The organism is Nonomuraea sp. GTA35 (assembly GCF_041950525.1).
Classification (GTDB): Bacteria; Actinomycetota; Actinomycetes; order Streptosporangiales; family Streptosporangiaceae; genus Nonomuraea.
On sequence record NZ_JBGNUV010000005.1, the window covers coordinates 56013 to 282402 of the forward strand.

The following is a 226390-nucleotide window of genomic DNA, read 5'->3' on the forward strand; positions in this document are numbered from 1 at the left end:
GCTCCACGTCGACCAGTACAGCGGCCGGGTGCTGGTCTCCTACGGCTGGGCCGAGTACGGCGTGCTGGCCAAGGCCGTCGAGCAGGGCGTCGCCCTCCACGAGGGCCGCCGGTACGGCACCGCGAACCTGATCGTGATGCTGGGAGCCTGCCTGACCATCATCACGCTGGTGGTCACCGGCGCGTGGATGTGGTGGAAGCGCCGCCCCCGAGGCCGCGCCGGCGCGCCGGCCCGTACCACGGACCGGCGCACGACGTGCGGGGTGATCGCGGTGATGGCGGTGCTGGGGTTGCTGTTCCCGCTGGCGGGGCTGACCATGGTGGCGGTGCTGCTGGTGGACTGGCTCGTGGTGCGGCGGATTCCCCGGCTGGCACGCGTGTTCGGCTGACGGCGGCCACCCGCAGGCCTTCCGAGGACCGGCCCGCCCCGCCGGCGCTCGCTCGACACCGCCCGGCAGGGCAGCCCGCTCCATCAGCGCTCGCTCGACGCCGCCCGGTAGTGCAGGTCCTGCACGTACGGCGTCGCGGTGACCGGGTACGGCGAGACGACCTTCGCGACCGCGGCCGAGCTCCTGGACACGGTCGCGGACACGGCGCCGGCCTTCAGCGGGAACGTCCTGGCGGACACCCCGGCGGGCGCGTCGTAGGTCTGCGTCGTGCCCCCGATCGTGACCGACACCTTGGCCGCCGCGGTGAGCATGCTGAGCACCTCGACCGTGTCGCGGGCCGCCGTGCTGCCGCTGCGCAGCTTCATCAGCTTGGTCTGCGCGTACGACGGCACCGCCGCCACCGGCTGGATGCGGTGCGTGAGGTAGGCCGAATCGTTGGTGATCTTCGGGCAGCCGAGCTTGTAGCAGGTCAGGTAGTAGGCGTTGATGTCCAGGTACGTCCACCCGGCGTTGCGTGACGGCGCGAACTGCGTGTTCTCCGAGTAGTCGTTCCAGGTGGTGAGCTGGACCCAGTCCGCCTTGCCGTCGATGGCGCCCTTCCAGGAGGCGCGGAGGTTCTCGGTGTTGCCTGCCTCGTCGAAGATGCCCTGGTTGGGGCGCTCGTCCTGGATCGACACCGGCTGCATCCAGATCTTGCCCATGCCGTGCGCGGTGGTGATGTTGGCGGTCAGGTTGGCGTTGGCCGCCGGGTTCCGGCCGCCCCAGTTCGCGAAGCCGTAGCTGATCGAGGCGAACGCCTCCCGGTTCTTGTTGAAGTCGAGGAAGCAGGGCACCAGGGCGACCTTGATGCCGTGCGTGCTCTCCATGGTCTTCATCCACGACGACCACCAGGCGGCGGTGCGGCCCTCGGCCTTGAAGGGCGCCACGACGAGGCGGTCGTCGGCGAGCCGGTAGACCGACTTCGACGCGGCGAGCTTGGCCATCGCGGCGGCCAGGGTGGCGCTGTCGACCGAGGCCAGCCCGTTCGTGTCCGGCATGAGCACGATCTTGAAGCCGGGGTCGACCGCTTCGGCGGCCTTGACGAGGTTCTGCACGCGCGTCCAGTGGGCGCTGGTCACGGAGAGGATGTCGACGGTGAAGCCGTCCAGCCCCGCGGCGATGGCCTGCTTCACCTCGGTCTTGAGGTCGGCCAGCGCGTAGTCACCGGTGATGGGCGAGCGTCCCGGCGGCCGATCGCGCAGCAGGCCGCCGTACGCGGCGTGCTTGCCGCTCTCCCCCTCGGGCTTGAGGTAGTTCCGGGCGTAGTAATCGTTTTCGGGAGCGGCGTTGTCCAGCGAGATCGGATACGGCGTGAAGTAGTGCGCGAACACCTTCTTGCCGGAGGCCCGCAGCGCCGCCGTTCCCGGCAGGGTGAAGGGCAGCGGCCCGTCGGTCTGCTCCTCGCCCGTGCCCTCGGTGTAGGTGATCGTGAGCTTCGGCCCCCGGTCGCCGGTCTCCCGCGAGGACATCAGGACCGTCGCGGTGTCGGACGTCCCCGTGAGGGCGAAGGCGTAGGTGCCGTCGCCCTCGACCGCCGCCGAGACGTCCAGCTTGGCCGTCGCGCCCGTGGTGAAGCCGGTGTGCGAGTCGAGGGCGGCCTCGCCGAGCCCGGGCCGGGTGTTCCAGGTGGTGGCGGCCTCCGTCCAGTCGCCCGTGACGGGGCGGACGGAGACGGTGGTGTCGGTCGTCCTGGCCGAGATCACGTCGAGCGTGACCTGGACGTCCTCGGCGTCCTCCGGGATGCCGGCGACCTTGAAGCGGACCAGTGCCGCCCGCTGCCCCGCCGTCGTGCTGCCGCAGCCGGAGCCGCAGACGCTCAGCCACGTCGCGGTGGCGAAGCTCTTGGCCGGCTCGGCCTGGCTGACGAACACGTCCTCGGCGGCGGCGAACGTCGTGGTGACCGGCGCGACCGCGGACGCCTGCGAGGGGGCGACGGCGGCGGTCCCCAGCGTGGCGAGGGCCGTCACCGCCGTCAGCAGCGTCCGATATCGGTTGACCATGAAACTCCCTTGGTTCCCGTGCGGCTCCGAGATGGCGGAGCCACCTTGCACGGCAAGGATGAGCCAAGATCAACCGGTTGTTCAGCACTTTGTCCGAAACCGCCGTTTTGGAACGTCATCAAACTCGGTTCGTGTACGGGCGATGACTCTGCGGGTGGGCTGCGAGACCCTGGCCGGGCAGCCTGATCCACCGGCCGGGCCACGGGAGAGGTGACCCGGCCGGTGGTGACCCGTCAGAGCAGGAGGCCCGCCACCGCGAGCACCGGCTCGGGGTGCTCCGCCAGCAGCGCGCTCACCTCCTGGTGCTCGTCCGCCACGGCGCCGGCCACGCGCCACCCGCCCTCGCACCCGAGCAGCCCCGCCACCGCGTCGCACGCGTCCGGATGGGCGGCGAGCAGCGACGCCACCGGCCCCGATGCCACCGGCGCCGACGCGGCGGCGGGCTTGGGGCGGGCCGCCCACGGCGGCACCCACGAGTCGACGGCCGTCAGCGAGCCGGGGAACGTGCGCCCCGCCTCCCGGATCAGCACCGGCATCAGCTCCGCCGCCCCGTCCCGCAGCGTGGTGATCAGCTTGGGCAGCCACGGCAGCAGCACGTTGTCGGGCAGCCGCCCGAACGCCTTCGAGATCACCTCCACCACGAACCCCGACAGCCCGGGAGCGGGCTCCATGGCCTGCACGAACCCCATGATGTAGTGCGGGAACGACGGGACGACCAGCGGGTTGGCCAGCAGCTCGTCGCAGCGGGCCCGCAGGTCGGCGATCGGCAGGAGCCCGAGCTGGTGGTGGGCCGCCCACAGCAGCGCCACCTTGCCGGGCGCCTCCGGATGCGACTGCTGCACCGCCAGCTCGAGCTGGGCCCGGTCGCAGCCGAGCGCCAGCGCCAGGCTCTCCATCGTGAACAGGAAGCCCAGCATGGCCGCCACCTGCCGCACGCCCGTGTCGTCGTCCACGAAGGCCGTCGGCAGCAGCGTGCAGTAGTGCGCGTACCCGGCCGTCACGAACGACTCGCACCAGGCGGGCAGCTCGGGCTCGTTCGCCCGGTAGTAGGCGAGCAGCCGCCGGATGCGGCGCAGCACCTCGGGCGCGTCGTCCACGGTGCGCTCGGCGGCGAGCAGCTCCACCGCCCGCGCCCCCAGCTCGTCGGCGAAGCGCCGGCTGCCGAGGAACAGGATCGAGTCCTCCACCGCCGCCAGCGCGACCGCCGCCGTGGCCTTGGGGTCGTGCACCGAGCGCCGCAGCCGCTGCTCCAGCACCTGCTCGATGGTGACGCCCTCGTAGCCGAGCTCGATGATCGAGCGCTGGTACTTGCCGAACGCCAGGTCCCAGCTCTCCTGGATGGAGCGCTCGCCCAGCCTGCGCTCGCCCATGATGGGCCGCACCGCGTCGGACGGCAGCAGGTACCGCAGCATCCACAGCAGGTCGGAGCAGGGCACCAGGTCCGGCTCGGCGTTCAGGTCGAGCAGCGCCCGCTGGATGGTCCGCTTCTCCAGGTCCAGGCCGAGCGGCTTGAGCCGGTCGTAGACGTTCCTGGCCAGCGGCGGCAGCGCGTCGTAGCCGACCTCGCCGACGCGGTCGCCGCCGAGCAGGATCTCGCACAGCCGCCGGATGTCGCGCCGGCCCGGCACGGCGTCCTTCTCGATGCACGTGACGGCGGCGTCCTGGAAGTCGTACGGGGTGGGCCTGGCGCGGTTGCGCATGCCCGCCAGCAGGATCGAGGTCTCGTAGACCGCGATCGCGTCGGCCGTGCTGGCCAGGTAGCCGTTGCGGCGGGCCAGCCGGACGATGTCCACCGACCAGCCGACCAGCTCGGCGTCGTCGAGCGGGTCGAGCGCGGGCGGCCTGGACAGGAACCCGGTCAGCTTGTCGGCCACGTCCGCCCGGGGAGCGGGCGCGGGCAGCTTGGCCGCGCGCTTGCGCGCGCCCTTCTGCCCTTCGAGCTGGAACGGCGTCAGCCTGTTTCGCGTGAGCGCCTTGGTCCAGGTCGCCGCCGCGATCGACACCGAGCCCGAGGCCAGCCCGAACTGCGCCTCGATGGCCGAGTGGCTGGACGGGATGAGGCCGTACAGCCATTTCGTGCCCGTGCGCGGGCTGATCTCGAAGGGGGCCGTGGATCTCAGGCCGAACTGCTCGACGCGGCTGGCGGCGTGGAAGGCGCCGCACACGTACAGGCAGTCGGCGGGGTCGGCGCCGGACGCGGCCAGGTGCTCGCGCATCCTGGTCCACATGTAGCGCTCGCGGTCCTCGTCCACGGCCACCCGGCGGTCGTCGTCGGGGCGCAGGCGGCGGAACAGGCTGCCGATCAGCACCATGACCTGGCGGTAGGTGTCGTAGTCTGCGCCGGACAGGGGCTGCTCGACGTACTGGTCCCACCACTCCGACCAGTGGCGCACCTTGCCGTGGTGCAGCAGGTGCTCCTCCAGCTCGGCGAAGCGGGGGCGCAGGTCGCCGATCTCGACGCCGACCGCGTCGCCGTGCAGCCCGGCCCCCTCCTCCTTGGCGGCCGGAGGGCCGGCCGGCTCCTCCTTGGGCTCCCACTGGAAGACGTGGTCGGTCGAGCGGTCCACCAGCACCAGCTCGACGCCGGGGGTCTCCAGCGCGTACGAGATGGCCTGGTACTCGGCCGACGCCTCCGTGATCGGCGCCACCACGCTGAGCGGCGCCGACTCCTTGGGGAAGCCGTCGAGGTCGGTCGCGAACGCCTGCAGCGCCACCGGCAGCCGGCAGTTGCGCAGCTCGGTCAGCAGCGGCTGGAGGTCCTCGCACAGCTCCAGGTAGATGACCTTCGGCTGCTTCTCGCGCAGCCTGCGCACCATCGCCAGCGCGGAGGCCGGCGAGTGGTGGCAGACCGGGAAGATCTCCAGCTCCTCGCGCAGCGCCCGGTCCACGTCGTCCACGAGGCCCGACAGGATGCCGGACACGGCGACGGGGCTGCCGGCGAACTGCTCGGCGGCGTCGAGGAGCTGCTCGCGCAGCGCGCCAAAGGGACCGTTCATGACAGGGTCGAGATGGCCTCGCGGCCGCCCTCGAGGAACTCCGGCCACTGCCCGCCGTCCTTCTTGCTGCGGGGCTCGACCACGCCGTGCCAGTACTTGTTGAGGATGGCCAGGTCCTCGGGGCTGCGCCGGGCCAGCGAGCCGACCAGCGACGAGGCCAGCGTCTGGGCGCGCAGCACCTGGTCGCCGAAGAAGTGGCTGTGCAGGATGGCGTCCTCCAGCACGCCGATCTGCTCGGCCGTGGACAGCGCCGACTCCAGCTTCTCGTCGTCGCTGGTGGCCGAGGCCGCCGCCGAGCGCAGGTCGGCGAAGCTCTGCAGCAGGATGTCGAGCAGCGTGGGCGGCAGGTCCAGCTCGATCCGGTGCCTGCGCAGCAGCTCCTCGGTACGGAAGCGGACGATCTCCGCCTCGCTCTTCTTGTTCGTCACGACCGGGATGCGGACGAAGTTGAAGCGCCGCTTGAGCGCCGAGGACAGGTCGTTGACGCCCCGGTCACGGCTGTTGGCGGTGGCGATGATGGAGAAGCCGGGCTGGGCGAAGACGATGTTGTCGTCGTCGAGCTCGGGGATGGAGACGTACTTCTCCGACAGGATCGAGATGAGCGCGTCCTGCACGTCGCTGGTGGAGCGGGTCAGCTCCTCGAAGCGGCCGATCACGCCGCGCTCCATCGCCGTCATGATCGGCGAGGGGATCATCGACTGGCGGGACTGCCCCTTGGCGATGACCATGGAGACGTTCCACGAGTACTTGATGTGGTCTTCGGTGGTGCCCGCCGTACCCTGCACCACGAGGGTCGAGTTGCGGCAGATCGCGGCGGCCAGCAGCTCGGCCAGCCAGCTCTTGCCGGTGCCCGGGTCGCCGATCAGCAGCAGGCCCCGGTCGGAGGCCAGGGTCACGATGCTGCGCTCGACGAAACTGCGGTCGCCGAACCACTTCTGCGGGATCTCCCGCTCGATGCCGTCGGAGCGCTCGGAGCCGAGGATGAACACCCGGATCATGCGCGGGCTGAGCCGCCACGAGAACGGCTTGGGGGAGTCGTCGATCGACTCCAGGTAGTCGAGCTCCTCCGCGTACTTCACCTCTGCGGGGGCGCGCAGCATGTCGTCACTCATTTCGCGGGTCTCCTAAGTGAGGAAGTTCTTGAGCTCGAAGACGAGCTTGTGGATGTGGCCCGAGATCACCGGGGTGCCCAGGTCCTTGAATTTCTTGCGGAACCACGGATCGACGCTCTGCACGCCCGAGCTGTTGACCGAGCCGACGGGGATGAACTTCACGCCCGAGCGGTAAACGGCCTCGATGCCCTCGTAGAGCGGCTGGGAGGCGCCGAACTCGTAGAAGTCGGAGATCCACACCATCACGGTGTTGCGCGGATCGCTGATCTTGGGGCGGGCCATGGCCATCGCCACCGGCCCGTTGTTGCCGCCGCCGAGGTTCGTCCGCATCAGCACCTCGAACGGGTCGTGCACCCAGGGCGTCAGGTCGATGGCCCGGGTGTCGTACGCGATCAGGTGCACGTCCACCTTCGGCAGGCCCGCGAAGATGGAGGCCAGGATGGTGCAGTTGACCATCGAGTCCGTCATCGAGCCCGACTGGTCGACGACCACGATGAGCCTGGCCGGCGTCGTGCGGTGGGCGGTCTGCTTGTAGAAGAGCCGGTCCACGTACAGCCGCTGGTCCTCGGCGTTCCAGTTGGTGAGGTTCTTCCAGATGGTGCGCTGGATGTCGAGGTTGCGGAAGACCCGCTTGGGCGGCACCGAACGGTCGATGACGCCGGCGCTGGTCTTCTCCACCTGCGTGCGCAGCACCTCGGCGACCTCGTCCACGTACTTGCGGATCAGCGCCTTGGCGTTGGCCAGCGCGACGCCCGACAGGTTGGACTTGTCGCGCAGGAGCTGCTCGATGAGCGACATGCTGGGCGTGAGCCGCGCGGCCAGAGCCGGGTCGGCGAGCACCTCGCGCAGGTGCATGCGCTTGATCAGGTCGCCCTCCAGGCCGGCGAGGACCTTGGCCAGCTCCTCGTTGCCCTGGCTGTGGCGTAGCCCGCCCGGCTCGCAGCCCATGCCGCGCTCGAACCAGGCGGCGTCCTGCTTCCAGCTCTCGAGCTGGGCGGCGGAGACGTTGCCCGAGCCCGTGGCGAACACGTTGAGCAGCAGCTTGGAGACCAGGGCCGCGCGGCGCACCTCGTCGCCCGCCTCGTGCTCCTTCTCGGCCATCAGGCCGTCGAACTCGGCGGCCAGCTCGGGGAAGCGCTGCACCAGGTTGTCGACCGACACCGCGGGGTCGAGCAGGGTGAGCGGCAGGTCGAGGTCGCCGACGATGCCGAGGCTGGCGTTCTCCAGCGAGGGCTGCTCGTCGGTGCCGAACAGCCGGGACATCAGGCGCCAGTAGAGCACCTGGCGCCGGGTCTCGTCGGCGCTCTGCCCGGCAGTCCCGGCGCTCTGCCCGGTCGTCTCTGTGGTCATGTCGGTCATTTCCGCAGCAGCCGTCCCGCCCGCTCGCGCAGCACGGCGACCACGTCGCCGTTCTTGCTCTCGGCCTTGGCCACCTTGGGATCGGTGGGGCCGAGTGCCCAGTCGCCGTTGTGCGCGGCGACCGGCTGCTTCTTCACCGCCGCCTGCACGGCGAGCGGTTGCAGCGACCACTGCCCGCCGTCCCAGCGCACCAGCCCGATGCACGCCGTGGACGCCTTGACCAGCGCCGGGGTGAGCGGGCCCGCGGACGGCAGCCGGTCGAGGTCGAGCGCCAGCTCGGCGCCGCCGAGTTTGATCGTCCGGCCGTCGGTCTTGTAACCCTCGACGAAGACGGGCTCGGCGATGCGCACGGGGTGCCGGTCGAGCGGCGTCACCGCCGGCTGCGTCGCCGCGGCGAGCTGCACGCGCGCGATCGCGAACGGGTCGGCCTCCTCCCCGGCGCGCGCCCGGTCGTCGTGCCACACCAGGTCGCCGCCGGGCAGCAGCGGCATGTCCGCGATCTCCAGGCTGCGGTGCCCGGCCAGCGCGGCCAGCAGCACGGGGTGGCCGGCGAACAGCCGCCACACGGTGGGGCCGACGATGGTGTCGACCTTGGCGGCGGCCACGCCGGTGCGGACGAGCCTGCTGGGCGCGCCGCTCCGCTCCAGGATCGCGTGGATCTGGACGCGTACGACGGTGGCGTGCTCGTGCACGTCGGCGCCCAGGATCAGCAGCCGGCCCGACACCTGCTCGGCACCGCCGCCGTGCCACGGCCCGTGCTGGGACAGCAGCATGGCCCGCGTCCACAGGTCGGCCCACCTGCGAGCGGGCAGCCGGTCCATGGTGGCCACCGGGCTGGACGCCCGAAGCTCCGTCGCCAGCCCGTCGAGCAGCACCGCCAGCCCGCGCAGCTCGGGCACGGCCAGCAGCGCCTCGATGGTCTGGTCGGCCGCGGAGACCAGGTCGTGGTCGACGCCGCGCCAGCCGACGATGGCCAGCTCGCGCAGCCAGACCCGGCAGCCGGCCAGCAGGTTGCCGGGCGCCTCCGGCCTGCCCTCGGCGGGCTCCCAGGCGGCGCGCGTGCGGCCCAGGGCCGCGTCGAGCCGGGCGAGCAGCGCATCGTGCACCGCGCCGAACAGCGCGGCCCGGCCGCCGGCCAGCGCCGCGAGGTGCTCGTCGGCGACGGACCCGGCAGCCACCTTCTCCACGGCCTCGCCGACCCGCTCGCCGATGGGGCTGCCGGCCAGCGCGCCCGCCATGGCGGCCAGCGCCGCGGCCGGCTCCTCGCCGAGCCTGGCCAGCCCCTGGGTGAGCGCGTCGTCGAACCCCGCCACCAGGTCGAGCGCCTCGCCGGCCCCCGCGGGTTCGTCGCCGAGCAGCTCGCTCAGCTGTGCGTCGAGCATCAGCACACCGCCTTGTCTGACACGTACGTGATCGGCATCAGCGCACCGCCCCCGTCGCCGGGAACCAGTGCAGCTCGGCCAGCGGCTCGGTGCTGTCGGGCACCTCCAGGTAGGCCAGGTGGCGCAGGAACCGGCTGAACACGACGGCCGCCGGGGTGCGCTCGACGTGCCCCTTGATCTCGTGCATCAGGTGGCCGCCCTCGGGCACCTCGACCCGCAGGTAGCGGGCCACCCGGTCCAGCCCGTACTGGACGACGGCCTCGTCGGCCAGCAGGCGGATGTGTTTGCACGCGTAGCCGTGCAGCGCGCCGCACGGCCGGTTGTTGTTGGTGCTGCAGCTCAGCGCGTGGGTGCCCGCGGTGATCGACGAGACGTAGACCCGCTCGATGTCGGATCCGCTCGACACGACCCCCTGCAGCCGGCCGTCGGCCAGCTCGACGAAGGGCACCTTGGCGAGCTTGCGCGGCTCTACGGGTGATACCACCCGGACCACGCTGCGCTGCTCCCACGCGGTTTTGTCCGCGTCCACGACCTCAGAACCTCCCGCCCCGCCGGCTCGTCGGCGCAGGCGGAAGTGCCCGCGCCCGTGCGGCCGGCTGATCAATTGCTTCGGGAACTTACCGGAGGCCACCGACAGACTCGGGGCAAATGATCAAAGCGCCTGGCGGGTGAGGGTGCGTACCATCCGGGGGGGATTGTCCATAATATTGTCTACCAAGACACGGAGGAGGTTCGCGTGAGCTCAGGGCCCCCGCGCGCGCAGACGCTGACCGACCGGGTCAGGGCGGCCATACTCGGCGGGGACTTCGTGCCCAACCAGCGGCTGGTCGAGGCGGACGTGTGCGAGCAGTTCGGCGTGCCGCGCGCCGCCGTGCGCGAGACGTTCAGGGAGCTCGCCGGGGAGGGGCTCGTCGAGATCCTACGCAACAAGGGCGCCCGCGTCCGGGCGATCTCGAAGGCGGAGGCCGTCGAGATCATCGAGGTGCGGATGGTGCTGGAGGGCCTGTCGGCCGCCAAGGCCGCCGAGCGGGTCACGCCCGAGCAGGCCGCGCGGCTCCGCGAGATCGTCGCCGGCATGCGGGTGGCGGTGGAGCGCAACGACCTGGACCGGTATTCCGAGCTGAACGCCGCGCTGCACGCCGAGGTGCGCCGGATCGCCGGGCACCGTACGTCCGCGGCCATCATCGAGCGGCTGGGGGCGCAGGTGGTGCGGCACAGGTTCCGGCTGGCGCGGCAGCCGGGGCGGGCGGCGGTGTCGCTGCCGCAGCACGAGCTGATCGTGGCGGCCATCGTGGCCCGCGACCCGGAGGCGGCCCAGACGGCCATGCAGCAGCATCTGCGCAGCGTCGCCAAGGCGCTGGAGGCTACCCCCGACTGACCTTTCACGACGGGCCGGGGACGGGCGGGACGCCGGTACGGGTGACCTCGTCGAGGGTGGCGGCCGTGGCGCGCGTCATGGTGTCCGGCACGCCGAGCGACTCCAGCATGCGCGCGAGAAGCGGCCGGCCTCGGGCCCGCTGGCCAGGATGGGGGTCGCCAGGCCGCGCAGCGGGATCGGGACCATGATCGCGCCGTCCACGAACGCCGCCCCGGCCGGCTCCAGCAGCTCGGCGAGCCGCCGCTTGTCGCCGGGCGCGCCGGTGGACAGGTCGGCGTAGAGCGTTCCTGGCGCGAGGTGCGGACGGGACTGCTCGCACGCGTCAGGCAGGCGCGTCTCCCCGCCCAGCGGCGAGAACATGACCGACCTCGCCGAAGCCGAGCAGCGCCACCCGGGGTGTCTCCATGCCGCGATCTTCCCGTCGAAGTCCATATCGTTGACAATATTGTGCAATATCTCATGACACCGCTGCCGAACTCACCTCAGAAGCGACATTGGCCATGAAAGCGTTGACAATCTGATGGCCACGCTCCTAGCGTCAGCGGAGTGACCTCTTCTCGTACCCTGTTGGTGATCAGCGCCCACGCCGGTGACTTCGTCTGGCGCGCGGGCGGCGCGATAGCCCTGGCCACGAGCCGCGGCGAGCGCGCCAAGGTGGTGTGCCTCAGCTACGGCGAGCGCGGCGAGTCCGCGAAGGCGTGGCGCGCGGGCAGGACGCTGGAGGAGATCAAGGCGATCAGGCGCGAGAAGGCGGAGAACGCCGCGGTGGAGCTGGGCGCCGAGATCGAGTTCCTCGACGCGGGCGACTACCCCCTGGTGGAGAACCAGGAGCTGGTGGACCGGCTGGTCCGGGTCTACCGCGACGTGGTGCCCGACGTGGTGCTGACGCACCCGCTGGCCGACCCGTACAACGGGGATCACCCGGCCGCGGCCCGCATGGCGCTGCAGGCGCGGGTGCTGGCGCAGGCCATCGGCTACGAGGCGCCCGGCGAGCCGCTCGGCGCGCCCCCGGTGTTCTTCTTCGAGCCGCACCAGCCCGAGCAGTGCGACTTCAAGCCGGAGGTGCTGCTCGACATCACCCCCGTGTTCGGCAGGAAGCGCAAGGCGATGGAGTGCCTGCCGGCCCAGCAGCACATGTGGGACTACTACACCGACCTGGCCAAGCGCCGCGGCGTGCAGCTCAGGCGCAACGCGGGCCCGAACCTCGGCCTCGCGCACGACACGATGGGCGAGGCGTACATGCGGCTGTACCCGCAGGTCACGGACGTGCTGTCGTGAGGAACGTGGTCGTCACCGGCATCCCGCGCGCCGACCTCGGCCGTATCGACGCCCTGGCCGCGTACGGCGTCGCGACCGTGCACGAGGCCCTCGGCCGCACCGGCTACCTCGGCCCCGGCCTGCGCCCCGCCTGGCCGGGCGCCAGGATCGGCGGGAACGCGGTCACCGTGCTGTCCTGGCCGGGCGACAACCTGATGATCCACGTCGCGGTCGAGCAGTGCCGCGAGGGCGACATCCTGGTCGTCACCACGACGTCGCCGTCCACGGACGGCATGTTCGGCGAGCTGTTCGCGACCGCGCTGCGCCATCGCGGGGTGCGCGGCGCGGTGATCGACGCGGGCGTGCGCGACGTGGCCGAGCTGCGCGCCATGGGCTTCCCCGCCTGGAGCGCGGCCGTCAGCGCGCAGGGCACCGTGAAGGCGACCCCCGGCGCGGTGAACGTGCCGATCACGATCGGCGGGCAGCTCGTCAGGCCGGGTGACACGATCCTCGCCGACGACGACGGCGTGCTCGTCTGCCCGCGCGAGGACCTCGACCGGGCCGTCGCCGCGTCCGCCGCCCGCGCGGAGAAGGAGGCCGCCACGCGCGCGGCGTTCCTGAAGGGGGAGCTCGGCCTCGACCGGTACGGCCTGCGCGAGCGCCTGCCCGGGCTGGGCATCACCTACGAGGAGTACGACGGTGACCGATGACGGTGTGCGCTGCATGCTGATGCGCGGCGGCACCTCGAAGGGCGCGTACTTCCTGGCCGACGACCTCCCCGGCGACCCGGCCGAGCGCGACGACCTGCTCCTGCGCGTCCTCGGCAGCCCCCACCCGCGCCAGATCGACGGCATCGGCGGCGCGCACCCGCTGACCAGGCTCATCCTGGCCCCGGCTGGCGGACCATCACGTGGACGGAGGCCGAGCGCGCCAAGGGCCAGGCGTGGGGCCTGAGGACGATCGCCTCCTTCCACACCCACGGGACGCCCCCGGTCACCCCGGCTTGACGGCCTCCCAGGTGGGATGCTCGCCGGGCGCCAGCTCCAGGAAGCCGGGCAGGTCGCGCAGCGCCTCCTCGGCGCCGCCCGGCGTGTACGTGGCGATGATCCGCATGGGGCGCCACCCGGTGTTGAACGTCGAGTGCAGCGTCCCCATGGGGATGTAGACGGCGTCCCCGGCGGTGACCGCGAACTCGGGCCCGTCGCCGACCGTCTGCCGTCCCTCCCCTTCGATGATGTAGAGCACCTCGTCGGAGAAGGGATGCTGGTGGCGGTCGTGCCCCTGGCCCGGGTTGATCACGACCTCGCCGAACGTGGACGAGGCGCCCGGCACGGTGCCGGGCGTCACGTGCCACTTGATCGAGCCCCAGCCGAACAGCATGGTCGGCACGTCGTCAGGACGGCGATGCATGGGTGCTCCGTTCTCTAGAGGGCCTTGAAGGCGCGCAACTGGTCGGCGATGGCCCGCTCGGCGGGCAGGCGCTCCATGGAGGAGGCGCCGAAGAAGCCCGCGACGCCGACGGTGCGCGCCTGGATGTAGGCGACGTCGTCGGGCTCGGCGATGGGGCCGCCGTGGCACAGGACGATGACGTCGGGGTTCACGGCCACGGCGGCGTCGCGCATCTCCTGGACGCGCACGGCGGACTCGTCCAGCGTGAGGGCGGTCCTGGCGCCGATGCTGCCCTTGGTCGTCAGGCCCATGTGCGGCACGATGATGTCGGCGCCCGCCCGCGCCATGGCCGTGGCCTGCTCGGGGGTGAACACGTACGGGGCGGTGAGCAGGCCGCGCTCGGCGGCCAGCCGGATCATCTCGATCTCCAGGTCGAAGCTCATGCCGGTCTCCTCCAGGTTCGCCCGGAAGACGCCGTCGATGAGGCCGACGGTGGGGAAGTTCTGGACGCCGGTGAAGCCCATGGCCTTGAGCTGGTCGAGGAAGTGCGGCATGAGCCGGAACGGGTCGGTGCCGCAGACGCCGGCCAGCACGGGGGTGTCCTTGACGACCGGCAGCACCTCGCCGGCCATCTCGACCACGATCGCGTTGGCGTCCCCGTACGGCAGCAGCCCCGCCAGCGAGCCGCGCCCGGCCATCCTGAACCGGCCCGAGTTGTAGATGATGATCAGGTCCACGCCGCCGATCTCGGCCGCCTTGGCGGACAGCCCGGTGCCCGCGCCCGCCCCGATGACGAGCCGGCCGGCCTTCCGCTCGGCCCTGAGCCTGCCGAGTGCCTCGTCGCGGTTCATGCCGCCCCTTTCTGGATCAGCTCGTGCAACCGGTCGGCGGCGGCGACCGCGAACCGGGGCTGGTTGATGTCGTCCTCGCTCTCCACCACCTGGACGTCGCCGCCCGCCACCGACTCCAGCACGGCCGCGAAGCAGGCGGCGTCGGCCTCGGGGTCGTGGAACGGGCCGCCTGCGACGTCCACGGCCGAGACGCCGCCGCGCGGCACGAACAGCGCCACCGGCCCGGTCGCCGCGGCGAGCTTCGCGCCGATCTCCCTGCCGATCGCGGCGCACTCCCGCGCCGTCGTCCGCATCAGGGTCACGGTCGGGTTGTGCACCAGCAGCCGCCGCTGCCCGAACCGCTCGGGCACGCTCTCCACCGGCCCGAAGTTCACCATGTCCACCGCGCCCAGGCTGACGACCTGCGGCACGCCGGCCGCCCCCGCGGCGGTCAGGCGCCCGGGCCCCGCCGACAGCACGCCGCCCACGAGCTCGTCGGCCAGCTCGGTGGTGGTCAGGTCGAGCACCCCGGCGAAGTACCCGTCCCTGACCAGCGCCTCCATGGCGCGGCCGCCCGAGCCGGTGGCGTGGAAGACGACCACCTCGTAGCCCAGCTCCTCGAGCCGGGCCCTGGCGGCGTTCACGGCGGGCGTGGTCACGCCGAACATGGTGGCCGCGACCAGGGGCCTGTCCCCACGGGGGGCCTCGCGGCGGCGCGCGTCGCAGGCGGCGGCCATCGCGGCGATCGCCGCCGCCGCGTTGCCCAGGATCGGGCGGGAGATCGCGTTGATCCCCGCGACATCGACGACGCTGTACATGAGCGTCACGTCGCTCTGCCCCACGTAGGGCGTCACGTCGCCGCTTGCCATGGTGGAGACCAGCAGTTTGGGCACGCCGACGGGCAGCGCCGCCATGGCGGCCGCCGCGATCGAGGAGCCGCCGCTGCCGCCGAGCGCCAGCACGCCGCTCACCCGGCCGCGCTCCCACAGGTCCCGGACGATCTTCGCGGCCCCGGCGGCCATCACCCCCAGGGCGGCGCCGCGATCGCCGTCGCTCCTGAGCCGATCGAGGCTGGTGCCGCCCGCCTCCGCGACGGCCTCCGCGCCGATGTCGGGAACCGGGCCCGCGCCCGGGGCCGGATCGCCCATGACGCCCGCGTCGAGCAGCACGACCTCCTGCCCCGCCGCCGTGACGAGGTCACGGACGAAGGCGTACTCCGCGCCCTTCGTGTCGAGGGTCCCGAGCAGTAACACCGCCATGACCGACCTCCTCCGGGGTTCGCCGCCACCCAGCAACCTCCCCCACCCGGCGGGCCGTCACGCCTCTCAGGGCACGTGCGCCTTGATCGCCACACTGGTCAGCGCGAGCAGCAGCTCCAGGTCCGGCTCGGCGTCCACGTACACGGCCACCCAGGCCTGGTCCTCGCACGCCTGCACCTGCTCGCACGTGCTCAGGTAGGGCCGCAGCCGGTCGATGGCCGGGGCCGTCAGGCGCACCCGCACCTCGTCGCGGCCGGCGAGCCGGACGATCTCGGTGCCGTGCACGGCGAACGTCGTGCCGCGCCGGCCGTCGCTCACCGCCAGCGCCGGCCACGACCTCAGCTCCGCCACCGCTCGGGCGACGTACGGTCCCCGGCGTTCAGCTTCCCGCCGCCAGGCGGTCATCCCTGCCACACCCCCATGCTGAGGGATGCGCGTACGGAACGTCAGTGTCCGTTCCGCAACCGTTATCGGCGCGCACGAAGCGCTACTCCGCTTTACTGGGCGATTTCACGATCTGGGTGACATGTATTGACTCGTTCCGCAGGGTGGGGATACCGTCGGCCCATAACTAAAAGGAAACTTTACTAATAGTTTCCTAGGCATCCCACCCCCCATACACCCCCCAACGGATGTCGGAGCATCATGAGACACACCATCCTGAGCAAGGTCCTCGCCGGGCTGGCGGCGCTGGCGCTGCCGCTCACCGCGGCGGTCGTCGCCCCGCCGACGGCCTCCGCCTCCTCGGCCGTGCGGGTCGCCGCCGCCGACTGGGCGGCCTGGACGGCGTACGCGGCGGGAGCGCGCGTCACGTACAACGGCGTCGAGTACGAATGCCTGCAGGCCCACACCTCCCAGCCCGGCTGGGAGCCCCCGAACGTGCCGGCCCTGTGGAAGGTCGCGACCGGCGGCGGCACCGACACCACCGCGCCGACCGTGCCGGGCAACCTCCGCTCCACCGGCGTCTCCAACAGCAGCGTCACCCTCGCCTGGGACGCCTCCACCGACAACGTCGCCGTCACCGGCTACGAGATCTACCGCGGCGGCACCCTCGTCACCACCGTCACCGGCACCACCCACACCGACACCGGCCTGACCGCCAACACCGCCTACAGCTACACCGTCCGCGCCCGCGACGCCGCCGGCAACCGCTCCGCCGCCGGCAACACCGTCAACGCCACGACCACGGGCGGCAACGGCGGCGGGAACAAGGTGCTCGGCTACTTCGTGCAGTGGGGCGTCTACCAGCGCGCCTACCACGTCAAGAACATCGACACCAGCGGCTCGGCGGCCAAGCTCACCCACATCAACTACGCCTTCGGCAACGTGCAGAACGGCCAGTGCACGATCGGCGACAGCTACGCCGACTACGACCGCTTCTACCAGGCGGGCGAGAGCGTGGACGGCGTCGCCGACACGTGGGACGCCGGCGCGCTGCGCGGCAACTTCAACCAGCTCCGCAAGCTCAAGAAGAAGTACCCGAACCTGAAGGTGCTCTTCTCCTTCGGCGGCTGGACCTGGTCCGGCGGCTTCGGCCAGGCCGCGCAGAACCCGGCCGCGTTCGCCGAGTCCTGCTACCGGCTGGTCGAGGACCCGCGCTGGGCCGACGTGTTCGACGGCATCGACATCGACTGGGAGTACCCGAACGCCTGCGGCCTGACCTGCGACACCAGCGGCCCGGCCGCGTTCAGGAACCTGATGTCGGCGCTGCGCGCCCGCTTCGGCTCCGGCAACCTGGTCACCGCCGCGATCACCGCCGACGGCACCGACGGCGGCAAGATCGACGCGGCCGACTACGGCGGCGCGGCGCAGTACGTCGACTGGTACAACGTCATGACCTACGACTTCTTCGGCGCCTGGGCGGCCCAGGGCCCGACGGCCCCGCACTCGCCGCTCACCTCCTACAACGGCATCCCGATCGCCGGCTTCCACTCCGACAGCGCGATCCAGAAGCTCAGGAGCAAGGGCGTGCCGGCGAGCAAGCTGCTGCTCGGCATCGGCTTCTACGGCCGCGGCTGGACCGGCGTCACGCAGGCCGCGCCCGGCGGCACGGCCACGGGTCCCGCGCCGGGCACGTACGAGCAGGGCATCGAGGACTACAAGGTGCTCAAGACCCGCTGCCCCGCCACGGGCACGGTCGCCGGCACGGCGTACGCGCACTGCGGCAACCAGTGGTGGAGCTACGACACCCCGGCCACGATCGGCGGCAAGATGAGCTACTCGAAGAACCAGGGCCTCGGCGGCGCGTTCTTCTGGGAGCTCAGCGGCGACACGACGAACGGCGAGCTGATCACGGCCATGCGGAACGGCCTGGGCTGACCCGCTGAAAGACCGGGGCCGGCCCTCCGCGCCTGGGGGCCGGCCCTTCCCTTCAGCCCAGCTCGCTCAGCTGCTCGGCCGTCAGCCCCACGGTCGAGGCGCCCAGGTTCTCCTCCAGGTGCACGATCGAGGACGTGCCGGGGATGGGCAGCACCATCGGCGACCTGGCCAGCAGCCAGGCCAGGCTGACCTGCGACGGCGTGGCGCCGAGCGCCTTGGCCACGTGCTCCACCGGGCTGCCCGGCCCCGTCAGGGCGCCCTTGGCGACGGGGCTGTAGGGGATGAAGACGATGCCCTGCTCCGTGCAGTGGTCGAGGACCGGCTCGGAGAAGCGGTTGGTGAGGTTGTAGCGGTTCTGCACGGAGACGATGCCGGTGACGCGCCGCGCCCGCTCCAGCTCCTCCACGCTCACCTCCGACAGGCCGATCTCGGCGATCTTGCCCTCGTCGCGGAGCGCGCCGAGCTCGCCGACCTGGTCCTCCAGCGGGACCCGCGGGTCGATGCGGTGGAGCTGCAGCAGGTCGAGCCGCTCCACGCCGAGCCTGCGCAGGCTCATCTCGACCTCCTGCCGCAGGTACTCGGGCCGTCCCACCGGGTGCCACTGGCTCGGCCCGGTGCGGACGAAGCCGGCCTTGGTGGCGATCAGCAGCCCCTCCGGGTACGGGTGCAGGGCCTCGCGGATGAGCTCCTCGTTGACGTACGGGCCGTACGAGTCGGCCGTGTCGATGAAGTTCACGCCCAGCTCGACGACCCGGCGCAGCACCCGGACGGCCGCGTCGCGGTCGGCGGGCGGCCCCCAGACGCCCGGCCCCGTCAGGCTCATGGCCCCGTAGCCGAGGCGGTGCACGGTCTTGCCGCCGATGGCCAGCGTGCCGGTGGACGGGAGCGAAATGGACATGCGGTTCCTCACCTCGACGTGCGACGTTCCAGGGTCCGTGATGCAACGGATACGTGGTCACTCTTCCCTACCACGTGAACCATTCATGCGTTTCGGGGCATCTGTGCCTTTGGCCTGGTTCTTGGCGGAAGGGCCGTGTCCTGGCCGGTCAGGAGGCGGGGCGGGGCTGGTGGCCGTACCGGACGGGCTCGGGGCCGCGGAGGCGGACCTCCGGGTCGGGCATCGCCTGCTCGCGCCCCGCCCGCGCCACCGCGGGCTCGATGGCCGGCGAAGACCCCTCGGCCTCGGCGATCCGCCGCACCAGCCGCTCCCGCAGTTGCGCGGCCACCCCCGCGTGCGAGGCGTACCCCGCCAGGTTCACCAGCTCGTGCGGGTCGTTCTCCAGGTCGTACAGGGCCTGCTCGCGGTAGGCGGGCGCGCCCGGGTCGTCCCAGGGGTGGGCGTCCTCGGCGACGGCGTAGTACTTCCACCGCGACGTACGGATCCCGCGCCCCACCTCCGACTCGCTCACCTGGAAGAACACCTCCTCGGGCCAGGACGCGCCCCGCGGGTCGCGCACCAGCGGCAGGAACGAGCGCCCCTGCATGTCGGAGGGCACCGGCAACCCGGCCGCCTCCAGCAGCGTGGGCGGCAGGTCGAGGGTGCTGACCGGGCGGGAGATGGCGCCGCCGCCGTCGAAGCCCGGGCCGCGCAGCGCGAGCGGCACGCGCAGGGAAGCGTCGTGGCAGGAACGCTTGTACTCGCCGTTGCGCGTCTTGAAGTGGTTGCCGTGGTCGGAGGTGTACGCCACGATCGTGTCGTCCAGCAGGTCCATGCTGCGCAGCGCGTCCAGCAGCCGCCCGAGCCCTTCGTCCAGGCGCTTGACCTGCCCGAGGTAGCCGCCCATGTGCTGGTGGGCGGTGCCGCCGAGCGCGGCCAGGTCCGGCGGCATCCAGCGGCCCTGGTAGCGCTCCTCGTAGCCGTCGGGGGCCGGGTAGTTGTCCACCTCGTTCTGGTGGTGCGGCTCCAGGAACGACAGGAACAGGTAGAACGGCTCGCCGGCGTGGTCGGCCACGAAGCGGACCGCCGCGTCCACGAGCGCGTCGGAGCGGTAGCCGGGCAGCAGGACGGGCTCGTTCGCCTCGTCGTAGACGATGGTCCGGTACGCGTCGGAGGTGTGCTCCAGGGCGTTGGCGGCCAGCCACGACCGGTAGCCGCCGCGCCGGTCCTCGGGCACCGGCTCGGTGCCGGCCAGGTGCCACTTGCCGATGTAGCCGGTGGCGTAGCCGGCCGCGCCGAAGTGGTGGGCCAGCGTGCGCTCCTCGGGGGGCAGCACGCGGCCGTTGCGGTAGACGCCGGTCGTGGTCGGGTAGCGGCCCGTCTGGATCGCCGCACGGGCGGGGGCGCACACCGGCTGCGGGGTGAGCGCGACCGTGGCCTGCGTGCCGCGCCTTGCCATGGCGTCGAGGTTCGGGGTGAAGGGGCCGACGGTGTCCCACCGCTGCTGGTCGGTGAAGACGACGATCACGTTCGGGCGCAAGACGGAAGACTCCTTATTTCAGGCCGGTCAGGGCGATGCCCCGGACGAAGTATCTCTGGGTGAGGACGAACAGGACGGCGGTGGGCACGAAGAGGATCACCGAGCCGGCCGCCGTGAGGTGCCACAGCGTGAAGTACTCCTGGTTGAACAGGGTGAGCCCGACCGGGATGGTGCGCATCTCGGGCGTGGATGTGGCGACCAGCGGCCAGAGGAACTCGTTCCACTGGAAGACGAACGTGAACAGCCCGAGCACGGCCAGCGCGGGCCGCGTCTGCGGGAGGATGACGCTCCAGTAGACGCGCAGCTCGGAGGCCCCGTCGATGCGCGCCGCGTTGATCAGGTCGTCGGGGATGGGCTGGATGAACTGCCGCATGAGGAAGATGCCGAACGCGTCCATCAGGAACGGCGTGATGAGCCCCTGGTAGGTGTTCAGCCAGCCCAGGTTGGCCATGAGCACGTACAGCGGGATCATCCGCACGAAGAACGGCACCATCAGCGTGGCCAGCAGCGCCACGAACAGCGTGTTGCGCAGCGGGAAGCGGAACTTGGCGAACACGTACCCGACCAGCGGGTCGAACACCAGATGCGCCAGCGTGATGGCCCCGGCCACGACCAGGCTGTTGACGATGAAGTCGCCGAACGGCGCCCGGGTGAACAGCTCGGCGTAGTTGCCCCACTGCGGCGACTCCGGCACGAGCACGGCCTCGGCCGACAGCGTCTCGGCCTCCGTCTGCAGGGAGAGCGAGAGCATGTAGAGCAGCGGCACGACCGTGATCAGCGAGGCCAGCCCGAGCAGCGTGTAGAGCAGCGGCTTGCGCAGCATCAGTACGTCACCTCCCCGCGCCGCCCGGCCCTGAGCTGGATCACGGTGAACGCCACGATCACGATCAGCAGCAGCACCGACTGCGCCGAGGAGTAGCCGAAGTCCCTGGTGCGGAAGGCGACGTTGAAGATGTGGAAGACCGACAGGTCGGTGGCGTCGCCGGGGCCGCCGCCGGTGATGATGTACGCCTGCCCGAACGCCTGCAGCCCCGAGATGACCGCCATCACCGACACGAACAGCGTGGTCGGCGCGAGCAGCGGCAGCGTGATCCGCCAGAAACGGTGCCAGGCGTCCGCCCCGTCGATCTTCGCGGCCTCGTGGTACGTCTCCGGGATGCCCTGCAGCCCGGCCAGGAACAGCACCATCGTGTAGCCGACGCTCTGCCAGAGCGTGACGGCGGCGATCGTGAGCAGCGGCGCGGTGTTCAGCCACTGCTGCGCGGGCAGGCCGGCCGCCATCAGCACCCGGTTCAGCACGCCGAGCTCGGGGTCGAGGATGTTGCGCCACAGCAGCCCGACGATCGCGACGGAGGTCAGGTACGGCACGAGCAGCACCACCCGGAACACCACCCGCCCCTTGAGCGGCTGGTCGATGGCCAGCGCCAGGGCCAGCCCGAGCACGATCGAGCCGATCACCACCATCACCGAGAAGCCCGCCGTGACCAGGAACGAGTGCCGCACGGCCGGGTCGGCCAGGGCCTGGGTGTAGTTGCCCAGGCCCGTCCACTGGTCGGCCATCGGCCCGGTACGGAAGCCGGTGGCCACCACGTTGCCGATCGGCAGGTAGAAGAAGGCCGCGAAGAACAGGATCGCCGGGAGGAGGAACAGGTAGGCCGTCCTGGCATGGCGGCCCTGAAGCGTGCGGGCCCTCACTTGAGGAAGCCCTCCGCCGCCTTGACGAAGGCGTCGAGCGCCTCGGCGGCCGGCTTGTTCTGGATGAGCACCTGCTGGTACATGACCTTGAGCTGCTCCTCCCACTTGCCGAGCTGCCCGGTCAGGCGCACCTCCTGGGAGGAGTCCCTGGCGGTGGGCAGCGCGTCGGCGAAGACCTTGGTGACGGGGTCGGACTGCACCTCGGGCAGGTCCACCCACGACCTGCGCGGCATGAGCATGCCGGTCTCCTTGGTGGCGGCCTGCTCGACCTGCAGGGCCGTGATGCGCTTGATGAAGTCCCACGACAGCTCGGGCCTGGTGGCCTTGGCGGGCACGAACATGCTGACGCCGGCCGCCTGGGTGGCCGCCGTCTTGTTCCTCAGCGGCGGCGCGACGCCGAGCTCGATGTCGGCGCTGGTCTTCCTGATGGGGTCGAGGTCCCACGGTCCCGTGAAGATCATCCCGGCGCGCTTGGCGGAGAACAGCTTCTGCGGGCCGGAGTAGTCGGTGCCCGCCGTCGGCACGGGGGCCACCTTGTGCTTGTGGACGAGATCGGCCTGGAACTGCAGGGCGGCGACCGCGTCCGCGCGCGGTTCCATGATCGCCTTGGTCTCCAGGTCGTACGGGGTGACGCCGGCCTGCACCATCCACGGCCACATGTAGGTGTAGTCCTGGTTGAGCGCGACGCCGTACACGCCGTCCTTGGTCAGCTTCCTGGCCGCGTCGAGGAACTCCTCCCAGGTGGTCGGCACCTCCACGCCGGCCTCGCGCAGCATGCCCTGGTTGTGGACGAGGGTGTTGCAGGTCAGGTGGAGCTGGACCCCGTAGACCTTGCCCTGGTACGAGTTGCGCTCCACGGTCACCGGCTGCCAGTCGGCGGGGAAGCCCATCGCCTGGCCGTCGCGGTCGACGAAGTCCTGCAGCGAGCGCGCGTTGCCGGACACGGCGAACTCCTGCACCCACCCGCCGGGCTCCTCCACCAGGTCGGGCACGGTGCCGGAGGCGAAGTCGGCCAGCAGCCTGGTCCGCAGGTCGGGCCACTGGTACTTCTGCAGGTTGACCTTGACCTTGTTGGCCTGCTCGAACTCGGCGATCACCTTGCGGTAGGCCTGGTAGTCGTGGCCGGCGTTCCAGTAGACCGTGAAGGTGCCCGGCGCGGCGCCCTGCGTGGCCGGCGCGCCCGCGCACGACGACAGGACCGGGACGGCGGCGGCGGCCCCGGCGAGGCGGAACAGGTCACGGCGTGAGGGGTGGGAGGACATCTGGCGGATTCCCTTCTAGGACGAGCCCCGCCGCACGAAGGTCCACGAGCGGACGATCTCGCGGGCGGGTGGCGGCTCCTCGGCCTGGAGGCGGTCGAAGAGCAGGCGTACGACGTCGGTGTAGTCGTGGCGGAGCGGACCGACGGTGCTGAGCTGCGGATTGCTGATGAGACCCTCGTCGATGTTGCCGACACCGACGATCGCGACGTCGCCCGGCACGCTGAGCCCGAGGTCCCTGGCGGCCCAGATCGCGCTGATCGCCGCCCGGTCGGAGGCGGCGAAGATGGCGTCGGGCCGGTCGGGCGAGCTGAGCAGCTCGGTCGCCGTCTGGTACGCGGCCACGCGGTCGTCCGCGCCGCCGGTGACGACGCGCTCGGTCACGCCGTGCCGTTCCAGGGCGGTGAGGTAGCCGAGCAGCCGTCCCTCGGGCTTGTCGCTGTAGACCTCGTACCGCTGCCCCATGAACGCCACGCGCCGCCTGCCGGTGGTGAGCAGGTGCTCGACGGCCTCGGCGCACGCCTCCATCTCGGGGGTGCGGACGACGTCACAGCCCTCCAGCCCGCTGCCGTTGCTCATCACCACCATCGGCAGCCCGGTGTCGGCCAGCCCGCCGAGCAGGCCGTGCTCCAGGTTGCCGCCGGTGAGGCGGATCAGCGCGCCGTCGGCGATGCCGCCGCGCAGCACCTCGACGGCCGCCTGGGCGCGGGCCTCGTCGTAGACGGAGAGCGTGACCACCGAGTAGCCGCGCGCGTCGGCCATCTCGTGCAGGTCCGTGGCCAGCCGCGCGTCGGTGGGCACGCCACCGAACGAGCTCAGCACCAGGCAGACGCGCTGGGTGCGGCGTTTGCGCAGGCTCCTGGCCGCCTGGTTGGGGGTGTAGCCGAGCTGCCTGGCGGCGTCGAGCACCCGCTTCCTGGTCTCGGCGGCGACGGGACGGTCCTTGCCGCTGAGGACGTAGGAGACGGTCGCCACTGACACGTTCGCCAGCTCGGCCACTTGTCGCGCTGTTGGTCTCATATTAGTCGAATAACCTAGCATTCCCTACAGAGTTATGGGGGATTCTGTTCGCTGGATCTCGGGATACAGGCAGGAAGAGGGAAGTCTTCATCTGTTGGCCGCCGGCCGATGTTAAACGATTAACACCATATTTCGCACCGGCCGCCCGATCAATAGGTGAGTTCCCGGCTCACCGTCCCGGTGGGCCCGGCCGCCGCTTCCACCTCCCTGCGCCCCTGGGAGTGCGCGGCTCCACGACGCCGCCAGGACCTGGTCGATCTGCAGCGTGGCGCGCGGCATTCGTGATCACTCTCCGTTACCTTGCCAGGTGAATGGGGGGATCCGCAATGAATGGTTCGTATCGGGGCTTGTCCCGCAGGTTGTTCGTGACCGGCATGTTCGCCGCGCTGGCAGGCGCGGTCCCAGTGGCGGCAGGCCGCCCGGCGGCAGGTGCCACGGCCAGGAGGCCGCACCGGGGCGCGGTGCTGCGGGCCAAGCCCGCCAAGGTCTCGATCGGCCCGCGCACCGTCACCACCTGGACCTACGACGGCCTGCTCCCCGGCCCGCGCATCGAGGCCACGGCCGGCGGGCTCGTACGCGCCAAGCTGGTCAACGGCCTGCCCGCGGAGACCACCGTGCACTGGCACGGCATCAGGCTCGACGCCCGCATGGACGGCGCCCCCGGCTACACGCAGAAGGCGGTCCAGCCGGGCGGGACCTTCGACTACGTGTTCACCGTCCCCGACCCGGGCACGTACTTCTACCACTCGCACGTCGGCATGCAGAACGACCGCGGCCTGTACGGCCCGCTGATCGTGGCCGACCCGCACGAGCCGCTCGGCTACGACCAGGAGTTCACGGTCGTGCTCGACGACTGGGTGGACGGCGTGGGCGGCACCCCGGACGACGCGCTGCGGCGGCTGAACGCCAGCACCGCGCACGACGACACGCTGCGCAGCACCCTGCTCGGCGGCGTCGTGGGCGAGCTGCGCCATCCGTACCATCTGGTCAACGGCCGGGCGGCGGAGACGCCGGAGGTGTTCGTCAGCAAGCCGGGGCGGATCGTCAGGTTCCGGGTGATCAACGCGGCGGCCGACACCGCGTTCCGGGTGGCGCTGGGCGGCCACCGCATGGCCGTGACGCACACCGACGGGTTCCCGTGCGCGCCGGTCTCCGTGGACACGTTCCTCATCGGCATGGGCGAGCGCTACGACTTCCTCGTCCGGCTCGACGACGGGGCGTTCCCGCTGGTGGCGGAGGCGGAGGGGAAGCGGGCGCGGGCGTTCGCGATCGTGCGCACCTCGCCCCGGGCGGCGGCGCCCCGCAGCGACGTGCGGCTGCGCGAGCTGTCCCAGCGAATGCTGCGGTACGCCGACCTCACGTCCCGGCAGGCGGACACGCTCCCGCGCCCGTCGAGGAGCGTCACCGTGACGCTCGGCATGCGCCCGTCGGGCAACGAGTGGACGCTCAACGACCGCCTGGCCGCCGACCCGATGCGCCTGCAGGTGGAGCGCGGCGAGACGATCAGGATCGTGCTCGACAACCAGTCGCCCATGTGGCACCCGATGCACCTGCACGGCCACACCTTCCAGGTGCGGACGTCGCCGGGCCCGCGGGGGCCGCGCAAGGACACCGTGAACATCCTGCCGCGCGAGCGCCTGAACATCGACGTGCGCGCCGACAACCCCGGCGAGTGGATGTTCCACTGCCACAACCTCTACCACCAGGAGCAGGGGATGATGGGCACGCTCGGCTACGGCCCCGAGACGCGGAAGATGAAGCACTGAGCCGGGTGCTCACCGCAGCACGCGCAGCGGCAGGCGTAGGTGGTGTCCGGTGTACGCATGTCGCGCACGCTGTACCCTAAGGTAGGGGGGAGAAAGGAGCCCCTCATGCCCGAAGACGACAAGCAGATCCCCTCGGTGTGGGCCCGCCCCCGCAAGGAGCGCCAGCAGCCGCTGCTCACCCGCGAGAGCATCGTGGCAGAGGCGGTGCGCCTGCTCGACGAGGAGGGCGCCGACAACCTCAGCATGCGCCGCCTGGGCAGCCGGCTCGGCGCCGGTGCCACCTCGCTCTACCGCCACGTGGCGAACAAGGACGAGTTGCTGGAGCTGGCGCTCGACGCCGTCCACGGCGAGCTGCCGCTGCCCGGCACCGGCGAGTGGCGGGCGACGATGAGCGAGGTGGCCCGCGCCCTGCGCGCGACGATCCTGCGCCACCCGTGGCTGGCCGCCAAGCTCGGCGAGGCGGGGCTGGCCTATCTCGGGCCCAACATGCTGCGGCAGAGCGAGTTCATGCTGGGCGTCATGGAGGACGCCGGGTTCCCGCCGGCCGAGGCCGACATGGCGGTGACCACGGTCACGGCGTACGTGGTGGGGGTCTCGACCGGCGAGGCCGCCTGGCTGTCCATGGTCGCGCGCAGCGGGCAGAGCGAGCAGGAGTTGACCGAGAGGCTGTGGCCCGCGGCCGAGCGGGCGGTCCAGGACTTCCCGCGCCTGCGTGCCCGCTACGCCGCGCAGCGCGGCGGCGACACCTCCGGCAGCAACGAGGAGACCTTCGAGTACGGGCTCCAGCGCGTCCTCGACGGCCTGCAGACCAGGCTGGGCCGATCGGGGCCGTGAGCCGCGCCCGCCTGATCGGGCCCGCCTGATCGGGCCCGGCGGGCCGGGCCGGCCGCACGCGCCCGGCCGCGGTCAGCCGGCCAGGCCACCGCCCCTGACCAGCTTGCCCACGCTCTCGCCGGCGGCCTGCTTGAACGCCACCGCGACCAGGCCGCCCAGCCGGTCACGGGCGGCCAGCTCGGCCGCCCGCCTGCGGTCCGCCTTCGGCAGCGCCTTGGCGATGAGCCGCGCGGCGTGCGCCAGCGAGACGAGCGCCACCGTGCGCCGGTCGGGCTCGTCCGCCCCCGGCTCCAGCGCGGCGAGCACGCGCCGCCGTACCGACTCGCGGGCCGCCGGGTCGGCCTCGGGGAACAGCTCCTCCTTGATCAGCTTCAGGTACGTCCGGGTCTCGGCGGTGATCGCGCCGCGCTGGGCGAGCCGCTCCAGCAGGCGCGCCCGCCGCTCGGGCGTGTACATGGCGGGCCACCAGTCCTCGAACGGCGGCGGCTGCTCGCGCATGGAGAGCCGGTCGAGGGTCTGGTCCAGCTCGGCGTCACCGGCGGGAGCGGAGTCCGTCACGACGATCCGCCCGTCGCGTAATTCGATCCGGGACAGGATCATGAGCTCGGCGAGCACGCCCGCGCTGAGCGTGTAGTCAAGCAGCTCCAGGTTGACCAGCGGCTTGCCCTTCGGCGTGTAGCCGAGCAGCAGAAGTTCTTCGGCGATGAGCAGGTCCATGCCCTTCAGACTGCCGCATCGGCACGTCCGCGGCGCTCTTGCGAGGCGGCCCCGGGCTGCGAAAGGATCTCGGAATCGAACCCCCCGCCCCTTGCATGACGACTGGAGAGGCCTGTCGTGCGCACACAACAGAACATTGAGCAGTTCGGTTACCGGCAGGAGTTACGTCGCGGGGTCGGGCTGACCGACCTCGTGTTCTACGGCCTGGCGTTCATGGTGCCCATCGCACCCTTCGCGATCTTCGGCACCGTCTATGCGGAGTCCGGCGGCATGCCGGTCCTGGCGTACCTCGTCGGGATGATCGCACTGCTGTTCACCGCCGCGTCCTACGCGCAGATGGTCAAGGCGTTCCCCCTGTCGGGCTCGGTCTACAACTACGCCGGGCGCGGCATCGCCCCGCCGGTCGGGTTCATGACCGGATGGATGATCCTGCTGGACTACATCCTCGTCCCCTGCCTGCTCTACCTCGTGGCGTCCGTGGCCATGAACGCGAGCGTGCCGGACGTGCCCGTCTGGGTCTGGCTGCTCATCTTCGTGGCCGTCAACACGGTGATCAACCTGCGCGGCATCCGGATGACGGTCAAGCTCACCCGGATCATGATCGTGTTCGAGCTGGTGGTGCTGGCGCTGTTCCTCCTGATCGGTCTCTGGGCGCTGCTCCAGGGCAGGGGCAACGGCTTCAGCCTCTCCCCGCTGTTCAACGCGGACTCCTTCTCCTGGCCGGTGGTGTTCGCGGCGGTTTCGGTGGCCGTCCTGTCCTTCCTCGGCTTCGACGGGATCAGCATGCTGGTGGAGGAGTCCACCGGCGGCTCGGCCCAGGTGGGCAGGGCCATGCGGGTGGCGCTGCTGCTGGCGGGCGTGCTGTTCATCGTGCAGGTCTGGGTCGCCGCGCTGCTCGTGCCCGACCCGGGAGGGCTGCTGAACCAGCCCAGCGACACGGCCTTCTACGACGCGGCCGCCGTGGCCGGCGGTGAATGGCTCAGGCACGTCACCTCGTTCGCCACCGCGCTGTCGTGGGGGCTGGCCAACACGATGGTCGCGCAGGTGGCGGTCTCGCGGCTGCTGTACGCGATGGCGCGCGACAGGCAACTGCCGTCGTTCCTGGCCAAGGTGTCGGTCAGGCACTCCGTGCCGGCCAACGCCATCATGCTCGTCAGCCTGCTCTCGATCGGCGTCGGCATCTGGATGTCCACCCGCGAGGACGGCGTCGCCCTGCTGTCCAGCCTGATCAACATCGGCGCCATGGTGGCGTTCATCGTGCTGCACGTGTCGGTGATCGTGCACTACTCGCTCCGCAACGGCTCGGACAAGGTGTGGTCGCATCTGGTCGCGCCGCTGGCCGGGGCCGGGATCCTGGTCTTCGTCGTGATCAACGCGAACGTGCTCGCCCAGGTGCTCGGCCTGGTCTGGCTCGGCCTCGGCGTCCTGGTGCTGATCACCCTGTACGCTCTCGGCCGCCCCCCGGCGCTGCAAGGCATGTCCGACGGGCCCGAACGCCTGAAGCGGAGCGTCCCCGACTGATGGACCGGCTGCCGCTCCACCACGACCTGTACCTGATCGCCCACGATCAGGCCGGCAGGCTGCTCATCCACCAGTCGTCGCTGGCACTCGGGCTGGCCGGCGCCGCCCTGCTCGATCTGCTGCTCTCGGGCCGGCAAGCACCGGCCGACCCCAGGTCGGAACTCAAGCGGGCGGCGGCGGACGGCGTCTACGACCGCACCCGCGTGGGCCTGCTCGACTCGGGGGTGCTCGTCCGGGTGAGCAAGCGGCGCATGGGCGTGCTGCCGTACACGCGTTACGAGCTCGCCGACATCGCCTCGGTCGTGCGGGCCTCCTCGGGGGTGCGCTCGGCGGTCGAGGGCTGGAAGCCGCCCGACGCGCGCTGCGCCGGGCTGTGCGGGCTGGTGGCGGTGCTGCGGCTGGAGTCGGAGCTCTACCTCGACCAGCCGGGGAACCGGCTGGTCGCCCGGCTGCGCGAGATCGCGGCGGCGGCGGGACCGCCCGTCGCCGAGCTGGTGGAGATCGTGGACACGCTGGTCGCCGAGGCGGCCGTCGCCGTGTACCGCTGACCGCTTTGCCGCACTACATGGACGCTGCCCCTTATGCGAGTTACGCTCCGCTGGCTACCCGTCGGGGGACCATCACCAGCTCGCATGGGGGGACTCCATGAGCTACACACTGTTACGCGGCAGCTTCGTGATCCGGTATCCGGATCTGCCGCGCCAGGGCCCCGAACCGGACGGCGACACCGTCAAGTTCCTGCCCGACTCGCCCGCCCTGGTCGAGGCGCTGCCGCGGCGCTCCGGCCGGCCGCCGAACATCAACGCCCGCGGCATCTCCGTACGGCTGGAGGCCGTCGACGCGCTGGAAACGCACTTCGCCGAGACCCACCAGGAGCTCGAAGGGGCGAACGCGGCCCGTGACGAGCTGCTGCGCCTGCTCGGCTTCACGAACGTGCGCTTCTGGGAGGACCTGCCGAACAGGGTGCGCTCGGCCGACCAGGACTCCATCCGCGGCCACGTGCTCACCAACGGCATCGACGGCAACGGCCGGCTGATCGCGTTCGGCTACGCGGGGGACCACCAGGGGGCGGACGGGACCACCGTGTTCGTCGACGGGCCGCTGGTGGACCGTTCCGTCAACGCGCAACTGCTGGCCGCCGGGCTGGTCTACCCGGCCTTCTACGCCACGCTGCCCGCCGAGCTGCGCACGCATCTGGCGGAGGTGTCGCAGGCGGCCCGGCGCAAGGCCATCGGCATCTGGCCCCGCTCGACCGCCGACCCCAACGGCGCGGCCACCGTACGGGATCTGAGCGGGCTGGAGCGGCTGGTGGTCTGGCCGAAGCTGTTCCGGCGCATCGTGCCGTACCTCGCGGCGGGGTTCACCGACTTCGACGGCTTCGACGCCTGGCTGCGCGCGGACCCGGTGAACCGGGACGACGAGCTGTTCCTGATCCCCCGGCTCGAACGCGGCAACCTGCACGACGTGGTCAGGGGGTCGGGGCAGCAGATCCAACTCACGATGTGGCCCGAGGACTTCATCATCAGCCCGGACCCCGCGCCGCCGGGCGCCCCGGTGAAGCCGCCGCTCGTCGCCGCCGGGGACGTGGTCATCGTGGCCGCCCTGCCCGACCCGGCGGGCGCCGACCGCGGCAACGAGACCGTCACGCTCATGAACCTCACGCCCGGCACGTGCGATCTGAGCGGCTGGGCCCTGACGGACGCCGGCGGCGGCCGCAAGGCCCTGACCGGCACCATCGAGGGTGGCGCCGCCCTGCGGGTGAAGCTCGACTCGGCGGTGCGGCTCGGCAACCAGGGGGACACGATCGTCCTGGTGGACGGCGAGGGGGCGACGATCGACCAGGTGATGTACAAGGCGGACCGGGTGAAGGCGGGCCGCACGATCTGCTTCGGCCGCTGAGGCGTCCGTGGCGGGCCGCCCGGGGCCGGGCAGGCCGGCCGGCGCCGGGCGGCCCGCCATTTCCGTGCCCTGCGAGAGCATTTGAGTGACGAGCGCGCCGGGCGCGCGTTATTTCAAATACGCTCGTCCTGACCGGAAAAGCGAGGAACTATCCACGAGTCGGGCAAACAGCATTTTGCCCCATTTTCTTGGGATATTCCGGGAGGTGCTTTGGCATACGAACCGGGTTCGAACCGCTTCTGCCGGCGCTGCGGATCACACGTCGGCACCCTGGCCCAGTGTCCGCGATGCCGCGCCCAGCAAGACCCCCAGGAACAGCCCGCCGCCTCCTGGACCCCCGGCCCGGAGCCCGCGCGGCTGCGGCGGGGTCCACCGGCCTGGCGGCGTGCCCCGGTGCTGATCAGCCTGGCCGTGGCCATCCTCGCCTTCGTCCTGACCTGGTGGATCGTGACCGCCAACCCCTCGCAGCCGATCCAGAACACCGGCGCGGGCCAGGGCGTCGCCCCCAGCAGCCCGGAGACCGGCCCGAAGACAGGCCCGAAGACAGGCTCGGAGACCGATCCGGAGACCGGCCCGAAGACAGGCTCGGAGACCGGCCCGGAGACCGGCCCGGAGACCGGCCCGGACGAGCCCGAGGCCGGGGAGACCGGCGACGGCGCGGCCTCGCCCACGCCGGCGACCGGCAGCGCCTCGGGGCGGGCGGCCAGGCAGCAGGCCGAGGCGATCGAGGAGTTGCTGGCGGGCAGCAGCGACGCCCGCTCCAGCCTGCCCGACGCCATCGCCGGCGCCACCCGGTGCGACCGCGACGCCGTGGAGGCCATCCGCGAGATCACCGTCAGCCGCCGCGACCAGCTCGCCACCGCCCAGGCGCTCTCCGTGGGCGCGCTGAAGGGCGGGGCCGGTCTCAAGGACGCCCTGGTCGAGGCGCTCGACGCCTCCCACGACGCGGACGTCGCGTTCCTGGCCTGGGCCGGTCGGCAGGTGGAGTCGGGCTGCGCGGAGCCGGTCGAGGGCGACCGTGACTACCGGCGCGGCCTGGACAGGTCGGAGGCGGCGCAGAAGGCGAAAACGCGTTTCGCGGCGGCGTGGCGCCCCATCGCGGAAACGTACGGTCTCACGCTCTGGAAGCCCGGTCAGATCTGATCTCCGCCATTTCACGTGACCGGAAAATATGGTTGAGTCGGCGAAATAGCGCAATGCCGCACGATCGGCCCATGGTCACGGGTCGCTGATCGAACGTCCCCACCGGCGAAACGAAGGAGTACGCATGTTCATGCCGCGCTCTCTGTTCAGGCTGGCGGCCGGCACGGCGGCGGGTTACCTGCTCGCCGTCCGCCCGTGGCACCTGCGCTGGGGTGCCGACGACCGCGAGGTCCACGCGGACATGCCGGGCGACGACCTCGTCAGGCAGCCGCAGTACCAGGCCACCAGGGCGATCACCGTCGAGGCGTCCCCGGCCACCGTCTGGGCCTGGCTGGTCCGGCTCGGCGGCTACCAGCCCGACTCCCCTCCCCGCCCCGCGACGAGCGGGCACGAGGAGCCACCCGCCCAGGAGGAGCGACAGGGGCTGAAGGTCGGTGACGTGCTGCAGGGCGGGTCCGCCGGCTCCGGGTTCGTGGTGGAGCAGATCGACCCGCCGCAGACCCTGGTGCTGGCCATGCGGAGCGCCGACGCCACCACCACGTGCTCCGTCTCGCTGCGCGACCTGGAGGACGGCAGGACACGGATGATCTTCCGGGTCCGCATCCGCGCGCAGCCGGGCCTGCGCGGCACGACGTACCTCGCGATGCAGGACGTCGGCGACTTCCTCACCGTGCGCCGGCAGATGCTGACCATCAAGGAACGCGCCGAGTCCGTCCCGTAGTGACGCCCCGGCCACGACCGCCCCGGGCTCCGGGGGCGATCGTGCCCGATGGGCCATGGCCTGACGAATCATGGTTGACGGGAACGCCTCCGGACGCTTACGGTTCCGGCGATCGACGAAATATATCGTCACGTATCCGAAATTTTCGGAGGCGCCATGTTGCGAGGACTCGTCGCGATCAGCCTGCTGGGCCTGCCCGCGGTGCAGCCGGCACATCCCGCCGATCCCCCGGCCATCACCGTGAACGAGCGCGTCCGCCACCAGGAGATCGACGGTTTCGGCATCTCCCAGGCGTTCCGGCGCAACGAGCTGCTCGAGGCCCTGCCGGCGGACAAGCAGCGGGAGGTCCTCGACCTGTGGTTCGACCGGAACAAGGGGGCCGGGCTCAGCATCCTGCGGCTCGGCATCGGCTCCTCCCCCGCCGGCAGCCCGTACGACCACATGGTGTCGATCCAGCCCGAGAACCCCGGCGGCCCTGACGCCCCGCCGAAGTACGTCTGGGACGGCGACGACAACAGCCAGGTCTGGGTGGCCAAGGAGGCCCAGCGGTACGGGGTCAAGCGCTTCTTCGCCGACGCCTGGAGCGCCCCCGGCTACATGAAGGACAACGGCGACGACAAGAACGGCGGCACGCTCCTGCCCGAGTGGCAGCGCGCGTACGCGAACTACCTGGTCGCCTACACCAAGTTCTACGCCAGGGAAGGCATCAGGATCACCGATCTCGGGTTCACCAACGAGCCCGACTGGACGGCCACGTACGCCTCGATGCGCTTCACCCCCGAGCAGGCCGCCGAGTTCGTCAAGGTGCTCGGGCCGATCGCCAGGAACACCAGGCTGGTCTGCTGCGACTCGTTCGGCTGGAACGAGGCCAAGGCGTACACGGCGGCGATCGAGGCCGACCCCGAGGCCCGGCGCTGGGTCAAGACGCACACCGGCCACACCTACGCCAGCCCCGTGGACGGCCCGCTCCCGACGGACAGGAAGACCTGGATGTCGGAGTGGAACCCCAACGGCAACACCTGGAACGAGGCCTGGGACGACGGCAGCGGCTACGACGGCTTCACGATCGCGCAGGCCGTGCACGACGCGCTCACGCTGGGCGACGTCAGCGCCTACGTCTACTGGCTGGGCGGCTCGCGCGGCGCGACCAGGGCGCTGCTCCAGCTCGACGAGGTGGCCAGGGAGTACCACGTGTCGAAGCGGCTGTGGGCGCTGGCGGCGTACAGCAGGTTCATCCGGCCCGGCGCGGTCCGGGTGGAGGCGAGCGCGGCCGATCCGGCGCTGAAGGTCTCGGCGTTCCGCAACGCCGACGGCTCGCGCGTGATCGTGGCGCTGAACACCGGCACCGCGCCGGTCACGTGGAAGGGCGTGCACGGGCGGGCGACCGCGTACGTCACCGACAACACCAACGACCTCACCCCGTCCGCCGTGACGGGCCGCACGGTGACGCTCCAGCCGCGGGCGCTCACCACCATCGTCATCAAGTAGCGAACGTGGGCCCGGCGAGAGGCGCAGCTCTCGCCGGACTCAACCCTTCGTCCCGGTGTGGGCGATGCCCTGGATGAACTGCCGCTGCAGGAAGACGAACACCGCGATCACCGGCAGCGAGGCGATCAGCGAGCCGGCCATCAGGACGGGGTAGTCGGTCTGGTACTGGCCCTGGAGCGAGGCCAGCCCGGCCGACAGCGTCATCTTCTCGGGGTCGGTGTTGACCACCAGAGGCCAGAAGAGGTCGTTCCACGCCCACAGCAGCGTGAGGACGGCCAGCGCGACCAGCCCCGGCCGGGCCAGCGGCAGCATGATCGACCAGTAGATCCGCCACGGCCCCGCGCCGTCGAGCCGCGCCGCCTCCTCGATCTCGCGCGGCAGGCCCAGGAAGAACTGCCGCAGCAGGAACACCCCGAACGCGCTGAACAGCCCCGGCACGATGATCGCCTGAAGGCTGTTCAGCCAGCCCAGCGCGGACATGATCTGGTACTGCGGGATCACGAAGAGCTGCGGCGGCACCATGAGCACCGACAGGAACAGGCCGAACAGCAGGTTCCTGCCGGGGAAGCGGAGCCGGGCGAAGGCGTAGGCGGCCATCGAGCAGAACAGCACCTGCCCGGCCACCCGCCCCGCGGCTATCACCACGGTGTTGAGGAACTGCTCGCCGAACGGCAGCAGGTCGAAGACCTTCGCGTAGTTGTCCCAGAGCCCCTCGGGCAGGAACGTCGGCGGCACGGCGGTGGCGCTGCTGAGCGTCTTGAGCGAGGTGATGATCTGCCAGGCGAACGGCGCCACCATCAGCAGCGACGAGATGATCAGCACCGCGTGCACGCCCAGCGGGCGTCGCTCAGACATAGTGCACCCACCTCCGCTGGAGCCTGAACTGCAGGATCGTCAGCACCGCGATGAGCACGAGCAGCGCCATCACGATGGCGGCGGCGTAGCCGCGGTCGTTGGTGACGAAGGCCCGCTCGTAGAAGAGCTGCACGACGGTCTGCAGCCGCGAGTACGCCGGGTTGGCCCGCGCCGCCTGCCCGGACCCGGTCATCACGAAGACCAGGTCGAACAGTTGCAGCGAGCCGATCACCGAGACGATCGAGATGAAGAACGCGGTCGGCGACAGCATCGGCAGCGTGATCCTGAAGAACTGGCGGACGCGGCCGGCGCCGTCCATGGCCGCCGCCTCGTACAGCTCCTTGGGGATGGCCTGCATGCCGGCCAGGAAGATGATCAGGTTGTAGCCGACGCTGCTCCAGACGCCCACCACGATCAGCGCGTACAGGGCGGTGGCCGGGTCGGCGATCCAGTTGGGGCCGTCGATGCCGGCGAGCGAGAGCACCTGGTTGATCAGGCCGTAGTCGCCGTTGTAGAGCCAGCGCCAGAGCATCGCCACCGCGACCGGCATGGTCACCACGGGCAGGAAGAACGCGGTGCGGTACAGGGTCACGCCGCCCAGCCCCGGCCGGTTGAGCAGCGCGGCGAACACGATGGCCAGCGGGATGCCGAGCAGGCCCAGCACGGTGTAGGTGAGCGTGTTGAGCACCGCCTGGCCCACCTCGGGGTCGCCGAACAGGCGGGTGTAGTTCTCCAGGCCCGTCCAGGTGTGCCCGCCGAACGCGCCCCACTCGGTGAAGGAGAAGTAGGCGGTCTGCAGGACGGGCCACAGGTAGAAGATCGCCAGGCCGAGCCCGGTGGGGGCGATGAACGCGTACCCCCACAGGGCCTCGGTCCAGGGTTTGCGGCTCGCCACGTGTTTCCTGCGTGTCATTCCTTGGCCAGCAGGTCGTTCATCGCCGTCGCGAGGTCCGCGGCGGCCTTCTCGACCGGCACCTCACCCGTCCACGCCTTGGTGAGGTGGGTGAGCTCGGCCTCCTGCCAGGCGGCGGTGTTCTTGGAGACGGGGTACGGCACCGCGTACGCGACCGCGTCCAGGAACGTCTGCAGCTTCCACTCGGGGTGGGCCTTCACCCAGTCCTGCTGGGTGCCGTTGTAGGCCGGGATCGGGCCCTTCTTGCCGAGGAGGTCGGCGGCCTGCTTCGAGCCGAGGAACTTGACGAACGCCCACGCCTGCGCCGGGTGCTCGGTCTTGGCCGAGACCACGTTGGCGACGCCGTGGATGATCGTGGCCTGCTTCTCGCCCTTGGGCAGCGGAGCCACGTCCACCTTGTCCTTGGTGTAGTCGTTCTTGCCGAACTCGGCCACGTTCCAGGACCCGCCCCAGTACATCGCCAGCTTGCCGGCCTCGAAGAGCTGGAGCGGGGTGGTGTCGGTCATGGTCTTGAGGTCGGGCGACTGCTTGGCGGCGATGAGGTCGGTCCAGAACTTCAGGCCCGCGATCGTCTTGGGGTCGGCGTAGCCGGACTGCTTGCCGTCCGGGGAGATCACGTGGCCGCCGGCCTGGTAGATCGTGTTGTACTGGTACTCCTGGAAGCTCGTGAGCTGGGCGCCGACGGCGTAGACGCCCTTCTTGGCGTCGGTGAGCCCGGCGGCGGCCTGCTTGAAGTCCGCCCAGGTCCAGTCGTCGGCCGGGTACTTCACCTTGGCGGCGTCGAAGAGCGTCTTGTTGTACCAGACGCCGACCGTGTCCATGTCCTTCGGCAGGCCGTACAGCTTGCCCTCGTAGGTGTAGAGGTCCACCAGGGCCTTGGGGTAGACCGAGGTGTCGACCTGCTCCTCGATCGGCTTGATCACGCCGTTGGAGGCGTAGAGCTGGAAGTTGGGGCCGTTCATCCAGAAGACGTCGGGCGCCGCGCCGCCGCTGACCGCGGCCTTCATCTTCGTCCAGTAGTCGACCCAGGGGGTGAGCTGGACGTCCACGGTGATGCTCGGGTAGATCTTGGTGAACTCCGCGGCCAGTTCCTGCATGACCGCCTGCTGGGTGGCGTCCCAGACGCCGTAGGACAGCTTCACCCACTTCTCAGGCTGCGTGTCCGTGCCGGCCTGCTCACCGCCGCCGCACGCGGAGGCGAGCAGTGCCACGCAGAGGAGCGCCGCACCGCTCCGTGCCGACTTCCACATCTCCCGGTCCTCTCCTAGAACGTGGGAGTAATGATGGAGTCCAGGAAAATTGTTGGCAAGAGTGGCCGTGTTACAGATGTCTCACGGGCGGCTCGCGAGCGGGGTCCGGCCGTCGAGGAGGCGCTCCTCGACGTCGTCGAGCGCGAGGCGGACGGCGCCGAGCACCACGGCCTCGTCGCCGAGCGCCGACATGCGCACCTCGGGGGTGCGGATGCACCAGCGGTCCAGCTCCCGCCTGAGCGGCTCGATGAGCACGTCGGCCGAGCGCGAGAAGCCGCCGCCGACCACCACCATCTGCGGGTCCAGCGTCAGGACCAGCGCGGACGCGCCGAGCGCCAGATCCTTGACGTAGCGGCGCACGGCCGCCAGCGCGGCCTTGTCGCCCTCCCGCGCGGCGGCGAACACGTCGCCGGCCTCGCCGCCGAGGTGCTCCTGGGCGCGGATCCAGCCGAGCACCGGCAGCGCGCCGATCTCGCCGGAGGCGTTGCCGAAGCCCTTGTGCAGCTTGCCGTCGATGACCAGGCCCGCCCCGGTCCGCAGCCCGGCCAGCAGGAAGACCATGTCCTTGGCGTAGCGGGCCACGCCGCGCCAGCACTCGGCCAGCGCGGCGAGCTTGCTGTCGTTCTCGACCAGCACGGGGGCCGGGGCCAGGCGGCGCACGTGCGCGGCCAGGTCCACGCCGGTCCACTCGGGCAGCGCCTCCGACAGCATCACCTTGCCGGCTCCGTCGACCAGCCCGGTCGTGCCGACGCCCGAGGCCCACACGTCGCCGCCGGCCAGCCCGGCCCCCTCCAGGCACTCCGCGACCGCCCGGTCCACCGCCTCCAGCCGTTCGAGCCTGCCCATCGCGGGCGTGACGGTCACGCGGGCGGCGTACAGCACGACGCCGTCGAGGTCGGCGACCACCGCGCGGATCTTGTGCCCGCCGATGTCGACGCCGAGCACCCGGCCCGCGTCGGCCCTGAACCGGTAGCGCCTGGCCGGGCGGCCCACGCCGCCCGCGGTGGCGCCCGCCTCCGCCACCCAGCCCTTCTGCAGCAGCTCGCGCACCACGTCCTCGGTGGAGGCCCTGGACAGGCCGGTGCGCTTGGCGACCTCGGTGAGCGTGAGCGACGGCCGGCCCTGGAGCACCTTGATCACGGCCAGCGCGTTGAGCTGCCGAAGCCGCGACAGGTCGCCGCCGCTCATCTCCGCGGCCATCGGCACCCCTTGCTGTCCGCTTTCTCAGACCGAATAATGATGGTCTCCATGATATTTCTTCGGGGAAGGTTCCATGACTGAGGTGACTCTAGCCGTCGTCGGCGGTGGCCTGCGAGGGCTGACCTACGCGCGCCACGCGCACGCCACGGGCGCGGGGCGGGTGGTGGCGGTGGCCGAGCCCGACCCGGGGCGGCGGGCGGCGTTCGCGGCGGAGTTCGGGATCCGGCCGGAGCAGGCGTACGACGACTGGAAGGAGCTGGCGGCGGCCGGGCGGCTCGCGGACGCGGCGATCATCGCCACCCACGACCGGCTGCACACCGATCCCGCGGTGACGCTGGCGGACCTCGGTTACCACATTCTCCTGGAGAAGCCGATGGCGACGGACGAGGAGGAGTCCGTCATGATCGCCGATGCGGCCGAGCGCAACGGCATCATGCTCGCGGTCTGCCACGTGCTGCGGTACACGCCGTACACGCGGGTGGTGAAGGAGCTGCTGGACTCGGGGCGGATCGGGCGGCTCGTCAGCGTGCAGCACCTGGAGCCGGTGGGATGGTGGCACCAGGCGCACTCGTTCGTGCGCGGGCACTGGCGCCGCCAGGACACCTCGGCGCCGATGTTGCTGGCCAAGGCGTGCCACGACATCGACTGGCTGGTGCACCTGTTCGGCCGGCCGCCCGTCCGGGTGTCGTCGTTCGGCGCCCTGTCGCACTTCCGCGCTTCCGAACGGCCGGCCGAGGCCGCCGACCGGTGCCTCGACTGCCCGCTGGAGCCGTCATGCCCGTACTCGGCGCCGCGGCTCTACCTGGGGTGCCTCGGGGATCCCGGCAGCGAGTTCTGGCCACTGTCGGCGGTCACGCCGGGGCGCACCGAGGAGGCGGTGCTCGACGCGCTGCGCACCGGGCCGTACGGGCGGTGCGTGTACGCGTGCGACAACGACGTGGTCGACCATCAGGAGGTGATGATGGAGTTCGACGACGGGGCGACGTGCTCGTTCACGATGAGCGCGTTCACCCCGATGGAGCACCGCCGCACCCGCCTGTTCGGCACCCACGGCCACATCGACGGCGACGGGCTGAGCCTGCGCGTGGTGGACTTCCGTACGGGCGCCGAGGAGATCGTGCACACGCAGGACCTGGCGGGGCCGTCGGCGGCGGACGGGCACGGGGGCGGCGACGAGGGGCTGACGGACGCCTTCCTCGCCGCCGTAGCCTCGGGCGACGCCTCGCTGCTGCGGTCGGACGCGGCGCAGAGCCTGATGACGCACCGCGTGGTCTGGGCCGCCGAACGCGCCCGCCACACGGCCTCCGTCGTCACGCTCTGAGTACCGCCACGTGCCGGCCCGCGCCCCGGTCAAGCCCCGGGCAAGCACCGGTCAAGCGCGGGACCGGGCCGCCGCCAGCAGGGTGAGCGCGGCCTCGCGGGCCAGCCGCGCGGCGCCGGGCGTGCCCGGGTGCTGGTCGGCGACGACGGTGCAGCCGGTGACCAGGACGAGCCACTGGCGGGCCAGCGCCCCCGGATCGGCCGCCCCCGCCCTGGTGGCGATCCCGGCGAGCAGGCCCAGCCGGCGTTCGAGGTGACGGCCCGCCATGTCCAGCTCGGGCGCCCCGTGATGCTGGGCGGCGGCGTTGAGCAGCGCGCACCCGCGGAACCCGGGCTCGCCGTGCCACTGCGCCAGCGCGTCGAACACGGCGCCGAGCTGGTCGGCAGGCTCCTCGCCCGCCGACTCCACGGCCGCGCGCAGCCACCGCGTCACGCGTTCGCTGCGGGCCTCCAGCACCGCCTCGATCAGGCCCTCCTTGGAGCCGAAGTGCCGGTAGAGCGTCTCCTTCGACACGCCCATGGCGGCGCACAGCTCGGCCACGCCGACACCGTCGAGCCCCCGCTCGTACAGGAGCGGCATGGCCGTCTCGATGATCGCGGCCCGGGTCCGCCCGGGGTCCAGGGTGCTTCCCTTCGGTACAGGCACCCCTAGATGGTACTCATCGGTTCGATTCCTGCTATCGTACCGATCGGTTCGATCTAGGGAGGAACATCATGCGAGCCGCCACCCCCGCCGTGACGTTCGAGAGCGGCGGCGTGACCCTCGCCGGGCTGCTGCACCTGCCGGCCGGGCCGGGGCCGCACCCCGTCGTGCTGCTCCTGCAGGGCTTCCCCGGCAACGAGCGCAGCCTGGACCTGGCCCAGGCGCTGCGATCGGCCGGCTACGCCGCCATCGTCTTCCACTACCGCGGCTCCTGGGGCATGGAGGGCACCTGGTCCTGGGCGAACGTGCTGGAGGACGCCGCCACCGTGGCCCGCGCCGTGCGCGCCGAGCCGTTCGCCTCGGCGCACCGGCTCGATCCGGGGCGGCTGGCGCTGTTCGGGCACAGCGCCGGCGGGTTCGCCGCGCTGATGACCGCCGCCGCCGACCCGTCCGTCGCCGCCGTCGTCTCGGTCTCGGCCTTCGACTTCGGTACGGTGGCCCGCTCCCTCGATCCGGAGTCACGTGCCCGCTACGTCGAGGCGTTCGGGGAGGACCTGCTGCCCCTGCGCGGGACGAGCGGCGAGGCGCTGGTCGCGGAGATGGAACGGGCGGGCGAGCGATGGAGCCTGGCCGGCCTGGCGCCCCGGCTGGCCGAACGGCCGGTCCTGCTGATCGGCACCTCCGACGACCCGGTGACCCCGGCGGCCGTGCACCATCGGCCGCTGGTGACGGCGTACCCGGGGGCCGAGCATCACGAGTGGCACACCGACCACGCCCTGTCGGACCACCGGCAGCGCCTCATCGAGACCGTCCGGGGGTTCCTCGACCGCCACCTGTGAATCAGCCCCACACCTCCCGCGCCGTCTCCACGATCAGCCGGATCTTGGCGAACTGCTGCTCCTCCGTCAGCTCGTTCCCCTCCACCGTCGAGGAGAAGCCGCACTGCGGCGACAGGCAGAGCTGGTCCAGGTCGACGAACTTGGCCGCCTCGTCGATGCGCCGCTTGAGCGCGTCCTTCGACTCCAGCTCCCCCCGCTTGGTCGTCACCAGCCCGAGCACCACCATCTTCCCCGGCGGCACGAACCGCAGCGGCTCGAAGCCGCCCGACCGCTCGTCGTCGAACTCCAGGAAGAACCCGTCCACGTTCAGCTCGTTGAACAGGGCCTCGGCGACGAAGTCGTAGCCGCCCGAGGCGACCCAGGAAGAGCGGAAGTTGCCCCGGCACATGTGCGTGGTGATCGTCATGCCGGCGGGCTTGGCCGCGAGCGCGGCGTTGATCTGCTTGATGTAGCGCAGGTGCAGGTGGTCGGCGTCGTCGCCGCGTTCGGACAGCTCGGCCCGCTGCGACGGGTCGTTCAGGTAGGCCAGGCTGGTGTCGTCGAACTGCAGGTACGTGCACCCCAGCGCGCCGATCCTGCGCACCTGCTCGGCGTAGGCCGCGCTCAGGTCCCGCCAGAACTCCTCCACGTCCGGATACACCTGAGGATCGATCGCGGCGGGCCCGCCCCGGTAGTGCACCATGCTGGGCGAGGGGATGGTCAGCTTGGGCGTGACCCCTTCCGGGGCGCTCTCGCGCAGGAACGAGAAGTCGTCGGCGAAGATCGGCTCGCTCAGCCGGATCCGGTCGTGCACGCGCAGCGCCGCGGGGGTGTACTCGAGGTCCCCCTTCTGGTTGTGGAAGCGCACCGTGATGTGCTCGTCGGCGGCCTGGCCGATGCCTTCGAGCCGGTAGATGAAGTCCATGTGCCAGGACGCCCGGCGGAACTCGCCGTCCGTGGCGCTCTGCAAGCCCGCGTCGCGCTGTTTGCGTACCACGTCCCTGATCGCCGCGTCCTCGGCCTCGCGCAGGGCGTCACCGGTGAGGGTCTGGCGGGCGCGCAGCAGCTCGGCGGGGCGGAGCAGGCTGCCGACGTGGTCGGCGCGGAAGGGCGGTGAGGTACGCATCATGGATCATCCTTCTCCGTAGAGCCTTCTCAGCGGGGCCTTGAGGAGCTTGCCCGCCGCGTTCTTAGGCAGTTCGGCCACGAATTCCAGATATTTCGGGACTTTGAAGCGGGCCAGGCGGCCGTCGAGGTGCTTCAGCAGCTCGTCGGCCAGCCCATCGGACGCCGCCGTCGCACCGGGCCTGAGCACCACCAGGGCCTTGCCCACCTCGCCCCACTTCTCGTCCGGCACGCCGATCACCGCGCACTCGGCGACCGCGGCGTGCTCGTACAGGGCGCTCTCCACCTCGGCGGGATAGATGTTCTCGCCACCAGAGATGATCATGTCCTTGACGCGGTCGGAGATGCGCACGTACCCGTCCTCGTCCGCGACGCCCATGTCCCCCGAGCGGAACCAGCCGTCCGCCGACAGGACCTCGGCGCTCTCCTCCGGGCGCCGCCAGTAGCCGGGCATCACGTTGGGGCCCTGCACGTACAGCTCGCCGGGCTCGCCGGGGGCGGCGGGCGAGCCGCCGGGCGCGACCAGCCGCACGTCGGAGAAGAAGCACGGCACCCCGGCCGTGCCCGCCTTGGCGGCGGAGCGGTCGGCCCCGAGGAACAGCGCTCCCGGCGCGGTCTCCGTCATGCCGTACCCCTGCATGAACGCCAGCCCGCGCTCCTGGTAGGCCTGGATCAGCGGCTCGGGCACCGGCGCTCCCCCGCACAGCAGGTGCCGCAGGCTCGACAGGTCGGCCTCCGCCCAGCGCGGCGACTGCGCGAGGAACTGGAACATCGTCGGCACGCCGGCGATCAGCGTCACCCGCTCGCGCTCGATCAGGTCGAACGCCCGCGCCACGTCGAACGACGGCTCCAGGATGGCCCGCCCGCCCTTGAGCACGGTCGGGATCAGCGCCTGGCCCATCGCCGCGATGTGGAACAGGGGCGCGCCGATCAGCGCCACCTCGTCGTGCGCCAGCGGCACGTCCACGAGCAGGTTGACCGTGTTCCAGGTGAGGTTGGCGTGGGTGAGCATGGCGCCCTTGGGCCTGCCCGTGGTGCCGGAGGTGTACATGATCAGGCACACGTCGTCCTGGCTCACGGGCTCGTCGACCGGCTCGGGCGAGCCGGACGCGAGCAGGGCCTCGTAGTCGGCGGCCCGCAGGTGGCGGCCCGGCAGCCCCTCGCCGTCCCGCTCCTCGCCCAGCACGAGCAGCGCCGGCTCGGCGTCCTCCAGGATGAAGCGCAGCTCCGGCCCGGCCAGCCGCGTGTTGAGCGGCACGAACACGGCGCCCAGCAGCCCCGCCGCGAAGAGCGTCTCCACCAGGGCGGGCTGGTTGGCCCCGAGGAAGGCGACCCGGTCGCCGCGCCGCACGCCGAGCGCGCGGGCCAGCCTGTTCACACGTTCTCGCAGGTCACGGTAGGTGTAGTGACGGTCCTTGTACGACAGCGCGACCCTGTCGGGCGTCATGCGTGCCCTGCGTGCCGGCCACGAGCCAATCCCCTGATTACGCATCGGCGACTCCCGGACCCAAATTAGGCCACTATGCGATGGCTGTCACCGTTCTGCCGAACTTTCCTCGGGAACGGTGTCGAGCAACCCCGCCACGATCCGCCCCGCCTCCGGCGCGAACCGCTCGTGCAGCGTGTGGCAGACCCGCTGCGCCTTCTCCGCGGGCCAGTCGCCCGGCAGGTACCGCAGCGGCAGCCGCGGGTCGGTCCTGATGATCTGCAGCCAGCCGGTGAGCAGCATCAGCGAGCGCGCCAGGTCGTCGGGGGCCTCCGGGGCCGGGTCGGCCCGGTCCCAGCGGCGCAGGAACGCCCGGTACCGCTCGCCCAGGCCGGACAGGTCGTAGGCCTCGCCGACCAGGGCCTGCATGTCGGTGGGCCGGCGCGGCTCGGCGGCGAAGACCTTGACGTTCGCGCCCAGGTCCTCGATCACGCCCGTGGCGTCCACGTCGCCCGGAGCGATCCACAACCCGTTCTGCAACGGCCCGAACCCGGCCCAGACCAGCCGCGAGCGCAGCTCGTGCCGCTGGCGCTGCCACGACTCGGGCAGCGAGAAGCCGATCAGCGTCCACCTGTCGTCGTCGGCGTCGTTGACCACGCCGCTGTGCCAGATGCGCCGCTCGCCGTCCTTGAGCACCTCGGTGCTGGCCGGGGTGAGGCCGAAGTACATGCGCCGGCCCGAGCGCTGCCGGCGCAGCAGCCCGCGGCGCACCATCCGGGTCAGCGTCGAGCGGGTGGCCTCCTCCGAGATCCCCACCTTGCCGAAGGCCTCGATGAAACTCCGCGAGGAAACGCAGATTCCGCGGCCGTATACGTGGTCTCCAAGGAAGGTGAGAATCACCGATTGAGGCCGCATAACAGCTTGTCTCCGGATATTAGGCATTCTATTGACAGCCGTAATGTACCTGCCTACCTTGGGGCCATCCGGCCCAGGAGGTCCTGATGCGCAGGTTTCTTCCGTCCCTGGTCTGCCTGTTGTTATTCACGACGGCATGTAGCGGCGGCGGAGGCGGGTCGAGCGGCGGGCAGGCGGACCGCATCAAGGTGGGCCTCATCGTCTCCTTGACCGGCAACTACACGCCGCTCGGCAGCGAGGACAAGAAGGCCGTGGAGCTGGCCGTCGAGCAGGTCAACGCGCAGGGCGGACTGCTGGGCCGCAAGGTGGAGCTGGTCACCAGGGACGACAAGACCGCCCCCGACCAGGGCATCGTGGCCTACAACCAGATCAAGGGCGAGATCGACGCGCTGATCGGGCCGGTGTTCTCCAACTCGGCGCTGGCGGTCGAGCCGCTCGCGCAGCGCGACAGGATGCCGTACCTGTCGCTGGCCCCGGCGCAGGAGCAGGTCGAGCCGATCAAGTCGTACATCTTCGTCACCCCCGCGCTGTCCAGCATGTACGCCGAGCGCTACCTGCAGTACATCCAGGCCGAGGGCATCAAGACGGTCGCCGTGGCATGGGACTCCAAGAGCGCGTACTCGGTCTCCGGCCACGAGTCCATGGTCGAGCTGGCCCCGAAGTACGGCGTGACGATCGCCGTGGACGAGCCGTACGAGACCACCACCTCCGACTTCAGCGCCCTGTTCACGCACGTGCGCGACTCCAAGGCCGAGGCGCTGGTGTTCTGGGGCTCGGGCGCGCCCGGCGTGACGGCCGCCAAGCAGTACGTGGCCTCGGGGCTCGAGACGCCGCTGTTCCTGACCGCCTCGCAGGCCAGCAAGCTGTGGCTGGAGCCGATGGGCGCCCAGGCCGAGGGCATGACCGTGCAGAGCGCCATCGGCGTGGTCGGCGACCACCTGCCCGAGGGCAAGCAGAAGCAGGTCATCGACCAGATGGCCAAGCCGTTCCAGCAGAAGCACGGCTACCCGCCGCCGCAGTTCGCGCAGGACGGCTACAGCGCCTCGCTGCTGCTGTTCGAGGCCATCAGGAAGGCGAACAGCACCGACAAGACCAAGATCCAGCAGGCCCTGGAGACCATGGACCTGATCACCCCGAACGGCCGCTTCCGCTACTCCCCCACCGACCACTCCGGGCTGTCCCCCGAGTTCATCTCGGTCAACACGGTCAAGAACGGCCAGTTCGTCCCGACCGAATGGGCCAAGGAGCAGCTCACCAAGACCGTCAACGCGCAGGGGTAGGGGCGCGTGCTGACCGTCACCGGGGTCTCGCGCTCCTTCGGGGGCGTCTACGCCGTCCGCGACGTCTCGCTGAGCGTCGCGGACGGCGAGGTCTGCGGCGTCATCGGCCCGAACGGCGCCGGCAAGTCCACCCTGTTCAACCTGATCACCGGGCATCTGGCCGCCGACCACGGCCACATCTCCTTCCTCGGGCAGCGCGTGGACCGGCTCCCCCCGCACCGCCGCGCCCGCCTCGGCATGTCGATCGTCTTCCAGGCCGCCCGGGTCTTCCGCGGCATGACGGTCGAGGAGAACGTCAGGGTGGGCGCGCACGGGCACACGCGGGCCGGGTTCGTCTCGGCGGCGCTGCGGCTGCCCCGGCACCGGGCCGACGAGCGCGAGATCGCCGCCGAGGCCGCCGCCGCCCTGGAGCGCGTGGGCCTGGCGGAGTGGGCGGACCGGCCCGCCGACCGGCTGCCGATCGGCCAGCAGCGGGCGCTGCAACTGGCCCGCGCCCTGTGCGCGCGGCCCCGGCTGCTGCTGCTCGACGAGCCCGCCTCCGGGCTGCGCGGCGAGGAGCGCGAGCGGCTGGCGGCGCTGGTGGAGGAGCTGCGCGCGGACGGGCTGACGATCCTGCTCATCGAGCACGACGTGGCGTTCGTGACCCGGCTGGCCGACCGCGTCGTGGTGCTCGACCTGGGCCAGGTCATCGCCGACGGCCCGCCGGCCGAGGTGCGCGCCGACCCGCTGGTGCTGGCCGCCTATCTCGGACAAGCCTCATGATCGACGTCCAGGACCTGGTGGTCTCGTACGGCACCGCGACCGCGCTCGACCACGTCACGCTCACCGTCGCCAGGGGCGAGATGGTGGCCCTGCTCGGCCCGAACGGCGCCGGCAAGTCGACGCTGGCCAACACCCTGGCCGGGCTGCTCAAGCCCACCTCGGGCACGGTCGGCGTCGGCGGGCGGCTCGCGCTCATCCCCGAGGGCCGCCAGCTCTTCCCCGACCTGACCGTCGCCGACAACCTCGCCCTCGGCGGCTGGCGCTCCGGGCAGCGCGACCCCTCGACCGTGTACGAGCTGCTGCCCCGCCTGGCCGAGCTCTCCTCGCGCAGGGCCGCGGTGCTGTCCGGCGGCGAGCAGCAGATGGTGGCCTTCGGCCGGGCCATGATGTCGCGCCCCGACGCGCTGGTAGTGGACGAGCTGTCGCTCGGCCTGGCCCCCAACGTCACCGCCGACCTGGCCGCGCACCTGGCCGAGCTGAACCGGACCCAGGGGCTGACCGTGCTGCTCATCGAGCAGAACGCGCGGCTGGCCTTCGAGCTGTGCCGGCGGGCGTACGTGCTGGAGTCGGGGCGGGTGGTGACCGAGGGCGAGAGCGCCGAGCTGGCCGGCGACCCGCGGGTGGCCAGCGCGTACCTGGGCGGGGCGATCACATGAGCGGCGGCGGCGAGAGGGCGGCCCGGCCGTGAGCGCATTCCTCACCTACCTCCTCAACGGGCTCGCGGTCGGCTCGGCCATCGCGCTCATCGCCAGCGGCCTGGTCGTCATCCACCGGGTCACCGGCGTGGTGAACTTCGCGCAGGGCACGTTCGCCGTGGTCGCGGGGCTGTGCACGTCCTCCCTGCTCGGGCTGGGTTTTCCGCACGGGGTCAGCGAGGTGGCCGCCGTCCTGGCCGCGGCGCTGGCGGGCCTGCTGACCGGGCTGGCCGCCGTCGGCAGGCCGGGCACCACCCCGCTGTCGTCGCTGATCGTCACGCTCGGCGTGGGCGTGCTGGCGTACGCGGTCGAGATCGTGCTCTGGGGCGACCAGCCGCGCTCGGCGCCCGGCCTGGCGGGCTCCGTGACGCTGGCGGGGGCCCGCGTCCAGACCCAGCACCTGCTGGTCATCGGCGTGGCCGCGGCGACGTTCGTCCTGCTCGCGCTCTTCTTCGGCCGCACCTACCTGGGCAAGGCGCTGACCGCGTGCGCCTCCAACCCGTACGCCGCCCGCGTCGTCGGCATCGACACCCGGCGGATGGGGCTGCTGGCGTTCGCGCTGGGCGGGCTGCTCGGCGGCATCGCCGGGGTGCTGGTCACGCCGCTGCGGCCGATCTCGTTCGACACCGACGTCACGCTCATCGTGAACGGCTTCGCCGCGGCCGTCTTCGGCGCGCTCACCCGTCCCGTGGTCACGCTCATCGGCGCGCTGCTGCTGGGCGTGGCCGAGACCATGGCCGCCGGGTACGGCTACGGCTCGCACCAGCTGGAGGTCGCGCTGGGTCTCATGCTCGTCGTCATGATCGTGCAGGCCGGCCGCCGCCCGGTCATCTCCCAGGAGTCCGCATGACCAGGCGGCTGAAGCTCGCGGCCGGGCTGCTGGTCGCCGTCGTGACGCTCGTCCTGCCCGCCGTGCTCGACGACAGCGCGCTGGCGGTCTACATCCTGCTCGGCCTGGCCGCCATGGTCACGGTCGGGGTGTCGCTGCTCATGGGGTACGCCGGGCAGGTGTCGCTGGGGCAGGGCGCCTTCTACGCCATCGGCGCCTACACCGCGGCCCTGCTGGTCCTGAACGGCGCTCCCCCGCTGGCGGGCCTGGTGGCCGCCCCCGTGGCGGCCGCGCTCTCGGCCCTGGTCATCGGCGTCCCGCTGCTGCGGCTGCGCGGCCACCACCTGGCCTTCGCCACGCTCGCCATGCAGCTCATCCTGCTGTCGCTGGCGGGGCAGCTCGAGTTCACCGGCGGGGACATCGGGCTGCAGGGCATCCCGCAGTTCGGCGTGGGCTCGTTCGAGGCCACGAGCGCCTCGGTGTACGCGTACCTGACGTGGGCGGGGCTGGCCCTGGTCATGCTGGTCACGCACAACGTCATCACCTCCCGGCCCGGTCGCGCGCTGCGCGCCCTGGCCACCAGCGAGACGGCGGCGGCGTCCTCGGGGATCCCGGTGGGGCGGTACAAGCTGGTGGTCTTCGCGCTGTCGGCCACGTTCGCGGGGCTGGCCGGGGGGATCTACTGCTTCTACACCGGGTACCTGGCGCCGGGGTCGTTCCCCGTGCTCATCTCGATCCAGTACATCGTGATGGCGGTGGTCGGAGGGCTGGGGACGATCTGGGGCGCGGTGGTGGGGGCCACCGCGATCACGCTGCTGGTGCAGGGGCTGGACATGCTGGCGTCGCTGCCGGGGATGCCGACCTATGCGCCGAGTGTGTTGTCGTATGCGGTTTATGCGCTCGTGCTGATCGTGGTGGTGCTGTTCATGCCGCACGGGCTGGTTCCGGCCATCTCCCGGCGTCTGCCGGAAAAGACTTCGGGACGTCGGTAAATCCAGGGTCTTCTGCCGTTCACATGAAGCCCCCGGATGGTGCGCCCGTGGGAGAGACTCCCGATGCCCAGTGGCAGTTCTACCGCACCGAGACTGGGGTGAACCCGATACGAGGAGGTCGAGCGTGATGGACCCGCACCTCGCCGAGCTGCTGGGCATCGACCTGGCCGATCCGGACGTACAGCGCGAGAACGCGGCGATCGACCGCGACATGCGGTTGATCGCAACACTGGTGGGCATTCGGAAGCAGCGTGGCCTCACGCAAGCCGAGGTCGCCGAGCGCATGGATCGCAGTCAACCAGCGGTGTCGGACTTCGAACGGTTGGGCGGCGACCCACATCTGTCGACGATCCGGCGCTACGCCCTGGCCGTCGGTGCGGAGGTCGTACACGTCGTGACCGCCACGACGAACGTTTCCACCACGACTTCCACCGCCGCTCAGCTCTCTGTGCGCGCGATCGGCTTCGCCGATGATCAGGGAGTCACAGAGCCCGGCGCGACATCCGGGACCTGCAGCGTCAGCCTGGAGCAGGCGCCGTCGTGATTGAAGGATTCCTTGTCCTGGCCGACTCCGCCACCACCGACAAGGGGTCGGGCAAGGTACACATGCTGGGCGCCGGATGGTCGCTGACCGGGCCCGCCATCCCCCCTCGGCCATCACTGGATTTCTCCGTATCCCCTGGGACGAGGCCGGGGAGGAGATGCGATTCCGTCTCCGGCTGGTTGACCAGGATCGCGAAGGAGTCAAACTTGCCCACGCAGATGGGGAAACGCGTGCCGGGGGCTTCGAAGGCACTCTGGGACTGCGGAATCCACCAGAGCCGGACGAGGTCACGAAGCAGGTTCCCATGAACCTCAGCTTCGCCGTCTCCGTTCCTCCCTTGCCCCTGCCTTCCGGGCGTGTCTACGAGTGGCTCTTCGAGGTCGGCGACGTAGAGGTCGCCTCGGTGCGCTTCGCCGTACGAGCGGACGGATAGCAATTCGTCTCCTCTCCCTGCGTGTATCGGTGAAATCACCGGTCTCTCCGGAACGTGCTCTTTCAGTCCTGACATCCGCGCGTAACACTGGCGTCGTGTCTTCTGACAAGCCTTTGTTACGCGGCCGGGGCGAGGAGGAACGCGCCCTGCTGCGGCTGCTCGACCGCGCCCGCGCCGGCTCCGGCGGAGCGCTGCTCCTGGTGGGCGCGCCCGGCATGGGGAAGACGGCGCTGCTCGACCTGGCCATCGCGCACGCCGTTCCCGGCTTCCGCGTCCTGCGGGTCTCGGGGGTGGAGTCGGAGTCGCGGCTGCCGTACGCCGGGCTGCACGGCCTGCTGCGTCCCGTCGCCGCGGGGGCCGCCTCCCTGCCCGGCGCCCAGGCGCACGCCCTGATGTCGGCGCTGGAGTCCGGTACGGGCGCCGGCGGGCTGACGCTGCCCGCGGCCGTGCTCGGCCTGCTGTCGGCGGTGGCCGCCGAGCGGCCGTTGCTCGCCTGCGTGGACGACATGGACCTGCTGGACGCGGACAGCAGGGAGGTGTTGTCGTTCGCGGCCAGGCGGGTGTCGGGAGAGCCGGTGGCGCTGCTGTTCACCGCGCGGGAGGGCGTGCGGGCGCCGGGCGGGCTGGAAGGCGTGCCCGTACAGGTGCTGGGCGGCTTGGACGCGGCGGCCGTGCAGGAGCTGGCCGGTGACCTGGCGGCGGGGAAGGTGGCCGAGGACCTGCTGGTGGCGCTCGACCACATCGCCCGCGGCAACCCCCTCGCGCTGGCCGAGCTGATCGGCTCGCTCACCCCCGACCAGTTCGCGGGCCTGGCCGCTCCCCCCGTGACGCTGCCCAAGGACGGACGCCTGTGGCGCGAGCACGCGAGCCGGCTCGCGGCCCTCCCTCAGGAGGTCCAGCGGCTGCTCCTGCTGATCGCCGCCGATCCCGGGCTCGACCTGGCCACCCTGATCCGCGCGGCCCGCCCCTCGTGCGCGCTCACGGTGCTGGAGCCGGCCGAGCGGGCGGGCGTCCTGCACACCGCCGGGGACCGGTACGACTTCCGCGACCCGGCCATGCGCGGGGTCGTCTACTACGGCGCGTCCCTGTTACGCCGGCGCAGCGCCCACCGCCTGCTGGCCGGCCTGCTCGGCGACGACGAGCAGGCGGACGAGCACGGGGCCGAGGACGGGGCCGAGCAGGCGGACGAGCACGGGGCCAAGCCCGGGGCCGAGCAGAGGGACGAGTCGCAGCGCCTGCGCCGCGCCTGGCACCGGGCCTGCGCGCTCGACGGCCCGCCCGCCTCGCTGGCCGACGACCTGGCCGCCGCCGCGCTCGACGCCCACCCCGCGCACACCCATCCCGAGCCGTACCTGGCCCTGGAACGCGCCGCCGAGCTCACCGACCCGCACGACCCGGCCAAGGCCGAGCGCCTGGCCGCCGCCGCCCGGTACGCGTGGGTGGCCGGACGCCCGCAGGTGACCCGTTCCCTGCTGGCCAGGTTGCGCAACCTCACGGCCCCGGACGAGCTGCGCGGCCACGTACAGCTCCTGCACGGCAGCCTGGAGCTGCTCGGCGGCGAGACGGGCAGCGCCCGCGAGGAGCTGCTGGCGGCGGCCACCTGGCTCCTGGAGAGCCACCGCATGCTGGGGGTGCGCGCGCTGGTGCGGGCCGCCGACGCCAGCTACCGCGCGGGCGACAACCGGGCGTTCATCGCGATCGCCCGCCAGGCGGCCGCCCTGCGCCGCCCCGACGAGACGGTGCCGACGCAGCTCATGTTCGAGTACCTCGCCGGCATGGCCTCCACGTTCAGCGGCTCCCACCAGGAGGCGGCGGCGCCGCTGCGCCGGGTGGTCGAGCTGGCCGGGTCCGTCCGCGACCCCGCCGTGCTCGTCTGGGCGTGCGTGGCCAGCATGCTGCTCGGCGAGGACGCCACCGCCCACCGGCTGTCGGCCCGCGCGGTCGAGACGGCCCGCGTACGCGGCGCGGTCTCGGCCATGCCGCAGCTCCTGGATTACATGATCTACCCGGAGATCTGGATGGGCCGGTACGCCGCCGTCGCCACCACCGCCGCCCAGGGCCTGCGCCTGGCGCAGGAGACCGGCCAGCTCAACACGGCCGCCCAGCACCTGGCCTGGCTGGCGATCACGGCGGCCGTCGAGGGCGACCAGGAGACGTGCCGGGTGCGCGCCGACGCCGCCATCGGCCTGGCCGACGCCCACGACCTGGGCATCGCGGGCGCGGTCGGCAACTGGGCGCTGGCCTACCTGGACCTGGCAGCGGGCCGCCCCGCCGACGCGGCCAACCGGCTGCGGGCCGAGCGCCGCAACAGCAACCACGTGGTCATCCGGGTCATGGCCACGCCGCACTTCATCGAGGCGTGCGCGCGTACCGGCGACCACGAGGCGGCCGGGGCCGCGCTGCGGGTGCTGGAGCGCTGGGTCGGCAGCACGCGCAGCCCGGACCTGCGCGCGCTGGTGTCCCGCTGCCGCGCGCTGCTGGCCGGGCCCGGCGAGTCGGAGGAGCTGTTCCGGGAGGCGCTCGACCTGCACGGGCAGGGCGTGTACGAGTTCGAGGCGGCCCGTACCAGGCTCCTGTACGGCAGCGCGCTGCGGCGCGACCGGCGGCCCGGAGCGGCCAGGACGCACCTGCACTCGGCGCTGGAGACGTTCGAGCGCTACGGCGCCCGCCTGTGGACCGAGCAGGCCAGGACCGAGCTGCGGGCCTCCGGCGACCCCGTGCGCCCGGCCCTCGACGCGACCACGGGCCAGCTCACGGCCCAGCAGCTGCAGATCGCCCGCATGGTGGCCGAGGGCGCGACGAACAAGGAGGTGGCCGAGCAGCTGTTCCTGAGCCGCCGCACCGTCGAGCACCACCTCAGGAACATCTTCAGCCGCCTCGGCATCCGCTCCCGCGTCGAACTGGTAAGGCTCATGTCCTGATCGCAGGACCGGTGATTTCACCGATGCACGGCTGACTGCGCATCCGAACAATGGCGACAGACAGCAGTCACCCTCGATGAGCAGGGAGTATGACGACGTGCAGCTATCCACCCCCCGGTTCGGCGCGCGAACGTTGACCAAGCTCGCCCTCACCGTCTCACTGGTCGGCGGCGCCCTGATGGCCGCCTCCCCCGCCCAGGCACAGGGCCCGTACGACCGCGGCCCCGACCCCACGGACGCCATCCTCGAAGCCAGCCGCGGCCCGTTCTCGACCGCGCAGACCAGCGTCTCCTCGCTGAGCGTGACCGGCTTCGGCGGCGGCACCATCTATTACCCGACCGACACCAGCCAGGGCACGTTCGGCGCGATCGCCATCTCGCCCGGGTACACGGCCAGATGGTCCAGCCTGTCGTGGCTCGGCCCGCGGATCGCCTCGCACGGCTTCGTCGTGATCGGCATCGAGACCAACTCGCTCTACGACCAGCCCGCCAGCCGGGGCCGCCAGCTCCTGGCGGCGCTCGACTACCTGGTCGAGGACAGCTCGGCCACGGTACGCAGCCGCATCGACCCGTCGCGGCTCGCGGTCGCCGGCCACTCGATGGGCGGCGGCGGCACCCTGGAGGCGGCCAACGACCGGCCGTCGCTGCAGGCGGCCGTGCCGCTCGCGCCCTGGAACCTGACGAAGTCGTGGTCGGGGTTACGCGTCCCGACGATGATCATCGGTGGTGAGAGCGACTCCATCGCCTCGGTCACCACCCATTCGGAGCCGTTCTACAACAGCATCCCGTCCTCGTCGGAGAAGGCGTACCTGGAGCTGAACAACGCCAGCCACTTCTTCCCGCAGACCACCAACACCACGATGGCCAAGTCGATGGTGGCCTGGCTGAAGCGGTTCGTCGATGACGACACCCGCTACGAGCAGTTCCTGTGCCCGCCGCCCAGCGGGCTGGCGATCGAGGAGTACCGCCACACCTGCCCCAGTTCCTGATCCGAACCCTCCCGATGGCAGCCGTGAACAGGCGGCTGCCATCGGCCTTTCCACGCTGCGGAGTTCCGGGCCATGCCCGCGAGCGCGGCGTCGAGGGGCATGCCTGTCACGTCCGCGACCCGGCGGCCCGCGTGATCACCTCCAGCGCCTGGACGTGACGCCGACCAGGAAACCGGGCGGCACCGCTGGATGCGAACCGCATACCGTGGCCCTGTGACGTTCACGACATCCCTCGCCTCCACCGCCGACGCGGACGCGGTGGGCGAGATCCACGCGGAGTCCTGGAAGGCCGCCAACGCGAGCTTCTTCGCCCCGCGGTTCTTCGCCGAGGCCCTGCGGCACCGCCGTACCAAATGGCACGGCGTGCTCGCCGCGGAGGACGGGAACACCGTCCTGCTCGCCGCCCGTGACGGCCGCCCGCTGGCCTTCTCCTACTTCGGCCCCTCATCGAGCCACCCCGGCTCGGCGGAGATCTTCGGCTTCTACGGCCACCCGGACGGCTGGGGCAGCGGCATCGCGCAGGCCCTGATGACCGCCACCTTGGACCGCATCCGTTCGGCGGGCTTCAGCCACGTCCACCTGTGGACGCTGCGCGACACCCCGCAGTCGCACCGCTTCTACGCCAAGAGCGGCTTCACCCGGTCGGGCACCGTCCGTACCTACGACTACGGCGACGGCAACCCGCTCGACCAGGTCGAGTACGAGCTGACCGGCTCCCGTTAGGCGTGCTGCCTGCGCACCATCTCGTTGATCCAGATGGGCGCGAACGGAGACGTGCAGCCCGGCGACGTCGGGTAGTCCTTGAGCACCTGCAGGCGCTCGCCGATGCCGATGGCCCGGTCGCGGTGCTCGGCGTGGTCGATCCCGATCTGTGCCAGGCAGTGGTTCATCGCCCACTGCAGGCGATCGGGGGCGTCCTTCATCTCGGCCTCGATCACGTCGAGCAGCCCGGGAAGGTCGAGGCCCTCCGGCTTCTTCGTCACGCGCTCGGTCGTCAGCGCCCAGCCGGCGCTCGCGACCACCGGATCCGGGTCGGCGGACCAGGCCAGGCGCAGCTCCTCCGCGTGCGGGCTCTTCTTCACCACGTAGTTGACGAGCCAGTCGTGCACCTTGGGCACGCGCGCCTCGCGCACCATGGTGTCCAGCTCGTCACGCTCGAACGCCTTCGGCCGGCAGATCAGGAGCGCCAGCAGTCTCGCCGCGGTGTCGCCCGTCTCCCAGAGCTGCCGCGCCAGCTCCTGCTGCGTCTTCAGCCGCTTGGCGACCGCGCGCAGCTTGCCCAGGTTCACACCGTGATCGTCACCGTGCTTCTCGTTCACCTCGCGGATCTTCGGGTCCTCGAGGGCGGCCAGCTCGGCCATCACCTCGGCCACTGTCGTCTCGGCCACCTCAGCCTCCTGTTCGTCACGCGCGAATCAGACTACGACGGAGACCGGCCTCCTGTCGTATGCGCCGGGTTCGGCGGCGGGGAACGGCCCGGCACCGGTCTGACCCTCACCGCCGAGGATCTGGCCCGCATCGCCCCGAAGGCGGTCTCGGCGGACGGCTGGGCCGGGCCCTCCTGAACGACGTTCAACGGTCGTGAACGCCGTACAGGACAGGTGAATGCTGATCGTCAAGGAGGGAGTACGGTGTGTGGGTGCCTGTCTCAGACCCCTCCGACGGCTCGGTGTGGCTGCGCCACGAGCGGCCGCTGCGCGACCGCCAGCTCAGCCGCGACCAGATCGTCGGCGCGGCCGTGCCCGTGCTGGACACCGAGGGGCACCGCGGCCTGTCGATGCGCCGGATCGCCACCGACCTCGGCGTGACGGCCGGATCGTTGTACTGGTACGTACGCACCAAGGACGACGTGCTGGAGCTGGCGCTGGACCGGGTGCTCGGCGAGGTCAGGGCCGACCCGGACGAGCCCGACTGGCGGCGCGGGCTGGCCGGGCTGGCCCGCGACACCCGCGCGATGCTGCTGCGCCACCAGTGGGCGCTGCGGGAGCTGACCCTCAGGCCGAACCTGGGCCCCAACGCCTTCACCCTGGCCGAGACCGGCCTGCGGCTGCTGTCGCGGGCGGGGTTCACCGACGCCGACCTGGACGCCGCGATGGCGACCGTCAACGATCAGGTCGTCGGCGCGGTCATCGCCGAGGTGGCGTGGCGCGACACGCTGACCCGCATGCGCGAGAGCGGGGTCGAGTGGAGCCATCACGCCACCACCGCGTACCTGCGTGACGTCGCCGAGCGGCACCCGCTGCTGGCCCGGCGGATGGCCGCCGGCCGGAAGGTCGATGTGGAGCGGGACAGCGAGCGGCGGTTCGAGTTCGCGCTGACGTGCCTGCTGGAGGGGCTGGCGGCGACGTGTCACGCGGTGGCCGGCGCCGGCGGCGAGCCCTGACCGTCAGCCGATGGCGGGCGCCGGCGGCCAGCGTCGCCCTTGACGCAGCTCAGCACGAGGAACACGGGAAACCTGGCGGCATCCGGCCGCTTCGCCGCCCACTCGGGGGCGGGCTCGGGCTCCGCCAGCTCGTCCACCCACAGGTCGTGGTGGCGCAGCGTGTTGAGGTACGTCGAGAGCGTGCGGTGATTGGCGCCCACCCGGCGGCGCAGCGACGACAGCTCGCCGTCCGCCCGCCACCAGCCCTCGGCGTGGTAGCGCGCCTCGCCCGGCCACGAGCCCGAAACGCCCTGCCCGCCGGGGAAGCAGGGGTGCAGGATCGAGCAGGCGAAGACCCCGCCAGGGCGCAGGACGGCGGCGGCGGTGGCCACGGCGCCGTCCAGATCGTCGATGTCGGACAGGCCGAAGCTGCAGACCACGACATCGAACGGCCCGAGGCCCCGCAGGTCGGATGCCGCTGGACCGGCCGCGACGTCGGCGTGGAGGTAGCGGATGCCCAGCGGGGACTCGCGCTCGGCGGCCTCCGCCTTCCCGATGAGGGCGGCCGAGAGGTCGGCGCCCACCACCTCGGCGCCCCGGCGGGCCAGCGCGCGGCTGATCCGGCCGTGACCGCAGGCGATCTCCAGCACGCGGCGGCCGCCGATCGGCTCCAGCAGGTCGAGCAGGCGGCGCGAGGCCGGGTCGTCGATGTCGTCCGTCCAGCCGGCCGCGTAGAAGTCGGCGACCTCGTCGTAACGCGCAACTCCTGACATGCCTCGACCCTAAGCGCGCGACGTCCGCCGCCCGCGCGCTGTTCGTCGAGCGCGGAATCGGCTTTCGCCTCCGAGCGGAGGACCGCAGCCGGGCGGAGGACCGCGACCGGGCAGAGGACCGCGACCGGGCAGAGGACCGCGACCGGTCAGTGGTGGTGACCGCGCCGGCCGAGGGTCTCCACGGGGGTCGCACCGGGGCGGGTCCACTGCGGCACGGGACGGCTGGTGGAGCCCCAGGAGGCGTTCCCGTCCGCGTCCGAGCGCCAGTACCAGCACGGGCCGCGCCCCTCGGGCCAGCCCTCGGGCTTGTCCTCCCACGCCTCGCCCCGGCCGTAGGGCGTCATGTCGAGCAGCCCCATGGACCCGTTGACGGGCTCGTTGCCGCGGCCCGTCGTGGAGTAGGTGAGGAACACGCGGTCGCCGTCGCGCAGGTAGCAGGTGAGGTAACCCATGGCGCCGCCGGCCGGCCCGTCCACGCCGCGTACCGAGTACCAGGGCTGGGTGTAGCCCATGAACTCGACGTAGGAGGCCACCTCGTCCCACCGGCCCGTGGTCACGACGGCGAACGAGACCCCGCGGGCGTTGAGGTAGACGGCGTCCTTCAGGTGCCAGGCCGTGGTGGTGCAGCCCTCGCACTGCCCCTGGTGCGGCGCGCCGTCGTACCACATGTGCTTGTAGATCACGAGCTCGTCGCGGCCCTGGAACAGGTCGAGGAACGGGACAGGGCCCTCGGGCCCGACGACCTCGACCGTCCCGTCGAACTCCACCATCGGCAGCCGGCGGCGGGCCGCGGCGATGGCGTCACCCTCGCGGGTGTGGGCCTTCTCGCGGGCCAGGAGCTCGTCCCGGGCGGCCTGCCAGGTGGCCAGGTCGACGATGGGCGGGCGGCCGGGCCGCGTGCCGGCCGGATCGTCCTGCTTGGTCGTCATGGTGTCCTCCGCGCTGTCTGGTGCCGGGCAACGTCGTACGACGCTCGCCAGGACAGACTCGCGGCCGGGCCGGAACTCATCGCGGCGGGGCACACCTTCGGCGCCGGGCAGGCAGGCTCCCCATGAGACACTTCGCCCCATGTCTCTGGCTGATCTGACCTTCGACCAGTGGCGGACGGTCGAGCCGGCCGCCGTACGCCGGATCGCCCGGGAGGCGGCGGGCCTGGCAGCGGGCCGGGTGGCCGGTGTCGGGACGATCGAGCATCTCGGCGGCCGGTTCCACCAGGTCGTGATCGAGCGGGACGGGCGGGAGTTCGCGCTGGTGCCCGGCGGCAGGGTGACCCTCGGATTCGATCCGAGGGCCTGGCAGCCGGCTCCCGGCCAGGAAGCCGACTACGCCGCGAGCCTGGCCGGCGGATTCGGCTACGGAGACGATCTCCGGGCGCACCTCTCGCACCTGCTCAGCCCGCGCAGGACGGTGACCGTGCCGACCGTGCTCATGGCCGTGACGGACGAGAACCTGACCGAACTCCCCGGCGACATGCCCGCCGTCCTGGCCGGGCGCGGCCTGCGGATGCCGAGCCCGGACGAGTGGGAGCACGCGTGCGGCGCCGGAGCGGACACGCTGTTCCGCTGGGGTGACCACTGCCCCCTGGACCGGATCCCCTACGGACACGACGGCCCGCACGAGCAACTCAACGCCTTCGGGCTGCGCATCGCCTACGACACCTATCGTGCCGAGCTGAGCACCGACACCACAGCGGTCCACGGCGGTGACGGCGGCGAGTCCGTCTGCGGCGGCTACGGTCACCTGCTGGCCTGGCTTCCCCTCGCGACCGCCAACCGCAACCCGAACATGGCCGATCTCGTGTACGGCCCGGAAGGCGAGGACCTCTGCGAGGACTTCTCCACCCGCCCGGTGCTCCCGCTCTAGGCCTTCACCCGGCGCGTCCGGCCAGCCAGAAGAGCGCGAGGGCGACCAGTTCGACGCCGGCCGCCACGGCGGGCAGCCAGCCGCCGCCGTGCCCGGCGAGCACGAGCCCGCCGACCGCACCCCCGCCCGACACGCCGACGTACACCGCGCTGCTGTTGAGCGCGAGCGCCTGCGGCCCCGCGGGGCCGGCCAGGGCGAGCAGGCGGGTCTGCGCGGGCGGCGGGATCCACCAGGACACGCCCGCCCAGACGACCAGCAGGGGCAGCAGCGCCATCAGCGGCACGGGCCGCAGGAACCAGCAGGCGCTGAAGGCGGCCATCACCGCCGCGAACGCCACGACCCCGGTGATCAGCGCCCGGTCGGAGCCCCACCGGTCGGCGGCCCGCCCGCCGAGCTGCCCGCCGGCGAACCCGGCGAGCCCGGCCAGCACGAACACCCACCCGAGCTCGGCCGGCCCGGCCCCCGCGAGGTCGTGCAGGAACGGCGCCAGGTAGGTCAGCACCATCATGCTGCCCAGCACGATGGCCACGATCCCGAGCAGCCCCAGCAGCACCTGGGGCCGGGCCAGCGGCGCGAGCCGGTCCCGGATCGGCATGGCGGGGACGGGCGGCGTCTCGGGCAAGGTCATCCTGATCGCCACCAGCGCGACCAGCCCCAGCGCCCCGCCGACCCCGAAGGTGGCCTGCCAGCCGAACGCGCCGCCCACCCAGGTGCCGATGGGCACGCCGAGCGCGAGTGACCCGGTCAGCCCGCCCATCACCAGCGCCAGGTAGCGGCCCTGACGCCCTTCGGGGGCCAGGGTGGTGGCGATGGCGTACGCGGCGGGCACGACGGCCGCCGCCGCGACCGCGGCCAGCACCCGCAGCCCCATGAGCAGCGCGTACGAGGTGGTGAACGCCGCGGCCCAGTTGGCCACGACGAACAGCGCCAGCGCGCCGGTGATCAGCCCGCGCCGGGGCCAGGTGGCGGTCACCACGGAGGCGACGGGCGCCGCCAGCGCGAACGCCAGTGAGAAGGCGGTGACGAGCTGCCCGCCCGCGGCCTCGCTGACCCCGAGGTCCGCCGAGATGGCGGGCAGCACCCCGGCGATCACGTAGTCGTCCGTGGCGAAGGCGAACGTGGTGAACACCAGGGCGAGCAGCCACGCGGGCAGCCGGACGCGCTGCCGTACGGCGACAGGCATGGATATCCCCTCGATAAAGGTAACAAGTGTTTCCCCGTTAGGGTAACAGTCGTCACCCGAATGACGTCAAAGGGATTGCGCCATGGCCAGGACCGCCGACCCGCACCGCCGTGCGGAGCTGCTCGACCAGATCGTCGACTACCTGGCCGACCACGGCCTCTCCACGTTGTCGATGCGCCCGCTGGCCCAGCACCTGGGCAAGTCCACGCGCGTGCTGACCCATCACTTCGCCGACAAGGAGGCCCTGCTGTCGGCGACCATGGAACGCCTGGACGAGCGGCACCGGGCCTGGCTGCGCTCGCTGCCGGGCTGGTCCGGCGCCGACAGCGTGGGCACGATCGTCCGGCGCACCTGGGACTGGCAGGCGCGGGAGGAGAACCTGCCGGTCGCCCGCCTGATCCACGAGATCGAGGGCCTGGCCGCGGCGGGCAAGCTGGCGGGGCACGTGCCCAGGCTGCTGGCGGACCGGTCGGAGTTCGTGGCGGGGCTGCTGCGCGAGCGGGGCGTCCCGGAAGCGGACGCCCTGCGCATCTCCACGCTGGCCAACTCGGCCTACACGGGGTTGCAGATCGACTTCCTCACCACCGGCGACCGCGAGCGCGTGGAGGCCGCGCTGGATCAGCTCTGCGCCCTGGTGGACGAATGGGTCGCCGCCGCCCGAACCGCAGGGTGACGCCGGGAGGCGCCACGGGCGAGGACTCCGCCGCGGTCCGGTGAACGCCACGGCCCGGGAAGGGCCACGGGCAAAGACTCCGCCATGGCGGCGCATGGTTGCGGTCTGACCCCACGCGCGGCCCCCGCGGCCGGTAGGAGGCTAGCCCCCGGGTCGAGCAGGCACGACGGCGCGGGGGTAGGACATGGGCGGCAGGCCCCGGATCGCGGCTCTCATCGCGCTCGCCGCGCTGGCCGGCGGCGGGGCCGCAGCCGCCACCGCCGCCGATCGTGCCCCCATGCCCCCGGACTCCCAGCCGGGGCCGGACCCGGCCGGCCCGCCGCAGGGCCCCGACCCCGCGCCCCTGCCGGAGGATCCCGTCGTGTCCCCGAGCCCCATCGGCCCCAGCCTGCGCCTCACCGCCGGCATGACCCCTGCCCCCGTGATCGCCGGCACGGAGTCCGTCTACACCCTGACGGTCGCGAACACCGGCGACCAGGACGCGGACGACGTCATCGTCACCGCCGTCCTCGACCACAACGTCACCCCCGGCGCGCTCCCCGCCGCCTGCTCGCCCACCGGCCGCACCATCACCTGCGGCGGCCCCGGCCTCACGGTCCCCGCCGGCCGCAGCACCACGTACGAGCTGCCCGTCACCATCGACCCCGCCCTCAGGAACGGCACGACCCTCACCAGCCGCGCCCGCGTCACCGCCCCCGGCGTCCCCGGCGACGCGGCCCAGCTCACCACGGAGGCCGTGACCAGGGCGGACGTCGAGCTGTCCAAGACGGCTCCACCGTCCACGGACGGCACGATCACCTACACCCTGACCGTCACCAACCACGGCCCGTCACAGGCCACGGACGTCACCGTCCAGGACCCCACCCGGGCGACGATCGCCGACCGCCCCGCCGAGTGCCCCGGAGCAGGCCCGACCCTCTCCTGCCCCCTCGGCCCGCTCCCCCCGAACGAGAGCAGGACGCTCACGTTCACGGTCACCCCCCGCACCACCGGCGTGGTCGAGAACTGCGCCACCGTCAGCACCGGCGACCGCGAGCAGCGCACCGCCGACAACCGCTCCTGTGCCGACACCCTGGTGGAGCCCACCCCGGCACCGTCCAGGAGTCCCAGGAAGCGCGAGCGCGCCGAGGAGCCCGAGGCCATCGCCGACGAGGGCCCGGAACCCACCCCGGCCACCGGCAAGGCCGCCGCCGACAGGAACGACGTGCCGCCGCCCGCCCACCACACGACCCCCGAGCTGCCCCTGACCGGCACCTCCGTCTGGATGCTCGGCCTCGGCGTCGCGGTGCTGCTGGCGATCGGCCTGCTCGTACGCTACTTCTCCCGCCGCGACGAGCCCGGGCAGGAGGGCTGACGGGCCTGTCACGGCACCGGCGCGTCCCGGGCCTGTCACGGCACCGGCGCGTCCCGGGTCCACGAGCCCAGCACGAGCAGCGTCTTCGTCCCCGTGACGTCCCCGGCCCGGCGCAGCCGGTCGATGACCTGCTGGAGGTGCCCGAGGTCGCGCACGCGTACGTGGATCAGCGCGTCAGGGTCCCCCGCGATCGTGAACACCTCCTGCACCTCGGGCACGTCCGTGGCGGTGCGGATGATCTCGGTGACCGGCGTGGTGCCGGGGTAGCGCAGCTCGGTGAAGGCCTCGATGCCCCACCCCAGCTTGGCGTAGTCGATCTGCACGGTGAAGCCGGTGATCACGCCGAGTTCCCTGAGCCGGTCCACCCGCCGCTTGACCGCCGCCACCGACAGCCCGATACATTCGGCCATCTCGGAGAACGTCCGGCGCCCGTCCTCCCGCAGGAGCCGCAGCACTCGATGATCGATGTCGTCCAGGTCAGGCACGGAGAACACCTCCTTCAGGCGCAAATAACATCATCCACGAAGCCCATGAACTCATATTGTTTGCGTCTTCAGCCCACTTTCTCATCTAATACTTGCGCATGTCATGCCCGCGTTGCTGTGCTGGGAATCACCAAGCGAGCACGTACGACACCCAGGAGGTCCGCGTGAGCGTGAGCGAGACTCCCGCCCCCGTGTCGCTCGACGACAAGTACACCGCGCTCGACGGCCGGGTGCTCATCTCCGGCATCCAGGCCCTGGTCCGCCTGACGCTGGAGCAGCGCCGCCTGGACCGGGCGCGCGGCCTGGACACGCGGGCGTACGTCACCGGCTACCAGGGCTCGCCGCTGGCGGGCGTGGACCTGGAGATGGGCCGGGCGAAGCGGTTCCTGGACGAGGCCGGCGTGGTGTTCCAGGCCAGCCTGAACGAGGAGCTGGCGGCCACGGCGGTGGCCGGCACGCAGCTCCTGGAGCAGGTGCCGGGCAGGCGGCACGACGGCGTGGTCGGCTACTGGTACGGCAAGAACCCCGGCCTCGACCGGGCCGCCGACGCCATCAGGCACGCGAACGTGGCGGGAACGGCCCCGCTGGGCGGCGCGGTGGCCTGGATCGGCGACGACCCCGGCTGCAAGTCCTCCACGCTGCCCAGCTCGTGCGAGCCGATGTGCCAGAGCCTGTCCATGCCGCTGCTGGCGCCCGGCTCGGTGGCCGAGATCATCGAGTTCGGGCTGCACGCGGTGGCCATGTCGCGGGCGAGCGGCCTGTGGGTGGGGCTGAAGATCGTCGCGGACATCGCGGACGCCTCCGCCACCGTGGACCTGGACCCGCTGCGCGCGGACGTCCCCGTCCCCGCCGGCGGCTCCCGGGGGCCCGCGCCGATCCTGCTCGGCCCCGCCGCCCTGGACGCCGAGCACGACATGCTCACCCGCCGCCTCGACCTGGCCCGCGAGTACGCCCGCGCGCACGGCCTGAACCGCGTCATGGCGGGCGAGGGCAACACGACCCTGGGCGTCCTCGCGTCCGGCGCCACGTACGCGGTGGTCGAACGGGCGCTGGAGGACCTGGGCCTGGACGCCGAGGAGGCCGGGCTGCGGCTGATCAGGCTCGGCATGCCGTTCCCCGTCGCGCCCGGCGAGCTGGCCGCGATGACCGCCGGCCTGGACAAGGTGCTGGTCGTCGAGGACAAGATGCCGTTCCTGGAGGGGCACCTGAAGCAGGCCCTGTACGGCGGCGAGCGCACCCCGGCCGTCGTGGGCCGCGAGCTGCTCACCGCCCGCAGCACGCTGAGCGCCGAGGACGTGGCCACGGCCATCACCACCTGCCTCGGCCTCGAACCGCCCAGGAAGGCGGCGCGGCGGCGCGGGCTGCTGCCGGTGGTGGCGGCGCGCACCCCGTACTTCTGCTCGGGCTGCCCGCACAACACCTCCACCCGCACCTCCGACGACACGCTGGTCGGCGTGGGCATCGGCTGCCACGCGATGATCGCGCTGGACGGGCACGGGCGCGGCACCCAGGTCGGCATCACCCAGATGGGCGGCGAGGGAGCCCAGTGGATCGGGCTGTCCCCGTTCACCGAGGACCGGCACTTCGTGCAGAACCTGGGCGACGGCACCTTCCACCACTCCGGCTCCCTGGCGATCAGGGCCGCCGTCGCGGCCGGGGTGTCGATGACGTACAAGCTGCTCTACAACGACGCCGTCGCCATGACCGGCGGCCAGCGCGCGGAGGGCCGCCTCGACGTGCCCGCGCTCACCCACGAGCTGGCCGTGGAGGGCGTGCGCCGGATCGTGATCACCACGCCCGAGCCCGGCGCGTACCGCGGCGTGCGGCTGGCGCCGATCGCCTCCGTGCGCCACCGCGACGACCTGGCCGAGGTCGAGCGGGAGCTGGCGGCGCTCGGCGGCGTGACCGTGCTCATCCACGACGACCGCTGCGCCGCCGAGGAGCGCAGGCTGCGCAAGCGCGGCAAGCTGCCCACGCCCACGCGGAAGGTCGTGATCAACGAGCGGGTCTGCGAGGGCTGCGGCGACTGCGGAGACGTCTCGACGTGCCTGTCCGTGCAGCCGGTCGAGACCGAGTACGGCCGCAAGACCCGCATCCACCAGGCCTCCTGCAACTCGGACGAGAGCTGCCTGAAGGGCGACTGCCCGTCGTTCCTGCTGGTCGAGCCGGGCACCGTGGACAAGCGGCGCCCGGCGCCGCCGCTGCCCGCGCAGCCGCCCGAGCCGGTCCCCGCCCACGGCGACGAGGTGCTGATCAGGATGCCCGGCATCGGCGGCACCGGCGTGGTCACCGTCTCGCAGATCCTGCAGATGGCGGCCCACCTCGACGGCCTGCACGCGGCGGGCCTGGAGCAGACCGGCCTGGCGCAGAAGGGCGGGCCGGTGGTCAGCGACGTGCGGATCGGCAAGTGGGCGCCGAGCGGGTCCGTACGCGCCTCGCGGGGCAGCGCCGACGTGCTCATCGGCTTCGACGTGCTGGGGGCGGCGGCCGACACCACCCTGGACGTGGCCTCCCCCGAGCGCACGGTCGCCGTGCTGAACACCTCCGTGGTGCCCACCGCCGCCATGGTCACCGGCCGGGTGCCCGTGCCGGGCCACGCCGCCGCGGTGTCGCGGGTGGAGACGGCCACCCGCGAGCAGGTCTGCGTGGACGCGCACGCGCTGGCCGAGGCGCTGTTCGGCGACCACATGCCGGCGAACCTGCTGCTGCTCGGCGCCGCGTACCAGCACGGCTGCCTGCCCGTCAGCGCCGCCTCGATCGAGCAGGCCATCACGCTCAACAGGGCCGCCGTCGAGCAGAACCTGGCCGCCTTCCGCTGGGGCCGGGCCGCCGTGTCCCATCCCGAGGCCGTACGCCGGGCCCTCCTGGGGGACGCCGAGGAGGAGACCCGGAGCAGCCTGGACGACGTCATCGCCACGCGGGTGGCCGACCTGACCGGCTACCAGAACGCGTCCTACGCCCGCACCTACGCCGACGACGTACAGCACGTACGGGCGCTGGCCGTCGAGCGGGCGGGCGAGGAAGCGGGCACCGCGATCGCCCTCGCCTACGCCCGCGGGCTGCACAAGCTGATGGCCTACAAGGACGAGTACGAGGTCGCCCGCCTGCACCTCGACCCCGCGGAGCAGGCCAGGCGCGAGCGCGAGTTCGGCGCGGACGCGGTCGTGTCGGTGCTGCTGCACCCGCCGGCGCTGCGCGCGATGGGCATGAAGCGCAAGATCAAGGTGCGCCGTTCGGCCGGGGTGCTGTTCCGCGGGCTGCGGGCGGCGCGGGTGCTGCGCGGGACCGCGTTCGACGTGTTCGGGCGCGCCGGGGTGCGGCGGGTCGAGCGCGAGCTGATCCCCGAGTACCGCGACCTCGTCCGTACGGCGCTCGACCGGCTCACCCCCGGCACCGCCGCCGCCGTCGAGGAGCTCGCGGGCCTGCCGGAGCTGATCCGCGGGTACGAGGACATCAAGCTCGCCCGGGTCGCCGAGTTCCGCGAACGCGCCAGGAAGGCTCTGGAAAACCTCTGAGGGAGTGAACGTGACAGTCGACCGCCTGCTGCCCGACCAGGACGCCAAGGATCTCATCGAGCTGACCAGGGAGATCGCCGACAAGGAGCTGGCGCGCCGGGTGGACGAGCACGAGCGCGCGGAGACCTACCCCGAGGGGCTGTTCGCCACGCTGGGGTCGGCCGGGCTGCTCGGGCTGGCCTACCCGGAGGAGTACGGCGGCGGCGGGCAGCCGTACGAGGTGTACCTCCAGGTGCTGGAGGAGCTGGCGATGCGCTGGGCCGCCGTCGCGGTGGCCACCAGCGTGCACACGCTCGCCTGCTTCCCCGTCTTCGCGTACGGCACGCAGGAGCAGCGCGACAGGTGGCTGCCCGACATGCTGGCCGGGCACCTGATCGGCGGCTACAGCCTGTCGGAGCCGCAGGCCGGCTCCGACGCCGGGGCGCTGGCCTGCAAGGCCGAGCGGGTCGAGACCGGCTACCGGATCACCGGCAACAAGGCGTGGATCACGCACGGCGGCATCGCCGACTTCTACGCCCTGTTCGCCCGCACGGGCACCGGCTCGCGCGGGGTGTCCTGCTTCCTGGCGCCGGGGGCGGCCGACGGGCTGACGTTCGGGCGGCCCGAGGAGAAGATGGGGCTGCACGCGGTGCCGACGACGAGCGCGCACTGGGACGGCGCGCTCCTGGAGGCCGACCGGCTGATCGGCGAGGAGGGGCAGGGGCTGCAGATCGCCTTCGCCGCGCTCGACTCCGGCCGCCTCGGCATCGCCGCCTGCGCCACCGGCCTCGCCCAGGCGGCCCTGGACGAGGCCGTCGCCTACGCGAAGGAGCGGCAGACCTTCGGCAAGAAGATCATCGACCATCAGGGGCTCGGGTTCCTGCTCGCCGACATGGCGGCGGCGGTGGACAGCGCGCGGGCCACGTACCTGGACGCGGCCCGGAGGCGGGACGCCGGGCTGGGGTACAGCCGGCAGGCGAGCGTGGCCAAGCTGGTGGCGACGGATGCGGCGATGAAGGTGACTACGGATGCGGTGCAGGTTTTGGGGGGGTATGGGTATACGCGGGAGTTCCGGGTGGAGCGGTACATGCGCGAGGCCAAGATCATGCAGATCTTCGAGGGGACGAACCAGATTCAGCGGCTCGTCATCAGCAGGCACTTGGCCAAGTAGCCCCTGACATGCGGAAACCCCGCTTCCCTGCGCCCGGGGCGCCAGCGACTTTCCGCTCGGGCAGGAGCTCCAGAAAAAGCACGTCGGAGGCGTTTCGCGTTTGCCACCACCCATGCGCTCGATCAGCTCGCGGAGAATGGCCCAGCGCTGGGCAGCCCACTCGTAGGTAAGGTGAACGGCTCGTGCATCGCCAACCTGAAGGAAAGTGGAATCGCGCCAAGCACGTTGAGCAGGCCGGAGGGGAAGAGGCTTGGGTGCGGCGAAGGCGCGCACTGCTGGCGCCCGATAGCTTGTACTCCAGCCGCCCTTATCGATCTTTGAGCTGTTGTCGCCGGTAGTGGCTTCGTCGGGCGCCGGCTTGATGGCGTCGTCGCCGGCGTGACCAGTGCAGGATGTGGGGACCGGCTGGTAGGTGGCCGGGTTAGGGCCTGTACGGATTTGGGACACCGGCGATCGAAGCGCGGCCGGCCGGCGTCCTCACTTCCACTTGAACTTCACTCACGCTTTCCCTTCGCCGAGCTTCTGGAGTTTCTCCATATGGGAGACGGCCCGGCGAAGGAGCGGAATGGTGACCGACCCGCCTCCTACGAGGGCGATCTGCAGCGCCTCGAGCACCTGATAACGAGCGACCCGCTCTTCGTCACATCGTTCGAGGTGGTAGTAGACGCATTCCTCGCAGTCCTTCATCACGGACACCACGAGGCCGAGCAGTTCCTTGACCGAGACGGGCAGGGCGCCGGGCGCGTACGCTGCTCCGTCCAGCGAGAAGAAGGATTCGAACAACGAGCCGCTGGCGCGCAGTCGCTCGTTTCCGTCGCCTCTGGCCCTGCGGAAAGCTTCCGGAGAAGGCGTCACCGTCAGATGTTCGCGGGGATGACGTGCGGCGTCGGCCTGAGGGCCCGTGGAACCAGACATGTGGGCATTCTGTTCTGTTGTTGAGTTAAGCACCAATGATGATTTCTGCATGGAATATCAGGGAGGCTTATGCTGCCCGTAGCGGCAGTGCCATGTGCGGCCTCGACCGTGGGTTCGCCGTCGAGCACGACGGCGTCCTCCAGCGGATTGTCCGGCGCCTTGGCCGCGGTCGAGGCACATCGCGTGTGCGGCCTCGCCGAGCGGCGCGACCAGCCCTGTACGAGGGCCGCCGGGTCGCGTCGCCCCCGACCGCGGCGTCCGGGGCGACCCGGCCCGTGGCACCCCACGGCGGTTCGTCTACCGCCCACGCAGCCTCTATGCCGTGAAGAAGTCAACGAGTGCGCGTGCGATCTGGCCGGGCGCGTTCTCCGTGGGGATGTGTCCTGCATCCGGGATGCGTACGAGTGTGGTGTGCGGGATCTCCGAGGCGAACCGCTCGGCGTACGCCACCTGCTGAAAGCCGTCGTCCCTCGCCCCAGATCAGCAGCTTGGGTGTGGTGTTCCGTCGCAGGGCGGGGACGATGTCCCGGGTGTAGCGGTTGTCGGCAGCGCCCACCATGGCCATCCAGGAGCGGCGGACCCGCGCATCGGCCCACGGGGCCAGATAGTCCGTGATCCAGCGCTCTCGACAGCATGGTCCCCGAGTGTCACTTTCCCGCGCTGGTCGCCATCGGTGTTGTGACCCTGGTCGCGGTGATCGGCTGGCTGTTCAGCGCGGGCCGGGACACCTCGACCTCCTGAGATCCGAGCCTTCCCGGCATCGGAATTTCGACGCGGGCGGGGCGCTGATCGAGCCGGCCGGTGCGCCGGAGGGCTGGTGCTCTCCGGCGCTCTGACCATGCCGCCGCTCCCGGTCGCGGCTCGCGCCGTACACGGAGCTGAGGGGTGGGCTCAACGCCTCGCGATGTTGTACTGGATGGTGTACTGCCGCGCTCCGCAGCAGCCGGGGTGACTCGGGTTGGGAGTCCGGATCCAGAGCTGCCCGAGGGTTCCGCTGCGAACTCTGACCGTCCTCATGACCGAATATGCCTTCGAGCCGCCGTCGCAGATCTTGCCGTATCTGCCCCGCTGGGCCTCCCAGTCGTTCGCGTTCGCGAAGTAGAGGTCCGGGAAGATGCATCCACCCCTGGGGAAGCCGTTCTCGCGGATCACGATGGATCGCAGCTGTGCGGATCTGGGGGACTTGTAGGCCCAGGTACTGGTCACCTTGATCGGGTACTTCCGGCCGCGGTGGTCCTTGATCGTGACATAGGTGATCACGGACTGGACCGGCCTGACTCGCTTGACGTAGCTGATCTTCTGGTCGGGCGCGGCGTGCGCGGCAGGCGCCATGAGCAGCCCGGCTCCGAGGGTGGCGGTTAGAGCCACTCCGATCGCGGGAATCCGGAGTCGCGTGAGGGGTCGCACTGGTTCTCCTTCACCATGCAAGGCATCCATGGGCAGACGGTCATCTGACCGGTCAGGAATCCTGTTGAGGAGCGCGGTCAGGCCGAAGAGTGGGCGTCGGACCGGGTGAAGGTGGAGCCGGCCGGCCGCGGCTGCGCGGGCGCCGTACACGCGGTCCTCGCATTTCCGCAGCCCGATGCCGTCCCGACAACGACGCCAGCCGAAACGCCGAGGACGGACACAACGCCTGCGATTCTCTTCCGCTTGCCGGTTATTACGATCTATTTCCTTCCAGGCGTTTTTCGATTTTTGCGCCGACCGAACTCTATACAGCCTCGGTATATTCAGAGAATATGGCCGGCATACGGGCGCTGAATCACGCCGCGTCCTGCGCACCAGGTGATGGCGGCGCGAACATGGTCGGGCCGGCACCTGTATCAACGAGTGGGACCTGATCTCGGACTTCAGTCACCAGCAAATGATCGTCCGTCAGCGGGAGATACAACATCCGGATCGCGCTGCTCTTTCTTTGTCCTACCAGAGGGTGGACGGTCCCGCGACGACCCAGCCGGCGTCGATAGGCTTGACCCAAAAGCCCAAGGACACCTCGATTATCTCCGCGCGGTAGATGACCTCGACGTAGACATGGCCGCCAGTGTGGCCCCAGTGGAAGCCGCCGAGGTCGAGTTCGCGGAGCCAAGACAGGTCCCGCTCCCCCTCATCGGCGGCAAGGCTGCAACCCGCCTCGTCCGCCTCGGCGCCCGCTCCGACCGAGCCGGCCCAGAGCGACTTGAGCACATGCCGGACCGATGGATGGTCGACGAGCTGTTCGGCCTGAGGGATCTTTCCAGCTCGGAGCAGGCTGAAGTAGCGGCCGACGACCGCTTCGACGTCGGTCCTGGAAGGGCGCTCCGTCCAGATCTTCACCGCGAGATCATAAAGGTCGGACGGATGACGCCGCTCCCTCGCGCATGTCCACGGCCGGCGGCTTCAGGTTGAAGAAACCCTCACCGGTCAGGTGTCGTACATGCCGTCCCATGGTTCGTAGAAGCCGATGTTGTTCGGGTAGAACTCGGCGTGTTCTTCGCCTTCGAAGGTCTCCATGACGAGGTGACGTCGCGGGAAGAGCGGCCCTCGGTTCCCACGACTCGCAGATCGTGATCTTGACGGGCATGCGTTCCAGCAGGCGGGGCGCCGGGATCGGAAGCGAGCCCAGCCGGGTCAGCCGTCGCTCGGCCCGATGATCGAGGGCTTGTCGGTGTGCCAGCTGAGATGGACGTTCGCGGGCTCGCCGCCGGCGAACAGGATGCTGAGGTTGGCCTCGTAGACGCCGTCCTCGAGGCGGAGCGCGGGTGTCCAGATGTCGCGGTTGTCCACCTCGCCGGCGGGGGCGGTGTCGTAGTTCCACGTGGCGGTCTGGCGGCCTTCCGGAGCTCTGCGGACGATCTCGAGGGAGATCGAGGCTATCCTCATGTCACGGAAAGGCGGCCGTTTCATGCTCTCATCCTTCGGCGTCAGGAATTGCGCCCATACCACCCCGCACTTGGGGTGCGGATTGTGGACCAAGGTGAAATTTCCAATGATGCCCCAGCTTCTGGCTATATCGGAGCTGGCGGAAATCTGATGGGTGCCGTTCAGATACCGGCAGCCCTGGGCGATGGGGTCGACGCCGTCGCCCGGCCTGCCCAGCACCACGACCCAGACGGACAGGGCGGCCAGCGCCGCGAAGGCGCCGCAGGCCAGGCCGACGCGGGGTCCGGTGCGCTCGATGCCCTTCAGGAGCGGCCACAGGCCGACGATCACCATCCCGGTCAGGGTCCACCCGATGACCACCCAGGTCAGGACGGGCCCGTAGGCGTCGAGGCCGAGGCCGGAGAGGCCGAAACTGCCCACAAGGCCCAGCACGGCGGCCAGTACAGTGCCGATCGTCGCCCGAATGGCGCCGCCGCTGCGCTTCTTCGCGCCGCTTCCGGGTGTTCTCTGCTCTTGGGTCGCGCTGCCGCCCGCCATTTTCTGCCCCTTCTCCGCGGCTCGGACTACCCAAGGATTCCACAGGGAGCACGGCCCGAGAAATGCATTTCACCCACGCCGACATGAGTAAAGAATTTAATTATGCAACATTTGCCGGTCAAATCATCCGAATATCCCCGCCGAATCTGGGGGACGCCGGAGGTATGGGTCCAACGATGATCTCCCTGCGGCGGGCGGCGTGCGTCGCCGTGCTCGCCCTCGTGTTCCTCCCGATCACCGCCACCCTCACCGCGCCGCAGGCCGCGGCCGAGCCGCGCAAGCGCGCCCAGGCCGACTCCGCGGTGCTCGCCCGGCGCATGCTGGGCCAGCTCAAGGTCGCCAGGGCATTATCGATCCGCGGCTACAGCCGCAAGCGCTTCCAGCCCGCGCAGGGGCAGCGCAGGAGCAAGTGCAGCACGCGCGAGAAGGTGCTGGCCCGCGACGGCCGCAAGGTACGCAGGAACGCCTCCTGCCATCCGGTCAAGGGCACCTGGTACAGCCCTTACGACGGCAAGGTGCTGAAGAGCGAGAAGTACGTGGACGTCGATCACGTGGTGCCGCTGTCGTACGCCTGGCGTTCGGGCGCCAAGCGGTGGAGCGCGGCCAAGCGGCGCGCCTTCGCCCACGACCTCAGGCGCCCCGAGCTGATCACGGTCAGCCATTCGGCCAACATCGCCAAGGGCGGGCAGGGGCCGCAGAGCTGGCGTCCCCCGCGCCGGGCCCACTGGTGCCGGTACGCGACCTCGTGGATCACGGTGAAGCACCACTACCGGCTCTTCGTGACCCGCAGCGAGCGTACGGCCCTGCTGAACATGCTGCGCACCTGCTGAGGCCCCGCCGGACATGTCCCGCACCCGCTGAGACCCGCCGACAGGCCGCCGAGACCCCTAGCCGGACAGGCGGGCGTCCGACGGCAGGTACGGCGGAAGGTTGAAGCGGGTGCGGATGGCGCGCTGGACGGTGGTCTTGTCGGCCCGCGCGTCGATCGTCATCACGTACTCCTTCCGCCTGAACAGCTCGATCACCGGGTCGATCTTGCTGTGGTAGTCGGCCAGCCGCCGGGCCAGCGCGTCCGGGGTGTCGTCCGCCCTGGTGACCAGGTCGCCGCCGCACACGTCGCAACGGCCCTCCACCTCCGGCCGGTGGGCGATGAGGTTGTAGTCCATGCCGCATCGCGAGCACAGCCGGCGGGCCAGGACGCGGCGGCGAACCTCGTCGTCCGGCAGGTCGAGGTGGATCACGCCGTCGAGGTCGTAGCTCTCCAGGAAGAACTCCGCCTGGCGGCGGTTGCGGGGGAAGCCGTCGATGACGAAGCCGTAGTTCCAGTCGTGGAGCTGGAGGCGGTCGCTGACGACGTCCTCCACGAGGTCGTCCCCGACCAGCTCGCCCGCCGCCACCAGGCGGCGGACCTGGGCGCCGAGCTTGGTGTGGTGCTTGACGTGCCAGCGGAAGATGTCGCCGACGCTGATGTGCACCAGGTCGAGGTCGTCGGCGAGCAGGGCGCTCTGGGTGCCCTTGCCGCTGCCTTGTACACCCATGATCACGTATTTCCGCATAACCATCTCATTTCACAGCGCAAGCGGCGTAAGCCTCGTCACCTCCCATCGAATCAGTGATGACGATCGATTACGTAGATCTCCCGATGCTTTGCCGGGCCACCGAGCTTAGGGTCAGCCGCATCGAGCGCCTTCCTGGAAGGTGGGTTCATGCCTGCGCTGTCCATGGTCCTGTCCGCCCTGCTCCTGTTCACGTCCATGACCGACACCACCGTGGGGACGAAACCGGCGGCCCCGGCCGTCCCCGACGTCGTCTACCAGCGGACCGACTTCTCCTCCGGCACCCCCGAGGGCACGACGGCCGGCGACGGGCTGGCGTTCGGCCAGGCCGCGGGGACGACGAGCTACACCGACGCGCTGGGCACCAAGACGTGGGAGTACGCCCGCTGGACCGGCCCCGAGCAGGACATCGGGTTCGGCGCCACCGAGCTGATCGCGTCCTGGACGGCGGACGTGCCGCAGGGGAGCTGGATCCAGGTCGAGGCCCGCGGCAGGAACGCGGAGGGCCTGACCAAGTGGTACTCGCTGGGCCGCTGGTCCTACGCCGAGGGCGACATCCTGCGCACCTCCGTGCCTGGCCAGGGTGACGCGGACGGGTCGGTAGCCGTGGACACGCTGGTCGCGGCGGCGGGCAAGCCTCTCAGCGGGTACCAGCTCCGCCTGACCCTCTACCGCACGCCCGGCTCCGCGGTGACGCCGCGCGTGCGCACGTCCGGCGTGATGAGCTCCAACGTGCCCGAGCGCAAGACCGTGCCGGTCAGCCCCGGCGGCGGCGCGTGGGGCACGGAGCTGGCCGTGCCGCGCCGCTCCCAGAACGTGCACCTGGGCCACTACCCCGAGTGGAACGGCGGCGGCGAGGCGTGGTGCAGCCCCACCTCGACCACCATGGTGCTGGGTTACTGGGACAGGTGGCCGAGCGAGCAGGACACCTCCTGGGTCGATCCCGCCGACCCGGACCCCGAGGTCGACTACGCCGCCCGCTACACCTTCGACCACGCCTACGACGGCACGGGCAACTGGCCGTTCAACACGGCCTACGCGGGGCGGTACGGCGTGGACGGGTTCGTCACCCGGCTGCGCTCGCTGACCGAGCTGGAGCTGCTGATCAAGGCGGGCGTGCCGGTCATCACCTCGCAGTCGTTCAAGAAGGGCGAGCTGCCCGGCGCCGGGTACGGCACCGACGGCCACCTGATGGCCGTCGTCGGCTTCACCGCGACCGGCGACGTGATCGCCAACGACCCGGCGTCGTCCAGCAACGCGGCCGTGCGGCGCGTCTACCCGCGCGCCGACTTCGAGGACGTGTGGCTGCGCAGCTCCAGCAGCGGCGGCGTGGCCTACGTCATCCACCCGCCGGACCACCCGCTGCCGCCGACGACTCCGGGACTGCCGGCGAACTGGTGACCAGCCCCCTGGCGGCCTCGCGGAAGGCCGCCAGGAGGCGGTCGCGGCCGCCCGCGCGGATCGCCGGCACCACGTGGCTCGGCTCCCACGCCGTGCAGCGGGATCGCGGTGATGTCGGGGCGGAAGCGGGCCAGGTGCGGCGGGACGGCCGCGATGGCCACGGGCTCGTCGGTGGCGATCAGTTCGAGCTTGTCCTCGACGGACTGGATGACCGGGCCGTCGGGGGCGGGGCTGCCGTCGGGCCTGGGGCCGCCTGGCCCTGGAGCAGGCGCCCGCCGGCCGCGCGCCTGCACGCCGTCGCCGAGGAGGGCGTGCGTGACGAACGCCACTGTCATGATCTGCCCCTAAATGTGGCGATCTCTACCGAGATAGTGTCCGGCGATCTAGCAGAATGCGCCGAATCCGGCCTCGACGGTGCCACGCGGACCTGCGTAACCTGAACAACGCTGATTCGCCAAAACCCCCACGCCCGTGGAGCGCCGGATGACCGAGGACGATTCGACGACGCTCGAGAGAACCCGGGTCGTCCTGCCTGCCCGGCGGAACGATCCACCCCTGCTGCTGGCGTCCGAGGGCGCCAGGGTGGTGGTGGCGGGCACCGGCGCGCACCGGCCCTCGTCGCGGCTGCCCCAGGTGCCGGCCGTGCCGGCCACGGTCACCGAGCTCGGGCAGTGCCTGGTCGAGCGGGCGGGCCTGGCCCAGCAGCACCTCACCGTGCTGCTCGACCCGGCGACCCCCGCCAACCTGGGCGAGGTGCTGGAGCGGGCGGCCCGCGAGGCCACGAGCGTGCTGATGTTCCACTTCGTCGGGCACGCCCTGTTCGGCCCGGACAACGAGCTGCACCTGGCGACGCGGGCGACGGTGGACCTGGGGCAGGGGGTGCCCGGTTACCAGGCGCTGCCGTACTCGATGGTGCGCCAGATCCTCCAGTCGTCCCGGGCCGAGCACGTCGTCGTGGTGCTCGACTGCTGCTTCACCGGCGGCAACCGGCCGGTGCCCGCCAAGGCCATGGAGCAGACGTTCGACTCCTCCTGGCGCGGCGCGTACGTGCTGACCTCGGCCAGCAAGGACGAGAACTCCTGGGCGCTGCCCGGCGTCCGGCACACGGCGCTCAGCGGGGCGCTGCTCAGGCTGCTGAACGAGGGCGACCCGGCGGGGCCGGCGGCGTTCACGCTGGACCACGTGCACCACCACCTGGCGCATGCGCTGCCCGCCGCCGGGTTCCCGCGGCCCAGGCGGCAGGCGGGCGGCATGAAGGAGCTGCCGCCGCTCGCGGTAAACCCGGCCCACCAGGGCGCCCAGCGCTCCGGCCCGCCGATGAGCGCGCCGGGCGACCTGAACAGCCCCTACCGGGGGCTGGCCGCGTACGGGCGGGACCAGGCCAGGCTGTTCTTCGGCCGCGAGGAGGCGACCAGGTCGCTGGCCGCGCGGGCCCGGCAGGCGCTCAGGTCGGCGGGGCCGCCGGTGGTCATCGGGTCGCAGGCGTTCGAGGCGGGCGGCCCGCTCATCGTCACCGGGCCTTCGGGCTGCGGCAAGACGTCGCTGCTGCACGCCGGCCTGATCCCCGCCATGCAGGAGGACCTCGGCAGGAGCGTCGTGCTGACCCCCGGCGCGCTGCCGGTGGCCACGCTGGCGGGCGAGCTGGCGGCGCTGGCCGGCGGCGCCCCCGAACGGCTGCGCGCGGTCATCGAGTCGGACCCCGCCGCCGCGCGGCGCGGGCTGCCCGCGCGCACGCTCGTGGTGGTGGACCAGTTCGAGGAGCTGTTCACCCTGTGCGCCGACGAGGTGGCCAGGCGGCGCTTCGTGGAGGCGCTCGTCGAGCTGTCCCGCTCGGCCGCCGTGGTGATCGCCGTGCGCGGCGACTTCTTCGCCCGCTGCGCGGCCTACCCCGGCCTGCTGGAGACGATGCGGCGGCCCGAGATCGTCGCCCCCATGACCCCGGCCGAGCTGCGCCGCGCGATCGAGGAGCCGGCCACCCGCTCCGGGCTCTCGCTCGAAGCCGGGCTCGCCGAGCTGATCCTGGAGGACCTCCAGGCCCTGTCCGGCGCCGACGACCTGCTCCCCCTGCTCTCGCACGCGCTGCTGGCCACCTGGCAGCGGCGTACGGGCGGGGTGCTCACCATGGCGGGTTACCGCTCGGCGGGCGGCGTCGCGCGGGCGGTGGCCCTGAGCGGCGAGGAGACGCTGCGGCGGCTCGGCGCGGAGTCCGAGCCGGTCGCGCGCGGGCTGCTGGTGCCGCTGGTGCACGTGGACCCGCAGGCAGGCGCCCTGCGGCGGCGCGTCCCCGTCGCCGAGCTGAGCTCCGGCTCCGCCTCCGTCGAGGGGCAGGTGCTGGCCGAGTTCGTACGGGCGCGGCTGGTCACGGTGACGGTCACCGACGGCGGCGAGCAGGCGGAGCTGGCGCACGAGGCGCTGGTGCGCGCCTGGCCCCGGCTCGGCAACTGGGCCGAGACCGCGCGGGCCGGGCTGCTCGTGCGGCGGCGGCTGGCCGAGGACGCCGAGATGTGGCAGCGCGACGGGCAGGACACCTCCTACCTCTACACCGACGACCGCCTCACCACCGCCCAGGCCGCCGTGGCCGCGCTTCCCGCCGTGAGCGTCCCCGCCGCTCCGGCTCCCAGAGCCGGGGCGCCCAGGGACGCGGGTGGCGCGATCACCCCCGTCGAGAAGGAGTTCCTCGACGCGTCCCGCCGCCGGCAGGCCCGGCGCACTCGGATCACCCGCGGCGCCATCGCCGTGCTCAGCCTGCTCCTCCTCGTGGCCGTCGCCGGCGCCGTCGTGGCGCTCGTCCAGACCAGCGGGTCCACCCGCCTGGCGGGCGAGGCGGCCACCCAGCGCGACGAGGCCCTGTCCCGCCAGGTAGCCGCGGCCGCCGCCACCACCAGGGACAGCTCGCTCGGCTCGCAGCTCGCGCTGGCCGCCTACCGCCTCTCGGCCACCCCGCAGGCCCGGGGCGCCCTGCTCGGCTCGCTTGCCCGCCCGGTGGGCGCCCGGATGACCGGCCACACCGCCCCGGTCGAGCGGGTGGCCTACCGCCCCGACGGCCGCGTGGCCGTGACCGCCTCGGGCGACACCACCGCCCGACTGTGGAACGTCACCGACGCCCTGCGCCCCAAGAGCCTGGGCGTCGTCAAGGGGCACACGGGGGGCGTGCTCGCGGTCGCGTTCAGCAAGAGCGGCAAGGTGCTCGCGACCGGGTCGGCCGACGGCACCGCCCGGCTGTGGGAGGTCTCCGACACCGCGAAGCCGCGCGCCCTGGCCACGCTCAAGGGCCACGAGGAGCAGGTCGGCTCGGTGTCGTTCAGCCCGGAGGGCAACCTGCTGGCCACCTCGTCCACCGACGGCACCATGCGGCTGTGGAACGTCCAGGACCCGGCCAAGCCCGCCCAGGTCTCGGTGGTGACGCAGGACTCCGACCCCACCAGGGCCGCCTTCAGCCCGGACGGCCGCCTGGTGGCGCTCGCCTCCACGGGCGGCACGATCAGGCTCCTCGACGTGCGCACCCCCGCCAAGCCGGCCGTCCTGGCCACGCTCACCTCGGCGGAGGGCGCGGTCAGGAGCGTGACGTTCGCGCCGAACGGCCGCTACCTGGCCTCCTCCTCCGCCACCGGCAAGGTGCAGGTCTGGGACATCACCGCGACCGAGCTGGTCGGCACGGCGAGCGGGCACTCCGGCGCGGTGGACGACGTCGCGTTCAGCCCGGACGGCGCCGTCCTGGCCAGCGCCTCCGCCGACGCCACGGTCCGCCTGTGGAGCGTGGAGAACCCGCGCGAGCCCGAGGGCACCGCCACCCTGGCCGGGTTCCCCGACGCCGTGACGGGCGTGGCCTTCAGCCCGAACGGCCAGAACCTGCTCACCTCCGCCGTCGACGGCGTGGCCCGGCTGTGGAACGCCTCCAACACCTCCCGCACGTCCCCCTTCGCCCGGCTCGGCCTGCACACCGGCCAGGTCAACGGGGTCGCGATCGCCAAGGGCGGCGGCACGCTGGCCACCGCCTCCGACGACAAGACCGTCAGGCTCTGGAACATCTCTGACCCGGCGGTGGCCACGCCCGAGTCCACGCTGAGCGGGCACACCGGGCAGGTCCAGTCGGTCGCGTTCAACCCCGACGGCACCCGCCTGCTCACCGCCTCCGACGACAAGACGGCCAGGATCTGGGACGTCTCGGAGACCGCGACCCCGAAGCTGCTCGGCACGCTGACGGGCCACACGGACGGCGTGCGCTCGGCCGCGTACAGCCCTGACGGCAAGATGGCGGTGACGACCGGGCGCGACGGCCGGACGCTGCTGTGGAACGTCGCCACCCCGTCCAGCCCCAAGCAGGTCGCCACGATCGGCGCCGCCGACAGGCGGGTGAGCACGGCCGCGTTCCGGCCCGACGGCCGCGCGCTGGCGACCGGCTCCGGCACGGGGTCCGTACGGCTGTGGGACGTCTCCGAGCCGGCCGGGCCGCGCGCCCTGGCGTCGTTCGCCGCGGGCACCGGCAGCGTGCTCGACCTGCGGTTCAGCCGCGACGGCAGGACGCTGGCCACGGCGTCGAGCGACGGCACCGCCCGGCTGTGGGACGTCGCCGCGCCCGCCTCCGCCAGGAAGCTGGCGGACCTGCCCGGCCACTCGGCCGCCGTGTCGGCCGTCGCGTTCAGCGCCGACGACCGCACGCTCGTCACGGCCTCCCAGGACATGACCGTCCAGGTGTGGAACGTCGTCACGCCCGCCCGTCCCACGCTCTGGGCCGTGTTCGCCGGCCGGGGCGCGGCGGGCGACGTGGAGCTGGGCCCCGACGGCACCGTGCTGGCCGCCGCGTCCGGCAGCGCCGCCCAGCTCTGGGGCCTGAACGTGGAGCAGGCGACGGCGAACGTCTGCGAGGCGTCGGGAACCTCGATCAGCAGGACGGAGTGGGCCCGGTACCTGCCCGGCCGCCCCTACTCGCCGCCCTGCGCCGCCGCCTCCGCGACACCGTCCGCCGGCTGATAGGCCGGGTCCTCGAACACGGCCTGGCAGCCCTCGCCCGCCAGGTCCTGCACCCACAGGCCGACGAACGCGCCGGTGAAGCCGAACGAGCGGATCTGCCCGTCGACGATCTCGTCGGCGTGCTCGTCGGACAGGATCGTGGCGTCCAGCTCCACGGGGATGGCGTGGCCGTCGTACGAGAAGCGCAGGATCGGCCCGTCGAGCTCCAGCTCCAGGCGGCTCGCGGTGCCGGCGGCGGTGAAGTGCACGGTGCGGGCGCCCCGGTCGCTGCCGGTCAGGACGACGCCGTCGGTGGTCAGCGCGAGGTGGTACCAGTTGCGGGAGTTGTAGTAGGCGGTGATCCCGGCGGACTGGTGCACGCTGCCCGGCTCGAACGTCACGCCCGTCCCGAAGCCGCACCTCGTGGCCGTCACCCGGCGCGCGACCAGGCTGGGGGCGCGCCGCCCGTACGGCGACTGGCCGCCGCTGACCGTCACCCGGCCGTCCTCGAACCGCACCCAGTCGGGCGAGGCCGGCCGGCGCAGCGTGCTCCATCCGCTGCCGTCGGCGGGCGACGCGTCCGGCCACGGGTGCGGCGGCAGGGCGGGAGCGGGCACCTCGACGGCGGGCACTCCCCCGGCCACCCGGGGCCAGCCGTCCTCCCACTCGACCCGCTGGATTGCGCTCTCCCTGCCCAGCACGCACCGGCCGCGCGGCGCGTACGGCCGGGCGGCGAGGTGCGCCAGGTACCACTCGCCGCCCTGCGTCCGCACCAGGCACCCGTGCCCGGCCTTCTGCAGCTCCAGGCCGGGGTCGTGGCGCGAGGTGAGCATCGGCCCGGCCGGGTCGGCCTCGTACGGGCCCTCCAGCGAGCGGGAGCGCAGCACGCTCACGCAGTGCTCGTAACCGGTGCCGCCCTCGGCGACCATGAGGTAGTACCAGCCGTCCACCCGGTAGATGTGCGGCCCCTCGGTGATGCTCCGGTTCTCCAGGATGAGCCTCGGCGTGCCACCGCTCAGGGGTTGCAGCTCGATGCCGGAGAACCCCCGCCCCGGGCGGGAGTCGAAGACCATGTTGAGCAGGTACGTGGTGCCGTCGTCGTCGTGGAAGAGCGCCGCGTCGAACCCGCGCCCCGGCAGCCGCACCGGGTCCGACCAGGGGCCCTCGATGGCGGGCGCGGTGACGAGGTAGTTGGCGACGTCCTTGTAGCCGTGCGCGTAGGTGTCCATCACGCTGTAGACCAGGTGGAACAGGCCGTTCGCGTACGTCAGGTCGGGCGCCCACACGCCGCCCGAGTCGGGCACGCCGGACAGGTCGAGCAGCCTGCGCCCGGTGAGGACGCCGCCCAGGGAACGCCAGTTGACCAGGTCGCGCGAGTGGTGCACGAGCACGCCCGGGTACCACTCGAACGTCGAGGTGGCGAGGTAGTAGTCGTCCCCGACGCGCAGGATGGACGGGTCCGGGTGGAAGCCGGGCAGGACGGGGTTGCGGATCATCGATGCTCCATCCCAGATCTTCATGCCTGAACCCTGCCAGAGCCGCGACCGGGCGGCGCATCCCGGGTGCCCGCTCGGGCCGGCCCGGCGGGGCCGGCGCGATGAGCAGGGGTGACGCCGGGTTGCAACCGATCTGAAGCCGCGCCCTGATGGTGTGGCACGGTCAACGCGATCGACCGTCGAACGGGGAGCAGAACACGATGGGGACCAGGAGAGCACTCACGATCTTCGCAGCGGGAACGGCGCTGATCGCCGGCGCCTTCGCGGGCGCCGCCTGGGCGGGCGGCGGCCTGTCCACGCCGGCGGGCCATCACGACAGCGTGACGCCGGCCGGTTACCACGACAGCGTGACCCCCGCGGGCTACCACGACAGCGTGGCCCCGGCCGGACACATCGACGGCGCCGTCGCCCCTGCCGGGCACGACTGGATCGGGTGAGCACCGATCGGCCGGGGTTCCCGCGCACCCGGCCGATCAGCACCGCGGCACTCGCGCCAACGCCTCCTGAACGCGCGCCCGGCCTGCCACGGCCACGAAAAGGACGTGGCAGGCCGGTGCGGCGCCTACCCGGCCAGCCGGAGCACGCCCCAGTGGCTGGTGTCGAGGTAGCCGCGGCCGGTCGCGTCGTTCCAGGTCACCGCGCTCGTCCTGGTCCCGCCCGTCGCGTCGTTGACCTGGACGTCGAAGCCGAGCAGCGTCCCCTCCTCGAGGGTGATGGTGGGCAGCTCGACGGCCGCCTCCACCACGTAACCACCCGGCACCGTCACGGCCGCCGCCCGCACGTTGTCCTTGACACCGGAGGCGTCGAACGTGCCGCCCACCGTGATCCGGCCGGAGAAGCTCACCCGGTACTGGCCGTCGTCGTCCTCGTATCCCTTGGTCTTGCCGTTGCCCGGGTCCACGAAGAGCTCGACGGAGTCCTGCTCCCACGGGTTGGCGGACTCCTCGCTCAGCGCGGGGTCGGTGACCTGCGCCAGGACGTACAGGGTCGAGCCGGACCAGAGGGAGCGGACCTTGGCGGTGGCGCCCGAGTCGCCCTGCATCCAGGTGGCGGTGCGGATCTCCGGGACGCCCGACCACAGCCGGTCCGCGGCGCCGTCCAGGACGGGGGCGGGACGGCGCGGGGCGGTGGCGCGCTTGACGGCGGGGACGGGGGTGAGCTCGCCCGTCCAGGTGGTGCGCGTGCCGCGGTCGTGCACCACCACCTCGACGTCCGTGCCGCTGCCGAGCAGGGCCTCCACCCGGTAGCCGGTGGCGGTGCGGCGCACGCCGGGCGAGGTCCGGCCGAGGGCGCGCGAGCGGCCGTCCACGGTGAACGTGACCCGGTCGCCGGCGGAGACGGTCGGGTCCGTCACCTCGGCCAGCACGTACAGGCCCGCGGCGGAGGTGCGGGCCTGGAAGCCGGCCGAGACGTCGCCGACGCGGGCGAGCGGCGCGTCCGGCAGCAGGTCCCACTCCAGGTCGCGCCTGCCGTCCACCTTGACGACCGCGGCGGGCGCCTCCAGCTTGCGCACGAGCGGTTCCAACCTGGACGGATCCACGACGCCCCAGTACGCGGGCTTGGCCTGCAGGTCGTCGTCGAAGAGCAGCGGCGCGTTGAGCCGCGGGATCGGCCAGGAGCGCAGCCAGCTCACGTCGTCCGACTTGCCCCACACGGTGACCGAGCTCAACCGTCCGGCCTGCCGCCGGAAGACGTCGAACAGCTCCTTGTACCGGTGCCCCTGCTGGACGAGCAGCTCGGGCGGGATCGTGTCGTAGGAGGAGACGAAGTCGGTGTAGATGCTCACGTCCAGCTCGGTGACCTGCTGGTCCAGGCCGAGCGTGGCGAAGCGCTCGATGGTGGCCTCGACCGCGGAGGCGGGCGGGTGCTCGATGTTGAGGTGGAGCTGGTGGCCGACGCCGTCGATCGGCACGCCCTCGTCCTTGAGCTGCTTGACCAGCTTGTACAGGGCCTCGCGCTTGCGCGGGAACTCGGTGTTGTAGTCGTTGATGAACAGCTTGGCGTCCGGGTCGGCCTCGCGGGCGACGCGGAAGGCGGTGCGGATGAAGTCGAGCCCGGCGATCTCGTACCACGGGGAGCGGCGCAGCCCGTCGGGCTGGTTCTCGTCCACGACCTCGTTGACCACGTCCCAGGCCGCGATCCGGCCCTTGTAGCGGGTGACGAGCGTGCGCACGTGCCGCTCCAGGCGCTGCAGCAGCACCTCCTTGGTGGCGTTCTCGAACACCCAGTCCGGGGTCTGGCTGTGCCAGGCGAGGGTGTGGCCGCGGACGGTCATGCCGTGCTCGGTGCCGAAGTTCACCAGGTGGTCGCCGTCGGTGAAGGTGAACTCCCCTTCGCGGGGCTCGGTGGCGTCCCACTTGAGCTCGTTGCCGGGGGTGACGCCGTTGAAGTGCTTGGCGAGCAGCTCGCCGTGCACGCCGAGCGTCTCGGGCCGGGTGAAGGCCGAGCCCATGGTGAACGGCACCTCGTCCTTCAGGGAGGGGATGCCGGTCTGGATGGGCTTGGGCTCGACGTAGGTCATCGTGAAGTCGTCGAGGTGGAAGGGGAAGGTGCCGGTGTCGGACTCGAGGTAGAGGCTGAGGAGGTCGACGTCGTGGGCGAGCGTGTACGTGCCGGAGAGCCGCACCCACTCCCCCGCGGGCACGTCCTTGGGCGCGACGACGCGCTCGTAGCTGGAGGTGCCGCCGGTGCGGCGCTCGATCGAGAGGCCGAGCTTGCCGGACGCGGTGTCGGGGCCGAGCCTGACCCAGGCCGACAGGGCGTACTTGTCGCCCTTGCCCATCCGGCCGAGCACGTTCAGCGCGGGGCCGTCCCAGGAGGCGGAGCGGCCGGTGACGGTGAGGCCCTGGGTGCCCCCGTGGGCGGTCGTGCCGACCTGGAGGGCGGCGGCGGCGCGCGGTGACCAGTCCTGCGCGGTGCCGTCCTCGAAGTCGCTGGTGATCGGCTCGCGGGTGGGGTCGCCGAGCGGGCTCAGGACGATGTCGTCCAGGTGGTACTGGGAGGTGGCGTCGGAGCTCTCGACGTAGAGCTGCACGTCGGTGGATTCGGCGGTGAACAGGTAGCTGCCCGACAGCCGCACCCAGGCGCCGTCGGTGACGGTGGCCGCCGCGACCCGCTCGTAGGTGGTCTCGCCGCCGGTCGGCGTGCGCTGCACGGTCATCGCGATCGTGCTCGCGGGTTGCCCCGCGACCAGCCTGGCGTACGCGGTGACGGTGTAGCCGACGCCCCTGACGAAGGGGCCGGGGATGGACGCGCCGTGCCAGGTGGCGGTCCTGCCGCTCACCGCGAGGCCGCCCGACCCCGCGCGGGCCGCGTCCGGCGTCACCGTGACGGAGACGCCGTCGCCGCGCGGCCCCCATCCCTGGGCGGTGCCGTCCTCGAAGTCGTACGTGAGGCCGGCCGCGTGCGCCGGGAGCACCGGCACGAGGCACAACAGGGCGGCGACCACCAGGGCTCGTAAGGTCCGCACGGTGCTCCTATGGCATCCGGAATGAAAGTTTCAGGGAAATGCCGATAAATATCAGGCGGACTGTAGAGCGGGGGCGATCACGGGTCAACAGCCGGGTTCCGCACTGCAAGCGATTGCTGGCCGATGGAGTGCAGTTTCACTGCAGATCATTGACGAAGTGAGGGCAGTTGGGCGAACGTTTCATGCAACCGATTGCCGCACTCTGCCGAGGCTGCGCATGCGACTTCTGTTACTCCCCCCGATGATCGCCCTGACAGTGATCGCCACGGTGACGCCCGCGGCCCCGGCCGCGGCCACCGCCCGCGCCACCATCGTCGTGGCCACCGACGGCTCGGGCGACCACCCGACCGTCCAGGACGCCGTGAACGCCGTGCCCCCGGGCAACACCCGGCCCGTCACCATCCTGGTCCGCAAGGGCACCTACAAGCAGCAGGTGGTCATCCCCGCCGACAAGCCGCACATCACGCTGGCCGGTGACACCCGCGACCCGCGCGAGGTGGTGCTCACCTTCGACGCCTCCGCGGCCACGCAGAAGCCGGACGGCTCCGGCCCCTACGGCACCTCGGGCAGCGCCTCGTACGTGATCAGCGCCCCCGACTTCACCGCCCGCAACCTCACCTTCGAGAACTCCTACGACGAGGCCGCGAACGGCAACAGCCAGGCCGTCGCCGTCAGGACGACCGGCGACCGCCAGGTGTACGACAACGTCAGGTTCCTCGGCAACCAGGACACCCTGTACGCCAACACCGGCTCCGCCACCACCTTCGCCCGGCAGTACTTCCACAACTGCTACGTCGAGGGCGACGTCGACTTCATCTTCGGCCGCGCCACGGCCGTGTTCGACCGCTGCGTGATCAAGGCGCTGAGCCGGGGCAGCACGGACAACAACGGCTACGTCACCGCCGCCAGCACGGAGATCACCAACCCGTACGGGTTCCTGATCCACCGCAGCCACCTGGTCAGCGACGCGCCCGCCCGCACGTTCCACCTGGGCCGCCCGTGGCCGGCCGGCGGCTCCGCCACGGCGCGCGGCCAGGTGCTGGTGCGGGAGTCGTGGCTGGGCCAGCAGTTCAAGGACGCGCCCTGGACCGACATGTCGGGGCTGAACTGGCGCGAGGCCCGCCTGTCCGAGTACCGCAACCACGGCCCGGGCGCGACCGTCAACGACGACCGCCCGCAGCTCTCCGCGGAGCAGGCCAGGGCGTACACGCCGGAGAGGTACCTGGCAGGCTCGGACGGCTGGAACCCGGTGCGCCGCCCGGGCCCCGCCATCAGGCCCGAGCCCGGCCGCCAGGTGCTGCCGCGCGACGACGGCTGGGCCGCGGCCACGACCGGCACGACCGGCGGCTCAGCCGCCCGCCCCGAGGACGTGCACGTCGTCTCGACCAGGGCGGAACTGCTGGCCGCGCTGGGCGACCCGGCCGACAACACCCCGAGGATCGTCTACGTCAAGGGCGCCATCGACGCCGACACGGACGCCGAGGGCAACCCGCTGACCTGCGACGACTACGCCGTGAACGGCTACAGCCTGCCCGCCTACCTGGCCGCCTACGACCCGGCCGTCTGGGGCAGGACCAGTGTCCCCTCGGGGCCGCTGGAGGAGGCCCGCAAGGCGTCGTACGCCAAGATGGCCGAGCACGTCACGGTGACCATCGGCGCCAACGTCACGCTGATGGGCCTGGGCAGGAACGCCGCGCTGAAGAGCTTCGGCCTGCGCATCAGCAACGCCGACAACGTCATCGTGCGCAACCTGACCATCACCGACACCGCCGACTGCTTCCCGCAGTGGGACCCGACCGACGGCGCCGAGGGCAACTGGAACGCCTCCTTCGACAACGTGGAGGTCTCCGGCTCCACCCACGTGTGGCTGGACCACAACACGCTCAACGACGGCGACAACCCCGACTCGGGCCGGCCGCTCTACTTCGGCCGCCCGTACCAGGTGCACGACGGCCTGCTCGACGTGGTCCGCGGGTCGAATCACGTGACGCTGTCGTGGAACCACCTCAGCGGCCACGACAAGGTGACGCTGATCGGCAACACCGACAGCCCGTCCCGCTACGGCGAGGAGGACAAGCTCAAGGTCACCCTGCACCACAACTACTTCGAGTCGCTCGGCCAGCGCACGCCCCGGGTCCGGTTCGGGCAGGTGCACGTCTACAACAACTACTACAAGGGCGGCCCCGGGCACGGTTACAGCATCGGCGTGGGCTTCGGCTCCAAGGTCTACGCCGAGAGCAACGCCTTCGACGGGATCGCGGCGGCGAAGGTGCTGACGGTGTTCAACGGCACGGCGATCACGGCGAAGGACAACCTCGTGGACGGCGTGGCGACCGACGTGGTGGCCGCGTACAACGAGGCCAACGGCACGGCGCTCGGCACGGACGCGGGCTGGACCCCGACGCTGGTCCCCCGCGTGCACCCGGCCAAGGTGCTCAGGTACCTGGTGCCGGCGGGCGCGGGGGCGGGTCGCCTGCGCTGATCGGACCCCGGCGGCGGGCGGCCCCCTCACCGGCTCCCATCCGGGCCGCCCGCCCTCGGCCGTTCAGCCGGCCCCATTCAGCCGACCCCAATCAGCCGACGCCATTCAGATGACGCCATTCAGATGACGAAACCGTCGTGGTTGATGATGTAGAGCACGCCTCCCGCCACCATCAGCACCGCTCCTCCCACGATGGCGGCCCAGCCGCCGACCCAGGCCGCGACCATCAGCCCTACGCAGGCAATGACAATCCCGGCAAGTCTGTAGATTTCGGCATTTTTACTCATAATCAGAGATTTGCCGCTCGAAGGTGGGTGTATCCCACCCAGCTTGGGCACTCTTTCCTGTCCTCATCCTCGCCTAGCCTCGAAACATGGACACGGACAACCTGCTCGGCCAGTTCCTGCGAGCCCGCCGCGAGCTTCTCCAGCCGGAGGACCTCGGCATGCCCGCGGGCACCCGGCGGCGCGTGCTGGGCCTGCGCCGCGAGGAGGTCGCGCAGCTCGCCGGTGTCAGCACCGACTACTACGTCCGGCTGGAGCAGGGCCGCGAGCGCCACCCGTCGGCCCAGGTGGTCGACGCGCTGGCCAGGGCGCTGGAGCTGGAGGAGGACGCGGCCGCGCACCTGCACCGGCTCTCCCGCCCGGCCCCGGCCAGGCGGCGCCCGCGCCCCCGGCGCGAGCAGGTCAGCCCCAACCTGGTCCGCATGATGGCGGCCTGGCCGCACACCCCCGCCGTCGTCCTGGGCCGGTGCCTGACCGTGCTGGCCGCCAACCCGCTCGGCAAGGCGCTGTTCGACGGCCACGCCTACAGCGACGACCTGGTGCGGCTGGTGTTCCTCGACCCGGACGCCCGCGAGTTCTACCCCGACTGGGACCGGGTGGCGGTCAACACCGTCGGCGGGCTGCGCTCCGCCGCCGGCACCGACTACGACGACCCGCGGCTCATCGAGGTCGTCGGGGAGCTGTCGCTGAAGAGCGAGACCTTCCGCAAGCTGTGGGCCCGCCACGACATCCGCCAGAAGACCCACGAGACCAAGCGCTTCCGCCATCCGCTGGTGGGCCCGCTGACCCTGCACTACGAGTCGCTGACCGTGAACAGCGCACCCGGCCAGCAGCTCGTCGTCTACCAGGCCGGCCCGGGCAGCCCGTCGGAAGAGGCGCTGTCGCTGCTGGGCAGCCTCACGGCCTGACCCCGAACACCTCTCGAAGCGCGCGGAGCACGTTCGCCGCCGCGCCATCCCGGCATGCTCACGACCACCTTCGACACCTGGCGCGAGCCCACGCTCAGCGCCTGCCACCCGAACAGGAGCGAACACCATGGAGAGCAAAGTCGTCCTGATCACCGGCGCGAGCAGCGGCATCGGCCGGGCCACCGCGCTGCGCCTGGCCCGCGAGGGCCACCACGTGGTGCTCGGCGCCCGCCGCGAGGACCGGCTCGCCGAGACCGCCGCGGCGATCGAGGCCGCCGGCGGCAAGGCCGACGTGCGGTGGCTCGACGTGACCGACCGCGCGGACGTGGCCGCGTTCGCCGACGCCGCCGCCGAGCGGCACGGCCGGATCGACGTCCTCGTCGGCAACGCGGGCGTGATGCCGCTGTCCAGGCTGGACGCGCTGCTGGTCGACGAGTGGGACCGGATGATCGACGTCAACGTCCGCGGCCTGCTGTACGGGATCGCCGCCGCGCTGCCGCACTTCCAGCGGCAGGGCGCGGGGCACTTCATCACCGTGGCCTCCATCGGCGCCCACCAGGTGTCGCCGACGGCGGCGGTCTACTGCGGCACGAAGTACGCCGCCTGGGCGATCACCGAGGGGCTGCGCCAGGAGCTCGACCCGAGCATCCGCGTCACCACCGTCTCCCCCGGCGTCGTGGAGTCGGAGCTGGCCGAGAGCATCACCGACCCCGTCGCGCGGGAGGCCATGCGGACCTACCGGGCGGAGTCCATCCCGCCGGACAGCATCGCCCAGGCCATCTCGTACGCGATGGGCCAGCCGGCCGGCGTGGACGTCAACGAGCTGATCATCCGCCCGGCCGGACAGCGCTGAGGGTCAGCCGAGCCCGTTGTGCAGGCCCTCGCCCTCCGGTTCGAGCGCGTACGCGATGCCGGCGTCGATGTCGCTGTCGAACCCGGTGCGGTAGGCCACCTCGAAGGCGTTGTCGCCCAGCAGGTCACGGGCTCCCGCCTCGCACGCCTTCCTGGCCGCCACCAGGGCGGGCACGCTGGCCTGCGCCTGGCCGTGGGTGCTCCAGATCCGCTGTGCCAGCCCGAGCAGCCGGGCCGCGCGGTGCGCCCGGCCGGCCGCGCCCGCCGCCAGGGCGAGCAGGTCCACCGTCAGGCCGATGCCGAAGCTGTCGTGCAGGCGCCGCTTGGTCCGCAGGGCGGCCTGCCCGTAGGTGACGGCCAGGTCGAGACGCCCGGCGCTCAGCTCGGCCTGGCCGCGCAGGAAGTCGCCGTGGGAGCGCATCGACTGCTCGCCGCACCGGTCGCACAGCGTGCGCGCGTCCTCCAGCACGGCGACGGCCTCGTCGATCCGCCCGTCGACGGTGAGGGCGTGCGCCCGGCAGTAGAGCCCGACCAGCTTGGCGATGGTGAGCGGCTCGTCGGCCCACCGGCTCAGGTACGCGGGCTCCGACTCGGCCATCGCCTGGATCAGATTGCCGCGGATCACCCCGGCCATCGCCCTGAGCGCCCTGACACAGCTCGCCGCGTACGCGTCGCCGGCGCCCGCGGCGAGCCCGATCTGGGCGGCCCTGGCCTCGGCGGCGTCCGCGTCGCCCTGAGTGGCCGCCAGGTGGCCGTCGGACCACAGGGCCTGCACGAGCGCCGGGCCGGGCCGGGTGCCCAGATCGAGGGCCTGCCGCAGGTAGTGGCGGCCCTCCTTGGCGTAGCCGCAGCCGTACCAGAAGAACGCCAGCGTGCCGGCCAGCTCCAGCGCGGGCAGGCCGTCCTTGGCGCCCAGCGCCACCTCCAGGGCGGCGCGCAGGTTGTCGTGCTCGCCGATCATGCGGTCGTACCAGGAGATCTGGCCGGGGCCGAGCCAGCCGGCGGCGCCCCGGGTGGCCAGCGACAGGTAGTGCTCGCGGTGGCGCTGCTTGAAGCGCTCCTCCTCGCCGAGGTGGCGCAGCCAGCTCGCGCCGTACTCGCGCAGCGTGTCGAGCATCCGGTAGCGCTCGCCCGCGCCGGTCGGCAGCCAGGTCAGGATCGACTCGTCGGACAGCGCGTCGAGCAGCAGCCCGATGCCGGCCTCCGGCAGCCGCTCGTCGGCGCAGACCTCGCGCACGGCCTCGGCGTCGAAGTCGCCGGCGAAGACCGACAGCCGCGCCCAGAGCAGCCGCTCGGCGGGCTCGCACAGCTCGTGACTCCACCCGATGGCGGTCCGCAGGGCCTGGTGCCACGGCGGGCCGGCGGTGGCGGTGGGATCGTCCTCCAGCGCCGAGAACCGGTCGTCGAGCCGGTCGGCCAGGTGCGTGACGGGCAGCTCGCGCAGCCGTGCGGCGGCCAGCTCGATGGCCAGCGGGATGCCCTCCAGCCGCCGGCACAGCCGGCCGACGGCCTCCTGGTCCTGGTCGGCGAGGTCGAAGCCGGGCACGGTCTCGGCGGCGCGCTCGGCCAGCAGCGCCACCGCGTCACCGGCGGCCGGCCCGGTGGACCCGGCGGGCGGGACCGGCAGCGGATCGACCACGAACACCAGCTCGCCCGGCACCTCCAGCGGGCGGCGGCTGGTGGCCAGCACGCGCAGCCCGGGCACGGCGTCGAGCAGCGTGGTGACCGTCGCCGAGCAGGGGCCGACGAGGTGCTCGCAGGTGTCGAGGACGAGCAGGACCTCCCGGCCGAACAGGTGCTCGGCCAGCACCTCGACCATCGGCCGGGTGGTCTGGTCGGTGAGCCGGAGCGCCTCGGCGATGGCGTGCGGCAGCAGCGAGCCGTCGACCAGCGGTGACAGCTCCACGAGCCAGGCGCCACCGCCGAACTCGGGCCGCAGGTCGGCGGCGGCGCGCAGGGCCAGGCGGGACTTGCCGACGCCGCCCACGCCGGTGAGGGTCACCAGCCGGGACCGCCGGCACGCGCGGCGCACCTGGTCGAGCTCGCCGCGACGCCCGATGAGGCTGGTCAGCTCCGCCGGAAGGTTGCCTGCCTGCCACTTGCCCGCCATCGTGATCGCCGCCCATCGGCTGAAGTTGTGACAGCAGCTTGCCTGACTCTGCCGCGCTCCGTCACTAAAAGTAAGAAAGTAACTACCGCTGATGGACGTGATGGTGCGCCCGAGCCGTGGGTGACGTCAAGGTGCCACCAGGCTCGGGCGCGGTCGCTCGGCGGATCAGGTTCCGTAGGCCTTGACCTCCAGCAGGCCGACGGAGCTGGTGCCGTTCCCGGTGAGCAGCACCCGCAGGCGGGTGGTGCCGGTGGCGGTGAAGGTGACGGAGTTGTAGGCGTTCTTGGCCAGCGAGTACGCCGACGCGCCCGGCACGTCCACGTACGCGCTGCCGTTCCAGTACTGCAGCTTCCACGACGCCGGCATGTCGATGCCCTGCTCGTCGTCGAAGAAGTACACCTCGGCCCGGTTGAGCGTGCGGGCCGAGGACCAGGTCAGGTCCACCCACTGCTGCCCGGTCTCCGGCCAGCAGCCCCACCGCGGGTTGACGGTGTCGTTGGAGGACGGCGGGTCGATGCCGTCGTTGACCGCGGCCACGCTCTCCCAGGAGGAGGTGTAGGACGCGCTCGCCGTGGCCGACGCCGCCAGGTTCGACGGCGGCTGGACGCCGCCCCGGTTGTGCACCTTGATCTCGGTGAGGCCGGTCCTGGCGCCGGAGGCGGCCGTGGTCAGCACCCGCACCCGCTGCGCGGTGACGGCGGGGAACTGCACCACGTTGTAGTTGGCGCGCGGCGCGGCCGGGGTCTTGGCCTGGGAGGGCACGCTGACCCAGGCGCTGCCGTTGTGGTACTGCACGTCGTAGGAGGCCGGGGCCCGGTAGGTGGCGCTGGCCGGGCGGCTGTCCTTGAAGTAGAGCCGCACCTCGTTGAGCGTGCGGGCGGTGCCGAAGTTGAGCTCGTACCAGTCCTGGCCGGCGGTGGTGCCGCCCCAGAACGGCTCGTTGATGGGGTAGCCGTCCACGGCGCCCGCGGTGGAGCTGCCGGAGGCGGTGGTGGAGGCCGTGGCGGTGGCGCCGGCGGCGAGGTTCGTCAGGTTGGCGGTGAGGTCGACGCCGGCCTTGGCCAGCATGTCGACCATGCGGGCGCTGGTGTGGCTGACCTGGGCCGGAGCCTGCAGCCCCGCGACGGCGGCGTTGTGGGTGACGGTGCCGCTGGTGGTGACGGCGCCGGTGGCCGGGTCCCAGGTGAACGGCACCAGCGTCGACACGGTGGCGGCGCGGCTGCCGTTGACGTAGATCGAGTAGCCCTCGGGCACGCCGGGGTAGCGGACGACGCCGTCGGCCGGGTCGTCCCACACGATGGTCAGGTCGGCGTTGCGGTAGCGCAGGTTGTTGACGGTGAAGTGGGACCAGCCGATGTTGATCGGCGAGAGCTCCACCTTGGCGTCGTTGCGCGGCCGCAGCCCGGCGACGTCCTCGACGACGGTCCAGTTGCTGCTGCCCAGGATGTTGTGGTGGATCCAGGAGCGGTAGGTGATCGAGGAGCCGTTCCAGTCGGCCCAGAACTCGTTGGCGTCGGGCCACTGGGTGTTGCCGCCCACGTACTGCGCCCAGGCGTTCCAGTAGAGCAGCTTCTTGTACCAGGTCGGGTCGATCCACTCGTTGGGATAGTTGCGCAGCACCGAGGAGAGCAGGCGGAACTGCACGGTCGAGTTGATCGTGGAGAAGTTGTTGCTGCCGGTGCCGGAGGCCGCCTTGTCGGCCTGGTTGGCGGTGTAGAAGGGGAAGATCGGATACTGCGCCGGGTCGTCGAACAGGCGAAGGGCCTGCTTGTAGGTGGCGGTGTTGGGGATCGCGCCGACGGCGAACGGGTAGTAGTTGTTGATCTCCTTCCACGGCACCCATTCGTTGGTGGACTTCAGCCGGTGCTCGAAGAGCTGCCTGCCCGGGTTCCACAACACGTTGACGATGGCGTTCTGGATCTGGGTGGCGAGGGTGCGCAGCTCGGTGGCCTTGGCGGTGTTGCCGATGGCCTCGTACGCCTGGGCGGCGGCCAGCGCGCCGCTGTACTGGTAGGCGGCCTCGGCCCGGTCCATGCGGCCCGGCTTCCAGTGGAACGACACGGCGTCGGCGTCGTTGCCGGTCAGGGCGCCCCAGTCGTACTCGATGAGTTTGTTGTTGTCGGTGTCGTAGTGGGCGAGCTGGCCCTTGACGTCCTGCTCGGCGTAGCGGGCCAGGTTGGCGGCGATGGCCGGCTGGCCGCCGTGGATCTGGTAGCTCTTCCAGGCCGCCTCGCCGATGTACTGCGTGTAGCTGTTCGACCAGTTCTCCGGGTCGCCGGGGTTGTCGAGGAAGCGGCCGTTCTTGGAGGTCTGGCCGACGCTCAGCCAGTCGCCGTAGGCGTAGATCGGGTTGCGCAGGTACTTCAGGTCGTCGATGTGCATGGGCTGGGTCAGCGCGATCGCGTTGTTGTAGCCCAGCACGCCCTCGGTGGAGGTGGGGAACTGGAAGGTCTGCCCGGGGATGTCGGCGTCGAGGTGGTTGAAGCGCATCAGCCACCAGCGGTAGTAGATGTTCTTCTTGATCGCCGGCTCGGGCACGTCGATGTAGGGCACGTTCTCGGCCCACCAGCGGTTGTAGGCGCGCACGTGGGTGGCGAACGCGGTGGCGGCCGAGTAGCCGGCGTAGGCGTCGTACTCGGTGCGGGAGGCCGGCAGCTCGCTGGTGACGAAGCCCATGACCACCTTGACCGTCACCGTGGCGCCGGCGGCGATCGTGAGCGAGCGGTTGAGGCCGCCGCTGGAGACCGCGCAGCCGTCGCAGGTGAGCCGGGGGTAGAGGGTGGTGAGGTTGTTGTAGGCGTTCACCTGGCCGGTCAGTTCGCTGCCGCTGCCGCTGGTCGCGTACGGCGAGGTGGCCCGCAGTTGCAGCGTGGTGGAGGCGGAGCCGCCGTTGGTGATGGCCAGGTTGGCCACGGCCACGTTGTTGTCGGTGATGAACTTGGTCTGGTTGACGGTGATGGAGCCGCTGGTGTGGCGGCTCTTCCAGTGGCTGGGCGCCTGCCAGCGGGAGCCGACCTGTTCGGTGAACGTGCCGGGGGTCAGCGCGACGGTGAAGGCGTTGTTGTCGCTGATGCTCTCCCAGTACGCGGCCTGCCCGGCGAAGCCGAGCGTGCCGGGCGTGTGCGTCTTCATGAACAGCGCCCGGCCGCGCGTCATGAGCCAGGTGCCCGCCGGGTCGTTGCCCGAGCGGGCCAGCAGGCGGTCCATCCAGAAGTCGGTGCCGGAGCTCTCGGCGTCGTAGATGGCCCGCATGTAGTCGCCGGTCGTGTACGTGCCCGGCGGCGCGGGGACGGCCGGGCCGCTGAAGGTGGGGTAGCCGATGGTCTGGTCGGCGTACGCGGCGGGGGCCGTCACCAGGCCCGCGACGAGGAGCAGGGCTAACAGGGCACGCCTCATGAGAAGGCTCTCCATTCGAGCACGCCGGTCGAGTAACCGGATCTGGAGGTGATGTTCAGGCGCAGGCGGGTCGTGCTGACGGGGGTGAACGTCGTGGCGTTGAAGGTGTTGGCCGCCACGCCGCATCCCGACGCGCCGGGCACGTTGACGTAGGCGCTGCCGTTCCAGTACTGCACCTGGCAGGAGGCCGGCAGGTCGATCCCCAGGTTGTCGTCGAACCAGTACACCTCGGACCGGGAGATCGTCTGGGCGGTGGGCCACTGGTACTCGATCCACTCGGTGCCCTGGTGGTTCCAGTTGCCGTAGGCGCCGTGGCTGTGGTCCTGCGAGTTGGCGGGGGTGTAGCCGTCCTTGATCGCGCCGAGGGTCTCCCACGGTGAGACGTAGGAGGTGGACGGCGTGGCGCCGGCCGCCAGGTTGCCGGGGGTGGCCGGGCCGCCGGTCTGCACGACCTTCTGCATGGTGCCGTCGGCGTTGAAGTGGAGCTTGTCGATGGTCACCGAGCGGCGGAAGTCGCCTCCGCCGGGGGCGGCGGCGTTGTGGTAGACCATGTACCACTGGCCCTTGAACTCGATGATCGCCGGGTGGTTCGTGGTGGAGCTGACCTGGTCGAGCACGACGCCGCGGTGGGTCCACGGGCCCAGCGGGTTGCTCGCGGTGGCGTAGCGGACGCACGCGTAGCCCGGCTGGGAGCAGCCCGAGTCGTTGGCGGCGTAGGCGAGGTAGTAGACGCCGTTGCGCTTGAACATCCAGGGGGCCTCCCAGAAGTTCGACACGCCGCTCGGGGTGATCACCGAGCCGACGGTCGAGGTCATGGAGGCGTTGAGCCGGACGGCGCGCAGGCCGTAGTAGGAGCCCCAGTACATGTAGACCTGGCCGTCGTCGTCGGTGAAGACGGTGGGGTCAATGTTCAGCGGGGAGGAGTTCGGGGTGCTGTCGCTGATCAGCGGGCCGCCGATGGCGTCGGTGAACGGGCCTGTGGGGCTGTTGCCGACGGCCACGCCGATGTTCATCCAGCCGGGGCCGTTGCCGTTGACCGAGGTGAACCAGTAGTAGCGGCCGTCGGCGCCGCGCTCGACCTCGCTCGCCCAGGCGTCCGCGCCCGCCCAGGAGAAGTTCGAGATCGACAGTTTCGCGCCCTGGTCGGTGAAGGTGGCGGCGTCGGTGGAGCTGAAGACGTGCCAGTCGCGCATGACGAAGTTCGTGCCGCCGGTCGGGGCCTCGTCGTGGCCGGTGTAGAGGTACAGGGTGTCGCCCACGACCAGCGCGGCCGGGTCGGCCGTGTAGATCGCGGTGGTGATCGGCGCGCCCGCCAGCGCGGGCCGGGCGTCGGTGAGCAGGAGCAGGAGTGCCGCGGCGATGGCCGCCGCCCATCGTCGTCTCATGGATTTCGCCCCTAAGGAATGTGAGCGCTAACAGCGATGAGTCGGGACAACCTGAAAGGTTTTCGGGAAAGTAGACCGGCCGAGTCAGGGCTGTCAATCGTTGACTGCAACCCGGTGCATGCACTCTGAAGTGCTGGAACAGCAATCCGTGGCTGCTGATCAGCTGGCGAACGCTTGGTTACAGTTCGGTATCAGCCGAAAAGGCTTTCGACCGTCTCGACACGAGTTCCAGCCTGCGCGGAAAATCGCCCCGATCGTGAGATGTTCCGGGAAGTAGCTCCTGACCGTTGAGGAACTTCCGTGGGACACGATCACGAAGGCCGGCGGGTCAGCCGGCGGCGGCTGATCACCGGAGTCGGCTCGCTCGGGCTCGGCGGCCTGTTCACCGCCGGCGCGCACGCCACGTCCGACCCTGACCCGTACGCCGGGGCCGACGCGCTGTTCGCCAAGGCCCGGACGTGCAGGCTGACGCCGAGCACCAAGCAGGGCCCCTACTACTTCGAGACGGAGACGCTGCGCAGCGACATCCGCGAGGACCGGCAGGGCGTGCGCCTGCGCCTGGCGATCAAGCTGCAGGACGGCGAGACCTGCAACCCCCTGGACGACGCGGTGGTCGAGATCTGGCACTGCGACGCCGGCGGGCTCTACTCCGGTGCCGAGACGGAGTCGCGCGAGGTGCTGAGCAAGGGCGGCAAGGTCCAGGTCAGACCCGGGACGACGTTCACCGACCTGAAGCCCTCCGACCGCAGCCGCTACCTGCGCGGCGCGCAGGTCACCGACTCCGACGGCATCGTCCGGTTCACCACCGTCTGGCCGGGCTGGTACCCGGGCCGGACCGTGCACATCCACGTGATGGTGGTCGTGGGCGGGACGCGGGCGCTGTGCACGGAGCTGATGTTCGACGAGGCGTTCAACCGCGAAGTGCTGGCGCGGCCGCCGTACCGGGGGCACCAGACGCCGCGCGACACGTTCAACGGCAACGACCCCATCTACAAGGACGGCATGCTCGCGCACGTCACCAGGGACGGCGACGGCTACCTCGCCGCCATCGTCATGTCCGCCGACCCCGGCTAGATTCCTCACGAGAACTTCATCCTCGGCACAGGCACGGGTAAGAGGCCCCGGCCTACGGTGTGGTCCCCAGCAAATCGGGACACATCGGAGGATTCTCAGTGGGACACGACCACGACGGCCAGCGGGTCAGCCGCCGGCGCCTGTTCGCGGGCATCAGCTCGATCGGGCTCGGGACCCTGCTGGCGGCCTGCTCCGGCTCCGGCACGTCGGCCGTCACCACGTCCACGGGCGCGACCGTCACGCCGCAGGCCACCACGGCCACGACCGGCGACCTGGCCGCGCTCTTCGAGGGCGCGGGCACCTGCAGGCTGACCGCCACGACCACGCAGGGCCCGTACTACTTCGACGCCGACAAGGTGCGCAGCGACATCCGCGAGGACCGGCAGGGCGTGCGGCTGCGGGTCGCGATCAAGGTGCAGGACAGCGAGACGTGCGAGCCGCTGAAGAACGCGGTGGTGGAGATCTGGCACTGCGACGCGGCCGGGCTGTACTCGGGCGCCGAGTCGGTGTCGACCGGCGGGGGCGGCAACCCGCCCCCGAGCGGCGCGCCCACGGCTCCCCCGCCGAGCGGCGGACCCGGTGGTGGCCCCGGCGGAGGCGGCGAGGGCGGCGGCTCGATGGACCTGACACCCCAAGACGACAAGCGCTACCTGCGCGGCGCGCAGGTCACCAACGCCGAGGGCATCGTCGAGTTCACCACCATCTGGCCGGGCTGGTACCGGGGCCGCACGATCCACATCCACGCCATGGTGCACGTCAGCAACGAGCGCGTGCTGACCACGCAGATCATGTTCGACGAGGAGCTGAACAGCGTGGTCATGGCCAAGGCGCCCTACTCCGAGCGCACCGGGCGCGACACGTTCAACGACGGCGACACCATCTACCAGGACGGCATGCTGATGAAGGTCGGCCAGGAGGGCGACGGCTACGTGGGCGCCATCGTCTTCGCCGCCGACTCCGACCGGGACGGCGGCTAGACCCGCCGGACCACGTGCAGCAGGTACTCCTTCCTGTCGAGCGGGTTGTGATCGGTGCGCGGGCGCTCGGGGATCGGGCCGCGTACGGGCTCGTACCGGTCGAAGTCGCACTCCAGCACGCCCTCGCCCCTGGTCAGCCCCGGCAGCCGCTGCTCCAGCCCGTGCACCCGGGCCGCCGGGATCTCCCCCTCCACCACGGACGACAGCCGGGTGCGCGGGATCGCGCCCAGCCCTGCCAGCACGGGCAGCACCGGCCCCAGCGTGTCGGGCGGCAGCTCCAGGCGGAAGCGGTGCAGCGGCTCGTACACGGTGGTGCCCGCCCGCCGCAGCGCGGCCATCAGCACCAGCGGGACCAGGTTGCGGAAGTCGCCGGCGGTGCTCGACATGCTCTTGTCGAAGCTGCCGTGCGCGTGGCTCTGCCTGGCGTAGTAGCCGGAATGGGTCAGCGTGACCACGCAGTCCACGACCTCCCAGCCGTGCAGGCCCTGCTTGAGCGTCTCGTGCACGGTCTCCTCGATCGTGCGCATGAACGCGTACGGCAGCGAGCCCAGCTCCACCTCCAGCCGGAACCGCACCCCGCTGCCGATCTCCCCCGGCTCGACGCGCAGGCCGACCGTGGCGAGGAACGGGTTGGGGTCCACGGAGATCAGCTCGACGGCGGCGCCGGTGCCGGAGGGGCGTTCGACGCAGATCGTGGTGGTCTCGCGGAAGGTGACGTCGAGGCCGAAGTCGGTGGCGAGGGTGGCCTGGATGACCTCCTTCTGGACCTCTCCGTAGAGGGAGACGGACACCTCCTGGCGCAGGTCGTCCTGGCGCAGGCCGATCAGCGGGTCCTGCTCGGCGAGCTGGGTGAGCGCCAGGTGCAGCGCTCCCCTGTCGGCGGGCCGGCGCGGGACCACGACGGTCTCCAGGGTGGGCGGCGCGAAGTGCGCCTCCGTGCCCCGGGACGGCCGACCGGCCGCACCCCGCGCTGCGCCCGCCTCCTCGGCCCCGCCCTCGGGCGGGTGGCCGAAGGTGCCGGCCTCAGTCGGGTGGCCGAGGGTGCCGCCCTCGGTCGGGTGGCCGAGGGTGCCGGCCTCGGGCGGGTGGCCGAGGGTGTCGCCGATGCGGACGTCGGCCAGGCCCCAGAGGCGGGCGATGCGGCCCGCCGTCACCTCCTGCCGCCGCGCCGCCGTGCCGCCGTCGAACACGCTGATCGCCGTGACCTTGCCCGCCCGGCCGGGGCCGAAGCTCAGCCGGTCGCGGGCGCGCAGCGTGCCGCCGAACATCCGCGCGTACGCGACCTTCTCCCCCGCCGGCCCCCGCTCGACCTTGAAGACGGTCCCCGACACCGACCCCTCCGGGTCGCCCTGGGCGGCGGGCAGCAGCTCTTCGATGCCCGCCATCAGCGCCTCCACCCCGGCCCCCGTGATGGCCGAGCCGAAGAACACCGGGTGTGCCAGCGCCCGCCCGGTCTGGGCGGCGAGCTCGGCGCGGAGCCGGGGGTAGGTGAGGGAGGTCTCGTCGTGCACGTACGCGGCCAGCAGCCTGTCCTCCTGGGCGGCGAGCACGTCCATCAGGCTCGTCGCGAAGGCGGCCTGACCGTCGAACGCGGTGAAGGCGGCGGCGGGCGTGCCGAGGCCGGTGGTCGTGCCCATGGCGATCGCCCCGGGCGACAGCCTGGTGGTGATCTCGCGCAGCACGCCGTCGTACCGGGCGCCACGGCGGTCGATCTTGTTGACGAAGATCAGCGTGGGCAGGCCGAGGCGGCGCAGCGTACGCATGAGCACGCGGGTCTGCGCCTGCACGCCCTCCACCGCGGAGACCACCAGGACGGCGCCGTCGAGCACGTTGAGCACCCGCTCGACCTCGGCGATGAAATCGGGGTGGCCGGGCGTGTCGATCAGGTTGACCGTGGTGTCGCCGATGGCGAAGGAGACGACCGCGGATTTGATGGTGATGCCGCGCTGGCGCTCCAGCGCCAGCGAGTCGGTCTGGGTGTTGCCCTCGTCAACGCTGCCGACCTCGTCGATCACTCCGGCGGCGTGCAGCAGCCGCTCGGTCAGGCTGGTCTTACCGGCGTCTACATGCGCCAAGATCCCCAAATTGAGCATTCGCACCGAACGTCATGTCCTCTGATTGGCTGACTCCTTCTGTCTCGTGGGACACGACAGTTGCCCGCATCTTCCTGCTCCTCCAGCTCGTCCGAACTGGGGACAGGACACCAGAGCGGCTCCCGGCGTAGCAACCCATTTACCGGTCACTAAGGTGATACACCGTTCACGACGAGAGGGAGTTCCGGTGAACGGTAGCGACGGACTGGCCGTCCCCGAAGTGGTGGAGACCCCCGGCCGGACCGCGCCGCCGGCCAGCGGCGTGCTGCGGTGGCTGCTGCAGCATCAGGTGCAGCCGGTCGGCCCCGAGACGGCCGAGGGCCACGCCATGCCGCAGGCGTGGTGGAAGGTCATGTGCCTGACCGGCGTCGACTACTTCTCGACGCTGGCCTACCTGCCAGCCATCGCCGCGACGGCGGCCGGCGCGCTGTCGCCGCTGGCCACGCTGCTGATCGTGGCGCTGACGCTGCTGGGCATGCTGCCGATGTACCGGCGGGTGGCCAGGGAGAGCCCGCACGGGCAGGGGTCGGTGGCCATGCTGGAGCGGCTGCTGCCGTTCTGGCGGGGCAAGCTGTTCGTGCTGGTGCTGCTGGGGTTCGTGGCCACGTCGTGGATCATCACGATCACGCTGTCGGCGGCCGACGCGTCGGTGCACGTCGTGGAGAACCCGTTCTTCCCGAGCTTCCTGCACGGGCACGAGGTCGCGCTGACCGTGGTGCTGCTGCTGGTGCTCGGCGGGGTGTTCCTGCTCGGCTTCACCGAGGCGGTCGGGGTCGCCATCCCGCTGGTGGCGATCTTCCTCGGGCTCAACGCCGTGGTCGTCGCCGTGGGGCTCACCGAGGTGTTCTCCTCGCCCGGCGCGCTCGCCACCTGGACGGAGGCGCTGGTCGAGGGGCGCGGCGGGCTCGGCGGCGTCATCGGGCCCGCGATCCTCGCCTTCCCGCTGCTGGTGCTGGGCCTGTCCGGGTTCGAGACGGGGGTCAGCATGATGCCGCTGGTCGAGGCCAGGGGCGCCACCGCGCGGGAACGGCTGGACTCGCGCATCGCCAACACCCGCAAGCTGCTGACCGTGGCCGCCCTCATCATGAGCGTCTACCTGATCGCGACCAGCTTCGTCACCACCGTGCTCATCCCTGCCGAGGAGTTCAGGCCCGGCGGGGCGGCGAACGGCAGGGCGCTGGCGTACCTGGCGCACGAGCGGCTCGGCGAGATGTTCGGCACGGTGTACGACATCAGCACCATCCTCATCCTGTGGTTCGCCGGCGCCTCCGCGATGGCCGGTCTGATCAACATCGTGCCGCGGTACCTGCCCGGCTACGGCATGGCGCCGGAATGGGGGCGCGCCGTGCGTCCCGTGGTGCTGGTCTACACGCTCGTCTGCGTCGTGCTGACGATCGCGTTCGACGCCGACGTGGACGCCCAGGCCGGCGCGTACGCCACCGGCATCCTGGCCATGATGGTCTCCGGCGCGGCGGCGGTGACCATCTCCGCCGTCCGCAACCGGCAGCGCCGGGCCGTCGCCGGGTTCACGGTCCTGACCCTCGTCCTGCTGTACGCGCTGGCCGAGAACATCAGGGAGAAGCCCGACGGCATCGCCATCTCCGCCTTCTTCATCCTCGGGATCATCGTCATCTCGCTGATCTCGCGGGTCTCGCGCACGACGGAGCTGCGGGCCGAACGGATCGAGTTCGACGAGGCCGCGCGGCGGTTCGTGACCGAGTCGCTCGCCCACGACGGGCAGCTCAACCTGATCGCCAACCGCCGCCAGCGCGGCGACGAGGCCGAGTACGAGGCCAAGGAGGCCGAGCAGCGTCGCATGAACCCGGTGCCCGGCCGGGCCGACGTGCTGTTCCTGGAGATCGACGTCATCGACCCCTCGGAGTTCAGCAACGTGCTGCGGGTGCGGGGCGTGGAGGTGAGCGGGCGCCGCGTGCTGCGTGCCGAGAGCCCCGCCGCGCCGAACGCCATCGCCGCCGTCCTGCTCGCCCTGCGTGACGCCACGGGGGTGCGGCCGCACTGCTACTTCGAGTGGGCGGAGGGCGCGCCGCTGATGCACCTGTTCCGCTACCTCATCCTGGGGCGCGGCGACACGGCTCCGGTCGTACGCGAGATCGTCCGCGCCGCCGAGCCCGAACCAGGCCGCAGGCCGGGCATCCACGTCGGCGGCTGACCACCGCCCCTCGCCCACCGGCCCGCACCTCACTCCCTCCGACCGACACCCCTCCGAGCACGCCGCGCGTCTCCCCTCGTGCCGCGCTCAGGCATGAGCTAATATTTGGACACTTGCCCAAGTCGAATGCCCAAGAGGAGAACATGGCCCACCTCTCCGCCGAGCGCGGCAAGGCCACCCGCCAGCGGCTGCTCGACGCGGCCGTCGCCCTCGTCCCCGAGGTCGGCTGGGGCGGCGTCACCACCCGGCTCGTCGCCGAGCGGGCCGGGGTCGCGCCCGGCGTGGTGCACTACCACTTCGCCTCGGTCACGGACCTGCTCGTCGCCGCCGGCCTCGGCTTCACCTCCGGCCTGCTCGACCTGCTCGCCACGGAGCTGACCGCCCGGCAGGACGTCGGCGAGGCCGTCGACTGGCTGCTGGGCGAGCTGTCGCGCTACAGCGGCACCGACCCTGCCTCGCTGCTGGTGGTCGAGATGTTCCTGGCCGCCACGCGGCTGCCCGAGCTGCGCGAGGGGCTCGGCGAGCAGGTCGGCCGGTTCCGCGCCACGGTGGCGTCCTGGCTGGTCGAACGCGGTTACCGGGGGGATCCGGCCGCGGCGGCGGCGATGCTGGCGGCGTCGGTGGACGGGATCATGCTGCACCGCGCCCTCGACCCCGGCCTCGACCCGGCCGCGCTGGGCGGGCTGCTGCGTGCCATGTTCGGGAAGGGAGCATCGTGAGGATCCTGATCTGCGGCGCCGGCATCGCCGGGTTGACGCTGGCCTGGCACCTCGAACGCGCCGGGTGGGAGGTGGAGCTGGTCGAGCGGGCGCCGGCGTTCCGCGACGGCGGCTACCTGATCGACTTCTACGGCCCCGGATACCAGGTCGCCGAGCGCATGGGGCTGCGGCCCCGGCTGCTGCGCGACCGTTACCCGGTCGACGAGCTCAGCTACGTCGGCCACGACGGGCGGCAGACCAGCCACCTGAAGCTGACCTCGGCGCTGGAGAACGTGTTCAGCCTGCTGCGCGGCGACCTGGCCCGGGCCATCGCCGACGGCGTACGCGCGCCCGTCACGTACGGCACCACCGTCGGCAGCGCCGAGCAGCACGCGGACGGGGTGACGGTGCGGCTGGCCGACGGCACCACCCGGGAGGTGGACCTGCTCGTGGGCGCGGACGGGGCGCGTTCCCGGGTGCGGGAGCTGACGTTCGGCGACGTCGTGCCGCGCTATCTCGGGCACCAGGTGGCGGCCTGCATCGTGACGGACCCGGAGCTGAGCCGCCGGGTCGGGACGCGCTACCAGATGCTCACCGAGCCCGGCCTGATGGCCGGCGCCTACGCGCTGCGCGACGACCGGCTCGCCCTGCTGTTCCTGCGCCGCGAGCCGGACCCCGCCCTGCCCGCCGACCCGGCCGCCACCCTGCGCCGGCACTTCGGCGGGCTCGGCTGGATCCTGCCCTCGGTGCTGGAGCGTGTCCCCGGGCCTGCCGGGCTCTACCACGACCTGGTGACGCAGGTGGAGATGGAACGCTGGCACAGCGGGCGGACCGTGCTTCTGGGCGACGCCTGCCAGGCGGTGTCGCTGTTCGCCGGTCATGGGGCGAGCATGGCGATGGCGGCGGCCTGGGTGCTGGCCGACGAGCTGACCACGGCTGGTGACGCGCCGGAGCACCTGCCCGGCCCCCGCGAGACACCCGGGGGCCTGGCCGGCGCCCTCGCCCGCTACCAGGCGCGGATGGCCCCCGCCGTCGCCGAGGTGCAGGGCTTCGGGCGGCGGTCCATCCAGTGGCTCGCCCCCTCGAACCGGTGGCGCATCCTCGCCCGCGACCTGATCTTCCGGCTGGCCGCCCTGCCCGGCGGCAGCCGCCTGTTCGTCAACTCGTTCAGCCCCGGCGGCCACAACCTCATCACCTCCCGCTCGGGCGTGCTGGAGAGCGTGCGCCAGGACTGATCGCGAGGCGCGGCGCGGGCACCCCAGGGGGCAGGGCCGCGGACCCGCCGTCCCACGACCCGCCGTCCAGACACCCGCCGTCCAGACACCCGCCGTCCGAAGACCCGCTGTCAGGGAGCCGGTCGATGGTGGCGACGCCGAGGACGCCGTACGCGAGGCCGCCCTGCCGCGGCTCGAACCCCCGTACGGCGCCCAGCCGGCGTCCCGCCTCCGCTACCAGCGACGGCGGCAGCCCGGTCCCCTCACGCCGCGGAGTCCTCCTCATCCTCGATCTCGTCCCCGCCATGGCTGCGGTCAAGCGTCTGCTTGGCGGCCCTGAACCGGGCGCAGCGCGCCTCCAGCTCCCGCTCGTCTTCCAGGATCCACTGTTCGATCATGGTCAACGAAGTGATCACACGCCGGCCGGCGAGCGGGCCGACTTGACGCAGACTTTTCATCCCAGCAACTCGACCGTTCCCCGCTCGCCGTCCACCCTGATCCGGTCGCCGTCGCGCACCCGCATGGTGGCGTTGCCGGTGCCGACCACGGCCGGGATGCCCAGCTCCCGGGCGACGATGGAGGCGTGCGAGAGCGGCGCCCCCATGTCGGTGACCACGGCCGCGGCGCGCGGGAACATCGGGGTCCAGCCCACGTTCGTCAGCGTCGTGACGAGGATCTCGCCCGGTTTGAGACGCTCGCCCTCCTCCGGCCCCGAGATGACCCGGGCGGTGCCCTCCACCACGCCTGGCGCGCCGGGGAAGCCGGTGACGGTGTCGCTGACCGGCGCGGACGCGCCCCGCGCGTCGTAGATGTCGGCCCGTCTGGCGGGGTCGGCGGCCCAGCGCACCGGGTCGAAGCGGCCCACGATCAGCGCCGGGTAGGGCGGCAGCGAGGCGTACCGCTCGTACGTGGCCCGCCGCACCGGCGCCTTCTCCAGCACGGACCGGTCGCCGCGCAGCAGGGCGAGCAGCTCGGGCAGGTACAGGAAGAACACGTCGTCGCCGGCGCCGGTCAGCTCCCCGGCCCGTACGACGAACGCGCGCAGCACCCAGAACGCCCGGATGTTCTCCGACCGGGCGGTCTCCCGGTCGCGGACGACCGCGTTCCACCGCCGCACCCTCTCGCGCATCCGGGCCTGCTTGCCGGGGTAGCGCTGCGCGAAGCGCGCCCACGCCTGCTCCCTGGCCGTGCGCTGCCGCTCCAGCAGCGCCTCGGTGTCGGCCCGCGGGTCGCGCAGGCCGGCGAGCTGGGTGTCGATCCACACCGGGTCCTCGCCTGGCCGGGGGATCGAGACCTCGAACTCGTGCGGGCCGCGATGCCCGTACCTGCGGGCGAACTCCTCCCTGGTGATCTCGCCGCGCGCCAGCCTGGACAGGCCCATCACCGGCCCCATGCTGGCCAGCTCGCCCTCGGCGTTGACGCCGGTCAGCATCGCCTCGGCGTCCACCTCGCCCATCAACTTGCGCAGCCGGTCGCGGGTGTAGACGAGCGCGGCGCCGCCCTGGCGGCCCGCGGCCTCCAGCATCTGGGAGGAGGTGACCAGGTGCGGCCCGATCTCCCGCTCCCACAGCCCGGCCAGCTCGGCACCCGACCCGGTCGCGGCGACGCGCTCGCGCAGTTCCTCGCACTTCCGCGGCGAGCCGGCCAGGAACTCGGGCATGTGCGCGAGATGCCGGGCGACGCGGCGCCGGATGCGGATCGCCATGGGCACGACCGTCCTGATGAGCCGCCACCGCGGCACCGGCACCAGCGGCACCTCCAGCCCGGGCGGTATCTTGCCGAAGACCTGGTCGATCACGCCGAGCCTGCTCCTCATGCCCAGGGCGGCGGCGATGGAGTGGACGATGCTCAGGTTCATGTAGAAGCGCCCGCCGATGTTGCCCACCAGGTCGAAGCCGGGCAGCGTGGAGGCCGACATGGCCTCCTCGATGAACCTGCGCACGAACGACCACGTGATCGGGGTCATCACGTCGGGGATGGCCTCGCCCAGGTTGCCGCCGGTCCACAGGTAGTCGCCCTTGAGGCTGTCGTTCCACTCCTCCAGGCGCGGCTTCAGGCCGGTGATCGGGCGGGCCTGCACGATGGCGAACGTGCCCGCGCGCCTGGTCCACTCCACGTCCATGGGCGTGCCGTACAGCTCCTGGACGCGGGCGCCGAGCGCGGCCAGCTCCAGGGCCTGGGCGTCGTCCAGCACGGGCGCGCCGCGCAGCTCCTCGGGGACCGGCCGCTCCTCGGTGCCGCCGGCGGTGCGCACGGTCATGACGGCCTTGTCGCCGGTGCGCGACGCGGTCACCTTGCCGCCCGACACGGTGATCGTGTCGGGGGTGACCAGGCCGCCGACGACCGCCTCACCGAGGCCCCACGAGGCGTTGATCACGGTCTCGTCGCGGGCGCCGGTGACCGGGTCGGCGGTGAACAGGATGCCCGCCGCGTCGGCGTCCACCAGCTCCTGGACCACCACGGCCAGCGCCACGTCGTCGTGCGGCACGCCGTTCCGGTCGCGGTAGGCGATCGCGCGCGGGTTCCACAGCGAGGCCCAGCAGCGCTTGACCGCGTCGAGCAGGGCGTCGCCCCTGATGTTGAGGTAGGTGTCCTGCTGCCCGGCGAACGACATCTCGGGCAGGTCCTCGGCGGTGGCGGACGAGCGCACCGCCACGGGCACGTCGTCGCCGAGCTCCGCGTACGCCCGCCGGATCTCCCCGGCGAGCTCGCCGGGCATGTCGTGCGCGGCGAACAGCGGCGGGATCCGGGCCGGGTCCTCGGCGGCGGCGCGCAGGATCTCGTCGTGGAACCCGGCCACGAACGCGCGGTAGGCCTCGGTCGTGACGTGGAAACCGCCCGGCACGGGCAGCCCCGCCCCGGCCATCCTGGCCAGGGAGGCACCCTTGCCGCCCGCGGTCGCGAGGTCGGCCGCAGAGTCGTCGAGAGGAAGTACGGCCCTCACTGCACACGCTCCTTAGAGCCCCAGGGAGGTGTCCAGCCTGCGCCGGGCCACCTCCACAGCGGCGTCGAGAAATTCGAGGGTGACCCGCGCGACCGCCTCGGCGTCGGCGGCGGACATCGGGCGGCCGGTGCTCATGGTGCGCTCGATGGTGTCGGCCACCAGCTCCGCGACCCGGTCGTCCGTCGGTACGGCGTGGCCGGGCAGGGACGTCCGCATGAGCAGGAACCCGTAGACGATCGAGCTGACCCTCACCATGTGGTCGCCCGGGTCCTCGCGGATCGCGCCGCGCTCGGCCAGCTCGGCGACGTACGGCTCGAAGACCGCCCCGATCTGCGGCCAGCTCGTGCTGCTGCGCTTCTGGCTGGTCAGCTTGCCGAGCACCTGGGAGTCGCCGGTCAGCACCGCCTGCAGCAGCGGGCTGCGCAGCAGCGCCCGCGAGAACTCGCCGAACAGCTCGCTGAGCGTGGCCGGCGCCCGATCGCGGACCTCGGTCATCATGCGGACCCGCTCGCGGCGCAGCAACGCGGCGAAGATGTCGTCGCGGGTCTTCCAGTGCAGGTAGATGGTGCCCTTGGCGACGCCGGCGCGCTGGGCGATGTCGTCGATCGTGGTCTTGTCGTAGCCCCAGCGCAGCACCAGCTCGGCGAGGGCGTCGAGGATCCGGTGCGCCCGCTCCAGCTGGCGGGCCGGGTCCCGCGGTGGCCGTCCTGCCCTCGCCATGATTCTCACCCCATTTGTTTGACTGGATGAGACTATTTGGTCATTTTATTAAGCGCAAGTTCACCCCGCGGTACTCCCGGGGTGAACCAGCCTTCAGGTGAGCTTGGCCAGCAGCGTCTCGGCCTCGGCGGCGAACGCCGGGTCGCCGGTCTCCACGGCCGTGGCCAGCAGCCGGCGGGCCAGCTCCAGGTCGCCGCGCTCGTACCGGATCTCGCCGAGCCTGCACGCGGCCTCGGCCACCAGCTCGGGCCGCTCGCTCAGGCCCAGCGTCAGCTCGTAGTACCGCAGCGCGCCGTCGCGGTCGCCCAGCCAGTAGCACAGCTCGCCGAGGTGCGCCGCCGCCATGCCCGACTCCGGATCGCCCGCGTCTATGACGCGCTGGTACCACATGAGCGCCTCGGAGAAGTTCCTGTTCCGCTTGGCCAGCGCGCCCAGGTACATCGCGCCCAGCGCGCTGACGTGCCCCTCGCCCTCGTCGACGGCCCTGCGGTACCAGGCGCGCGCCCGCTCCTCGTCCTCCTCGTGGTACGTCTGCCCGAGCGCGATCATGGCCCGGGCCGCGAGGTCGTCGTCGCCGGCCTCCAGCACCCGCAGGTACACCTGCCTGCCCTCGTCCACGTGCCCGGCGCCCACCAGGGTCTGCGCGTACACGCTGAGCGTGGTCGGCTCGCCGTTCCTGGCCGCCTCGCGCAGCGTGCGCAGCGACGCCTCGGTGTCGCCCTGGCGCTCCTGCAACATGCCCAGCAACCCGCCGAACACGCCGGGCGCGGGGCTGTCGGCGTCACCGGCGCGCCGCTCCGCCAGGTCGTAGAACGCCTCGGCGTCGCCCGCCGAGTCGAGCAGCTCCAGCAGCCTGCCGCCGGCGACGAAGCGCACGTCGGGGTCCTCGTGCTCGTTGAGCCGCTCGTACGTGGCACGCGCCGCCGCCGTCTCCCCCAGCTCCGCCAGCCGCCCGGCGGCCTCGATCTCGGTGTACGGGTCGGAGCCCGCCAGCTCGTAGTACCGCACCACGGCCGCCGGGTCCGCGCACCGCCCGCCGAGGTCGCGGGCCCGGGCGGCGGCGTGCTCGCCCATCAGCGACAGCACCTCCAGCGCCGGCCCGTGCTCGCCCCGGTCGCAGAGCTCCTGCGAGATGCCGTTCAGCGCCTCCAGCGCGGTCTCGGCCATGCCGCCCCCGGCCGTGCCGGTGCCGAGCGCGGCGGCGAACGAGCGGGCCGCGGCGAGCGGCCTGTCCTCCTCGTAGGCCCAGACGCCGCGCTGCACGCCGGCCTTGGCCGCCGCGTACGGGTGGCCGGACTCGATCGCCAGGCCCAGCTCCCGCTCGGCCCCGGCCGTGTCGCCCAGCTCGCGCAGGGCCGTGGCCAGGTCGAGCCGCAGGGACGCCGCCAGCTCGGGATGGCCGGCCTCGATGCCCTTGGCGTACATGCGGGCCGCCTCCCGCGTCTCCCCCCGCGCGCCGAGCGCGCCGCCCCACGCCCAGTAGCCGACGGCCACGGTCTCCGGGTCGCCGCTTCCCACGGCGCGCTCCGCCTCCTCGATCGTGGCGGCGTGGTCCTGCTCGTCGAGCAGGTGGAGGAGGAGCCTGCGCAGGCATTCGAGGTCGCCTGCCGCGGCCGCCTCCGTCAGCAGCCGCCGCGCCTGCCCGTCGTCGCCGCGCTCGGCGAGCAGGTCGGCGGCCAGGACGGCGGTGGCGGGCAGCCCGGCCCTGGCGGCCTCCACCGCCCCGTCGAGGTCGCCGCGCCGGTGGCGGACGACCGCGAGGTTGCGCCAGGCCGCGGCGGCCGTGGCCGGGTGGCCGGTGGCGGACAGGAAACACAGCTCGGAGCGGCAGTTGTCGCCTTCCTCCGCGAGCCGGGCGCCGAGGTCGATCGCGGCCTTGGCGGCGAGTTCGGGCTCGCCCTCCTCGATGACCACGCGGTAGAACGCGCTCGCGTGCGGCGCCCTGGCCATGATCTCGTTCAGCGCCTCCGCGCGGTCGGCGGGGGCCAGCCCGGCCAGCAGGCGGCGCACCTCGCGCACGTCGTCGTCGTGCAGCGCGAGCAGCAGCGCGGCCAGCTGCTCCGACCCGGTACGCGCCGCCAGCGCCGCCAGGGCGCCCGGCCTGTCGCCCTCGGCCAGCAGCACCCAGGGCAGCTCCTCGGGGGTGGCGCGGCCGAGCAGGTGACGCGCCACGGCGGCGGCGTGCGCGTCGTCCTCCTGCGCCGCGGCCCGCTCCAGCGCGAAGGTCCCCGACTCGGTGTCGCCCGCGGCCAGCAGGCAGCGGCCCGCCTCCAGCATGACCTCCGGCTCCGTCTCGGGGTCGAGCGCCGCCGCCCGCTCGTACGCCGCCCGCGCCCCCGCCAGGTCGCCGGTCTCGGCGAGCAGGCTGCCGAGCAGGCACTCCGACAGCGCGGACACCTCGGGCGGCGCGGCCAGCATGACCGCCAGCGCCCCCTCGGCGTCACCGCGCCGCCGCAACCACCGGGCCAGCGGCACCGTGACCTCCGCACTCGGCGTCATGGCGGCACCGGCCGCGCGCCCGTGCCCGCCCGCACCTCCCGCCGAGCCGAACGCCTCGATCAGGCGCTCGCGGGCCTCCGCCACGCGCCCGCACTCCACCAGCGACTCGGCGATCAGCATCGTCAGCTCGCGATCGGGGTCGGGCACCCGTGCCAGCACCTCCACCGCCTCGGCATGTTCGCCCAGCTCGCGCAGGATCTCGCCGGCCGAGCGCAGCGCCACGCCGTTGAGGTGCTCGTCGTCGCCCAGCGCCCCCATGAACGCCTCGACCGCCCCGCGCCGGTCCCCCGCGTCGCCGCGCAGCGCGCCGAGCAGGCAGCCGGCCTGCTGGCGCTGACCGGCGTGACCGGCGGCGGCCACCAGCCAGAGCGCCCCGTCGGCGGCGTCGGTCCTGCCGGTGCGCTGCCAGGCGTTCGCGCACTCCATGGCGAGCAGCCCGGCCATCGCCCGCTCCTCCCCCTCGGGGAACGCCCGCGCCGCCGCCTCGAAGTCGCGGTCGAGCACCAGCCTCCCGAACGCGCACAGCTCGCCCGCGCCCAGCTCGAACGCGGCCCGCGCCCCCGCCACGTCGTCCAGCCTGATCCGGTTGAACCCCAGCGGCAGCGCGGCGCGCTCCGGCTCCCCCTCGGCGATCAGCCGCTCGTGCAGCCGGCAGGCGGCGAGCAGGTCGCCCTGCTGCTCGTACACGCCGGTCAGCCCGGCCGCCGCCTCGAACCGCAGCCCCCGGTGCCCCGCCGCGAGTGCCACCTCGTACGCGGCCCGCGCCTGCCCGGGATCCTCCTCGGCGACCAGCCCGCCCAGCGCCCACCCCACCCACGGGGCCAGCGCGGGATGCCCGCCCGCCAGCGCCGCCCGCAACAGCTCTGCCACGCGCGCCTGGTCGGGCAGCACGTCCTTGCAGATCACCGCCGTGTACGACAGCGCCAGCGGGTCACCGCTCCCCGCCGCCGACAGGAACATCTCGCAGACCTCGGACAGGTCGTACCCGATGGAGGCCAGCACCTGCGCGAACACGGCGGTGCCGATGGCCGCCACGGCGGGGTCGGCGTGCCCCGCCGCCTCCTGGTAGCGGGCCAGCCCCTCCTCCCTGCCCAGCCGCTGGTGGTCCAGCATCGCCGCGAGCACCGGATGCGGCTCGTCGACGGACGAGCGCAGCAGGTGCAGCAGGAACGCCGCGTTGAAGCCCTGGAGCACGTCGTCGCCCTCGGCCACGTACGCCAGCAGCTCGTCCGCCTGCTCCCGATCGCCCTCGCTCAGCTCCAGCTTGGCCAGCACCACCATGGCCCGCAGCGACTGGAAGTCCGCGCCGGAGTCGACGGCCCGGCGCAGCAGCCGCCTGGCCTCGGCCAGCTCGCCCGCCTTGAGCGCTTCCATGCCGTCGTCGGTGTCCTGGAGCGCCTGCTCCTCGACGGGGTCGGCCAGCGGCTGCTGCCTGGCGGCGTGGTCGAGCAGCAGCGCGGCCTTGAACGCGGTGTCCTGGTCGTCGTGCCGGGCGGCCAGCTCCAGCAGCTCCACGACGGCCTCGCGCTCCTCGGGGTGCTGGTCGAGCAGCAGGCCGAGCAGGGTGACGCAGCCGGAGGGCCACTCGTGGTCGCCGGACTCCAGCACGGCGCGCAGCGCGGCCAGCGCCTCGGCCGGCTCGCCCGCCTCGGTGTGCATCTGGGCCAGGCACGCCTGCGCCTGCACGGCGAACTCGCGGTGGCCGCTGGCGATCACCCGGTGGAAGATCGCCTTCGTCTCCTCCTCGTCGCCGAGCTGCGCGGTCACCTTGGCCAGCTCGATGAGCGAGGGCAGCCGGAGATCCGGCCTGGGGTCCTCGGCGGCCACCCGGTAGGCGGCGGCGGAGTCCGCGTACTCGCCGAGGTCCACCAGCACCGCGCCGAGCAGCTTGTACGCCATGGCGCGGTGGTCGGGGGAGCCGACGGCGATGGCGTGCTCGCAGGCTTCGCGGGCCGCGTCGAAGTCGCCCTGCTCGGCGTGGAGCTGGTAGAGCTGGAACGCCGACAACGCCACGATCTCCGGGTCCCCGCACGTCAGCAGGGCCCGGTAGTCGTCCTCGTCCTCGGCCTCGGCGTACAGGTCGCGGGCCGAGGCCGGGTCCTGGTCGAACTCGGGCAGCTCCAGCCGCGCGGCCAGCTCGGCCACGGCGGGGCTGTTGCACCTGCGGGCCCGCTCCAGCGACTCCTGCGCGCCCTGCGCGTCGCCGAGCTGGGTCAGCACCAGCACCAGCGCCGTGTCCGCGAGCGCGGCCACCTCGAAGTCGGCGCCGTCGGAGGCGATCATCAGCACCCGGTGCGCCGCGGCCCACTCCTCGGCGCTGACCAGCATCATCCCCATGGCGATGGCCGAGCGCTGCCCGAACACCGGGTCCCCCGACTGGATCACCGACCGGTGCGCCGCCTCGGCGCCCTCCAGGTCCCCCTGCTCCTGCAGCAACCCCGCCAGCAGGTGGGACGCCTCCGGATCTCCGGTGGCCGCGATCTGCCTGAACAGCGCGGCGGCCCGGTCGAGGTCTCCCGCTTTCCAATGATCCATGGCCGCGTCGAGCTGTTCGGACGCCATTGCTCACCCCAGATGTCACCCAACAATGTGAAAAAGCTACAGATGTGTCACCGGCGTCACAGCGCATTCCGAGATCTTGGGTCCGTCCGCGGAAGGGTCGGGGAGCGCCGTAGCGTAGGGGGCATGGGCAAGGCGTTCTGGATCGATCAGGAGTTCGACAGAGACCGTGACGGGCGCTATGCCGTACACGTGCGCAAGAACCTCGACGAGTTCGAGTGGGGCGACATCGCGCCCGTGCGGTTCGCCTGCACGGCGTGGGAGCTGGCCACGCCCCCGTCGCTGACCCCGGGCTTCGTCCGGTGGGACCGGCGGATCCTGGAGGCGAGCTGTCACCGCAACACCTGGGACGGCACCCTCTACGCGCGGGTCAGGATCGCCTCCCCGCTGCCGGAGGAGCTGCGGCGTTCGCGGGCCTGGTGGCGCGACCGCGGGTGGCTGGGCTGGCAGGAGACCTTCGGCCAGTACGTCGAGCCGACCCAGCAGGACCTGGCCCGGCTGCCGTTCCTGCGGGCCTCGCTGCTGGTCGAGGCGCCGCTGCCGCTCGACGATCTGCCGCCGGAGCCCGAGGGCCCGCACATGGAGGTCGAGCAGAGCGCGCACCGCGCGGTGGCCGTGCTGGCCCGCGAGCTCAACGCCCTGGTGGCGCCGGTGCTCGACCAGTTCGGTTAGAAGCCCGTCGCCCCGTCGATCAGCTCGCGCAGGATGTCGAGGTGGCCGTTGTGGCGGGCGGTCTCCTCGGTCATGTGGCCGATGACCCACCTGAGCGTGAGGTGGTTCCCCTTGCTGTCGGCGCCCTTGGAGCGCTCGTCCAGCGCGATGTCCGCGATGAGCTCGTCCACCCTGCGGCTCTGCGCCCGGTACTCCTCCACGACCTGGGCCAGCGGGAGCGCCAGCGACGCGGTGAACTCGGCGTCGGGGTCCTCGTCGGTCCACGGCCCGCGGTCCTCGCCGCCGAGGAACATCACCTCGAACCAGTAGTGCTCGTTCCACCGCAGGTGGTTCACCAGGCCGGAGACGGTCATGAGCGGGGAGGTCGCCAGCGGCGCCCGCCTGGCGTCCTCGTCGCTCAGGCCCTCGCACTTGGCCACGACGGTCGCGCGCGCGTAGTCGAGAAAGGTGATCAGCGTGCTGCGCTCGTCCCAGGAGGCGGGCGTGTCTGTCCTCTGCATCGGACCAGCATGCCTGATTCTTCTGTGGGTAGCAGGGGCTCATGAGGATGGCGCTCGTCGTGCTGACTTTGGCTCTGACTACTGTCGGTTGCGCCGTGGACACGGCTTCCCCCGCGCGCGCGGCCCAGCGCTTCCACGCCGCGCTCTCCGCGCACCAGGAGGAGGCGGCGTGCGCGATGCTGGCCCGCAAGACCGCCGACAAGCTCCCCGACCCCGGCCAGAGCTGCGCCGACGCGCTGCGCGAGCTGCGGCTCGGCCCCGGCGGGCAGGTCACGTCGGTGGCCGTGTGGGGCGAGGACGCCCAGGTACGGCTCGCCGGCGACACGCTCTTCCTGCACCGCTTCAGCGACGGCTGGCGGATCAGGGCCGCGGGCTGCGAGCCGATGGGCGACCTGCCCTACGACTGCGAGGTGGACGACTGATGCGGGTGATGTTCACGCTGACCACTTTGGTGATCGTGGTCGGCCTGGCCTGGTTCTTCGCCCTGGGGTGGTCGAAACTGTGAGATGGCTGAAGGAGAACTCGCTGTCGCTGGCGTTCCTGATCATGTTCCTGCTGGCGGTGGGCGGGCAGGCCGTGGCGGGGATGTTGCAGTACAACGACCAGCAGGTGGCCAACGGGGCCGAGCCTGTCTCCCTGCCGCAGTACGTGGCCTCGTCCGCGTTCGCGGTGAACGTGGCGGAGAACTGGCAGTCGGAGTACCTGCAGTTCTTCCTGTTCATCATGCTCACCGTCTGGCTCGTCCAGAAGGGCTCCCCCGAGTCCAAGGAGCCGCACAAGGCCGGGGCCGAGTCCGACGAGGACCAGCAGATCGGGCAGTACGCCGACGCCGACTCCCCCGGCTGGGCCAGGGTCAAGGGGCTCAGGCTGTGGTTGTTCAGCAACTCGCTCGGGCTGGTGATGGGGACGATCTTCCTGCTGTCGTGGCTGGCGCAGTCGGTGGCGGGGCAGGCGGCGTACAACGCCGAGCGGCTCGGCGACCTGCGGGATCCGGTGTCGTGGGGCACGTACGTCACCTCGCCGGAGTTCTGGGATCGCAGCCTGCAGAACTGGCAGTCGGAGCTGCTGGCCGTGCTGTCGATGGTGGTGCTGTCGATCTACCTGCGCCAGCGCGGATCACCCGAGTCGAAGCCGGTGGGGGCGGCTCACACGTCCACCGGGGTCGAGGGCTGACCGGTGACGACGGCCACGACGCGGGTGCCGGGCGCGAAGGCGCCCCGGCGGGCGAGGTCGAGGATCCCGTAGAGCATCTTCGCCACGTAGATCCGCTCCACCCCGTGCTCGGCGGCGAAGCGCTCCAGGGCGGGGGTCGATCGGGCATACCCGCCGAAGTGGTAGTCCAGGTTGATCGCCCAGTTGGGCCACGTGCGACCGTACGCCTCCCGCTGCAGCCTGGCCACCTCCCCCTCCAGGAACCCGGCCCCCTTCAGCACCGCGAACCCGAGCGCCCGCTTCCCCTCCGGCAGCCCCGCCGAGATCCCCGCCAGCGTCCCCCCGGTGCCCACGGGACAGCAGATGACGTCGTAGTCCTCCGCGATCTCCCCGGGCAGCTCCGCGCAGCCCCGCACGGCCGCCGCGTTGCTGCCGCCCTCGGGCAGGATCACCACGTCGTCGCCCCAGCGCGCCCGCAGCCGCGCCCGCACCTGCTCGGTGTGCTTGAGCCGGTAGGAGGCCCGGTCGAGGTAGGTGAGGGTCATGCCGCAGGCCGCCGCGCGGGCCAGGGTGGGGTTGAGCGGGAGGTGCTCCTCGCCGCGGATGACCCCGATCGTCTCGATGCCGTGCCGCGCCCCGGCCTCGGCCACGGCCCTGATGAGATTGGAGTGGGCGCCGCCGAACGTCAGCAGGCGGGGATGGCCCAGGTTGTGCTTGAGCTTGCGCGGCTTGTTGTCGTCGTGCAACAGGAACACCCGGACCTGACCGAGCCCTGGACTCAGGAGCTCCTCCATGGCGCTAGTCTACGGTCGGGCCTTTGTTGAGGAGTGTTCGGTTATGCGCGTTGTTGAAGCTTTTCGTGCCGCCTTCGGCGCGTCCCCTCAGACCGTCTGGCATGCTCCCGGCAGGGTCAACCTGATCGGCGAGCACACCGACTACAACGACGGCTTCGTGCTGCCGTTCGCGGTGCCGTGGGGCGTGACCGCCGCCCTCACGCCGCGCGACGACGACACGATCCGTCTCCTCTCCCTCCAGTCCGACTCGGGCCGGCCGGTCACCCTGGCGAGCCGCGAGGAGTCGCAGGGCTGGACCCGTTACGTCGTCGGCGTCCTGGCCATGCTCGGCGACCGGGTGCGGGGCGCCGACATCGCGATCGACGGCGACGTGCCCTCGGGCGCGGGCCTGAGCTCCAGCGCGGCCCTCGAGGTGTCGGTCGCCTCGGCGCTCAACGACGTGCACGCCCTCGGCATGACGCCGATGGAGCTGGCCCTGCTCGGCCAGAAGGCCGAGAACGACTTCGTCGGCATGCCGTGCGGGATCATGGACCAGGCCGCCTCGGCGCTCTGCGAGGAGGGCCACGTGCTCTTCCTCGACTGCCGCTCGCTCGGCTCCCGCAACATCCCCCTCGACCTGGCCTCCCACGGCCTGAGCATGCTGATCATCGACACGCAGGTGCACCACGAGCACGCCGGCGGCGAGTACGCCAAGCGCCGCGCCGAATGCGAGTCGGCGGCCCGCAAGCTCGGCGTCGCCGCCCTGCGCGACGTCACCGACCTGGCGGGCGCGCTCGCGCAGCTCCAGGGCGACGAGCGCAAGCGCGTGGAGCACGTCGTCACGGAGAACCACCGCGTGGAGGCCCTCGTCGGCCTGCTCCGCGCGGGCGCCGTCACGGAGATCGGCGCCCTGCTGAACGCCTCCCACCTGTCGCTGCGCGACCTGTACGAGGTGTCGTCACCCGAGCTCGACGTGGCCGTGGAGGCCGCGCTCAAGGGCGGGGCCCGCGGCGCCCGCATGACGGGCGGCGGCTTCGGCGGCTCGGCGATCGCGCTGGTGCCGCTGGAGCGCCTCGACAGCGTCAAGGAGTCGGTGTCGAACGCCTACGCCGAGCGCGGTTTCAAGGCCCCCCGCTTCCTCCCGGCCACGGCGGCCCGAGGCGCCCACCGCGTCTCCTGACCCTCACGGGAGGGGCGGGAAGTTCGGCGGGCGGCGCTCCAGGAAGCTGGCGACGCCCTCCGCGAAGTCGGGCCGCCCGAACGAGGCGAGCATCTCCTGCGTGGCGGTCTTGGCCGACTCCTCCAGCGTGGCGTCCCAGTCGTGCCACACCTGCCGCTTGATGATCGCCATGGACGCCGGCGAGCTGTGGGCCGCCAGCTCACCGGCGTACTCCTGCGCCTCGCGCAGCAGCCTCTCCCCCGGCACGGCGCGGTTGGCCAGCCCCAGCTCGCACGCCTCCCGCCCGGTGAACACCCGCCCCGACAGCAGGACGTCCATGGCCCGCTGCTGCCCCATGATGCGCGGCAGTACCCAGGAGAGCCCGTACTCGGCGATCAGCCCGCGGCGCGCGAAGGCCGTCGTCCACTTGGCCTCCTCGGCCGTGAAGACGAGGTCGCAGACGAGCGCGTGCACCATGCCGAGCCCCGCGCAGGCCCCGTTGACCGCGGCGATGATCGGCTTGCCGATGGTCGTGGGGAAGGTGTTGGGCCGCGGGTCGGGCACCTCGTCGTACGAGCCGCTCTGGATGGCGTTCAGCGTCTTGAAGTCGGCCCCGGAGCAGAACCCCCTGCCCGCGCCCGTGACCACCACGGCACGCACGTCGGGATTCCGCTCGGCCTCCGCCAGCAGGTCGAAGTAGCGCCGCCCCATGGCGCCGGTCCACGCGTTGAGCGTGTCGGGCCGGTTGAAGGTCAGGGTGAGCACGCCCTGGTCGTCGAGAGTCGAGAGCACGAGGTCCACCATGCCCCTAACAGAACCATGTTCTAGGCGGGGAAGGCAAGGATGGAGGGCGTGGAACGCGACCTGGCCTGGGACGGCTGTCACAACGTGCGCGATCTGGGCGGCCTGCGAGCCGCCGGCGGCAGGCTCACCCGCTGGGGAGCGGTGGTGCGCTCCGACACGCCCGACCGGCTCACCGCGAGCGGATGGGCGGCGGCAGCGGCCCACGGCGTACGGACCATCGTGGACCTGCGCATCCCCGGCGAGCACCGCGCCGAACCCGGCCACCGCCCGCCCGGGATGACCGTCGTCAGCCTGCCGCTGGACAGCCGCGACGACCCCGAGCACGGCCGCTACAACGGCACGCCCTTCTACCTGCGCCACCACCTCGAGAGCCGGCCCGACCGCAGCGCGCGGGTGCTGCGCGCCATCGCGCAGGCGCCTCCCGGCGGGGTGCTCGTGCACTGCGTGGCCGGCCGCGACCGCACGGGCCTGATCTGCCTCCTGCTGCTCGCGCTGGCCGGGGTCGCGCCCGAGGACATCCTGGCCGACTACGAGCGCTCCGCGACCCGCCTGAGCGTCCTGTACGCCCTCCTGGGGGAGCCGGACGACGGCCTGCGCGTGCGCGCCCGCCTGGACGCCGCCGGCACCACGACCGCCGCGGTGGTCACCGAGCTGCTGGCGGGCCTGGATATCGAGGAGCGCCTGAGGGCGGGCGGCCTGACCGCGGCCGAGCTGGAGGCGCTACGCGAGCGCCTGACGGTGATGGACGAAGGCGGGGGTCAGGACGCTGGTGTCGTAGTAACGGTGGAAGACGGGCGTGGCGCTGCCGGATAGCGGCGGCACGATCCACGACCAGTCCGCCGGGCAGACCCGGCCGGCCTTCTCCTCCTTCGACAGGTGGGTCAGGAAGCGGCGCGACTCCGTGTGGTGGTCGGTCATCGTGACCCCCGCCCGCTCGAACGAGTACAGCACCGCCACGTTCAGTTCCACCAGCGCGTGGTCGCGCCACAGGGAGCGCTCGGTGGAGGTGTCCAGGCCCAGCCGCTGCGCCACCACCGGGAGCTGGTCGTACCTGTCGGCGTCCGCGAGGTTGCGGGCGCCGATCTCGGTGCCCATGTACCAGCCGTTGAAGGGCGCGCAGGGGTAGCAGATGCCGCCGATCTCCAGGCACATGTCCGAGATGGCTGGTACGGCGTGCCAGCGCAGCCCCAGCTCCTCGAACCACGCGTAGTCGGGATGCGCCAGCGGCACCTCCAGCACGGCGTCCCCCGGCACGTTGCACAGCAGCCGGTCGCCGAACGCCGGCTGGATGACCAGCGGCAGCACGTCGAACCGCCCGCCCCGGCCCCGCCAGCCCAGCGCCGTGGCGGTCTCCGTGAGCGCGACGTTGCGCGGATCCCCCACGACGCCGTCGGGGGTGCGGTACCCGGCGTAGCGGATGAGCTGGTCGTTCAGCAGCCGGGGGCCGCGCAGCGCGGGCGTGTCGGGAGGCAGCACGGTGACGGTGGGCCTGATCTTGCCGTTCCCGGTGGCCTCGCGCAGGTGGGCCACGCATTCGACGGCGACCCCCTCGGCCGTGCTCACCTGCCTGCGGTCGCGCACCTTCAGCGAGCGCCAGTACAGCCGCCCGATGCACCGGCTGCTGTTGCGCCAGGCCACCCGGGCCCCGAACTCGAGCTCCTCGTAGGTGTGCACGTAGGTCCCGTAGCGGGCCACGTCCCTGGCGATGTCGCGCAGGCGCGCGTGCAGCCCTCCCGCCGAGGGGTTCTCGGCGTGGTAAAGCCTGATGAAGCGCTCGGCCTCACGCAGGTCGGTGGTGCGCTCGAGCACCGACTGGGCGGCGAGCACGTCGAAGGGGCGAAGGTTCCTGATCCAGGTACGCACGCGGCAACCAGCACTTCTCCGTCATCGGAGCGCCCCGCCGATTCCGGGTCGGCGGCACGTCCTGGTGATGGCGCCCTCTCCTCGCCATCGACGACTTCCCGCGGCTCCGGCCCGAGGGACCGGCCCTCCCATTTTCCGTACCACGCCCCGCTTTGTCCGCCGAACCCGAAAACGTGTCACCATCGCACTACACGGCGTGAACCGCGCCCCCGGACGACTCCGGGGGCGCGGACCTCGCCTACTTGCTCCAGACGCAGGTGAGATGGATGACGCGGCTGTGGTGCCGGTGCTTGCCCGCGTGCCTCTTCTTCACCGCCTCACGAGGCAGCTTCTTCGCCGGGACGCTGATCGACAGCCGGGCCTCGGGCACGACCGTCACGCCGTCCTCGACGACGGCCTCGGCGAGCTCGGACTCGATGTACCTCTCCTCGACGAGCTCGGCCACCTGGGCCCTGGAGAGCTTCACGACCTTGCCGTCGCTCATCCAGCACGTCAGCCTGCCGCCGTGGAACCCCGGCCCCTCGTGCGCACCGAGCGCGACCTCGCCGGTCCTGCCGTGCACCCTGACCGGGCCGTCGTCGGCCAGCGCCGACCCTGCCATGACACCGAGCCCGAGCACCGCGGACGTGACGACGATCGCGAGACGTCGCTGCACCATGGGAACTCCCTCCCCGAGACGATTCGACAGTCCCGAGGGTCGCCCCCTGCGCCTGAAGCGAGCCTGAAGAGCGCCGAAGCCGCCTTCAGGTGCGCGCGATCAGACCGTCAGACGAATGGGGCGCTGGTGCACACGGCCGGGGTTCCGCCGAGGCCGGGCGCCTTCGCGCAGGCCTTGTACCCGTACTCGTGGATGGACCGGTGAGCGTCGGTGCAGGTCGTGTTGCTGATCATCTTCCGCCGGGTGGCGTTCGCCGGTGCGACCGAGTTCCAGTGGCTCGCCGCCGATGCGGACGTGGTGCTCAGCAGAAGCCGGTATACCGCAGGCATGGCGCGAGGGGCAGGCAGGCGCGACACAACACCCTCGCTCCCGGAACGACTCAGGCCCTCCCACCTGTTACCGGTGGAAGGGCCTGAGCTGCCGACCTCTTGCTTGGAAGCAGCTCCCGCGATAGGACTCGAACTAGCATCTCCCCGTGTTGATCAGTCCACGACGGTCCGGATGTGCGGCCAGGCTAGTCAACTGAGTCTAGAACTGTTCAGAGTGGTTCACCACGTGTGGCTCCCGGCCTGGCTCCCCCTTGAGCGCTCAGCCAATCATGTATCGGCTGCTCAGCTTCACGTTCGGTTTGCAGAGGCATGCGCACGGTCGTGCTGTGGTGGGTGTCCCTGATGTCTCCTCAGTTTGTGGAAACCAGCTCGTCATTAAGTGCGACCAGCTCAGCGATCTTGGCGGCGATGACTTCCATCGAATCTTCCGCCGTGTGCAGCCCGTTTCGGGAACCAAGCAACGGGCTGACTTTCCGGACGTCCTCATAGGTCGCCCCATGTACGACAGGAATTAGCAGGTCGCGTGCCAGAAGCTCCGAAAGCTCCTTGTCAGAGACTCCCCGATTGTCGACGCGTTTTAGCAGCGCAGGGGTAATGAGGACGAGACCCACCCGCGACTTCGCCAGGCCTCTGTCGATCTCTCGCATGAACGGTTGGCCTAGCAGGATGTCCTTCTCGCTGAACCAGACTGACACGCCTTCGGCTTCGAGCAGGTCGTGTAGTTCCGTAGCAACACCGCGTCGGTCGTCCCACGCATGGCAGAGGAAGAGATCGCGAAGTTCAGGTTGCTGACCTCGCAACTCGACCGTGCGGCGGTAAGGAGTCAGCGCACGGACTTGCTCAGGCGTGTAGGTCACGGACGAGCTACTCGGCGACCACCTCGGCCGCGTTCTGCCGCTGATGGACCCACCCCCACCGTTGGTGCCGCCTCCACCGCTGCTGCCCGGCGTGTAGCTCGACGACGGGTAGGTTGGAGATGGCGAGTAGGACCTGTAGCTTCGACCGCCACATGAAGGGCAGGCTGCTCGTCCGCTGGCGGTCCGATGGCCCTTGACCGGGGCTGTGCACCTACTCATGAGCCGATTGTAGTCGGCGCGCGGTGTCGGAGGTGGCGACGATGGGTAGAGTCGTTCAGCCGAGCGCGGCACGCCACTAGTCGTTGGACCAGCGCTGCCAGACGTCGCTCAGGGGTGAAGGAGACGCAAACCCGGCCTGAGCGGTGGCAGGTGGCGACCGTTGCCAAGTCCGACACGGACAAGACGTGAGTCGGCCTGTACGCCGGGTTCCTTTCTCCGCTTTGACATAAGCTGGTGAGATTCGCGGTTCATGCTTGTGACCTGCAGTTTTTATTCTCAGAGCTTCTCATGGTTTCATATATGATCGCATGGTCATGTGCCCCTGATGCGCCCTGCGCATCATCGCTGTTGGTACACCTGCTTGATCGTTAGACCGCAGGCTATGTGTCGTCGCTCGACGGAGTTGGCAAATCGAGCATATCCGGCTCATTAAGAAGGCTACCTGCAATACGTCGAGCCCTTCGGCCATTATTCAACAGAAGAATCATTGAAATGTTTGCCAAAATTACACCAATGACATTAAATGTCGCCTCATAGTTGAGATAACTCAACGGCGGAAGTGGCACCAGGCCGGTAATATTCTGCCCAGTCATCAGGAAATCAGTTAGAGGATATGGAAGCGTGACAGAAAGCACTGCAATGGCGAAATACACCAATACGCGCACTAATGATATATACAGAAAGCTTTGATACGCGATAGGGTCAGCCTTAAACTTTGTCACAAGAAGCTTTTCCATCTCCAATTCACGTTTACGCTTATCGGCGGCCTTCTTGCTTCTGCGAGCAATAAGGCGTTGAAACCAAGGTGTTGCAAGGTTAACTCCAATCCCGATTGGGATAGAGAGTGCGAGACCTGCCCAGAAGCCAAGTTCCACGACAATCCCTACTTAGGCTACTTAGTGTCACTGCAACCATCATGCAATAAAAGGCAGGCGGGCGTGTTGTATGTTATTGAACCGTTGGATACTGCCCGATAAGTACACACCTGGGCTGCCCGTCTGCCGTCGTCCCACCCGCAGGGGTAGCGGGGCAGCCGCGGGGCTGCCCGGCCGGCGCCCGGTGCCAGGGCCGTGATGGAGCGGAGGCGGCCCCGCGGCTGGTCTGCTAGGGCTTGTCCTGGGGGCGGCGGCAGACGGGCAGGCTTCACCGCAACCACTCCACTACCGCACGCCGCGATCGTGGACTGCCCGGAGCCGGAGCGCCCCCCCGCCGGAGGCACGCAGTAAGGCCGCCCCATTTCCGCCTATGCTTGCGCTGACCAGCTCGGCCCCGTGAGCAGAACCGTGCGCCCCATGCGGTCCTGTCCTCGTCCGCGCCAGCCGACCGGCGTTTTGTGGGGCGGGCATGGAGCCCAAGTGGAGTGCCCGGCCCGCGCCGAGTCGGCGGCGCGTGCGGCCCGCTCAGGGCCGCTTTAAGTTTGTAGAGAAAGTTCTCACACGGTCACAGCGGTCACAGCGGTCACACATTCTCGTCGATACTGCGGAGGCAGGAACGGAACGCCTCACCGAGGTGATCAAGGACGGCTCGGCCTTTTTCAGCGGTCGCCAATGAGGGCCGACCGATGACACCCGTTTTGGTGTACGCCTCCATGCCGACTGTTAGAAGATCTTTGCGATCGTTAGCAACGTGGTCAACGGTGTCGTAGCCGTCTTGTACCAGCTCGGGATTAGCTGCTAGCAGGATGGAAACCTCAAGCTCGCCAGCATGCATGTCTTCATGTCCGCTGGTCTCCAGCATCGCATTGGCGCGCGCTGCGTTCCAGTCGGCATTGGTCGGAAAGAGGGCCATGCATCGTTCAGTGACGGTAGCTTCCTGCACGATGTTGGAGAGCACATAGTTCCCCCCATGGGCATTGATCAAGACCAGCTTGTTAATACCAGATGCCCGTAGCGAGGTCTGAACGTCAATCACGAGCGCGAAGAGCGTTCTTGCTGAAATGCTTACTGTGCCAGGCCAAGCCTTGTGTTCATGTGAGCAAGAGATGGTGATGGGCGGCAAATGACGTACTGGATAGCGGTGTGCGATTTCTCTGGAAATGATTGATGCGATGGCCGCGTCTGTGATCAATGGTAGATGTGGACCGTGTTGCTCGAAGCTGCCAATCGGCAGGATAGCGACGCGCGCCTCTCGCATGCGTTCATCCTGTGTTGTCTGCGTTGGCAGCAAATGATTCACGAAGGCTCCTCACTGGAGTGGGTTCACGCGAGATGGCGTGTGAACTGGGCCAAGTGCTCCGCCAAGTCTTTCACGAGAGGTAGCTTGGCAACAGGTGTTAAGTGATCGCGAAGGGCATCGAGCTGCGCCCGGATCCGGGCCGAACCGGTTCGCTGCGCGATGGTCAAGGCTTCCCTTCCAGCGTCAACGGCGCGCTCGATCTCTCCCTGAGCTGCGGCAGCGGTGGCCAACCGAGCCAGGCAGAGACCCTTGTCGCGGGTCTGAGCAGCCTCGGGCCACTGCGTGAGGCTGCGTTCGAAGACAGACAGGGCAGCGCTTGGGTTGCCGAGAAGTACCCATGACATCCCGGCCTCCATCTGAACGTACGCGGGCGTGCAGTAGCGTGCCTTGTCTGTTGCGACTTGAGCCAGTCCCTCGGTGGCATGCTGGATGGCCTGATCAATGGTGGACTCGAACTCATGAGGCTCGGCGAGAAGCGCGTGTGCGTTAGCGAGTTGCCGGAGAGACACGGCGCGAAGCCGTGGAGTGAGATCAGGTGCTGTGTTCAGCGCGGCGTTGGCCAGTCCGAGTCCTTGGCCAGGATGGCCGGCCTCAGTGGCGATGTTGCTCTTTCGCATGAGGATGTAGGCCATAGCTTGTGGATCAGCCAGTTCCTGAGCGTAATCGAGTGCCCGGTTGGTCCAACTCATTGCGCAAACAGGGTCGCCTGAGTCCTGGTAGAGCCAGCCACAGAATTCGGCGAATTGCGCAGCAACTTCAAGCATCTGACGGCGATCCGCTCCACGGGTTGACTCCACTAGGCGGTCTATAAGTGGAAGCTGAGCTTGGACCGCTGGCACCAGGTAGAGCGGGCCGAGAAGGGCATCTGCCCGAGTGTGCTCGGCCAGCACGTTGGACAGATAGGTGATCACCTCGGGAGACGGGGTACCAGGTAGCGCTTGAGGCAGTGCGGGCAGTGGCGTAACGGCAGTGGTCGTGACCTCGGCGACAAGACCGAGATCACGTTCAGATACGCGGTACAGCTCGCAAAATATCTGACGATGGGGTTCGGGAACGTCTCGACGATTGTTCTCGTACATTGAGAACAGAGTTCGCAAGCTGGACCGAGAGGGAACGTCGATCTTCAGGGCATGGCCGATCTTCTCGAAACGGACTATGGCTTGCTCCTGAGACCAGCCATTCCGCTTCCGAGTCTGCTTGAGCAAGTTCGGAATACCCATCGCACCTCGCAATGGTCCGGCTTGAGAGTGTTAATCCCCGGTGAAGCCCATGATGCCCTATGAATGCGCAGCTCGTGCGAGGTTAACAAGCTTCGTTAACCCTCGTTAAGTCTTGTCGGCTACCGTAACGCAGCGCTCTGACAGTTTCCTGGAGCTCCCAGGGAGTTCGCACCGCAGGGGTGCGGCCCTCGATTCGGAGGTGAGCTCTGTGAAGCTCCTGATCGACGTCACCGGCAAGTCGTTCATGGTGACGAAGGAAGCGGTCGAGAAGTCCGACCAGAACGGGCGTCAGAAGTCCGAGCGGGAGACCGGCCGACCGATGTGGGTCACGCAGGTCATGGCGCTGGACGAGACGGGCGGCGAGATGATCAACATCACCACGGCCGGTGAAAGGCCCACGGTGACTGTTGGCGCACAGGTCGCCCTGTTCAAGCTGGAGGCACTGCCTTGGGCGACCAACGGTCGCAACGGCGTGGCCTTCCGCGCGGCTGACATCAAGCCCGCTGGCGCTCCGGCCAGCAAGTAGACCGCAGTCTGCATCGCATCAGCATCGAGATCATTCACACCCGGCAAGCCCGCACGAAAGGACATCGTCATGGGCTGGTTCAGCAGCAACAAGACCAACAAGTCCAGCTCGTTTGCCCAGGCCGCCAAGAAGAGCGGTAAGGGCAGCAAGTCCAGCAGGAAGGCGCCGCGCAAGTCGTCCAGCAGCGGCGGCGGCTGGTTCAGCACCGTGGAGGCGTTCGACCACTTCCACGCGTACTGCTACGGCGAGAACGACAAGTAGCAGCGCATGAAGAAGCCGGGCCTGGAGGCTTCATCCTCCAGCCCGGCCATTACTTACAGGGCCGGTCTCAGCTCTCACACTCGGACCCGGCCCTGTTCCCAACCCCCGTCCTCGGCACGAGGAGGAGAGTCATGTCCAAGCGTACCTTCGGGACGCACTCCGCCAACAGAGGAGGCATCAACCGACGCGGTAACGCCGTCACGGTCATCCAGAGCAACGTGCAGTACAGCTACCTGCGCACCGCAAAGATCACCTTCTACGTGGTGATGGCCATCGTCGGTCCCTTCGCCGCTGTGATCTCCACGCACTACCTGCACCCCTTGGCAGCCGTGCCTGTCGGGCTCGTGGCCGGCACCATCATCGGTGGCCTGACCGCCTGCCTCATCGCCGCCTGGCCCGTCATCCGCGCCATCTGGTGGTGGCTGCCCGAAATCATCGTCGCCGCGCTGCTCATCGGCGGCTGGGTCTCTCTCCAGGACCAGGTCACCCCGTTGATCACCGGCGTCATCTACGCCACCATCATCGCCACCATTGACCTTATCCCGGCCGTGCGCCGGTACACGCTGGCGCTGATGTGGTGCCTCATCGTCCGGCACCGCCTGCGCACCTGTTTCACCTCCTTCCTGCCCACCGACCGGCACGGCCACCTGCCGTTCATCGGCCTGGCCAAACCCATCCCGGTCGGGGAACGCGTCTGGGTCTGGCTACGCCCCGGCCTGTCTCTGGACCAGATCGAAAACCAGCTCGGCAAGATTGCCGTCGCCTGCTGGGCGGCCTCGGTCACCGTCGCCAAGGCCCGCACCTCCAACTCAGCCGCCATTTACCTGGACATCAAACGCCGCGATGTCCTCAGCGGCCTGGTCGGCTCCCCTCTCACCGAGGACCTGCCTGCCGACGTCCCGGCAATCACCCGGCCGATTGCTACTGTCCCGGCTCAGCTTGACCTGGCTGATGTGCCGGACACCGACGACAGCGATCCCACCGAGCGTCCGGCCCGCAAGAACGGCCGGCCCCCGGCCGCCAACGGCACTCAAGCCAAGACGGCCACGAACAACCCTGACCTCGACTGGATCTGACGCGTCGTCCGCTACCGGGAGAACCTGTTCACTCCTCCCGGTAGCACCTCCATACACGCCTTCAGACACGCAATGAGGTGACGCTGCCATGCACGCGGCTCTGCCAGAAACCTCAGCCACGGTCCCGGTAGCGCCGTCCATGTCCATGTTCGACCCCGTGTTCATTGGGATCGACGAATGCGGCAACCCGGTCTACCTCGACCTGGTGTATCACAACCTGCTCGACGCCGGAGAACCAGGCGGCGGCAAATCTGTACTGATCCAAAACCTCGTCGGGCACGCTTTCCTGTGCCACGACTTCACCCCGGTCTTGCTCGACCCTAAATGGGTTGAACTCGGCATGTGGATGGAAGCCGCCCAAGCAGCCGGCGGCATCTTCGTCGGCCCCGACATCGAAGCGGGCCTGCGCGTCCTGCGACGCCTGCAAAAGGTGATGGATCGCCGCTACTCCTGGCTGGTCGCCCACGGTCGCCGCAAGTTCCTGCCTACCGATGCGATCAAAGTCATCGGTGTCTTCATCGACGAACTTGCCTACTACACCGCTACCATCGGCGCTCCCGAACAGCAAAAAGAGTTCATCGCCCTCGTCCGCGACCTCGTCGCCCGAGGCCGCGCCTGCGCCATACCGGTCATAGCCGCCACCCAACGCCCCAGCGTGGACATCATCCCCACCTCGCTACGCGACCTGTTCGGCTACCGGGCAGCCTTCCGCTGCACCACTCCCAACAGCTCCGACATCATCCTCGGTCACGGTTGGGCTTCGGCCGGATTCAACGCCCAAGCCATTAGCCCGGCCACCCCCGGCGTCTTTTACCTCATCGCCGAAGGCGGCATCCCCCATTTGGTCAAAGCCGCCTACCTCACCGACGCGCAAATCCACCAGCTCGTCGACTACGTCACCTGGATTCGCCGTACCGGCGATCCAGCACCTCTTCCCCTAGCTGCTTGAACGGAGAATCACCATGCCCCACGACCACGACACGGTCCCGGTCCCCAACGAGGTGCCCTGGCCCGACCAGCCACCCCACGAGCTGCAAGAGCTCGCCCTGTGCTGCGTCGAGTGCAGCAACAACACCTTTGCCGAGGTCACCATCACCACCGACCAGGGCCTCGAAAGCGCCCTGCAATGCACCTGGTGCCAGGAGGTGTACATCAATGACCGCTGACACCATCGCCGCGATCACCTGGCTGGAAAGCCCGCAGACCGTCGGCCACACCCGCTGGTACGACGAACTCAGCCGCCCCTACACCTGGCGACTGCCCATGTTCTGGCTCAAGAACGACATCGACACCGGCGAAGAACACATCGCCATGACCGTCCGGGCCTCCGCCTACGACGACCCCCACTGGAGGCCACTGTGATCCACAAGGTCTATCACCCCAACGGCAACCCCGACCTCCGTAACTGGACCGTCCAGTGCGACAACCAATGCGCCAACACCATCGCCCTGCTGGAAGCGACACCAGCCGGCTGGCTCATCGGCCGCCGCGAAAACGGGCGCTGCTACTGCCCCGCCTGCGCCGAGGTCTTCGCCATGAGCCTCATCTCCTGGGCGCTCGCTTGCCCGATCTGCCAATCTCCATGGCTCATCTTCGGCACCGACAGCAACGGCACCGCCGAACTCGTCCTGTGCGACGGAGAGTGCCGCACCACCTACCTCGCCGACGACGGCTGGCACTGCACCTGCTGCGGTGACCTGATCATTCTGCCGCCCAACGGCACGAACTAACACGCACGCGAGGGCCGGACCAATCCGCCAAGATCTCCGGCCCCCGCCCTTCACAGCTCACTCCCAGCAACCAAGCGAAGGAGCAGAACCGTCATGCACTCTATCCCCGCTCCGGCTGCGCGGATACCGCAACTCGAACAGCTCAATGCCAGCCCCGGCACCCGCGTCGTCTTCTACGACCCCACCGGCAGTCGCTTCGGTCTGCCCACCTACCCCTGGAAATGGGCACCCAAGAATCTCAAGACCCGACGCCAACTCGCCGCCCTCGGCCTGCGCCCCGGCGGCCAAGCCCCCATCGCCCAGATCCTGTGGCGCAAAGGCGGACGCCGCGCCTACCTCTACGACATCACCCGCGCACTGCCCAAGCGCAAGCCCACCGGCAAGCAGCTCGACGCCCTCGACAAGGCCCTGCGCGCACGCCGCACCCGCCGACACGAACGGGGCGCGTCATGAACCGGTCCGTGGAGAACCCCGACTACGCCGCGTTCCTCAAGCGGATCGTCCGCGCCTACAGCAAGCGCATCGCCGAAGGCGACATCGAAGCCCTCGCCGATCTGTCCGGCGTCATCGTCGAACTCGACCACGCCATCATGCAGGCCATCAAGCAGCTGCGCGCGCAGCACGGCTACTCCTGGGCCGACATCGCCCGGCCCCTCGGCATCACCCGCCAGGCCGCGCAACAACGCTGGGGCGGTGACAGCTCATGACCGTCACCGGAACCGTCTACCTGCTGCACTTCGACCGCCCGTACAAGCACGCCCGCCACTACATCGGCTGGACCTCCGGAGACCTGACCTGGCGACTGCGCCAGCACCGTAACGGCCGTGGCGCTCGACTGCTGCAAGTCATCACCGCCGAAGGCATCGGCTTCGTCGTCGCCCGCCTCTGGGACGGCGGACGCAACCTCGAACGCTCCCTCAAGAACCGAGGCGGAGCCTCACGAGCCTGTCCTCTGTGCGGCATTACACCGCGCGTCACCGGATGGCAGCCAGCAACCGACGACCACCAGGCGTCGGCAGATATAACCATGCCCGCCGCGCCCAGCGTCATAGAGGCCACCTGCGCCTGTCACCGAATCATCACCGTGGCCGCAGACCTGCTCACCACAGCCTCCTTCACCTGCCGCGATTGCGGCCAACCCGTCGTTCCCCTCAATTGCGACAGCCAGGGAGAACACCATGTCGCAACCGTCTAACCGCATCGAGCGCGTGGAATCGGCCATACAGTTCTTCATCCTGCTGCTGGTCGGCCTCATGGCCGGAGCAGCCTCCTTCACCCACGTCCACGACTGGACCATGGCCAACAGCCCCGAAGGAACCAGCGAATGGTTCGGCTGGGCCAACGCCGTCATCTCCGAACTCACCCCCACCGCCTCCGGCCTGGAAGTCCGACGTCGTAAGCGCAACGGCCAACCCATCGCCTACCCCATGGCCGTCCTCATCGCCTCGGCCATCCTGTCCATCGCCGCCCAGATCGCGGTCGCCAAACCCCACCCCACCGGCTGGCTCATCGCCGCCATCCCCGCCCTGGCCTTCCTCGCCCTCACCAAACTGGTGCTTTCCCGCACCCCCACCATCCAGCCGGCGACACCCCAACCGGCCACCACTGCCGAACCCGACCGGGAAACCACACCTCAGCCTGCGGTAACGCCCCTCGGCAACGAGCACCAGGAGCACGAGAACATCGACCACCGCCCCCTCCAGGAGCGAGCCCCGGTCCTGCCGGTCCTGCAGCTACCCACCCCCGTCCTGGAAGGACACCACTAACGCCATGCCCACCCAGCTCGACATCGCTTCGGCGCTGGCTCTCACCCCCGGGACCACTTCTCCGGCCCCGGGCGTGGGGGCGAACACCGAAACCCTCTTCCAGACCCCGTTCGCGCAGGAATCACGCCAGCACATCCGCACCGCCCTGCAACGCGCCACACGCCCCGACTACCCCGCCTGGCTCGGCCACATCGAATCAGCCGCCGCCTGCACCCAACCCGTCCGGCTGCACGGCAACCTGGCCACCGTCGATACCCGAACCGGCGAAATCCTCACCCTCCGGCACACCTCGACCCTGCCCGACGGCGTCATCTACAAAGCCTGCGGCAACCGCCGTCACACCGTCTGCCCCGCCTGCGCCACCACCTACCAACACGACGCCTACCACCTGATCCGCGCCGGACTCACCGGCGGCAAAACCGTCCCCGACACCGTCCGCACCCACCCAGCCGTTTTCGCCACCCTCACCGCCCCCTCCTTCGGCACCGTCCACACCCGCGACGTCCGCCACTGCGCCTGCCGTGACAAGACCCGCTGTACTTGCCGCCCCGCCCCCTGCCACGCCCGCCGCGACAACCCCATCTGCCCTCACGGAATCTCGCTCGCCTGCTGGCAACGCCACTCTCCAGGCGCCGAACAGCTCGGCCGACCCCTCTGTCCCGACTGCTACGACCACGCCCACCACGTCGTCTGGAACCACTACGCCGGCGAACTCTGGCGCCGTACCAAACAACACGCCGAACGCCACCTCAACCAACTCGCCCGGCAACGCGGCCTGCCCCGCGTCCGGCTCGCCCACGGCAAAGCCGCCGAATACCAAGCACGCGGAGCTGTCCACTTCCACATCCTGCTCCGCCTGGACGGCCACGACGCCGACATGCCCGACGCCATCCTGCCCCCACCCCAAGGCATCACCACCGGTGACATCATCGCCGCTCTCACCTCGGCCGCCACCACCATGACCTGTACCACTCCCGCCCACCCCGACCAGCCCGGCGGCTGGCGCATCACCTGGGGCGAGCAAAACGAGATCCGGCCCATCACCCTGTCGGCCACCGGCGACGCCCTCGACGACCAAGCAGTGGCCGCCTACCTCGCCAAGTACTCCACCAAAGGCACCGAAACCACCGGCCACACATCCCGGCGACTCACCCCCGACACCATCGGCCTGTACGCCAACCCCACCGGCACCCACCCCGAACGACTCATCGCCGCCGCCTGGAAACTCGGACACCCACCTGAATGGAGAGGCTTACGCAGGTGGGCACATATGCTCGGCTTCGGCGGACACTTCCTCACCAAGACCCGCCGCTACTCCATCACCTTCGGCTCCATCCGCGAACAACGAGCCGCCTACAGACGCGCACACGCCCTTAACCGCCACCACCCAGGGCCAGAGGGACACCCCGACGCCACGCCATTTCAGCGTCAACCAACCCTTGACACCAAAACCGAGGAAACCACGCTCGTCATCGGCTACCTCACCTACGCAGGCACCGGCTGGCACACCACCGGTGACCAACTCCTCGCCAACACGGCAGCGGCCCAAGCCCGCGAACGCACCCGAGCCGGACGCGAAGAGCTCGCCCATGACACCTGGGAACAGAGCTCGTCCACACCGCTCGCCGCCTGACCAACCCTCAGAACGCGAACGGAGCACCACCATGCCAACCTCTGACCAACTCACCAGCGGGACAACGGTAGCGCCGTTGCTCTACAAGCCCGAGGAGGTCGCAGTCCAGCTCCGGATCAGCCGGACGAAGGTCTACGCGCTGCTCCGGAGTGGAGACATCCGCTCGGTGAAGATCGATGGCTGCCGTCGCATCCCGGTCGCCGCCCTCGCGGAGTACGTCGCGCACCTCGAAGGACGAGCAGCATGAGCAAGGAGGACTTGGACTACTCGCTCTACTTCGACGCCAGCAAGAACGCCTGGGTCGCTGCCGTGTCTTTCGGTTTCGACGGAGCAGGCCGCCGTGTCCGTCGCAAGGTCTCTGCGGTGTTACCACGCAAGTGGCAAGACCGTCCGGTCGACGAGCAGCGAACCCAAGCCGTCAAGCTGCTGACGCCCAAGGTCAGGAAGCTGCGCGAAGAAGCCGAGAAGGGCATCAAGACCAAGGCCAACTACCGGGTCAGCGACGCCGTAGACGACTTCCTCGCCCACGGGCTCAAAGGCCGCAGTCTCGGCACCATCACGCACGCCCGGTCGATGGCCGAGAACCAGATCAAACCCAAGATCGGCAACTACCGGCTCAAGGACCTCCGCGCCGAACACGTCGATCTCTGGCTCGACGAACTGGCCGAGACCCTCGCCACCAAAACGATCATCCAGATACACAACCTGCTGACCCGCGCGATCCGCATGGCCGAGAAGCGCGAACTCGTCGGCCGCAACGTCTCGGCCCTCTGCGAGACCCCACATGGGCAACAGGGACGGCCCAGCACGTCCCTCACGCTCGACCAGGCCGTCATGCTCCTCCGGGCTTGCGAGGGGGAGAAGTTCGGCGCATACGTCATCACGGCGCTTCTCACCGGCATTCGACCCGAGGAGGCACGCAAGCTTCTGTGGACGGCTGTGGACCTGAAGGGAAAACCACCGTCCATCTCGGTCCTGCGCGCCGATCGGGTCGGCGGAGACACCAAGACCAAGAAGTCGCGTCGTGCGCTCGCCTTGCCGGCCCTGGTGGTCGAGGAGCTCAAGCGGCACCGAACCCGGCAGAACGCTCAACGCCTGGCGGCCGGTGAAGCCTGGCAGGAACACGGCCTCGTCTTCACCCGCGACGACGGGACCATGCTCGACCCCATGAGGGTCCTGCGTGGCCTGCGAGTGATCACCAAGAAGGCGGGCATCGGGAACCGCTGGAAGGTACGGGAGCTACGCCACTCCTTCGTCTCGATCCTGAGCGATGGGGACGTCTCGGTGGAACGCATAGCCGATCTTGTCGGGCACTCGACGCCCAACACGACGCAAACCGTCTACCGGCACCAGATCAGACCCGTCATCGTCCATGGCGCGGAAACCATGGACGCGGTGTTCGGGACCGACAAGCCAACCGGGTGATGGCTCCCCTATTGGCTCCCGGAACGACTCAGGCCCTCCCACCTGTGAGCGGTGAGAGGGCCTGAGCTGCCAACCTCTTGCATGAGAGCAGCTCCCGCGATAGGACTCGAACCTATAACCTGCCGGTTAACAGCCGGCTGCTCTGCCGTTGAGCTACGCGGGATCGAACTGTTTGCGCACTTCGCCGGGGCCCTCCGGCCCCTTCGCTGCGCGCAGGAATAGATTAGCGCACTCCGGGAGTGCGTGTCGCATCGCGAGCGGGGTAGGCCCGGAGACAGCGGAGGTGCAAAATGCGTTATCGGATGACATTCGCTGTTGGTCTGGCCGTCGGCTACGTGCTCGGCAGCCGGGCAGGACGCGAACGGTACGAGCAGATCAAGCGGACGGCGCAGCGTGTCGCCGACAATCCCCGGGTGCAGGAAGTGGCCGGGGTGGTCGGGGCGCAGGCTTCGAAGTTCGCGGGGATGGCCAGATCGAGGGTGGGGGGCACGCTGCAGCAGCGGATCCCGTTCCTCCACTCCGACGGGCACCAGCCCGAGACCGGCACCGGCTGGCCCGATGAGGACGTCGCGGACCAGAAGGCCCGGGAGAGCGGCATCCCCTACTGATCGATCGACGCACACGCTGGAGCGGCATGGGCGTGACAGGCCTCACACCCCCGCACGCCTGAGACCCGGGCCCATGCCGCTCACGGCCCGCCGACCTCGCCGATTCCGCCGAGCTCCCCGATCCGGCCGGGCTCGCCGGGACCAGCTGCTCAGACGCCCATGCTCCGCCGCACGCCCTCCAGGGCCTGCTCGGCCTGCGCGCGCAGGCCCGGGTCCGCAGGGTCGAGCCCCTCGTCGAAGACGAACGTCCAGCCGAGCACCTCGCCGCCGGGCCGGCGCCGCGCCACCAGCCGCACCCCGCCCCTGCCGGGCAGGCTGACGTGCTTGTTCACCACGATCGTGGAGTTGACCCGCTCCCGCACGGTCTCGGGCAGCATGCGCGGCTCGGAGATCCGCTCGAAGTGCCGGACGCCGTCCGTGGTGAGCACCCGCACCCCCTCCTCGTCCCACGACGCCCTGTCGATCTCCTCGTACGGCACCCGGGTCCCGTCGGACAGGTAGAGCGCGAGGTTCGTGGCCACCACATGACCGTCGTCGCCCTGGGCGAAGGTCAGCACCCGCTCCCCCCGCTCGGTGTCGAGGGACTTGCGCACATCGGCGGGCAGGCGGCGGAAGATGCTCATTCCCCTACGTTATCGGCGAGCAGATCCAGGGTGAGCGCCGCGCTCCAGGAGAAGTCCCGGCAGCCCCGCCCGCTCCCGTCGAACGGGTCGAAACACTCGCGGAAGCCGGCCTGGCGGACGAGCCGCAGGGTGCCGTTGGTGAGCTGCTGGCCGAGCTGGTCGAGCGAGTGCACGGCGGCGGCGCGGCGCAGCAACCAGTTGGTGTTCACCCAGGAGGGGCCGCGCCAGTAGCGCGTGCGGTCGAACTGGGAGGCGCGGATCTCGGTGCTGGGCACGGGATAGCCGGTCGCCCCCATGAACCTGGCCGACTCCAGCACCTCCACCGCGGCCTGCAGGCGGTCGGCGGGCAGCCCCGGGTCCAGCAGCGGCCCGAACGCGCCGACCGTGCACACCCGGATGAGCCGCCCGGCCCGCAGGTCCCTGGCGTAGAAGCAGCCGTCCCACAGCCGGTCGAGCATGGCCTGCCTGAGGCGTTCCGCGTGCTCGGCGTGGGGCACGGGATCGGCGCCCGCCAGCGGCGCCAGCTCGGCCATGGCCTGGCACGAGGCCAGCCAGATCCCGTTGAACATCGGGTCCTCGATCGCGAACGGATGCTCGTCGCGCAGGTAGCCGGGGCTGTATCCGGCGTCGCGGTAACGCATCGCCAGCCAGACGTAGCGGTCGTGGTCGCTGTCGGGGTGGCGCTCGTCCATCTCGACGTTGCGGTAGCCGTACCTGATCGCGGGCAGCGCGTCGAGGGGGGCGTCCCAGACCGGGCTGTCGTCCATGCCCGACTCCCAGGGGTGCACGATGGCGGCCAGCCCCGCGCCGCCGAGGTCGCGCGCGGTGGCGAGGTACTCGTGCTGGGCGGCGAGTGCCGGATACGCCTTCCTGACGAACTCGGCGTCGCCGGTGTGCCGGTAGAGCCACCACAGCGCCAGCCCGTGCAGCGGCGGCGCGGTGAGACCCGAGGTGAGCACGTTCGGCGCGGCGTCGTGCTCCTGCGACCGCCAGACGGACGGCCCGGGGAAGTACGCCTCACGCGTGTGGAAGACGATGTGCGGCACCATCCCGGTCGCCCACTGCCCCCGCAGCAGGCTGAGCAGCTCGTCGCGGGCCCGGTCCGGCCGATGCCTGGCCAGGCCGATGACGACGAACGCGGAGTCCCAGCTCCACTGGTGGGGATAGAGCCCTGGTGCGGGCACGGTGCCGGTGCCCGTCCAGTTCGCCTCGAGCACGGCCAGCGCCTCACGCCCGAGCGCGGCATCGTCTACCGCGGGCCGCGCCTCCATCACCCAACTATGACTGGGGATCTGTCAGGAAGCTATGTCCTCCTGAGCAACTTCGACAGGAACATGACGCCGAACACCACGGCGCCGATGACGAGCCCCCACTTGAGCAGCGTGAGGGCGAAGCCCACGAGGGGGCCGAGCAGCACGAGCGCGGCGATGACGGCCGCGACGATCAGAAGTATCCGTCCCATGCATGCAACGCTAAGAGATCGTTAAGTGGTTTGCAGGCGGCCCAGGGTTCAATCAGGGACAAGTCAGGGGTCCCCCGAGCTAAAGGAACTAAAGACCGCGAACCCTCCGTTGGGCGGGTATAACGGGGGCATCGGGGGGCCTCTTCACGGGGAGCGTGATGAGCCTGGGACCACCAATGAGCAGGGAAGGCGCAGAGCATGCGCTTCGCGCCCGCGCTGACGAGCGCGACCGCATCTCCGGCGACCTGCTCGACCTCGAATCCCATACCACCTACCAGCTGATCAAGGGCGCGTCCTTACGGGGGGCCACCGAGCGCCGCTGGGCCGCGGCGCAGGAGGCGCTGACGGCGCTGTGGTCGCTGAACGACGCCTACCGCGCGGTGCTGCGCGAGGCCGAGCAGGTCAGGGCCGCCCGCGCGCGGCTGGGCGCCGACCAGCTCGCCCGGCTCACCGAGCTGCTGGGAGGCGCGTCCGTGGTGGTGCGCGCCGCGGCCAAGCCCGTCGAGCAGCGCTCGCTGCTCCCGCAGGCCGACGAGCGGCTGACGCTGGACGAGGCCGTGACCCGGATGGACACCGCCTTCCGCGAGGTCACCGGGGCGCTCAACGACATCGACGCCGTGTGGGGCTCCGTGCTGCCCCGCCTCGACGACGCCGAGGCCGACCTGCGCAGGATCAGGGAGCTGGAGCGCGAGCTGGGCGAGGCCGCCGACCTGGCCGGCCAGGAGGCCGAGCTGCGGCGGATCCGCGCCGCGGTGGTCGAGGACCCGCTGGGCCCGCCCGTCGAGCAGGACCTCGACCGGCTGGCCCGCCTGCTGGCCGGCGCCCGCGCGGAGGTGGAGCTGGCGCTCGTGGTCAAGGGCGAGTACGCCAGGCGCCGCGAGAACCTGGTGGCCGAGCTCGACCGGGTGCGGGCGGCCGAGAGCGAGGCCAGGCTGGCGCACGGCGCGGTCGTCGTGAAGATCGCCCTGCCGCCGCAGGCGCAGCCGCGCAGCAGGGTCGAGGGGCTGGCCGGCGCGCTGGACGCGCTCGACGTCTCCGCCGACGCCTGGGTGCAGCGCGCCAAGCGGCTGGCCACCCTGGAGGAGAACGCCCGCAAGGCCGCCGAGCAGGCGCTGGCCACGGCGAAGGCGCTGTACGGGCTGGTCGGCCGGCGCGACGAGCTGCGCGGCCGGCTCGGCGCCTGCCAGGCGATGGCGGTGCGCAAGGGGCTGGCCGAGGACCCGGCCGCCATGGAGCTGTACGAGCGGGCGCGCGCGTTGTTGTGGAGCGCGCCCTGCGACCTGACGAGGGCGGCCACGGCCGTCGAGAACTTCCAGCGCGCGATCTCCGGAGGTAAGCGATGACCCGATGCGCGCAGCCCGGCTGCACGGGGACGATCGAGGAGGGCTACTGCGACCTCTGCGGCCACGCGGCGGTCTCACCGCCCGTCCCCGCCACGACGCCTTCCGCGCCGTCGCCGGCGCCGTCGTCCGCACCGTCTTCCGCACCGTCTTCAGCGCCCTCTTCCGGGGCCTTCTCCGGCCCCGTGCCGACCCGGCCCGTGGGCAGCAGACCGATGAGCGGCCCGGTCAGCAGCGGCAGGTCGCGGGCCGGCGTGCTGGCCACCGTCGCCGACCTGCCCTCGATCCCCTACCGCGACCCGGCCACCGCCGTCATGGCCGACCCCGAGGTGCCCGAGGGCAAGCGGCACTGCGCCAACCCGGCGTGCGCCAAGCCGGTCGGCCGCTCCCGCGACGGGCGTCCGGGGCTGACGGACGGGTTCTGCCCGCACTGCCGCACGCAGTTCTCCTTCACCCCCAAGCTGGACAAGGGCGACCTGGTGGCCGGCCAGTACCGCGTGCTGGGCTGCCTGGCGCACGGCGGGCTCGGCTGGATCTACCTGGCCTCCGACGAGAACCTCGACGGCCGCTGGGTGGTGCTCAAGGGCCTGCTCAACACCATGGACCCCGAGGCGATCGCGGCGGCGGAGGCCGAGCGCAAGTTCCTCACCACGCTCGACCACCCGAACATCGTCAAGATCCACAACTTCCAGCGCTCGGCCGGCCACGGCTACATCGTCATGGAGTACGTCGGCGGCCAGTCGCTGCACGAGCTGCGCCGCCAGGGCCCGCTGCCGCTGCGCGAGGCCCTCCTGTACGGCAGGGAGATCCTGCACGCGTTCGCCTACATGCACGAGAACCAGAAGGTCTACTGCGATCTCAAGCCGGCCAACGTGATCCGGGTCGGCAAGCGGCTCAAGCTCATCGACATGGGCGCGGTGCAGCCGTTCGGCTCGCCGGTGGGCTCGTCGTGGGGCACGGTCGGCTACCACGCCCCCGAGCTGGACACGATGCCGTCCTCGGTGAACACCGACCTCTACACCGTGGCCAGGACGCTGGCGGCGCTGGCGATCCCCGGATGGAGCCCGGCCAAGGGCGGCGTGGCCAACCCGCTGCCTGTGGACTGCGGGCACCCGTCGTTCACCCGGCTGCTGCACAAGGCGGCCGCGGTCAACCCGGCCGACCGGTTCCAGAGTGCCGAGGAGATGGAGGAGCAGCTCGTCGGCGTGCTGCGGGAGGTCAGCGCGCTGGAGGACGGGGTGCCGTACCCGGCGCTCTCGGCGCTGTTCGGGCCGGAGCGCAGGGCGGTCGGGACGGCGCTGGCGGAGTCGGACGAGGAGGTGTTCGGGCCGCTCGACCCGGCGGCGGTGGCGCGGGCGCTGCCGGTGCCGCTGGTGGACCCGGCCGACCCCGCGGCGGGCTCGCTGGCGGGGCTGATCGGGCGCGACGGCAAGGAGCTGATCGACCAGCTCGCCGCGATGCCTCCGACCCCCGAGACCAGGCTCATGCGGGTCAGGCTGCTGGCCGAGTCCGGCGCGGCCGAGACGCCCACCGCGCTGGACGAGCTGGACCGCGAGCTGCCGGGCGACTGGCGGGTCACCTGGTACCGGGGGGTGCTGGCACTGTCCACCGGGCAGGCGGACCAGGCGGTTCAGCGGTTCGACGCGTGCCTGTCGGCGCTGCCCGGCGAGACCGCGCCCAAGCTGGCGCTGGCGTTCGCGCTGGAGTGCGCGGGCAGGCCGGCGGCCTCCTGGTACGAGCTGGTCTGGCGCACCGACCGGAACTATGTCAGCGCGGCGTTCGGGCTGGCCAGGTCGGGCCGGATGGGCGTGCTGGACGAGGTGCCCGCCACGTCGGTCCACCGGGTGGCGGCGCAGGTCGCACTGGCGGCCTCGGTGGTGCGGCGGCCCGATCCGGGCGCCGCGAAACCGGCCGACCTGGTGGGCGCGGTCGAGCGGGTGTCGAACCAGGCCGACCTCGACCCGCGCCGCCGCGACCTGCTCGTCGCCGAGGTGCTGGGCGGGGCGCTGGCCTGGCTGGAGAGCAACCCGCCGCCCAAGGACGTGCGACTGGCCGACGCGCCGTTCACCGAGACGGGGCTGCGCAGGCGGCTGGAGTCCCTCTTCCGCAAGCTGGCGCTGGCGGCGGACTCCCGCAGCGAACGCCACGCGCTGATCGACAGGGCGAACGCCGTGCGACCGAGGACGTGGCTGTGACCGGAGGCGGGGCTGTGACCGGGAGTGCGGGCGGGTGCCCGGTGTGCGAGGCGCCCGTGCTGGCGGGCGACACCTTCTGCGAGGCGTGCGGCCACGCCCTGGGCGCGCCGGCCTGCGCGGCCTGCGGCGCGGCGGCCGTGGACGCGGAGGGGTACTGCGAGCGGTGCGGCGCCCGCCAGCCGACCGGCAGGGACCACGCCGAGATCGTGCTCCCCGCCACCCCGCATGGTGCTGCGGCGGCGCTGACCGACAGGGGGCTGCGGCGCAGCCGTAACGAGGACGCGGTGGCGCTGCTGGAGGCGGACGGCGCGATCGTGACCGTGGTCTGCGACGGCGTGGGCAGCTCGCCCAGGGCCGACGAGGCCGCGGCGGCGGCGATCGAGACCGCCTCGGCGGCGCTGGCCAGGGGCCTGCCGCACGAGGAGGCGTTCGAGCTGGCCGGCCGCGCCGTGAGCAAGCTGGCGACCTCCCTTGACGACGCCCCCGCCTGCACCTACCTCGCCGCCGTGGTGCGGCCGGACGGCGGGGTGACGCTCGGCTGGGCCGGCGACACGCGGGCGTACCTGCTGCCCGCCGGCACGCTGCTGACCGAGGACGACGTCGTGGAGACCGGCGAGATCACCGCGTGGCTCGGTGCCGACGCCGAGGACGCGGGCCCGCACGTCCGCACGCTCGCCCCGGGAACGCGGGGCCTGCTCCTGATCTGCAGCGACGGCCTGTGGCGCTACCTGGATGGCTACCACTTCCCCACGTCGGGGACGCCGCTGGAGATGGCCCGCGAGATGTTGCGCCACGCGCTGGCCTCCGGCGGCCAGGACAACGTGACGATCGCCTTGATCCCCCTAGGAGAAGCGCATGGGTGACCAGCCCGCTTTCACGCTGAACATCGACCAGAACAAGTACCTCCCCCTTGACGGCCGTGAGGTGCACGCCATCCTCACCATCGGCTCGACCGGGGAGGCGACCGCCCAGGCCGTGCCCGCCGAGGCGGCCGAGGTGATCATCATTGACACGTCGGGCTCGATGAGCGGCAGCAAGATCCGCGAGGCCCGGCAGGCGGCGGCCACGGCCGTGCGGACGCTGCGCGACGGCGTGCACTTCGCGGTGGTGGCGGGCACGGAGCGCGCCAAGGTCGTCTACCCGGGCGGCACCGCGAACCTGGTCAGGGCCAGCCCCGCGACCAGGGCCGAGGCCGAGCGGGCGATCGGCCGGCTGAGCGCGCACGGCGGCACCGCGATCGGCGAGTGGCTCAAGCTGGCCGGCCACCTGCTGACCCAGCACCCCTCGGCGATCAGGCACGCGATCCTCATGACCGACGGGCAGAACAACGAGCGCCCCGAGGTGTTCGCCTCCGTGCTGGCCGGCTGGAGCGGCAAGTTCGTCTGCGACAGCCTGGGCGTGGGCGACGACTGGGCGCCCGCCGAGCTGCGCAAGGTGGCCGAGGCGATGCTCGGCACGTTCGAGTTCGTACGCAACCAGGGGGATCTGCCGGAGTTCTTCCGGCGGCTCACGCAGACCTCGATGAGCAAGACCGTGGCCGAGCTGTCGCTGCGGGTGTGGGTGCCGCAGACGGCGCGGCTGAAGTTCGTCAAGCAGGTCTCCCCCACGCTGCTCGACCTGACCGGCAAGCGCACCGACGTCAACCCGCTGACCGGTGACTACCCGACCGGTTCGTGGGGCGCGGAGGAGCGCGAGTACCACGTCTGCGTCGAGGTGCCGCCCGGGCAGATCGGGCAGGAGATCAGGGCCGGCTGGGTCAAGCTGGTCCGCCCCGACACGCAGGAGGTCATGGCCAGCGGCAACGTGCTGGCCCAGTGGACCGACGACCTGGCGCAGTCCACCCGGATCAACAGGAAGGTCGCCCACTACACGGGGCAGGCCGAGCTGCACGAGCTGATCCAGGACGGGCTCAGCCTGCGCGCCATGGGCGACGTCGAGGCCGCCACCGCCCGCCTGGCCAAGGCCCGGCGGCTCGCCGAGGAGTCCGGCCGGGAGGACACGGCCAGGCTGCTGGAGAAGGTGGTGGAGCTGGATCCGGCCACGGGCACGGCACGGCTGCGCAGGAACGTGGACAAGGCCGACGAGATCGAGCTGGACGCCGGCTCCCAGCGGACGAGCCGGCTGCGCAAGGAAGGAAGCTGATGGCGACCTGCCCGCAGGGGCACCAGTCGGGCGCCGACGACTACTGCGACATCTGCGGCACCCAGCTGGCCCCGGCCCCGCAACAGGCTTCACAACCGGCCCAGCAATCGGCCCGGCAATCGGCCCGGCAATCGGCCGCGCAGCCCGCCCCGCAGCCCGCCGCGCAGCCCCAGCCGGCCGAGGGGTGCCCGGTCTGCCAGACGCCGCGCGCCGGGCAGTTCTGCGAGGTGTGCGGTCATGACTACAGCGGCAGCGGCACCCCCCTCCACGTCTCCGCGCCGGGGACCTCGGTGGGGGCGCGATGGGAGGCCGTGACCGCCGCCGACCGCACCTACTACGAGAAGGTGATCGCCGAGGGCGGTCCCGACGCCGCCGCGATGGCGTTCCCGCCGTACTGCCCGGAACGGTCGTTCGCGCTCCACGGCGAGCAGGTACGCATCGGGCGGCGCAGCCGCGCCAGGAACCTGCAGCCGGAGATCGACCTGACCGGCCCGCCCGAGGACCCGGGGGTCTCGCACCTGCACGCCGTGCTGCTCGGCCAGCCGGACGGCACCTGGATGCTGGTGGACCCGGGCTCGTCGAACGGCACCCAGGTCAACGGCAAGGCGCTCAAGGTGAACGTGCCGGTCAGGGTCGGCGCGGGCGACCGCATCCACCTGGGCGCGTGGACGGTCATCACGATCAGGGAGGGCACGCCGTGACCATGGTGCGGCCCGCGCCGGCCGCTCCCGTGCCGGTCTCCCCGGTCCCCGCGCGGCGCAGCGTGCCCGGCAGGATCCGGATCATCTCCGGCGTCACGGTCGCCTCGCTGGCCCTGCTGTTCGCCGCGCTCGCGATCGGCACCTCCAGCGCCCGCGAGGGGCTGCGGGTCATCGGCCGCGACGCGGGCCCGCAGGTGGTCGCCACCGCCGGGCTGTACCTGGCGCTGAGCGACATGGACGCGCAGGTCGCCAACGTGCTGGTGATGGGCGACGCCTACGCCGAGCAGCGCCAGGCCGCGCTGGACAGGTACGACAGGCAGCGGGCCGAGGCCAACCGGACGCTGCTGCAGGCGTTCGAGCTGTCGGGCGACAACGCGGCCGAGCGCAACACCGTGCAGTCGGTGCTCGACGGTCTCGGCCGCTACGAGCGGCTGGCCGGGCGGGCGCTGCTGCTGAACGAGCAGTCCAGGCACGCGCCGGGCCCGCCGCCGGAGGAGGTGGTGCGGACCTACCGCGAGGCCACCGACCTGATGCGCATGGTGCTGCTGCCGCAGGCCTACAACCTGACGCTGGAGAGCGGCACGATCGTGCGCGCCACCTACGACTCGCAGGCCGTCGTGGCGCCGCTGGTGCGGGTCTCGGTCGTGCTGGCCGGGCTGGTGGCGCTGGGCTGCCTGCTGTGGCTGCAGCTGTTCCTGGCGCGGCGCTTCCGCCGGGTGTTCGGGCCCGCGCTGCTGGTCGCGACGGTGACGACCGCGGCGGCGCTGCTCTTCGGGACGAACGCGCTCGCCCAGGACGAGGAGGACCTTCGCACGGCCAAGTCGGCCGGGTTCGACTCGGTGCTGACGCTGGCCAGGGCGCGGGCGATCAGCAACAGCATGCAGGGCGACCAGAGCCGCTACCTGCTGGACAAGGAGCGGGCCGACACCTACGAGCACACGTACCTGGACCGGTCGCTGGCGGTCATGTACACGGAGGCCGGCAACCTGAGCGCCTACCACACCGCGGTGGCCGGCCACTCGACCGGTTACCTCGGCCTGCTGGGGCCCGAGCTCGTCGGCAGGCAGGGCGAGGAGGTGGCCGGGGCGTACCGGAAGTTCCAGGCGGCCGACAAGGCCTTCCGCGACCTCGTCGGGAGCGGCAGGACCAACGACGCGGTCGCCGAGCGGCTGGGGCCGGTCATGACGGCGTTCGACGCCTACGACCGGGCGCTGACGCAGCTGGCGGGCACGCACCAGAAGGTGTTCGAGCGCTCGATCAGGAGCGGCGAGGGCGCGCTGGACAACCTGTGGCGGCTGCTGCCGTTCGCCATCGGCGCGATCGGCGTGCTGATGGTCGCCGGCGTGTGGCCACGACTGAGGGAGTACCGATGAAGCGGCTGCTGGCGATCGTGCTGGTCCTGGCCTCCGTGGTGGCCTCGGGGTGCGGGGTCGGCGGCCAGGAGTCGATCCTGGACCAGGACGAGCTGGTCATCGGGGTGCGGTCCGACCTGCCGTCTGTCGGGTTCCGCAAGGGCGACGGCACGTTCGAGGGCTTCGACGTCGACGTGGCCCGCTACCTGGCGGGCAAGCTGGGCAAGGACGTCTCCTTCCTCGGCGTGCTGGCCGCCGACCGGGAGAAGGTGCTCACGGACGGGCGGGCCGACCTGGTGGTGGCCACGTTCACGATCGACCAGGACCGCAAGCGCAGGGTGCTGTTCGCGGGGCCGTACCACATCTCCTACCAGGACATCCTGATCCGGCCCGAGGAGAGGATCGCGAACGTGCGCGATCTCGAGGGGCGCCGGATCTGCGAGGTGGCGGGGTCGAACGCGGCCCAGCGGGTGGTGGCGGAGCGCGGGGTGAAGGCGCAGGTCGTGCCGTTCCCCGACTACAACCGGTGCCTGGCGGCGCTGAAGAGCAAGCAGGTGGACGCGGTCACCACGAACGACATCATCCTGGCGGGGCTGGCCGCCCGTGACGGGTCGGGACTGCGGCTGGCCAACGCGCTGTTCAACGAGCAGCGGACGGGGGTCGGCCTGGCCAGGGGCGACGTGCCCGGCTGCGAGGCGGTGAACCGGGCCATCACGCAGATGTACCAGGACGGGACCGCGCAGAAGCTGCTGCGCAAGTGGTTCGGGGAGTCGTGGCTGCGGCGCGCGATCGTCGCGGTGCCGCAGTTCGAGGGCTGCTCCTGAACGCGCGGAGGGGGCGGCCCCGGCGGGGCCGTCCCCTCCTGCGCGGTCAGTCCAGGTAGTCCCGCAACATCTGCGCGCGCGTCGGGTGGCGGAGCTTGGCCAGCGTCTTCGACTCGATCTGGCGAATGCGCTCGCGCGTGACGCCGAACTCCCTGCCCACCTCCTCCAGCGTGCGCGGATGCCCGTCGGCCAGGCCGAAGCGGAGCTGGATGATGCGCTGCTCGCGGTCGGACAGCGTGGCGAGGATGTCGTCGAGCTGATCCTGCAGCATGATGAAGGCGGCGGCCTCCATGGGCACGACAGCGTCGGCGTCCTCGATGAAGTCTCCGAGGTCGGAGTCCTCCTCACCGATCGGCGACTGCAGCGACACGGGCTCCTGGGCGATGCGCTGGATCTCCACCACCCGATCGACGGGGAGATCCATCTCCTTGGCGATCTCCTCGGGGATCGGCTCGCGGCCGAGGTCCTGGTGGAGCTGGCGCTGGACCCTGACGAGCTTGTTGATGGTCTCCACCATGTGGACCGGGATGCGGATCGTCCTGGCCTGGTCGGCGATGGCCCGGGTGATCGCCTGTCTGATCCACCAGGTCGCGTAGGTGGAGAACTTGTAGCCCTTGGTGTAGTCGAACTTCTCAACCGCCCGGATGAGCCCGAGGTTGCCCTCCTGGATCAGGTCCAGGAACAGCATGCCGCGGCCCACGTACCGCTTGGCGATCGACACCACGAGCCTGAGATTGGCTTCGATGAGTCGCTGTTTGGCCCGCGTGCCCTGCCAGACAAGCTCCCTGAACTCCGGGAAGGCCAGACGCGAGACCCCGTTGCCCAGCTTGTCCTCGGCGAACAGGCCGGCTTCGATCGACTTGGCGAGCTCCACCTCCTCCTCAGCGGTCAGCAGCGGCACACGGCCGATCTCCCGTAGATAGATACGGACCAGATCGCTGGTCGGCGCCCGCTTGCCTACGTCTTCCTCATCAGCGCGGGTGGACTCCTCGTCGCCCTGGGGCTCGAGGACCTCCACGCCGTTCTCGGCGAGCATCCGTACGACGCGCTCCAGCGCGTCCGACGGCAACTCGGATCGGTCAAGCGCGGCTGCGACGTCATCGACGGTTACGCTCCCGCGCTCCCTTCCCTTCGCGACGAGGTCCGCCACCTGATCTACGGATGGCGGACCACTTGGCAGCACCGATGCACCCACGGGAGACAGTCTGCAGTATTGGTTCCATCAAATGGCAGACCCATTTTTGTCACCGAAGGTAAGACGATCGTGTTTGCCGAATTGAGATCGTGATAATGTTTAGCCAGAGTTTGATCAGGATAGTAAAGCCAATTACGCGATCAGCATTCACGCGTCCGGCGACGCCGAAGGGCCGGACGCACCTCTTTCGCTGCCTGGAAGTCCTTGTCCGCACCCTTTGTCACCTCGTGGACCGCGCCAAGTTTCCTGGTCAACCACCCTGGTTTGACGCTTGCGATCGCTGCCGAACCGTTACCGACCGAGCGTGATCATCGGCCTGCCGGAGCCCGCGGGCACGGGCGTTCCGCACGGCTCCCGGCCTTTACGATCTTGCCTCGGGCGCCCGCCTCCCGCCCCTCGGGCCCGCCTCCGGGCCGGGGATCGCCGCCCACGCTGCGTGACGGCCGGTCGGCCCGGGCTTTATGCAGCTCTTATGGCCGACATTCCGTTCTTCGCCATTCGCGGGAATTACCGGTGTTCAACCGCCACCGGCGACGCGGGTGCGCAGCACCCGGCGCTGCTGCTCCAGCGCCACCAGCTCCCCGAACAGCTTGTTGTACTCCTGCTGCTGCTCCACCGGGTTGAGCCGCTGGATCCGCGACTTGACCTGCGCGATCGCCCGGTCGAGCGGCATGGCCTCGGCGGCGGTCAGGATGTCGCCGGCGTAGCGCTCCTCGGCGTGCGCGTCCACCTGGATCGCCTCCACCGCGAAGCGGGTCACCAGCGCCCGCGCGCCCTCCTCGTGGGCGTGCTGCACCAGGCGCTCCACCCACTCCCGCCCGCCGGCCCCCGCCTGGGCGAGGCCCCCGGCGGCGACGATGACCCTGTGCAGCAGCACGTGGTCGGGCGCGGTGAACGCCTGCGGGTCGAGCGCGTCGAAGCGCGGCCCGAGCAGGGCGGGACGCTGCACGGCCAGCTTGAGCAGCTCACGCTCCACGCGCACGCTCGGGTCGACCGGCGCCGCCTTGGGCGCGCGCTGCTGCCGGCCCTGCTGGGCGCCGCCCACCTCGGCGATGCGCTGCATGACGAACCGCTCGTCCATGAAGCCCAGCCACCGGTCGAGGTCGATGGCGTAGCGCTTGCGCAGGCCGGCGTCCTTGATGCCGGCCACGATCGGCGCCGCGGCGTCGAGCGCGGCGATCTTGCCTTCGTTGCTGCGCAGGTCGTAGCGGGAGATCGTGCTCCTGATCGCGAACTGGAACAGCGGCTCGCGGCTGGCGATCAGGTCGCGCACGGCGGCGTCGCCCTGCTTGATCCGCAGGTCGCACGGGTCGAGCCCGTCGCTCTGCACCGCCACGTAGGTCTGCGTGACGAACTTCTGCTCGTCGGCGAACGCCCGCAGCGCCGCCTTCTGCCCGGCCGCGTCGCCGTCGAAGGTGAAGATCACCTCGCCCCTGAACTCGGCCTGGTCGAGCAGGAACCGGCGCAGGATCTTGATGTGCTCCTCGCCGAACGAGGTGCCGCACGTGGCCACCGCGGTCGGCACGCCGGCCAGATGGCAGGCCATCACATCGGTGTATCCCTCGACGATCACGGCCTGCGCGCGCTTGGAGATCTCGCGTTTTGCGAGGTCGATCCCGTAGAGCACCTGGCTCTTCTTGTAAAGCGGCGTGTCAGGCGTATTCAGGTATTTCGGCCCATCATCGGAATCAAGTAGCTTCCGTGCGCCAAATCCGATCACATCGCCCGTCGCGTCCCGGATCGGCCAGATCAGCCGCCCGCGGAAGCGGTCGATCGGCCCCCGCCGGCCCTCCTTGGCCAGCCCGCCCTTCACCAGCTCGTCGGCGGTGAACCCGCGCGCCATGAGATGGCGGCTCAGCGCCTCCCACTCGGCCGGCGCGTAGCCGACCCCGAACGTCTCGGCGTCGGCCCGCTCGAACCCGCGCTCCGACAGGAAGCGACGCCCCGGCGCCGCGTCGGGCCCCATGAGCTTGCCGGCGTAGAACTCGGCCGCCGCCCGGTGCGCCTCGATCAGCCTGGCCCGCTCGCCGTGGTCGCGCCGGGGGACGTAGCCGCCCTGCTCGTACTGGAGCTGGATGCCGGCCCGCTGCGCCAGCCGCTCGACGGCCTCGCCGAACGACAGGTGCTCGATCTTCTCGACGAACGTGATCACGTCGCCGCCCTCGGAGCAGCCGAAGCAGAAGTACATCCCGCGCTCGGGGGTGACGTTGAACGACGGCGTCTTCTCGTCGTGGAAGGGGCACAGGCCCTTGAGGTTGCCGCCTCCCGCGTTACGCAACTGGATGTGCTCGCCGATCACATCGGCGATGGGGGAACGCTCGCGTACGAGCGCGATGTCGACATCACGGATCCGGCCAGCCACGCCGGGAAGTCTATGCCGCCCCACCGACGGTTCTGCGCCCCGGACGTGTCCCGGACCGGTGCGGCGGGGAGGAAGGCGGAGGTTACCTCGTGGCTGCTAAAGGGGGAAACCGGTGATGCGGGGTCTCCGGGTCGGCTACAAAGGTAAAGGTTGTCGGTGGAAACGGTGACACGGGTGGAGATCATGCGATCGGGGCTTGTCGGACGATGGGCGGCCGTCACGGGCGCTGTGCTGTTGACCGGTGCCTGCACCCAGGCGACCGGGCTGGCGGGTGTCGGCGCCACGTCGCCCTCCACCGCCCCTGTGACCGGCACCCCGGTGGTGACGGCGACGATCCCGACGCCCAGCCATCTGGCGGCCGAGCAGCCGCCCGAGGGCGGCGAGCCGATCAAGGTGCCGCCGCCGAAGCTGTCGAAGTACACCTACACCTTCCCCCTGAAGGGCTGTAAGACGGAGTACCAGCGCAAGCTGCTCGTGCTGCCCAAGACGACGATCTGGGCGCCGCAGGGATGCGCGTTCGTGGCGCCCGTCGGCGGCGTGGTGGACGAGGTGAACGTGCAGGACAGGTGGTCGCCGGGCACCGACGCGGGCGCCACCCGCGAGGGCAGGTTCGTCACGATCATCGGTGACGACGGCGTGCGCTACCTCGGCGGGCACCTCGACTCGGTGGCCGACGGGATCAAGCCGGGCGCGCGGGTCAAGGGCGGTCAGCTCCTCGGCCGGGTGGGCCGCACGGGCAACGCCCGCGACACCGGGCCGAACCTCTACTTCGCGATCTCGTGGAAGACCGGCCCGGCCTTCTGGTGGGTCCGCAGGGGCATGGTCGAGCCGTGGGACTACCTCGACGCCTGGAAGGAGGGCAACCGCACGCTGTCGCCGCGTGAGGAGACGCTGAAGCTGCGCGGGAAGCTCGGCGAGACGCCGCAGTGCGCCGTGCAGTGCGCCTCGGCCCGGCAGCAGCAGGAGCCGCAGGCGAGCAAGACCCCGCGGCCTCAGAAGAGCAGCAACCGCAACGACGATGACGACGACGTCATCACGCTCACCCCGACGACAGCTCCTTTGGATGGACGGTGACGCCGGACCTGATGAGCTCCTGGATGTCGTCCACGACGTCCCAGACGTTGACGTTCATGCCGGCGATCACGCGGCGGTCCCGCAGCCAGTAGGCGATGAACTCCATGCTCTCGGGGTCGCCCCGGTAGACGATCTCGTCGTGGCCCTCGATGTCGCCGGAGAACTCCATGCCCAGCTCGTACTGGTCGGTGTAGAAGTACGGCAGCATGTCGTGGACGACCTCCTGGCCGAGCATCGACCTGGCGGCGGCCGGGCCGCCGTGCAGGGCGTTGGCCCAGTGCTCGACGCGGATGCGGCGGCCGTACAGGGGGTGGAAGGACTCCGCCACGTCGCCCGCCGCGTACACGTCGGGGTGCGAGGTGCGCAGGGAGGCGTCGGTGAGGATGCCGTGGCCGACGTCGAGGCCCGCGTCCCGGGCGAGACCGACCTCGGGTGCGGCGCCGATGCCGGCCACGACCAGGTCCGCGGTGAGCCGCTCGCCGGAGCTGAGGCGCACGCCGGTCTCGGTGATCTCCGCGGCGGCCGTGCCGAAGCGCAGGTCCACGCCCTTGCTCGCGTGCAGGCGGGCGAACAGCTCGCCGAGCTCCTGGCCGAGCGCCCGGTTGAGCGCGGTGGGCTCGGGCTCGACGACGGTGACCTGGCAGCCGGCCGTACGCGCCGCCGCCGCCGTCTCCAGGCCGATCCAGGAGGCGCCGACGATCAGCACGTCCCCGCCTTCGGCGAAGCGGCGCTTGAGCGTCTCGCTGTCCTCCACCGTGCGCAGGTAGTGGGCGGGTCCCGGCAGGCGTCTGGGCACGGCGCCGGTCGCGATGAGCAGCTTGTCGTACGGTTGCCGCGACCCGTCCCCGAGCCTGACCAGGTGATGAGCCGGCTCGATGCGGGTGACCCTGGTGCCGAGCCGGAGATCCACGTCGTTGTCGGCGTACCAGCCGGGTTCGTGGACGAAGATCTCCTCCCGTTCGCTACCGCCCTGGAGGTACCCCTTGGACAGGGGCGGTCTCTCGTAGGGCCGCTCGGTCTCCGCGCCGATCAGCACGATCTCGCCGTCGAAGCCCTCCTCGCGCAGCGTCTGCGCTGCCTTCGCGCCGGCGAGCCCGGCTCCGACGATCACATATGTGGCCATGGGCGCAGTATGCGCCCGCCGGGGTCGCCGGGAAAGCCGGTTGTGCCAGGCGACCTGCCTCGTTGACGAACTCTTGATCAGTCTCTTGAGATCGGTTCCTTGATCAGCGGGAGAGCCTGCGGTGCCAGGCGACCGCCGACGTGTCGGTGAGCGAGGCGATCTGGTCGATCACCACGCGGACGCGGGCGGCGTCGTTCGCGGCCTCCAGGAACGCGGGCCGGAAGGCGGGCTCCAGCGTGCCGGGCGCGCCGAGCGTGATCAGCGAGGCCAGCTCGGTGATGAGGTCGCGCTGCCTGGCCTGGTTGGCGTGGTGGTCGGCGGTGGTCATCACGTAGTGCGCGGTGACGCCCTTGAGCAGCGCGCACTCCAGCCTGGTGGCGTGCGGCACGACCAGGTCGGCGCGGTGGCGGGAGCCGTACACCTCCTTGGTGGCGGCCTGCGCGGAGCGGCAGAACCGGCCGATGAGGCCGCTGGTGAGCGCCTTGAGCCCGGCGAGGTCGGCCATGGTGGCCTCGAAACGGCGCGGCCAGAGCGGGTCGGCGATCAGCTTGGCGAAGACCTCCTCCAGCTCGTTGAGGTCGGCGCCGGGGGCGTACCAGGTGCGGGTGATCCGGCACACCTGGGCGCGCTCGACCGGCGACTGGAGCGCCTCTGGGGTGACGTGGCCGGAGTGCAGGGCGTCCTCCAGGTCGTGCACGGAGTAGGCGACGTCGTCGGCCCAGTCCATGATCTGCGCCTCGAAGCTCACGCGGCCCTCCGGCGCGCCCTCCCTGATCCACTCGAACACCGGCAGGTCGTCGTCGTACACGCCGAACTTGGCGCCCTTGTCGCACGTCCACGGGTACTTGATGGAGGCGTCGAGCGCGGCCCGCGTCAGGTTGAGGCCGGCGCTGCGGCCGTCCCCGGTGAGCACCTTGGCCTCCAGCCGGGTGAGCAGGCGCAGGCTCTGCGCGTTGCCCTCGAAGCCGCCGCACGAGGCCGACAGCGCGTTGAGCGCCATCTCGCCGTTGTGCCCGAACGGCGGATGCCCCAGGTCGTGGGCCAGGCAGGCGGTCTCCACCAGGTCGGGGTCGACGCCGAGCGTGGCGCCCATCTCCCTGCCCACCTGGGCGCATTCGAGGGAGTGGGTCAGGCGGGTGCGCGGGATGTGCTGGCCGCCGCCGAGCGTCTCTCCCGGGCCCACCACCTGCGTCTTCGCCGCCAGCCTGCGCAGTGCGGCGCTGTGCAGCACCCGGGCCCGGTCTCGCTCGAACGCGGCGCGTTCCGGATTGCCGGGAAGTTCCGGAACCCAACGCTCCTGGTCATGCTCGTCGTAGTACGGCATCAGTGAAGTGATTTTATCCAGTTTCCGGTCTCCGCTAGTGTCAAGCCTCGCGAGAAACCCTTCCCCGGGAGCCCTCCCCCATGACGACAGCGTTCCGAGCAGTGCTGGCCTTTACCCTGCTCGCCGGCTTCTATGTGCTGGTCGGCCTCATCCTGGCGGCCGCGGTCTTCATCGACGTCATGCTCGTCGTCGACTTCCACGCCAACACGATCAAGTTCGCGGTCGTGCTCACCCTGGCGGCGGGCGCGCTGGTCCGCGCGCTGATCATGGTCAGCCGCCGCCGCGGCGGCGAGCAGCCGGGGGTGCCGGTCGGGCGCGAGCACGAGCCGGTGCTGTGGCAGACGGTCGAGGAGCTCTCACAGCGCGTACGCACCGCGCCGCCGGACGAGATCCGCCTGGTCGCGGAGGTGAACGCGGCCGTGTCCGAGGACACCCGGCTCCTCGGGCTGCGGGCGACGAGGCGGCGCATGTTCATCGGCCTGCCGCTGCTGCAGACCCTCACCGTGGACGAGATGCGCGCGGTCCTCGGGCACGAGCTCGGCCACTACAGCGGCGCGCACACCCGCCTGGGCGCGCCGGTCTACCGGGGCCGGGTCTCGCTCATCGCCACCGTGCAGGGCCTGCACAACCACCCGTTCATCCAGCGCCTGTTCACCTGGTACGCCAAGCTGTACCTGCGCGTCTCGCAGGCCGTCTCGCGGCGTCAGGAGCTGGAGGCCGACCAGCTCGCGGTCGCCATCGGCGGCCGGCAGGCGATGGCGGGCGCGCTGCGCAAGATCCACGCCACGGCGACCGGCTGGGACGTCTACGTCAACAACTACCTGTCGCTGACCGGCGCGGGAGGCGCCCGGCCCGCGTCGGTGTTCGGCGGCTTCCACGCGCTCATGTCCGACCCCGACCGCCAGGCCGAGATCGCCAAGCTGGGCGAGCAGCCCGAGGAGGTCTCCCCGTACGACTCGCACCCGAGCCTGGCCGACCGCCTGGCCGCCATCGAGCACCTGCCGGAGCCGCAGCACGTGCCGGATCCGCGCTCGGCCCTGACGCTGCTGGTGGACCCGAACGTGGCGGTGCAGGCGGTGGAGCAGTCCATGTGGAGCCAGGAGGCCCTGGCGACGCTGCGGCCGGTGTCGTGGGAGGAGCTGGTCTCGCAGGGCATGTACGCGGGCCGCAACGCCGACGCCGTACGCGACCTGGCCGTGGCCGGGCAGCAGGTGATGGGGGCGGCGCGGCCGTACCTGGACGCGGCGTTCGAGGCCATCGCGCGGGGGCGGCAGGCCGAGCTGGAGGCCAAGCTGCTGGAGCAGGGCTGGAACCCGTCCCCCACGTTGCTGGCCGGGGTGCTGGGGCAGGCGCTGGAGGCGGTGCTGATCCAGCTCGGCGAGGCCAGATGGACGCTGTCGTGGTCGGGGCCCGCCCGGCTGCTGTTCGACGACGGGGAGGAGGTTGCCCTGTCGGAGTACGCGGCGCAGGTGGCGGCCAACCCCGCGGCGGTGGCGGGGTTGCGGCAGTGGCTGGGCGATCACGGCATGCGCCACGACTACGTGCCGCTGGAGGAGCCCAGCCCGGCCGCGCTGGGATAGCCACCGACCGGCGAGCCGGCGCCGTCCCCCGCTCCCGGGTCAGGGTGCCCGTCCCGGCTCCTGGATCAGGGAGCGAGTGCCCGTTCCAGGACGCCGCGGTGCTGGGCGACCCAGTCGTGGGCGGCCCCGACCTGCTCCACGACGCCGTCCGCGCGCAGCCTGACCGCGTACGGCAGTCCGGCCTCCGCGTCCGCCTCGATGCCGCGCCGGCACCGGTCCTGCCACCACAGCACGCTCTCCACCACCTCACCGCGCTCCGCCAGCCCGTAGCCGTCGCAGATCACCCGCAACCGCCGCGCCGCCTCCCCCGGCTCCGCGCCCGGCGCCAGGCCGGCGTACTGCCAGCAGACATGCGCCACGTCGTGGATCCGCCTGCCGGGCCCGGCGAGGTCCCAGTCGATGAACGCCACGGGCCGCAGCCCCGCGCCGCCGTCCCGGTAGACGGTGTTCTTCGGTGACAGGTCGTTGTGGCAGACGACCTCGCCGTCCCCCGCCGGCGGCGTGCCCGCCGTGAGGTCGTGGAACTCGCGGACGAGCCCCGCCACCCGCGCCAGGCTCCCGTCCGACGTGACCCCGTCCGGCTGGGTCCGCTCCCACGCCACGTGGCCGTCCACGAAACTGAGGATCTCCCGGCCCTGCTCGTCGAGGCCGAGAAAGCGCGGCGCACCCGCCCAGCCGTGCCGCTCGAACAGGCGCAGCAGCTCGTGCACGTACGCGGCCCGCCGGCCGGGGACGCGCCGGACGGTGTCCCCGACGCGGACGACGGCGTTGACGAAACCGCCGGGAAGAGGTGTCTCCGACATGCACCCCAGCTTGCCCGGTCCGAACGCGCTTTGAGGCTTTGCGCGCCTGGTCCTGGATATCGCGCTCGAAAGTCTCACTGGGTAGTGCAGTGAGACGATTGAGGGGAGCGAAAGGAGCCTCGACATGACAGAGGACGACATCATCACGTTCGTGAGCGGCCTGCCAGGGACCGCCGTGTTCACCGCCGGGCCTGGCGACGGGTCACCGGAAGTGGCGTGGGGAGACTCGTTCTTCTTCTACGACCCGGACGGCCTGGACAGCATCCCGGCCGACGGCCGCCTGCCGTACGCGACGATCGTGACCAAGGACTACCCGGGCTTCGACACCGCCTCCGGCCTCGACCGGCCGGGCGTCTTCCGGCTGAACGTGGCGGTCGGCCGCGTCGTGTTCGAGCGGCTCGTCGGATACCCGCCCGCCGCGCACGCCGAGCACCACGCGGGCACGGACTACGCGGTTCTCGACCGGGTGATCCCGCATCCGCTGTACGCCACCCAGTCGTGGATCTCCATCCTGAACCCCGGGGACGCCGAGCCCGCCCAGGCGATCCTGCGCGACGCGCACGCCCGCGCCGCCGGGCGTCACCGCCGGCCACCCGGCAAGAGCCCCGCGTGATCGCGGGCCGCCTGGCCGTGTCGAGAGGGCCGCGCGGGCCCGCTGAACGATCGGCGGGATCGCGGCGGCGAGTTTCCTGGACGGCCTTGCCACACTGCGGCTGGTGACCGTACGGTCACCCTTAGCATTCGCCAGCCGAAGGAGGCGCTGTGAGCAGGAACGACGGCGGACCCCAGCCAGGCGCGACAATGCTCCCCCACCTCGCCTGGCGAGTGGAGGCGATGATCGCCGGTATCGCCGAGCGGCGCCCGCCCGCCACCGGCGCGATCGCGCAGGCGCTGCGGAAGGTGCCCCGCCACTGGTTCGTCCCCTCCCTCGGCCTGGTGCTCGACGACGACGGCGGGGCCTCCCCGATCGATCGCGACATCGACCCGCACGCGTGGTGGGACGCCGTCTACTCCGACCGGCCGATCGCCACGCCGCTGGCCGCGGGCGGCACCTCCTACACGTGCGTCAACCCCTCTCCCAGCGCCGTCGTCGACGTGCTGGAGCTCCTCGACCTCCGCCCCGGCCATCGGGTGCTGGAGGTGGGGACGGGCAGCGGGTGGGTCACGGCGCTGCTGTGCCGGCTGGCGGGCGAGTCGGGCCGCGTGACGTCGGTCGAGGAGGACGCAGGGGCGGCGGAGGCGGCCCGGCGGAACCTGGTGGCCGCCGGGGTCCGCCCGTACCTCGTCACGGGCGACTGCGCGCGCGGCTGCCCGGAGCGGGGCCCCTACGACCGGATGCTCGTGCCGTCCGCCGCTCCTGGGCCGTGGACCGCGCAGGCGGCGCCCGGAGCGGTGATCGTCGGCGGGAGCGGCCAGGCCGTGCGGCTGGTGGTGACGAGGGCCGAGGACGAGCCGCGCAGGCCGTAGCCCGCGCTGGTCATCGTCTCCAGAACAGCAGGTGGGTGACTCCGCTGGGGCTCGGCACGGTGTCCAGGTGGAAGCGGTCGAGCAGGTCGGTGTGGCTCTCCCACAGCCGCTCGCCCCGGCCGAGCTCGACGGGCGCGACGGCGATGTGCATCGTGTCGACCAGGCCGGCCTCGAGGAACTCGCGGATGGTGGCGACTCCGCCGCCGAGGCGCACGTCCCGGCCGCCGGCGGCCTGCTTCGCCCGTGCCAGCGCCTCGGCCGGTGTCGCGTCGAGGAAGTGGAAGGTGGTGTCGGCCAGGGTGAAGGACGGGCGTTCGTGGTGGGTGAGCACGAAGACCGGGGTGCGGAACGGCGGGTTGTCTCCCCACCATCCCTGCCACTCGTGGTTGTCCCACGGGCCGCGCTGGGGGCCGAACTTGTTGCGCCCCATGATCTCGGCTCCGATGTTGCGGGTGTGGTCGCGCGTCATGTAGTCGTCCAGGCCGCGCGTGCCGCCGGGGTCGGTGCGGTTCACCCAGCTGGCGGTGGCGCCCGCCCACGACCACAGCGGGGCGGGGTCCGCGTGGCCGAAGGGCCGGTCCAGGCTCTGCCCTTCACCGGCGCCGAACCCGTCCCGCGAGACGTTGAAGCAGTGCACCCTCAACAGCTGTGACATGTCTCCTCCTCGGTCCGAGGCGCGCCCAGGCCGGGCGCACCTTCCTGGAGGTGGTCGGAGCGGCGGGCATGTTCTTGCCGTCCGGCGCCGGAAAGGACGGGCAGCTTCCTGCGGGACTCCTTCGTGTACGGCGCAGGCCGTCACCGCCATTACCGAGGACTCCCTCATTAATGCTCAAACGATCCGCCCCTTCCGCTGGGCGGATTTGCCTGCCACCTCTTGACTTAATTTGCATGGACTCCATGATTAATCGCAAGTCCGACATCCCCGCCGGCCTTGCCTAGGAGCCCCATGCGCAAGCTCGTACGCAGCCTCACCCTCCTCGCCTTCCTCTGCGCGTCCATCCTCGTCGCGCCCTCGGCGGCCCTGGCCGCCATCACCGGCCAGTCGGCCACGAACACGGCCACGACCGTGACGTACCAGTTCACCTACACCGGCAGCCCCGCCTACGCCCGCACCTACGTCGACACCGACCGCAGCACCGCGACCGGCTTCGCCCAGGGCGGCGTGGGCGCCGACTTCTTACTCGAGAACGCCTCCCTGTACCGCCACAACGGCGGCGGCTGGAGCTGGACGCTCGTGGGCCCGGTGACGTACTCGGCCTCGGGCGGCACGGCCAGGTGGACGGTGTCGCGGGCGGACCTGGGCGAGAGCGCCACGCCGAACGACGCCGACCTCGTCTTCCAGGTCGAGTCCCCGCTGGAGACCTCCACCAAGTACACGCACGTTTACTCCGGCGGCGGAGGGGGCGGCGGCTCGGTCACGTACACCCCCACGACCGCGGACTTCGCCAACCCCGAGCGCGGCCTCTACCACCACACCGGCGACTGCGACAAGAACGACTTCTCCCTCGCCACCCTGCAGAGCTACCGCACCAGCCAGCACATCTCGCTGGTGATGTGCGTGTTCTACCTGGCCGAGTTCAAGACCACCGCGATCAGCCAGGCCGCGCTCGACCAGCTGCAGCAGCAGCTCGACACCGTGCGCGCGGCGGGGCTGAAGACGGTCCTGCGCTTCGCCTACACCACCTCCACCGACGGCGCCGACGCCGCCAAGGACCGCGTGCTGGCCCACCTCGACCAGCTCAGGCCGTACCTGGACGCGAACAAGGACGTCATCTACCTCATGCAGGCCGGGTTCGTCGGGGCGTGGGGCGAGTGGTACTACACCCAGAACTTCGGCAACGCCGGCACCGTCACGGCCGCCGACTGGGCCAACCGCAAGGCCGTCGTGGACAAGCTGCTCAGCGTCCTGCCCTCGACGCGGATGGTGCAGCTCCGCACGCCCAAGTTCAAGCGCACGATGTACACGACCACCCCGGTCACCTCCGGCCAGGCGTACGGCGGCTCGGCCGTGGCGCGGCTCGGGCACCACAACGACTGCTTCCTGGCCAGCCCGGACGACTACGGCACCTACGAGAACGCGGCCGTCGAGTACCCCTACCTGGAGGCGGAGACGAAGTACGTGGCCATGGGCGGGGAGACCTGCAACCCCAACCCGCCGCGTTCCGACTGCCCGACCGCCAAGGACGAGCTGTCGCGCTTCCACTGGTCGTACCTGAACACCGACTACCACACCGGCGTGCTGGGAAGCTGGAGCACCGGCGGCTGCCTCGCCGAGATCACCCGCAGCCTCGGCTACCGCTTCGCCCTGCAGAGCGGCACGTACCCGAGCAGCGCCTCGCGCGGCGGCGGCCTGCCGGTCGGCATCACCCTCAGGAACGAGGGGTACGCCGCTCCGTTCAACCCGCGCGGCCTGGAGCTGGTCCTCCGCAACACCTCGACCGGGGCGCTGCACCGCTTCCCGCTCAGCGCCGACCCCCGCAAGTGGGCGGCCGGGGCCACCAGCACGATCACCCAGACCGTCGCCCTGCCCGCGTCCCTGCCCGCAGGCTCCTACGCGCTGCTGCTCGGCCTGCCGGACCCGCTGCTGCCGGCGCGGCCCGAGTACTCGATCCGGCTCGCCAACGAGGGCACCTGGGAGCCGGCGACCGGCCTGAACAGGCTGCTGCACACCGTCGCCGTGAGCTGACCTGAGACCTACCGGCCCGCTGCCCCGCTCTCGGGGCAGCGGGCTTCTTGACCTCAAGCAAGGTTGAGTTCCTAGGGTCGTCGACGAGTCACTTCACGCAGAACGACCTCAAGGAGCTTGACCATGACGACACTGGTGACGGGCGCCACCGGGAACACCGGCCGGCACGTTGTGACGGAGCTGGTCCGCCGTGGAGAGCACGTGCGGGCGCTGACGCGGGACCCGGCGGCGTGGGCGGGACGTTTTCCAGCCGGGGTGGAGCTGGTGACCGGCACCCACACGGCGCCCGACAGGCTCGACGGCGCCCTCGACGGTGTCACCCGGTTGCACATCACGGTGACGGCCGGGCTCGCCGAGGTGGGGCCCGAGCTCGTCCGGCGGGCGGTCGCCGCGGGTGTCCGGCGCATCACCGTGTTGTGGGGCGGCTGGGTGGGCCCGGTCGAGCAGGCGGTGGCGGACTCGGGAGCGGAGTGGACCCGCCTGGAGGCGCAGGAGTTCATGTCCAACACGTTGACCTGGGCCGAGTCCATCCGAGCCGAGGGCGTGGTCCGGGAGCCGTACGACCATCCCAGCGCGCTGGTGCACGAGGCCGACATCGCGGCCGTGGCGGCGGTCGCGCTGCTCGACGACGGTCATGCGGGACGCGCCTACAACCTCACCGGGCCCGAGTCGCTGACCCCGCGTGAGCGGATCGCCATCCTGTCCCGGGCGATCCACCGCGACATCGCCTTCGAGGCGATCACGCACGAACAGGCGGTCGGCAGGCTGATGGCCACGGGCGTGTCCCGGGCGGACGCCGAGTATGTGGTCGGCTGGTATGCCACGCCCAGCGATTCCGCCACGACCGTGGACGACACCGTCGAACGGGTGACCGGACGCCCGGCGCGCACGTTCGGGCAGTGGGTGGACGAGCACGCGGAACGTTTCCTGAGCCGGGGATGACCGGCCGGGCGGGCGGCGCCTCGCGACGTCGCCCTGCTCGGGGAGGTCACGCGTCGTCCGGCAGCGGTTCGCCGGTCTCCAGCAGCGACTTCAGGCTCGACACCACGTTGGGCCAGCCGTGGCTGACCATCTCGGCCAGGCTCGATCCGGGCTCGAAGCCGTCGTGCACGACGGTGAGCCTCACGACCTGCGCGGCCTCGGCCTCCTCGATCGTGAAGGTGACCTTCGAGCGGGCCTCGCCGGACAGCCGGGCGAGCAGCTCCTCGTCCCAGCCGAAGCGCTTGGCGAGCTCCGGGGTGATGGCGTGCCAGGTGTAGGAGAGCCTGCTGTAGGGCTCGGCCTCCAGCACGACCTGCTCCGGGTCGCTGATCAGCACGCCGTGGTTGTCCCAGGTCATCGGCGAGCCGACGGACCAGTCCGTGGTGAACTCCGTGGCCCAGTAGCGGCGGGTGAAGGCGGGCTCGGTCAGCGCCTGCCAGAGCTTCTGCGGGGTGGTGCGGATGTAGGTGGTGTAGACGAAGGTCGGCGCGTCCATCGGGGTCTCCTCCAGGGCGTGTTTCAGGTCGGCCAGGGCTTGGACCCTGGCCCGGTCGTAGCGGCTGATCCACCGGTGGGCGATCTCGTGCACGGGCGCGGCGTTGAGGTAGTGCAGCTTCTCCCGGCCCCGCCGCACGGTGGTGACGAGCCCGGCCTGCTCCAGCACCGCGAGGTGCTTGCTGACGGACTGCCTGGCCATGTCGAGACCGGCGCACAGCTCGCGCAGTGTCTGCCCGTTGCGGGCGTTGAGCGAGTCGAGCAGCGCGCGCCGGCTCGGATCGGCCAGCGCCTTGAACACCTCGTCCATGCCCGCCTCCGCCATGCCCCCGCCCGTCCCCGGCTTGCCGTCTGTCGATATGCAGCCTCCCGGCTGCCTGTAATTTAGGCAGCCGGGAGGCTGCATGTCAAGGCGTGCGACTGCGATGCGCGCGAGGCTCGAACCGCTTGACGGCCCGTACGAGCCCTCGGCACGATCTGCCCCGTGCACAGGCAGCGGGCCGCCGAAGGGCTCCACGACGACGCGGCCCTTCGACGGCTCACCTCCTACCTCTTCACGGAATTGCCGGGGATCAGGCGCATTCGAGGGCAGTACGCGGCAGGACAACCACACGATGCGGGCCGTCCTCCGTAAGTGCGGATATGTCAAGGAGTCGCATTACCGCCAGGCGTGGCCGGCGCCGGACAGGACCGTGCACGACTCGGCGGGGTACGCGATACTGCGGCGCGACCGGGAATCGGGAGCGGTGACGTTGCCCTATTGGAATGACGAGCCCGAGGCTTAGGTGATGGTCCGGAAAAGGAAAGGAGCGACCAGGCCGATGAGGGCCAGCGCCTCGGTGAGGACGAAACCGAGAAGCATGTTCTGGCGGATCAGGCCGTACGCTTCCGGCTGGCGGGCGATCGCCTGAACGCCTTGGCCGAAGATGATGCCCACGCCGATGCCCGGACCGATGGCGGCGAGGCCGTAGCCGATGGCGGTGACATTGCCGGATACCGCAGCGAGAACGTCCACAAGGTTCCCTTCTGAATGTCTGGTGAAGCGGAGTGTCGCCGTCACCACCATTCCGCCACATGGACACTTCGGCGGGAAATGCCCGGCCACACGAAAATGACCGTTCATGCTTGTCGATAAAATCGATGGACAAATTGATCTACATTTGGTCAATGCTCGGATGCAAGCAGGCGCGCGATCGACCGAGAAGCGCTCAAGGAGCCCGGCTCTGACTCTCCGCGCCGCGTAAATCAAAACAAGCCATGCCGCCGCCCCATTGATGAGCGCACTCATCCGGCCTTCTCCGGGAGCGGATGGCCGTGTCGAACGGGCGGCCCACCGGATCCGGAAGGGGGGCCGAGGGCCACCGACGGCCGATCTTCAATCCATGTCGATGTCGTCGAGGAGGTGGAGCAGGCGCGAGAGGACGCGCAGGCAGGCGTCGATCTCGGCCTCGGTCAGGTCGCCGCCGATCTGCCGGAGCACCCGCCGCTCGCGCTCGATCACCGCACCGATGGCCTGCTCCCCCTCGTCCGTCAGCCGGATGAGCGAGGAGCGCTTGTGCGCCGGGTTGGGCACGAACTCGACCAGGCCCAGCCCGGCCGCGTCGTTGGTCATGCGCTGGACGAACTGGCGGCTCAACGCCTGGGCCCGCCCCATCTGCGGGACGGTCATGGGGCCGTGCTCGCGCAGCATGTTGAGCACGGCCCGCACCCCGACCGACAACCCTTCGAGGGGCGCGTCCTGCTCCACCTTGCGCTGGGCGCGCCGGTACAGCGGGCCCACCAGGTCGAACACCTCCGCGAGCCGGTCGGTCAGCGCGCCGGTCGCCGGGCCCGGGTCTGTCTCTCTCATCCGTCCATAATGACACCTGGGTTGTCATAGCAAGGCCCATATGACACCTTGGTTGTCATGAAAGATCTGTTCTGGATCGATCGCGGTACCGGCCGTCCCCTCGTCCTGCTGCACGGCGGCTTCCTCGATCACGGCATGTGGGAGGACCAGATCCCGGTCCTCGCCTCGCGTCACCGCGTGATCGCCCCCGACGCCCGCGGCCACGGCCGCTCCGCCAACGCCACCGGGCCCTACCGGCTCACCGACGACCTCGCCGCCCTGCTGCGGCACCTGGACACCGGGCCCGCCGTCCTGGTGGGGGTCTCCATGGGGGCGGGGATCGCCGTGGACACCGCGCTGGAGCATCCGGAACTGGTCAGTGCCGTGGTCGTGACCGGAGCGGGGACGAGCCTGCCGTACTTCGAGGATCCGTGGACCACGCGGACCATGGCGGCCTGGCACGCGGCGATGGCCGCCGGTGACCTGGACGCGTCGGTGGAGGCGTTCACGCTGCTGGGTGTGGGGCCGCGCCGCACGCTCGGCGAGCTCGATCCGATCGTGGTGAGCCGGCTGATGCGGATGGCCAGGAGCACGATGTCCAAGCATGCCGTCGGCGAGCCCGACCATCTGGTGATGGTGACCGGCACGTGGGAGCGGCTCGCGTCGATCGGCGTTCCCGTGCTGGCCGTTCACGGGGACGAGGACTCCGACGATCACATCGGGATGGCGGAGCGGCTCGTGCGGGCGGTGGCCGATGGGCGGTCGGTCTCGATCGAGGGGGCCGCTCATTATCCGAACATGGAGCGGCCTGATGTCTACAACACGGTTCTGGAGGAGTTCCTCGGCAGCCTCTGAGCCTGTCGCCGAGGTGCCGGTGTTCGTGTTCCTGGTCCGCTGGACGCAGGAAAGCCGCCGGTCACGAGTCGGGGCAGGCTCCAACGGCCCACCCGGTTCGCGGGATTCGGGTGGGCGCCGGGAGTCAGCGGGTGTCGGAGTCGGTTTCCGCGAGGGCGGCCCGGCCGGCTTCGAGTCGGGCTACCGGGATGCGGAAGGGGGAGCAGGAGACGTAGTCGAGGCCTACCTCGTGGCAGAAGCGGACCGAGTCCGGGTCGCCGCCGTGTTCGCCGCAGATGCCCAGATGCAGGTCCGGCCTGGCCTCCCGGCCCTCACGCACCGCGATCTCCATCAGGCGGCCGACGCCCTCCCTGTCGAGGGTCTCGAACGGGGAGACGCCGAAGATGCCGGCGTCGAGGTAGTGGGAGAAGAAGGCCGCTTCGACGTCGTCGCGGGAGAAGCCCCAGGCCATCTGGGTGAGGTCGTTGGTGCCGAAGGAGAAGAACTCGGCGGCCTCGGCGATCTGGGCCGCCGTGAGGGCGGCCCTGGGGACCTCGATCATGGTGCCGATCAGGGCCTGCACCCCGGCCTCCGCGAGGATCTTGACGGCCTCCTCGCGTACCGACTCCAGCTCCTGAACGGCCGCCACCAGCGGGATCATGATCTCCGGGCGCGCCCCGGGCACCTCGGCGGCCGCCTGGGCGATGGCGCGGACCTGCATGGCGAACAGGCCGGGGATGACCAGGCCGAGGCGGACGCCGCGCAGGCCGAGCATCGGGTTCTGCTCGTGCAGGCGCTTGACCGCCGTCAGGAGCGTGCGGTCCTTGTCCGTGGCCTCGCCCGTGGCGACCTTGACCGACAGGTCCACGATGTCGGGCAGGAACTCGTGCAGGGGCGGGTCGATGAGGCGGATCGTGACGGGGGCGCCGTCCATGGCCTGAAATATGCCGATGAAGTCGGACTTCTGGAGGGGCTCCAGGGCGTCGAGGGCCGCCTGACGTTCCGCGTCGGTCGAGGCCAGGACGAGGTCCTCCACGAGCTGGCGGCGCTCGCCCAGGAACATGTGCTCCGTACGGCACAGCCCGATGCCCTGCGCGCCGAAGCGGCGGGCGCGGGCCGCGTCCTCGGGGGTGTCGGCGTTGGCGCGGACGCCGAGCCTGCGGGCCTCGTCCGCGTGGCGCATGATCCGGTCCACCGCCTTGACCAGGTCGTCCCGCGGCTCCGCGGCGCCCTCGAAGTACTCGACCACGGCCGAGTCCACGACCGCCACCTCGCCGAGGAAGACCTCGCCGGTCGTGCCGTCGATGGAGATGACGTCGCCTTCGGAGACCACCACGTCCCCCGGCGCGATGAAGCGCTGCTCGGCCGTGAGGACCTCCAGTTCCTCGGCCCCGCACACGCACGTCTTGCCCATGCCGCGGGCCACCACGGCGGCGTGTGAGGTCTTGCCGCCGCGGCTGGTCAGGATGCCCTTGGCGGCGATCATGCCGGCCAGGTCGTCGGGGTTGGTCTCGCGGCGGACGAGGATGACGTCCTCGCCCTGCGCCGCCAGCTCGACGGCGCGCTCGGAGGAGAAGACGGCCTTGCCGACGGCGGCGCCCGGCGAGGCGTTCATGCCCTTGGCGATCTTCTTCTTCTTCGCGCCGCCGTCGAAGCGGGGGAACATGAGCTGGGCGAGCTGGTCGCCGGTGACCCGGGTGACGGCCTCGTCCATGGTGATGAGGCCCTGGTCGGCGAGCTGGGTGGCGATGCAGAACGCCGCCGCCGCCGTGCGCTTGCCCACGCGGGTCTGCAACATCCACAACTTGCCGCGCTCGATCGTGAACTCGATGTCGCACAGGTCCCTGTAGTGGTTCTCCAGGGTCTCCATGATGCCGACGAGCTCGTCGTACGACTGCTTGTCGAGGTGCTCGAGGTCCTGCAGCGGGATGGTGTTGCGGATGCCGGCCACCACGTCCTCGCCCTGGGCGTTCTGGAGGTAGTCGCCGTAGATGCCCTGCTGGCCCGAGCCGGGGTCGCGGGTGAAGGCGACGCCGGTGCCCGAGTCGTTGCCGTAGTTGCCGAAGACCATGGCCATGATGTTCACGGCGGTGCCGAGGCCGGCGGGGATGCGCTCCTGGCGGCGGTAGAGGATGGCGCGCGGGGCGTTCCACGAGTCGAAGACGGCCATGACGGCCAGGCGCATCTGCTCGCGCGGGTCGGCGGGGAAGTCCTTGCCGGTCTGGTCGCGCACGATGCCCTTGTACGTCTCCACGAGCTGCTGCAGCTCGCCCGAGTCGAGGTCGGTGTCCTGGCGGCGGCCCTTGAGCTCGTCGAGGGCGTGCTCGAACAGATCCCCGTCGATGCCGAGCACGGTCTTGCCGAACATCTGGATGAGCCTGCGGTAGGAGTCCCACGCGAACCGGTCGTTGCCGCCCGACTGCTTGGCCAGGCCGTGCACCGACTCGTCGTTCAGCCCGATGTTGAGAACGGTCTCCATCATGCCCGGCATGGAGAACTTCGCCCCGGAGCGCACGCTCACGAGCAGCGGGTCGTCGGCCTGCCCGAGCTTCCTGCCCATCTTGGCTTCCAGGGCCACGAGATGCGCGGCGACCTCCTGGTCCAACCCGCTCGGTACGGAGCCTTCCGCCAGGTAGTGGCGGCACGCCTCGGTGGTGATCGTGAATCCATGCGGAACGGGCAGCCCGAGATTGGTCATTTCGGCGAGGTTCGCACCCTTACCGCCGAGAAGATCCTTGAGATTCCTGTTGCCCTCGGTGAAGTCGTAAACGTACTTGGCCACCACAGCTCCTTCGAACGCCTCTGTCCCGGACTCTACCGGTGAAATTGATGATGAAACTGCACTCCTCGTATAAGTCAACGTTTGTACTGGTCAAGGCCACATGACAGGTCTAATCCAATTATACGACCCAAGTGCCGAAAATTGGATTAGACCAATTGGTTTACACCAATTCTTGAGAAAGGCGGGCAGGAGGTGCAGAATCGGATCACACCCCCATCAGGAGGCCCCCATGGCCACTCCTACCAAGCCCAAGAGGCGGCCCAGAATCATCGTCGGCTCCGCCAAGGCCGCGGTCGGTTCCGCGATCTACCTCGACGACCGGCTGCCGTTCGGGCGCTGGCTGCGCCCCCAGCTCCGCAAGCTGTTCCCCAGCCACTGGTCGTTCCTGCTGGGCGAGCTGGCGCTGTACTCGTTCGTGCTGCTGGTGCTCACCGGGACGTTCCTGACGCTGTTCTACAAGCCCAACCCGGACGTGGCGTACGAGTCGGTCGTGGAGATCAGCCTGGAGGTGCGCGGCGGGCTGCTCATGCGGCAGCTGCACCACTGGTCGGCGACGGTGTTCGTGCTGGCGATCGTGGCCCACATGTGCCGGGTCTTCTTCACCGGCGCGTTCAGGCGGCCGCGGGAGCTGACGTGGATGCTCGGCGTGCTGCTGTTCGGGCTGGCGCTGTTCGAGTCGTTCCTGGGGGTCTCGCTGCCCGCCGACCAGCTCGCGCTGACGGGGTTGCGGCAGGCGCAGGGGGTGCTGCTGTCGGTGCCGCTGGTGGGCACGTACCTGTCGGCGTTCGCGTTCGACGGGGAGTTCCCCGGCCAGGTGATCCCGCGCCTGTTCGCGCTGCACGTGCTGCTGGTCCCCGGCATCCTGCTGGCGGTGGTGCCGCTGCACGCCCTCATCCTCACCTGGCGGCAGAAGCACACCGAGCGCCGCGCCACGGCCGCCGGCGAGCACCAGGTCACCGGCGGGCCGTTCTTCCCCTACTTCGCGGTCAAGAACGCCGCCACGGCGCTGTTCACGATCGCCGCCATCGCGTTGCTGGCCACGTTCGTGCGGATCAACCCGGTGTGGGAGCACGGGGCGTACCGGCCGGGCGCCCAGCCGCCCTCGGCGCAGCCGTTCTGGTACGCCGGGGTGCTGGACGGCGCGCAGCGGCTGGTGCCGGCGTGGGAGATCCCGGTGGGCGGGTTCGTGCTGCAGGTCGGGCTCTGGATCCCGCCGCTGATCCTGCTCGCCTTCTTCGGCCTGCTGTTCGTGTATCCGTTCGTCGAGCGCCGCTACACCGGTGACCGCGACGTCCACCACCTGCTGGACCGGCCGTCGCAGGCCCCCGTGCGCACGGCGCTGGGCGTCGCGGTGATCATGTTCTTCACCACGCTCTGGGCGGGCACGTGGGTGTCGGCGGCGCCGCCCGCGATGCACTCCGCGCCCGGGCTGCCGCCGCCCCCACCCGCGCCGCCTGCGCTGCTCACCGTGCCGCCCGACACGTACGCGCTGGTCGTCGGCGGGCTGCGGGCGGCCGTGTTCGTGCTGCCCGTCGTGGCCTTCCTCGTCACCCGGGCGATCTGCCGCAGGCGTTCGGCGTAGGCGGCCCGGCCGCGCCACGCGGGCCGGCTGCCGCGGGCGTTCAGCGCAGGGGGTTGTCCTCGGGCGGGCTGCCCGGCACGCCGTCGCGGGGCGGCAGCCACAACACGAACGTCGCCCCCTCCCCCAGCCGCGAGAACACCGCCACGCGGCCCCCGTGCGACTCCACGATCTGCCGGACGATCGCCAGGCCCAGGCCCGTGTGGCGGTCCCTGCGGCTGGCCTCGCCGCGCCAGAAGCGGTCGAACACCCGCGCCTGGTCCGACTCCCGCAGCCCCGGCCCGTCGTCGCGGACCGCCGCCCACAACCAGCCGTCCGTCCTGCCCGCCCCGGCCCTGATCCTGCCGCCGGGCGGCGACAGGCGCACGGCGTTGGACAGCAGGTTGGACACGGCGCGGCGGAGCGCGTCGGAGTCGCCACTCATGTCCAGCCCCGCGCCGAGCTCGCGGGTGATCGTGATGTCGCGCTCGGCGGCCGGGGTGGCGTACTCCTCGCACGCCTCCCCCACCACCCTGGCCAGGTCCAGATCGGTGTCGGCGAACGCGGTGCCCTGCCGCCTGGCCGTGGCCAGCAGGTCCTCGACCAGCTTGGTCATCCGGGTCGTCGCCCGGTCCACGATGGCCACGGCCCTGGCCCGCTCCTCCTCGCTGGCGTCGGGGACGGCCAGCACGGCGTCCACGTTGGCCCTGATGATGGTCAGCGGGCTGCGCAGCTCGTGCGAGGCGTCGTCGATGAGCTGCCGCTGCGCGCTGAACGCCTCCTCCAGCCGGTCGAGCATGGTGTCGATGGTGTCGGCCAGGTCCTTCAGCTCGTCGCGCGGGCCGTGCAGCTTGATGCGCCGCTTCAGGTCGGTGGCCTGGATCTCCTCGGTCGTACGGGTGATCGACCGCACCGGCCGCAGCACCCGGCCCGACAGCACCCAGCCGATGCCCAGGCTGGCCACGTACAAGCCGGCCAGCGTGAGCAGCGAGTACGTGCGCAACGTGTCCATCGTCGCGACGTTGACCGCGTTCTCGACCTCCTCCACGAAGACCACCTCGCGCTTGCCGAGGTAGGTGTTGCCGCTGTAGGTCTTGGCGTACTCGGTCGTGATCGGGCGCTGCTCGCTCGTCTTGGAAACGGCGTAGTAGATGCCCCCGAGCACCACCGTGGCCAGCACGAACAGCAGCCCCGAGTACAGGACCGTGATCCGGAAGCGGATGGTGTGGATCACGACGACGGCTCCCTGAGCCGGTAACCCCGGCTGATCACGGTCTCGATCAGGCCGTCCTCCTGCAGCTTGCGGCGCAGGTTGCCGACCGTGACGCGGACGGTGCTGGTGAACGGGTCGGCGTGCTCGTCCCAGACGTGCTCCAGCAGCTCCTCGGTGGACACGACGTGACCCGGGCGGGTCATCAGGTAGTGCAGCACGCCGTACTCCTTGGGGGTGAGCGCCAGGGACCTGCCGTCCAGCGACACCTCCAGCCTGGCCGTGTCGATCCGCAGGCCGCCCACCTCCAGCACGGACGTGCCGCCGCCGGAGTCCCTGCGCAGCAGCGCCCGCACCCTGGCCAGCAGCTCGGGGAAGGCGAACGGCTTGACCAGGTAGTCGTCCGCGCCCTCGTCGAGGCCGCGGACGCGGTCGTCCAGCCGGTCCCGGGCGGTCACCATGATGATCCGCGCCCCCTGGCCCGCCGCGCGCACGGTCCGGCAGAGCTGGAAACCGTCGCCGCCCGGCAGGTTCAGGTCGAGCAGGACCAGGTCGTAGGTGTTGACCAGCAACTTCTCGTGCGCGGCGGGCGCGTCGTAGGCGACGTCCACCGCGTAACCCGCCCGGACCAGGCCCACGCGCAACGCGTCGACCAGGTCCTCCTCGTCCTCAACCACAAGCAGTCGCATGCCCTGGACCCTAGTTTCGGATGATGCGTTCCGCGATGGGCGCGGCCCTGTCGATGGGGATGGCGAAACCGATGCCGATGTTCCCACCTCCCCGGGAGGCCGCGATCGCGGTGTTCACCCCCACCACCTCGCCCCGGGCGTTCACCAGCGGGCCGCCCGAGTTGCCGGGATTGATGGAGGCGTCGGTCTGCACGGCCGTGCGGCGGGAGCCGCCCAGCCGTACCTCCCTGTCCAGGGCGCTGACGATGCCCGAGGTGACCGTGCCGGACAGGCCCAGCGGCGAGCCGATGGCCAGCACCTGGTCGCCGACGGCCAGGTCCGCCGAGCGGCCGAGCGTGGCCGGGGTGAGCTCCTCCGGATAGTCCACCTCCAGCACGGCCAGGTCCTCGTCGTCGTCCGCGCCGGCCACGCGCGCGGTCAGCCGGCTGCCGTCGTGCAGCACCACCGTCACCGTGCTGGTGCCGCTGACGACGTGGGCGTTGGTGAGGATGTGACCGCGGTCGTCGATCACGAAGCCGGAGCCGCCCGAGCTGCGCGTCTCCACGGAGACCACGCTGGGCAGCACGCGGGCCGCCGTCGCGCTCAACCCGGTCAGGCTCGCCGGCGGCGCGGGGGCCACCCTCGGCAGAGCGGCGGCGGGGGCCGGCTCGGACCCTTCGAAGAGCCTGGCCCCCGCCGCGCCCGCCGCCGCCCCGGCGAGCGCCGCGACGAGCGCGGCGGCCACCAGGATGCGACCACCCCTGGGCGGCGACGTCACGGGAGTCTGCGGTGCGGGAGTCTGCGGTGCGGGAGTCCGCTGTACGGGGTGCCGCGGCGGCGGCGGCCCGATCAGCGGTGGCCCGATCAGCGGCGGCACCGTGCGGAACTCCGGCCCGCGCGGGCTGCCCAGACCTCTCATGGCAGCCTCGAGAACCACAACATCGACGCCGCCGCCGCGATCAACGCGAAGATCAGCCCCGCCCCCACGAACCACTGCCAGACCTCCTGCTGCTCGGTGCGGTAGCCGACCGACGTGCCGATGTCCTCGTAGACCGCCTGCAGCTCGTCGCCGCTGGCCGCCTCGTAGAAGCCGCCGCCCGCCGACTCGGCCAGGCCGCGCAGCGCGGGCCCGTCCACCGGCACCGGGACCTCGCGGCCCGACAGGCTGATGGTGCCGTCCGGCGTGCCGTACGCGATGGTGGTGACCGGGATGCCACGCGAGGTCGCCTCGGCGGCCGCGTCGTTCACCGTGCGGCCACTGGTGTTGGCGCCGTCGGACAGCAGCACGATGTGCGCGGGCGGCGCCTCCTCCTGCGAGTCGAGCGCGGCGATGGCCTCCAGCGAGGAGAAGACGGCCTCGCCGATGGCGGTGCCCGAGTCCATGCTGAGCCGGTCGATCGCGCTGAGCACCGCCGGCCGGTCCGTGGTGGGCGGCACGGCGACGGACGCCGCCGAGGAGAACGACACCAGCCCCAGGTTGAACCGCTCGGGCAGCCCCTGGACGAACTGCCTGGCCGCCTGCTTGGCCGCCTCGAACCGGTTCGGTGAGACGTCGGTGGCGCCCATGGACGCCGACACGTCGAACGCCACCATGATCGTCGCCCGTTCCCGCGGCACCTGCACCTCGGCCGTCGGCCGGGCGAAGCCCACCACGAGCAGCGCGAACATGAGCAGCAGTGCCGCCGCGGGCACGTGCCTGCGCCATCCCGGCCGCCGTGGCGCCACCTTGTCGAGCAGGTCGAGGTTGGTGAAGCGGACGGCGTAGGCGGTCCTGCCGCGCAGCGCCATGATCACGTACGTGACCGCGAGCAGGGCCACCGGGATGAGCAGCAGCAGCCAGACGGGCGCGAGAAGGCTCACGCCACGTCACCTCCTCCCTCTGGTGATCGTCGCCGCCCGGACGGCGGCCCGCCGGGGCCGATCGGGCCGGCCGCGAGCGAAGCGAGGCGGCGCTGGCGCATGACGTGCTTGACCAGGTCGCGCACCCAGTCCCGGTCCGTACGCAGCCGCAGGTGGGTGGCCCCGGCCCGGCGCAGCGCCTGCGAGATGGCGTCGCGCTGCCCGGCCGCGGCCTCGGCGTAGCGGCGGCGCAGCCGGGCGCTGCCGGTGGCCACCTCGCGCCGCCGCCCCGTCTCCGGGTCGATCAGCGTGAGGATGCCCACGTCGGGCAGCGTCAGCTCGCGCGGGTCGAGCACCTCCACGGCCAGCACCTGGTGCCGGGCGGTGAGCCGGCGCAGCGGCAGCTCCCAGGTCTCGGGGGTGTCGAGGAAGTCCGACACGACCACGACCAGGCCGCGGCGCCGTACCACCCGGCCGAGTTGCTCGGCCGCCACGCCGAGCAGCGGCTCGGCCACCCCCGGCGGGGTGCGGGGCAGCCCGAACGCCCCCTGCAGCAGCGCCATCAGGTGCGGCCGGCCCGTCCTGGCGGGCAGCGTCCTGACGCCGCCGCCGTGCAGCAGGTGGGCGCCGATGCGGTTGCCCGTCCGCTGGGTGAGGAAGCCGACCGCGGCCAGGGCTGACAGGGCCAGCTCCCGCTTCTCCATCGCGGCGGTCCCGAAGTCCATGCTGGCGGTGGCGTCGAGCAGCGCCCAGATCTCCAGCTCCCGGTCGGCGACCAGGTCCCGGACGTGCGGCTCGCTCGTGCGTGCGGTGACGTTCCAGTCCATCCGCCGCACGTCGTCGCCCGCCGTGTACGGCCGGGACTCCGCCGGTTCGCTGCCCGGACCTGGCACCAGGCCGAGGTGTTCGCCCTGGAGCAGCCCATCCAGCCTCCTGGTGATGGTCAGTTCGAGCCTGCGCAGCGCGGGCTCGGCGATGAGGTACGGCTTCATGCCACCGCGTCCTGCCGCGTGTCGTACTGCTGGGTCTCCTGGCTCGGCGCGATGACCGGCAGCGGCACGGCCGCCAGCACCCGGTCCACGATCTCCCTGGGCATCACCCCGTCGGCCAGCGCGTCGAAGGAGAGCACGAGCCGGTGCGCCATGACGTCGTGCGCCAGGTCCCGTACGTCCTCCGGCAGCACGTAGTCGCGCCCCCGCAGCAGCGCCAGCGCCCGGCCGGCCGCCAGCAGGCCCAGCGTGGCCCTGGGGCTGGCGCCGAACGCCAGCAGCCGCCCGACGTCCCGCACCCCGTACCGCTCCGGGTCGCGGGTGGCGTAGACGAGGCGGACGGCGTACTCGGCGACCGCGTGGTGCACGAAGACCTCCTGGGCCCGGCGCTGCAACGCGACGACCTGTGCCGGGTCGAGGACGGGCTGCGGCGACGGCGGGTCCACGCTCATGCGGTAGACGATCGCCAGCTCCTCCGATTCGCTGGGATAGTCGACGTCGATCTTCATGAGGAAGCGGTCGCGCTGCGCCTCGGGCAGGTGGTAGACGCCCTCCGACTCGATCGGGTTCTGGGTGGCCAGCACCAGGAACGGCGTCGGCACCTCGTAGGTGACACCCCCGATGCTGACCTGCCGCTCGGCCATGATCTCCAGCAGCGCCGACTGCACCTTCGCGGGCGCCCTGTTGATCTCGTCGGCGAGCAGCAGGTTCACCATGACGGGCCCGAGCTCGACGTCGAACGACTCGGTGGAGGGCCGGTAGATCCTGGTGCCGACGATGTCGGAGGGCACCAGGTCGGGCGTGAACTGGATGCGGGCGAACGTCCCCCCGACCACCGTGGCCATGGTCTCGGCGGCCAGCGTCTTGGCGATCCCGGGGACGCCTTCGAGCAGGCAGTGCCCCCTGGCGAGCACCGCCACGAGCAGCCGCTCGACCATCTGGTCCTGCCCGACGATCACTCGCTTGACCTCGAACAGGGCCCGCTCGAGCAGTGCGGGATCGGTCACGGCTGCACGCTCCCCTTGTAGCAGTCGTCCACGACGACGCGCAGCTCCAGAGCGGTCGGTTCCGGGTCGGCGAACGCGGCGCTCGCGGTCATGAGCAGCGCGCCGGCGGCGAGCAACACAAGAGCGAAACGTGATGTACGCATGGATTCCTCGTCCCTCGTATCGGCTTACGCCACATGTCATCAAGTGACCGCGAAAACCCGCGTAACCGCCGCCTTTACACGATTTTTCGGTCGAGAGGGTTGGACCTCCGGCATGGCGCCCCGCCGGCGTACGAGCGCGTCCTGGACTGGTTCGGCCGCCACCTGGCCTCATCAAACGCGAAGGACGGCCACCCCGTACGGGGTGGCCGTCCTGTTCCCTGCGGTGCTCAGCCGATCAGGTACCTCATCGCCTTCCTGAGCGCCGCGGCCTGCTCGGCCGCGCTGCCGAGCTGCTCCACCCCGAACCCCAGCAGCACCGTGTCCCTGGTGGTCACGGCGGCCGTGGTGTCGGCCTGGTCGCGGGCGAAGTCGCCGGCGCCGGTCGGGCTGCCCGCCGGCGGGCCGGGGACGGTCCACGGCCCGAGCCCGGTCTCGAAGCCCTCGGACTCGACCGCGGTGCCGCCCACGACGACGCGGGCGTCGTCCACGAACGCGCCCACCCCGCCGGTGCCGGGGTCGGTCACGTAGCTGATCGACACCTCGACCTGCTGCCCGGCGTACGCGGACAGGTCGAAGGCGACCTGGTGCCAGCCGCCCGTGTCAGGGCCGGTGGTGAACCGGTGCCACTGGCCCGTGGTGCCGGTCGGCGTGCAGGGGTTGCCCGGGGTCAGGTAGTGCAGCAACCACGGGTGCTCCTCCAGCAGGAACCCGGCCTCGCACTCGGCCGGTACGCCGGTGTCGGTGCCGCCGTTGAGGTCCGGCAGCGTCGTCCAGTTGTCCTGGCCGACGGTGTGGGCCTCGACGATGACGTTGTCGTAGCTCTCCTCCGTGTCGAAGGAGAGCTGGAAGGCCAGCTGCGGCTGCTGCGCCGCCGTCACGGAGCCCAGGTCGATCGTCCTGGTCAGCCGCATGTACGAGTCGTCGGCGTGCGGCCCGGCGACGTACCACTCGCCCTCGGCCGGATCGAACGGCCCCGGGGTGCCGAGCCGGTAGTCGGCCGCCGGCGTGCCGGTGAACCTCGGGAAGTCGGTGCCCATGGGAAGCAGGACCCCGGCCTCGTCCAGCGGGTTGTCCACCGTGGCGGGACCGCCGAACGTGCCGCTGAGCCCGGCCAGCGGGCCGGTGCCGGTGAAGCCGCTGGGGTCGGCGCGCGGGATGCGCCCGGCGACGCCCAGGTAGTACTGGGTGAAGTCGTCGGCCAGCAGCAGGCACTCGTCGAACAGGCCATCGATGGTGGTGACCACGCAGTCGGCGTCCGGGTTGCCGTCGAGGCCGTAGTAGATGCCGCCGACGATGGTGTCGAGGATGCCGTAGTACGCGGCGGTCTCGCCGGTGTAGAGGAGCTTGCCGCCCTCGTTGAGGTAGTCGCGGACGGAGATGGTCAGGTCCTGCTGGGACCGCTTGACGTCGGCGTCGGGCAGATCGCCGAGCGGGGTCACCGTGACCACGTCCTGCTGGTCCATGGACAGCCGGTTGTCGCCCAGCTCCCACACCAGGCCCTTGAAGTGCGACAGCACGCCGAGGTGGTGCGGCACGCCCTGGGCGTCCACGTCCCACGTCTCGGAGCCGTACCCGGCCGCCTTCAGCGCCTGCTGGTACGTGGCCGTGTACTTGGGCGCGGTCACCGACGCCGGGTAGTCGGGGTTGAGGCCCGTGTAGTCCTCGTTGGCCAGCACCAGCACCTTGGCGCCGGAGTCCTTGGCCAGCGTGTAGGTGAAGCGGCTGCTGGAGACGGTGCCGGCGCCCGGCTTGAAGCCGGTGAACCAGACCTCGACCCTGTCACCGGGTCTCGCGCCGCTCACGGTGCCGCGGTACTCGGCGAAGTACAGGTCGTTCTCGTCGCCGTACCGCTCGCCGCCCTTCCACTCGCTCACGGACCTGGTCTGCGTGGGGCCGCCGTTGATGCGATAACGCAGCGCCTTGGCGCCCAGCGACCGGCGCGCGATGACGGCCACCGGCTGCGGGTCGCCGTACGAGACGCTGAAGGAGTCCGGCCTGAAGTCCGGGACCGTGCGCCCGATCACGGAGACCGGCCTGTCCGGCGTGTGCACGGACTTGGCGGTGGCGACGGCCAGGGGGACGTTCATCAGGAACTCCTCCTGGATCAGCCGCTCGTCGTCGGGGAAGGTGAAGCCGAGGCCGCCGGCGCAGCTCTCCTCCGTCCACTCGTCGTCCGGGTACTTCGCCGCCGCCGCCTCGCACGTGGACATCTCGGGCGTGATGGACAGGGCGCCGCGCACGTTCGTCGTGTGCCCGTCGGTGTCGCCGTTGGTGGTGTAGAGCTCGGCGCCGATGTCCGGGTCGTACGTCGGCACGGCCGGGGTGGCGTCGTCGCCCAGCAGCGCCTCGAAGATCAGGTCGTCGGGCGCCGGGGTGGCCTGCTGCCAGCTGATCCCGTACAGGAGCAGCATGGCGGCCGAGTGGTAGTTGATCAGGTAGGTGAACTGCACCCGCCTGGTCAGGTTGTCGTACGCCACGGTCTCCGGCTCCGACTGCGGCGCCGCGCCGCGGTAGGTCTGGCTGGAGAACAGGCTGGAGGAGCCCTCGTCGTCGTAGCGCCACTTGTAGGCGAAGTTGCGGTTCGGGTCGACGCCGTCGTTGCTGGTGATCTGCCCGTCGCCGTCGTTGTCGCGCAGGTTCTTGCGCCACAGGCGGTTGCCGGGGGTGAAGGTGTGGTCGTAGCCGTCGGGGTTGGCGACCGGCAGGAACCACAGCTCGGTGGTGTTGACGAGCTGGGTCAGCTCGGCGTCGCTGCCGTAGCCGTCGAGGAAGTGGTGCAGCAGCCGCCGCACCATCTCGGGTGTGATCCACTCGCGGGCGTGCTGGGTGGCCGAGTAGAGGATGGCCCGGCGGCTGCCGTCACGCAGCTTGCGGGCGTCCTTGGTCACCTTGATCGCGGTGATCGGCGTGCCGTTGAGGCTGTTGCCGAGGTTGACGACCTTGGCGATGCCGGGCTTGGCGCCGGCCGCGGCGATGATCTCCTCGCGGATGCCGCCCGCGCCGGCGTACCTCTTGAACACCCCGTCGGCCTGCTGCGCCGCCCGGGCGCCGGCCGCCTGGGTCCTGAGGGTGACCCCCTGCTTCGCGAGCGTGTCGGCCAGCGCGGCGGCGAGGATGACCTCGACGGTGACCTTGCCGTCCGCCCGCTTGACGATCCGCATCTCCTCGCGGTCCACGCCGGCGGCCACGAGCGTGGCCAGCTGGTCCGCGGTGAGCTCGCCGGTGTAGACGAAGACCCCGTCCGGCCCCGCCGCTGGCTTCGGCACCGCCGAGGCGGGCGGGATCGTGAACAAGCCGAGTAACAGGAGCGTGCTCGCGAGCATGAGTAGTACGCGCTTCATCGCGCCTCCGAGAAGAAGCCCCCGAATGCCGCTAGGGATGCCCGCAATGTCTGCGTATGAGGGTGGCTTGTCAATCACCACGGCCACATCCGGTCAATGTTCAACCAACTGCCGACCGGATGCGAATCACCACGCGAACGGCCAGGAATGCGCGCGATTGCCCGCCGTAAAGAAAAACGGGCTGCCCCGCGAGGAGCAGCCCGTCACTGAGCTCTAGTCGTTGAGGTGCTGGCGCAGGTAGGACTCGACACCCTCGATCGGGATGCGCTCCTGGGCCATCGTGTCGCGCTCGCGGATCGTCACGGCCTGGTCTTCCAGCGTGTCGAAGTCGACCGTGATGCAGAACGGCGTGCCGATCTCGTCCTGCCGGCGGTAGCGGCGGCCGATGGCGCCCGCGTCGTCGAACTCGACGTTCCACCGCCGCCGGAGCTGGGCCGCCAGGTCGCGGGCCTTCGGCGACAGGTCGGCGTTGCGCGACAGCGGCAGCACCGCGGCCTTGACCGGCGCGAGCCGGTGGTCGAGCCGCATGACCGTGCGCTTCTCCATGACGCCCTTGGCGTTGGGCGCCTCGTCCTCGGTGTACGCGTCGAGCAGGAACGTCAGCGTGGCCCGGTCGACACCGGCCGCCGGCTCGATGACGTAGGGGACGTAACGCTCCCCGCTCTCCTGCTCGAAGAAGCTCAGGTCGACGCCCGACGCCTTGGAGTGGGCCGTCAGGTCGAAGTCGGTGCGGTTGGCGATGCCCTCGAGCTCACCCCACTCCGAGCCGGCGAAGTTGAAGCGGTACTCGATGTCGACGGTGCGCTTGGAGTAGTGGGACAGCTTGTCCTTGGGGTGCTCGTACAGGCGCAGGTTGTCCTTGTTGATGCCCAGGTCGGAGTACCAGCGGTAGCGCTCGTCGATCCAGTACTGGTGCCACTCCTCGTCGGTGCCGGGCTTGACGAAGAACTCCATCTCCATCTGCTCGAACTCGCGGGTGCGGAAGATGAAGTTGCCCGGCGTGATCTCGTTGCGGAACGACTTGCCCTGCTGGCCGATGCCGAACGGGATCTTCTTGCGCGCCGACTGCTGCACGTTGAGGTAGTTGATGAAGATGCCCTGGGCGGTCTCGGGCCGCAGGTAGGCCAGGCCCGACTCGTCCTCGACCGGGCCGAGGAAGGTCTTCAGCAGGCCGCTGAACTGCCTGGGCGCGGTGAAGGTGCCCTTGTTGCCGCAGTTGGGGCAGGTGATGTCGGCCAGGCCGGCCTCGGGCGCCTTGGCGTTCTTCTCCTCGTACGCCTCGATCAGGTGATCGGCGCGGAAGCGCTTGTGGCAGGACAGGCATTCGGTCAGCGGGTCGGTGAAGGTGTCGACGTGGCCGCTGGCCCGCCACACCTCGGGCGCCAGGATGACGCAGGAGTCGAGGCCCACCACGTCGTCGCGCGACTGGACCATCGACAGCCACCACTGCCGCTTGACGTTGTTCTTCAGCTCGACGCCCAGTGGACCGTAGTCCCACGACGCGCGCAGTCCGCCGTAGATCTCGCTCGACGGGTAGACGAGCCCGCGGCGCTTGGCGAGGCTGACGATGGTGTCCATGACGTCGGTGCGTCGTGCCATGTGGTTGGTTCTCTTTCCGGCTGGAGGTCGGCGAGGGAAATTGGTGAGATCCCAGCTTAGGGGACGGGCACCCGCTCTCGCGCGGGAGTAATGCTACGCCCCGTCCCGGGTGTAGACGTCCTCGTACGCACTGGGCTCGTTCAGCATCAGAATCATCAGGGGATACATCACCATTCGGGCGGCGGACAGCGCCCTGCGGTAGAAGCCGGCGCCCTCCCATTCCGTCACCAGCGCCCACAGATTGGGCTCGTCCACCGAGCGGGCCAGCCGGCCCCGCTGGTAGCCGGGCTGGGTGGCGAACGTGTCGAGGATGGCGTGGCCCTGCTTGACGAAGTCTTGGGACTGGGACTCTGGAACGGTGTATCGGATCACGGCGAGCACCCGACCAGCCTAAAGGCGGTGGCCTCGCGTGTGACCCCGAACGTGCGCGAGGCCCGCGCCCGGGGCCCGATCTCCCGTAGGCTTCGGGGCGTGGCCCCTGACAACAAGCAGCCCCAGGGCGAGCGGTTCTTCACGCCGGGCGCGACCGGTTTCCGCAAGGCGGTCGAGCAGCGCAGCGCGGTGCCGATGACGTTCCTGTTCACGCAGGTGCCCCGGTGGGTGGCGCCGGTCCTGCTGGTGATCCTGCTGCTGACGGGGTTCGCCGTGACGAGCTGGCTGGGCGGGCTGGCCGTGCTGCCGGTGCTCGCCTTCGTGGGGTGGCTGGCCTACCTGTCGTGGCCGTCCCTGGGCGTCGGCGGGAAGCTGTTGCGGGTCGCCGTGCTCACCTTCCTGGTGCTCCTGGTGGCGACCCGCTTCGGGGCTCTCTAGGGCGTTCGCGGCTCTCTACGGCGAGTGCCGTCTAGGGCAGCAGCGTGTAGCTGGGGAAGTTGCCCGGGAGGCGTTCGCCGTCCGGGCCGCTGGTGGCGGCGCGGACGAGCAGGTCGCCGCCGACGAACGCGCCGCGCCACGACGCGCCGAACCCGCCGAACAGCTCATCGCGGTCCCCGCGCGAGCGCGGCCGGTTGTGACCGACCTTGAAGGCGCGCACCTCGGGCGCGAGCCGGGCGAAGGTGTCCTCCGACTCGCAGGAAAGGGTGGCCACCAGGGCGCCGTTGCTGGCGTTCATCGCGGCCAGCAGCTCCGCCTCCGTGTCCACCAGCACGATCGTGTCCACGGGGCCGAACGGCTCCGCGTGGTGGAGGGGTGAGGAGGGCGGCGGGTTGAGCAGCGCCGTCGGAGCAAAGTAAGCGGAAATATCCTGACCGGGGAGGAAATGTCCGGAGTCGAGGGACGCCCGGTGGATCGGCACGCCGCCCCTCGTGACCGCCTCGTCCACCTGGTCGGCCAGTTCCTTGGCCTTCGAGGCGTTGATCAGCGGGCCGAAGTCGAGCGAGGGCAGCTCGTCGTCCGGATCCGCCACGGCCAGCGGGTGGCCGAACCGCAGCGAGCCGACCGCATCCAGGTAGGCCCCCAGGAACTCGTGGAACAGCGAGCGCTGCACGACGAAGCGCGGGTAGGCGGTGCAGCGCTGCTTGGCGTAGTCGAAGGAGCCGCGGATCTGCCGGGCGAGCAGGTCCCAGTCGCCGTACTCCCAGACGCCCCAGCAGTTCAGCCCCTCCTGCTCCAGCACGTGACGCCGCCCGAGGTCGGCCAGCGAGGTGGCCACCTTGGCCCCGGCGCCCCTGCCGCCCACGAACGACACGCAGCCCAGCGAGCCCGAGCCGACGAGCACCGGCGACAGCTCCGCCCCTCCCCCGCTGACCAGCGTGAACGGCAACCCCTCCCGTACGGCCAGCGCGCAGGCGAGGGTGAGGCAGCACAGGCCGCCGTCGGTGGGTGTCTTGGCGATCACCGCGTTGCCGGCCAGCGCCTGCACGAGCATGGAGTGCATGAGCACGCTCATCGGATAGTTCCAGCTCGCGATGTTGCTGACCGGGCCCGGCAGCGGCGTGCGGCCGGCCACCATGCGGTCGATCTCCTCGACGTACCAGCGCACGCCGTCCAGGCAGCGGTCCACGTCGGCGCAGGCGGTCTTCCACGGCTTGCCGATCTCCCAGACCAGCAGCAGGGCGAGCAGGTCGCGGTGCGCGGCCATGGACTCCACGGCCGCCAGGACCATGGCCTTGCGCTCGGCGAGCGGCAGGTGGCGCCAGCGCTGGTGCTCCTCGACGGCGCCCGCCACGGCCCGCCCCGCGCCGGCCCGGTCGAGTTTGGGCAGGCCGGCGATGGCGGTGCCGTCGAGCGGCGAGAAGCCGGGCACCGGCCGCCCGTCGCGGTGCCAGATGCCGCCCCAGTGATTCAGCACGCGGTCGTCGTGGAAGGCTTCGGGGGCCGCCGAACAGCAACGTTCGTAGGCGTCCCGCCAGGACGTGCCCGGCTTGAGCCGCATGTCCATCCTCCTCAGTCGCATCTTGGTCGGATTCGATCAGATCGCGGTCGCATCCCGTTCGGATCTCAGTCGGACCAGTCGGCGGTGATGAGCTCGGGCAGCGGCTCGAACTCCTTGACGGACTCCAGCGATGGGCCCATGGCGGCGTTCGCCTCGCGCTCCACCATCACCTCCACCAGCACCGGCAGCCTCTTGTCCGCGGCCTCGGCGGTGGCCCAGGCCAGCGCGTCGCGGATGTCGCCGGGCAGCTCCACCCGGCGCGCCGGGCAGCCGAACGCCTCCATGGCCTTGACATGGTCGATGCCGCCCTCCCCGTAGTGCAGGTCGACGGCGTAGTTCATGCCGTACGGGAGCTCCGCCTGCCTGATCAGCCCCAGGTACTCGTTATTGATCATGACGATGACGAACGGCACCCGGTACTGTGCCGCCACCGCCACCTCCTCCATCAGGAACTGGAAGGAGTAGTCGCCGACCACCGCCACGACCTGCCGCTCGGGATGGGCGAGCTTGACCCCCATGGCGGCGGGCACCTCCCAGCCCAGCGGCCCCGCCTGCCCGCAGACCAGGTAGCGGCGCGGCAGGTAGGTGGTCTGGAACTGGCCGGACCAGATCTGGTACAGCCCGATCGCGGTGACGAACGTGGTGTCCCGCGGGAAGTACTCGTTGATCTCCTTGAACACCCTGGGCGGCTTGATCGGCACGTCCTCGAAGTCGTCCCTGCGGCCCATCGTGCCGCGCAGCTCGGCCACCCTGCGCGGCCACTTGCCCGGCTCCCTCGGCCCGCCGCGGCGGCGCGCCTCGTCGCGCAGCTCGGCCAGCACCGGGCGGGCGTGCCCGAGCACGCCCAGGTCGGGCTCGAAGACCCGTCCGATCTGCATGGGGTCGATGTCCACGTGCACGAACTTGCGCCCCCGCCGGTAGACGTCGAGGTCGCCGGTGTGCCGGTCGCCGAAGCGGGCGCCCACGGCCAGCACCAGGTCGCTCTCCAGGAACGCGGCGTTGCCCCACCGCGTCTGCGTCTGTATGCCGGCCATCCCGGCGAACAGCGGGTGGTCCTCGGGGAAGGCCCCCTTGCCCATGAGCGTGACCTGCACCGGGACCTGCAGGTGCTCGGCCAGCGCCCGCAGCTCCTCGGTCGCGTCGCCGATGATCACGCCACCGCCCGCCAGGATGATCGGCCGCCTGGCCTCCTCCATGAGGTCCATGGCCGCCCGGACGGCCTTGGGCAGCGGGCGGGGCACCTCGACGGGCAGCGGCGCGTCCAGCGCGGGGTCGTACCGGCAGGAACCGCGCTGGACGTCGAGCGGGAGGTCGATGAGCACGGGGCCGGGCCGTCCTGACCGGGCGACCCTGAACGCCTCCCTGAACAGCCACGGCGCCTGCGCGGGCTCCTTGAGCTGCACCGCCCACTTGGTCACCGGCTTGGCGATCTCCACGATGTCCACCGCCTGGAACGCCTCCTGGTGCAGCTTGGAGGTCACGGCCTGCCCGGTGACGCAGATCATCGGGATCGAGTCGGCCAGCGCGGTGTAGAGGCCGGTGATCATGTTCGTGCCGGCGGGGCCGCTGGTGCCGATGCAGACGCCGACGTTCCCGGTGACCCTGGCCCAGCCGTCGGCCGCGTGGGTGCCGCCCTCCTCGTGGCGTACGGTGATGTGCCGGATCGAGCTGTTCTGGAGCGCGGCGTAGAGCGGGAGGATGGCCGCGCCGGGGATGCCGAAGACGGTGTCCACCCCCTCCGACTCCAGCACCTGGACCACGGCCTCCATGCAGGGGATCTTCTTCACGCGTTCAGCCTTTCGATCACCTTGAGCAGGGCGGAGTGGTCGAGCGAGCCGTGGCCCTGCGCCCTGGCCGCGGCCACGAGCTGGGCGACCTGACCGGTGAGCGGCAGGCTGACGCCGGCCTCGCGGGCCGCGGCCAGGGCGATGCCCATGTCCTTGTGGTGCAGGTCGATGCGGAAGCCGGGGACGAACTCCCGCTTGACCATGGTGTGCCGCTTGAGCTCCAGGATCCGGGAGCCCGCCAGGCCGCCGGCCAGCACGTCGAGCCCCTGCGCCGGGTCCACGCCCGAGGCCTCCAGCAGCACGATCGCCTCCGACACGAGCCCGTAGATGCCGCCGACGACGAGCTGGTTGGCGGCCTTGACGGTCTGGCCCGCGCCGGCCGGGCCGACGTGCACGACGGTGACGCCGAGGCGGTCCAGGACGGGCCTGGCCGCCTCGACGTCCTCCGGCGCGCCGCCGACCATGATCGACAGGGTGCCGTCGATCGCGCCGCGCTCGCCGCCGCTGACGGGGGCGTCCAGGGCCCGTACGCCGGCCTCGGCGGCCCGCCTGGCGACCCACCGGGAGGTCTCGGGCTTGATCGTGCTCATGTCGATGTAGAGGAGGTTCGGCTTGCCGTACTCGATGACGAGCGGCGCGACCTGCTCCACCTGTGGCGAGTCGGGCAGCATCGTGATCACGACGTCCGCGCCGGCGACCGCGTCCACCACGCCCGTGGCGGCCTTGCCGCCCAGGGCGACGAGCTGCCCGAGGCGCTCGCTGCTCACGTCATAACCGGTCACGACATATCCGGCTTTGAGGAGGTTGGCGGCCATCGGGCTGCCCATGATCCCCAAGCCGACGAACCCGATGTTCATCCTTGCCTCCAGTCGAACGCGCCCGGCCCCTCGTGCCGGTACTCCAGGCCGACGTGGCCGCGGTACCCCGCCGCCTCCAGGTGCGCGAAGATCTCCGGGTACGGCATCCGCCCGCTCCCCGGCCGCCCCCTGCCGGGATCGTCGGCGATCTGCACGTGCCCGAACCGGCCCGCGTGCCGGTCGATGAGCGCGAGCACGTCCTCGCCCATCCGGTGCAGGTGGTAGAGGTCGGCCAGGAACGCCACGTTGTCCCTGCCCACCTGGTCGATGAGCTCGAACGCCGAGCCCGCCGAGGTGATCGGGTAGAGCGGGTTCTCGTGGGAGTTGAGCGCCTCGACGACCACGGTGGCGCCGATGCCCCTGGCCGCGTCCGCCGCCCTGCGCAGGTTCGCCACGGCCAGCTCCCTGTCGGTGCCGGGGCCGTTGCCGTACAGGGCGTTCAGCACCGGGCAGCCCAGCTCGCCGGCGAGCTGGACGGCGACGTCGATGTTGGCCTGGAAGCGGGCCGAGCCCTCGGGCCTGGCCAGCAGGCCGCGCTCGCCCGCCGCCATGTCGCCGGCGTCGAAGTTGAGCCCGACGAGGCGCACCCCGGCCTCCTCGATGGCCTGCCGCAGCTCCGCCAGGGCCGCGCCGCCGGGGTCAGGGCCGTCGAACGGCCACCACAGCTCGACCGCGTCGAACCCGCACTTGGCCGCCGCCGCCGGGCGCTCCAGCAGCGGCAGGTCGGTGAAGAGGATGGAGAGGTTGACGTCGAATCTCATGACAGCACCGATCGCATGAGCCGGGCGGTCTCCGAGGGGGTCCTGCCGACGCGCACGCCGACCGCCTCCAGGGCCTCCTTCTTGGCCTGGGCGGTGCCGGACGAGCCGGAGACGATCGCGCCCGCGTGGCCCATCGTCTTGCCCTCGGGGGCGGTGAAGCCCGCCACGTAGGCCACGACCGGCTTGGTGACGTTCGCGGCGATGTAGGCGGCGGCGCGCTCCTCGGCGTCGCCGCCGATCTCCCCGATCATCACGATGGCGTCGGTGCCCGGGTCGTCCTGGAACGCCTGGAGGCAGTCGATGTGCGTGGTGCCGATGACCGGGTCGCCGCCGATGCCGACGGCGGTGGAGAAGCCGAGGTCGCGCAGCTCGTACATGAGCTGGTAGGTGAGCGTGCCCGACTTCGAGACCAGCCCGATGCGGCCCGCGGAGGTGATGTCGGCGGGGATGATGCCGGCCGAGGACTGGCCGGGGCTGATCAGGCCGGGGCAGTTGGGCCCGATGATCCTGGTCCGGCCGCCCGCCAGGGCGCGGAAGCGCACGGCGTCGTGCACCGGCACGCCCTCCGTGATCACCACGCAGAGCGGCACCTCCGCCGTCACGGCCTCCTCCACGGCCGAGGCGGTGAAGCGCGGCGGCACGAAGATCACCGACACGTCGGCCCCGGTCTCCGCCGCCGCCTCGGCGACCGAGCCGAACACCGGCACCGTCCGCTCCCCGAAGTCCACCGACCGGCCGCCCTTGCCGGGCGTCACCCCGGCCACGATGTCGGTGCCGGCGGCGAGCATGCGGGCGGTGTGGCGGGTGCCCTCCGCGCCCGTCATGCCCTGGACGAGTACCCGGCTGTCCTTGGTCAGAAAGATCGCCATTTACGCACCTGCCGCGAGTCTGGCCGCCATCTCGGCGGCGCCGTCCATGGTTGCGACCTGGCGGACCGCCGGGTGGCGGGCATCGCTGAGGATGCGCCGGCCCACCTCGGCGTTGTTGCCGTCCAGCCGTACGACGATGGGCGTGCCGTGGCCGCGCTCGCCGAGCAGCTCCAGCGCGGTGACGATGCCGTTCGCCACCGCGTCGCAGGCCGTGATGCCGCCGAAGACGTTGACCAGCACCGAGCGCACGTCGGGGTCGGCCAGGATGATCTCCAGCCCGTCGGCCATGACCTGGGCGGACGCGCCGCCGCCGATGTCGAGGAAGTTCGCGGGGTCGGCCCCCGCCCCGGCCACCACGTCGAGCGTGCTCATGACCAGCCCGGCGCCGTTGCCGATCACGCCGACCGTGCCGTTCAGCTTGACGTAGTTGAGCCCCTTGGCCTTGGCGCGGTCCTCCAAGCTGTCCGTGCTCTCGGCGTAGCCCTCCCAGGGGTGGCGGAAGGCCGAGTTGTCGTCCAGGGTGACCTTGCCGTCGAGCGCCATGATCCGCTGGTCGGTGGTGCAGATCAGCGGGTTCACCTCGACGAGCAGCGCGTCCTCCTCGATCAGGACCCGCCACAGCTTCTCCAGCACCGGGGCCGCCTGCTCTGGCAGGCCGGCCTTGGCCGCCAGCAGCTTGGCCGTGTCGGCGTCCACGCCCGTCACGGGGTCGATCGGCAGCTTCACGAGGGCGTCGGGGTCGGTGGCCGCCAGCTCCTCGATCTCCATGCCGCCCTGGCCCGACACCATCGCCAGGAACCCGCCCTCGGCGCGGTCCACCAGGAAGGCCGCGTAGTACTCCTCGAACGGCACCGTCGCGGCCTCCACCAGCACGCGGCGCGCGATGTGCCCCTTGATGTCCATTCCGATGACGCGATCGGCCTCCGCCTCGGCCGCGACCGGCCCCGCCGCCGGTCTGATCCCGCCTGCCTTGCCCCGTCCACCGGTCTTCACCTGGGCCTTGATGACAACGGGCGTGCCCAGCCCTGCCGCGATCTCGCGGGCCTCGGCCGGGGTGGCCGCGGTCCGGCCTGCGGGAACAGGGATCCCGTGACGCCCGAAGAGCTCCTTCGCCTGGTATTCGTACAGGTCCATTCGAGCCTCCTTTGTAGACGGTATACCGTATGGAGTATCCTCCGTCTAGGGTCTCGACAGGGGTCTGTATAGCGGGATATTCCATACAGTATGGAGAATGCAATTAAGGACTGGCGGGGGCGGTCGTACCGTCCGGGGCCGGTCCCCGCCGACCGCACCCGCATGTTCCGGCTGGCCCTGGCCGCGATGGCGGCGATCAGCCCGCTCCAGTACGGCTACGCCGCGCTGCACGCCAGGCAGGCCTCCGGGCTGACCCTGCTCGCGATCTGGATCGCCTGCCAGGCCGCGGGTGCCCTGCCCGCGCTCCACCTCGTCCGGCGGGGGCGGCTCGGCGTGCGCGCCTGCCTGTCGGCCGGCGCCGTCCTGAGCGGCCTCGGCCTGGTCACCGCGGCCCTGGCGCCCGGTGTCCCCGGCCCGTCCGGGCCGGTGCCGGGCAACGGCCCGTCGGCACCGGGCGCCGCCGGCCTGCCCGCCCTGATGCCGGGCGCCGGCGACCTGGCGGCGTTGCTCTCCACCGGCGGGCTCCTCACGCTCGCCGGTTACGCCGTGCTCGGCGGGCTGGGGGCGGGGCTGGTCTACGGGGTCTGCGGCGAGGTCGTCTCCTCCTGGTACCCGGAGCGCCCGGCCGCCCGCGTCGGCCTGATCACCGGTGCCTTCGGGTACGGCGCGGTGCCCCTGCTGCTCTGGGCCGGGATCGCGCCGAGCATGGCCCCGGCCGCCTTCCTGGTCTGCGCCGTCCTGGCCACGGCCGTCATCGCCGCCGCCGCCCGCCACCTCCGGCTCCCGCCGGCCCAGTGGTGGCCCGGCGACGTGGACCCGCGCACGCACGCCCTGGACGCGGCCAGGTTGCGTACCTCCCCAGAGGCGGTCAAGCAGTTCGGGCTCGCGCAGGCGCTGCGCACGCGCACGCTCCCGGCGCTCGCGCTGATGCTGGTGTGCGCGGGAGCGGTGTCCGTGTTCGACGTGATCGTGGTGGCGGGCACCGGCGCCTGGGGCGCGCTGGCCCTGCTGGTGGCGCTGAACGGCGCGGGCAGGTCGGCGGCCATGCGCGCGGCCGAGCTCTTCGGCCGCCGCCGGGTCCTCGCGGGCGTCTTCGGCGCGCTGGCGCTGGGCCAGGTCCTCCTGGCGGTGGCCGTCCAGAACGCGGCGCAGGGGACGGCCGTCGCCGTGCCGGAGGCGACGGTGGGCACCCCCTTGCTGTGGCTCGGGGCGGTGGCGGCCGGGCTGGGCGGCGGGGCGTTCTACCCCCTGCTCGCCAGCCTCGTACGCGAGCTGTTCGGCACCGAACGCGCCACCGAGATCCACGCGGTCGTCTACAGCGCCAAGGCCGTGGCGGGCGTGGTGGCGGTGTCCCTGGCCCTCGCCGCGCTGACCGCCCCCGGCGGCGCCCTGCTGGCCGCGGCCGCGCTGGCGGCCCTGCCCGCCCTGGCGACGCCGCGCCTGCGCATCCCGGGCCTGCCCGCCACGATCCCGCTGTGACACCGTCCCAGCCCAGGGGGCGACGCCCTGTAACACAACGGGCTGTGACGCGACGCTCTGTGACGAGACTCACGAACGCGGATAACCCCCAGACGGTATGCTGTAGGCAGTCGACCAAAAACCGTAAAAGCACCCATACCTGGAGACGTCACCATGTTGCTGTCGGATCAGGCCGGTCAGACGGCGGCCCCCAAGATTCCCCGCCCCGCCACGCTCAGGGAGAGCGTGATCGAGGCCATCCAGGAGCTCATCGTCTCCGGCCAGCTCAAGCCCGGCCAGCATCTGGTCGAGAGCGAGCTGGCCGAGCTGCTCGGCGTCTCCAGGCAGCCCGTACGCGAGGCGCTCCAGCAGCTCAGCGGCGAGGGCTGGGTCGATCTCCACCCGGGCCAGGGCGCGTTCGTGCACGTGCCCACCGTGGAGGAGGCCGACCAGCTCCTCGCGGTCCGCACGCTGCTGGAGACCGAGTCCGCCCGGCTCGCCGCGCTTCACGCCGGCGAGGACGGCGTGAAGCGGCTGCGCGCCCTGTGCGCCCGCGGCATCGCCGCCGTGCAGTCCGACGACGTGGACGGCGCCGTGGCGACCAACTCCGAGCTGCACACCCTGGTGACGGCGCTGTCGGGCAACAAGGTGCTGGCCGAGCTGGCCGCCCAGGTGGCCAGGCGGGTGCGCTGGTACCACACGCCGGTGGCCCGCCAGCGCGGCATGGCGTCGTGGGACGAGCACAAGGCGCTGATCGACGCCATCGAGGCCGGCGACGAGCGCAAGGCCGCGAAGATCATGCGGGAGCACACCGAGCACACCCGCGCCTCGTACATGGAGCAGCGGGAGGGCGAGCCCGCGGAGCCAGCTCCCAAGCCGGCGCGCCGCCGCAGGCCCCGCCGGCTCGGGTGACCCACCGGCCCGGTGCCCCACCAGCTCGGGTGACCTGCCGGCCCGGGGTGACCCGACGGCGGGGTTGACCTGACGTTCACAGAAATCCACATGCTCCGAAACACCCCGGGTAGAGGGTGGGAGCCATACCGATCGGAGGTGTATGACCGTGAAGGCGTTGTGGCGCTTTCTCCGTGGTGATCCTCTGGGCCAGGCGGCGGACGGCCGAGCCATCGGCCTCGGCCTGAGCGCAGCGCTCAGGAAGCACTACTCGGCGGACGAGGCGGACCGCTACCTGCGCCAGTGGAGCGCGCAGCAGGAGCACGAGGTCCGCGAGCAACCGCGTCACTGAGCCGCGGCAGGGGGGCGGCCACCCACAAGCAGCCACCGGCCCCCGCGCGCGGCCCGTTCAGCGATCGGCGGTTTCCGGCTCCTCCACCTTCCTCCTGGCGTCGCGAGACGACTTCACCAAGCTGAGGATGGTGGTGACGGCGAGAGTGCCGAGGATGATCCCGAGAGAGACCAGGATCGGGATCTCCGGCGCCCAGGACACCCCGTCGTGGTGCAGGGCTTCCAGGATCAGCTTCACGCCGATGAACGCCAGCACCACCGACAGCCCCTTGCTCAGGTAGACCAGCCGGTCGAGCAGGCCCCCGATGAGGAAGAAGAGCTGCCGCAGCCCCATGAGGGCGAAGGCGTTGGCGGTGAACACCAGGTAGGGCTCCTTGGTGAGCCCGAAGATGGCCGGGATCGAGTCCAGCGCGAACAGCAGGTCGGTGGTGCCGATCGCGACCATCACGATCAGCATCGGGGTGACCATCCTGCGCCCGTGGTGCACGGTCAACCGGGCGCCGTGGTAGGTGTCCGTCGTCGGCAGCACCCGGCGCACCGTGCGCAGGGCGATGTTCTCGGAGAACTCCGCCTCCTCCTCCTCGTGCCCGATCAGCTTCCACGCCGTGTAGACGAGGAAGGCGCCGAACACGTAGAAGAGCCAGTCGAACCTGGCGACGGCCTCCGCGCCGGCGGCGATGAAGCCGCCACGCATGACCAGCGCCAGGATGATGCCGATGAGCAGTACCTTCTGCCGGTACTGCCGCGGCACCTGGAACCGGCTCATGATCAGCAGGAAGACGAAGAGGTTGTCCACGCTGAGCGAGTACTCGGTGATCCAGCCGGCGAAGAACTCCCCTCCGTGCGCCGGCCCGGACAGCAGGAGCAGTCCCACGCCGAAGACCACGGCCAGGCCCACGTAGAACGAGACCCAGCCCACGCACTCCTTGAAGCTGGGCTCGTGCGGATTGCGGGCCACGAGCCAGAAGTCGAGCGCGAGCACCAGGCAGAAGCCGCCGATGGTGGCGGCCCAGACCCAGAACGGCAGATCCATCGCCGGGACCATCTACCTGCCCCCCTTCCCTGCACTCTTCCCTGCACTCTTCCCTGCACTCTTACGGGCGCTCTTGCGCGCGCCGACGATCCGGGCGAAGCGGAGGTACTTCTCGAGCAGTTCCCCGGCGAGCGGGTTGTCGCCGGCCCTGCGCATGAGCCAGTGCGGCATGAACCGCTCGTGCACCCACAGGAAGCCGATCGCGAAGCCGAGGGCGATCATCGCCTGGTACGCCAGGAACGGCCCCACTCCTTCGAGCAGGCCGCCCGTCGGGGCCAGGATCTCCTGGGCCAGCCTGGACACCGGGAAGGCGGCCATCCAGTACAGGCCGACGGGGCCGAAGGTGCCGGGGCGGAAGACGCCGTGGCCGAGCAGCATGCTGTAGAGACCGCCGAAGAGGGCCAGCGGCGTGGCCAGCGCCAGCGCCGCGAGCCCCGCCATGCCGGTGGACTGCCCCGCGAGCAGGGTCAGCCCACCGGCCATGGCTCCGGCGACGGCTCCGATAGACGCCCCTGGCAGGGCGAGTTCGAGGCTGTGCCGTCCGACCATCAGCCCACGACCACACCGTAGGCGAACAGGCTGTAGAGCAGCATCCCCAGGTAGAACACCGCGCCGAAGCCGATGATGACGTTCGACCACCACCTGGGCCTGATCGGCTTGGGCAGCATGCGGTTGTTCACCAGGAGCAGGGTCACGCAGTACGCGCCCATCGCGAACGTCGACAGGAACGCCAGCGTGTCCAGGATCCCGCTGGGACCGTCGGCGGGGCCGAACAGCAGGACCAGGATGCCGAACAGGATCACGCCCCAGAGGAAGACGGCGTACAGCTTCGACATGCCCAGCTTCTTCGCCCCTGGGATGAAGTTGTAGGTCATGTCCGCCTGGCCGCGCGAGAACGAGTCGAACAGCCCCAGCGTCGCGTTCAGGCCGATCAGCGCGATGAACCCGAGGAAAACGACCCCGAGAACCGAGCTGCCCGCCGAGGAGACGGCGTTCGACATCGCGGTCAGCGCCACCTCCCGGTCGTCGCCCTGAATGGCCGTCCGCACGGCCGGGTCGAGCCGCACCGCCGCCTGCGCGATCACCGTGAAGGAGATCGTGACCAGCATGGTGATGCCCCAGAACAGCAGCAGCGCGTCGAAGGTGACCCAGCGCCGCCAGCCCTTCCACTTGGCCATCTCGGCCGGGTCCTCGGTGTCGAACATGAACCCGCGGGACGGCCGCTCCTCCTCCTCGCCCGCGTGGCGCAGCCCGCGGATCTTCGGCTGGTGCGCGCCCATGCCGGCGCCGGAGTCACGCAGGTGCAGCGTGTACCACATCTGCTGCATGCCCGAAGGGCCGGCGAAGGCGCAGGCGCCGACGATGACGGGGAACCAGGCGGCCGTCATGGCCTCCGCCGGCAGGTAGCCGATGGAGAACATGCCGGTGATCGTGGTGACCACGTCTCCCCAGGAGCCGACCATGGCCGCGACCACGGCGGTGCCGAGCACGAGCGCACCGATCAGCAGGGAGAGCACGTTCTCGAGCAGGTTGTAGATCACCTTGGCGAGGGTGAAGACCACGCCGACGAGGATCAACCCGGCGATCGCGGTCACCATCCAGGGTATTCCGGTGATCTCCTCGAACGCCGCCGCTCCGGCCGACAGGTGTCCCGGCCAGATGTAGACGGCGATCGCCACGATGAAGAAGAACCACATCAGCGGTTTGAACACCCTGGCCGCGCCGGAGAAGATGCTCTCCCCCGTGGCCATGGCGTAGCGGGCCATCTCCAGCATCACCACGGCCTGCAGGGTGACGCCGATCAGGAACAGCCACCTGATCTCGGGCCCGAACAGCAGCACCAGCCGGGGCCACATGTACGACTCGCCCATGCCCACGCCCAGGGCGACGAGGAACACCGTCGGCCCGAGAATGTGCACCGAGGGAGGCGCGTCGGGGAGCTTCCTGATGGGCATCGGCTCGAGCCGGCCCGCTTTCCATACTCGTTGATCCTCGACCGGCGGCGTGGCCGTCGCCGGTGGTGTATTCGATGTGTCCACCTACGGACCTCCTGGGGGGTTGTTGCCTTCCTCTGCGCCCCGAATTGCCCCCTCGCCTGGTGCTGCTGGAGCTCGGCTCTTAGCCCAGCAGCCCGGCCGCCCTGGCCCAGCGGTACTTGGCACCGAGGACCGCCACGGGCTTTTCCGTCGTGTACGGGTACGCGACCACGCCATGCTCGAACAGGTACTCGCTGGCCTCCTCAACCTCGGTGTCGCCGGCCAGTGACGCCACGACCGGCTTGACGTTGCCCTTCGCCCGCTCTTCCGCCACCACGCGGGCGATGAGCTCGGCGAAGACCATCGGCGGCGTCACGATCGTGTGCCAGTAGCCCAGGACGAGCGCGTGGATGCGCTCGTCGCTCAGGCCGAGGCGGACCGTGTTCTCGTAGGTCGAGGGTGGCTCGCCGCCGGTGATGTCGATGGGGTTGCCCGCCGCGCCGAACGGCGGGATGTAGGCGCGGAACGCCTTGTCCAGGTCGTCGGGGATGTCCATGAGGGTCAGCCCCGCGTCCACGATGGCGTCGGACAGCAGCACGCCCGAGCCGCCCGCGCCGGTGATGATGACGACGTTCTCGCCCTTGGGCGCCGGCAGGATCGGCAGCGCGCGGGCGTACTCCAGCATGTCGTTGAGGCCGGGTGCGCGCACCACGCCGGCCTGGCGCAGGATGTCGTCGTAGACCTTGTCGTCGCCGGCCAGCGCGCCGGTGTGCGAGCCCGCGGCCCGCGCGCCCATCGCGGTGCGCCCGGCCTTGAGCACGATGACCGGCTTCTCCTTGACCACGCGGCGGGCGGCCTCGACGAAGCCGCGCCCGTCCTTGAGGTCCTCCAGGTGCATGGCCACGGCCTTGGTGTTGTCGTCCTGCTCGAAGAAGGTCAGCAGGTCGTCCTCGTCCACGTCGGCCTTGTTGCCGACGCCGACGATGGCCGAGACGCCCATCTTGGTGGTGCGGCTGAAGCCCAGGATGGCCATGCCGATGCCGCCGCTCTGGGAGGTCAGCGCCACGCTGCCGCGCACGTCGTACGGGGTGCAGAAGGTCGCGCAGAGGTTCTCCGGCGTGTAGTAGTAGCCGTAGATGTTGGGGCCGAGCATGCGCACGCCGTGCCTGCGGGCGATCTCGACGATCTCCTTCTGGCCCTCGACGTTCCCGGTCTCGGCGAACCCGGACGGGATCATGATCGCGCCCGCGACGCCCTTCTCGCCGACCTCCTCCAGCGAGGCGGCGACGAACTTGGCGGGGATCGCGAAGACGGCCACGTCCACGTCGCCGGGCACGTCCGCGACGCTCTTGTACGCCTTGAGCCCCATGATCTCGTCGGCCTTGGGGTTGATCGGGTAGATGTGCCCCTGGTAGCCGCCGTTGATGAGGTTCTTCATGACCGAGTTGCCGATCTTGCCGGTCTCGGCCGAGGCGCCGATCACGGCGACGGAGCGCGGCTTGAAGATGCGCTTCATCTGCCGCAGGATCTCCTCGCGCGGCAGCCGCTCGACCTCGGGCTGCGGCTCGCCGATGAGGATGCGCACGTCGGCGGCGACCGCGCCGTTCGCGTCGGCGAAGACGGGGTTGAGGTCCACCTCGACGATCTCGGGGATGTCCGTGACGAGCCTGCCGACGCGCTCGATCAAGCTCGCCAGCGCCTGCCTGTTCGCGGGCTCGGCCCCGCGAGCACCGCGCAGCACCTCGGCCGCCCTGATGTCGTCCAGCATCCTGAGCGCATCATCACCCGAAACCGGGGCAAGTCGGAAGGTCACGTCCTTCAACACCTCGACCAGGACGCCGCCGAGGCCGAACGCGATCACCTTGCCGAAGGTGGGATCGGTGACCGCGCCCACGATGACCTCGTGGCCGCCGCCGACGAGCTGCTGCACCTGGATGCCGTCGATCTTCGCGTCGGGGTTGTAGGCGCGGGCGTTGGCCAGGATCGTCTCGTACCCCTGCCGCACCTCCTCCTCGCTCCTCAGGCCGACCAGCACGCCGCCGGCGTCGGTCTTGTGCAGGATGTCGGGCGAGACGATCTTCAGCACGACCGGGAGCCCGATCTCCACCGCCAGCCGCGCCGCCTCGTCCGCCGAGGTGGCCAGCCCTTCGCCCGGGGTGGCGATGCCGTACGCCTGGCACAGCTCGCGGCCCTCCGGAGCCGTCAGGGCGTTACGCCCTTCGGCGAGTGCCTTCTCGATGACTTCCCTGGCGGCCGCTGCGCTCATGGTCGCGCTCCCCACGGGCCCGCCCTGGTTACGCGAGCTGCCGCTGACGGCCCCTACTCGCCGCTCCATCAGATGACTCCGTTCGTCTTGAGCTCCGCCAGCTCGTCCGCGCTGACGCCGAGCTCGCCGTAGATCTCCTGGTTGTGCTCGCCCAGCAGGGGCGGGGTCCGTACGTCCACCGGGGAGTCCGAGAGCTGCAGGGGGCTGCCCACCGTCACGAACTCGCCGCGCGTGGGGTGCTCGACCTTGACGACGATGCCCTCCTGCTGCAGGCTCTCGTCCTCCACCAGCTCCTTGGTGGACAGGATCGGCCCGCACGGGATGTTCTCGGCGTTGAGCCGGTCCAGCACCGTCCACTTGTCGTGGCGGATCGTCCACTCCTCGATGAGCTGGAACATCTTGTCCAGCTTCGGCAGCCGCGCCTCCGGCGTCGCCCACTCGGGATCCTCCGCCAGCTCGGGGCGGCCGATGATGTTCGCGATCGGCTTCCAGCCGACCGGCTGCACGATGACGTAGATGTAGTCGTTCGGGCCGCCGGGGGCGCAGCGCACCGCCCAGCCCGGCTGGCCGCCGCCGCTGGCGTTGCCGGATCGCGGCACCTCGTCGCCGAACGTCTTGTTCGGGTACTCGCGCAGCGGCCCGTGCGCCAGGCGCTGCTGGTCGCGCAGCTTGACGCGGCACAGGTTCAGCACGGCGTGCTGCATGGCCACCTGTACGCGCTGCCCGCGCCCCGACTGCTCGCGCTGGTAGAGGGCGGCCAGGATGCCGGCGACCGCGTGGATGCCGGTGCCCGAGTCGCCGATCTGCGCGCCCGTGGCCAGCGGCGGCCCCTCCTCGAAGCCCGTGGTGCTCATCGAGCCGCCCATGGCCTGGGCGATCACCTCGTACGCCTTGAACTTGGCGTACCGGCCCTGGCCGAAGCCCTTGATCGAGGCGTAGATGAGGCGGGGGTTGAGCTCCTGGAGGCGCTCCCAGGGGAAGCCCATGCGATCCACCGCGCCGGGACCGAAGTTCTCCACCAGGATGTCGGCGCTCTTCACCAGCTCGGTGAAGATCTCCTTGCCGCGCTCGCTCTTCATGTTGAGGGTGATGCTGCGCTTGTTGCAGTTCAGCATCGTGAAGTAGAGGCTGTCGACGTCGGGCAGGTCGCGCAGCTGCTGCCGGGTGATGTCGCCGGTGGGGGCCTCCAGCTTGACCACGTCGGCGCCCAGCCAGGCGAGTATCTGGGTGGCGGACGGGCCCGACTGCACGTGGGTCATGTCGAGGACGCGGACACCTTCGAGAGCCTTCATCTCTGCGTTTTCCCCTACTTGTACATGGTCTGGTTCATGGTTCCGGGGGCGTACACCTCTGGGTCGACCCAGACGTTGATCAGCGAGGGCTTGCCCGACTGGCGGGCCCGCTCCAGCGCCGGGCGGATCTCGGCGGGGTCGCGGACCTCCTCGCCGTAGCCGCCCAGCAGCTTGGCGAACTCTCCGTAGCGGATGTCGCCGAGGGTGTTGCCGACGCGGGCGCGGTCCTCGCCGTACTTGGCGGCCTGGCCGTACCTGATCTGGTTCATCGAGGAGTTGTTGCCGATGACGCCGATGAACGGCAGGTCGAAGCGGACCATCGTCTCGAAGTCCCAGCCGGTCAGGCTGAAGGCGCCGTCGCCGAACAGGCAGAGCACCTCCTTGTCGCGCCGCGCCTGCTTGGCTGCCATCGCGAAGGCCATGCCGACGCCGAGCGTGCCGAGCGGGCCCGGGTCCATCCAGTGGCCGGGCGACTTGGGCTGCACGACCTGGCCGGAGAAGGTGACGATGTCGCCGCCGTCGCCGATGTAGATGGTGTCCTCGGTGAGGAACTCGTTGATCTCGTGGACGAGGCGGTAGGGGTCGATGGGCTGGGCGCCGGAGAGCTGGCGGGGCAGCCGCTTCTCGTAGGCCTGGGTCTCGACGTTGCGCAGCTCCTCCAGCCATTCCTTGCGGCGGGCGGCGCCGTTCTCGATGCGGCCGCTGGCCGCCTGGGCGGCGGCGGCGAGGATGAGGCCGGCGTCGCCGACGATGCCCAGGTCGATGTCCCGGTTCTTGCCGACGGTGCGGTAGTCGAGGTCGATCTGGACGACCTTCGCGGTCGGCGACAGGCGCTTGCCGTAGCCCATCCGGAAGTCGAACGGGGTGCCGACGATGACGATGAGGTCGGCCTCGGTGAAGGCGTACCGGCGGCTGAGCTGGAAGTGGTGCGGGTCGCCCGGCGGGAGCGTGCCGCGGCCGGAGCCGTTCATGTACGCGGGCACGTTCAGCGAGCGCACGAAGTCGATGGCCGCGTCGGTCGCCCGGCAGGTCCAGACCTGGCTGCCGAGCAGGATGCACGGCTTCTCGGCGTGCGCCAGCATGTCGGCCAGCCGCTCGACGGCCTCCGGGTCGCCCGCCTGCCGGGTGGAGGCCCGGTACTGGCCGGCCGTGGGGATGCGTGCCTTCTCGATCGGCACCTTCGCGTCGAGCACGTCACGCGGGATCTCCAGGAACGACGGCCCCGGCGCGCCGTGGTAGCACTCGCGGAAGGCCATCGACACGATGTCGGCCACCCGCTCCGTGCTGGGCACCGTGGCCGCGAACTTGGTGATCGGGGTCATCATGTCGACGTGCGGCAGGTCCTGCAGCGAGCCCATCTTGTGCTGGCTCAGCGCGCCCTGCCCGCCGATGAGCAACATCGGGCTCTCGGCCCGGAAGGCGTTGGCCACGCCGGTGACCGCGTCGGTCGTGCCCGGGCCGGCGGTGACCACGGCGCAGCCGGGCTTGCCGGTGATGCGCGCGTACCCGTCCGCGGCGTGCGCGGCTACCTGCTCGTGGCGTACGTCGATGACCTCGATGCCCTCATCGACGCAGCCGTCGTAGATATCGATGATGTGGCCACCGCAGAGCGTGTAGATCACGTCCACGCCTTCGGCTTTGAGTGCCTTGGCTACGAGATGACCACCGGAGATCGTTTCCGACATCATGCCACCCTTTCCCGGCGACGAAATGCTGTCTTCCGCATACTGCATACCGTATGAACGCAATGGTTACCCCCCAGCGAAGGGTGTGTCTACCCCCCAGGGGGCAACTCGATCAGTTCGATCTGTTCGCCGGCCCGTCCGGAGGGCCCGCCGCCGGTGCCGCTCCCCACAGCGAACCGGGCCCGTCGTGCCCCACCGGCACCGCTCCCGGCCTCCTGATCGCGTCGCACACCCGCCCCGGCCCCGGCAGCCCCGGCGACGGGAACGGCCACAGGCACGCTCCTTGACCCCTGATTTTCCATACTGTATACGGAATACACGATCCGACGCGAGAACGGAGCGCAGCATGAAGGTCGCTGTTCTTGGCGCCGGCGCCATCGGCGCATACGTGGGGGCCGCCCTCCACAGGGCGGGAGTCGAGGTGCACCTCATCGCGAGAGGTGCGCACCTCGAGGCGATTCGCCGCGCTGGTGTGCGGGTGCTCACCCCCAGGGGCGACTTCGTCGCCCATCCCCATGCCACCGACGACCCCACCGAGGTCGGCCCGGTGGACCACATCTTCCTGGGCCTCAAGGCGAACAGCTACGCCTCCGCGGGCCCCATGATCCAGCCGCTCCTGCACGAGGCCACCAGCATCATCGCCGCGCAGAACGGCATCCCGTGGTGGTACTTCCACGGGCTCAAGGGCCCCTACGAGGGCTACCGCATCGAGAGTGTCGACCCCGGCGGCGCGGTGACGACCGCGCTGCCCCTGCACCGTGCCATCGGCTGCGTCGTCTACGCCGCCACGGAGATCGAGGAGCCCGGCGTCATCCGCCACCTCGAAGGCACCCGCTTCTCCATCGGCGAGCCTGACGGCACGCTGACCGAGCGGTGCGCCGGCTTCAGCCAGGCCGCCGTCGAGGGCGGGCTGAAGTGCCCGGTGGAGCGCGACCTCCGCCGGGACGTCTGGATCAAACTCATGGGAAACATCGCCTTCAACCCGATCAGCGCGCTGGCCAGGGCCACGATGGCGGGCATCTGCCGCCATGACGGCGCCAGGGAACTGGTCGTCGCCATGATGCGGGAGACGGTGGACGTGGCCAGGCGGGTGGGCTGCGATCCGGGGATCTCCATCGAGCGCCGCCTGCGCGGCGCGGAGAAGGCGGGCGAGCACAAGACCTCAACACTCCAGGACCTGGAGAAGGGCAAGCCGCTGGAACTCGACGTGCTGCTGGCCGCGGTGGTCGAGCTGGCCGACCTCACCGGCGCGGAGGTGCCCACACTGCGGGCGATCCACGCGGTGAGCGACCTGCTGAACGAGAACCTTGTTCGTGCGGTCTAACCCGGAATACCGTAGATTGCATACTGAATGGAGGACAATGAGCCAGTTCGAGCCGGTGCAGAAGGCGGTCGCGGCAACTCGATGAACGTCTACCCGGGCGAGCGGCGGCCGGCCCCCACAGGCGTCACCTCGGGCGCCGGCAACGGCTCTGCCGGCGCACGATCACCGGGGTGATGACGGGATGCCGTGCGGCGCGCCTGGCCCCCAGCCGCCGTCCGGCATCCCACCAACACCTCCCAGATTTTGACAACCATTTTCATTCCGACGCATACTGACTCACATGATGTCAGGATTTTCCCGGTCGAGGGCTGTCGGTGTGCTGGCCGCAGCCGCCCTGCTCACCGCCACTGCCGCCTGCGGATCCGGCTCCGGATCCGCGCAGACCGCCACCACCGCTTCCGGGGCTGCCGGCGGGAAGCCCGAGGTCGTGGCGGCGTTCTACCCGCTGCAGTGGCTGACCGAGCAGGTCGGGGGATCCGACGCGACCGTGACCGGCCTGACCGCGCCCGGCGTCGAGCCGCACGACCTGGAGCTGAGCATCCAGCAGGTCACCGAGCTCAAGGACGCCGCGCTCACCGTCTACATCAAGGGCATCCAGCCGGCCGTGGACGACGCCGTGGACGCGGAGAAGAGCTTCGACGCCGCCACCGCCGTCACCACCATCCCCGCCGGCGAGCACGCCGAGGAGGAGGGCCACGCCGAGGAGGAGCACGGGCACGAGGAGCTGTCCTACGACCCGCACCTCTGGCTCGACCCCTCCCGCCTGGCCACCGTCGCCACCAAGCTCGGCGAGCGCCTGGCCACGGCCGACCCCGCGCACGCCCAGGGCTACCGGGACCGCGCCGCCAAGACGGCCGCCACGCTGGGCACGCTCGACCAGGAGTTCACGCAGGGGCTGAGCACGTGCAAGACCAAGACGCTGGTCACCGCGCACGAGGCGTTCGGGTACCTGGCCGACCGGTACAAGCTCAAGCAGGTCGGCATCACGCTCGACCCGGAGACCGAGCCGTCGCCCACCCGCCTGTCGGAGGTGGCCAAGCTGGCCAAGGCCGAGGGCGTCACCACGATCTTCACCGAGTCCCTGGTCAGCCCCAAGGTGGCCGAGGTGCTCGCGAGCCAGGTCGGAGCCAGGACAGCCGTGCTCGACCCGCTGGAGGGCAAGCCCTCGGGGGATTACCTGTCCGCCATGCGCGATAACCTCAAAACACTACAAACAGCACTGGGGTGTACGGCATGAGCGAAACGGCCTTCGCGATGACCGACGGCCGGGTCTCCTTCGATGGCAAGCCCGTCCTTCGAGGGATCGACCTGACCGTCTGTCCCGGGGAGGTCGTCGCCCTTCTGGGCGCCAACGGCTCGGGCAAGTCGACGCTGGTCCGCACGCTGCTCGGCCTCACGCCGCTGACCAGCGGCCAGACCCTGGTGTACGGCACCCCGCCCGGCAGGTTCCGCGAGTGGTGGCGCATCGGCTACGTGCCGCAGCGGCTCCAGGTCGGCGGCGGCGTGCCCGCGACCGTGCGCGAGGTCGTCGCCTCGGGCCGGATCGCCAGGCAGAGCAGGTTCCGCAGGACCAGCGCGGCCGACAAGGCGGCCGTGGCGAGCGCCCTGGAGGCCGTCAGGCTCGCCGACCGGGCGGGCGATCCCGTGCAGTCGCTGTCAGGGGGGCAGCAGCAGCGGGTGCTCATCGCCAGGGCGCTGGCCGGGGAGCCTGACACGTACGTGATGGACGAGCCCACCGCGGGCGTGGACGCCGAGACCCAGCAACTGCTCGCCGACACGCTGGCCAGGCTGGTCGAGGCCGGCAAGACCGTGGTGCTGGTGGCGCACGAGCTGGGCCCGCTGGAGCCGATCATCACGCGCGGCGTGGTGATCCGCGAGGGCCGCATCGCCCACGACGGCCGGCCGCCCCGCCCGGAGGGCGACTGCGCCAGGCCGGGGCACGAGCATCAGCACCCGCACGCCGAGGAGCCCGTGGGGGGCCCGCTCACCGGGTGGCAGGGGGAACCAAGGTGATCTTCGAACTTCTCCAGGAGGAGCTCTTCCAGCTCGCGCTCATCGCGGCGCTGCTGGTGGGGCTCTGCGCGCCGGCCGTCGGCACGTTCATCGTGCAGCGGCGGCTGTCGCTGCTGGGCGACGGCATCGGGCACGTCGCGCTGACCGGCGTGGCGCTCGGCTTCCTGACCGGCACCACGCCCGTGCTCACCGCCGTGCTGGTGTCCATCGCCGGCGCCGTGGCCATCGAGCTGGTCAGGGCGCGCGGGCGCACCAGCGGCGACGTGGCGCTGGCGCTGCTGTTCTACGGCGGGATCGCCGGCGGCGTCATGCTCATGGGCATCGCGCCCGGCGGCAGCAACGCCAAGCTGAACTCCTACCTGTTCGGCGCCATCGCCAGCGTCACCGTCGAGGACATCTGGGTCATCGCCGCGCTGGCCGCCGCCGTGATCGCGGTCGTCGTGATCTTCGGCAGGGAGCTGTTCGTGCTCTGCCAGGATGAGGAGATGGCCAAGGCCAGCGGCCTGCCGGTGCGCTTCCTGAGCCTGCTCATCGCCGTCACCGCCGCCCTCACCGTCGTCATCGCCATGCGGGTGGTCGGCCTGCTGCTCGTCAGCGCGCTGATGGTGATCCCGGTGGCCACCAGCCAGCAGCTCACCCGCGGCTTCCGCACCACGATGGGGCTGGCCATGCTGTTCGGCGTGCTCGCCTCCGTGGGCGGGCTGCTCGCCTCCACCTACTCCGCCAAGGTCCCGCCGGGGGCCGCGATCGTGCTTCTTGCGCTCGCCGGCTTCGTCCTGGCCCTCGGTGTCGGTAAATTCGTACGGCGAGGCCGTACCCAGGAGTCGACATTGAGCGAGCGACCAAAGCTGCGCGTCGAGGAGGTCGCATGACGACGAGGCGCGATGCAGTGCACGACACCCTCCGCCAGAGCGAGGGTTTCCGTAGCGCGCAGGACGTCTATGCCGAGATGCGCCTGCACGGGGCGAAGATCGGGCTGACCACCGTCTACCGGGCGTTGCAGGCGCTGGCCGACAAGGGCCAGGTCGACGTGCTGCGTACCGACGACGGCGAGTCCGTCTACCGCGCGTGCGCGACCGACACCCATCACCACCATCTGGTGTGCCGCCAGTGCGGCCGCACCGTGGAGGTGGCGGGGCCGGCCGTCGAGCGGTGGGCCGAGGCGGTGGGCAGCGAGCACGGCTTCACCGAGATCACCCACACGGTCGAGGTCTTCGGCACCTGCTCGTCCTGCTCCACCCAGGCCAGAACGGGCTGAGGATCACTTCAGGCGGCCCTCACCGCTCTCCCCTCCCCTCCTCCCAGGCGACCCCTCGGCGGCCCTCAGGTGGCCCTCACCGTCTCCCCGCCTCTGCCGGGCGAGGAGACGGGGACCGGCGGGAGCCGTACAGCACCCCCAGCACGACCACCGCGCATCCGGCGAGCTGCAGCACCGAGGGCCGCTCGCCGAGGGCGAGCGTGGCGACGGCCACCGTGGACATGGGCTGCACGAGCAGCAGCAGCGAGGTGAGCGCGGCGGGCTGGCGCGGCAGCGAGTACGTGATCAGCGACCACCCCAGCACCTGCGGCCCCAGCGCGAGCAGCAGCAGCCACCCGTGCGCCGGCCACTCCGGCACGAATCCGGCGCCGCCGAACAGCGGGCTGAGCAGCGCGACGGCCACCGTGGCCACCACCGTCGCATGGGCGAGCGGCCCCGCGGCCCTGTCGGACCCGCCCTTGAGCAGCAGCAGGTACGCCGCGTACGACAGGGAGGTCGCCACCCCCGCGAGCACCCCCAGCCCGGGAGCGCTCCCGTAGGCGGCGCTGTCGAACACCCCGGAGATCAGCACGACCCCGGCGAACACGACCGGCGTCCCGATCATCAACGGCGTGGACGGCCGCTCCCCGAACAGCGCCCAGGCGGCGAACGCCACGATGAACACCTGCAGATTCCCCAGCACGGTCGCCAGCCCCGCGCCCACGTACTCGATCGCGTGATGCCAGAACAGCAGGTCGAGCGCGAACACCACCCCCGCCGCCCAGGACATCAGCAGCGCGCGGCGCGGCAGCGGCCCGAGCCTGCGCCGCTCCGCCCAGGCCAGCAGCAGCATGGGCGGCACCGCGTACGCGCACCGGAACAACGCCGAGGTGGCAGGCGATACACCTGATAACCGCACGAGGGGAGCGGAGGTGGAGATGATGAGCGCGCCGGCGATCGCGATCAGCACGATACGGCGATGTGCGCTCACGGAAACCCCCCGAACCCCGTACAGGAGATACGCTGCGACCACGCTAGAACCCGGCCCGGACAGGAGTCAACATGCCGTTTGGCCATGACATGGTGCATTCTCTGGCCACCGTTGTCGAACTGGTCAACACCTCGCCCTCCACCGGCGGCGACGAAGGACTGTCCGGCCTGGCCGAGTTGCAGACGTTCGTGGAATCCCGCAAGATCAGCGGCGTCGGCGCGCTCACGGCCCGCGACCTGGGCCAGGTCCGCATGGTGCGCGAGGCCTTCCACCGCGTCTTCACCGCCCCCGACCAGCCGACGGCCGTCCGCACCCTCAACGCGCTGCTGGCCGAGACCCGCATCACCCCCCGCCTGACGGAACACGACGGCCACCCCCTGCACGTCCACTACTTCGCCGCGGACGCCACCCTGGCGGAGCACGTGGCGGCCGACTGCGGCGTCGCCCTCGCCCACCTGCTGGTGGAAGGCGAGGCGGAACGCCTGCGCACCTGCTCGGCCCCCGACTGCGACCGCGTCTTCGTGGACGAGTCCCGCAACCGGTCCCGCGTGTACTGCGACAGCCGCACCTGCGGCAACCGCATGCACGTCGCCGCCTACCGCGCCCGCCGCCGCGCCTGACGCTCACCCCAGATCCGTCATGCCGCGTGCCCTCGCCGTTTCGGCCTTATTGCTCGCCTGCCTCACCTCGGCGGGCTGTTCCGCCGGCACGACTCCGCAAAGCGTCGACCGCAGATCGCTCGTCTGGGTCAATGCGTTGGCCGTGGCCCGGCCCGACTATCACGTCGTACATGAAGAGCAACTGCTTTCCCGGGCCCGGCCGGAACACCGGGACGCCGTTCGTGTCGTGGTCGAGCCCAGATGGCCGACGTGGTCGCACACAGAGGTGTTCGGCCGTCAGGTACTGGAGTTACGGCCCAACGAGGACGGCGATGTCAGCCTGCCGGACTTGCCGGCCTGGAATCTCACCGAAGCCATCCACGCTCTGTCCTTCGACGCGGAAGCCCGGGAACAGGTGACGGCGGAGGCGGAGGCTCGCCTCGACGAACTCGCACAGGCGAAAGACCTGAAGGTGACCATAGTGGTCGGATTCACCGAACCACTGCAGGAAGGCGAGGTGCGGCAACTCTGGAAAAAGATTCCGGACGTCGGCCTGTTCTCCCCGCCCACCCATGGCGGAGGCCTGCCGATTTCCTGGGACTACTCCGGACACTGCAATGCTCGCGGCTTCGACGACTGCAACCCCGACATCAGGGATTCACTCACCTCGGCCTTCAGGAAATGGACGGGACTGCTGCAGACGGAGGACGAAAGCACACTGACCTCGTTCGGCATCGATCCAGGCGAACTGCGAAACAGCGCGGCGGCCGGCCTGTGGTACGGGATGATCAGCACCACCTGGCTCGAACATGCGAAAACCCTGTTCGGGGATCCGCGGGTAAACGTGATTCAGGTGGGTCAGGTGGCGTTCTAGTTCAGACGCCAAGGCCGGTACGGGCCCTCACCCGGCGCCGAAGTCGCGGCGGCGCAGGGCGAGCAGGCCGCCGGCCGTGAGCAGGGCCGCGATCGCGAGCAGGCCCGCCGTGGGCGCGGGCTGGAGGGGCGGCTCCAGCATCGGGTTGCCGATGTAGTGGAACGGCTCCGCCGGGCTGCCGCCCCACAGCCCGTACAGCGGCCCCGCGACCTGGCCCAGGCCGGTCGTCAGGATCCAGGCGAGCCAGCCGATCGCCACGCTCGCGCGCGGCAGGAGCCCGTACGCCAGCACGCACACCGCCCCCACGCACCAGGCCGCCGGGACCGTGCTCAGCGCGCCCGCCAGGAAGGCGGGCAGGTCCGTGGCCAGGTCCCCGACCAGCAGCGAGTAGAGCACGCCGAACACGAGCCCGGCGACGGCCATCAGGCCCGCCGTGCCGAGGGCGGCCACGAGCAGGTGGCCGCCCGCCCAGCGCAGGCGGGTCATCGGGGTGGCCTGCAGGGCCTCCGCGCGTCCGGAGGTCTCCTCCGAACGCAGCCGCAGCGTCATGAGCACCGGGTAGAGCGCGACGGCGTAGGCGAGGATCAGGACCAGGTACCAGACGTACCCGCCGAGCATCGTCGCGCCCGTGGGGACGCCGAGGAACTGCGTGATGTTGCCGACGATGACGCTCGGCCGGGAGATCAGGTCCCGCGCCAGCGGGCTCAGCGCGCCCGCGAACGCGGAGAACACCGCCACCCCCGCCGCCCACTTCGCCAGCAGCCCGCGGTGCAGCCGCCAGGCCAGGCTGACCGGACCGCGCAACTCCTGGGCCGACTCCCGGCCCTGGCGCTCGGGCAGCAGGCCGGAGCCGAGGTCGCGGCGGGCGAGCAGCCGGTACGCGGCGCCGTACAGGATGGCAGCCGCCAGGACGCACAGCCCGATCAGCCACCACCGCTCCTCCTGGTACGGCCGCACCAGGTGGCCCCAGCCCACCGGCGACAGGTACGTCAGCCACGGCTGCCCGGTGGCGTCGCCGGCGAAGCGCAGCACGTACGCGGCGCCGAGGATGGTCAGGCCGATCGCGGTGGCCGTGTGGGCGTTGCGGGCGAGCTGGGCGGCGACGGCCGCGATGCCGCCGAACACCCAGCCGACGACGGTGATGGCGGCGCCGTACGTGAGCGACCCGGCCGGTTCGAGGCCTGCCGCGATCAGCGCGCCGGCGGTCAGCAGGCCACCGGCCAGGCTGACGCCGCCCGCGACCAGCATGGCGGCGGTCAGCGGGGCGTGACGGGCGACCGTGCCCGCCAGGACCAGCTCGCTCCTGCCCGCGTCCTCCTCCCTGCGGGTGTGGCGGATGACGGACATGACGGCGGCGAACGCGGTCGCCACGTAGAGGAAGCCGCCGCTGCGCCAGGTGGCCAGCACCTCGAGCCGGGGCTCGACGACGCCGCCGCCGAGCGCGTGCAGGAAGGCGCTGCGGTCGATGACGTCGAGGTAGGCGAGCTTGTCCTGGTACGTGGCCATGGCCCGGTTGATGTAGGCGACCATCGTCAGGGCCATGGCCACGACCAGCAGGATCCACCAGGGGGCGATGCCCCGCTCGCGGCGTAGCGCGAGGCGGGCGAGGGTGCCGGTGCCTGGAGCGGTGTTCATCGGCCCTCCTGGCGGCGGTCGAGCGGTCCGTTCACCGTGGCCAGCTCCTGTTCGTGGGTACAGCGGGCTGTTTCTGTGAACAGGAAGCTATACCTGCGTATAGCTCTGCGGCAAGCCGGGGTCGTCCCAGCGGCGGCAAGCCGGGGTGATCCCGCGGTGTCAGGCCGGGGTGATCCCCGCGGTGTCAGGCCAGGTAACCCAGCGGTGTCAGGCCGGGGTGACCTGCCAGGTGACGCCGTGGGCGGTGAGGTGGTCGAGGAAGGAGGCCGGGTCGAAGGCCTGCGCGGGCGTCAGCGCCCCCGCCGGCGCGCCGTCCGCGACGAGGCGGCGCGCCCCTTCGACGGCGATCACCGCCGTCATCCCGTGGCCGTCGAGGCCCGTCACCCAGCCCGGCGGTCACGGCGGCGCTGCGGGCGATCCACCAGCACCCGGCGACCCCGTGGACGGTGCAGTCGCTGGCCACCAGGGCGGGGCTGTCGCGGGCGGCGTTCGCGCAGCGGTTCGCGAGCAAGGTGGGCGCGCCGCCGCTGGCGTACCTGACGTGGTGGCGGATGACCACGGCGGCGCGGCTGCTGCGCGACACCGACCTCCCGCTGCGCTCGGTGGCCGAGCGTACGGGGTACGCCACCGAGTTCGCCTTCGCCAAGGCGTTCAAGCGGGAGTTCGGCACCGCCCCCGGCCGCTACCGGAACGAGCCAAACCAGGCCGTTTCCGCCTAGGGTCACCGCACGCCCTGGCGGCGTCTCGCTCTCCCCGGCCGCCTTCGAGCAGGCCCCTCGACCGCTTCGACAACATCCGGGCGCGGGGCGCCGGCTGAAGCGCGGCTAGACCTGGTTGGGGATCGCCCCACCGTAGCGCCGGTCGCGCTTGGCGAAGATCTCGCACGCGTCCCACAGGTCCCGCCGGTCGAAGTCGGGCCACAGCCGGTCGAGGAAGACCATCTCGGCGTAGGCGGACTGCCACAGCAGGAAGTTGGAGAAGCGCTGCTCACCCGACGAGCGCAGGAACAGGTCGACCGGCGGGATCTCGGGCTCGTCCAGGTACCGGGCGAAGACCTTCTCGTTCACCTTGGACGGCTTGACCCGCCCGGCCGCGAGGTCCTGCGCCAGCTTGAGCGCGGCGTCGACGATCTCGGCCTGGCCGCCGTAATTGACGCAGAACTGCAACGTGAGCGTCCGGTTGGACGTGGTCATCTCCTCGGCGGTCTGCAGCTCGGAGATGACGCTCTTCCACAGCCGCCCCGGCCGGCCCGCCCAGCGCACGCGCACGCCCATGGCGTTGAGCTCGTCGCGCCGCCGCCGGATCACGTCGCGGTTGAACCCCATGAGGAAGCGCACCTCGTCGGGCGAGCGCTTCCAGTTCTCCGTCGAGAACGCGTACGCGCTCAGGTAGGGGATGCCCAGCTCGATGGCCCCCTCGATGACGTCGAACAGCGAGGACTCGCCCGCCTTGTGCCCCTCCGTGCGGGGCAGGCCGCGAGCCTTGGCCCAGCGGCCGTTGCCGTCCATGACGATGGCGACGTGCCGGGGCACCAGCTCGCGCGGGATGGGCGGCGGGGTCGCCCCGGACGGGTGCGGGGACGGGGGTCGTACGTTCACGCGGGCTCCCTTTCGACGTGTCGGAGAGAGCGTATTCCGTGTTCGAGGTGCCATTGCAGGTATGCGGCGACCAGGCCGCTGCACTCGCTGCGGTGGCGCGGCTCGGAGGCGTCCGCGGTGGTCCAGTCGCCGCGCAGCAGCGCCGTCATGAGCCCGATCGTCTCGCCCGCGGGCACCGCCGAGCCGGACGGCTTGCACGCCCCGCACACCACGCCGCCGGCCACGATGGCGAACGCCCTGATCGCCGGCGCCTGGCACTTCGCGCACGCCTCCAGCGCGGGGGCGTAGCCGGCCACGGCCAGGGAGCGCAGGAAGTAGGCGTCGAGGACCAGCCTGGCCTCGTGACCGCGGTCGGCGAGCGTGCGCAGCCCGCCCACCAGCAGCAGGAACTGCCGCAGCGCCGGCTCCTTCTCCCCGTGCGTGAGCCGGTCGGCGGTCTCCAGCATCGCGCTGCCGGCGGTGTAGCGGGGATAGTCGGCGGCCAGCGCCTCTCCGTAGGGCCTGATCGTCTCCGCCTGGGTGACGACGTCGAGCGTGCGGCCGGTGTGCAACTGCAGGTCGACGTGCGTGAACGGCTCCAGCCTCGCCCCGAAGCGCGACTTCGTGCGGCGGACGCCTCGCGCCACCGCCCGGATCTTGCCCGTACGCTTGGCCAGGATGGTGACGATGCGGTCTGCCTCACCGAGTTTCTGGGTGCGCAGGACCACGCCTTCGTCACGGTAGAGACTCACTCGAACATCTTACGGCCGACCTGTATACCGGTGGGCGGGACGTTACGGGCATGCTCTTGTGACGCGACTTTACGTCACTCTCACTACACTTTGACGTCTGTCCCCGCATTACCCGTTGTTCAACCCCCCGCTACCGCCTCGAAAGGGAGTCATGACCCGCGTGGTCCTGCTGGGCGCCTCGCCCGGCCCCGACATCTCTCCGACCGGCCTGAGGCTGGCCGCGCTTTCCGGCAATCCCACCGTGTCCGAACGGCTGCGCAGCCAGCTCACCTCCATGGATCCGCGCTTCGCCACGATCCCGACGGACGACGTCGCGACCGCCCTGCGCGCCCTGGCCGACGTCGCCGAGCAAGCAACGGAGAGCCTGTTCATCATCCCTGAGAACTCTGTCGTCCACGACGAGCTGATCTACCAGATCACCAAGTCCAAGCGCGGTGCGCTGGCGCTCGTCGCGAAAGAGCCACGGGTGGGGGTGACGGAGGACAACGGCCTGGAGGAGAACGGTCCCGAGGACAACCCCGTCGAGGACCGCATCCCCATCGACGAGGCCGACCCCGAGATCGGCATGAACCGCGTCGAGGGCCTGCCCGTGCGCGTGCGCATCGGCAAGTCGCGCGTGGTCTCGGTGGGCACCGCGAGCCACGCCGTGACCAGGCCCAACGCCGTGGTGCTCGGCCCGCTGCACGTCAGCGCGCGCAACGCGCCGAAGCTCGCCGAGACCTGCCGCGAGCTCGCGGCCATGGCCGACCGGTTCGGCGCCGACGACGATCTCGTCCAGCTCGTGGTGTTCGGCCTGGTGCGCAACGGCGTGTCGGTCGGCATCCGGGGCCGGCGCGACCTGTTCTACCGCCGGGTCACCACCCAGGAGGAGATCAACGAGGCCGGCGCCGAGATGGCCGGGATGAACGAGGACCGCGCCCGGCTCAACAACGCCGTCAAGGGCGCCGACGGCTTCTTCACCACGTTCTTCGTCTCCACCTACTCGCGCTACATCGCCCGCTGGGCCGCCCGCCGCGGGCTGACGCCCAACCAGGTGACGCTGATCTCGATCGTCCTCGGCGTGGCCGCGGCCGCCTGCTTCGCCACCGGCGACCGCCCCTGGATGGTGCTGGGCGGCGTGCTGATCTACTTCGCCTTCGTCTTCGACTGCGTGGACGGGCAGGTCGCCCGTTACGCCCGCAAGTTCGGCGTGCTGGGGGCATGGCTGGACGCGACGTTCGACCGGTTCAAGGAGTACGTCGTCTTCGCGGGCCTGGCCGTCGGCTGGGTGGTCTCCGGCAACGGCGAGGAGATCTGGATCCTGGCGCTGGCCGCGCTCGGCCTGCAGTCCGTGCGCCACCTGCTCGACTTCTCCTTCGGCGTCGCCAACCGCCGCAAACCACCGGCCCCGCTGCCCACCACGCCGCTGGACGCCCCCGACGACCGTGACCTGCGCCAGAAGCTGACCGCCCGCAAGGTGGAGCGCAGCCAGGGTCTGCGTGGTGTGCTGAAGATGTGGACGAAGGCCGGCAAGTACCGTGCAGTCCACTGGGCGCGTAAGATGATCGTCTTCCCCATCGGCGAGCGTTTCGCGGCCATCGCGATCACCGCCGCCCTCTTCGACGCCCGGATCACCTTCATCACCCTCGTGATCTGGGGCTCCGTCGCCGCCGCCTACACCCTCACCGGACGCCTCATGAGGTCGCTCGTATGATCACCCAGCCGCAGGCCATGGCCACCCCCACGCCGGATCCCGACGAGGAGCGCCGCCGCATCCAGACCGCCCGCCTCGTCGCCTACCGCGACGACGGCCCGCTCGCCCACGCCCTGTCCAGCAAGATCGGCGCCGGCCTGCCCCCCGTGCCCGCCACGCTCGTGGCCCTGCTCGCCGTGGTCGCCGTCACGGTCGCGGGGCTGCTCGGCTCCGGCGGCCCCATCCTGCTCCTGCCCGTGGCGATCGTGCTGCTGCTGGTGCTGCCCACGACGCCGCGCGACCACCTGGGCCGCTTCGACTGGCTGACCCCGCCGCTGCTGCGCGCGGCCGAGTTCTTCACCATCATCGCGGTCGGCCTGGCGGCCGATGCGCCGAAGTGGCTGCTGTTCGTGCTGGTGTACGTCGTCGGTTACCACACCTACGACACCGTCTACCGGACGCGGCAGAGCATCTGGCCGCCCGCCTGGGTGTTCCGGGCGGGGCTCGGCTGGGAGCTGCGGCTGCTGGTCATCGGTGTCGGGGCGGCGCTCGACGTGCTGACGCCGGTGCTGGCGGTGCTGACGGCGTACCTGTTCGTGCTGTTCGCGGTGGAGAGCGTGACGAGCTGGGTGCGCCTGGACAAGGCCTCCGCCCAGGCGGGCGCCGACGCCGAGCAGGACCTGGAGGCCTCCCCCGAGGACGCGCTGGAGCAGGCGACGGGAGAGGCGGAGAAGGGCTGAGTTCTTCCTTCTCCCGTACGGCGCCGCACACCTGTGCGGCGCCGTTCTCTTTCGCCCGTCATGACCTGTTTCGAGAGCGCTCTCCACGCTACCTCGGCCTTTGTGAGCTTTATTGACAGCCGGTAAACGCTGTGCTCAGATCTTGGAGAGAGCGCTCTCTCCAGCGCTCAGGCACCCCCGGGAGAGAGTTATGACAACAGCGATCCGGCATCGGCACCGGCGCCGCCTGGCTGCCGTGGCCGCGGCACTCGTCGCGCTCAGCGGCCTGCTCGTCAACCTGGCCGTCAGCGCCTCGGCCAGCGTCCCGCCCACCCCGTCAGGCTGGTCCCTCGTCTGGTCCGACGACTTCACCGGCGCCGCCGGCACCCTGCCCTCGTCGAGCAACTGGATCATCGACACCGGCCACTCCTACCCGGGCGGCCCGGCCAACTGGGGCACCGGCGAGGTCCAGAACTACACCTCCAGCACCGCCAACCTGAGCCTCGACGGCTCCGGCAACCTGCGCATCACGCCGCTGCGCAGCTCGTCCGGCGAGTGGACCTCGGCGCGCATCGAGACCAGGCGCGCCGACTTCAAGGCCGCCGACGGGCGCATCCTGCGCATCGAGAGCCGGCTGCAGATGCCGAACGTGACCGGCGACGCCGCGCTCGGCTACTGGCCGGCGTTCTGGGCGCTCGGGGCGCCGTACCGGGGCAACTACTGGAACTGGCCGGCCATCGGCGAGTTCGACATCATGGAGAACGTCAACGGCATCAACTCCGTCTGGGGCGTGCTGCACTGCGGCGTCAACCCGGGCGGCCCCTGCAACGAGACCACCGGCCTCGGCGCCAGCCGCGCCTGCCCCGGCTCGACCTGCCAGTCGGCCTACCACACCTACCGCTTCGAGTGGGACCGCAGCGTCAGCCCCAACCAGCTGCGCTGGTACGTGGACGGGCAGCAGTTCCACGGCGTCAACCAGTCGCAGTTCGACGCCACGACCTGGAACAACATGACCGGCCACGCCGGCTACTTCCTGCTGCTCAACGTGGCCATGGGCGGGGCGTTCCCGAACGCCCTGGGCGGCCAGACGCCGACCGCGGCCACCGTGCCCGGGCGGCCGATGATGGTCGACTACGTGGCCGTCTGGCAGAGCGGCACCGGCGGCACCGACCCCACCACCCCTCCGGGCGGCGTCGACGCCCGCTCCACGATCCAGGCCGAGCGTTACCAGGGCCAGTCGGGCACCATCGTCGAGACGACCACCGACTCGGGCGGCGGCCAGAACGTCGGGGCGATCGCCAACGGCGACTGGCTGCGCTACGACGGGGTCGACTTCGGCTCCACGCCCGCCACGCAGTTCAGGGCCAGGGTGGCCTCCGGCGCGGCGGCCGGCGTGAGCGGGCTGGTGCAGGTCCGCCTCGACAGCCCGACGGCCCCGCCGATCGGCGACTTCGCCCTGGCGAACACGGGCGGCTGGCAGAGCTGGCGCACGATCCCGGCGAACGTCTCCGGGGTGACGGGCACGCACACGGTGTACCTGACCTTCTCCTCCGGCCAGCCGGCCGACTTCGTCAACGTCAACTGGTTCACGTTCTCGACCTCCTGATCAGCGGCACGCCCGGGCGGGGAACCCCTCGCCCGGGCGTTTGAGGGGAACAATGGGGCGATGAGCGAATTGCCGGTGATCGACATCGCCCCGCTCCTCGCGGCGGGTCAGGGAAGGCGGGCCGTCGCCGACGCCATCGGCGCCGCCTGCCGGGAGCACGGCTTCTTCTACGTCTCGGGCCACGGCGTGCCGCCCGCGCTCATCGCCCGGCTCGACGCCGCGAGCAGGCGCTTCTTCGCGCTGCCCGAGCACGTCAAGAACGAGATCGCGATGGAGCGGGGCGGCCGGGCCTGGCGCGGGTTCTTCCCCGTGGGCGGCGAGCTGACCTCGGGGCGGCCCGACCTGAAGGAGGGCGTCTACTTCGGGGCCGAGGAGCCGCCGGGCGCCGTGCCGCTGCACGGGCCGAACCTGTTCCCCGCCCAGGTGCCCGAGCTGCGCGAGGCGGTGCTGGAGTACCTACGCGCGATGACGGGCGTCGGACAGGCGGTGATGGGCGGCATCGCGCTGAGCCTGGGGCTGGAGGAGGACTACTTCCGCACGGGCTACACAGCCGATCCGACCATCCTCTTCCGGATATTTCATTATCCGCCCGGGCCCGCCGACGACCCCGGCAGCTGGGGCGTCGGCGAGCACACCGACTACGGGCTGCTGACCCTGCTCCTCCAGGACGGCAACGGCGGTCTCCAGGTCCGTACGGACGCGGGCTGGATCGAGGCGCCCCCGGTGCCGGGCACGTTCGTGTGCAACATCGGCGACATGCTCGACAAGCTCACCGGCGGCCAGTACCGCTCCACCCCGCACCGCGTACGCAACCGCAGCGGCAACGAGCGCCTCAGCTTCCCGTTCTTCTTCGACCCCGGCTGGGACAGCGAGGTCCCGCCCCTCCCCTACGCCCCCGGCCACCGGTGGGACGGCCAGGTGGACTTCACCGGCACCTACGGCGAGTACCTGCTGTCCAAGGTCTCCAAGGTCTTCCCGCACCTGTTCGAGCAGCAGCAGCTCTAGGCCGGCTCTAGGCCGAGTCCCGGACGACGAGCCGGGCGGGCAGCACCACGGACGTCGTGTGGCGGCCCTCCAGGCGGGACAGCAGCAGCCGGGCCAGCGCCAGCGCCTGCTCGGCGACGGGGACCCGCACGGTGGTGAGCGCCGGGGTGGTGGCCGAGGCGGCGTCCACGTCGTCGAAGCCCACGACCGCCAGGTCCTCGGGCACCCGCAGGCCGAGCTCGCGGGCCGCCTGCAGGGCGCCGATGGCGAGCTGGTCGGTGGCGGCGAAGACGGCGTCGAGCGAGGGCGAGTCCGTCAGGAGCCGGCGGGCGGCGGCGGCGCCCGCGGCGCGGGTGAGGTCGTCGGCGGGCGCGAGGTGCGGCGTCAGGCCCGCGCGCTGGAGCGCCGCCCGGTGGCCGGCCAGCCGGTCCTGGACGGTGACCAGGTCCATGGGCCCGCAGACCATGCCGATGCGGCGGCGCCCGCGGGCGAGCAGGTGCTCGGTGGCCGCCGCGGCGCCGCCCACGTTGTCCACGTCCACGTACGGCACCAGCGACGCGATCGGCGGCTTGCCCAGCAGCACGAGGGGCACCTCCGTGCGGGAGAGGCGCTCGGCCAGCGTGTCGCCCCGGTCGGGCGGCAGCAGCACGACCCCGTCCACCAGCCGGGCCTCGACGTGCGCGGCGATGCGCCGGTGGCTCTCGGCCGTCTCGGCGAGCATGAGCGTGATCTGCTTGCCCGCGCCTTCCAGGAGGCTCGTCACGTACTGGACGACGGCGGAGGTGAGCGTGTCACCGCCCTGCCGGGGGACGGACAGCACCAGGGCGACCGCGTTGGTGCGGCGGGTGACGAGGGTGCGCGCGGCCAGGTTGGGCACGTAGCCGATCTCCTTGACGGCCCGCATGACCGTGGCCCTGACCTCGGGGCTCACGGACGACTCGCCGTTGACGACCCGGGAGACCGTCGCCCTGGAGACGCCCGCGCGGGCGGCCACCGTCTCCAGCGTGGGCCTGCGGGTGCGCGTCTCGGCCAGCCCGTTGCGCCTGATGACGTCGCGGTACCACAGCGCGCTGTCCTTCATCCGCCGCCGCTGGGTGGCGAAGTCCACGTGCACGAGGCCGAACTTGCGCTGGTAACCGTCGGACCATTCGAGATTGTCGAGCAACGTCCAGACGAGGTATCCGCGTACCCGGGCGCCGTCGTCGACGGCCGCGCGCAGGGCACGCAGGTGCTCCTCGATGAAACTGATCCGGTCGACGTCGTGAATGCCGTCCCCGGTCACCACGTCCACGAAGTCGGCGCCGTTCTCGGTGACCATGAGATCGAGGCCGGGATAGTCCCGGGAGATGCGCCCGAGGAGCAGGGCGAGGCAATTCGGCACGATCGGCCAGCCCATGGCGGTGACCGCCGTCGGAATGGTGCAGAAGAGGATCCCCTCGCTGCCCGGATACGCCGGGTCGGCGGGCTCGCTGGGCTGCGCCTGGACGACCAGCGGGGTGTAGTAGTTGACGCCGAGCAGGTCGAGGGGCTGGGCGATGGTCTCCAGGTCGCCGTCGTGGATGTGGTCGAGGCCGCCGTGGCGCTCGATGACGGGCAGCAGCTCCGCCGGGTACGCGCCGCGCAGCGCCGGCTCCAGGAACTGCCGGTTGGCCAGCGCGTCGATCCTGGCCACGGCGGCGGCGTCCTCCTCCGACAGCTCCCTGCCGAAGTCGCTCACCTGGGCGGGCGTCATGACGGGCGAGATGTTGAGCACGAGGCCGACCTTCCCGGCCCCGCCCTCACGCAGCGCCTGCACGGCCAGCCCGTGCCCGAGCAGCATGTGGTGGGCGCTGCGGAAGGCGTCGGCGGCGGACCTGCGGCCCGGCGCGTGGATGCCGGACCCGTAACCGAGGAACGCCGCCACCCACGGCTCGTTCAGCGTGAACCACGTGTCCACCCGGTCGCCGAGCCGCGCGTGGACGGCGGCGGCGTACTCGGCGAACCGCGCGGCGGTGTCGCGGGACGGCCAGCCGCCGCGGTCCTCGAGCGCCTGCGGCAGGTCCCAGTGGTAGAGGGTGGCGTAAGGGGTGATGCCCGCGCCGACCACCTCGTCGAGCAGCCGGTCGTAGAAGTCGAGGCCGGCCGCGTTGGGCTTGCCGTGCCCCTCGGGGAAGATCCGCGCCCAGCTCACCGAGAACCGGTAGGCGGCCATCCCCAGCTCTTTCATCAGCCGCACGTCTTCGGGATACCGGTGGTAGTGGTCGCACGCCTCCGCCCGGTCCGCGGAAAAGGTGTCCCAAATGGACGGCAGGCGGCCGTCGGCGGCCGTGGCCCCCTCGATCTGGTAAGCCGACGTCGAAACTCCCCACACGAAACCCTCGGGGAAGCTCGTGGTGCTCATAGTGGCGAACGCCTTTCGGTCACGTTTGTCGCGCCCAGTCTCCCGCGTGCCGCTCGTCGCGCGCCAGCCTGGCCAGGCGGTATACAGAGCGCGTGGAACTGGACCAACTCGATCGTGACATCATCGCGGCACTCGTCGACGACGCCCGCCAGACCTACGCCGACATCGGGCAGCAGGTGGGGCTGAGCGCCTCGGCGGTGAAGCGGCGCGTGGACCGGCTCCGCGAGACGGGAGCGATCACGGGGTTCAGCGCGCGGGTGTCGCCGCAGGCGCTCGGCTGGACGACCGAGGCCTACGTGGAGCTGTTCTGCCAGGGCAAGACGAAGCCGTCGGACATCGCGCTGGCCGTGACCAGGTTCCCCGAGGTGGTGGCGGCGGCCACGATCACGGGTGAGGCGGACGCGCTGCTGCACATCAGGGCGACGGACGTGCGGCACGTGGAGCGGGTGATCGAGCGCATCGCGGCGATGGCGTTCGTGGTGCGGACCAAGAGCTCCATCGTGCTGTCGAGGCTGGTGGACACCCCTCCGGGCGCCGCCGTGCCGGAGGCGCGCAACGAATCGGCCACCCCGGGCTGAGAGACGCAACAGACGCGCGCGAAGACGCAATGTCAACCCCTGGCCTGCGCAAACGCGGATTCTTAGGCTGTCCTCATCCCCTGTGATGGGGATTTTCCCTGCTTGAGAGCCGATGGAGTGCTGCATGCCCAAACACTTCCTCATGTGCCGTCCTGAGTACTTCACGGTCGAGTACGCCATCAATCCGTGGATGCATCCCGAGGCCGGCGCGGACCGCGACCTGGCGGTCCGGCAGTGGGAGGGCCTGAAGGCGGCGTACGAGGAGCTCGGTCACCAGGTCAGCCTGATCGACCCGATCGACGGCCTGCCCGACATGGTCTTCGCCGCGAACGGCGCGCTGGTCGTGGACGGCCGCGCGTACGGCGCCCGCTTCGCCTACCCGCAGCGCGGCCCCGAGGGCCCCGCCTACCTGCGCTGGTTCGCCGAGCGCGGCTACCCGACGCTGGAGCCGGCGCACGTGAACGAGGGCGAGGGCGACTTCCTCACGCTCGACGACGTCATCCTGGCCGGCACCGGCTTCCGCACGGACGTGGTCGCCCACCAGGAGGCGCAGGAGTACCTGGGCCGGCCGGTGGTCTCGCTGACGCTGGTGGACCCGCGCTTCTACCACCTGGACACGGCGCTGTTCCCGCTCGACGGGCGCAACGTCGCCTACTACCCGGACGCGTTCTCGCCGGGCAGCCTCGCGGTGCTGCGCCGCATGTTCCCGGACGCGGTGATCGCGAGCGCGCGGGACGCCGAGGTGCTCGGGCTCAACGCCGTCAGCGACGGCACGAACGTGGTCATCAACGCCGAGGCGTCCGACCTGCAGTTGGAGCTCAAGCGGCGCGGGTACGAGGTCATCCCGGTCGATCTGTCGGAGCTGCGTAAGGCAGGTGGCGGGCCCAAGTGCTGCACACTGGAGATCAGGGGGGAAAACTGATCATGACCACCAGCGCAGAGCTGATCGAAGTGAGCGAGCGCCGCAGCGCGCACAACTACCATCCGCTGCCGGTGGTGATCCACGAGGCGCACGGCGCGTGGGTCACCGACGTCGACGGCAAGCGGTATCTGGACTGCCTGTCCGGCTACTCCTCGCTCAACTTCGGCCACGGCCATCCTAAGATCATCGAGGCGGCGAGGGAGCAGCTCGAACGCCTCACGCTCACCAGCCGCGCCTTCTACCACGACCAGTTCGCGCAGTTCTGCACCGGGCTCGGCGACCTCACGGGCAAGGACATGATCCTGCCCATGAACACCGGCGCCGAGGCCGTCGAGACCGCCGTCAAGGTGGCGCGCAAGTGGGGGTACGAGGTCAAGGGCGTCGAGCCCGAGCAGGCCAACATCATCGTGATGGAGGGCAACTTCCACGGCCGCACCACCACGATCGTCAGCTTCTCCACCGACCCGGAGGCGCATGACAACTTCGGCCCGTACACGCCGGGCTTCCGGATCGTCCCGTACGCCTCGATCGATGCGGTGCGGGCGGCCGTGGACGCGAACACGGTGGCCGTGCTGGTCGAGCCGATCCAGGGCGAGGCCGGGGTGCTGGTGCCGCCGGACGGGTACCTGAGCGACCTGCGGGCGCTGTGCTCGGCCGAGGGCATCCTGATGATCGCCGACGAGGTGCAGTCGGGGCTCGGGCGTACGGGGCAGACGTTCGCGTGCGACTACGAAGGGGTCGTGCCGGACATCTACGTGCTGGGCAAGGCGCTGGGCGGCGGGGTGGTGCCCGTGTCGGCCATCGCCGCCGACCGCGACGTGCTCGGGATCATCCACCCGGGGCAGCACGGGTCCACGTTCGGCGGGAACCCGCTGGCCTGCGCGGTGGCGAACGCGGTCATCGAGCTGCTCAACACCGGCGAGTTCCAGGCCCGCGCCACGAAACTCGGCGAGGTCCTGCACGGGCGGCTGCGCGAGCTGATCGGCAAGGGCGTGCTGGAGGTGCGCGGGCGCGGCCTGTGGGCCGGCGTGGACATCGATCCGGAGCTGGGCAGCGGGCGCGAGGTGTCCAAGGCGCTGCTGAAGCGCGGCGTCCTGGCGAAGGACACGCACGGCTCCACGATCCGCCTGGCGCCGCCGATCGTCGTCTCCGAGGAAGATCTCCTCTGGGCGATCTCGCAGCTCGCCGATGCGCTCTACGAGCTCAAGAGCGCATGATCCCCGAGCTCGGGCGGGCATGACCCGTTACGGCTCCGCGGACCAGGGCCCACCCACCGCACGTGGCTGGGCCCTGTCCAGGGAGACGCTCCTCCGGTTCACGGGGTTGCGCACCGTTACGGCGCTTACTTGACCGTCTCCGTGGTCAATCGGTAACCGTCGGCACGGGACCGGCCGTCGGCATGTCCGCATCGGCCGATTCGGGCACCGCACTGGCCGTCGGCGCATCGGGCGCCGGTGAGGCGGTCTCCGCCGGCGCGTCGGGAGCCGGTGACGCGATCTCCGTCGGCGCATGGGGCGCCGGTGAGGCGGTCTCCGCCGGCGCGTCGGGAGCCGGTGAGGCGACCTCCGTCGGCGCGTCAGAGGCCGGGGACTGCGGTGGCGCGTCGGCCGGGACCTCGGATTCCGGCATGCAGCTCGCGTCCCCCTGCGCCTGGGCGGCCTCCTCCGGCAGCCGGTCCACCACCGACACGCTGAGCTGGGCCGTCAACGCCAGGATGCTGCCCTTCGGCGCCGCCGCGCCCTCCGCGACGACCTCCTGCCGCTCGCCCAGGTACATGAACGTCTCCGGGTCGAAGATGAGCTGGCTCTCGACTCCCCGTTCGCCGCCGGGCCCGGCCAGCGCGACGCCTTCGCGTCCGGCCGCGTCCTCGACCCCCTGCTCGACCCGGACTCCGGGGATGGTCTTGATCGCCTCGAACAGCGCCTGGCGCTGCGCCCTGGGCAGGTAGGTCTCCGTGAGCATGCTGCGTGCGTGGTCGAGCGCCGAGAAGTCCCGGTCCCCGCCCTTGCCGCCCAGCCGGTAGAGGCGCTCGCGCAGGGCGGCGGGGTCCGCGGGCAGGGTGCTCAGGTAGGCGTAGTCGGTGCGGTACTCGCCCAGGCGGCCGGGGCAGGCGGCGAGCGTGTCCCAGGACGTGCCCTGCCAGCCCGTCTTCTCGGCCTCGGGCAGCTCCTCGCCGGGCCATGGCCGCGGCTCGCGGCCCTCCATCATCAGCAGGCCGCTCGCGCTTCCGTCCACCGACTGCCAGATCTTCCTGTGCGAGCGGTACAGGTGCCGCGACGCCTCCTTGCCGTCGGCGCCCATGGTGAACGACCCGTACATCGTCTCGGACTCGACCATGATGAACTGGCCGGGACGCGGGTGGAGCTCGCCGGGCGTCACCTCGGCCGACTGCGTCGCCGAGGTGGCCGGGCCGGGGCCCGCCCCCTGGTTCGACAGGGCCACGGCGACGCCGCCGACCAGCACGACCGTCACGCCGAACGCGGCGGCGGCCTGCCAGCCCAGCCGCGGCAGCCGGAACCGGCCGCCGCCGCCGCGCGCCTGCGTCAGCAGCCGCTCCCGTGCCCGCGCCCTGGCCTCGGCCCCGTACGGCGGCGCCTCCGGCCGTCCCTCTGCGAACACGCGAATCTCGTCATCCATGCTGGGGCTCCTCTGCGAAGGGGTCGGTGCCGCCGAGCGCCCTGCGTACCTTGACGCGGAGCCTGTGCAACCGGGACCGGACGGTGCCGACGGGCACGCCGAGCGCGAGCGCCGCCTCCTCGTAGGTCAGGTCCGCCCAGGCCACCAGCAGCAGCAGGTCCCGCTCCGCCGCGCTGAGCCGGGTCAGCGCCCTGGCCAGGCGGGGCTGGAGCTGCTCGGCGGTGACCCGGTCGGCGCTGCGGTCGTCGAACGTGCCGGGGCGCTCCACGCTCACCCTGGCCATGGCCGCGGTGCGCCGCCGCTCCGCCCTGCGGTGCTGGGAGACGACCTTGGTCGCGATCCCGTACAGCCAGGGGCGGGCGTCGGGCCACGAGGGGTCGTAGCGGGCCCGGCCGCGGAAGGCGGCGAGGAACACCTCGCCGGTCACGTCGTCGGCCAGCTCGCCCCCGAGCCGCCGGGCGGCGTACCTGTGGATCTCGTCGGCGTGCCGGTCGAACAGCGCCGCGAAGCTCTCGGGCGCGCCGATCGAACGGGCGATCAGCGTCGAGTCGTCGAGCGTGTCAGGCACATCCTGAACTCCCACCACGTGGCCGGTCCTCTCTCGTGCGGTCACCCTGTTGTTGGCCGCACGTCAAAGGCCGGTTCCCACTATTTCGGCATCCGCCACACCTGCATGCCCTCCGGGGCTTCGCCCGGCTCGAACCCGGCCTCCTTCAGCTCCGCCGCCAGCACGTCCCCGGCGGGCCAGTGCGCGGTGGTGACCAGCTCGTCCTCGCTGATCACCACGCCTTGCCGCCTGATCCGGTAGCGGAACCGCGAGGTGACGCGCTCCCCCTCGGCCTCCAGCACCTGCCCGGCGATCTCGTAGGTGTGCCTGCCGACCTGGTAGGAGCCCATGACCCGGAGCTCTCCCGGCACGGCCGGGTCGCGGTCGCGCCAGTTGAACACCAGCCGCCCGCCCGGCTCCAGCTGCCTGCCCAGCACCCGCCACAGCTCGGCCCGCTCGGCGGCGGCGAAGCTCTGCAGCACCGAGATCATCACGACGGCCTCGGCCGGCTCGTCCACCTCCACCTCCAGCGCCCCGCACGGCAGCACCGTGACCCGGCGCAGCGCCTCCGGGTCGGTGGCCAGACGGGAGACCAGCACGGAGCGCATGCCCAGCGACGGCTCGACGGCGTGGATCTCGGCGGGGGTGACGCGGACGAGCAGCTCGGTGATCAGGCCGGTGCCCGCGCCGATCTCGATGACGCTCCGCCGCACCTCCGCCAGCAGCGGCGGCAGGAGCTCGCGGACCACGGGCACGTGGCCGTCCTCGTGCCACAGGTCGTAGAAGGGGACGGCGGGGGCGTAGGTGTCGTCATGCATGCGGTTCAGCGTAGGCGGGCGGTGTCGAGCGGTTTGACCACTTCGCCGGTGGAGCCGTACCAGGTGACCTCGTCGGGGAGGGTGAGCGTGGCCAGCGCGTTCTGGAACAGGGGGCCCTTGGTGATCTTCCAGCGGAAGGGCGGGCGCGGGACGCCCGCCAGGCGCGCCAGCAGGCTGCCGACCAGGGTGGCGATCGAGAACTGGGTGAAGACGTTGGCCCAGCGCAGCATGCGGCTGAGCGGGTTGCGGATGGGCGAGCAGACGATCTGGAAGACCGGGCCCCTGTCGGCCTTGGCCAGGTAGGAGTAGTGCACGTCGCCCGACAGGATCAGCACCGGCTTGCCCAGCCCGATCAGCAGCTTCGCCAGGTCGTCGAACGAGCGCCGGAACGCCGCCCAGTGCTCCAGGTCGATGGCCTGGCGGAGCGTCTCGGACCACCGGCGCGCGAGCGGGCCCCACTTGCCGTCGCACAGGGCCTCGTTCCAGTTCTGCACGCCGTGGACGCCCTCGGGGAGCAGGAACGGGATCGACGAGCCGATGATCAGTCGCTCGGCGGGCCGCCGTACCTGCTCCTGCAGCCAGGCCCACTCCCCCGGGTCGAGCATGCGCCGGTCGCCGGGCGTGAGCTGCCTGGCGCAGCGGGTGTCGACGATGATCAGGCGGGCGGGGCCGAGGTCGCGGGCGTAGCTCCAGCGGTTGCTGCTCGGCTCGGTGTCGGCCCGCTCGGCGAACTCGTCGAGCGCCGCCCCGCCGTCGCCGGCCATCAGCTTGGCCAGCAGCTCGTCGTCGGCGCGCTCGGCGGGCGAGAGGTTGCCCAGGTGCTGGTAGACCCAGTACGCCCCGAGCCCCGCCACCACCCGGCGCCGCCACCACGGTGTCCTGGCCATCTGCTCGCGCCAGGGCTGCGAGGTGTTCCAGTCGTCGCGCAGGTCGTGGTCGTCGAAGATCATCGCGGTCGGCACGGTGGACAGCAGCCAGCGGATCTCCGTCTCGGTCCACGCCTGGCGGTAGAGCTCGGCGTACTCCTCGAAGTCGGCGATCTCGCCCTGCGGCTCGGTGCTCCTGCGGGAACGGATGTAGGCCAGCATGTCGGGCGAGGGGTTGTCGGCGTAGACCTGGTCGCCGAGGAGGAGCAGCAGGTCCGGCCACTCCTCGTCGCCGGCGTCCGGCAGGTGCTCGCCGAAGGCGCGCAGGACGTCGTCGCCGTGGGTGCGTACGGTGGCGGCGTCGTGGGGCACGCTGGTGCGGCACGAGCCGAACGCCAGCTTCCGCACCCCCTCCGGCCGCAGCAGCCGGATCCGGCTCGGCGGGCGACCCGCCATGGGCCATACCTGCTCCCCGTCGAGCGTGACCGCGTACGACGCGATATCCTGGGACAACTCGACGAGATCCACGATCGCGTAGTGGTGTCCGTGCACGGTGAAGGTAGGCGACCGGTAAGACCTACCGTCCGCCTCCACGGTGACCGTGCAGGGTTCGGCGGTCTCCACCCAGATCGAGGCGCTGTCGGAGTCGACGTGTCTCAGCATCGGCCCCACCACCAGTGCGGGCATTCCACTCCTCAATTCGTCGAACCGTCACACTCTCGCTCCGCAAGCCTGCCAGAGTGGCACGGTCCACAGCACCCCGATCACCGGCTTGGATTTCTACCAATAACTAGGCAAGGTCAAACGCCCCGCTCTAGGATGATCGTGACAACAACGCCCAAAAGGGGAAGGCAATGGCGCTTTCTCCGCAAATAGGGCGTACATACCGGGAGGAACTTCTTCCATGAGCATCATGGTGCCGTCAACGACGCCGGCCCTGATCACCCCGGGCCGCCAGGCCCTCGACTCCGCTCTCCACCAACTCGACCAGGCCGCCGGGCACCTCGGGCTCGACGACGGGCTCCGCACCATGCTGGCCACGCCGCGCCGCTCGCTGACCGTCTCGGTCCCGGTGCGGCGCGAGGACGGCCGCCTGGACGTCGTCCAGGGCTTCCGTGTCCAGCACAACGTCTCGCGCGGCCCCGCCAAGGGCGGCCTCCGGTTTCATCCCGGCACCGACATCCACGAGGTCACCGCGCTGGCCATGTGGATGACGTGGAAGTGCGCGCTGGTCGGCATCCCGTACGGCGGCGCCAAGGGCGGCGTGGCCGTGGACCCGGCCGGGCTCACCACCCGGGAGCTGGAGCGGCTGACCCGCCGCTACGTCAGCGAGATCCTGCCGCTGATCGGCCCGGAGAAGGACATCCCCGCGCCCGACGTCGGCACCGACGAGCAGACCATGGCCTGGGTCATGGACACCTACAGCGTCAGCGCGGGCTACTCGGTGCCCGGAGTGGTCACCGGCAAGCCGATGACGCTGGGCGGCTCGCTCGGCCGCACCGGCGCCACCTCGCGCGGCGTGCAGATCGCGGCGCTGGCCGCGCTCGGCCGCTCGCCCGAGGGCGTGACCGTCGCCGTGCAGGGCTTCGGCAAGGTGGGCGCGCCGGCCGCGCAGTACCTGTCCGACGCCGGCTGCAAGGTCGTGGCGGTGTCCGACGTCACGGGGGCGGTGTACTGCGCCGGCGGTCTGGACGTGGCGCGGCTGCGCGCGTACGCGGCCGAGACCGGCGGCGTGCGGGGCTTCCACCACGCCGACGCGCTGTCCCACGACGACCTGTTCGAGCTGGACGTGGACGTGCTCGTCCCGGCCGCGCTCGAAGGCGTGATCACCGAGGCCAACGCGCCCAGGATCCGCGCCCGCCTGATCGTCGAGGGCGCCAACGGCCCCACCACGCCCGAGGCGGACGAGATCCTCGCCGCGAACGGGACCACGGTGGTGCCCGACATCCTGGCCAACGCGGGCGGGGTGATCGTGTCGTACCTGGAGTGGGTGCAGAACATGCAGGCGTACGCGTGGAGCTCGGGCGAGATCGAGCTCAAGCTCCGCGACCTCATGATGGGCGCCTTCTCCGAGGTCGCGTCGCTGGCCGCGGAGCGCGGCCTGACGCTGCGGCAGGCGGCGCACGTGATCGGCGTGGGCCGGGTGGCCGAGGCGCACCAGATGCGCGGCCTCTACCCGTGAGCGCTACTTAAGTAGCACGGGGCCCGCCCAAGGTTCGATGCCGGGGCGGGCCCCGCGTTGCGATCGTGGACGCATGAGAGGGTTCATCAACGTCGTCGCCGTGATCGCCGTCATCCAGGGGCTCGGCGGGTTCATCGGACGGATGTGGTTCGACCGCGAATGGGGGTTCCTGCACCGCTTGGTGGAGCTGCCCCTGCCGGGATACCTGGGTGTGGCGCTGGCCGGAGTGGTGGCGCTGGTCTGGGCGGACGTCTCCAAGAAGCGCCAGGGGTGAGCCCTCAGGCGCGCAGCTCGGCGTAGTCCAGGGCCTCCACCAGGCTCTCCAGGTCGCGCATGAGCCGCTCCGTGCGCTCCCGGCCGAACGCCAGCGCGATCACCGCCTGCTGCTCCGCCACGGCACCGTCGACCCGGGCCAGCAGCTCGGCCCCCCGCCCCGAGACGAAGACGGCCACCCTGCGCCGATCCCCCTTCGCCGGACCCCGGTACACCAGCGCCCGGTCGATCAGCCGGTCCACGGCCTTGGTCAGCGTCGGGTGCGGCATCAGCACGGCCTCGGCGAGCTCGCCCATCGACTCGCCCCGCCCGTCGGCCAGCGCCCGCATGATCCGCCACTGCTCGACCGTCACGCCCTCGCCGGCCAGCACCGCCGCCAGCCCCCGGTTCACGCCCCGCTCCGCACGGCTGAGCAGGTAGGCGAGTGAGGACCCGAGCCCCGAGGTCGTCATGGTGAGTCCTTTCATCGGGGAGCTAGAAGGGAGGATACTCGTCGGCGTGGCGGCGACCGTCGATCCTCTCGAAGCGCGGCTCCTCCCTTCCGGCTCGATCAGGATCGGCCTGATCGTCCCCGTGTCCGGGGTGCTCGGCCTGATGGGCCCGTGTGCGATCAACTGCGCCGTGCTGGCGGCCGAGGAGGTCAACGCCCGGGGCGGGGTGCTGGGCCGGCCGGTCGAGCTGGTGCTGATCGACGGCGGGCGGCCCGCCGGGCACGTCGCGGCCGAGGTGGCCGGCCTGGTCCGGTCGGGCACGGTGCAGGCCGTGGCCGGCGCGCACGCGAGCGACGTCCGGGTGGCCGTGGTGGCGGCGGTCGCCGGGCGGGTGCCGTTCGTGTACGCGCCGCCGTACGAGGGCGGCGGCCGGGCGCCGGGCGTCTACTTCCTCGGCGAGACCCCCGACCGGCAGCTCGCGCCGGGCATCGAGCGGCTGGCGGGCCGGCGCCGGGCCCGCCGCTGGTACCTGCTGGGCAACGACTACATCTGGCCGCGCCTGGTGCACGCCAGCGCCCGCAGGCGGCTGCGCGCGGCCGGCGCCACGGTGGTGGGCGAGCGTTTCGTCCGGTACGGGGAGGCCGTGAGCTGGCTGGGCCGGGTGGCCGACACCCGCCCCGACGCCATCCTGCTGACGCTGATCGGCAGCGACCTGGTGGCCTTCAACCGGGCGTTCGCCGCGTCGGAGCTGCGGGCGGCCCGGCTGTGCGGGGCGCTGGAGGAGCACGGCCTGCTGGGCATCGGCGGCGACGCGACCGGCGAGCTGTACTCGTCCATGGGCTACTTCCGCGACCTGCCGACCCCGGCCAGCCTCGACTTCTCCCAGCGGTACACGGCCAGGTTCGGCGACGACGCGCCCATGCTGAACGCCCACGGCCACGGCTGCTACGAGGCGGTGGCGATGCTGGCCGCCCTGTGCGCGCGGGCCGGCTCGCTGGCGGTGCCGGAGCTCGACGCCGTGGCCGACGGCACCACGATCACCAGCGCCCGCGGCACGCTCACGCTGCTCGACCGGCAGGTACGCCAGCCCGTCCACCTCGGCAGGGCCGACGGCCTGGACTTCTTCCTGGAGAAACCTTTTCAGTAGAAAGCTTTGGCTCTAAGGTGCCAATCGCCCCCCAAGCACTAGGAGCCGTACATGAGCAGCGTCGAGCAGTTCGGCTACCGCCAGGAGCTCAAACGCTCCCTCGGCTTCGCCGATCTGATGATCTATGGCTTGATCTTCATGGTGCCGATCGCCCCGTTCGGGATCTTCGGCAACGTCTTCGCCGTCTCCCACGGGATGGTGGCACTCGCCTACGTCATCGGCCTGGTGGCGATGGCGTTCACGGCGCTGTCGTACGCGCAGATGGCCCGGGCGTTCCCGATGGCCGGGTCGGTCTACACCTACGCGGGACGCGGCATCGCCGCTCCCGTGGGTTTCGTCGCCGGCTGGGCGATCCTGCTGGACTACGTGCTGGTGCCCTCGCTGCTCTACCTGGTGGCCAGCACGGCCATGAACTCGTTCGTGCCGGCGGTCCCCGTCTGGGGCTGGCTGGTGATCTTCGTGTTGCTCAACACGGTCGTCAACTACCTGGGCATCCAGATGACGGCCAGGATCACCCGCATCATGCTGGTCGCCGAGCTGGCCGTCCTGGCGATCTTCCTCGTGGTCGGCGGCGTCGCGCTGACCCAGGGCAAGGCGCAGACCGGCTTCCTCACCCCGCTCTTCGACTCCTCCTCCTTCACCTGGAGCGTGGTGCTCGCCGCGGCTTCGGTGGCCGTGCTGTCGTTCCTCGGCTTCGACGGCATCTCCACCCTGGCCGAGGAGAACCGCGAGGACGCCCGGCGGCTCGGCCGCTCCATGGTGGCCGCGCTGGCGGTGGCGGCCGTGCTGTTCGTCGTGCAGACGTGGGTGGCGGCGCTGCTCACGCCCAACCGGGCCAGGCTGATCACCGAGGGCGACGCCGCGGGCAGCGCGTTCTACGACACCGCCGCGTTCGCCGGCGGGCAGTGGCTGTCGGTGCTCACCGCCGTGGCCACCGCCATCGCGTGGGGCTTCGCCAA

The 226390-nt window shown here is 71.1% G+C and carries 205 protein-coding genes and 1 tRNA gene (2 of these 206 only partly in view); 101 read left to right on the forward strand and 105 right to left on the reverse strand.

Going from position 1 to position 226390, the window contains the following annotated elements; translation table 11 throughout:
* Nucleotides 1–388 carry the final stretch of a PepSY-associated TM helix domain-containing protein gene (locus ACBJ32_RS23500; RefSeq protein WP_375128511.1) on the forward strand. Its footprint begins 1067 nt before the window's first position, so 388 of the gene's 1455 nt are visible here — the last part of the coding sequence; the start codon falls outside the window, past its left edge; its stop codon occupies nt 386–388.
* Between the two features lie 83 nt (nt 389–471).
* On the opposite strand, the gene ACBJ32_RS23505 is transcribed toward ACBJ32_RS23500, so the two are convergent.
* From ACBJ32_RS23505 to ACBJ32_RS23530, 6 genes are all read right to left on the reverse strand, one after another.
* Nucleotides 472–2427: an endo-1,3-alpha-glucanase family glycosylhydrolase gene (locus ACBJ32_RS23505; protein ID WP_375128512.1), complete on the reverse strand. Its 1956-nt coding sequence runs from the start codon at nt 2425–2427 to the stop codon at nt 472–474.
* A gap of 233 nt (nt 2428–2660) precedes the next feature.
* On the reverse strand, nt 2661–5423 hold the full coding sequence (locus ACBJ32_RS23510; RefSeq protein WP_375128513.1) for a DUF5682 family protein: 2763 nt from the start codon (nt 5421–5423) through the stop codon (nt 2661–2663).
* Nucleotides 5420–6535, reverse strand: coding sequence for an AAA family ATPase (locus ACBJ32_RS23515; RefSeq protein WP_357871209.1), 1116 nt, complete (start codon nt 6533–6535; stop codon nt 5420–5422). Before ACBJ32_RS23515 ends, ACBJ32_RS23510 begins: the two co-directional genes overlap by 4 nt.
* Before the next feature lie 12 nt (nt 6536–6547).
* On the reverse strand, nt 6548–7885 hold the full coding sequence (locus ACBJ32_RS23520) for a VWA domain-containing protein (protein WP_375128514.1): 1338 nt from the start codon (nt 7883–7885) through the stop codon (nt 6548–6550).
* Between the two features lie 5 nt (nt 7886–7890).
* Nucleotides 7891–9276, reverse strand: coding sequence for a hypothetical protein (locus tag ACBJ32_RS23525; RefSeq protein WP_375128515.1), 1386 nt, complete (start codon nt 9274–9276; stop codon nt 7891–7893).
* 37 nt (nt 9277–9313) lie between these two features.
* Nucleotides 9314–9805 (reverse strand): hypothetical protein, encoded by a 492-nt coding sequence (locus ACBJ32_RS23530; RefSeq protein ID WP_357871201.1) that lies wholly within the window; start codon nt 9803–9805, stop codon nt 9314–9316.
* Between the two features lie 207 nt (nt 9806–10012).
* On the opposite strand from ACBJ32_RS23530, the gene ACBJ32_RS23535 reads away from it, so the two are divergent.
* On the forward strand, nt 10013–10654 hold the full coding sequence (locus tag ACBJ32_RS23535; protein ID WP_375128516.1) for a GntR family transcriptional regulator: 642 nt from the start codon (nt 10013–10015) through the stop codon (nt 10652–10654).
* A gap of 75 nt (nt 10655–10729) precedes the next feature.
* On the opposite strand, the gene ACBJ32_RS23540 is transcribed toward ACBJ32_RS23535, so the two are convergent.
* Nucleotides 10730–11086, reverse strand: a complete 357-nt coding sequence (locus ACBJ32_RS23540) for a hypothetical protein (RefSeq protein WP_375128517.1) — start codon at nt 11084–11086, stop codon at nt 10730–10732.
* Between the two features lie 114 nt (nt 11087–11200).
* Between ACBJ32_RS23540 and ACBJ32_RS23545 the strand changes: the two genes are divergently transcribed.
* The 3 genes from ACBJ32_RS23545 to ACBJ32_RS23555 are packed head-to-tail and all read left to right on the forward strand — an operon-like array spanning nt 11201 to nt 12865.
* On the forward strand, nt 11201–11932 hold the full coding sequence (locus ACBJ32_RS23545; RefSeq protein WP_375128518.1) for a PIG-L deacetylase family protein: 732 nt from the start codon (nt 11201–11203) through the stop codon (nt 11930–11932).
* Nucleotides 11929–12621: a 4-carboxy-4-hydroxy-2-oxoadipate aldolase/oxaloacetate decarboxylase gene (locus ACBJ32_RS23550; protein WP_375128519.1), complete on the forward strand. Its 693-nt coding sequence runs from the start codon at nt 11929–11931 to the stop codon at nt 12619–12621. Before ACBJ32_RS23545 ends, ACBJ32_RS23550 begins: the two co-directional genes overlap by 4 nt.
* Nucleotides 12611–12865 (forward strand): PrpF domain-containing protein, encoded by a 255-nt coding sequence (locus ACBJ32_RS23555; protein WP_375128520.1) that lies wholly within the window; start codon nt 12611–12613, stop codon nt 12863–12865. Before ACBJ32_RS23550 ends, ACBJ32_RS23555 begins: the two co-directional genes overlap by 11 nt.
* 39 nt (nt 12866–12904) lie before the next feature.
* Here the strand turns inward: ACBJ32_RS23555 and ACBJ32_RS23560 are convergent, their stop codons facing one another.
* The 4 genes from ACBJ32_RS23560 to ACBJ32_RS23575 form a co-directional block, all read right to left on the reverse strand.
* Nucleotides 12905–13321 carry a cupin domain-containing protein gene (locus ACBJ32_RS23560; RefSeq protein ID WP_375128521.1) on the reverse strand — a complete coding sequence of 139 codons (417 nt, stop codon included), beginning with the start codon at nt 13319–13321 and terminating at the stop codon, nt 12905–12907.
* Nucleotides 13322–13335: 14 nt separating this feature from the next.
* On the reverse strand, nt 13336–14151 hold the full coding sequence (locus ACBJ32_RS23565; RefSeq protein WP_357871179.1) for a phosphoenolpyruvate hydrolase family protein: 816 nt from the start codon (nt 14149–14151) through the stop codon (nt 13336–13338).
* Nucleotides 14148–15389 carry a Tm-1-like ATP-binding domain-containing protein gene (locus ACBJ32_RS23570; RefSeq protein WP_375128522.1) on the reverse strand — a complete coding sequence of 414 codons (1242 nt, stop codon included), beginning with the start codon at nt 15387–15389 and terminating at the stop codon, nt 14148–14150. Before ACBJ32_RS23570 ends, ACBJ32_RS23565 begins: the two co-directional genes overlap by 4 nt.
* Before the next feature lie 66 nt (nt 15390–15455).
* Nucleotides 15456–15794, reverse strand: a complete 339-nt coding sequence (locus ACBJ32_RS23575; RefSeq protein WP_375128985.1) for a luciferase family protein — start codon at nt 15792–15794, stop codon at nt 15456–15458.
* 240 nt (nt 15795–16034) lie between these two features.
* Here ACBJ32_RS23575 and ACBJ32_RS23580 point away from each other — a divergent pair, with 240 nt between their 5' ends.
* The gene (locus ACBJ32_RS23580) at nt 16035–17708 is read left to right on the forward strand and encodes a glycosyl hydrolase family 18 protein (RefSeq protein WP_375128523.1); all 1674 of its coding nucleotides are present in this window, start codon (nt 16035–16037) and stop codon (nt 17706–17708) included.
* A 52-nt stretch (nt 17709–17760) separates the two neighbouring features.
* On the opposite strand, the gene ACBJ32_RS23585 is transcribed toward ACBJ32_RS23580, so the two are convergent.
* The 6 genes from ACBJ32_RS23585 to ACBJ32_RS23610 form a co-directional block, all read right to left on the reverse strand.
* The gene (locus ACBJ32_RS23585; RefSeq protein ID WP_375128524.1) at nt 17761–18606 is read right to left on the reverse strand and encodes an aldo/keto reductase; all 846 of its coding nucleotides are present in this window, start codon (nt 18604–18606) and stop codon (nt 17761–17763) included.
* A gap of 148 nt (nt 18607–18754) precedes the next feature.
* Entirely contained in the window at nt 18755–20125 is a 1371-nt protein-coding gene (locus ACBJ32_RS23590; protein ID WP_375128525.1) for a sulfatase-like hydrolase/transferase, read from the reverse strand.
* 13 nt (nt 20126–20138) lie between these two features.
* A complete protein-coding gene (locus ACBJ32_RS23595) occupies nt 20139–20948 on the reverse strand; it encodes a carbohydrate ABC transporter permease (RefSeq protein ID WP_375128526.1) in 810 nt (269 codons plus the stop codon).
* A complete protein-coding gene (locus ACBJ32_RS23600) occupies nt 20948–21820 on the reverse strand; it encodes a carbohydrate ABC transporter permease (RefSeq protein WP_375128527.1) in 873 nt (290 codons plus the stop codon). Before ACBJ32_RS23600 ends, ACBJ32_RS23595 begins: the two co-directional genes overlap by 1 nt.
* On the reverse strand, nt 21817–23082 hold the full coding sequence (locus ACBJ32_RS23605; RefSeq protein ID WP_375128528.1) for an extracellular solute-binding protein: 1266 nt from the start codon (nt 23080–23082) through the stop codon (nt 21817–21819). The genes ACBJ32_RS23600 and ACBJ32_RS23605 overlap by 4 nt, the downstream gene beginning before the upstream one ends.
* 15 nt (nt 23083–23097) lie before the next feature.
* A complete protein-coding gene (locus ACBJ32_RS23610; RefSeq protein ID WP_375128529.1) occupies nt 23098–24120 on the reverse strand; it encodes a LacI family DNA-binding transcriptional regulator in 1023 nt (340 codons plus the stop codon).
* 326 nt (nt 24121–24446) lie between these two features.
* Here ACBJ32_RS23610 and ACBJ32_RS23615 point away from each other — a divergent pair, with 326 nt between their 5' ends.
* Together ACBJ32_RS23615 and ACBJ32_RS23620 are read left to right on the forward strand one after the other, a co-directional pair.
* Nucleotides 24447–25865 carry a multicopper oxidase family protein gene (locus ACBJ32_RS23615; RefSeq protein WP_375128530.1) on the forward strand — a complete coding sequence of 473 codons (1419 nt, stop codon included), beginning with the start codon at nt 24447–24449 and terminating at the stop codon, nt 25863–25865.
* 105 nt (nt 25866–25970) lie between these two features.
* Nucleotides 25971–26699 carry a TetR/AcrR family transcriptional regulator gene (locus tag ACBJ32_RS23620; protein ID WP_375128531.1) on the forward strand — a complete coding sequence of 243 codons (729 nt, stop codon included), beginning with the start codon at nt 25971–25973 and terminating at the stop codon, nt 26697–26699.
* A 72-nt stretch (nt 26700–26771) separates the two neighbouring features.
* Here the strand turns inward: ACBJ32_RS23620 and ACBJ32_RS23625 are convergent, their stop codons facing one another.
* Nucleotides 26772–27416 carry a GPP34 family phosphoprotein gene (locus ACBJ32_RS23625; RefSeq protein ID WP_375128532.1) on the reverse strand — a complete coding sequence of 215 codons (645 nt, stop codon included), beginning with the start codon at nt 27414–27416 and terminating at the stop codon, nt 26772–26774.
* A 117-nt stretch (nt 27417–27533) separates the two neighbouring features.
* On the opposite strand from ACBJ32_RS23625, the gene ACBJ32_RS23630 reads away from it, so the two are divergent.
* From ACBJ32_RS23630 to ACBJ32_RS23655, 6 genes are all read left to right on the forward strand, one after another.
* Nucleotides 27534–28937, forward strand: a complete 1404-nt coding sequence (locus tag ACBJ32_RS23630; RefSeq protein ID WP_375128533.1) for an APC family permease — start codon at nt 27534–27536, stop codon at nt 28935–28937.
* Nucleotides 28937–29485, forward strand: a complete 549-nt coding sequence (locus tag ACBJ32_RS23635) for a GPP34 family phosphoprotein (RefSeq protein ID WP_375128534.1) — start codon at nt 28937–28939, stop codon at nt 29483–29485. The genes ACBJ32_RS23630 and ACBJ32_RS23635 overlap by 1 nt, the downstream gene beginning before the upstream one ends.
* 97 nt (nt 29486–29582) lie before the next feature.
* Entirely contained in the window at nt 29583–30836 is a 1254-nt protein-coding gene (locus tag ACBJ32_RS23640) for a lamin tail domain-containing protein (protein WP_375128535.1), read from the forward strand.
* A 393-nt stretch (nt 30837–31229) separates the two neighbouring features.
* Nucleotides 31230–31979, forward strand: a complete 750-nt coding sequence (locus ACBJ32_RS23645) for a hypothetical protein (RefSeq protein WP_375128536.1) — start codon at nt 31230–31232, stop codon at nt 31977–31979.
* 130 nt (nt 31980–32109) lie between these two features.
* Entirely contained in the window at nt 32110–32700 is a 591-nt protein-coding gene (locus ACBJ32_RS23650) for an SRPBCC family protein (RefSeq protein ID WP_375128537.1), read from the forward strand.
* A 156-nt stretch (nt 32701–32856) separates the two neighbouring features.
* Nucleotides 32857–34188 (forward strand): glycoside hydrolase, encoded by a 1332-nt coding sequence (locus ACBJ32_RS23655; protein WP_375128538.1) that lies wholly within the window; start codon nt 32857–32859, stop codon nt 34186–34188.
* Nucleotides 34189–34227: 39 nt separating this feature from the next.
* On the opposite strand, the gene ACBJ32_RS23660 is transcribed toward ACBJ32_RS23655, so the two are convergent.
* From ACBJ32_RS23660 to ACBJ32_RS23675, 4 genes are all read right to left on the reverse strand, one after another.
* Entirely contained in the window at nt 34228–35043 is an 816-nt protein-coding gene (locus tag ACBJ32_RS23660; protein WP_375128539.1) for a carbohydrate ABC transporter permease, read from the reverse strand.
* Nucleotides 35036–35938, reverse strand: a complete 903-nt coding sequence (locus tag ACBJ32_RS23665; protein ID WP_375128540.1) for a carbohydrate ABC transporter permease — start codon at nt 35936–35938, stop codon at nt 35036–35038. The genes ACBJ32_RS23660 and ACBJ32_RS23665 overlap by 8 nt, the downstream gene beginning before the upstream one ends.
* Nucleotides 35939–35952: 14 nt before the next feature.
* Nucleotides 35953–37206, reverse strand: a complete 1254-nt coding sequence (locus ACBJ32_RS23670; protein ID WP_375128541.1) for an ABC transporter substrate-binding protein — start codon at nt 37204–37206, stop codon at nt 35953–35955.
* Between the two features lie 81 nt (nt 37207–37287).
* Nucleotides 37288–38406, reverse strand: coding sequence for an ROK family transcriptional regulator (locus ACBJ32_RS23675; RefSeq protein WP_375128542.1), 1119 nt, complete (start codon nt 38404–38406; stop codon nt 37288–37290).
* A gap of 73 nt (nt 38407–38479) precedes the next feature.
* Between ACBJ32_RS23675 and ACBJ32_RS23680 the strand changes: the two genes are divergently transcribed.
* Nucleotides 38480–39727: a Gfo/Idh/MocA family protein gene (locus tag ACBJ32_RS23680; RefSeq protein WP_375128543.1), complete on the forward strand. Its 1248-nt coding sequence runs from the start codon at nt 38480–38482 to the stop codon at nt 39725–39727.
* Nucleotides 39728–39778: 51 nt separating this feature from the next.
* Here ACBJ32_RS23680 and ACBJ32_RS23685 read toward each other — a convergent pair whose 3' ends face one another.
* A complete protein-coding gene (locus ACBJ32_RS23685) occupies nt 39779–40372 on the reverse strand; it encodes a TetR/AcrR family transcriptional regulator (RefSeq protein WP_375128544.1) in 594 nt (197 codons plus the stop codon).
* Between the two features lie 68 nt (nt 40373–40440).
* Between ACBJ32_RS23685 and ACBJ32_RS23690 the strand changes: the two genes are divergently transcribed.
* Complete coding sequence (locus tag ACBJ32_RS23690) at nt 40441–41208, forward strand: alpha/beta hydrolase family protein (protein WP_375128545.1); 768 nt, start codon at nt 40441–40443, stop codon at nt 41206–41208.
* Nucleotide 41209: 1 nt separating this feature from the next.
* Here the strand turns inward: ACBJ32_RS23690 and ACBJ32_RS23695 are convergent, their stop codons facing one another.
* The 3 genes from ACBJ32_RS23695 to ACBJ32_RS23705 all read right to left on the reverse strand — a co-directional run bounded on the left by ACBJ32_RS23695 (nt 41210) and on the right by ACBJ32_RS23705 (nt 44680).
* Nucleotides 41210–42316: a 5-methyltetrahydropteroyltriglutamate--homocysteine S-methyltransferase gene (locus ACBJ32_RS23695; RefSeq protein ID WP_357871103.1), complete on the reverse strand. Its 1107-nt coding sequence runs from the start codon at nt 42314–42316 to the stop codon at nt 41210–41212.
* 3 nt (nt 42317–42319) lie between these two features.
* Nucleotides 42320–43759, reverse strand: a complete 1440-nt coding sequence (locus ACBJ32_RS23700; protein WP_375128546.1) for a long-chain fatty acid--CoA ligase — start codon at nt 43757–43759, stop codon at nt 42320–42322.
* Between the two features lie 87 nt (nt 43760–43846).
* Nucleotides 43847–44680: a PaaX family transcriptional regulator C-terminal domain-containing protein gene (locus tag ACBJ32_RS23705; RefSeq protein ID WP_375128547.1), complete on the reverse strand. Its 834-nt coding sequence runs from the start codon at nt 44678–44680 to the stop codon at nt 43847–43849.
* Between the two features lie 59 nt (nt 44681–44739).
* Between ACBJ32_RS23705 and ACBJ32_RS23710 the strand changes: the two genes are divergently transcribed.
* The 9 genes from ACBJ32_RS23710 to ACBJ32_RS23750 all read left to right on the forward strand — a co-directional run bounded on the left by ACBJ32_RS23710 (nt 44740) and on the right by ACBJ32_RS23750 (nt 54820).
* Complete coding sequence (locus ACBJ32_RS23710) at nt 44740–45933, forward strand: ABC transporter substrate-binding protein (RefSeq protein ID WP_375128548.1); 1194 nt, start codon at nt 44740–44742, stop codon at nt 45931–45933.
* A gap of 6 nt (nt 45934–45939) precedes the next feature.
* Nucleotides 45940–46695: an ABC transporter ATP-binding protein gene (locus tag ACBJ32_RS23715; protein WP_375128549.1), complete on the forward strand. Its 756-nt coding sequence runs from the start codon at nt 45940–45942 to the stop codon at nt 46693–46695.
* Complete coding sequence (locus ACBJ32_RS23720; protein WP_357871090.1) at nt 46692–47351, forward strand: ABC transporter ATP-binding protein; 660 nt, start codon at nt 46692–46694, stop codon at nt 47349–47351. Before ACBJ32_RS23715 ends, ACBJ32_RS23720 begins: the two co-directional genes overlap by 4 nt.
* Nucleotides 47352–47379: 28 nt before the next feature.
* A complete protein-coding gene (locus tag ACBJ32_RS23725) occupies nt 47380–48240 on the forward strand; it encodes a branched-chain amino acid ABC transporter permease (RefSeq protein WP_375128550.1) in 861 nt (286 codons plus the stop codon).
* Nucleotides 48237–49211: a branched-chain amino acid ABC transporter permease gene (locus ACBJ32_RS23730; protein WP_375128551.1), complete on the forward strand. Its 975-nt coding sequence runs from the start codon at nt 48237–48239 to the stop codon at nt 49209–49211. Before ACBJ32_RS23725 ends, ACBJ32_RS23730 begins: the two co-directional genes overlap by 4 nt.
* Before the next feature lie 127 nt (nt 49212–49338).
* Nucleotides 49339–49755 carry a helix-turn-helix domain-containing protein gene (locus tag ACBJ32_RS23735; protein ID WP_375128986.1) on the forward strand — a complete coding sequence of 139 codons (417 nt, stop codon included), beginning with the start codon at nt 49339–49341 and terminating at the stop codon, nt 49753–49755.
* 528 nt (nt 49756–50283) lie between these two features.
* The gene (locus ACBJ32_RS23740) at nt 50284–53109 is read left to right on the forward strand and encodes an AAA family ATPase (protein WP_375128552.1); all 2826 of its coding nucleotides are present in this window, start codon (nt 50284–50286) and stop codon (nt 53107–53109) included.
* A 76-nt stretch (nt 53110–53185) separates the two neighbouring features.
* The gene (locus ACBJ32_RS23745) at nt 53186–54097 is read left to right on the forward strand and encodes an alpha/beta hydrolase family protein (protein WP_375128553.1); all 912 of its coding nucleotides are present in this window, start codon (nt 53186–53188) and stop codon (nt 54095–54097) included.
* A gap of 189 nt (nt 54098–54286) precedes the next feature.
* Nucleotides 54287–54820 (forward strand): GNAT family N-acetyltransferase, encoded by a 534-nt coding sequence (locus ACBJ32_RS23750; RefSeq protein WP_375128554.1) that lies wholly within the window; start codon nt 54287–54289, stop codon nt 54818–54820.
* On the opposite strand, the gene ACBJ32_RS23755 is transcribed toward ACBJ32_RS23750, so the two are convergent.
* Complete coding sequence (locus ACBJ32_RS23755; RefSeq protein WP_375128987.1) at nt 54817–55458, reverse strand: DNA alkylation repair protein; 642 nt, start codon at nt 55456–55458, stop codon at nt 54817–54819. The two genes, ACBJ32_RS23750 and ACBJ32_RS23755, sit on opposite strands and share 4 nt — an antisense overlap.
* A 278-nt stretch (nt 55459–55736) precedes the next feature.
* Between ACBJ32_RS23755 and ACBJ32_RS23760 the strand changes: the two genes are divergently transcribed.
* On the forward strand, nt 55737–56480 hold the full coding sequence (locus ACBJ32_RS23760; protein WP_375128555.1) for a TetR/AcrR family transcriptional regulator: 744 nt from the start codon (nt 55737–55739) through the stop codon (nt 56478–56480).
* On the opposite strand, the gene ACBJ32_RS23765 is transcribed toward ACBJ32_RS23760, so the two are convergent.
* Both ACBJ32_RS23765 and ACBJ32_RS23770 read right to left on the reverse strand, forming a co-directional pair.
* Nucleotides 56447–57232 carry a class I SAM-dependent methyltransferase gene (locus tag ACBJ32_RS23765; protein ID WP_375128556.1) on the reverse strand — a complete coding sequence of 262 codons (786 nt, stop codon included), beginning with the start codon at nt 57230–57232 and terminating at the stop codon, nt 56447–56449. The genes ACBJ32_RS23760 and ACBJ32_RS23765 overlap by 34 nt on opposite strands.
* A gap of 146 nt (nt 57233–57378) precedes the next feature.
* The gene (locus ACBJ32_RS23770; protein ID WP_375128557.1) at nt 57379–58161 is read right to left on the reverse strand and encodes a DUF899 domain-containing protein; all 783 of its coding nucleotides are present in this window, start codon (nt 58159–58161) and stop codon (nt 57379–57381) included.
* Nucleotides 58162–58300: 139 nt separating this feature from the next.
* Between ACBJ32_RS23770 and ACBJ32_RS23775 the strand changes: the two genes are divergently transcribed.
* Nucleotides 58301–59095 (forward strand): hypothetical protein, encoded by a 795-nt coding sequence (locus tag ACBJ32_RS23775; protein WP_375128558.1) that lies wholly within the window; start codon nt 58301–58303, stop codon nt 59093–59095.
* Nucleotides 59096–59099: 4 nt separating this feature from the next.
* Here ACBJ32_RS23775 and ACBJ32_RS23780 read toward each other — a convergent pair whose 3' ends face one another.
* Complete coding sequence (locus ACBJ32_RS23780) at nt 59100–60278, reverse strand: MFS transporter (RefSeq protein WP_375128559.1); 1179 nt, start codon at nt 60276–60278, stop codon at nt 59100–59102.
* 82 nt (nt 60279–60360) lie between these two features.
* On the opposite strand from ACBJ32_RS23780, the gene ACBJ32_RS23785 reads away from it, so the two are divergent.
* Both ACBJ32_RS23785 and ACBJ32_RS23790 read left to right on the forward strand, forming a co-directional pair.
* Nucleotides 60361–60951: a TetR/AcrR family transcriptional regulator gene (locus ACBJ32_RS23785; protein ID WP_375128560.1), complete on the forward strand. Its 591-nt coding sequence runs from the start codon at nt 60361–60363 to the stop codon at nt 60949–60951.
* A 184-nt stretch (nt 60952–61135) separates the two neighbouring features.
* Nucleotides 61136–62305 carry a hypothetical protein gene (locus ACBJ32_RS23790; protein ID WP_375128561.1) on the forward strand — a complete coding sequence of 390 codons (1170 nt, stop codon included), beginning with the start codon at nt 61136–61138 and terminating at the stop codon, nt 62303–62305.
* Nucleotides 62306–62340: 35 nt separating this feature from the next.
* On the opposite strand, the gene ACBJ32_RS23795 is transcribed toward ACBJ32_RS23790, so the two are convergent.
* Nucleotides 62341–62790 carry an Lrp/AsnC family transcriptional regulator gene (locus tag ACBJ32_RS23795; RefSeq protein ID WP_375128562.1) on the reverse strand — a complete coding sequence of 150 codons (450 nt, stop codon included), beginning with the start codon at nt 62788–62790 and terminating at the stop codon, nt 62341–62343.
* Between the two features lie 164 nt (nt 62791–62954).
* Between ACBJ32_RS23795 and ACBJ32_RS23800 the strand changes: the two genes are divergently transcribed.
* Nucleotides 62955–66305 carry an indolepyruvate ferredoxin oxidoreductase family protein gene (locus ACBJ32_RS23800; protein WP_375128563.1) on the forward strand — a complete coding sequence of 1117 codons (3351 nt, stop codon included), beginning with the start codon at nt 62955–62957 and terminating at the stop codon, nt 66303–66305.
* A 10-nt stretch (nt 66306–66315) separates the two neighbouring features.
* A complete protein-coding gene (locus tag ACBJ32_RS23805) occupies nt 66316–67455 on the forward strand; it encodes an acyl-CoA dehydrogenase family protein (protein WP_357871051.1) in 1140 nt (379 codons plus the stop codon).
* Nucleotides 67456–67953: 498 nt separating this feature from the next.
* On the opposite strand, the gene ACBJ32_RS23810 is transcribed toward ACBJ32_RS23805, so the two are convergent.
* The 4 genes from ACBJ32_RS23810 to ACBJ32_RS23825 all read right to left on the reverse strand — a co-directional run bounded on the left by ACBJ32_RS23810 (nt 67954) and on the right by ACBJ32_RS23825 (nt 71766).
* Complete coding sequence (locus ACBJ32_RS23810; RefSeq protein WP_375128564.1) at nt 67954–68370, reverse strand: carboxymuconolactone decarboxylase family protein; 417 nt, start codon at nt 68368–68370, stop codon at nt 67954–67956.
* Between the two features lie 891 nt (nt 68371–69261).
* Nucleotides 69262–69777, reverse strand: coding sequence for a hypothetical protein (locus ACBJ32_RS23815; RefSeq protein ID WP_375128565.1), 516 nt, complete (start codon nt 69775–69777; stop codon nt 69262–69264).
* Between the two features lie 513 nt (nt 69778–70290).
* On the reverse strand, nt 70291–70683 hold the full coding sequence (locus ACBJ32_RS23820; protein WP_375128566.1) for a hypothetical protein: 393 nt from the start codon (nt 70681–70683) through the stop codon (nt 70291–70293).
* A 294-nt stretch (nt 70684–70977) separates the two neighbouring features.
* The gene (locus tag ACBJ32_RS23825) at nt 70978–71766 is read right to left on the reverse strand and encodes a hypothetical protein (protein WP_375128567.1); all 789 of its coding nucleotides are present in this window, start codon (nt 71764–71766) and stop codon (nt 70978–70980) included.
* 176 nt (nt 71767–71942) lie between these two features.
* On the opposite strand from ACBJ32_RS23825, the gene ACBJ32_RS23830 reads away from it, so the two are divergent.
* Complete coding sequence (locus tag ACBJ32_RS23830) at nt 71943–72596, forward strand: HNH endonuclease family protein (RefSeq protein ID WP_375128568.1); 654 nt, start codon at nt 71943–71945, stop codon at nt 72594–72596.
* Between the two features lie 57 nt (nt 72597–72653).
* Here the strand turns inward: ACBJ32_RS23830 and ACBJ32_RS23835 are convergent, their stop codons facing one another.
* Nucleotides 72654–73322 (reverse strand): nucleoside monophosphate kinase, encoded by a 669-nt coding sequence (locus ACBJ32_RS23835; protein WP_357871029.1) that lies wholly within the window; start codon nt 73320–73322, stop codon nt 72654–72656.
* A gap of 150 nt (nt 73323–73472) precedes the next feature.
* On the opposite strand from ACBJ32_RS23835, the gene ACBJ32_RS23840 reads away from it, so the two are divergent.
* A complete protein-coding gene (locus tag ACBJ32_RS23840; RefSeq protein WP_375128569.1) occupies nt 73473–74723 on the forward strand; it encodes a peptidase C39 family protein in 1251 nt (416 codons plus the stop codon).
* Here ACBJ32_RS23840 and ACBJ32_RS23845 read toward each other — a convergent pair.
* Nucleotides 74657–75058, reverse strand: a complete 402-nt coding sequence (locus tag ACBJ32_RS23845; protein WP_375128570.1) for a hypothetical protein — start codon at nt 75056–75058, stop codon at nt 74657–74659. The genes ACBJ32_RS23840 and ACBJ32_RS23845 overlap by 67 nt on opposite strands.
* A 148-nt stretch (nt 75059–75206) precedes the next feature.
* Between ACBJ32_RS23845 and ACBJ32_RS23850 the strand changes: the two genes are divergently transcribed.
* Entirely contained in the window at nt 75207–79694 is a 4488-nt protein-coding gene (locus ACBJ32_RS23850) for a hypothetical protein (protein WP_375128571.1), read from the forward strand.
* Here ACBJ32_RS23850 and ACBJ32_RS23855 read toward each other — a convergent pair.
* A complete protein-coding gene (locus ACBJ32_RS23855; protein WP_375128572.1) occupies nt 79646–81169 on the reverse strand; it encodes a glycoside hydrolase family 43 protein in 1524 nt (507 codons plus the stop codon). The two genes, ACBJ32_RS23850 and ACBJ32_RS23855, sit on opposite strands and share 49 nt — an antisense overlap.
* 200 nt (nt 81170–81369) lie before the next feature.
* On the opposite strand from ACBJ32_RS23855, the gene ACBJ32_RS23860 reads away from it, so the two are divergent.
* Nucleotides 81370–81606, forward strand: coding sequence for a hypothetical protein (locus tag ACBJ32_RS23860; protein ID WP_375128573.1), 237 nt, complete (start codon nt 81370–81372; stop codon nt 81604–81606).
* A gap of 125 nt (nt 81607–81731) precedes the next feature.
* On the opposite strand, the gene ACBJ32_RS23865 is transcribed toward ACBJ32_RS23860, so the two are convergent.
* Nucleotides 81732–84638 carry an endo-1,4-beta-xylanase gene (locus ACBJ32_RS23865; protein ID WP_375128574.1) on the reverse strand — a complete coding sequence of 969 codons (2907 nt, stop codon included), beginning with the start codon at nt 84636–84638 and terminating at the stop codon, nt 81732–81734.
* A 241-nt stretch (nt 84639–84879) separates the two neighbouring features.
* Between ACBJ32_RS23865 and ACBJ32_RS23870 the strand changes: the two genes are divergently transcribed.
* Nucleotides 84880–87120: a pectinesterase family protein gene (locus ACBJ32_RS23870; RefSeq protein WP_375128575.1), complete on the forward strand. Its 2241-nt coding sequence runs from the start codon at nt 84880–84882 to the stop codon at nt 87118–87120.
* Between the two features lie 119 nt (nt 87121–87239).
* Here ACBJ32_RS23870 and ACBJ32_RS23875 read toward each other — a convergent pair whose 3' ends face one another.
* Nucleotides 87240–87458, reverse strand: coding sequence for a hypothetical protein (locus ACBJ32_RS23875; protein ID WP_375128576.1), 219 nt, complete (start codon nt 87456–87458; stop codon nt 87240–87242).
* Between the two features lie 35 nt (nt 87459–87493).
* Here ACBJ32_RS23875 and ACBJ32_RS23880 point away from each other — a divergent pair, with 35 nt between their 5' ends.
* Nucleotides 87494–88312, forward strand: a complete 819-nt coding sequence (locus ACBJ32_RS23880) for a helix-turn-helix transcriptional regulator (RefSeq protein WP_375128577.1) — start codon at nt 87494–87496, stop codon at nt 88310–88312.
* 127 nt (nt 88313–88439) lie between these two features.
* A complete protein-coding gene (locus tag ACBJ32_RS23885) occupies nt 88440–89165 on the forward strand; it encodes an SDR family oxidoreductase (RefSeq protein WP_375128578.1) in 726 nt (241 codons plus the stop codon).
* A gap of 3 nt (nt 89166–89168) precedes the next feature.
* Here ACBJ32_RS23885 and ACBJ32_RS23890 read toward each other — a convergent pair whose 3' ends face one another.
* The 3 genes from ACBJ32_RS23890 to ACBJ32_RS23900 all read right to left on the reverse strand — a co-directional run bounded on the left by ACBJ32_RS23890 (nt 89169) and on the right by ACBJ32_RS23900 (nt 96055).
* The gene (locus tag ACBJ32_RS23890) at nt 89169–91274 is read right to left on the reverse strand and encodes an ATPase (protein WP_375128579.1); all 2106 of its coding nucleotides are present in this window, start codon (nt 91272–91274) and stop codon (nt 89169–89171) included.
* A gap of 165 nt (nt 91275–91439) precedes the next feature.
* Complete coding sequence (locus tag ACBJ32_RS23895; RefSeq protein WP_375128580.1) at nt 91440–94670, reverse strand: hypothetical protein; 3231 nt, start codon at nt 94668–94670, stop codon at nt 91440–91442.
* Complete coding sequence (locus ACBJ32_RS23900) at nt 94667–96055, reverse strand: glycoside hydrolase family 43 protein (protein WP_375128581.1); 1389 nt, start codon at nt 96053–96055, stop codon at nt 94667–94669. Before ACBJ32_RS23900 ends, ACBJ32_RS23895 begins: the two co-directional genes overlap by 4 nt.
* A gap of 300 nt (nt 96056–96355) precedes the next feature.
* Here ACBJ32_RS23900 and ACBJ32_RS23905 point away from each other — a divergent pair, with 300 nt between their 5' ends.
* Nucleotides 96356–97129, forward strand: a complete 774-nt coding sequence (locus ACBJ32_RS23905; protein WP_375128582.1) for a hypothetical protein — start codon at nt 96356–96358, stop codon at nt 97127–97129.
* A 98-nt stretch (nt 97130–97227) separates the two neighbouring features.
* Nucleotides 97228–98106 carry a hypothetical protein gene (locus ACBJ32_RS23910; protein WP_375128583.1) on the forward strand — a complete coding sequence of 293 codons (879 nt, stop codon included), beginning with the start codon at nt 97228–97230 and terminating at the stop codon, nt 98104–98106.
* Here ACBJ32_RS23910 and ACBJ32_RS23915 read toward each other — a convergent pair.
* Nucleotides 98103–100199: a GTP-binding protein gene (locus ACBJ32_RS23915; protein WP_375128584.1), complete on the reverse strand. Its 2097-nt coding sequence runs from the start codon at nt 100197–100199 to the stop codon at nt 98103–98105. The genes ACBJ32_RS23910 and ACBJ32_RS23915 overlap by 4 nt on opposite strands.
* Nucleotides 100200–100386: 187 nt before the next feature.
* Here ACBJ32_RS23915 and ACBJ32_RS23920 point away from each other — a divergent pair, with 187 nt between their 5' ends.
* The 3 genes from ACBJ32_RS23920 to ACBJ32_RS23930 all read left to right on the forward strand — a co-directional run bounded on the left by ACBJ32_RS23920 (nt 100387) and on the right by ACBJ32_RS23930 (nt 104302).
* Nucleotides 100387–102369 carry an amino acid transporter gene (locus ACBJ32_RS23920; protein WP_375128585.1) on the forward strand — a complete coding sequence of 661 codons (1983 nt, stop codon included), beginning with the start codon at nt 100387–100389 and terminating at the stop codon, nt 102367–102369.
* A 113-nt stretch (nt 102370–102482) separates the two neighbouring features.
* The gene (locus tag ACBJ32_RS23925; RefSeq protein ID WP_375128586.1) at nt 102483–103088 is read left to right on the forward strand and encodes a TetR/AcrR family transcriptional regulator; all 606 of its coding nucleotides are present in this window, start codon (nt 102483–102485) and stop codon (nt 103086–103088) included.
* The gene (locus ACBJ32_RS23930; RefSeq protein WP_375128587.1) at nt 103085–104302 is read left to right on the forward strand and encodes an FAD-dependent oxidoreductase; all 1218 of its coding nucleotides are present in this window, start codon (nt 103085–103087) and stop codon (nt 104300–104302) included. Before ACBJ32_RS23925 ends, ACBJ32_RS23930 begins: the two co-directional genes overlap by 4 nt.
* Before the next feature lie 242 nt (nt 104303–104544).
* On the opposite strand, the gene ACBJ32_RS23935 is transcribed toward ACBJ32_RS23930, so the two are convergent.
* The 4 genes from ACBJ32_RS23935 to ACBJ32_RS23950 all read right to left on the reverse strand — a co-directional run bounded on the left by ACBJ32_RS23935 (nt 104545) and on the right by ACBJ32_RS23950 (nt 113006).
* Complete coding sequence (locus tag ACBJ32_RS23935) at nt 104545–104685, reverse strand: hypothetical protein (protein WP_357870972.1); 141 nt, start codon at nt 104683–104685, stop codon at nt 104545–104547.
* A 50-nt stretch (nt 104686–104735) separates the two neighbouring features.
* Nucleotides 104736–107225: a PEP/pyruvate-binding domain-containing protein gene (locus ACBJ32_RS23940; RefSeq protein ID WP_375128588.1), complete on the reverse strand. Its 2490-nt coding sequence runs from the start codon at nt 107223–107225 to the stop codon at nt 104736–104738.
* A 12-nt stretch (nt 107226–107237) separates the two neighbouring features.
* Nucleotides 107238–107945, reverse strand: a complete 708-nt coding sequence (locus ACBJ32_RS23945) for a TetR/AcrR family transcriptional regulator (RefSeq protein WP_375128589.1) — start codon at nt 107943–107945, stop codon at nt 107238–107240.
* A gap of 93 nt (nt 107946–108038) precedes the next feature.
* Nucleotides 108039–113006 (reverse strand): tetratricopeptide repeat protein, encoded by a 4968-nt coding sequence (locus ACBJ32_RS23950; protein ID WP_375128590.1) that lies wholly within the window; start codon nt 113004–113006, stop codon nt 108039–108041.
* Nucleotides 113007–113129: 123 nt separating this feature from the next.
* Here ACBJ32_RS23950 and ACBJ32_RS23955 point away from each other — a divergent pair, with 123 nt between their 5' ends.
* The gene (locus ACBJ32_RS23955; protein ID WP_357870961.1) at nt 113130–113675 is read left to right on the forward strand and encodes a hypothetical protein; all 546 of its coding nucleotides are present in this window, start codon (nt 113130–113132) and stop codon (nt 113673–113675) included.
* Here ACBJ32_RS23955 and ACBJ32_RS23960 read toward each other — a convergent pair.
* Entirely contained in the window at nt 113672–114175 is a 504-nt protein-coding gene (locus ACBJ32_RS23960; protein WP_375128591.1) for a DinB family protein, read from the reverse strand. The two genes, ACBJ32_RS23955 and ACBJ32_RS23960, sit on opposite strands and share 4 nt — an antisense overlap.
* A 95-nt stretch (nt 114176–114270) precedes the next feature.
* On the opposite strand from ACBJ32_RS23960, the gene ACBJ32_RS23965 reads away from it, so the two are divergent.
* Together ACBJ32_RS23965 and ACBJ32_RS23970 are read left to right on the forward strand one after the other, a co-directional pair.
* Complete coding sequence (locus tag ACBJ32_RS23965) at nt 114271–114597, forward strand: hypothetical protein (protein WP_375128592.1); 327 nt, start codon at nt 114271–114273, stop codon at nt 114595–114597.
* Nucleotides 114598–114676: 79 nt separating this feature from the next.
* The gene (locus tag ACBJ32_RS23970; protein WP_375128593.1) at nt 114677–115348 is read left to right on the forward strand and encodes a DUF6766 family protein; all 672 of its coding nucleotides are present in this window, start codon (nt 114677–114679) and stop codon (nt 115346–115348) included.
* Here the strand turns inward: ACBJ32_RS23970 and ACBJ32_RS23975 are convergent.
* Complete coding sequence (locus ACBJ32_RS23975) at nt 115321–116121, reverse strand: 1-aminocyclopropane-1-carboxylate deaminase/D-cysteine desulfhydrase (RefSeq protein ID WP_375128594.1); 801 nt, start codon at nt 116119–116121, stop codon at nt 115321–115323. The genes ACBJ32_RS23970 and ACBJ32_RS23975 overlap by 28 nt on opposite strands.
* 43 nt (nt 116122–116164) lie before the next feature.
* Here ACBJ32_RS23975 and galK point away from each other — a divergent pair, with 43 nt between their 5' ends.
* The gene (galK, locus tag ACBJ32_RS23980) at nt 116165–117280 is read left to right on the forward strand and encodes a galactokinase (RefSeq protein WP_357870947.1); all 1116 of its coding nucleotides are present in this window, start codon (nt 116165–116167) and stop codon (nt 117278–117280) included.
* A 3-nt stretch (nt 117281–117283) separates the two neighbouring features.
* Here galK and ACBJ32_RS23985 read toward each other — a convergent pair whose 3' ends face one another.
* A complete protein-coding gene (locus tag ACBJ32_RS23985; RefSeq protein ID WP_375128595.1) occupies nt 117284–118051 on the reverse strand; it encodes an enoyl-CoA hydratase-related protein in 768 nt (255 codons plus the stop codon).
* Between the two features lie 51 nt (nt 118052–118102).
* Between ACBJ32_RS23985 and ACBJ32_RS23990 the strand changes: the two genes are divergently transcribed.
* Nucleotides 118103–118876, forward strand: a complete 774-nt coding sequence (locus ACBJ32_RS23990; protein WP_375128596.1) for a tyrosine-protein phosphatase — start codon at nt 118103–118105, stop codon at nt 118874–118876.
* Here ACBJ32_RS23990 and ACBJ32_RS23995 read toward each other — a convergent pair.
* The 6 genes from ACBJ32_RS23995 to ACBJ32_RS24020 all read right to left on the reverse strand — a co-directional run bounded on the left by ACBJ32_RS23995 (nt 118784) and on the right by ACBJ32_RS24020 (nt 125384).
* Entirely contained in the window at nt 118784–119926 is a 1143-nt protein-coding gene (locus ACBJ32_RS23995) for a nitric oxide synthase oxygenase (RefSeq protein WP_357870938.1), read from the reverse strand. The two genes, ACBJ32_RS23990 and ACBJ32_RS23995, sit on opposite strands and share 93 nt — an antisense overlap.
* Nucleotides 119927–120164: 238 nt before the next feature.
* Complete coding sequence (locus ACBJ32_RS24000) at nt 120165–120584, reverse strand: hypothetical protein (RefSeq protein ID WP_375128597.1); 420 nt, start codon at nt 120582–120584, stop codon at nt 120165–120167.
* A gap of 679 nt (nt 120585–121263) precedes the next feature.
* Nucleotides 121264–121770 carry a toll/interleukin-1 receptor domain-containing protein gene (locus ACBJ32_RS24005; protein WP_375128598.1) on the reverse strand — a complete coding sequence of 169 codons (507 nt, stop codon included), beginning with the start codon at nt 121768–121770 and terminating at the stop codon, nt 121264–121266.
* A 599-nt stretch (nt 121771–122369) separates the two neighbouring features.
* Nucleotides 122370–122864: a hypothetical protein gene (locus tag ACBJ32_RS24010; RefSeq protein ID WP_375128599.1), complete on the reverse strand. Its 495-nt coding sequence runs from the start codon at nt 122862–122864 to the stop codon at nt 122370–122372.
* A gap of 583 nt (nt 122865–123447) precedes the next feature.
* Nucleotides 123448–124164: a creatininase family protein gene (locus ACBJ32_RS24015; RefSeq protein WP_375128600.1), complete on the reverse strand. Its 717-nt coding sequence runs from the start codon at nt 124162–124164 to the stop codon at nt 123448–123450.
* 23 nt (nt 124165–124187) lie between these two features.
* A complete protein-coding gene (locus ACBJ32_RS24020; protein WP_375128601.1) occupies nt 124188–125384 on the reverse strand; it encodes a hypothetical protein in 1197 nt (398 codons plus the stop codon).
* Between the two features lie 208 nt (nt 125385–125592).
* Between ACBJ32_RS24020 and ACBJ32_RS24025 the strand changes: the two genes are divergently transcribed.
* The 14 genes from ACBJ32_RS24025 to ACBJ32_RS24090 all read left to right on the forward strand — a co-directional run bounded on the left by ACBJ32_RS24025 (nt 125593) and on the right by ACBJ32_RS24090 (nt 133801).
* Complete coding sequence (locus tag ACBJ32_RS24025) at nt 125593–125910, forward strand: hypothetical protein (RefSeq protein WP_375128602.1); 318 nt, start codon at nt 125593–125595, stop codon at nt 125908–125910.
* Nucleotides 125911–125979: 69 nt separating this feature from the next.
* Nucleotides 125980–126171, forward strand: a complete 192-nt coding sequence (locus ACBJ32_RS24030; RefSeq protein ID WP_375128603.1) for a hypothetical protein — start codon at nt 125980–125982, stop codon at nt 126169–126171.
* A gap of 131 nt (nt 126172–126302) precedes the next feature.
* The gene (locus tag ACBJ32_RS24035) at nt 126303–127247 is read left to right on the forward strand and encodes a hypothetical protein (RefSeq protein WP_375128604.1); all 945 of its coding nucleotides are present in this window, start codon (nt 126303–126305) and stop codon (nt 127245–127247) included.
* A 145-nt stretch (nt 127248–127392) separates the two neighbouring features.
* The gene (locus ACBJ32_RS24040; protein WP_375128606.1) at nt 127393–128196 is read left to right on the forward strand and encodes an FtsK/SpoIIIE domain-containing protein; all 804 of its coding nucleotides are present in this window, start codon (nt 127393–127395) and stop codon (nt 128194–128196) included.
* 13 nt (nt 128197–128209) lie between these two features.
* On the forward strand, nt 128210–128413 hold the full coding sequence (locus ACBJ32_RS24045; protein ID WP_375128607.1) for a hypothetical protein: 204 nt from the start codon (nt 128210–128212) through the stop codon (nt 128411–128413).
* On the forward strand, nt 128403–128609 hold the full coding sequence (locus ACBJ32_RS24050; protein WP_375128608.1) for a hypothetical protein: 207 nt from the start codon (nt 128403–128405) through the stop codon (nt 128607–128609). The genes ACBJ32_RS24045 and ACBJ32_RS24050 overlap by 11 nt, the downstream gene beginning before the upstream one ends.
* Nucleotides 128606–128977, forward strand: coding sequence for a hypothetical protein (locus ACBJ32_RS24055; protein ID WP_375128609.1), 372 nt, complete (start codon nt 128606–128608; stop codon nt 128975–128977). Before ACBJ32_RS24050 ends, ACBJ32_RS24055 begins: the two co-directional genes overlap by 4 nt.
* A gap of 93 nt (nt 128978–129070) precedes the next feature.
* On the forward strand, nt 129071–129430 hold the full coding sequence (locus ACBJ32_RS24060; protein WP_375128610.1) for an RRQRL motif-containing zinc-binding protein: 360 nt from the start codon (nt 129071–129073) through the stop codon (nt 129428–129430).
* Between the two features lie 8 nt (nt 129431–129438).
* Nucleotides 129439–129684 (forward strand): hypothetical protein, encoded by a 246-nt coding sequence (locus tag ACBJ32_RS24065; RefSeq protein WP_375128611.1) that lies wholly within the window; start codon nt 129439–129441, stop codon nt 129682–129684.
* Complete coding sequence (locus ACBJ32_RS24070; protein ID WP_375128612.1) at nt 129681–130172, forward strand: hypothetical protein; 492 nt, start codon at nt 129681–129683, stop codon at nt 130170–130172. The genes ACBJ32_RS24065 and ACBJ32_RS24070 overlap by 4 nt, the downstream gene beginning before the upstream one ends.
* A complete protein-coding gene (locus ACBJ32_RS24075; protein WP_375128613.1) occupies nt 130156–130743 on the forward strand; it encodes a hypothetical protein in 588 nt (195 codons plus the stop codon). The genes ACBJ32_RS24070 and ACBJ32_RS24075 overlap by 17 nt, the downstream gene beginning before the upstream one ends.
* A 4-nt stretch (nt 130744–130747) precedes the next feature.
* Nucleotides 130748–132376, forward strand: coding sequence for a replication initiator (locus ACBJ32_RS24080; RefSeq protein WP_375128614.1), 1629 nt, complete (start codon nt 130748–130750; stop codon nt 132374–132376).
* 31 nt (nt 132377–132407) lie between these two features.
* The gene (locus ACBJ32_RS24085; RefSeq protein ID WP_375128615.1) at nt 132408–132623 is read left to right on the forward strand and encodes a helix-turn-helix domain-containing protein; all 216 of its coding nucleotides are present in this window, start codon (nt 132408–132410) and stop codon (nt 132621–132623) included.
* A complete protein-coding gene (locus ACBJ32_RS24090; protein ID WP_375128616.1) occupies nt 132620–133801 on the forward strand; it encodes a tyrosine-type recombinase/integrase in 1182 nt (393 codons plus the stop codon). Before ACBJ32_RS24085 ends, ACBJ32_RS24090 begins: the two co-directional genes overlap by 4 nt.
* 91 nt (nt 133802–133892) lie before the next feature.
* Here the strand turns inward: ACBJ32_RS24090 and ACBJ32_RS24095 are convergent.
* Nucleotides 133893–133964, reverse strand: a tRNA-Asn gene (locus ACBJ32_RS24095).
* A gap of 127 nt (nt 133965–134091) precedes the next feature.
* Here ACBJ32_RS24095 and ACBJ32_RS24100 point away from each other — a divergent pair.
* Nucleotides 134092–134409 (forward strand): YtxH domain-containing protein, encoded by a 318-nt coding sequence (locus ACBJ32_RS24100; RefSeq protein WP_375128617.1) that lies wholly within the window; start codon nt 134092–134094, stop codon nt 134407–134409.
* A 149-nt stretch (nt 134410–134558) separates the two neighbouring features.
* Here ACBJ32_RS24100 and ACBJ32_RS24105 read toward each other — a convergent pair whose 3' ends face one another.
* From ACBJ32_RS24105 to ACBJ32_RS24115, 3 genes are read right to left on the reverse strand one after another with little or no spacing between them, the layout of a single operon-like run.
* Nucleotides 134559–135032, reverse strand: a complete 474-nt coding sequence (locus tag ACBJ32_RS24105; protein ID WP_357870929.1) for a hypothetical protein — start codon at nt 135030–135032, stop codon at nt 134559–134561.
* On the reverse strand, nt 135029–136303 hold the full coding sequence (locus ACBJ32_RS24110) for a hypothetical protein (RefSeq protein ID WP_357870926.1): 1275 nt from the start codon (nt 136301–136303) through the stop codon (nt 135029–135031). The genes ACBJ32_RS24105 and ACBJ32_RS24110 overlap by 4 nt, the downstream gene beginning before the upstream one ends.
* Before the next feature lie 32 nt (nt 136304–136335).
* On the reverse strand, nt 136336–136494 hold the full coding sequence (locus ACBJ32_RS24115; protein WP_375128618.1) for a hypothetical protein: 159 nt from the start codon (nt 136492–136494) through the stop codon (nt 136336–136338).
* Between the two features lie 176 nt (nt 136495–136670).
* Between ACBJ32_RS24115 and ACBJ32_RS24120 the strand changes: the two genes are divergently transcribed.
* Nucleotides 136671–137837, forward strand: coding sequence for a hypothetical protein (locus ACBJ32_RS24120; protein WP_375128619.1), 1167 nt, complete (start codon nt 136671–136673; stop codon nt 137835–137837).
* Between the two features lie 43 nt (nt 137838–137880).
* Here the strand turns inward: ACBJ32_RS24120 and ACBJ32_RS24125 are convergent, their stop codons facing one another.
* Nucleotides 137881–138099 carry a hypothetical protein gene (locus tag ACBJ32_RS24125; protein WP_375128620.1) on the reverse strand — a complete coding sequence of 73 codons (219 nt, stop codon included), beginning with the start codon at nt 138097–138099 and terminating at the stop codon, nt 137881–137883.
* On the opposite strand from ACBJ32_RS24125, the gene ACBJ32_RS24130 reads away from it, so the two are divergent.
* The 6 genes from ACBJ32_RS24130 to ACBJ32_RS24155 are packed head-to-tail and all read left to right on the forward strand — an operon-like array spanning nt 138089 to nt 145048.
* Nucleotides 138089–140029, forward strand: coding sequence for a tetratricopeptide repeat protein (locus ACBJ32_RS24130; protein ID WP_375128621.1), 1941 nt, complete (start codon nt 138089–138091; stop codon nt 140027–140029). The two genes, ACBJ32_RS24125 and ACBJ32_RS24130, sit on opposite strands and share 11 nt — an antisense overlap.
* Before the next feature lie 14 nt (nt 140030–140043).
* Complete coding sequence (locus ACBJ32_RS24135) at nt 140044–140892, forward strand: PP2C family protein-serine/threonine phosphatase (protein ID WP_375128622.1); 849 nt, start codon at nt 140044–140046, stop codon at nt 140890–140892.
* On the forward strand, nt 140885–142171 hold the full coding sequence (locus ACBJ32_RS24140) for a VWA domain-containing protein (protein ID WP_357870911.1): 1287 nt from the start codon (nt 140885–140887) through the stop codon (nt 142169–142171). Before ACBJ32_RS24135 ends, ACBJ32_RS24140 begins: the two co-directional genes overlap by 8 nt.
* A complete protein-coding gene (locus ACBJ32_RS24145) occupies nt 142171–142872 on the forward strand; it encodes an FHA domain-containing protein (RefSeq protein WP_375128623.1) in 702 nt (233 codons plus the stop codon). Before ACBJ32_RS24140 ends, ACBJ32_RS24145 begins: the two co-directional genes overlap by 1 nt.
* The gene (locus ACBJ32_RS24150; protein ID WP_375128624.1) at nt 142869–144245 is read left to right on the forward strand and encodes a hypothetical protein; all 1377 of its coding nucleotides are present in this window, start codon (nt 142869–142871) and stop codon (nt 144243–144245) included. The genes ACBJ32_RS24145 and ACBJ32_RS24150 overlap by 4 nt, the downstream gene beginning before the upstream one ends.
* Nucleotides 144242–145048 (forward strand): transporter substrate-binding domain-containing protein, encoded by an 807-nt coding sequence (locus tag ACBJ32_RS24155; RefSeq protein WP_375128625.1) that lies wholly within the window; start codon nt 144242–144244, stop codon nt 145046–145048. The genes ACBJ32_RS24150 and ACBJ32_RS24155 overlap by 4 nt, the downstream gene beginning before the upstream one ends.
* Nucleotides 145049–145094: 46 nt before the next feature.
* On the opposite strand, the gene rpoD is transcribed toward ACBJ32_RS24155, so the two are convergent.
* Together rpoD and dnaG are read right to left on the reverse strand one after the other, a co-directional pair.
* Nucleotides 145095–146198, reverse strand: coding sequence for an RNA polymerase sigma factor RpoD (gene rpoD, locus ACBJ32_RS24160; protein ID WP_372513451.1), 1104 nt, complete (start codon nt 146196–146198; stop codon nt 145095–145097).
* A 562-nt stretch (nt 146199–146760) separates the two neighbouring features.
* Nucleotides 146761–148605, reverse strand: coding sequence for a DNA primase (dnaG, locus tag ACBJ32_RS24165; RefSeq protein ID WP_375128626.1), 1845 nt, complete (start codon nt 148603–148605; stop codon nt 146761–146763).
* 183 nt (nt 148606–148788) lie between these two features.
* Between dnaG and ACBJ32_RS24170 the strand changes: the two genes are divergently transcribed.
* Complete coding sequence (locus tag ACBJ32_RS24170) at nt 148789–149679, forward strand: M23 family metallopeptidase (RefSeq protein WP_375128627.1); 891 nt, start codon at nt 148789–148791, stop codon at nt 149677–149679.
* Here the strand turns inward: ACBJ32_RS24170 and ACBJ32_RS24175 are convergent.
* A complete protein-coding gene (locus ACBJ32_RS24175) occupies nt 149645–150802 on the reverse strand; it encodes an NAD(P)/FAD-dependent oxidoreductase (protein WP_375128628.1) in 1158 nt (385 codons plus the stop codon). The two genes, ACBJ32_RS24170 and ACBJ32_RS24175, sit on opposite strands and share 35 nt — an antisense overlap.
* Nucleotides 150803–150905: 103 nt before the next feature.
* Nucleotides 150906–152126 (reverse strand): deoxyguanosinetriphosphate triphosphohydrolase, encoded by a 1221-nt coding sequence (locus tag ACBJ32_RS24180; RefSeq protein ID WP_357870894.1) that lies wholly within the window; start codon nt 152124–152126, stop codon nt 150906–150908.
* A gap of 80 nt (nt 152127–152206) precedes the next feature.
* Between ACBJ32_RS24180 and ACBJ32_RS24185 the strand changes: the two genes are divergently transcribed.
* Complete coding sequence (locus tag ACBJ32_RS24185; RefSeq protein WP_357870891.1) at nt 152207–153706, forward strand: M48 family metallopeptidase; 1500 nt, start codon at nt 152207–152209, stop codon at nt 153704–153706.
* A 65-nt stretch (nt 153707–153771) separates the two neighbouring features.
* On the opposite strand, the gene ACBJ32_RS24190 is transcribed toward ACBJ32_RS24185, so the two are convergent.
* Complete coding sequence (locus tag ACBJ32_RS24190) at nt 153772–154509, reverse strand: phosphotransferase (RefSeq protein ID WP_375128629.1); 738 nt, start codon at nt 154507–154509, stop codon at nt 153772–153774.
* Nucleotides 154510–154633: 124 nt separating this feature from the next.
* Between ACBJ32_RS24190 and ACBJ32_RS24195 the strand changes: the two genes are divergently transcribed.
* The gene (locus ACBJ32_RS24195) at nt 154634–155122 is read left to right on the forward strand and encodes a DUF6194 family protein (protein WP_375128630.1); all 489 of its coding nucleotides are present in this window, start codon (nt 154634–154636) and stop codon (nt 155120–155122) included.
* 149 nt (nt 155123–155271) lie between these two features.
* Nucleotides 155272–155976, forward strand: a complete 705-nt coding sequence (locus ACBJ32_RS24200; protein WP_375128631.1) for a protein-L-isoaspartate O-methyltransferase — start codon at nt 155272–155274, stop codon at nt 155974–155976.
* 10 nt (nt 155977–155986) lie between these two features.
* On the opposite strand, the gene ACBJ32_RS24205 is transcribed toward ACBJ32_RS24200, so the two are convergent.
* Complete coding sequence (locus ACBJ32_RS24205) at nt 155987–156631, reverse strand: dihydrofolate reductase family protein (protein ID WP_375128632.1); 645 nt, start codon at nt 156629–156631, stop codon at nt 155987–155989.
* A 291-nt stretch (nt 156632–156922) separates the two neighbouring features.
* Between ACBJ32_RS24205 and ACBJ32_RS24210 the strand changes: the two genes are divergently transcribed.
* Nucleotides 156923–158662: a DUF4832 domain-containing protein gene (locus tag ACBJ32_RS24210; RefSeq protein ID WP_375128633.1), complete on the forward strand. Its 1740-nt coding sequence runs from the start codon at nt 156923–156925 to the stop codon at nt 158660–158662.
* Between the two features lie 123 nt (nt 158663–158785).
* The gene (locus tag ACBJ32_RS24215) at nt 158786–159604 is read left to right on the forward strand and encodes an NmrA family NAD(P)-binding protein (protein ID WP_375128634.1); all 819 of its coding nucleotides are present in this window, start codon (nt 158786–158788) and stop codon (nt 159602–159604) included.
* Nucleotides 159605–159650: 46 nt separating this feature from the next.
* On the opposite strand, the gene ACBJ32_RS24220 is transcribed toward ACBJ32_RS24215, so the two are convergent.
* The 3 genes from ACBJ32_RS24220 to ACBJ32_RS24230 all read right to left on the reverse strand — a co-directional run bounded on the left by ACBJ32_RS24220 (nt 159651) and on the right by ACBJ32_RS24230 (nt 161987).
* The gene (locus tag ACBJ32_RS24220; RefSeq protein ID WP_375128635.1) at nt 159651–160448 is read right to left on the reverse strand and encodes an ArsR/SmtB family transcription factor; all 798 of its coding nucleotides are present in this window, start codon (nt 160446–160448) and stop codon (nt 159651–159653) included.
* 471 nt (nt 160449–160919) lie between these two features.
* Nucleotides 160920–161153 carry an ATP synthase F0 subunit C gene (gene atpE / locus ACBJ32_RS24225; protein ID WP_357870865.1) on the reverse strand — a complete coding sequence of 78 codons (234 nt, stop codon included), beginning with the start codon at nt 161151–161153 and terminating at the stop codon, nt 160920–160922.
* A 360-nt stretch (nt 161154–161513) separates the two neighbouring features.
* Nucleotides 161514–161987: a MarR family winged helix-turn-helix transcriptional regulator gene (locus ACBJ32_RS24230; RefSeq protein ID WP_375128636.1), complete on the reverse strand. Its 474-nt coding sequence runs from the start codon at nt 161985–161987 to the stop codon at nt 161514–161516.
* Nucleotides 161988–162044: 57 nt separating this feature from the next.
* Between ACBJ32_RS24230 and ACBJ32_RS24235 the strand changes: the two genes are divergently transcribed.
* Nucleotides 162045–162821, forward strand: a complete 777-nt coding sequence (locus ACBJ32_RS24235; protein WP_375128637.1) for an alpha/beta fold hydrolase — start codon at nt 162045–162047, stop codon at nt 162819–162821.
* Nucleotides 162822–162945: 124 nt separating this feature from the next.
* Here ACBJ32_RS24235 and ppdK read toward each other — a convergent pair whose 3' ends face one another.
* The gene (gene ppdK / locus ACBJ32_RS24240) at nt 162946–165582 is read right to left on the reverse strand and encodes a pyruvate, phosphate dikinase (protein ID WP_375128638.1); all 2637 of its coding nucleotides are present in this window, start codon (nt 165580–165582) and stop codon (nt 162946–162948) included.
* A 229-nt stretch (nt 165583–165811) separates the two neighbouring features.
* On the opposite strand from ppdK, the gene ACBJ32_RS24245 reads away from it, so the two are divergent.
* The gene (locus ACBJ32_RS24245; protein WP_375128639.1) at nt 165812–167164 is read left to right on the forward strand and encodes a cytochrome bc complex cytochrome b subunit; all 1353 of its coding nucleotides are present in this window, start codon (nt 165812–165814) and stop codon (nt 167162–167164) included.
* A 40-nt stretch (nt 167165–167204) separates the two neighbouring features.
* On the opposite strand, the gene ACBJ32_RS24250 is transcribed toward ACBJ32_RS24245, so the two are convergent.
* From ACBJ32_RS24250 to ACBJ32_RS24295, 10 genes are all read right to left on the reverse strand, one after another.
* Nucleotides 167205–168374, reverse strand: a complete 1170-nt coding sequence (locus ACBJ32_RS24250) for a sensor histidine kinase (protein WP_375128640.1) — start codon at nt 168372–168374, stop codon at nt 167205–167207.
* Nucleotides 168371–169039, reverse strand: a complete 669-nt coding sequence (locus ACBJ32_RS24255; protein WP_357870848.1) for a response regulator transcription factor — start codon at nt 169037–169039, stop codon at nt 168371–168373. Before ACBJ32_RS24255 ends, ACBJ32_RS24250 begins: the two co-directional genes overlap by 4 nt.
* 10 nt (nt 169040–169049) lie before the next feature.
* On the reverse strand, nt 169050–169937 hold the full coding sequence (locus ACBJ32_RS24260) for a S1C family serine protease (protein ID WP_375128641.1): 888 nt from the start codon (nt 169935–169937) through the stop codon (nt 169050–169052).
* Entirely contained in the window at nt 169934–170878 is a 945-nt protein-coding gene (locus ACBJ32_RS24265) for a VWA domain-containing protein (protein ID WP_375128642.1), read from the reverse strand. The genes ACBJ32_RS24260 and ACBJ32_RS24265 overlap by 4 nt, the downstream gene beginning before the upstream one ends.
* The gene (locus ACBJ32_RS24270; RefSeq protein WP_375128643.1) at nt 170875–171849 is read right to left on the reverse strand and encodes a DUF58 domain-containing protein; all 975 of its coding nucleotides are present in this window, start codon (nt 171847–171849) and stop codon (nt 170875–170877) included. Before ACBJ32_RS24270 ends, ACBJ32_RS24265 begins: the two co-directional genes overlap by 4 nt.
* A complete protein-coding gene (locus ACBJ32_RS24275) occupies nt 171846–172853 on the reverse strand; it encodes a MoxR family ATPase (RefSeq protein ID WP_357870838.1) in 1008 nt (335 codons plus the stop codon). The genes ACBJ32_RS24270 and ACBJ32_RS24275 overlap by 4 nt, the downstream gene beginning before the upstream one ends.
* A complete protein-coding gene (locus ACBJ32_RS24280; RefSeq protein ID WP_357870836.1) occupies nt 172850–172996 on the reverse strand; it encodes a hypothetical protein in 147 nt (48 codons plus the stop codon). The genes ACBJ32_RS24275 and ACBJ32_RS24280 overlap by 4 nt, the downstream gene beginning before the upstream one ends.
* A 227-nt stretch (nt 172997–173223) precedes the next feature.
* Complete coding sequence (locus ACBJ32_RS24285; RefSeq protein WP_375128644.1) at nt 173224–176337, reverse strand: M14 family zinc carboxypeptidase; 3114 nt, start codon at nt 176335–176337, stop codon at nt 173224–173226.
* A gap of 213 nt (nt 176338–176550) precedes the next feature.
* Nucleotides 176551–177936: a glycine--tRNA ligase gene (locus ACBJ32_RS24290; RefSeq protein ID WP_375128645.1), complete on the reverse strand. Its 1386-nt coding sequence runs from the start codon at nt 177934–177936 to the stop codon at nt 176551–176553.
* A gap of 93 nt (nt 177937–178029) precedes the next feature.
* Nucleotides 178030–178308 (reverse strand): antibiotic biosynthesis monooxygenase family protein, encoded by a 279-nt coding sequence (locus ACBJ32_RS24295; protein WP_375128646.1) that lies wholly within the window; start codon nt 178306–178308, stop codon nt 178030–178032.
* A gap of 99 nt (nt 178309–178407) precedes the next feature.
* Here ACBJ32_RS24295 and ACBJ32_RS24300 point away from each other — a divergent pair, with 99 nt between their 5' ends.
* Nucleotides 178408–178746, forward strand: a complete 339-nt coding sequence (locus ACBJ32_RS24300; protein ID WP_375128647.1) for a DUF6703 family protein — start codon at nt 178408–178410, stop codon at nt 178744–178746.
* A gap of 31 nt (nt 178747–178777) precedes the next feature.
* Here ACBJ32_RS24300 and ACBJ32_RS24305 read toward each other — a convergent pair whose 3' ends face one another.
* Genes ACBJ32_RS24305 through sucC form a run of 6 tightly spaced genes read right to left on the reverse strand, consistent with a single transcriptional unit; the run spans nt 178778 to nt 185715 of the window.
* A complete protein-coding gene (locus tag ACBJ32_RS24305) occupies nt 178778–180313 on the reverse strand; it encodes an aldehyde dehydrogenase family protein (protein WP_375128648.1) in 1536 nt (511 codons plus the stop codon).
* A gap of 59 nt (nt 180314–180372) precedes the next feature.
* Entirely contained in the window at nt 180373–182094 is a 1722-nt protein-coding gene (gene gcl / locus ACBJ32_RS24310) for a glyoxylate carboligase (protein ID WP_375128649.1), read from the reverse strand.
* Nucleotides 182091–182951, reverse strand: a complete 861-nt coding sequence (locus ACBJ32_RS24315) for an NAD(P)-dependent oxidoreductase (protein WP_357870816.1) — start codon at nt 182949–182951, stop codon at nt 182091–182093. Before ACBJ32_RS24315 ends, gcl begins: the two co-directional genes overlap by 4 nt.
* Nucleotides 182948–183712, reverse strand: a complete 765-nt coding sequence (locus ACBJ32_RS24320; RefSeq protein ID WP_357870813.1) for a TIM barrel protein — start codon at nt 183710–183712, stop codon at nt 182948–182950. Before ACBJ32_RS24320 ends, ACBJ32_RS24315 begins: the two co-directional genes overlap by 4 nt.
* Nucleotides 183709–184581 carry a succinate--CoA ligase subunit alpha gene (gene sucD / locus ACBJ32_RS24325; protein WP_357870810.1) on the reverse strand — a complete coding sequence of 291 codons (873 nt, stop codon included), beginning with the start codon at nt 184579–184581 and terminating at the stop codon, nt 183709–183711. Before sucD ends, ACBJ32_RS24320 begins: the two co-directional genes overlap by 4 nt.
* On the reverse strand, nt 184582–185715 hold the full coding sequence (sucC, locus tag ACBJ32_RS24330) for an ADP-forming succinate--CoA ligase subunit beta (protein ID WP_375128650.1): 1134 nt from the start codon (nt 185713–185715) through the stop codon (nt 184582–184584). It lies immediately after the preceding gene.
* A 90-nt stretch (nt 185716–185805) separates the two neighbouring features.
* Between sucC and ACBJ32_RS24335 the strand changes: the two genes are divergently transcribed.
* The 3 genes from ACBJ32_RS24335 (at nt 185806) to ACBJ32_RS24345 (ending at nt 188416) form a co-directional block, all read left to right on the forward strand.
* Nucleotides 185806–187194 (forward strand): hypothetical protein, encoded by a 1389-nt coding sequence (locus ACBJ32_RS24335; RefSeq protein WP_375128651.1) that lies wholly within the window; start codon nt 185806–185808, stop codon nt 187192–187194.
* A gap of 153 nt (nt 187195–187347) precedes the next feature.
* Complete coding sequence (locus ACBJ32_RS24340; protein ID WP_357870801.1) at nt 187348–188085, forward strand: GntR family transcriptional regulator; 738 nt, start codon at nt 187348–187350, stop codon at nt 188083–188085.
* A 148-nt stretch (nt 188086–188233) separates the two neighbouring features.
* Nucleotides 188234–188416: a hypothetical protein gene (locus ACBJ32_RS24345; protein ID WP_375128652.1), complete on the forward strand. Its 183-nt coding sequence runs from the start codon at nt 188234–188236 to the stop codon at nt 188414–188416.
* Between the two features lie 57 nt (nt 188417–188473).
* Here ACBJ32_RS24345 and ACBJ32_RS24350 read toward each other — a convergent pair whose 3' ends face one another.
* From ACBJ32_RS24350 to ACBJ32_RS24375, 6 genes are all read right to left on the reverse strand, one after another.
* Nucleotides 188474–189448, reverse strand: coding sequence for a TerC family protein (locus tag ACBJ32_RS24350; protein WP_375128653.1), 975 nt, complete (start codon nt 189446–189448; stop codon nt 188474–188476).
* 12 nt (nt 189449–189460) lie between these two features.
* On the reverse strand, nt 189461–189931 hold the full coding sequence (locus tag ACBJ32_RS24355) for a hypothetical protein (RefSeq protein ID WP_375128654.1): 471 nt from the start codon (nt 189929–189931) through the stop codon (nt 189461–189463).
* 65 nt (nt 189932–189996) lie between these two features.
* The gene (locus tag ACBJ32_RS24360; protein ID WP_375128655.1) at nt 189997–191403 is read right to left on the reverse strand and encodes an Nramp family divalent metal transporter; all 1407 of its coding nucleotides are present in this window, start codon (nt 191401–191403) and stop codon (nt 189997–189999) included.
* 163 nt (nt 191404–191566) lie between these two features.
* Nucleotides 191567–193690, reverse strand: coding sequence for an acetate--CoA ligase family protein (locus tag ACBJ32_RS24365; protein WP_375128656.1), 2124 nt, complete (start codon nt 193688–193690; stop codon nt 191567–191569).
* Between the two features lie 68 nt (nt 193691–193758).
* Complete coding sequence (gene frc, locus ACBJ32_RS24370; protein ID WP_375128657.1) at nt 193759–194982, reverse strand: formyl-CoA transferase; 1224 nt, start codon at nt 194980–194982, stop codon at nt 193759–193761.
* A 14-nt stretch (nt 194983–194996) separates the two neighbouring features.
* Nucleotides 194997–196670, reverse strand: coding sequence for a thiamine pyrophosphate-binding protein (locus ACBJ32_RS24375; RefSeq protein WP_375128658.1), 1674 nt, complete (start codon nt 196668–196670; stop codon nt 194997–194999).
* A 343-nt stretch (nt 196671–197013) separates the two neighbouring features.
* Between ACBJ32_RS24375 and ACBJ32_RS24380 the strand changes: the two genes are divergently transcribed.
* The 5 genes from ACBJ32_RS24380 (at nt 197014) to ACBJ32_RS24400 (ending at nt 201262) form a co-directional block, all read left to right on the forward strand.
* On the forward strand, nt 197014–197991 hold the full coding sequence (locus tag ACBJ32_RS24380) for a 2-dehydropantoate 2-reductase (protein WP_357870783.1): 978 nt from the start codon (nt 197014–197016) through the stop codon (nt 197989–197991).
* 280 nt (nt 197992–198271) lie between these two features.
* The gene (locus ACBJ32_RS24385; protein ID WP_375128659.1) at nt 198272–199228 is read left to right on the forward strand and encodes a metal ABC transporter substrate-binding protein; all 957 of its coding nucleotides are present in this window, start codon (nt 198272–198274) and stop codon (nt 199226–199228) included.
* Complete coding sequence (locus ACBJ32_RS24390; RefSeq protein WP_375128660.1) at nt 199225–200004, forward strand: metal ABC transporter ATP-binding protein; 780 nt, start codon at nt 199225–199227, stop codon at nt 200002–200004. The genes ACBJ32_RS24385 and ACBJ32_RS24390 overlap by 4 nt, the downstream gene beginning before the upstream one ends.
* Nucleotides 200004–200876, forward strand: coding sequence for a metal ABC transporter permease (locus ACBJ32_RS24395; protein WP_357871643.1), 873 nt, complete (start codon nt 200004–200006; stop codon nt 200874–200876). The genes ACBJ32_RS24390 and ACBJ32_RS24395 overlap by 1 nt, the downstream gene beginning before the upstream one ends.
* Nucleotides 200873–201262: a transcriptional repressor gene (locus ACBJ32_RS24400; protein WP_357870772.1), complete on the forward strand. Its 390-nt coding sequence runs from the start codon at nt 200873–200875 to the stop codon at nt 201260–201262. The genes ACBJ32_RS24395 and ACBJ32_RS24400 overlap by 4 nt, the downstream gene beginning before the upstream one ends.
* Before the next feature lie 76 nt (nt 201263–201338).
* Here the strand turns inward: ACBJ32_RS24400 and ACBJ32_RS24405 are convergent, their stop codons facing one another.
* A complete protein-coding gene (locus ACBJ32_RS24405) occupies nt 201339–202232 on the reverse strand; it encodes a DMT family transporter (RefSeq protein WP_375128661.1) in 894 nt (297 codons plus the stop codon).
* Nucleotides 202233–202303: 71 nt separating this feature from the next.
* On the opposite strand from ACBJ32_RS24405, the gene ACBJ32_RS24410 reads away from it, so the two are divergent.
* The gene (locus ACBJ32_RS24410; protein ID WP_357870766.1) at nt 202304–202852 is read left to right on the forward strand and encodes a CGNR zinc finger domain-containing protein; all 549 of its coding nucleotides are present in this window, start codon (nt 202304–202306) and stop codon (nt 202850–202852) included.
* Between the two features lie 19 nt (nt 202853–202871).
* Nucleotides 202872–203705, forward strand: a complete 834-nt coding sequence (locus ACBJ32_RS24415) for a hypothetical protein (RefSeq protein ID WP_375128662.1) — start codon at nt 202872–202874, stop codon at nt 203703–203705.
* A gap of 27 nt (nt 203706–203732) precedes the next feature.
* On the opposite strand, the gene ACBJ32_RS24420 is transcribed toward ACBJ32_RS24415, so the two are convergent.
* Nucleotides 203733–205340: an ABC transporter permease gene (locus tag ACBJ32_RS24420; protein ID WP_375128663.1), complete on the reverse strand. Its 1608-nt coding sequence runs from the start codon at nt 205338–205340 to the stop codon at nt 203733–203735.
* Between the two features lie 207 nt (nt 205341–205547).
* Nucleotides 205548–205724, reverse strand: coding sequence for a hypothetical protein (locus ACBJ32_RS24425; RefSeq protein WP_375128664.1), 177 nt, complete (start codon nt 205722–205724; stop codon nt 205548–205550).
* A 62-nt stretch (nt 205725–205786) separates the two neighbouring features.
* Here ACBJ32_RS24425 and ACBJ32_RS24430 point away from each other — a divergent pair, with 62 nt between their 5' ends.
* Entirely contained in the window at nt 205787–206059 is a 273-nt protein-coding gene (locus tag ACBJ32_RS24430) for a helix-turn-helix transcriptional regulator (protein WP_375128665.1), read from the forward strand.
* A gap of 105 nt (nt 206060–206164) precedes the next feature.
* On the opposite strand, the gene ACBJ32_RS24435 is transcribed toward ACBJ32_RS24430, so the two are convergent.
* Both ACBJ32_RS24435 and recO read right to left on the reverse strand, forming a co-directional pair.
* Nucleotides 206165–206992: an isoprenyl transferase gene (locus ACBJ32_RS24435; protein ID WP_357870751.1), complete on the reverse strand. Its 828-nt coding sequence runs from the start codon at nt 206990–206992 to the stop codon at nt 206165–206167.
* Nucleotides 206935–207669: a DNA repair protein RecO gene (gene recO / locus ACBJ32_RS24440; RefSeq protein WP_357870748.1), complete on the reverse strand. Its 735-nt coding sequence runs from the start codon at nt 207667–207669 to the stop codon at nt 206935–206937. Before recO ends, ACBJ32_RS24435 begins: the two co-directional genes overlap by 58 nt.
* 151 nt (nt 207670–207820) lie before the next feature.
* Here recO and ACBJ32_RS24445 point away from each other — a divergent pair, with 151 nt between their 5' ends.
* The 4 genes from ACBJ32_RS24445 to ACBJ32_RS24460 all read left to right on the forward strand — a co-directional run bounded on the left by ACBJ32_RS24445 (nt 207821) and on the right by ACBJ32_RS24460 (nt 212671).
* Nucleotides 207821–209362 carry a CDP-alcohol phosphatidyltransferase family protein gene (locus ACBJ32_RS24445; protein ID WP_375128666.1) on the forward strand — a complete coding sequence of 514 codons (1542 nt, stop codon included), beginning with the start codon at nt 207821–207823 and terminating at the stop codon, nt 209360–209362.
* Nucleotides 209359–210081, forward strand: coding sequence for a DUF5941 domain-containing protein (locus tag ACBJ32_RS24450; RefSeq protein WP_375128667.1), 723 nt, complete (start codon nt 209359–209361; stop codon nt 210079–210081). The genes ACBJ32_RS24445 and ACBJ32_RS24450 overlap by 4 nt, the downstream gene beginning before the upstream one ends.
* Nucleotides 210082–210271: 190 nt before the next feature.
* Entirely contained in the window at nt 210272–211666 is a 1395-nt protein-coding gene (locus ACBJ32_RS24455; RefSeq protein ID WP_375128668.1) for a glycoside hydrolase family 16 protein, read from the forward strand.
* 60 nt (nt 211667–211726) lie between these two features.
* On the forward strand, nt 211727–212671 hold the full coding sequence (locus ACBJ32_RS24460) for an isopenicillin N synthase family dioxygenase (RefSeq protein ID WP_375128669.1): 945 nt from the start codon (nt 211727–211729) through the stop codon (nt 212669–212671).
* A gap of 7 nt (nt 212672–212678) precedes the next feature.
* On the opposite strand, the gene ACBJ32_RS24465 is transcribed toward ACBJ32_RS24460, so the two are convergent.
* Complete coding sequence (locus ACBJ32_RS24465; RefSeq protein ID WP_375128670.1) at nt 212679–215030, reverse strand: GH1 family beta-glucosidase; 2352 nt, start codon at nt 215028–215030, stop codon at nt 212679–212681.
* A gap of 92 nt (nt 215031–215122) precedes the next feature.
* Here ACBJ32_RS24465 and ACBJ32_RS24470 point away from each other — a divergent pair, with 92 nt between their 5' ends.
* The 3 genes from ACBJ32_RS24470 to rocD all read left to right on the forward strand — a co-directional run bounded on the left by ACBJ32_RS24470 (nt 215123) and on the right by rocD (nt 217747).
* Nucleotides 215123–215608, forward strand: coding sequence for an Lrp/AsnC family transcriptional regulator (locus ACBJ32_RS24470; RefSeq protein ID WP_357870731.1), 486 nt, complete (start codon nt 215123–215125; stop codon nt 215606–215608).
* A gap of 124 nt (nt 215609–215732) precedes the next feature.
* Nucleotides 215733–216530: a dimethylargininase gene (gene ddaH, locus ACBJ32_RS24475; protein WP_357870728.1), complete on the forward strand. Its 798-nt coding sequence runs from the start codon at nt 215733–215735 to the stop codon at nt 216528–216530.
* Between the two features lie 2 nt (nt 216531–216532).
* The gene (rocD, locus tag ACBJ32_RS24480; protein WP_357870725.1) at nt 216533–217747 is read left to right on the forward strand and encodes an ornithine--oxo-acid transaminase; all 1215 of its coding nucleotides are present in this window, start codon (nt 216533–216535) and stop codon (nt 217745–217747) included.
* A gap of 145 nt (nt 217748–217892) precedes the next feature.
* Here the strand turns inward: rocD and ACBJ32_RS24485 are convergent, their stop codons facing one another.
* The 4 genes from ACBJ32_RS24485 to ACBJ32_RS24500 all read right to left on the reverse strand — a co-directional run bounded on the left by ACBJ32_RS24485 (nt 217893) and on the right by ACBJ32_RS24500 (nt 222061).
* Nucleotides 217893–219167 carry a CU044_5270 family protein gene (locus ACBJ32_RS24485; RefSeq protein ID WP_375128671.1) on the reverse strand — a complete coding sequence of 425 codons (1275 nt, stop codon included), beginning with the start codon at nt 219165–219167 and terminating at the stop codon, nt 217893–217895.
* Nucleotides 219160–219735 (reverse strand): RNA polymerase sigma factor, encoded by a 576-nt coding sequence (locus tag ACBJ32_RS24490; RefSeq protein ID WP_375128672.1) that lies wholly within the window; start codon nt 219733–219735, stop codon nt 219160–219162. Before ACBJ32_RS24490 ends, ACBJ32_RS24485 begins: the two co-directional genes overlap by 8 nt.
* 80 nt (nt 219736–219815) lie before the next feature.
* Entirely contained in the window at nt 219816–220532 is a 717-nt protein-coding gene (locus tag ACBJ32_RS24495) for a class I SAM-dependent methyltransferase (protein ID WP_375128673.1), read from the reverse strand.
* Nucleotides 220533–220537: 5 nt separating this feature from the next.
* A complete protein-coding gene (locus tag ACBJ32_RS24500) occupies nt 220538–222061 on the reverse strand; it encodes an alkaline phosphatase D family protein (RefSeq protein ID WP_375128674.1) in 1524 nt (507 codons plus the stop codon).
* A gap of 241 nt (nt 222062–222302) precedes the next feature.
* Between ACBJ32_RS24500 and ACBJ32_RS24505 the strand changes: the two genes are divergently transcribed.
* Both ACBJ32_RS24505 and ACBJ32_RS24510 read left to right on the forward strand, forming a co-directional pair.
* Complete coding sequence (locus tag ACBJ32_RS24505) at nt 222303–223580, forward strand: Glu/Leu/Phe/Val dehydrogenase (protein WP_375128675.1); 1278 nt, start codon at nt 222303–222305, stop codon at nt 223578–223580.
* A gap of 73 nt (nt 223581–223653) precedes the next feature.
* A complete protein-coding gene (locus tag ACBJ32_RS24510) occupies nt 223654–223854 on the forward strand; it encodes a hypothetical protein (RefSeq protein ID WP_375128676.1) in 201 nt (66 codons plus the stop codon).
* A gap of 4 nt (nt 223855–223858) precedes the next feature.
* Here ACBJ32_RS24510 and ACBJ32_RS24515 read toward each other — a convergent pair whose 3' ends face one another.
* Nucleotides 223859–224305 (reverse strand): MarR family winged helix-turn-helix transcriptional regulator, encoded by a 447-nt coding sequence (locus ACBJ32_RS24515; RefSeq protein ID WP_375128677.1) that lies wholly within the window; start codon nt 224303–224305, stop codon nt 223859–223861.
* 46 nt (nt 224306–224351) lie between these two features.
* Here ACBJ32_RS24515 and ACBJ32_RS24520 point away from each other — a divergent pair, with 46 nt between their 5' ends.
* The gene (locus ACBJ32_RS24520; protein ID WP_375128678.1) at nt 224352–225431 is read left to right on the forward strand and encodes a substrate-binding domain-containing protein; all 1080 of its coding nucleotides are present in this window, start codon (nt 224352–224354) and stop codon (nt 225429–225431) included.
* Between the two features lie 51 nt (nt 225432–225482).
* Nucleotides 225483–226390 carry the 5' portion of an APC family permease gene (locus ACBJ32_RS24525; protein WP_375128679.1) on the forward strand. It continues 460 nt past the right edge of the window, so only the first 908 of its 1368 coding nucleotides appear in the window; the start codon lies at nt 225483–225485; its stop codon lies beyond the right edge, outside the window.

Bases quoted from the DNA above. Each gene is read 5' to 3' on its own strand.
- ACBJ32_RS23505 (WP_375128512.1), bottom strand. From the start codon at position 2,427: ATGGTCAACCGATATCGGACGCTGCTGACGGCGGTGACGGCCCTCGCC.
- ACBJ32_RS23510 (WP_375128513.1), bottom strand. From the start codon at position 5,423: ATGAACGGTCCCTTTGGCGCGCTGCGCGAGCAGCTCCTCGACGCCGCC.
- ACBJ32_RS23515 (WP_357871209.1), bottom strand. From the start codon at position 6,535: ATGAGTGACGACATGCTGCGCGCCCCCGCAGAGGTGAAGTACGCGGAG.
- ACBJ32_RS23520 (WP_375128514.1), bottom strand. From the start codon at position 7,885: ATGACCACAGAGACGACCGGGCAGAGCGCCGGGACTGCCGGGCAGAGC.
- ACBJ32_RS23525 (WP_375128515.1), bottom strand. From the start codon at position 9,276: ATGCTCGACGCACAGCTGAGCGAGCTGCTCGGCGACGAACCCGCGGGG.
- ACBJ32_RS23540 (WP_375128517.1), bottom strand. From the start codon at position 11,086: ATGGACTTCGACGGGAAGATCGCGGCATGGAGACACCCCGGGTGGCGC.
- ACBJ32_RS23560 (WP_375128521.1), bottom strand. From the start codon at position 13,321: ATGCATCGCCGTCCTGACGACGTGCCGACCATGCTGTTCGGCTGGGGC.
- ACBJ32_RS23565 (WP_357871179.1), bottom strand. From the start codon at position 14,151: ATGAACCGCGACGAGGCACTCGGCAGGCTCAGGGCCGAGCGGAAGGCC.
- ACBJ32_RS23570 (WP_375128522.1), bottom strand. From the start codon at position 15,389: ATGGCGGTGTTACTGCTCGGGACCCTCGACACGAAGGGCGCGGAGTAC.
- ACBJ32_RS23575 (WP_375128985.1), bottom strand. From the start codon at position 15,794: ATGACCGCCTGGCGGCGGGAAGCTGAACGCCGGGGACCGTACGTCGCC.
- ACBJ32_RS23580 (WP_375128523.1), top strand. From the start codon at position 16,035: ATGAGACACACCATCCTGAGCAAGGTCCTCGCCGGGCTGGCGGCGCTG.
- ACBJ32_RS23585 (WP_375128524.1), bottom strand. From the start codon at position 18,606: ATGTCCATTTCGCTCCCGTCCACCGGCACGCTGGCCATCGGCGGCAAG.
- ACBJ32_RS23595 (WP_375128526.1), bottom strand. From the start codon at position 20,948: ATGCTGCGCAAGCCGCTGCTCTACACGCTGCTCGGGCTGGCCTCGCTG.
- ACBJ32_RS23605 (WP_375128528.1), bottom strand. From the start codon at position 23,082: ATGTCCTCCCACCCCTCACGCCGTGACCTGTTCCGCCTCGCCGGGGCC.
- ACBJ32_RS23610 (WP_375128529.1), bottom strand. From the start codon at position 24,120: ATGCTAGGTTATTCGACTAATATGAGACCAACAGCGCGACAAGTGGCC.
- ACBJ32_RS23620 (WP_375128531.1), top strand. From the start codon at position 25,971: ATGCCCGAAGACGACAAGCAGATCCCCTCGGTGTGGGCCCGCCCCCGC.
- ACBJ32_RS23625 (WP_375128532.1), bottom strand. From the start codon at position 27,416: ATGGACCTGCTCATCGCCGAAGAACTTCTGCTGCTCGGCTACACGCCG.
- ACBJ32_RS23635 (WP_375128534.1), top strand. From the start codon at position 28,937: ATGGACCGGCTGCCGCTCCACCACGACCTGTACCTGATCGCCCACGAT.
- ACBJ32_RS23640 (WP_375128535.1), top strand. From the start codon at position 29,583: ATGAGCTACACACTGTTACGCGGCAGCTTCGTGATCCGGTATCCGGAT.
- ACBJ32_RS23650 (WP_375128537.1), top strand. From the start codon at position 32,110: ATGCCGCGCTCTCTGTTCAGGCTGGCGGCCGGCACGGCGGCGGGTTAC.
- ACBJ32_RS23655 (WP_375128538.1), top strand. From the start codon at position 32,857: ATGTTGCGAGGACTCGTCGCGATCAGCCTGCTGGGCCTGCCCGCGGTG.
- ACBJ32_RS23660 (WP_375128539.1), bottom strand. From the start codon at position 35,043: ATGTCTGAGCGACGCCCGCTGGGCGTGCACGCGGTGCTGATCATCTCG.
- ACBJ32_RS23670 (WP_375128541.1), bottom strand. From the start codon at position 37,206: ATGTGGAAGTCGGCACGGAGCGGTGCGGCGCTCCTCTGCGTGGCACTG.
- ACBJ32_RS23675 (WP_375128542.1), bottom strand. From the start codon at position 38,406: ATGGCCGCGGAGATGAGCGGCGGCGACCTGTCGCGGCTTCGGCAGCTC.
- ACBJ32_RS23680 (WP_375128543.1), top strand. From the start codon at position 38,480: ATGACTGAGGTGACTCTAGCCGTCGTCGGCGGTGGCCTGCGAGGGCTG.
- ACBJ32_RS23690 (WP_375128545.1), top strand. From the start codon at position 40,441: ATGCGAGCCGCCACCCCCGCCGTGACGTTCGAGAGCGGCGGCGTGACC.
- ACBJ32_RS23695 (WP_357871103.1), bottom strand. From the start codon at position 42,316: ATGATGCGTACCTCACCGCCCTTCCGCGCCGACCACGTCGGCAGCCTG.
- ACBJ32_RS23700 (WP_375128546.1), bottom strand. From the start codon at position 43,759: ATGACGCCCGACAGGGTCGCGCTGTCGTACAAGGACCGTCACTACACC.
- ACBJ32_RS23705 (WP_375128547.1), bottom strand. From the start codon at position 44,680: ATGCCTAATATCCGGAGACAAGCTGTTATGCGGCCTCAATCGGTGATT.
- ACBJ32_RS23710 (WP_375128548.1), top strand. From the start codon at position 44,740: ATGCGCAGGTTTCTTCCGTCCCTGGTCTGCCTGTTGTTATTCACGACG.
- ACBJ32_RS23720 (WP_357871090.1), top strand. From the start codon at position 46,692: ATGATCGACGTCCAGGACCTGGTGGTCTCGTACGGCACCGCGACCGCG.
- ACBJ32_RS23730 (WP_375128551.1), top strand. From the start codon at position 48,237: ATGACCAGGCGGCTGAAGCTCGCGGCCGGGCTGCTGGTCGCCGTCGTG.
- ACBJ32_RS23735 (WP_375128986.1), top strand. From the start codon at position 49,339: ATGGACCCGCACCTCGCCGAGCTGCTGGGCATCGACCTGGCCGATCCG.
- ACBJ32_RS23745 (WP_375128553.1), top strand. From the start codon at position 53,186: ATGAGCAGGGAGTATGACGACGTGCAGCTATCCACCCCCCGGTTCGGC.
- ACBJ32_RS23750 (WP_375128554.1), top strand. From the start codon at position 54,287: ATGCGAACCGCATACCGTGGCCCTGTGACGTTCACGACATCCCTCGCC.
- ACBJ32_RS23755 (WP_375128987.1), bottom strand. From the start codon at position 55,458: ATGGCCGAGCTGGCCGCCCTCGAGGACCCGAAGATCCGCGAGGTGAAC.
- ACBJ32_RS23765 (WP_375128556.1), bottom strand. From the start codon at position 57,232: ATGTCAGGAGTTGCGCGTTACGACGAGGTCGCCGACTTCTACGCGGCC.
- ACBJ32_RS23770 (WP_375128557.1), bottom strand. From the start codon at position 58,161: ATGACGACCAAGCAGGACGATCCGGCCGGCACGCGGCCCGGCCGCCCG.
- ACBJ32_RS23775 (WP_375128558.1), top strand. From the start codon at position 58,301: ATGTCTCTGGCTGATCTGACCTTCGACCAGTGGCGGACGGTCGAGCCG.
- ACBJ32_RS23780 (WP_375128559.1), bottom strand. From the start codon at position 60,278: ATGCCTGTCGCCGTACGGCAGCGCGTCCGGCTGCCCGCGTGGCTGCTC.
- ACBJ32_RS23785 (WP_375128560.1), top strand. From the start codon at position 60,361: ATGGCCAGGACCGCCGACCCGCACCGCCGTGCGGAGCTGCTCGACCAG.
- ACBJ32_RS23790 (WP_375128561.1), top strand. From the start codon at position 61,136: ATGGGCGGCAGGCCCCGGATCGCGGCTCTCATCGCGCTCGCCGCGCTG.
- ACBJ32_RS23810 (WP_375128564.1), bottom strand. From the start codon at position 68,370: ATGTCTGGTTCCACGGGCCCTCAGGCCGACGCCGCACGTCATCCCCGC.
- ACBJ32_RS23825 (WP_375128567.1), bottom strand. From the start codon at position 71,766: ATGGCGGGCGGCAGCGCGACCCAAGAGCAGAGAACACCCGGAAGCGGC.
- ACBJ32_RS23830 (WP_375128568.1), top strand. From the start codon at position 71,943: ATGATCTCCCTGCGGCGGGCGGCGTGCGTCGCCGTGCTCGCCCTCGTG.
- ACBJ32_RS23835 (WP_357871029.1), bottom strand. From the start codon at position 73,322: ATGCGGAAATACGTGATCATGGGTGTACAAGGCAGCGGCAAGGGCACC.
- ACBJ32_RS23840 (WP_375128569.1), top strand. From the start codon at position 73,473: ATGCCTGCGCTGTCCATGGTCCTGTCCGCCCTGCTCCTGTTCACGTCC.
- ACBJ32_RS23845 (WP_375128570.1), bottom strand. From the start codon at position 75,058: ATGACAGTGGCGTTCGTCACGCACGCCCTCCTCGGCGACGGCGTGCAG.
- ACBJ32_RS23850 (WP_375128571.1), top strand. From the start codon at position 75,207: ATGACCGAGGACGATTCGACGACGCTCGAGAGAACCCGGGTCGTCCTG.
- ACBJ32_RS23855 (WP_375128572.1), bottom strand. From the start codon at position 81,169: ATGATCCGCAACCCCGTCCTGCCCGGCTTCCACCCGGACCCGTCCATC.
- ACBJ32_RS23860 (WP_375128573.1), top strand. From the start codon at position 81,370: ATGGGGACCAGGAGAGCACTCACGATCTTCGCAGCGGGAACGGCGCTG.
- ACBJ32_RS23870 (WP_375128575.1), top strand. From the start codon at position 84,880: ATGATCGCCCTGACAGTGATCGCCACGGTGACGCCCGCGGCCCCGGCC.
- ACBJ32_RS23880 (WP_375128577.1), top strand. From the start codon at position 87,494: ATGGACACGGACAACCTGCTCGGCCAGTTCCTGCGAGCCCGCCGCGAG.
- ACBJ32_RS23885 (WP_375128578.1), top strand. From the start codon at position 88,440: ATGGAGAGCAAAGTCGTCCTGATCACCGGCGCGAGCAGCGGCATCGGC.
- ACBJ32_RS23890 (WP_375128579.1), bottom strand. From the start codon at position 91,274: ATGGCGGGCAAGTGGCAGGCAGGCAACCTTCCGGCGGAGCTGACCAGC.
- ACBJ32_RS23895 (WP_375128580.1), bottom strand. From the start codon at position 94,670: ATGAGGCGTGCCCTGTTAGCCCTGCTCCTCGTCGCGGGCCTGGTGACG.
- ACBJ32_RS23900 (WP_375128581.1), bottom strand. From the start codon at position 96,055: ATGAGACGACGATGGGCGGCGGCCATCGCCGCGGCACTCCTGCTCCTG.
- ACBJ32_RS23915 (WP_375128584.1), bottom strand. From the start codon at position 100,199: ATGCTCAATTTGGGGATCTTGGCGCATGTAGACGCCGGTAAGACCAGC.
- ACBJ32_RS23945 (WP_375128589.1), bottom strand. From the start codon at position 107,945: ATGGCGAGGGCAGGACGGCCACCGCGGGACCCGGCCCGCCAGCTGGAG.
- ACBJ32_RS23950 (WP_375128590.1), bottom strand. From the start codon at position 113,006: ATGGCGTCCGAACAGCTCGACGCGGCCATGGATCATTGGAAAGCGGGA.
- ACBJ32_RS23955 (WP_357870961.1), top strand. From the start codon at position 113,130: ATGGGCAAGGCGTTCTGGATCGATCAGGAGTTCGACAGAGACCGTGAC.
- ACBJ32_RS23960 (WP_375128591.1), bottom strand. From the start codon at position 114,175: ATGCAGAGGACAGACACGCCCGCCTCCTGGGACGAGCGCAGCACGCTG.
- ACBJ32_RS23975 (WP_375128594.1), bottom strand. From the start codon at position 116,121: ATGGAGGAGCTCCTGAGTCCAGGGCTCGGTCAGGTCCGGGTGTTCCTG.
- galK (WP_357870947.1), top strand. From the start codon at position 116,165: ATGCGCGTTGTTGAAGCTTTTCGTGCCGCCTTCGGCGCGTCCCCTCAG.
- ACBJ32_RS23990 (WP_375128596.1), top strand. From the start codon at position 118,103: ATGGAGGGCGTGGAACGCGACCTGGCCTGGGACGGCTGTCACAACGTG.
- ACBJ32_RS24000 (WP_375128597.1), bottom strand. From the start codon at position 120,584: ATGGTGCAGCGACGTCTCGCGATCGTCGTCACGTCCGCGGTGCTCGGG.
- ACBJ32_RS24020 (WP_375128601.1), bottom strand. From the start codon at position 125,384: ATGGGTATTCCGAACTTGCTCAAGCAGACTCGGAAGCGGAATGGCTGG.
- ACBJ32_RS24030 (WP_375128603.1), top strand. From the start codon at position 125,980: ATGGGCTGGTTCAGCAGCAACAAGACCAACAAGTCCAGCTCGTTTGCC.
- ACBJ32_RS24035 (WP_375128604.1), top strand. From the start codon at position 126,303: ATGTCCAAGCGTACCTTCGGGACGCACTCCGCCAACAGAGGAGGCATC.
- ACBJ32_RS24040 (WP_375128606.1), top strand. From the start codon at position 127,393: ATGTTCGACCCCGTGTTCATTGGGATCGACGAATGCGGCAACCCGGTC.
- ACBJ32_RS24045 (WP_375128607.1), top strand. From the start codon at position 128,210: ATGCCCCACGACCACGACACGGTCCCGGTCCCCAACGAGGTGCCCTGG.
- ACBJ32_RS24050 (WP_375128608.1), top strand. From the start codon at position 128,403: ATGACCGCTGACACCATCGCCGCGATCACCTGGCTGGAAAGCCCGCAG.
- ACBJ32_RS24060 (WP_375128610.1), top strand. From the start codon at position 129,071: ATGCACTCTATCCCCGCTCCGGCTGCGCGGATACCGCAACTCGAACAG.
- ACBJ32_RS24070 (WP_375128612.1), top strand. From the start codon at position 129,681: ATGACCGTCACCGGAACCGTCTACCTGCTGCACTTCGACCGCCCGTAC.
- ACBJ32_RS24075 (WP_375128613.1), top strand. From the start codon at position 130,156: ATGTCGCAACCGTCTAACCGCATCGAGCGCGTGGAATCGGCCATACAG.
- ACBJ32_RS24080 (WP_375128614.1), top strand. From the start codon at position 130,748: ATGCCCACCCAGCTCGACATCGCTTCGGCGCTGGCTCTCACCCCCGGG.
- ACBJ32_RS24085 (WP_375128615.1), top strand. From the start codon at position 132,408: ATGCCAACCTCTGACCAACTCACCAGCGGGACAACGGTAGCGCCGTTG.
- ACBJ32_RS24090 (WP_375128616.1), top strand. From the start codon at position 132,620: ATGAGCAAGGAGGACTTGGACTACTCGCTCTACTTCGACGCCAGCAAG.
- ACBJ32_RS24100 (WP_375128617.1), top strand. From the start codon at position 134,092: ATGCGTTATCGGATGACATTCGCTGTTGGTCTGGCCGTCGGCTACGTG.
- ACBJ32_RS24105 (WP_357870929.1), bottom strand. From the start codon at position 135,032: ATGAGCATCTTCCGCCGCCTGCCCGCCGATGTGCGCAAGTCCCTCGAC.
- ACBJ32_RS24110 (WP_357870926.1), bottom strand. From the start codon at position 136,303: ATGGAGGCGCGGCCCGCGGTAGACGATGCCGCGCTCGGGCGTGAGGCG.
- ACBJ32_RS24115 (WP_375128618.1), bottom strand. From the start codon at position 136,494: ATGGGACGGATACTTCTGATCGTCGCGGCCGTCATCGCCGCGCTCGTG.
- ACBJ32_RS24120 (WP_375128619.1), top strand. From the start codon at position 136,671: ATGAGCAGGGAAGGCGCAGAGCATGCGCTTCGCGCCCGCGCTGACGAG.
- ACBJ32_RS24140 (WP_357870911.1), top strand. From the start codon at position 140,885: ATGGGTGACCAGCCCGCTTTCACGCTGAACATCGACCAGAACAAGTAC.
- ACBJ32_RS24145 (WP_375128623.1), top strand. From the start codon at position 142,171: ATGGCGACCTGCCCGCAGGGGCACCAGTCGGGCGCCGACGACTACTGC.
- ACBJ32_RS24155 (WP_375128625.1), top strand. From the start codon at position 144,242: ATGAAGCGGCTGCTGGCGATCGTGCTGGTCCTGGCCTCCGTGGTGGCC.
- ACBJ32_RS24170 (WP_375128627.1), top strand. From the start codon at position 148,789: ATGCGATCGGGGCTTGTCGGACGATGGGCGGCCGTCACGGGCGCTGTG.
- ACBJ32_RS24175 (WP_375128628.1), bottom strand. From the start codon at position 150,802: ATGGCCACATATGTGATCGTCGGAGCCGGGCTCGCCGGCGCGAAGGCA.
- ACBJ32_RS24180 (WP_357870894.1), bottom strand. From the start codon at position 152,126: ATGCCGTACTACGACGAGCATGACCAGGAGCGTTGGGTTCCGGAACTT.
- ACBJ32_RS24185 (WP_357870891.1), top strand. From the start codon at position 152,207: ATGACGACAGCGTTCCGAGCAGTGCTGGCCTTTACCCTGCTCGCCGGC.
- ACBJ32_RS24190 (WP_375128629.1), bottom strand. From the start codon at position 154,509: ATGTCGGAGACACCTCTTCCCGGCGGTTTCGTCAACGCCGTCGTCCGC.
- ACBJ32_RS24195 (WP_375128630.1), top strand. From the start codon at position 154,634: ATGACAGAGGACGACATCATCACGTTCGTGAGCGGCCTGCCAGGGACC.
- ACBJ32_RS24205 (WP_375128632.1), bottom strand. From the start codon at position 156,631: ATGTCACAGCTGTTGAGGGTGCACTGCTTCAACGTCTCGCGGGACGGG.
- ACBJ32_RS24210 (WP_375128633.1), top strand. From the start codon at position 156,923: ATGCGCAAGCTCGTACGCAGCCTCACCCTCCTCGCCTTCCTCTGCGCG.
- ACBJ32_RS24215 (WP_375128634.1), top strand. From the start codon at position 158,786: ATGACGACACTGGTGACGGGCGCCACCGGGAACACCGGCCGGCACGTT.
- ACBJ32_RS24220 (WP_375128635.1), bottom strand. From the start codon at position 160,448: ATGGACGAGGTGTTCAAGGCGCTGGCCGATCCGAGCCGGCGCGCGCTG.
- ACBJ32_RS24230 (WP_375128636.1), bottom strand. From the start codon at position 161,987: ATGAGAGAGACAGACCCGGGCCCGGCGACCGGCGCGCTGACCGACCGG.
- ACBJ32_RS24235 (WP_375128637.1), top strand. From the start codon at position 162,045: ATGAAAGATCTGTTCTGGATCGATCGCGGTACCGGCCGTCCCCTCGTC.
- ACBJ32_RS24245 (WP_375128639.1), top strand. From the start codon at position 165,812: ATGGCCACTCCTACCAAGCCCAAGAGGCGGCCCAGAATCATCGTCGGC.
- ACBJ32_RS24255 (WP_357870848.1), bottom strand. From the start codon at position 169,039: ATGCGACTGCTTGTGGTTGAGGACGAGGAGGACCTGGTCGACGCGTTG.
- ACBJ32_RS24260 (WP_375128641.1), bottom strand. From the start codon at position 169,937: ATGAGAGGTCTGGGCAGCCCGCGCGGGCCGGAGTTCCGCACGGTGCCG.
- ACBJ32_RS24270 (WP_375128643.1), bottom strand. From the start codon at position 171,849: ATGAAGCCGTACCTCATCGCCGAGCCCGCGCTGCGCAGGCTCGAACTG.
- ACBJ32_RS24280 (WP_357870836.1), bottom strand. From the start codon at position 172,996: ATGCGTACATCACGTTTCGCTCTTGTGTTGCTCGCCGCCGGCGCGCTG.
- ACBJ32_RS24285 (WP_375128644.1), bottom strand. From the start codon at position 176,337: ATGAAGCGCGTACTACTCATGCTCGCGAGCACGCTCCTGTTACTCGGC.
- ACBJ32_RS24290 (WP_375128645.1), bottom strand. From the start codon at position 177,936: ATGGCACGACGCACCGACGTCATGGACACCATCGTCAGCCTCGCCAAG.
- ACBJ32_RS24305 (WP_375128648.1), bottom strand. From the start codon at position 180,313: ATGGACATGCGGCTCAAGCCGGGCACGTCCTGGCGGGACGCCTACGAA.
- ACBJ32_RS24315 (WP_357870816.1), bottom strand. From the start codon at position 182,951: ATGAACATCGGGTTCGTCGGCTTGGGGATCATGGGCAGCCCGATGGCC.
- ACBJ32_RS24320 (WP_357870813.1), bottom strand. From the start codon at position 183,712: ATGAGATTCGACGTCAACCTCTCCATCCTCTTCACCGACCTGCCGCTG.
- sucD (WP_357870810.1), bottom strand. From the start codon at position 184,581: ATGGCGATCTTTCTGACCAAGGACAGCCGGGTACTCGTCCAGGGCATG.
- sucC (WP_375128650.1), bottom strand. From the start codon at position 185,715: ATGGACCTGTACGAATACCAGGCGAAGGAGCTCTTCGGGCGTCACGGG.
- ACBJ32_RS24335 (WP_375128651.1), top strand. From the start codon at position 185,806: ATGGAGAATGCAATTAAGGACTGGCGGGGGCGGTCGTACCGTCCGGGG.
- ACBJ32_RS24340 (WP_357870801.1), top strand. From the start codon at position 187,348: ATGTTGCTGTCGGATCAGGCCGGTCAGACGGCGGCCCCCAAGATTCCC.
- ACBJ32_RS24350 (WP_375128653.1), bottom strand. From the start codon at position 189,448: ATGGATCTGCCGTTCTGGGTCTGGGCCGCCACCATCGGCGGCTTCTGC.
- ACBJ32_RS24355 (WP_375128654.1), bottom strand. From the start codon at position 189,931: ATGGCCGGTGGGCTGACCCTGCTCGCGGGGCAGTCCACCGGCATGGCG.
- ACBJ32_RS24360 (WP_375128655.1), bottom strand. From the start codon at position 191,403: ATGCCCATCAGGAAGCTCCCCGACGCGCCTCCCTCGGTGCACATTCTC.
- ACBJ32_RS24365 (WP_375128656.1), bottom strand. From the start codon at position 193,690: ATGAGCGCAGCGGCCGCCAGGGAAGTCATCGAGAAGGCACTCGCCGAA.
- frc (WP_375128657.1), bottom strand. From the start codon at position 194,982: ATGAAGGCTCTCGAAGGTGTCCGCGTCCTCGACATGACCCACGTGCAG.
- ACBJ32_RS24375 (WP_375128658.1), bottom strand. From the start codon at position 196,670: ATGATGTCGGAAACGATCTCCGGTGGTCATCTCGTAGCCAAGGCACTC.
- ACBJ32_RS24380 (WP_357870783.1), top strand. From the start codon at position 197,014: ATGAAGGTCGCTGTTCTTGGCGCCGGCGCCATCGGCGCATACGTGGGG.
- ACBJ32_RS24385 (WP_375128659.1), top strand. From the start codon at position 198,272: ATGATGTCAGGATTTTCCCGGTCGAGGGCTGTCGGTGTGCTGGCCGCA.
- ACBJ32_RS24390 (WP_375128660.1), top strand. From the start codon at position 199,225: ATGAGCGAAACGGCCTTCGCGATGACCGACGGCCGGGTCTCCTTCGAT.
- ACBJ32_RS24400 (WP_357870772.1), top strand. From the start codon at position 200,873: ATGACGACGAGGCGCGATGCAGTGCACGACACCCTCCGCCAGAGCGAG.
- ACBJ32_RS24410 (WP_357870766.1), top strand. From the start codon at position 202,304: ATGCCGTTTGGCCATGACATGGTGCATTCTCTGGCCACCGTTGTCGAA.
- ACBJ32_RS24415 (WP_375128662.1), top strand. From the start codon at position 202,872: ATGCCGCGTGCCCTCGCCGTTTCGGCCTTATTGCTCGCCTGCCTCACC.
- ACBJ32_RS24420 (WP_375128663.1), bottom strand. From the start codon at position 205,340: ATGAACACCGCTCCAGGCACCGGCACCCTCGCCCGCCTCGCGCTACGC.
- ACBJ32_RS24435 (WP_357870751.1), bottom strand. From the start codon at position 206,992: ATGGCACCTCGAACACGGAATACGCTCTCTCCGACACGTCGAAAGGGA.
- ACBJ32_RS24445 (WP_375128666.1), top strand. From the start codon at position 207,821: ATGACCCGCGTGGTCCTGCTGGGCGCCTCGCCCGGCCCCGACATCTCT.
- ACBJ32_RS24450 (WP_375128667.1), top strand. From the start codon at position 209,359: ATGATCACCCAGCCGCAGGCCATGGCCACCCCCACGCCGGATCCCGAC.
- ACBJ32_RS24455 (WP_375128668.1), top strand. From the start codon at position 210,272: ATGACAACAGCGATCCGGCATCGGCACCGGCGCCGCCTGGCTGCCGTG.
- ACBJ32_RS24460 (WP_375128669.1), top strand. From the start codon at position 211,727: ATGAGCGAATTGCCGGTGATCGACATCGCCCCGCTCCTCGCGGCGGGT.
- ACBJ32_RS24465 (WP_375128670.1), bottom strand. From the start codon at position 215,030: ATGAGCACCACGAGCTTCCCCGAGGGTTTCGTGTGGGGAGTTTCGACG.
- ddaH (WP_357870728.1), top strand. From the start codon at position 215,733: ATGCCCAAACACTTCCTCATGTGCCGTCCTGAGTACTTCACGGTCGAG.
- rocD (WP_357870725.1), top strand. From the start codon at position 216,533: ATGACCACCAGCGCAGAGCTGATCGAAGTGAGCGAGCGCCGCAGCGCG.
- ACBJ32_RS24485 (WP_375128671.1), bottom strand. From the start codon at position 219,167: ATGGATGACGAGATTCGCGTGTTCGCAGAGGGACGGCCGGAGGCGCCG.
- ACBJ32_RS24495 (WP_375128673.1), bottom strand. From the start codon at position 220,532: ATGCATGACGACACCTACGCCCCCGCCGTCCCCTTCTACGACCTGTGG.
- ACBJ32_RS24500 (WP_375128674.1), bottom strand. From the start codon at position 222,061: ATGCTGAGACACGTCGACTCCGACAGCGCCTCGATCTGGGTGGAGACC.
- ACBJ32_RS24505 (WP_375128675.1), top strand. From the start codon at position 222,303: ATGAGCATCATGGTGCCGTCAACGACGCCGGCCCTGATCACCCCGGGC.
- ACBJ32_RS24510 (WP_375128676.1), top strand. From the start codon at position 223,654: ATGAGAGGGTTCATCAACGTCGTCGCCGTGATCGCCGTCATCCAGGGG.
- ACBJ32_RS24515 (WP_375128677.1), bottom strand. From the start codon at position 224,305: ATGACGACCTCGGGGCTCGGGTCCTCACTCGCCTACCTGCTCAGCCGT.